This is a genomic window from Mesorhizobium oxytropidicola (assembly GCF_056174625.1).
In genome coordinates, this window is sequence record NZ_CM149692.1 from 4,930,495 (window position 1) to 5,148,366 (window position 217,872).

Annotated in this window: 228 protein-coding genes, 5 tRNA genes and 21 pseudogenes (1 of these 254 only partly in view); 121 read left to right on the top strand and 133 right to left on the bottom strand. The window is 62.0% G+C overall.

Annotated features, from left to right (window positions below; all coding sequences use genetic code 11):
- Positions 1 to 225 precede the first annotated feature (225 nt).
- The 3 genes from AC0V8S_RS24625 to AC0V8S_RS24635 are packed head-to-tail and all read left to right on the top strand — an operon-like array spanning position 226 to position 1,287.
- The gene (locus tag AC0V8S_RS24625) at positions 226 to 507 is read left to right on the top strand and encodes a hypothetical protein (protein ID WP_475433957.1); all 282 of its coding nucleotides are present in this window, start codon (positions 226 to 228) and stop codon (positions 505 to 507) included.
- Positions 507 to 1,043, top strand: a complete 537-nt coding sequence (locus AC0V8S_RS24630) for a hypothetical protein (RefSeq protein WP_475433959.1) — start codon at positions 507 to 509, stop codon at positions 1,041 to 1,043. Before AC0V8S_RS24625 ends, AC0V8S_RS24630 begins: the two co-directional genes overlap by 1 nt.
- 16 nt (positions 1,044 to 1,059) lie before the next feature.
- A complete protein-coding gene (locus AC0V8S_RS24635; protein WP_475433960.1) occupies positions 1,060 to 1,287 on the top strand; it encodes a hypothetical protein in 228 nt (75 codons plus the stop codon).
- A gap of 72 nt (positions 1,288 to 1,359) precedes the next feature.
- On the opposite strand, the gene AC0V8S_RS24640 is transcribed toward AC0V8S_RS24635, so the two are convergent.
- Positions 1,360 to 2,049 (bottom strand): DNA methyltransferase, encoded by a 690-nt coding sequence (locus AC0V8S_RS24640; protein WP_475433962.1) that lies wholly within the window; start codon positions 2,047 to 2,049, stop codon positions 1,360 to 1,362.
- An 84-nt stretch (positions 2,050 to 2,133) separates the two neighbouring features.
- Entirely contained in the window at positions 2,134 to 2,337 is a 204-nt protein-coding gene (locus AC0V8S_RS24645; RefSeq protein ID WP_475433963.1) for a hypothetical protein, read from the bottom strand.
- Positions 2,338 to 3,244: 907 nt separating this feature from the next.
- On the opposite strand from AC0V8S_RS24645, the gene AC0V8S_RS24650 reads away from it, so the two are divergent.
- The 5 genes from AC0V8S_RS24650 (at position 3,245) to AC0V8S_RS24670 (ending at position 7,497) form a co-directional block, all read left to right on the top strand.
- Positions 3,245 to 3,682, top strand: a complete 438-nt coding sequence (locus tag AC0V8S_RS24650) for a phage integrase N-terminal domain-containing protein (protein ID WP_475433965.1) — start codon at positions 3,245 to 3,247, stop codon at positions 3,680 to 3,682.
- Positions 3,616 to 4,116 carry an integrase domain-containing protein gene (locus AC0V8S_RS24655; RefSeq protein WP_475433967.1) on the top strand — a complete coding sequence of 167 codons (501 nt, stop codon included), beginning with the start codon at positions 3,616 to 3,618 and terminating at the stop codon, positions 4,114 to 4,116. The genes AC0V8S_RS24650 and AC0V8S_RS24655 overlap by 67 nt, the downstream gene beginning before the upstream one ends.
- Positions 4,116 to 4,418, top strand: a complete 303-nt coding sequence (locus tag AC0V8S_RS24660; protein WP_475433969.1) for a hypothetical protein — start codon at positions 4,116 to 4,118, stop codon at positions 4,416 to 4,418. The genes AC0V8S_RS24655 and AC0V8S_RS24660 overlap by 1 nt, the downstream gene beginning before the upstream one ends.
- A 332-nt stretch (positions 4,419 to 4,750) precedes the next feature.
- Positions 4,751 to 5,062, top strand: a complete 312-nt coding sequence (locus AC0V8S_RS24665) for a hypothetical protein (protein WP_475433971.1) — start codon at positions 4,751 to 4,753, stop codon at positions 5,060 to 5,062.
- Positions 5,059 to 7,497 (top strand): M48 family metalloprotease, encoded by a 2,439-nt coding sequence (locus AC0V8S_RS24670; RefSeq protein ID WP_475433973.1) that lies wholly within the window; start codon positions 5,059 to 5,061, stop codon positions 7,495 to 7,497. Before AC0V8S_RS24665 ends, AC0V8S_RS24670 begins: the two co-directional genes overlap by 4 nt.
- A gap of 351 nt (positions 7,498 to 7,848) precedes the next feature.
- On the opposite strand, the gene AC0V8S_RS24675 is transcribed toward AC0V8S_RS24670, so the two are convergent.
- On the bottom strand, positions 7,849 to 8,052 hold the full coding sequence (locus tag AC0V8S_RS24675) for a hypothetical protein (RefSeq protein WP_475433975.1): 204 nt from the start codon (positions 8,050 to 8,052) through the stop codon (positions 7,849 to 7,851).
- A gap of 347 nt (positions 8,053 to 8,399) precedes the next feature.
- Between AC0V8S_RS24675 and AC0V8S_RS24680 the strand changes: the two genes are divergently transcribed.
- Positions 8,400 to 9,035 (top strand): plasmid pRiA4b ORF-3 family protein, encoded by a 636-nt coding sequence (locus tag AC0V8S_RS24680; protein WP_475433977.1) that lies wholly within the window; start codon positions 8,400 to 8,402, stop codon positions 9,033 to 9,035.
- 680 nt (positions 9,036 to 9,715) lie between these two features.
- Here AC0V8S_RS24680 and AC0V8S_RS24685 read toward each other — a convergent pair.
- The gene (locus tag AC0V8S_RS24685) at positions 9,716 to 9,907 is read right to left on the bottom strand and encodes a hypothetical protein (RefSeq protein ID WP_475433979.1); all 192 of its coding nucleotides are present in this window, start codon (positions 9,905 to 9,907) and stop codon (positions 9,716 to 9,718) included.
- Positions 9,908 to 9,985: 78 nt separating this feature from the next.
- Between AC0V8S_RS24685 and AC0V8S_RS24690 the strand changes: the two genes are divergently transcribed.
- Positions 9,986 to 10,270, top strand: a complete 285-nt coding sequence (locus AC0V8S_RS24690; RefSeq protein WP_475433980.1) for a hypothetical protein — start codon at positions 9,986 to 9,988, stop codon at positions 10,268 to 10,270.
- 202 nt (positions 10,271 to 10,472) lie between these two features.
- Here the strand turns inward: AC0V8S_RS24690 and AC0V8S_RS24695 are convergent, their stop codons facing one another.
- Together AC0V8S_RS24695 and AC0V8S_RS24700 are read right to left on the bottom strand one after the other, a co-directional pair.
- Complete coding sequence (locus AC0V8S_RS24695) at positions 10,473 to 10,688, bottom strand: hypothetical protein (RefSeq protein WP_475433982.1); 216 nt, start codon at positions 10,686 to 10,688, stop codon at positions 10,473 to 10,475.
- A 140-nt stretch (positions 10,689 to 10,828) separates the two neighbouring features.
- Complete coding sequence (locus tag AC0V8S_RS24700) at positions 10,829 to 11,224, bottom strand: hypothetical protein (RefSeq protein ID WP_475433984.1); 396 nt, start codon at positions 11,222 to 11,224, stop codon at positions 10,829 to 10,831.
- 421 nt (positions 11,225 to 11,645) lie between these two features.
- On the opposite strand from AC0V8S_RS24700, the gene AC0V8S_RS24705 reads away from it, so the two are divergent.
- Entirely contained in the window at positions 11,646 to 13,283 is a 1,638-nt protein-coding gene (locus tag AC0V8S_RS24705) for a type IV secretory system conjugative DNA transfer family protein (RefSeq protein ID WP_475433986.1), read from the top strand.
- Positions 13,284 to 13,409: 126 nt separating this feature from the next.
- On the opposite strand, the gene AC0V8S_RS24710 is transcribed toward AC0V8S_RS24705, so the two are convergent.
- The 8 genes from AC0V8S_RS24710 to tuf form a co-directional block, all read right to left on the bottom strand.
- Complete coding sequence (locus tag AC0V8S_RS24710; RefSeq protein WP_475433988.1) at positions 13,410 to 13,865, bottom strand: hypothetical protein; 456 nt, start codon at positions 13,863 to 13,865, stop codon at positions 13,410 to 13,412.
- Between the two features lie 350 nt (positions 13,866 to 14,215).
- Positions 14,216 to 15,310, bottom strand: a complete 1,095-nt coding sequence (locus AC0V8S_RS24715) for a MobA/MobL family protein (RefSeq protein ID WP_475433989.1) — start codon at positions 15,308 to 15,310, stop codon at positions 14,216 to 14,218.
- 269 nt (positions 15,311 to 15,579) lie between these two features.
- Positions 15,580 to 16,794 (bottom strand): site-specific integrase, encoded by a 1,215-nt coding sequence (locus AC0V8S_RS24720; protein WP_475433991.1) that lies wholly within the window; start codon positions 16,792 to 16,794, stop codon positions 15,580 to 15,582.
- A gap of 110 nt (positions 16,795 to 16,904) precedes the next feature.
- Positions 16,905 to 16,980 (bottom strand) — tRNA-Trp (locus tag AC0V8S_RS24725).
- 80 nt (positions 16,981 to 17,060) lie between these two features.
- Positions 17,061 to 17,552 (bottom strand): putative glycolipid-binding domain-containing protein, encoded by a 492-nt coding sequence (locus AC0V8S_RS24730; protein ID WP_475433993.1) that lies wholly within the window; start codon positions 17,550 to 17,552, stop codon positions 17,061 to 17,063.
- A gap of 85 nt (positions 17,553 to 17,637) precedes the next feature.
- Positions 17,638 to 18,120 carry a group II truncated hemoglobin gene (locus AC0V8S_RS24735; RefSeq protein WP_183458882.1) on the bottom strand — a complete coding sequence of 161 codons (483 nt, stop codon included), beginning with the start codon at positions 18,118 to 18,120 and terminating at the stop codon, positions 17,638 to 17,640.
- An 89-nt stretch (positions 18,121 to 18,209) separates the two neighbouring features.
- Positions 18,210 to 19,871 carry a COG3904 family protein gene (locus AC0V8S_RS24740; RefSeq protein WP_183458881.1) on the bottom strand — a complete coding sequence of 554 codons (1,662 nt, stop codon included), beginning with the start codon at positions 19,869 to 19,871 and terminating at the stop codon, positions 18,210 to 18,212.
- 164 nt (positions 19,872 to 20,035) lie between these two features.
- Complete coding sequence (gene tuf / locus AC0V8S_RS24745; RefSeq protein WP_010909256.1) at positions 20,036 to 21,211, bottom strand: elongation factor Tu; 1,176 nt, start codon at positions 21,209 to 21,211, stop codon at positions 20,036 to 20,038.
- A gap of 296 nt (positions 21,212 to 21,507) precedes the next feature.
- On the opposite strand from tuf, the gene AC0V8S_RS24750 reads away from it, so the two are divergent.
- A complete protein-coding gene (locus AC0V8S_RS24750) occupies positions 21,508 to 22,395 on the top strand; it encodes a DMT family transporter (protein WP_475433995.1) in 888 nt (295 codons plus the stop codon).
- A gap of 94 nt (positions 22,396 to 22,489) precedes the next feature.
- Positions 22,490 to 22,627 (top strand): hypothetical protein, encoded by a 138-nt coding sequence (locus AC0V8S_RS24755; RefSeq protein ID WP_164548697.1) that lies wholly within the window; start codon positions 22,490 to 22,492, stop codon positions 22,625 to 22,627.
- A 62-nt stretch (positions 22,628 to 22,689) separates the two neighbouring features.
- Here AC0V8S_RS24755 and AC0V8S_RS24760 read toward each other — a convergent pair whose 3' ends face one another.
- The gene (locus AC0V8S_RS24760) at positions 22,690 to 22,947 is read right to left on the bottom strand and encodes a GlsB/YeaQ/YmgE family stress response membrane protein (protein WP_183458879.1); all 258 of its coding nucleotides are present in this window, start codon (positions 22,945 to 22,947) and stop codon (positions 22,690 to 22,692) included.
- 130 nt (positions 22,948 to 23,077) lie between these two features.
- Between AC0V8S_RS24760 and AC0V8S_RS24765 the strand changes: the two genes are divergently transcribed.
- On the top strand, positions 23,078 to 23,542 hold the full coding sequence (locus AC0V8S_RS24765) for a YidB family protein (RefSeq protein ID WP_475433996.1): 465 nt from the start codon (positions 23,078 to 23,080) through the stop codon (positions 23,540 to 23,542).
- Between the two features lie 80 nt (positions 23,543 to 23,622).
- On the opposite strand, the gene AC0V8S_RS24770 is transcribed toward AC0V8S_RS24765, so the two are convergent.
- Together AC0V8S_RS24770 and AC0V8S_RS24775 are read right to left on the bottom strand one after the other, a co-directional pair.
- Positions 23,623 to 23,696, bottom strand: a tRNA-Gly gene (locus tag AC0V8S_RS24770).
- A gap of 89 nt (positions 23,697 to 23,785) precedes the next feature.
- A tRNA-Tyr gene (locus AC0V8S_RS24775) sits at positions 23,786 to 23,870 on the bottom strand.
- 202 nt (positions 23,871 to 24,072) lie between these two features.
- Here AC0V8S_RS24775 and AC0V8S_RS24780 point away from each other — a divergent pair.
- Positions 24,073 to 24,920: pseudogene (locus AC0V8S_RS24780) on the top strand (TrmH family RNA methyltransferase).
- Between the two features lie 121 nt (positions 24,921 to 25,041).
- On the opposite strand, the gene AC0V8S_RS24785 reads toward AC0V8S_RS24780, so the two are convergent.
- The 3 genes from AC0V8S_RS24785 to gcl form a co-directional block, all read right to left on the bottom strand.
- The gene (locus AC0V8S_RS24785; RefSeq protein WP_183458874.1) at positions 25,042 to 25,959 is read right to left on the bottom strand and encodes a 2-hydroxy-3-oxopropionate reductase; all 918 of its coding nucleotides are present in this window, start codon (positions 25,957 to 25,959) and stop codon (positions 25,042 to 25,044) included.
- Positions 25,960 to 26,064: 105 nt separating this feature from the next.
- Entirely contained in the window at positions 26,065 to 26,862 is a 798-nt protein-coding gene (otnI, locus tag AC0V8S_RS24790) for a 2-oxo-tetronate isomerase (RefSeq protein ID WP_475433997.1), read from the bottom strand.
- A 17-nt stretch (positions 26,863 to 26,879) separates the two neighbouring features.
- Positions 26,880 to 28,661 carry a glyoxylate carboligase gene (gene gcl, locus AC0V8S_RS24795; RefSeq protein WP_475433998.1) on the bottom strand — a complete coding sequence of 594 codons (1,782 nt, stop codon included), beginning with the start codon at positions 28,659 to 28,661 and terminating at the stop codon, positions 26,880 to 26,882.
- A gap of 213 nt (positions 28,662 to 28,874) precedes the next feature.
- Here gcl and bhcR point away from each other — a divergent pair, with 213 nt between their 5' ends.
- On the top strand, positions 28,875 to 29,696 hold the full coding sequence (bhcR, locus tag AC0V8S_RS24800; protein ID WP_183458869.1) for an HTH-type transcriptional regulator BhcR: 822 nt from the start codon (positions 28,875 to 28,877) through the stop codon (positions 29,694 to 29,696).
- A gap of 184 nt (positions 29,697 to 29,880) precedes the next feature.
- The gene (locus AC0V8S_RS24805; RefSeq protein ID WP_475433999.1) at positions 29,881 to 30,315 is read left to right on the top strand and encodes a hypothetical protein; all 435 of its coding nucleotides are present in this window, start codon (positions 29,881 to 29,883) and stop codon (positions 30,313 to 30,315) included.
- 71 nt (positions 30,316 to 30,386) lie between these two features.
- Here the strand turns inward: AC0V8S_RS24805 and AC0V8S_RS24810 are convergent, their stop codons facing one another.
- From AC0V8S_RS24810 to AC0V8S_RS24820, 3 genes are all read right to left on the bottom strand, one after another.
- Entirely contained in the window at positions 30,387 to 30,692 is a 306-nt protein-coding gene (locus AC0V8S_RS24810; protein ID WP_183458867.1) for a BA14K family protein, read from the bottom strand.
- A 185-nt stretch (positions 30,693 to 30,877) separates the two neighbouring features.
- Complete coding sequence (locus tag AC0V8S_RS24815; protein WP_183458866.1) at positions 30,878 to 31,081, bottom strand: hypothetical protein; 204 nt, start codon at positions 31,079 to 31,081, stop codon at positions 30,878 to 30,880.
- A gap of 194 nt (positions 31,082 to 31,275) precedes the next feature.
- On the bottom strand, positions 31,276 to 31,443 hold the full coding sequence (locus tag AC0V8S_RS24820) for a hypothetical protein (protein ID WP_183458865.1): 168 nt from the start codon (positions 31,441 to 31,443) through the stop codon (positions 31,276 to 31,278).
- 157 nt (positions 31,444 to 31,600) lie between these two features.
- Between AC0V8S_RS24820 and AC0V8S_RS24825 the strand changes: the two genes are divergently transcribed.
- Both AC0V8S_RS24825 and AC0V8S_RS24830 read left to right on the top strand, forming a co-directional pair.
- A tRNA-Thr gene (locus tag AC0V8S_RS24825) sits at positions 31,601 to 31,676 on the top strand.
- Positions 31,677 to 32,282: 606 nt separating this feature from the next.
- Positions 32,283 to 32,693, top strand: a complete 411-nt coding sequence (locus AC0V8S_RS24830; protein ID WP_475434001.1) for a hypothetical protein — start codon at positions 32,283 to 32,285, stop codon at positions 32,691 to 32,693.
- A gap of 191 nt (positions 32,694 to 32,884) precedes the next feature.
- Here the strand turns inward: AC0V8S_RS24830 and AC0V8S_RS24835 are convergent, their stop codons facing one another.
- Positions 32,885 to 33,814, bottom strand: coding sequence for a hypothetical protein (locus tag AC0V8S_RS24835; protein ID WP_475434003.1), 930 nt, complete (start codon positions 33,812 to 33,814; stop codon positions 32,885 to 32,887).
- A 157-nt stretch (positions 33,815 to 33,971) separates the two neighbouring features.
- A complete protein-coding gene (locus AC0V8S_RS24840; RefSeq protein ID WP_475434005.1) occupies positions 33,972 to 34,586 on the bottom strand; it encodes a TetR/AcrR family transcriptional regulator in 615 nt (204 codons plus the stop codon).
- A gap of 91 nt (positions 34,587 to 34,677) precedes the next feature.
- Here AC0V8S_RS24840 and AC0V8S_RS24845 point away from each other — a divergent pair, with 91 nt between their 5' ends.
- Genes AC0V8S_RS24845 through AC0V8S_RS24865 form a run of 5 tightly spaced genes read left to right on the top strand, consistent with a single transcriptional unit; the run spans position 34,678 to position 39,236 of the window.
- Positions 34,678 to 35,769, top strand: coding sequence for a polyamine ABC transporter substrate-binding protein (locus AC0V8S_RS24845; RefSeq protein ID WP_475434007.1), 1,092 nt, complete (start codon positions 34,678 to 34,680; stop codon positions 35,767 to 35,769).
- A 13-nt stretch (positions 35,770 to 35,782) separates the two neighbouring features.
- Positions 35,783 to 36,628, top strand: a complete 846-nt coding sequence (locus AC0V8S_RS24850) for an ABC transporter permease (RefSeq protein WP_475434009.1) — start codon at positions 35,783 to 35,785, stop codon at positions 36,626 to 36,628.
- A gap of 1 nt (position 36,629) precedes the next feature.
- Positions 36,630 to 37,412 (top strand): ABC transporter permease, encoded by a 783-nt coding sequence (locus AC0V8S_RS24855; protein ID WP_475434011.1) that lies wholly within the window; start codon positions 36,630 to 36,632, stop codon positions 37,410 to 37,412.
- A complete protein-coding gene (locus AC0V8S_RS24860) occupies positions 37,409 to 38,473 on the top strand; it encodes an ABC transporter ATP-binding protein (RefSeq protein WP_475434013.1) in 1,065 nt (354 codons plus the stop codon). The genes AC0V8S_RS24855 and AC0V8S_RS24860 overlap by 4 nt, the downstream gene beginning before the upstream one ends.
- Position 38,474: 1 nt before the next feature.
- On the top strand, positions 38,475 to 39,236 hold the full coding sequence (locus AC0V8S_RS24865; RefSeq protein ID WP_475434015.1) for an MBL fold metallo-hydrolase: 762 nt from the start codon (positions 38,475 to 38,477) through the stop codon (positions 39,234 to 39,236).
- A 7-nt stretch (positions 39,237 to 39,243) separates the two neighbouring features.
- On the opposite strand, the gene AC0V8S_RS24870 is transcribed toward AC0V8S_RS24865, so the two are convergent.
- From AC0V8S_RS24870 to AC0V8S_RS24890, 5 genes and pseudogenes are all read right to left on the bottom strand, one after another.
- Positions 39,244 to 39,633, bottom strand: coding sequence for a hypothetical protein (locus AC0V8S_RS24870; RefSeq protein WP_475438766.1), 390 nt, complete (start codon positions 39,631 to 39,633; stop codon positions 39,244 to 39,246).
- A gap of 104 nt (positions 39,634 to 39,737) precedes the next feature.
- A pseudogene (locus tag AC0V8S_RS24875) lies at positions 39,738 to 39,989 on the bottom strand (TetR family transcriptional regulator); the annotation flags it as partial.
- Positions 39,990 to 40,019: 30 nt separating this feature from the next.
- A complete protein-coding gene (locus AC0V8S_RS24880; RefSeq protein WP_475434016.1) occupies positions 40,020 to 41,447 on the bottom strand; it encodes an amidase in 1,428 nt (475 codons plus the stop codon).
- Between the two features lie 93 nt (positions 41,448 to 41,540).
- On the bottom strand, positions 41,541 to 42,575 hold the full coding sequence (locus AC0V8S_RS24885; RefSeq protein ID WP_475434018.1) for an extracellular solute-binding protein: 1,035 nt from the start codon (positions 42,573 to 42,575) through the stop codon (positions 41,541 to 41,543).
- Between the two features lie 270 nt (positions 42,576 to 42,845).
- Complete coding sequence (locus AC0V8S_RS24890; protein ID WP_475434020.1) at positions 42,846 to 43,796, bottom strand: hypothetical protein; 951 nt, start codon at positions 43,794 to 43,796, stop codon at positions 42,846 to 42,848.
- Positions 43,797 to 44,125: 329 nt separating this feature from the next.
- Between AC0V8S_RS24890 and glf the strand changes: the two genes are divergently transcribed.
- Entirely contained in the window at positions 44,126 to 45,310 is a 1,185-nt protein-coding gene (gene glf, locus AC0V8S_RS24895; protein WP_475434022.1) for a UDP-galactopyranose mutase, read from the top strand.
- Positions 45,311 to 45,446: 136 nt separating this feature from the next.
- Here glf and AC0V8S_RS24900 read toward each other — a convergent pair whose 3' ends face one another.
- Complete coding sequence (locus AC0V8S_RS24900; protein ID WP_475434024.1) at positions 45,447 to 46,418, bottom strand: NAD-dependent epimerase/dehydratase family protein; 972 nt, start codon at positions 46,416 to 46,418, stop codon at positions 45,447 to 45,449.
- 752 nt (positions 46,419 to 47,170) lie between these two features.
- On the opposite strand from AC0V8S_RS24900, the pseudogene AC0V8S_RS24905 reads away from it, so the two are divergent.
- Positions 47,171 to 47,943 (top strand): annotated as a pseudogene (locus tag AC0V8S_RS24905) (NAD kinase).
- A gap of 192 nt (positions 47,944 to 48,135) precedes the next feature.
- Positions 48,136 to 49,728, top strand: coding sequence for a DEAD/DEAH box helicase (locus AC0V8S_RS24910; protein WP_475434026.1), 1,593 nt, complete (start codon positions 48,136 to 48,138; stop codon positions 49,726 to 49,728).
- 167 nt (positions 49,729 to 49,895) lie between these two features.
- Here the strand turns inward: AC0V8S_RS24910 and AC0V8S_RS24915 are convergent, their stop codons facing one another.
- The 7 genes and pseudogenes from AC0V8S_RS24915 to AC0V8S_RS24945 form a co-directional block, all read right to left on the bottom strand.
- The gene (locus tag AC0V8S_RS24915; RefSeq protein WP_183458836.1) at positions 49,896 to 50,504 is read right to left on the bottom strand and encodes a hypothetical protein; all 609 of its coding nucleotides are present in this window, start codon (positions 50,502 to 50,504) and stop codon (positions 49,896 to 49,898) included.
- Positions 50,505 to 50,748: 244 nt separating this feature from the next.
- Complete coding sequence (locus tag AC0V8S_RS24920; RefSeq protein ID WP_095204385.1) at positions 50,749 to 51,399, bottom strand: YiaD family glycine zipper/OmpA-like lipoprotein; 651 nt, start codon at positions 51,397 to 51,399, stop codon at positions 50,749 to 50,751.
- Between the two features lie 150 nt (positions 51,400 to 51,549).
- Positions 51,550 to 51,918 (bottom strand): GFA family protein, encoded by a 369-nt coding sequence (locus AC0V8S_RS24925; protein WP_096457252.1) that lies wholly within the window; start codon positions 51,916 to 51,918, stop codon positions 51,550 to 51,552.
- A 108-nt stretch (positions 51,919 to 52,026) separates the two neighbouring features.
- Entirely contained in the window at positions 52,027 to 52,404 is a 378-nt protein-coding gene (locus AC0V8S_RS24930) for a hypothetical protein (protein ID WP_095204383.1), read from the bottom strand.
- 269 nt (positions 52,405 to 52,673) lie between these two features.
- Positions 52,674 to 53,805, bottom strand: a protein-coding gene (gene prfB, locus AC0V8S_RS24935; protein ID WP_183458832.1) for a peptide chain release factor 2 whose coding sequence is annotated in 2 segments (ribosomal slippage) — positions 52,674 to 53,738 and positions 53,740 to 53,805 — 1,131 coding nt in all. Because the reading frame shifts where the segments join, the coding sequence is not laid out codon by codon here.
- Positions 53,806 to 53,932: 127 nt separating this feature from the next.
- A pseudogene (locus tag AC0V8S_RS24940) lies at positions 53,933 to 56,376 on the bottom strand (penicillin-binding protein 1A).
- A gap of 214 nt (positions 56,377 to 56,590) precedes the next feature.
- Positions 56,591 to 57,853, bottom strand: coding sequence for an N-acetylmuramoyl-L-alanine amidase (locus tag AC0V8S_RS24945; protein ID WP_475434029.1), 1,263 nt, complete (start codon positions 57,851 to 57,853; stop codon positions 56,591 to 56,593).
- 649 nt (positions 57,854 to 58,502) lie between these two features.
- Here AC0V8S_RS24945 and AC0V8S_RS24950 point away from each other — a divergent pair.
- On the top strand, positions 58,503 to 61,454 hold the full coding sequence (locus tag AC0V8S_RS24950) for an Rne/Rng family ribonuclease (protein WP_475434031.1): 2,952 nt from the start codon (positions 58,503 to 58,505) through the stop codon (positions 61,452 to 61,454).
- Positions 61,455 to 61,549: 95 nt separating this feature from the next.
- Here AC0V8S_RS24950 and AC0V8S_RS24955 read toward each other — a convergent pair whose 3' ends face one another.
- A complete protein-coding gene (locus tag AC0V8S_RS24955; protein ID WP_475434033.1) occupies positions 61,550 to 62,497 on the bottom strand; it encodes a glutaminase in 948 nt (315 codons plus the stop codon).
- Positions 62,498 to 62,502: 5 nt separating this feature from the next.
- Positions 62,503 to 63,651, bottom strand: coding sequence for a pyridoxal phosphate-dependent aminotransferase (locus tag AC0V8S_RS24960; protein ID WP_475434035.1), 1,149 nt, complete (start codon positions 63,649 to 63,651; stop codon positions 62,503 to 62,505).
- A gap of 147 nt (positions 63,652 to 63,798) precedes the next feature.
- Here AC0V8S_RS24960 and AC0V8S_RS24965 point away from each other — a divergent pair.
- From AC0V8S_RS24965 to AC0V8S_RS24995, 7 genes and pseudogenes are all read left to right on the top strand, one after another.
- Positions 63,799 to 65,191, top strand: a pseudogene (locus AC0V8S_RS24965) (M48 family metalloprotease).
- Positions 65,192 to 65,255: 64 nt separating this feature from the next.
- Positions 65,256 to 66,059: a DsbA family protein gene (locus tag AC0V8S_RS24970; RefSeq protein WP_475434037.1), complete on the top strand. Its 804-nt coding sequence runs from the start codon at positions 65,256 to 65,258 to the stop codon at positions 66,057 to 66,059.
- A 145-nt stretch (positions 66,060 to 66,204) separates the two neighbouring features.
- On the top strand, positions 66,205 to 66,639 hold the full coding sequence (gene aroQ, locus AC0V8S_RS24975) for a type II 3-dehydroquinate dehydratase (RefSeq protein WP_019857903.1): 435 nt from the start codon (positions 66,205 to 66,207) through the stop codon (positions 66,637 to 66,639).
- Positions 66,640 to 66,665: 26 nt separating this feature from the next.
- On the top strand, positions 66,666 to 67,127 hold the full coding sequence (gene accB / locus AC0V8S_RS24980; RefSeq protein WP_475434039.1) for an acetyl-CoA carboxylase biotin carboxyl carrier protein: 462 nt from the start codon (positions 66,666 to 66,668) through the stop codon (positions 67,125 to 67,127).
- Between the two features lie 10 nt (positions 67,128 to 67,137).
- Positions 67,138 to 68,481, top strand: a complete 1,344-nt coding sequence (accC, locus tag AC0V8S_RS24985) for an acetyl-CoA carboxylase biotin carboxylase subunit (protein WP_183458819.1) — start codon at positions 67,138 to 67,140, stop codon at positions 68,479 to 68,481.
- Positions 68,482 to 68,493: 12 nt separating this feature from the next.
- The gene (gene aat, locus AC0V8S_RS24990) at positions 68,494 to 69,111 is read left to right on the top strand and encodes a leucyl/phenylalanyl-tRNA--protein transferase (protein WP_475434041.1); all 618 of its coding nucleotides are present in this window, start codon (positions 68,494 to 68,496) and stop codon (positions 69,109 to 69,111) included.
- Positions 69,112 to 69,124: 13 nt separating this feature from the next.
- On the top strand, positions 69,125 to 69,307 hold the full coding sequence (locus tag AC0V8S_RS24995) for an RNA polymerase sigma factor region1.1 domain-containing protein (RefSeq protein WP_183458815.1): 183 nt from the start codon (positions 69,125 to 69,127) through the stop codon (positions 69,305 to 69,307).
- Between the two features lie 26 nt (positions 69,308 to 69,333).
- Here AC0V8S_RS24995 and AC0V8S_RS25000 read toward each other — a convergent pair whose 3' ends face one another.
- From AC0V8S_RS25000 to AC0V8S_RS25010, 3 genes are all read right to left on the bottom strand, one after another.
- A complete protein-coding gene (locus AC0V8S_RS25000) occupies positions 69,334 to 69,720 on the bottom strand; it encodes a hypothetical protein (protein ID WP_183458813.1) in 387 nt (128 codons plus the stop codon).
- A gap of 74 nt (positions 69,721 to 69,794) precedes the next feature.
- Positions 69,795 to 70,397: a DUF2155 domain-containing protein gene (locus AC0V8S_RS25005; protein ID WP_475434043.1), complete on the bottom strand. Its 603-nt coding sequence runs from the start codon at positions 70,395 to 70,397 to the stop codon at positions 69,795 to 69,797.
- Between the two features lie 159 nt (positions 70,398 to 70,556).
- Positions 70,557 to 70,955: an NADH:ubiquinone oxidoreductase subunit NDUFA12 gene (locus AC0V8S_RS25010; protein ID WP_027045618.1), complete on the bottom strand. Its 399-nt coding sequence runs from the start codon at positions 70,953 to 70,955 to the stop codon at positions 70,557 to 70,559.
- A 230-nt stretch (positions 70,956 to 71,185) separates the two neighbouring features.
- On the opposite strand from AC0V8S_RS25010, the gene panB reads away from it, so the two are divergent.
- Entirely contained in the window at positions 71,186 to 72,064 is an 879-nt protein-coding gene (gene panB / locus AC0V8S_RS25015; RefSeq protein WP_475434045.1) for a 3-methyl-2-oxobutanoate hydroxymethyltransferase, read from the top strand.
- Positions 72,061 to 72,912, top strand: coding sequence for a pantoate--beta-alanine ligase (panC, locus tag AC0V8S_RS25020; RefSeq protein ID WP_475434047.1), 852 nt, complete (start codon positions 72,061 to 72,063; stop codon positions 72,910 to 72,912). Before panB ends, panC begins: the two co-directional genes overlap by 4 nt.
- A 65-nt stretch (positions 72,913 to 72,977) precedes the next feature.
- Here the strand turns inward: panC and AC0V8S_RS25025 are convergent, their stop codons facing one another.
- The 4 genes from AC0V8S_RS25025 to gatB all read right to left on the bottom strand — a co-directional run bounded on the left by AC0V8S_RS25025 (position 72,978) and on the right by gatB (position 76,535).
- A complete protein-coding gene (locus AC0V8S_RS25025; RefSeq protein ID WP_475434049.1) occupies positions 72,978 to 73,676 on the bottom strand; it encodes an AIM24 family protein in 699 nt (232 codons plus the stop codon).
- Between the two features lie 154 nt (positions 73,677 to 73,830).
- Positions 73,831 to 74,322, bottom strand: coding sequence for an N-acetyltransferase family protein (locus tag AC0V8S_RS25030; RefSeq protein ID WP_475434051.1), 492 nt, complete (start codon positions 74,320 to 74,322; stop codon positions 73,831 to 73,833).
- A 15-nt stretch (positions 74,323 to 74,337) separates the two neighbouring features.
- Positions 74,338 to 75,033, bottom strand: coding sequence for a hypothetical protein (locus AC0V8S_RS25035; RefSeq protein WP_475434053.1), 696 nt, complete (start codon positions 75,031 to 75,033; stop codon positions 74,338 to 74,340).
- Positions 75,030 to 76,535, bottom strand: coding sequence for an Asp-tRNA(Asn)/Glu-tRNA(Gln) amidotransferase subunit GatB (gene gatB / locus AC0V8S_RS25040; protein ID WP_475434055.1), 1,506 nt, complete (start codon positions 76,533 to 76,535; stop codon positions 75,030 to 75,032). Before gatB ends, AC0V8S_RS25035 begins: the two co-directional genes overlap by 4 nt.
- Positions 76,536 to 76,814: 279 nt before the next feature.
- Here gatB and AC0V8S_RS25045 point away from each other — a divergent pair, with 279 nt between their 5' ends.
- Positions 76,815 to 77,072 (top strand): YjhX family toxin, encoded by a 258-nt coding sequence (locus AC0V8S_RS25045; RefSeq protein ID WP_183458801.1) that lies wholly within the window; start codon positions 76,815 to 76,817, stop codon positions 77,070 to 77,072.
- 47 nt (positions 77,073 to 77,119) lie between these two features.
- On the opposite strand, the gene AC0V8S_RS25050 is transcribed toward AC0V8S_RS25045, so the two are convergent.
- Together AC0V8S_RS25050 and AC0V8S_RS25055 are read right to left on the bottom strand one after the other, a co-directional pair.
- Entirely contained in the window at positions 77,120 to 77,551 is a 432-nt protein-coding gene (locus AC0V8S_RS25050) for a CBS domain-containing protein (RefSeq protein ID WP_183458799.1), read from the bottom strand.
- 87 nt (positions 77,552 to 77,638) lie between these two features.
- On the bottom strand, positions 77,639 to 78,397 hold the full coding sequence (locus tag AC0V8S_RS25055; protein WP_183458797.1) for a rhomboid family intramembrane serine protease: 759 nt from the start codon (positions 78,395 to 78,397) through the stop codon (positions 77,639 to 77,641).
- Positions 78,398 to 78,679: 282 nt separating this feature from the next.
- Here AC0V8S_RS25055 and AC0V8S_RS25060 point away from each other — a divergent pair, with 282 nt between their 5' ends.
- Positions 78,680 to 80,209 (top strand): sugar ABC transporter ATP-binding protein, encoded by a 1,530-nt coding sequence (locus AC0V8S_RS25060; protein ID WP_475434058.1) that lies wholly within the window; start codon positions 78,680 to 78,682, stop codon positions 80,207 to 80,209.
- On the top strand, positions 80,206 to 81,222 hold the full coding sequence (locus AC0V8S_RS25065) for an ABC transporter permease (protein WP_475434060.1): 1,017 nt from the start codon (positions 80,206 to 80,208) through the stop codon (positions 81,220 to 81,222). Before AC0V8S_RS25060 ends, AC0V8S_RS25065 begins: the two co-directional genes overlap by 4 nt.
- A gap of 59 nt (positions 81,223 to 81,281) precedes the next feature.
- On the opposite strand, the gene AC0V8S_RS25070 is transcribed toward AC0V8S_RS25065, so the two are convergent.
- Positions 81,282 to 82,325, bottom strand: a complete 1,044-nt coding sequence (locus tag AC0V8S_RS25070) for a substrate-binding domain-containing protein (RefSeq protein WP_475434062.1) — start codon at positions 82,323 to 82,325, stop codon at positions 81,282 to 81,284.
- Positions 82,326 to 82,909: 584 nt separating this feature from the next.
- On the opposite strand from AC0V8S_RS25070, the gene AC0V8S_RS25075 reads away from it, so the two are divergent.
- From AC0V8S_RS25075 to AC0V8S_RS25085, 3 genes are all read left to right on the top strand, one after another.
- The gene (locus AC0V8S_RS25075; protein WP_095204358.1) at positions 82,910 to 83,542 is read left to right on the top strand and encodes a PAS domain-containing protein; all 633 of its coding nucleotides are present in this window, start codon (positions 82,910 to 82,912) and stop codon (positions 83,540 to 83,542) included.
- A 119-nt stretch (positions 83,543 to 83,661) separates the two neighbouring features.
- Entirely contained in the window at positions 83,662 to 84,279 is a 618-nt protein-coding gene (locus tag AC0V8S_RS25080; RefSeq protein WP_010909193.1) for a PilZ domain-containing protein, read from the top strand.
- Between the two features lie 287 nt (positions 84,280 to 84,566).
- Positions 84,567 to 85,175: a transglutaminase-like cysteine peptidase gene (locus AC0V8S_RS25085; RefSeq protein WP_475434064.1), complete on the top strand. Its 609-nt coding sequence runs from the start codon at positions 84,567 to 84,569 to the stop codon at positions 85,173 to 85,175.
- 185 nt (positions 85,176 to 85,360) lie between these two features.
- Here AC0V8S_RS25085 and AC0V8S_RS25090 read toward each other — a convergent pair whose 3' ends face one another.
- Positions 85,361 to 86,023: a DUF2726 domain-containing protein gene (locus AC0V8S_RS25090; protein ID WP_475434066.1), complete on the bottom strand. Its 663-nt coding sequence runs from the start codon at positions 86,021 to 86,023 to the stop codon at positions 85,361 to 85,363.
- 180 nt (positions 86,024 to 86,203) lie between these two features.
- Between AC0V8S_RS25090 and AC0V8S_RS25095 the strand changes: the two genes are divergently transcribed.
- Entirely contained in the window at positions 86,204 to 86,764 is a 561-nt protein-coding gene (locus AC0V8S_RS25095; RefSeq protein WP_475434068.1) for an ankyrin repeat domain-containing protein, read from the top strand.
- 43 nt (positions 86,765 to 86,807) lie between these two features.
- Here AC0V8S_RS25095 and AC0V8S_RS25100 read toward each other — a convergent pair whose 3' ends face one another.
- On the bottom strand, positions 86,808 to 87,335 hold the full coding sequence (locus AC0V8S_RS25100; protein WP_183458787.1) for a gamma carbonic anhydrase family protein: 528 nt from the start codon (positions 87,333 to 87,335) through the stop codon (positions 86,808 to 86,810).
- A gap of 19 nt (positions 87,336 to 87,354) precedes the next feature.
- Positions 87,355 to 87,690 carry a DUF6949 family protein gene (locus tag AC0V8S_RS25105; RefSeq protein ID WP_095204502.1) on the bottom strand — a complete coding sequence of 112 codons (336 nt, stop codon included), beginning with the start codon at positions 87,688 to 87,690 and terminating at the stop codon, positions 87,355 to 87,357.
- A 117-nt stretch (positions 87,691 to 87,807) separates the two neighbouring features.
- On the opposite strand from AC0V8S_RS25105, the gene AC0V8S_RS25110 reads away from it, so the two are divergent.
- Positions 87,808 to 88,539 (top strand): hypothetical protein, encoded by a 732-nt coding sequence (locus tag AC0V8S_RS25110; RefSeq protein WP_475434070.1) that lies wholly within the window; start codon positions 87,808 to 87,810, stop codon positions 88,537 to 88,539.
- Between the two features lie 50 nt (positions 88,540 to 88,589).
- On the opposite strand, the gene AC0V8S_RS25115 is transcribed toward AC0V8S_RS25110, so the two are convergent.
- From AC0V8S_RS25115 to AC0V8S_RS25125, 3 genes are all read right to left on the bottom strand, one after another.
- Positions 88,590 to 88,793 (bottom strand): DUF3126 family protein, encoded by a 204-nt coding sequence (locus tag AC0V8S_RS25115; RefSeq protein WP_019857879.1) that lies wholly within the window; start codon positions 88,791 to 88,793, stop codon positions 88,590 to 88,592.
- A gap of 153 nt (positions 88,794 to 88,946) precedes the next feature.
- A complete protein-coding gene (gene cysE, locus AC0V8S_RS25120) occupies positions 88,947 to 89,795 on the bottom strand; it encodes a serine O-acetyltransferase (protein ID WP_475434073.1) in 849 nt (282 codons plus the stop codon).
- A 270-nt stretch (positions 89,796 to 90,065) separates the two neighbouring features.
- The gene (locus tag AC0V8S_RS25125) at positions 90,066 to 90,662 is read right to left on the bottom strand and encodes a VOC family protein (protein WP_475434075.1); all 597 of its coding nucleotides are present in this window, start codon (positions 90,660 to 90,662) and stop codon (positions 90,066 to 90,068) included.
- Between the two features lie 178 nt (positions 90,663 to 90,840).
- Here AC0V8S_RS25125 and AC0V8S_RS25130 point away from each other — a divergent pair, with 178 nt between their 5' ends.
- Positions 90,841 to 91,443, top strand: coding sequence for an HD domain-containing protein (locus tag AC0V8S_RS25130; protein ID WP_475434077.1), 603 nt, complete (start codon positions 90,841 to 90,843; stop codon positions 91,441 to 91,443).
- A gap of 101 nt (positions 91,444 to 91,544) precedes the next feature.
- Here the strand turns inward: AC0V8S_RS25130 and AC0V8S_RS25135 are convergent.
- The 3 genes and pseudogenes from AC0V8S_RS25135 to AC0V8S_RS25145 all read right to left on the bottom strand — a co-directional run bounded on the left by AC0V8S_RS25135 (position 91,545) and on the right by AC0V8S_RS25145 (position 93,624).
- Positions 91,545 to 92,313, bottom strand: a pseudogene (locus tag AC0V8S_RS25135) (alpha/beta fold hydrolase).
- 20 nt (positions 92,314 to 92,333) lie between these two features.
- A complete protein-coding gene (locus AC0V8S_RS25140; RefSeq protein WP_475434079.1) occupies positions 92,334 to 92,897 on the bottom strand; it encodes a DUF192 domain-containing protein in 564 nt (187 codons plus the stop codon).
- Between the two features lie 130 nt (positions 92,898 to 93,027).
- Positions 93,028 to 93,624, bottom strand: a complete 597-nt coding sequence (locus AC0V8S_RS25145) for a cold-shock protein (protein ID WP_032920553.1) — start codon at positions 93,622 to 93,624, stop codon at positions 93,028 to 93,030.
- Between the two features lie 216 nt (positions 93,625 to 93,840).
- Between AC0V8S_RS25145 and AC0V8S_RS25150 the strand changes: the two genes are divergently transcribed.
- A complete protein-coding gene (locus tag AC0V8S_RS25150) occupies positions 93,841 to 94,281 on the top strand; it encodes a VOC family protein (protein ID WP_183458779.1) in 441 nt (146 codons plus the stop codon).
- A 132-nt stretch (positions 94,282 to 94,413) separates the two neighbouring features.
- Entirely contained in the window at positions 94,414 to 94,707 is a 294-nt protein-coding gene (locus AC0V8S_RS25155; RefSeq protein WP_183458777.1) for a DUF2218 domain-containing protein, read from the top strand.
- A 5-nt stretch (positions 94,708 to 94,712) separates the two neighbouring features.
- Here the strand turns inward: AC0V8S_RS25155 and AC0V8S_RS25160 are convergent, their stop codons facing one another.
- The gene (locus AC0V8S_RS25160; protein WP_475434081.1) at positions 94,713 to 95,267 is read right to left on the bottom strand and encodes a DUF1697 domain-containing protein; all 555 of its coding nucleotides are present in this window, start codon (positions 95,265 to 95,267) and stop codon (positions 94,713 to 94,715) included.
- Positions 95,264 to 96,520 (bottom strand): threonine ammonia-lyase IlvA, encoded by a 1,257-nt coding sequence (gene ilvA, locus AC0V8S_RS25165; protein ID WP_183458773.1) that lies wholly within the window; start codon positions 96,518 to 96,520, stop codon positions 95,264 to 95,266. Before ilvA ends, AC0V8S_RS25160 begins: the two co-directional genes overlap by 4 nt.
- A 203-nt stretch (positions 96,521 to 96,723) precedes the next feature.
- Here ilvA and AC0V8S_RS25170 point away from each other — a divergent pair, with 203 nt between their 5' ends.
- The 3 genes from AC0V8S_RS25170 to AC0V8S_RS25180 all read left to right on the top strand — a co-directional run bounded on the left by AC0V8S_RS25170 (position 96,724) and on the right by AC0V8S_RS25180 (position 100,604).
- Positions 96,724 to 98,127, top strand: coding sequence for an aminopeptidase P family N-terminal domain-containing protein (locus AC0V8S_RS25170; RefSeq protein ID WP_183458771.1), 1,404 nt, complete (start codon positions 96,724 to 96,726; stop codon positions 98,125 to 98,127).
- Positions 98,128 to 98,227: 100 nt separating this feature from the next.
- Positions 98,228 to 99,301 carry an alpha/beta hydrolase gene (locus tag AC0V8S_RS25175; RefSeq protein WP_475434084.1) on the top strand — a complete coding sequence of 358 codons (1,074 nt, stop codon included), beginning with the start codon at positions 98,228 to 98,230 and terminating at the stop codon, positions 99,299 to 99,301.
- 142 nt (positions 99,302 to 99,443) lie between these two features.
- On the top strand, positions 99,444 to 100,604 hold the full coding sequence (locus AC0V8S_RS25180; protein ID WP_475434086.1) for an alpha/beta hydrolase: 1,161 nt from the start codon (positions 99,444 to 99,446) through the stop codon (positions 100,602 to 100,604).
- A gap of 76 nt (positions 100,605 to 100,680) precedes the next feature.
- On the opposite strand, the gene ade is transcribed toward AC0V8S_RS25180, so the two are convergent.
- From ade to AC0V8S_RS25195, 3 genes are all read right to left on the bottom strand, one after another.
- On the bottom strand, positions 100,681 to 102,498 hold the full coding sequence (gene ade / locus AC0V8S_RS25185; RefSeq protein ID WP_475434088.1) for an adenine deaminase: 1,818 nt from the start codon (positions 102,496 to 102,498) through the stop codon (positions 100,681 to 100,683).
- Positions 102,499 to 102,576: 78 nt separating this feature from the next.
- Positions 102,577 to 103,341: an MBL fold metallo-hydrolase gene (locus tag AC0V8S_RS25190; RefSeq protein WP_475438693.1), complete on the bottom strand. Its 765-nt coding sequence runs from the start codon at positions 103,339 to 103,341 to the stop codon at positions 102,577 to 102,579.
- Between the two features lie 112 nt (positions 103,342 to 103,453).
- On the bottom strand, positions 103,454 to 103,843 hold the full coding sequence (locus tag AC0V8S_RS25195) for a SecDF P1 head subdomain-containing protein (RefSeq protein WP_475434090.1): 390 nt from the start codon (positions 103,841 to 103,843) through the stop codon (positions 103,454 to 103,456).
- A 188-nt stretch (positions 103,844 to 104,031) separates the two neighbouring features.
- On the opposite strand from AC0V8S_RS25195, the gene AC0V8S_RS25200 reads away from it, so the two are divergent.
- The 5 genes from AC0V8S_RS25200 to AC0V8S_RS25220 all read left to right on the top strand — a co-directional run bounded on the left by AC0V8S_RS25200 (position 104,032) and on the right by AC0V8S_RS25220 (position 107,210).
- Positions 104,032 to 104,700 carry an outer membrane protein gene (locus AC0V8S_RS25200; RefSeq protein ID WP_475434092.1) on the top strand — a complete coding sequence of 223 codons (669 nt, stop codon included), beginning with the start codon at positions 104,032 to 104,034 and terminating at the stop codon, positions 104,698 to 104,700.
- 277 nt (positions 104,701 to 104,977) lie between these two features.
- Positions 104,978 to 105,063 (top strand) — tRNA-Leu (locus AC0V8S_RS25205).
- 70 nt (positions 105,064 to 105,133) lie between these two features.
- Positions 105,134 to 105,835: a hypothetical protein gene (locus AC0V8S_RS25210; protein ID WP_475434094.1), complete on the top strand. Its 702-nt coding sequence runs from the start codon at positions 105,134 to 105,136 to the stop codon at positions 105,833 to 105,835.
- A 191-nt stretch (positions 105,836 to 106,026) separates the two neighbouring features.
- Complete coding sequence (locus AC0V8S_RS25215; RefSeq protein ID WP_475434096.1) at positions 106,027 to 106,797, top strand: hypothetical protein; 771 nt, start codon at positions 106,027 to 106,029, stop codon at positions 106,795 to 106,797.
- Positions 106,698 to 107,210 (top strand): hypothetical protein, encoded by a 513-nt coding sequence (locus tag AC0V8S_RS25220; protein ID WP_475434098.1) that lies wholly within the window; start codon positions 106,698 to 106,700, stop codon positions 107,208 to 107,210. The genes AC0V8S_RS25215 and AC0V8S_RS25220 overlap by 100 nt, the downstream gene beginning before the upstream one ends.
- Before the next feature lie 59 nt (positions 107,211 to 107,269).
- Here the strand turns inward: AC0V8S_RS25220 and AC0V8S_RS25225 are convergent.
- A pseudogene (locus AC0V8S_RS25225) lies at positions 107,270 to 107,394 on the bottom strand (GDP-mannose pyrophosphatase); the annotation flags it as partial.
- Positions 107,395 to 107,514: 120 nt separating this feature from the next.
- On the opposite strand from AC0V8S_RS25225, the gene AC0V8S_RS25230 reads away from it, so the two are divergent.
- Entirely contained in the window at positions 107,515 to 107,808 is a 294-nt protein-coding gene (locus tag AC0V8S_RS25230; protein WP_475434100.1) for a hypothetical protein, read from the top strand.
- Between the two features lie 43 nt (positions 107,809 to 107,851).
- On the opposite strand, the gene AC0V8S_RS25235 is transcribed toward AC0V8S_RS25230, so the two are convergent.
- Positions 107,852 to 108,163 carry a hypothetical protein gene (locus AC0V8S_RS25235; RefSeq protein ID WP_475434102.1) on the bottom strand — a complete coding sequence of 104 codons (312 nt, stop codon included), beginning with the start codon at positions 108,161 to 108,163 and terminating at the stop codon, positions 107,852 to 107,854.
- Between the two features lie 470 nt (positions 108,164 to 108,633).
- Between AC0V8S_RS25235 and AC0V8S_RS25240 the strand changes: the two are divergent.
- Positions 108,634 to 110,132 (top strand): annotated as a pseudogene (locus AC0V8S_RS25240) (HAL/PAL/TAL family ammonia-lyase).
- 27 nt (positions 110,133 to 110,159) lie between these two features.
- Here the strand turns inward: AC0V8S_RS25240 and AC0V8S_RS25245 are convergent.
- Complete coding sequence (locus AC0V8S_RS25245) at positions 110,160 to 110,738, bottom strand: NUDIX domain-containing protein (protein ID WP_475434104.1); 579 nt, start codon at positions 110,736 to 110,738, stop codon at positions 110,160 to 110,162.
- A 159-nt stretch (positions 110,739 to 110,897) separates the two neighbouring features.
- Between AC0V8S_RS25245 and AC0V8S_RS25250 the strand changes: the two genes are divergently transcribed.
- The 4 genes from AC0V8S_RS25250 (at position 110,898) to AC0V8S_RS25265 (ending at position 113,153) form a co-directional block, all read left to right on the top strand.
- Positions 110,898 to 112,001, top strand: a complete 1,104-nt coding sequence (locus AC0V8S_RS25250) for an NADH:flavin oxidoreductase/NADH oxidase (RefSeq protein ID WP_475434106.1) — start codon at positions 110,898 to 110,900, stop codon at positions 111,999 to 112,001.
- Between the two features lie 143 nt (positions 112,002 to 112,144).
- Positions 112,145 to 112,462: an SH3 domain-containing protein gene (locus AC0V8S_RS25255; RefSeq protein ID WP_475434108.1), complete on the top strand. Its 318-nt coding sequence runs from the start codon at positions 112,145 to 112,147 to the stop codon at positions 112,460 to 112,462.
- A 143-nt stretch (positions 112,463 to 112,605) separates the two neighbouring features.
- Positions 112,606 to 112,884, top strand: a complete 279-nt coding sequence (locus AC0V8S_RS25260; protein ID WP_183465256.1) for a DUF982 domain-containing protein — start codon at positions 112,606 to 112,608, stop codon at positions 112,882 to 112,884.
- Positions 112,885 to 112,913: 29 nt separating this feature from the next.
- A complete protein-coding gene (locus tag AC0V8S_RS25265; protein ID WP_019857848.1) occupies positions 112,914 to 113,153 on the top strand; it encodes a DUF2188 domain-containing protein in 240 nt (79 codons plus the stop codon).
- 79 nt (positions 113,154 to 113,232) lie between these two features.
- On the opposite strand, the gene AC0V8S_RS25270 is transcribed toward AC0V8S_RS25265, so the two are convergent.
- Complete coding sequence (locus tag AC0V8S_RS25270; RefSeq protein WP_475434110.1) at positions 113,233 to 113,505, bottom strand: hypothetical protein; 273 nt, start codon at positions 113,503 to 113,505, stop codon at positions 113,233 to 113,235.
- A gap of 54 nt (positions 113,506 to 113,559) precedes the next feature.
- On the bottom strand, positions 113,560 to 114,564 hold the full coding sequence (locus AC0V8S_RS25275) for an alpha/beta fold hydrolase (RefSeq protein WP_475434112.1): 1,005 nt from the start codon (positions 114,562 to 114,564) through the stop codon (positions 113,560 to 113,562).
- A 163-nt stretch (positions 114,565 to 114,727) separates the two neighbouring features.
- Here AC0V8S_RS25275 and AC0V8S_RS25280 point away from each other — a divergent pair, with 163 nt between their 5' ends.
- Both AC0V8S_RS25280 and AC0V8S_RS25285 read left to right on the top strand, forming a co-directional pair.
- Positions 114,728 to 115,471: a competence/damage-inducible protein A gene (locus AC0V8S_RS25280; RefSeq protein WP_475434114.1), complete on the top strand. Its 744-nt coding sequence runs from the start codon at positions 114,728 to 114,730 to the stop codon at positions 115,469 to 115,471.
- A 76-nt stretch (positions 115,472 to 115,547) separates the two neighbouring features.
- Positions 115,548 to 116,381, top strand: a complete 834-nt coding sequence (locus tag AC0V8S_RS25285) for a universal stress protein (protein WP_475434116.1) — start codon at positions 115,548 to 115,550, stop codon at positions 116,379 to 116,381.
- Here the strand turns inward: AC0V8S_RS25285 and AC0V8S_RS25290 are convergent.
- Positions 116,378 to 117,298 (bottom strand): LysR family transcriptional regulator, encoded by a 921-nt coding sequence (locus tag AC0V8S_RS25290; protein ID WP_475434118.1) that lies wholly within the window; start codon positions 117,296 to 117,298, stop codon positions 116,378 to 116,380. The genes AC0V8S_RS25285 and AC0V8S_RS25290 overlap by 4 nt on opposite strands.
- Before the next feature lie 173 nt (positions 117,299 to 117,471).
- Between AC0V8S_RS25290 and AC0V8S_RS25295 the strand changes: the two genes are divergently transcribed.
- From AC0V8S_RS25295 to AC0V8S_RS25330, 8 genes are all read left to right on the top strand, one after another.
- Positions 117,472 to 118,878, top strand: a complete 1,407-nt coding sequence (locus tag AC0V8S_RS25295; RefSeq protein ID WP_475434120.1) for a pyridoxal phosphate-dependent decarboxylase family protein — start codon at positions 117,472 to 117,474, stop codon at positions 118,876 to 118,878.
- Positions 118,879 to 118,979: 101 nt separating this feature from the next.
- Entirely contained in the window at positions 118,980 to 119,480 is a 501-nt protein-coding gene (gene gpt, locus AC0V8S_RS25300; protein WP_027045568.1) for a xanthine phosphoribosyltransferase, read from the top strand.
- 210 nt (positions 119,481 to 119,690) lie between these two features.
- Entirely contained in the window at positions 119,691 to 120,179 is a 489-nt protein-coding gene (locus AC0V8S_RS25305) for an NUDIX hydrolase (protein WP_475434122.1), read from the top strand.
- A 101-nt stretch (positions 120,180 to 120,280) separates the two neighbouring features.
- Complete coding sequence (locus tag AC0V8S_RS25310) at positions 120,281 to 120,592, top strand: PilZ domain-containing protein (protein WP_475434124.1); 312 nt, start codon at positions 120,281 to 120,283, stop codon at positions 120,590 to 120,592.
- Between the two features lie 667 nt (positions 120,593 to 121,259).
- Complete coding sequence (locus AC0V8S_RS25315; protein WP_475434126.1) at positions 121,260 to 125,033, top strand: vitamin B12-dependent ribonucleotide reductase; 3,774 nt, start codon at positions 121,260 to 121,262, stop codon at positions 125,031 to 125,033.
- Between the two features lie 284 nt (positions 125,034 to 125,317).
- Entirely contained in the window at positions 125,318 to 125,482 is a 165-nt protein-coding gene (locus AC0V8S_RS25320; protein WP_183452977.1) for a hypothetical protein, read from the top strand.
- A 356-nt stretch (positions 125,483 to 125,838) separates the two neighbouring features.
- Complete coding sequence (locus AC0V8S_RS25325) at positions 125,839 to 126,495, top strand: hypothetical protein (RefSeq protein WP_475438694.1); 657 nt, start codon at positions 125,839 to 125,841, stop codon at positions 126,493 to 126,495.
- Positions 126,468 to 127,301 (top strand): DUF3037 domain-containing protein, encoded by an 834-nt coding sequence (locus AC0V8S_RS25330; RefSeq protein WP_475434128.1) that lies wholly within the window; start codon positions 126,468 to 126,470, stop codon positions 127,299 to 127,301. Before AC0V8S_RS25325 ends, AC0V8S_RS25330 begins: the two co-directional genes overlap by 28 nt.
- Before the next feature lie 96 nt (positions 127,302 to 127,397).
- Here AC0V8S_RS25330 and AC0V8S_RS25335 read toward each other — a convergent pair whose 3' ends face one another.
- The 4 genes from AC0V8S_RS25335 to AC0V8S_RS25350 are packed head-to-tail and all read right to left on the bottom strand — an operon-like array spanning position 127,398 to position 129,537.
- On the bottom strand, positions 127,398 to 127,640 hold the full coding sequence (locus tag AC0V8S_RS25335) for a hypothetical protein (protein WP_475434130.1): 243 nt from the start codon (positions 127,638 to 127,640) through the stop codon (positions 127,398 to 127,400).
- Positions 127,580 to 128,008 (bottom strand): hypothetical protein, encoded by a 429-nt coding sequence (locus AC0V8S_RS25340; protein ID WP_475434132.1) that lies wholly within the window; start codon positions 128,006 to 128,008, stop codon positions 127,580 to 127,582. Before AC0V8S_RS25340 ends, AC0V8S_RS25335 begins: the two co-directional genes overlap by 61 nt.
- Positions 128,001 to 128,522 (bottom strand): hypothetical protein, encoded by a 522-nt coding sequence (locus tag AC0V8S_RS25345; RefSeq protein WP_475434134.1) that lies wholly within the window; start codon positions 128,520 to 128,522, stop codon positions 128,001 to 128,003. The genes AC0V8S_RS25340 and AC0V8S_RS25345 overlap by 8 nt, the downstream gene beginning before the upstream one ends.
- Positions 128,523 to 128,565: 43 nt before the next feature.
- A complete protein-coding gene (locus AC0V8S_RS25350) occupies positions 128,566 to 129,537 on the bottom strand; it encodes a DUF3592 domain-containing protein (protein WP_475434136.1) in 972 nt (323 codons plus the stop codon).
- Positions 129,538 to 129,669: 132 nt separating this feature from the next.
- Here AC0V8S_RS25350 and AC0V8S_RS25355 point away from each other — a divergent pair, with 132 nt between their 5' ends.
- Complete coding sequence (locus AC0V8S_RS25355; RefSeq protein WP_475434138.1) at positions 129,670 to 130,041, top strand: VOC family protein; 372 nt, start codon at positions 129,670 to 129,672, stop codon at positions 130,039 to 130,041.
- A 202-nt stretch (positions 130,042 to 130,243) separates the two neighbouring features.
- Here AC0V8S_RS25355 and AC0V8S_RS25360 read toward each other — a convergent pair whose 3' ends face one another.
- Positions 130,244 to 130,852, bottom strand: a complete 609-nt coding sequence (locus AC0V8S_RS25360) for a class I SAM-dependent DNA methyltransferase (RefSeq protein WP_475434140.1) — start codon at positions 130,850 to 130,852, stop codon at positions 130,244 to 130,246.
- A 39-nt stretch (positions 130,853 to 130,891) separates the two neighbouring features.
- Entirely contained in the window at positions 130,892 to 131,053 is a 162-nt protein-coding gene (locus tag AC0V8S_RS25365) for a hypothetical protein (RefSeq protein WP_475434142.1), read from the bottom strand.
- A 105-nt stretch (positions 131,054 to 131,158) separates the two neighbouring features.
- Here AC0V8S_RS25365 and AC0V8S_RS25370 point away from each other — a divergent pair, with 105 nt between their 5' ends.
- Positions 131,159 to 132,094: a LysR family transcriptional regulator gene (locus tag AC0V8S_RS25370; protein ID WP_475434144.1), complete on the top strand. Its 936-nt coding sequence runs from the start codon at positions 131,159 to 131,161 to the stop codon at positions 132,092 to 132,094.
- Between the two features lie 108 nt (positions 132,095 to 132,202).
- Positions 132,203 to 132,397 carry a hypothetical protein gene (locus tag AC0V8S_RS25375; RefSeq protein ID WP_183458718.1) on the top strand — a complete coding sequence of 65 codons (195 nt, stop codon included), beginning with the start codon at positions 132,203 to 132,205 and terminating at the stop codon, positions 132,395 to 132,397.
- A 33-nt stretch (positions 132,398 to 132,430) separates the two neighbouring features.
- On the opposite strand, the gene AC0V8S_RS25380 is transcribed toward AC0V8S_RS25375, so the two are convergent.
- Entirely contained in the window at positions 132,431 to 133,504 is a 1,074-nt protein-coding gene (locus AC0V8S_RS25380; protein WP_183458717.1) for a glycoside hydrolase family 25 protein, read from the bottom strand.
- A gap of 236 nt (positions 133,505 to 133,740) precedes the next feature.
- Between AC0V8S_RS25380 and AC0V8S_RS25385 the strand changes: the two genes are divergently transcribed.
- Both AC0V8S_RS25385 and AC0V8S_RS25390 read left to right on the top strand, forming a co-directional pair.
- On the top strand, positions 133,741 to 134,724 hold the full coding sequence (locus tag AC0V8S_RS25385) for a DUF1402 family protein (protein WP_475434146.1): 984 nt from the start codon (positions 133,741 to 133,743) through the stop codon (positions 134,722 to 134,724).
- Between the two features lie 25 nt (positions 134,725 to 134,749).
- Positions 134,750 to 135,378 (top strand): annotated as a pseudogene (locus AC0V8S_RS25390) (DedA family protein).
- A gap of 99 nt (positions 135,379 to 135,477) precedes the next feature.
- Here the strand turns inward: AC0V8S_RS25390 and AC0V8S_RS25395 are convergent.
- From AC0V8S_RS25395 to AC0V8S_RS25405, 3 genes are all read right to left on the bottom strand, one after another.
- On the bottom strand, positions 135,478 to 136,269 hold the full coding sequence (locus AC0V8S_RS25395) for a phosphodiester glycosidase family protein (protein ID WP_475434148.1): 792 nt from the start codon (positions 136,267 to 136,269) through the stop codon (positions 135,478 to 135,480).
- 183 nt (positions 136,270 to 136,452) lie between these two features.
- Positions 136,453 to 137,073: a transglutaminase-like cysteine peptidase gene (locus AC0V8S_RS25400; protein WP_475434150.1), complete on the bottom strand. Its 621-nt coding sequence runs from the start codon at positions 137,071 to 137,073 to the stop codon at positions 136,453 to 136,455.
- 135 nt (positions 137,074 to 137,208) lie between these two features.
- Positions 137,209 to 138,081, bottom strand: coding sequence for an undecaprenyl-diphosphate phosphatase (locus tag AC0V8S_RS25405; protein ID WP_475434152.1), 873 nt, complete (start codon positions 138,079 to 138,081; stop codon positions 137,209 to 137,211).
- 166 nt (positions 138,082 to 138,247) lie between these two features.
- Here AC0V8S_RS25405 and AC0V8S_RS25410 point away from each other — a divergent pair, with 166 nt between their 5' ends.
- Entirely contained in the window at positions 138,248 to 139,153 is a 906-nt protein-coding gene (locus tag AC0V8S_RS25410; RefSeq protein WP_475434153.1) for a hypothetical protein, read from the top strand.
- A gap of 6 nt (positions 139,154 to 139,159) precedes the next feature.
- Here AC0V8S_RS25410 and AC0V8S_RS25415 read toward each other — a convergent pair whose 3' ends face one another.
- A complete protein-coding gene (locus tag AC0V8S_RS25415; RefSeq protein ID WP_475434155.1) occupies positions 139,160 to 139,372 on the bottom strand; it encodes a hypothetical protein in 213 nt (70 codons plus the stop codon).
- A 152-nt stretch (positions 139,373 to 139,524) separates the two neighbouring features.
- A complete protein-coding gene (locus tag AC0V8S_RS25420) occupies positions 139,525 to 139,920 on the bottom strand; it encodes a GFA family protein (RefSeq protein ID WP_475434156.1) in 396 nt (131 codons plus the stop codon).
- A gap of 112 nt (positions 139,921 to 140,032) precedes the next feature.
- Here AC0V8S_RS25420 and AC0V8S_RS25425 point away from each other — a divergent pair, with 112 nt between their 5' ends.
- Positions 140,033 to 141,061 carry an isopenicillin N synthase family dioxygenase gene (locus tag AC0V8S_RS25425; RefSeq protein WP_475434158.1) on the top strand — a complete coding sequence of 343 codons (1,029 nt, stop codon included), beginning with the start codon at positions 140,033 to 140,035 and terminating at the stop codon, positions 141,059 to 141,061.
- Between the two features lie 79 nt (positions 141,062 to 141,140).
- Here the strand turns inward: AC0V8S_RS25425 and AC0V8S_RS25430 are convergent, their stop codons facing one another.
- A complete protein-coding gene (locus tag AC0V8S_RS25430) occupies positions 141,141 to 141,389 on the bottom strand; it encodes a ParB N-terminal domain-containing protein (protein WP_475434160.1) in 249 nt (82 codons plus the stop codon).
- Positions 141,390 to 141,544: 155 nt separating this feature from the next.
- Between AC0V8S_RS25430 and AC0V8S_RS25435 the strand changes: the two genes are divergently transcribed.
- Genes AC0V8S_RS25435 through AC0V8S_RS25460 form a run of 6 tightly spaced genes read left to right on the top strand, consistent with a single transcriptional unit; the run spans position 141,545 to position 147,584 of the window.
- A complete protein-coding gene (locus tag AC0V8S_RS25435; RefSeq protein WP_475434162.1) occupies positions 141,545 to 143,185 on the top strand; it encodes a N,N-dimethylformamidase beta subunit family domain-containing protein in 1,641 nt (546 codons plus the stop codon).
- Position 143,186: 1 nt separating this feature from the next.
- Entirely contained in the window at positions 143,187 to 144,572 is a 1,386-nt protein-coding gene (locus tag AC0V8S_RS25440) for an aminotransferase family protein (protein WP_475434164.1), read from the top strand.
- Between the two features lie 3 nt (positions 144,573 to 144,575).
- The gene (gene kce, locus AC0V8S_RS25445) at positions 144,576 to 145,505 is read left to right on the top strand and encodes a 3,5-dioxohexanoate:acetyl-CoA acetone transferase (protein WP_183458692.1); all 930 of its coding nucleotides are present in this window, start codon (positions 144,576 to 144,578) and stop codon (positions 145,503 to 145,505) included.
- A gap of 19 nt (positions 145,506 to 145,524) precedes the next feature.
- Positions 145,525 to 146,034, top strand: coding sequence for a 2-thiouracil desulfurase family protein (locus AC0V8S_RS25450; protein ID WP_475434166.1), 510 nt, complete (start codon positions 145,525 to 145,527; stop codon positions 146,032 to 146,034).
- A gap of 3 nt (positions 146,035 to 146,037) precedes the next feature.
- A complete protein-coding gene (locus tag AC0V8S_RS25455; protein ID WP_475434168.1) occupies positions 146,038 to 146,559 on the top strand; it encodes an N-acetyltransferase family protein in 522 nt (173 codons plus the stop codon).
- Positions 146,556 to 147,584: a histone deacetylase family protein gene (locus AC0V8S_RS25460; RefSeq protein ID WP_475434170.1), complete on the top strand. Its 1,029-nt coding sequence runs from the start codon at positions 146,556 to 146,558 to the stop codon at positions 147,582 to 147,584. The genes AC0V8S_RS25455 and AC0V8S_RS25460 overlap by 4 nt, the downstream gene beginning before the upstream one ends.
- A gap of 18 nt (positions 147,585 to 147,602) precedes the next feature.
- On the opposite strand, the gene AC0V8S_RS25465 is transcribed toward AC0V8S_RS25460, so the two are convergent.
- The 3 genes from AC0V8S_RS25465 to AC0V8S_RS25475 form a co-directional block, all read right to left on the bottom strand.
- Entirely contained in the window at positions 147,603 to 148,871 is a 1,269-nt protein-coding gene (locus AC0V8S_RS25465; RefSeq protein WP_475434172.1) for a cysteine desulfurase-like protein, read from the bottom strand.
- A gap of 48 nt (positions 148,872 to 148,919) precedes the next feature.
- The gene (locus tag AC0V8S_RS25470) at positions 148,920 to 149,987 is read right to left on the bottom strand and encodes an aldo/keto reductase (protein WP_475434173.1); all 1,068 of its coding nucleotides are present in this window, start codon (positions 149,985 to 149,987) and stop codon (positions 148,920 to 148,922) included.
- Positions 149,988 to 150,101: 114 nt separating this feature from the next.
- Positions 150,102 to 150,521: a hypothetical protein gene (locus tag AC0V8S_RS25475; RefSeq protein WP_244662009.1), complete on the bottom strand. Its 420-nt coding sequence runs from the start codon at positions 150,519 to 150,521 to the stop codon at positions 150,102 to 150,104.
- On the opposite strand from AC0V8S_RS25475, the gene AC0V8S_RS25480 reads away from it, so the two are divergent.
- Positions 150,450 to 150,617: a hypothetical protein gene (locus tag AC0V8S_RS25480; RefSeq protein ID WP_475434175.1), complete on the top strand. Its 168-nt coding sequence runs from the start codon at positions 150,450 to 150,452 to the stop codon at positions 150,615 to 150,617. The genes AC0V8S_RS25475 and AC0V8S_RS25480 overlap by 72 nt on opposite strands.
- A gap of 330 nt (positions 150,618 to 150,947) precedes the next feature.
- Positions 150,948 to 151,112, top strand: a complete 165-nt coding sequence (locus AC0V8S_RS25485) for a hypothetical protein (protein WP_080511763.1) — start codon at positions 150,948 to 150,950, stop codon at positions 151,110 to 151,112.
- A 54-nt stretch (positions 151,113 to 151,166) separates the two neighbouring features.
- On the opposite strand, the gene AC0V8S_RS25490 is transcribed toward AC0V8S_RS25485, so the two are convergent.
- On the bottom strand, positions 151,167 to 151,673 hold the full coding sequence (locus tag AC0V8S_RS25490; protein ID WP_475434177.1) for a DUF1993 domain-containing protein: 507 nt from the start codon (positions 151,671 to 151,673) through the stop codon (positions 151,167 to 151,169).
- 141 nt (positions 151,674 to 151,814) lie between these two features.
- On the opposite strand from AC0V8S_RS25490, the pseudogene AC0V8S_RS25495 reads away from it, so the two are divergent.
- Positions 151,815 to 152,866 (top strand): annotated as a pseudogene (locus AC0V8S_RS25495) (DUF1176 domain-containing protein).
- Between the two features lie 28 nt (positions 152,867 to 152,894).
- On the opposite strand, the pseudogene AC0V8S_RS25500 reads toward AC0V8S_RS25495, so the two are convergent.
- From AC0V8S_RS25500 to AC0V8S_RS25530, 7 genes and pseudogenes are all read right to left on the bottom strand, one after another.
- Positions 152,895 to 153,793: pseudogene (locus AC0V8S_RS25500) on the bottom strand (alpha/beta hydrolase family protein).
- Positions 153,794 to 153,825: 32 nt separating this feature from the next.
- Positions 153,826 to 155,436 carry an NTP transferase domain-containing protein gene (locus AC0V8S_RS25505; RefSeq protein ID WP_475434179.1) on the bottom strand — a complete coding sequence of 537 codons (1,611 nt, stop codon included), beginning with the start codon at positions 155,434 to 155,436 and terminating at the stop codon, positions 153,826 to 153,828.
- Positions 155,433 to 156,136 (bottom strand): annotated as a pseudogene (locus AC0V8S_RS25510) (XdhC family protein). Before AC0V8S_RS25510 ends, AC0V8S_RS25505 begins: the two are co-directional and overlap by 4 nt.
- Before the next feature lie 6 nt (positions 156,137 to 156,142).
- Positions 156,143 to 156,481, bottom strand: a complete 339-nt coding sequence (locus tag AC0V8S_RS25515) for an XdhC family protein (RefSeq protein ID WP_027045528.1) — start codon at positions 156,479 to 156,481, stop codon at positions 156,143 to 156,145.
- 45 nt (positions 156,482 to 156,526) lie between these two features.
- Positions 156,527 to 157,791 (bottom strand): annotated as a pseudogene (locus AC0V8S_RS25520) (vWA domain-containing protein).
- Between the two features lie 4 nt (positions 157,792 to 157,795).
- Positions 157,796 to 158,725 carry an AAA family ATPase gene (locus AC0V8S_RS25525; RefSeq protein ID WP_183458670.1) on the bottom strand — a complete coding sequence of 310 codons (930 nt, stop codon included), beginning with the start codon at positions 158,723 to 158,725 and terminating at the stop codon, positions 157,796 to 157,798.
- Entirely contained in the window at positions 158,722 to 159,249 is a 528-nt protein-coding gene (locus tag AC0V8S_RS25530) for a flavin reductase (RefSeq protein WP_475434181.1), read from the bottom strand. The genes AC0V8S_RS25525 and AC0V8S_RS25530 overlap by 4 nt, the downstream gene beginning before the upstream one ends.
- Positions 159,250 to 159,431: 182 nt before the next feature.
- Here AC0V8S_RS25530 and AC0V8S_RS25535 point away from each other — a divergent pair, with 182 nt between their 5' ends.
- Both AC0V8S_RS25535 and AC0V8S_RS25540 read left to right on the top strand, forming a co-directional pair.
- Positions 159,432 to 160,499 (top strand): branched-chain amino acid ABC transporter substrate-binding protein, encoded by a 1,068-nt coding sequence (locus tag AC0V8S_RS25535; protein ID WP_475434182.1) that lies wholly within the window; start codon positions 159,432 to 159,434, stop codon positions 160,497 to 160,499.
- The gene (locus AC0V8S_RS25540) at positions 160,499 to 161,518 is read left to right on the top strand and encodes a P1 family peptidase (RefSeq protein ID WP_183458664.1); all 1,020 of its coding nucleotides are present in this window, start codon (positions 160,499 to 160,501) and stop codon (positions 161,516 to 161,518) included. The genes AC0V8S_RS25535 and AC0V8S_RS25540 overlap by 1 nt, the downstream gene beginning before the upstream one ends.
- A gap of 9 nt (positions 161,519 to 161,527) precedes the next feature.
- On the opposite strand, the gene AC0V8S_RS25545 is transcribed toward AC0V8S_RS25540, so the two are convergent.
- Positions 161,528 to 161,782, bottom strand: coding sequence for a DUF2171 domain-containing protein (locus AC0V8S_RS25545; RefSeq protein WP_183458662.1), 255 nt, complete (start codon positions 161,780 to 161,782; stop codon positions 161,528 to 161,530).
- Positions 161,783 to 161,915: 133 nt separating this feature from the next.
- Between AC0V8S_RS25545 and AC0V8S_RS25550 the strand changes: the two genes are divergently transcribed.
- From AC0V8S_RS25550 to AC0V8S_RS25565, 4 genes and pseudogenes are all read left to right on the top strand, one after another.
- Positions 161,916 to 162,638 (top strand): DUF2259 domain-containing protein, encoded by a 723-nt coding sequence (locus tag AC0V8S_RS25550; protein WP_475434184.1) that lies wholly within the window; start codon positions 161,916 to 161,918, stop codon positions 162,636 to 162,638.
- A 102-nt stretch (positions 162,639 to 162,740) separates the two neighbouring features.
- Positions 162,741 to 163,154, top strand: coding sequence for a hypothetical protein (locus AC0V8S_RS25555; protein WP_475434185.1), 414 nt, complete (start codon positions 162,741 to 162,743; stop codon positions 163,152 to 163,154).
- A 157-nt stretch (positions 163,155 to 163,311) separates the two neighbouring features.
- Positions 163,312 to 164,619: an adenylosuccinate lyase gene (gene purB / locus AC0V8S_RS25560; RefSeq protein ID WP_475434187.1), complete on the top strand. Its 1,308-nt coding sequence runs from the start codon at positions 163,312 to 163,314 to the stop codon at positions 164,617 to 164,619.
- 142 nt (positions 164,620 to 164,761) lie between these two features.
- Positions 164,762 to 165,717 (top strand): annotated as a pseudogene (locus AC0V8S_RS25565) (IS5 family transposase).
- 305 nt (positions 165,718 to 166,022) lie between these two features.
- Here the strand turns inward: AC0V8S_RS25565 and AC0V8S_RS25570 are convergent.
- A pseudogene (locus AC0V8S_RS25570) lies at positions 166,023 to 166,834 on the bottom strand (VOC family protein).
- A gap of 245 nt (positions 166,835 to 167,079) precedes the next feature.
- Between AC0V8S_RS25570 and AC0V8S_RS25575 the strand changes: the two are divergent.
- Complete coding sequence (locus AC0V8S_RS25575) at positions 167,080 to 167,634, top strand: RBBP9/YdeN family alpha/beta hydrolase (RefSeq protein WP_183458652.1); 555 nt, start codon at positions 167,080 to 167,082, stop codon at positions 167,632 to 167,634.
- 19 nt (positions 167,635 to 167,653) lie between these two features.
- Here AC0V8S_RS25575 and AC0V8S_RS25580 read toward each other — a convergent pair whose 3' ends face one another.
- Both AC0V8S_RS25580 and AC0V8S_RS25585 read right to left on the bottom strand, forming a co-directional pair.
- Positions 167,654 to 168,427, bottom strand: coding sequence for an HpcH/HpaI aldolase family protein (locus AC0V8S_RS25580; RefSeq protein ID WP_183458650.1), 774 nt, complete (start codon positions 168,425 to 168,427; stop codon positions 167,654 to 167,656).
- A 339-nt stretch (positions 168,428 to 168,766) separates the two neighbouring features.
- Positions 168,767 to 169,087 (bottom strand): DUF1476 domain-containing protein, encoded by a 321-nt coding sequence (locus AC0V8S_RS25585; protein WP_475434189.1) that lies wholly within the window; start codon positions 169,085 to 169,087, stop codon positions 168,767 to 168,769.
- Positions 169,088 to 169,362: 275 nt separating this feature from the next.
- Here AC0V8S_RS25585 and purC point away from each other — a divergent pair, with 275 nt between their 5' ends.
- From purC to AC0V8S_RS25625, 8 genes are all read left to right on the top strand, one after another.
- Complete coding sequence (gene purC / locus AC0V8S_RS25590; RefSeq protein WP_027028673.1) at positions 169,363 to 170,157, top strand: phosphoribosylaminoimidazolesuccinocarboxamide synthase; 795 nt, start codon at positions 169,363 to 169,365, stop codon at positions 170,155 to 170,157.
- Positions 170,158 to 170,192: 35 nt separating this feature from the next.
- Positions 170,193 to 170,435 carry a phosphoribosylformylglycinamidine synthase subunit PurS gene (gene purS / locus AC0V8S_RS25595; protein ID WP_475438695.1) on the top strand — a complete coding sequence of 81 codons (243 nt, stop codon included), beginning with the start codon at positions 170,193 to 170,195 and terminating at the stop codon, positions 170,433 to 170,435.
- Positions 170,436 to 170,454: 19 nt separating this feature from the next.
- Positions 170,455 to 170,709, top strand: a complete 255-nt coding sequence (locus tag AC0V8S_RS25600) for a hypothetical protein (RefSeq protein ID WP_475434191.1) — start codon at positions 170,455 to 170,457, stop codon at positions 170,707 to 170,709.
- Positions 170,710 to 170,810: 101 nt separating this feature from the next.
- Positions 170,811 to 171,362, top strand: a complete 552-nt coding sequence (locus AC0V8S_RS25605; protein ID WP_475434192.1) for an RNA 2'-phosphotransferase — start codon at positions 170,811 to 170,813, stop codon at positions 171,360 to 171,362.
- The gene (gene purQ, locus AC0V8S_RS25610; protein WP_183458645.1) at positions 171,359 to 172,027 is read left to right on the top strand and encodes a phosphoribosylformylglycinamidine synthase subunit PurQ; all 669 of its coding nucleotides are present in this window, start codon (positions 171,359 to 171,361) and stop codon (positions 172,025 to 172,027) included. Before AC0V8S_RS25605 ends, purQ begins: the two co-directional genes overlap by 4 nt.
- A 70-nt stretch (positions 172,028 to 172,097) precedes the next feature.
- Positions 172,098 to 172,763, top strand: coding sequence for a glutathione S-transferase family protein (locus AC0V8S_RS25615; protein WP_475434193.1), 666 nt, complete (start codon positions 172,098 to 172,100; stop codon positions 172,761 to 172,763).
- Positions 172,760 to 173,167, top strand: a complete 408-nt coding sequence (locus tag AC0V8S_RS25620) for a hypothetical protein (RefSeq protein ID WP_475434194.1) — start codon at positions 172,760 to 172,762, stop codon at positions 173,165 to 173,167. The genes AC0V8S_RS25615 and AC0V8S_RS25620 overlap by 4 nt, the downstream gene beginning before the upstream one ends.
- Before the next feature lie 2 nt (positions 173,168 to 173,169).
- Positions 173,170 to 173,811, top strand: coding sequence for a Pr6Pr family membrane protein (locus tag AC0V8S_RS25625; RefSeq protein WP_475434196.1), 642 nt, complete (start codon positions 173,170 to 173,172; stop codon positions 173,809 to 173,811).
- Positions 173,812 to 173,836: 25 nt separating this feature from the next.
- Here AC0V8S_RS25625 and AC0V8S_RS25630 read toward each other — a convergent pair whose 3' ends face one another.
- Positions 173,837 to 174,088: a DUF1127 domain-containing protein gene (locus AC0V8S_RS25630; RefSeq protein WP_475434198.1), complete on the bottom strand. Its 252-nt coding sequence runs from the start codon at positions 174,086 to 174,088 to the stop codon at positions 173,837 to 173,839.
- Positions 174,089 to 174,181: 93 nt separating this feature from the next.
- Between AC0V8S_RS25630 and AC0V8S_RS25635 the strand changes: the two are divergent.
- Positions 174,182 to 175,593: pseudogene (locus AC0V8S_RS25635) on the top strand (aminotransferase-like domain-containing protein).
- Between the two features lie 16 nt (positions 175,594 to 175,609).
- Here AC0V8S_RS25635 and AC0V8S_RS25640 read toward each other — a convergent pair.
- A complete protein-coding gene (locus AC0V8S_RS25640) occupies positions 175,610 to 175,774 on the bottom strand; it encodes a hypothetical protein (protein ID WP_475434200.1) in 165 nt (54 codons plus the stop codon).
- 255 nt (positions 175,775 to 176,029) lie between these two features.
- Here AC0V8S_RS25640 and AC0V8S_RS25645 point away from each other — a divergent pair, with 255 nt between their 5' ends.
- The 6 genes from AC0V8S_RS25645 to AC0V8S_RS25670 all read left to right on the top strand — a co-directional run bounded on the left by AC0V8S_RS25645 (position 176,030) and on the right by AC0V8S_RS25670 (position 181,032).
- Positions 176,030 to 176,419, top strand: coding sequence for a hypothetical protein (locus tag AC0V8S_RS25645; RefSeq protein ID WP_475434202.1), 390 nt, complete (start codon positions 176,030 to 176,032; stop codon positions 176,417 to 176,419).
- Positions 176,332 to 178,260, top strand: coding sequence for a phosphoribosylformylglycinamidine synthase subunit PurL (gene purL, locus AC0V8S_RS25650; protein WP_475438696.1), 1,929 nt, complete (start codon positions 176,332 to 176,334; stop codon positions 178,258 to 178,260). The genes AC0V8S_RS25645 and purL overlap by 88 nt, the downstream gene beginning before the upstream one ends.
- Entirely contained in the window at positions 178,257 to 178,781 is a 525-nt protein-coding gene (locus tag AC0V8S_RS25655; RefSeq protein WP_475434204.1) for a hypothetical protein, read from the top strand. Before purL ends, AC0V8S_RS25655 begins: the two co-directional genes overlap by 4 nt.
- A 119-nt stretch (positions 178,782 to 178,900) precedes the next feature.
- On the top strand, positions 178,901 to 179,134 hold the full coding sequence (locus AC0V8S_RS25660) for a BolA/IbaG family iron-sulfur metabolism protein (protein WP_023751453.1): 234 nt from the start codon (positions 178,901 to 178,903) through the stop codon (positions 179,132 to 179,134).
- 150 nt (positions 179,135 to 179,284) lie between these two features.
- The gene (grxD, locus tag AC0V8S_RS25665) at positions 179,285 to 179,620 is read left to right on the top strand and encodes a Grx4 family monothiol glutaredoxin (protein WP_095201472.1); all 336 of its coding nucleotides are present in this window, start codon (positions 179,285 to 179,287) and stop codon (positions 179,618 to 179,620) included.
- A gap of 143 nt (positions 179,621 to 179,763) precedes the next feature.
- A complete protein-coding gene (locus AC0V8S_RS25670) occupies positions 179,764 to 181,032 on the top strand; it encodes a multidrug effflux MFS transporter (protein ID WP_475434207.1) in 1,269 nt (422 codons plus the stop codon).
- A 73-nt stretch (positions 181,033 to 181,105) separates the two neighbouring features.
- Here the strand turns inward: AC0V8S_RS25670 and AC0V8S_RS25675 are convergent, their stop codons facing one another.
- The 4 genes from AC0V8S_RS25675 to rpsD form a co-directional block, all read right to left on the bottom strand.
- Entirely contained in the window at positions 181,106 to 181,513 is a 408-nt protein-coding gene (locus AC0V8S_RS25675; RefSeq protein ID WP_475434208.1) for a hypothetical protein, read from the bottom strand.
- Between the two features lie 68 nt (positions 181,514 to 181,581).
- The gene (locus AC0V8S_RS25680; RefSeq protein ID WP_475434210.1) at positions 181,582 to 182,409 is read right to left on the bottom strand and encodes an inositol monophosphatase family protein; all 828 of its coding nucleotides are present in this window, start codon (positions 182,407 to 182,409) and stop codon (positions 181,582 to 181,584) included.
- Positions 182,399 to 183,286 carry a tRNA 2-thiocytidine(32) synthetase TtcA gene (gene ttcA / locus AC0V8S_RS25685; RefSeq protein WP_475434212.1) on the bottom strand — a complete coding sequence of 296 codons (888 nt, stop codon included), beginning with the start codon at positions 183,284 to 183,286 and terminating at the stop codon, positions 182,399 to 182,401. Before ttcA ends, AC0V8S_RS25680 begins: the two co-directional genes overlap by 11 nt.
- Positions 183,287 to 183,419: 133 nt before the next feature.
- Positions 183,420 to 184,037, bottom strand: a complete 618-nt coding sequence (gene rpsD, locus AC0V8S_RS25690) for a 30S ribosomal protein S4 (protein WP_013895883.1) — start codon at positions 184,035 to 184,037, stop codon at positions 183,420 to 183,422.
- A gap of 372 nt (positions 184,038 to 184,409) precedes the next feature.
- On the opposite strand from rpsD, the gene AC0V8S_RS25695 reads away from it, so the two are divergent.
- On the top strand, positions 184,410 to 184,607 hold the full coding sequence (locus tag AC0V8S_RS25695) for a hypothetical protein (RefSeq protein ID WP_183458623.1): 198 nt from the start codon (positions 184,410 to 184,412) through the stop codon (positions 184,605 to 184,607).
- 92 nt (positions 184,608 to 184,699) lie between these two features.
- Here AC0V8S_RS25695 and AC0V8S_RS25700 read toward each other — a convergent pair whose 3' ends face one another.
- Positions 184,700 to 184,888: a DUF3008 family protein gene (locus AC0V8S_RS25700; protein ID WP_475434214.1), complete on the bottom strand. Its 189-nt coding sequence runs from the start codon at positions 184,886 to 184,888 to the stop codon at positions 184,700 to 184,702.
- 323 nt (positions 184,889 to 185,211) lie between these two features.
- Here AC0V8S_RS25700 and AC0V8S_RS25705 point away from each other — a divergent pair.
- Both AC0V8S_RS25705 and AC0V8S_RS25710 read left to right on the top strand, forming a co-directional pair.
- Positions 185,212 to 186,038: pseudogene (locus tag AC0V8S_RS25705) on the top strand (RNB domain-containing ribonuclease); the annotation flags it as partial.
- A gap of 201 nt (positions 186,039 to 186,239) precedes the next feature.
- Positions 186,240 to 186,437 carry a hypothetical protein gene (locus tag AC0V8S_RS25710; protein ID WP_475438697.1) on the top strand — a complete coding sequence of 66 codons (198 nt, stop codon included), beginning with the start codon at positions 186,240 to 186,242 and terminating at the stop codon, positions 186,435 to 186,437.
- On the opposite strand, the gene murI is transcribed toward AC0V8S_RS25710, so the two are convergent.
- From murI to AC0V8S_RS25725, 3 genes and pseudogenes are all read right to left on the bottom strand, one after another.
- On the bottom strand, positions 186,434 to 187,246 hold the full coding sequence (gene murI, locus AC0V8S_RS25715) for a glutamate racemase (RefSeq protein WP_183458615.1): 813 nt from the start codon (positions 187,244 to 187,246) through the stop codon (positions 186,434 to 186,436). The two genes, AC0V8S_RS25710 and murI, sit on opposite strands and share 4 nt — an antisense overlap.
- A gap of 111 nt (positions 187,247 to 187,357) precedes the next feature.
- On the bottom strand, positions 187,358 to 187,960 hold the full coding sequence (locus AC0V8S_RS25720; protein WP_475434216.1) for a hypothetical protein: 603 nt from the start codon (positions 187,958 to 187,960) through the stop codon (positions 187,358 to 187,360).
- 79 nt (positions 187,961 to 188,039) lie between these two features.
- Positions 188,040 to 188,887 (bottom strand): annotated as a pseudogene (locus AC0V8S_RS25725) (RNA methyltransferase).
- Positions 188,888 to 189,103: 216 nt separating this feature from the next.
- On the opposite strand from AC0V8S_RS25725, the gene AC0V8S_RS25730 reads away from it, so the two are divergent.
- Both AC0V8S_RS25730 and AC0V8S_RS25735 read left to right on the top strand, forming a co-directional pair.
- Complete coding sequence (locus tag AC0V8S_RS25730; protein WP_475434218.1) at positions 189,104 to 190,315, top strand: NADP-dependent isocitrate dehydrogenase; 1,212 nt, start codon at positions 189,104 to 189,106, stop codon at positions 190,313 to 190,315.
- 78 nt (positions 190,316 to 190,393) lie between these two features.
- The gene (locus tag AC0V8S_RS25735; RefSeq protein WP_475434219.1) at positions 190,394 to 191,020 is read left to right on the top strand and encodes a glutathione S-transferase family protein; all 627 of its coding nucleotides are present in this window, start codon (positions 190,394 to 190,396) and stop codon (positions 191,018 to 191,020) included.
- A 65-nt stretch (positions 191,021 to 191,085) separates the two neighbouring features.
- On the opposite strand, the gene AC0V8S_RS25740 is transcribed toward AC0V8S_RS25735, so the two are convergent.
- The 5 genes and pseudogenes from AC0V8S_RS25740 to recA form a co-directional block, all read right to left on the bottom strand.
- Complete coding sequence (locus AC0V8S_RS25740) at positions 191,086 to 191,826, bottom strand: PhzF family phenazine biosynthesis protein (protein WP_475434221.1); 741 nt, start codon at positions 191,824 to 191,826, stop codon at positions 191,086 to 191,088.
- 46 nt (positions 191,827 to 191,872) lie between these two features.
- Positions 191,873 to 192,352, bottom strand: coding sequence for a DUF2269 family protein (locus AC0V8S_RS25745; protein ID WP_475434222.1), 480 nt, complete (start codon positions 192,350 to 192,352; stop codon positions 191,873 to 191,875).
- On the bottom strand, positions 192,349 to 193,644 hold the full coding sequence (locus AC0V8S_RS25750) for an SDR family oxidoreductase (protein ID WP_475434223.1): 1,296 nt from the start codon (positions 193,642 to 193,644) through the stop codon (positions 192,349 to 192,351). Before AC0V8S_RS25750 ends, AC0V8S_RS25745 begins: the two co-directional genes overlap by 4 nt.
- Before the next feature lie 10 nt (positions 193,645 to 193,654).
- On the bottom strand, positions 193,655 to 196,321 hold the full coding sequence (gene alaS / locus AC0V8S_RS25755) for an alanine--tRNA ligase (RefSeq protein ID WP_475434225.1): 2,667 nt from the start codon (positions 196,319 to 196,321) through the stop codon (positions 193,655 to 193,657).
- A gap of 270 nt (positions 196,322 to 196,591) precedes the next feature.
- Positions 196,592 to 197,690: pseudogene (recA, locus tag AC0V8S_RS25760) on the bottom strand (recombinase RecA).
- Positions 197,691 to 197,972: 282 nt separating this feature from the next.
- Between recA and AC0V8S_RS25765 the strand changes: the two are divergent.
- Positions 197,973 to 198,917, top strand: a complete 945-nt coding sequence (locus AC0V8S_RS25765; RefSeq protein WP_183458597.1) for a carbohydrate kinase family protein — start codon at positions 197,973 to 197,975, stop codon at positions 198,915 to 198,917.
- Between the two features lie 77 nt (positions 198,918 to 198,994).
- On the top strand, positions 198,995 to 199,912 hold the full coding sequence (locus AC0V8S_RS25770; protein ID WP_475434227.1) for a pseudouridine-5'-phosphate glycosidase: 918 nt from the start codon (positions 198,995 to 198,997) through the stop codon (positions 199,910 to 199,912).
- On the opposite strand, the gene AC0V8S_RS25775 is transcribed toward AC0V8S_RS25770, so the two are convergent.
- Positions 199,913 to 200,236, bottom strand: a complete 324-nt coding sequence (locus AC0V8S_RS25775) for a TfoX/Sxy family protein (RefSeq protein WP_183458595.1) — start codon at positions 200,234 to 200,236, stop codon at positions 199,913 to 199,915.
- 90 nt (positions 200,237 to 200,326) lie between these two features.
- Between AC0V8S_RS25775 and AC0V8S_RS25780 the strand changes: the two genes are divergently transcribed.
- A complete protein-coding gene (locus tag AC0V8S_RS25780; RefSeq protein ID WP_183458593.1) occupies positions 200,327 to 200,824 on the top strand; it encodes a GFA family protein in 498 nt (165 codons plus the stop codon).
- Positions 200,825 to 200,984: 160 nt separating this feature from the next.
- Here AC0V8S_RS25780 and sufA read toward each other — a convergent pair whose 3' ends face one another.
- The 8 genes and pseudogenes from sufA to AC0V8S_RS25820 form a co-directional block, all read right to left on the bottom strand.
- Entirely contained in the window at positions 200,985 to 201,365 is a 381-nt protein-coding gene (sufA, locus tag AC0V8S_RS25785) for a Fe-S cluster assembly scaffold SufA (protein ID WP_013532156.1), read from the bottom strand.
- 184 nt (positions 201,366 to 201,549) lie between these two features.
- Positions 201,550 to 201,942: an SUF system Fe-S cluster assembly protein gene (locus AC0V8S_RS25790; protein WP_183458591.1), complete on the bottom strand. Its 393-nt coding sequence runs from the start codon at positions 201,940 to 201,942 to the stop codon at positions 201,550 to 201,552.
- A 21-nt stretch (positions 201,943 to 201,963) separates the two neighbouring features.
- Positions 201,964 to 203,208: a cysteine desulfurase gene (locus AC0V8S_RS25795; RefSeq protein WP_183458589.1), complete on the bottom strand. Its 1,245-nt coding sequence runs from the start codon at positions 203,206 to 203,208 to the stop codon at positions 201,964 to 201,966.
- Positions 203,209 to 203,212: 4 nt separating this feature from the next.
- The gene (gene sufD / locus AC0V8S_RS25800; RefSeq protein ID WP_183458587.1) at positions 203,213 to 204,481 is read right to left on the bottom strand and encodes a Fe-S cluster assembly protein SufD; all 1,269 of its coding nucleotides are present in this window, start codon (positions 204,479 to 204,481) and stop codon (positions 203,213 to 203,215) included.
- Between the two features lie 25 nt (positions 204,482 to 204,506).
- Positions 204,507 to 205,262 carry a Fe-S cluster assembly ATPase SufC gene (gene sufC, locus AC0V8S_RS25805; protein WP_056562278.1) on the bottom strand — a complete coding sequence of 252 codons (756 nt, stop codon included), beginning with the start codon at positions 205,260 to 205,262 and terminating at the stop codon, positions 204,507 to 204,509.
- 33 nt (positions 205,263 to 205,295) lie between these two features.
- Complete coding sequence (locus tag AC0V8S_RS25810) at positions 205,296 to 205,493, bottom strand: hypothetical protein (protein WP_183458585.1); 198 nt, start codon at positions 205,491 to 205,493, stop codon at positions 205,296 to 205,298.
- Positions 205,490 to 207,008, bottom strand: a pseudogene (sufB, locus tag AC0V8S_RS25815) (Fe-S cluster assembly protein SufB). Before sufB ends, AC0V8S_RS25810 begins: the two are co-directional and overlap by 4 nt.
- Positions 207,009 to 207,194: 186 nt before the next feature.
- Positions 207,195 to 208,358 (bottom strand): cysteine desulfurase family protein, encoded by a 1,164-nt coding sequence (locus AC0V8S_RS25820; protein ID WP_475438698.1) that lies wholly within the window; start codon positions 208,356 to 208,358, stop codon positions 207,195 to 207,197.
- A 238-nt stretch (positions 208,359 to 208,596) separates the two neighbouring features.
- On the opposite strand from AC0V8S_RS25820, the gene AC0V8S_RS25825 reads away from it, so the two are divergent.
- Together AC0V8S_RS25825 and AC0V8S_RS25830 are read left to right on the top strand one after the other, a co-directional pair.
- The gene (locus AC0V8S_RS25825) at positions 208,597 to 209,271 is read left to right on the top strand and encodes an alpha/beta hydrolase (protein ID WP_027042409.1); all 675 of its coding nucleotides are present in this window, start codon (positions 208,597 to 208,599) and stop codon (positions 209,269 to 209,271) included.
- 22 nt (positions 209,272 to 209,293) lie between these two features.
- Positions 209,294 to 209,944, top strand: coding sequence for an FMN-binding negative transcriptional regulator (locus AC0V8S_RS25830; RefSeq protein WP_475434233.1), 651 nt, complete (start codon positions 209,294 to 209,296; stop codon positions 209,942 to 209,944).
- 12 nt (positions 209,945 to 209,956) lie between these two features.
- Here the strand turns inward: AC0V8S_RS25830 and AC0V8S_RS25835 are convergent, their stop codons facing one another.
- The 5 genes and pseudogenes from AC0V8S_RS25835 to AC0V8S_RS25855 all read right to left on the bottom strand — a co-directional run bounded on the left by AC0V8S_RS25835 (position 209,957) and on the right by AC0V8S_RS25855 (position 213,599).
- Complete coding sequence (locus AC0V8S_RS25835) at positions 209,957 to 210,211, bottom strand: phosphatase PAP2 family protein (RefSeq protein WP_475434234.1); 255 nt, start codon at positions 210,209 to 210,211, stop codon at positions 209,957 to 209,959.
- Positions 210,157 to 210,690 (bottom strand): phosphatase PAP2 family protein, encoded by a 534-nt coding sequence (locus AC0V8S_RS25840; RefSeq protein WP_475434236.1) that lies wholly within the window; start codon positions 210,688 to 210,690, stop codon positions 210,157 to 210,159. Before AC0V8S_RS25840 ends, AC0V8S_RS25835 begins: the two co-directional genes overlap by 55 nt.
- A 126-nt stretch (positions 210,691 to 210,816) precedes the next feature.
- Positions 210,817 to 212,466: an ArnT family glycosyltransferase gene (locus tag AC0V8S_RS25845; RefSeq protein ID WP_475434238.1), complete on the bottom strand. Its 1,650-nt coding sequence runs from the start codon at positions 212,464 to 212,466 to the stop codon at positions 210,817 to 210,819.
- A gap of 41 nt (positions 212,467 to 212,507) precedes the next feature.
- Positions 212,508 to 212,840, bottom strand: coding sequence for a lipid-A-disaccharide synthase N-terminal domain-containing protein (locus AC0V8S_RS25850; RefSeq protein WP_010909058.1), 333 nt, complete (start codon positions 212,838 to 212,840; stop codon positions 212,508 to 212,510).
- Positions 212,833 to 213,599 (bottom strand): annotated as a pseudogene (locus AC0V8S_RS25855) (glycosyltransferase family 2 protein). The gene AC0V8S_RS25850 and the pseudogene AC0V8S_RS25855 overlap by 8 nt, the downstream one beginning before the upstream one ends.
- A gap of 279 nt (positions 213,600 to 213,878) precedes the next feature.
- Between AC0V8S_RS25855 and tyrS the strand changes: the two are divergent.
- Positions 213,879 to 215,132, top strand: a complete 1,254-nt coding sequence (gene tyrS, locus AC0V8S_RS25860) for a tyrosine--tRNA ligase (RefSeq protein WP_475434240.1) — start codon at positions 213,879 to 213,881, stop codon at positions 215,130 to 215,132.
- Between the two features lie 216 nt (positions 215,133 to 215,348).
- On the opposite strand, the gene AC0V8S_RS25865 is transcribed toward tyrS, so the two are convergent.
- From AC0V8S_RS25865 to AC0V8S_RS25890, 6 genes are all read right to left on the bottom strand, one after another.
- Positions 215,349 to 215,771: a hypothetical protein gene (locus tag AC0V8S_RS25865; protein ID WP_475434242.1), complete on the bottom strand. Its 423-nt coding sequence runs from the start codon at positions 215,769 to 215,771 to the stop codon at positions 215,349 to 215,351.
- 130 nt (positions 215,772 to 215,901) lie between these two features.
- The gene (locus AC0V8S_RS25870) at positions 215,902 to 216,075 is read right to left on the bottom strand and encodes a GDCCVxC domain-containing (seleno)protein (RefSeq protein WP_475434244.1); all 174 of its coding nucleotides are present in this window, start codon (positions 216,073 to 216,075) and stop codon (positions 215,902 to 215,904) included.
- A 149-nt stretch (positions 216,076 to 216,224) separates the two neighbouring features.
- Positions 216,225 to 216,686, bottom strand: coding sequence for a copper chaperone PCu(A)C (locus tag AC0V8S_RS25875; protein WP_475434245.1), 462 nt, complete (start codon positions 216,684 to 216,686; stop codon positions 216,225 to 216,227).
- Positions 216,683 to 217,099 carry a hypothetical protein gene (locus tag AC0V8S_RS25880; protein WP_475434247.1) on the bottom strand — a complete coding sequence of 139 codons (417 nt, stop codon included), beginning with the start codon at positions 217,097 to 217,099 and terminating at the stop codon, positions 216,683 to 216,685. Before AC0V8S_RS25880 ends, AC0V8S_RS25875 begins: the two co-directional genes overlap by 4 nt.
- Positions 217,100 to 217,112: 13 nt before the next feature.
- Positions 217,113 to 217,646: a TlpA family protein disulfide reductase gene (locus AC0V8S_RS25885; RefSeq protein ID WP_475434249.1), complete on the bottom strand. Its 534-nt coding sequence runs from the start codon at positions 217,644 to 217,646 to the stop codon at positions 217,113 to 217,115.
- A 5-nt stretch (positions 217,647 to 217,651) separates the two neighbouring features.
- On the bottom strand, positions 217,652 to 217,872 hold the 3' portion of the coding sequence (locus tag AC0V8S_RS25890; protein ID WP_475434250.1) for a DUF411 domain-containing protein. 220 nt of this gene lie beyond the right edge of the window; only the last 221 of its 441 coding nucleotides appear in the window; its start codon lies beyond the right edge, outside the window; the stop codon is at positions 217,652 to 217,654.

Consider the following 217,872-nt stretch of genomic DNA (forward strand, 5'->3'; position numbering starts at 1 on the left):
GCAGAATCAGACTAAGCAAAAACGCGCAGCGATCGTTCGAGCCTGAACCATTCACTGGCTCGCCGTATTGGAGATCCAGTAGCTAGACTTGCTTGCGACTTGAGAATTTTAACTGATCAAATTGAACCTGTTGCTGATCGGCGGGAGAGTGCCTAGCAACATCATCCTAAGTTGACTAGGCTGGCGGAATAACGCACAAGACTGTTGGGTTCGGGGAATCGCTAAATGAAGTTTTCTGATGGTGAGTTTGTTCTGGTAATCCCAGCTATCGAGGTCGGCACAGTCCTGACCACTGTGGCGGTGGATATCTACCTCGTCAGGGTACACGGCGGGCTAGAAAAGAATTACCATGCGGATGAACTCCGCGCCCTTCCCGTAAGACGACTACGATGCCCCGCGGCGAACCGAGGTTTTTACTACCTGATAAGCGCAGAAGTCCGGGACGAATACGCTGTAATAACCGAGCGGAAAGCGTACACCAAGAATGGGCAGAGAATCACGCGTTGATGCCCGAGAACCCGCTTAGTCCGTATTTCAGACCAAGTGAGCAGGCGATACGATTTGCTCAAAATGGTACATTTATCGGACTAATTTCGATTGGCATAAGCCGATACAATATTCGAATTGATAAGTGGCCCGGGACGGATATAGCAGTCCCACAAAACCTTTTCGCTCCGTTCTCCACCATCTTGGCAGTGTTTGCCCTTTATTTTCTTATTGTATTTGCTGTTTACTATTTCGAGGAGCTTTTTCAATTCAACCAGATCGATTTTGAAGATACCTACAAGGAAGCCGTTAAAGTGTTCAGGGCTGAGGAGGGGCACGTCGAAGATGCCGAACTCCGCGTAATAGTGCAAAGCCTACAGCAAAAGGCCGATGAGGCAAGGCAGGCTCGCCGCTTTTTCGGAATCATTCGCCATACGTTGCTTTTGGCCGTCCCAGGATGCTTGATGTTGCTACTTATTTACTTAGAAAGTGGAAATATAGTTTATATTTTCTTTCCCGGCGTCAGTAACGGTGCTATGATTATTTCTAGATCTTAACCCGTGAGGCGAAGACATGGAAAAATCTGTACCCTTGACTTTTGTTCTTGAGAACGGCGTCGAGATCGGGGCCCATAGACATGCCAACCCGGACGGAAGTCCGGGTGGATGGGTCGCTGACAACGCCGACGTTTCGTCGCAGGCGATCGTTGAGTTTGAAGCGGTAGTTGCGCCCTTCGCCGTTGTAAAGGCTGGTCGGATTATTCGCGACCGACACTTCGTTCGCCAAAACCAAGTTATCTGAGAGAAATAAGGGCCCATGTGGGCCCTTATTTCGTCTTGTGCCCGTCGCACCGTCCAAGCTCACAGCTAGCAGCTAGCGCTCTAGCCGCCGAGATGCCGTTTCGCCATGGCGGGCATCCAACTCGATGCCCAGCCAGTTGCGGCCGCAGTCCTGCGCAGCAACAAGCGTGGAACCCGACCCGCAAAACGGGTCGAGTACCAAGCCACCCGCAGGGCAGAACGCCTTCACCAGCCGCCGCAGCGGCGCTACGGGCTTTTCCGTGGGATGGAGGCGATTGCCGGTGTATTGCCACGGCAATACGTCGGGAACCGCCTCCGTCGGCAGGGGAGGCTGTCCCTTGGCAAGGATGTAGGCGGACTCGTGATGCGCGGCCACGAACCGCGTCGAGGAGGCATAGCTTTTGCTGAAGACGAGATGGCCGACAATGCGGAATCCTGCCGCGCGCCACGCTTCGATAAACTGGTCGGCAGCGTTCCAGCCGTAGAAGCTGACGCACAAACTATCCGGCCGCAAAACGCGATAGGCTTCGGCAAAGGCCGGCTTCAGCCAATGCGAGTTGTTGTCGTTGGCCACCGTGCGGCCGGTGCGGTCGCGATAGCGGCACAGGTACGGCGGATCCGTGAGGATGAAGTCGACACATTCGGCAGGAAGGCCTGCCATGACTTCGATGCAATCGCCGTGGAGCACGCTATTGCGGGGACACGTGGCGGCAGCCACTGCCGGGACGGGTCCCAGCCGCTCGATAGAAATGAATCGGATCATCGCACCAATTCCTCTCTATCGGCTTCACTTCTGCCGGCAAACGCGTCGCCGGCAAGGCCGTCCGCACCGCGGAAGCGGTGGGGCTCACGCCCCCACGCTTTCCTTGGCCTTGCGTTCGCGGATGACCAGGCGTCCGCTGAGAGGCACGGCCTTCAGGTTGAGATTGAAGCCCTTGCGGTCATCGTGGCTCCACAGTGCGCCGATTTCGGTCCAGGTGGTCTTATCGCCCTCGCCCTCGACAACGAAAACGGTGTGGGTCGGCCGTTTGGTGGTGGTGGTTTTCGTCATAGTCTTTCTCCTTTGTTACCCCGGCCACGTCATTGCGGCCGGTCGGGTGACCAAGGCGCCGGGCGATTCAGCCGGCCTGCAACGGAGGGTCCAACCGAGGGTCCCTCTGGGAGACGGTTGGATGCCTTGCAGGACGGCACGCCGGGTGCACACACGACCCATTTCCGGCCGTTTTGACCGTGTGACCGGCACAAAGGGGAGAAAGACGACGACCCCCCCGCCAAGCGGCTGACCAGCCATGCCATGTCGAGGCCCGGGCGATCCACCTGCGATAGAGGCGCGTCCGCCGCCACGACGACCGCAAGGGCTTGGCCCTGAACCAGGGCCTCCGCTTGCCGTGCCGACGCCAATCCGGGTGCCGGGCCAAAGCCATTGGCCAGGAACGCGGAGGGGCGTGAGGAGCCACGTCGGGCATGGGAATGTCCGACATGGCGGGCGGCCGGCGGTCTGTCACTCGCCAATGTATTGGGGAGTGACAGACCGCCGCCAAAGCCTCGGTGGATAACGGGTTCGCGCAAACGTTCCCGCATGACGCCCAAATGACGCTGCGCTTCGTCGATCATTTCTGATGCAACGCGCTGGCCATCAGCAGGCAACACCATCACTGTCTCGCCGGGCAACTAAAGCCTGATCCATCTCACCCGACCTTTTCCCCAACCAAAGGAGAGCAGAATGCCTGCTTATCTCATTCGTGGGCCGCCGCGGCGGCCACACCTCCGGTTTCGACCTCTCGGTAACCGGATGCCCAACAGGGCAAACCATATCGGCCAGCCACCCGGCTGGCCCGGGAGGCTCGTACCGTAAGGAAGACTACGCATTCCGGCCATGCCGCGAATGACCTTCGCGGGGTGCCACGATCTACGGACGTGCATCGGCCATCAACACTCACCTTAAGGAAGCGAGCAAGATGGACGATCTGACCATGGACCTGGTGCGGCTGTGCCAACGCAACAGGGACGGCTCTTACGGCACCCAAAACAACCGCCGGCGCGGCCTGTCCGCAATGGCAAATGACCTCGCGGACCTCGGCTACAAACTGCCGTCTGCCGGTTCGCTAAAACCCAAACACGTCGAGTCCCTTGTCGAAAGATGGCTGGATTCCGATACATCGGACGCCAGTGTCCGCAACCGCCTCACCTGGCTGCGCTGGTGGGCGGAGAAGATCAACAAAGTTAATGTGGTCAACCGCGACAACGCCGCGTACGGCGTCGCCGAGCGTGGCGAGGTCGCGCGCAACCGCGCCCAGACCCTCGACCATGCCAAGCACGGCAAGATCGAGTGCCCGATATCAAGGCCTCCGTTCTGCTCCAGGCGGCGTTTGGCCTGCGGCGCGAAGAAGCCATGAAATTTCAACCGCAGGCGGCCGTCAGGGCCGACCATATCGCCCTCCAGGCGAGCTGGACGAAAGGTGGCCGGGCACGGACCGTGCCGGTTATCACGCTCGAGCAGCGACAGGTCCTCGAACACGTCATGCGCCTTGTTCCCGGCCGAGGGTCTCTGATCCCCGCGCATTTGAGCTATGTCGAACAGCTTAAGCGGTTCGAGTACCAGACGCTCAAGGCGGGGCTCCGCAACACCCACGGATTGCGCCATGCTTATGCCCAGCAACGCTACGCGACGCTGACCGGCCAATCCTGCCCGCTGGCAGGCGGCAAGCGCTGGGCTGACATGAGCGGAAATGAACGTGCCGGCGACCGCGCGGCGCGCCACAGGATTTCCGCTGAACTCGGCCATGGCCGCCTGAAAATCACGGACACCTATCTCGGGAGGGCCTTCTAATGAAACGCGCAGAAGGCAATTTCCTGATGGCCACCACCATGAGGACGAAGTACGCCGATACACTGTTCAAACCAGCGACGATCGCCGCCGCCATCGATGAGGCGGCAAAGCAGGGTCATCGCCACTATCGTGTCGTCCAGGAGTACGCGTTCGACCTTTCAGACACAGAGGCCGCCAAGGCGCTCGAGGAATGGCTCGATTCCGAGGAATTCCACTATATCTGGTCCCACACCTATATCGAGAGGAGTGCATTCCGCCCACCCATCGTCACAGAATACCCGGAGCTAGAGATTTCGTGGTAATGCGCCGAAGGAGAAGGCGGCCACAAGTAATTGAATATCAAGGCGTCCGTCCGGACAAGTGAGAGGGGGATGTACATCCCTCTTTTGTTTTTGCCTCCGCTTCCGAAGTCCTTTGGGAAACAGTTCTGCTGATCCCGCTAAAAACCGGAATGTGTTCAACATTCCCTCCGCAGACACCCTTTGAGCAAGCATAGCCCCAGGATCTTATTTAGCTTGAGCTAATAACCATGAGCCCGAGTCTTCGGTATCAGGTTTGCTCAACCAATTTCTCAAAATCCCATTGTATTCGCCTTAGCTGTTGCTACTGTCTCACCGGTCGGGCGGGGTGGGATATGGCCGATAAATTTGATCTGTTTGGCGACCGGGATCGCGGCGTCGCGCTTGCGCTACAATGGGGCAAATGGGGCCTGTCGGGCGGGAGGCATTTGAGGGCCCGCTCAGCACGGCGGCGGGTCGAAGACCTCTACGGCCGGACCCCGGACGAAATCATGGAGCTGCTGTCAGGCTGGCAACGCAACGGCTGGCGTTGGAGCATCAACTATGCGCGCGGCGCCCAGCCGTTCAAAACCAGGCTCGTCTCCTACACCGAGAGCGAGACCTGCAAGACCCGCGTTGGCACGATGGACGGAGGGCCAGGCACATGACGCTCGCTACGGCGATATTCGGGTCAGAGACGCGGTTGCGTCCGCTCATCAAAACAGTGCTCGTTGTGACGGCGCTGCGGTTCGGCTGGCTCGCCATCAACATCTATCAACCGACCGCGCTCTCCTTGGCCTGGGCCTTAGTCCCCTGGCCCTATCCCATGTACTCTTGGACCGTGTGGGTGGCGGATGGGGTGCTGGTCTTTTACCAGTTCCGCACCGCCATCCGGATTGGCCGGCTTCTCGCGTTGCGCCACGCCCCTCAGTTCAGTGCGTTTCTTGGATTTTCGGCTCGCGCCACCGGAGCCGAACAGCATCTGACGCCACGCAACCGTTCCTGGATGCCGACAGCACTCCAGCTGTCTGGGGTGCTTATCCTCACGTGCTGCGCTGTAACCTGGGTTGCCCTGATGCTCGGTTACAGGGAATGGGCACCCTTCGACTACTTCATGCGAACCTATTATGCCGACCGGTCAGTTCTGGTCGGCTTGGTCCTCTCTGCTCTTGGCCTGATGTTCGGCGGCCGCTACATCGCGCGGGCCTCTGGGGACGTCAGCACCAGTTTCGGGGTGATGCCGGTGGAAGACACTCACTGGCTAGCGGAGCGTGTGCACGACCTCGCCGAACAGCTCAACCTGCCCAAGCCGGCTGTGGGTATTACCAACGTTATGAACGCCTTTGCCATGGGAGCGAACCAGAAATCGTCCATGGTCGTGATCGGCAAGCCGCTCTTCGGGTTCGAAAAAGACGAACTGAATGCCATCATCGGGCACGAACTCGGCCACATCCTGCACAACGACGTGGCGCGGATGCAGTTCGCGGAAGGCTTTCAGCGCATGCTGGTCACCGTGGTGAACATCCTGACGCGGGTCGCCGTCACAGTGGCAGTGCGCGGCAAGAAGAGCCGCGCTAAAGCTCGCCAGGACGCGCATCTGGCCTGGGTTAGCGGGCTGGTTGTCCGGAAAACGGTCTTCGTTGCCTCCGAGCTCGTCGCCAAAGGTATTTCGCGTAACCGCGAGTTTCACGCCGACGCGGTCGGAGCGCATGTAACGTCTCCCGATGCCATGGCCCGCGCCCTCAAGCGCGTTTATGGCGTGGCGGACAAGCCGACCGCCGAAGAGCGGCAATATGGCTACCTGATGTTCCGCGGAGCAGGTTTCGGGAAATTCTTCGCGACGCACCCGCCCCTAGAAGCGCGCCTGAAAGCCCTCGACGCGCATGCGATTTCGCACGAAGCCGCCAAGGCGGCCGTTGCCCAGGCTTCCCTTGTGGCCGTCGAGGGGACAAAGGGCCTTGGCCTTGCCGGCCCGGGATCCAGCGACGTAGCGCCGTCCGCTCTGCGTGCGCAGCTTGCCTCCCTGGCTTATGGCCTTGGACGCAGGACGCGGCGCGGCCTCGCGGCCTTTCGCGCAAAGGCTAATGTCCGGCGGCTGGCGACCTTGGGCGCAATTTGCCTCGTCTTGGCGGTGGTGGCGCCTGCCATTGTGAGCTTCTACGGCCTTGATCGCCGGCTCAATGACGCCAAGGCGTCAGCAGGCGAGGCGCTGTCGTCCTCCTGGAACTGGGTGGCCGACACCAAGGAAGCGTGGTTCGGTGACCCCGAATACACGGCGCGTGTTGGGCAGCTTGAGGCTCGAGAGCTGGCAGTGAAGGCCGCGGAAGCGCGCCTTGCCAACGATCGCACGGCCCTCGCCCAGCAGACGTCCACCGGCAACGTGAGCCTCTCCACCGCGCTCGCCGAGCGCGACCACGCCCACAGGCAAGTGCAGGATCTGCTCCTGAAGCTCGATGCGGCCAACGCCGACCGCTCGGCGCTGACGGCGCGTCTTGCACTGCCGGCGGCTTCCCAAGCCGACATGCAGCATCAGATCGCCTCCCTTACCGAACAGCTGTCCACGATGACCGCCGATCGGGACGAGATGGTCCGGCGAAATGACGAGCTTCGGCAGATGAACCTCGAGTTGAAGGGGCAGATCGCCGGCCGGGACACGGCCCGGGTCGACCTCGACAAGCAAATCCAAACCTTCAAGGACCAGATCGCCAGTCTCGCCAACGGCGAACCCGCAAGCCAGGAGCAATCCGCCGTGCCGCCCGTCCGCGAAGCGCCGGCCACGGCGCAAGGCGGTTACGGCGCATTTGCCGCCGCTGGAAACGGCATCGTCATTCTGACGAACCGGAGCTTCGCGACCCTGGAGGCTGCGACTGACGCGGCTCTGGCCGAATGCCGCCAATTCAGCGGCGGAAGCCAATGCGAGGTGAAACAGGTGTTCCGCAACACCTGTGCGGCCGTGGCGCGGGTCATTCCGGCGACGAAGCGGTCGCGCTATGAACTGCAGTTGGAAGCGACGATCGAGGACGCCGAAGAAATGGCACTTTCCGAGTGCTATCAGCGCAACCGGCGGCCTTGCGAAGTGACGCGCCAGGTTTGCGTCCAGTAGGAGAGCATGCCTGCTCGGTCCCTCTAACGGAAGTGTCATGAAAGACGGCTAAACGTGCTTTTCCTGGGGGAGCACTTCATCGTTGGTGGACCAACAGCAAGCGCAAAGTGACGCCTACCGCCTCGAGCGCCTGGACGGTGGTCGCGCCGTAACTCTTGTCACTTTCTATTCGACGGCCGAGGCATTGGCGGTCTTGGGCTGCTTGGTCGATGGCTACCGCTTGATGCTTGGCGATAGGCAAGTATGGCCGGCATCCGGCCGTCATGACGATATCGCAAGTTAGGCCCGCCCACCGTTGGATTAACCCGGTGTTCCAAGGACGTTTCTGTCCGGCCGAGGCGAGTAGAGAATTCAGCTTTCCGTAGGGTCCAGTTTTGCCCGGATCTTGCCGACCGCCTTCATGATAATGTCGGCGGCTTGCCGGTCCAGCGCGATGTCTAGGAGGCCTTCCGTCGTCCGGATCGAGAGAATGCCAAGGGTGCCTTTCTCGTCCGTGACCGTGCCGACATGAACTTCGGTCGGCACGAAAGGTCGTGCCTTTTCCACACGCTTCATAGGTTTCTCGCGTCGCTGGGCGGCTTCCGACAATCACGCACCACAACGCTGTGTTCAAGCGAATTCAAAGCTTATGCTTAGACAGGCCCCGTTTCTTGTCTGGGAACGTCACCTCATTGCCGAAAATTGCCGCTCCACCTGAACGACAGCGCTCTCGTCGAGGCGACAGGCACCTGCGGGTCCGCGCCAAAAAGTCTCAACCGGCACATCCATTCGCGTGCGAGAACCCGCTGAGGTCTGGAGGGCATCAAAGCCTGCACGGGCGTCATCTCCGATGGCTGCTGCGTAAAGGCTTTTATCGCCAACACCCCGTTGACCATGACAATTCCCCTCGGCATATCGATCGCATGCTTGATCCCTTCGCCCCCGACAGCTTCATCGTGCGTGCACAGGCCTACATTGTGGGGATCGAGCCCAAGGTAAGCCGCACCCTCGAACTGCCAATGTCGCTCAACCTCGCGCAGCTCCACGAGGTGCTCCAGGCCGCCTTTGGCTGGACCGACAGCCATCTGCACCAGTTCAACATAGGCGGCATCATCTACGGCGCACCGGAGTTCGACGAAGACGGTCTCTTCGACAACCGGACTTTCGAGGCCACCGAAGTCCGGATGCTTGACTTCGTCTTCCCCTACGATCCTGATGAGAGCCCCGTCACGATCCTCTACGAGTACGATTTTGGCGATTGTTGGCGTCATCTGCTCCGCTTGGTGCGTGTCCCGCGCCAGGAAGGTGTCAAATATCCCCGTTGCATCGCCGCTGCGCGGTCTGGACCGCCTGAGGATGTCGGTGGGCCCTCAGGATATGCCGGGTTCCTCGAAGCCTGGCTCGACTCCGACCACGAGGAACACAAAGCCATGCATCGCTGGGCCGGCCGCAAATTCCACCCGGAACGCTGCAACCTCGACGACATCAACAAGGCCATCGCCAAGGCCTTTCGCATATCAAGAGGCGACTACCGCTTCCGTCGATACCAGCCAGCGTAGCTGACCCCCATTTGGCCCACTGGCAACGACATGTTGTGCACACAGCCAGTCCAGCAGGTGCCGCCTTGCGCCGCGGGCCGGCAGGCGATTTACGGCATCGCGGCTGGAAGGGTTAGGAGATTAGAGGAACGGGGCTGGATCTCGATCGTCGCCACACAGAATCTGCATGAAGTGGACGGCTTGGCTCGGATCCTCTTGAAGGTTCTCGCAGGCACTCCACAGAGTTCGAGAGTGAGGCGGTGGCACGGGAGGTTCCATGCCCTTCAACTCGTGGTGAATAGTGACCACGAAGACCGAGCAAACCGTCAATGCAAGGTAGATTGTAGGATATGTCCGCAACATTTTCGTCCTCTCGCTGTCGCTGTGCCGGATTTGCGAGAGCTCAATGTGGTAATCTTCACTTATAATAGACCAGCAAAGCCATCCAACAATACGGTAGTGGAAATAAGGTTCTGGTGGTGCAACGCGAGTCTCGTTGTTGAGGCAGCGCCTAAGCTAGACGGCATGCGCCTCCCTCAGAAATTTATCTTCAATTGAACAAAAGAACCCCGCATCGGCACACTCGCGTTCGGCAAGCTGCTTGAACGTTGTTACGAACCAGTCCGGATCGCGAAGTCGGACAAGTAAACGGTCAGCACTGATGCCCTTACAAATACTGCCCCCAAAGGGGGCAGCGCTTATCACGATTCGCGAGGTATGAGAGAAAAATCAACCAGCACAGTACGGTTTCCGTTCATCGGCACGCCATAGTAGCCGTAGAACGCTATGATATCCTGCATCATCGGGTCCAGGTCGTCAGAAGGCCGGCTTTTACTAACGTTTGTCGGGCTTAGCTTTTTGCGCTTTGCCTCGTTTGTGGCGGTGCGTTTCATCGCGTTCCTCGTAATAATACGCGATGTTTGCTGTCAAGCTGACATCGCGATGGGTTGCTGTCAGCTAGACCTATGGAAATGAAAGATGTTTCGCATTCCTATTTGGCTTGCCTGGAAATGGTTACTCAACCGTTCAATCCCGTCAACAATTGTTTCCTCGTCGCGCACGTAGACCCTTCTGATCACCGAGTCATCATTCGCCAATACGCTTGCGGCGCGACTTACTGTCGCTATGCCGAAGCCTACAGCATCGCGGATTTCACGTTGGGTCATGTGGTTCTCGACGAGATGGCCAAGATGCGCCAGCGAATATTCGCCGCAGCGAGCTCCGCTGGGCTAAAGATGGCCGACACGAACCCTTAGCATTGTTGTTCATCACTACAGCCTAGCAAGAATCTGCTCGCGAGGAATCACTTCTAGCCTGTGATTGCGGTTGCACTAGCACATTAGTACGGCCGAAACCGTCGTCAATGGAACAACCAGGCCTTCCCTGGTCCGAGGTCAAGCGGTCAGTGTTCATAGTGGTAGGCGGGCAAGTGCTCCGGCTGGTCCTGCAGCTCCGCGATCAGATAGGCGCGCACCTTTCCGTGGAATTCACTTGCTCTTGGGCTCGGGCATGAAAGTAGAACGCACCCTGGCGCAGCTCTTCCGGTATTCCGGGAATGGTTTCCGCCTGCGTCTTCCGCAGGGTCCAGTAGGCAAGGCGCTGCCGGCACCGGATAAGTTCCTTTTCGAGCAATTCCAGTGCCTTGCGTGTTTTCTCGCGCTGTTCCTGCGTCAATTCAGGAATTCCGAAAATCGACCCTCTGTGTAACTTGGCCATGAATTGATGATGGGGCGGCCTTTCGGTTCCCGCAAGTGCTACCCGCGACCGCGGCCCCGCTCGCTCCACCCGCGGTCGTCGGCGCCCTCAACCGGTTCCTAGCGGCCCGTATCAAGCCAATCCAGGTGGTTTTCGGCGCGCTCCGGCACTGCGTCGGATCGATGAACCAACGTTCCGACTTTGGAAAGCCAATCCAGGTGGTTCTCGGCGGGGTTACCACGCTCCCCGTTCGCGGGAAGGGGCTGCTTTCGTTCCTCCCGGTGCTGGACGCGGCGCTCTAAATCCTCGATCTGCCCTGCTACCTTGCCGAGTTGATACATGTGGTCCCGTTGAATGCCGTAACGGTCCTGCAGGAACGAAATGATGCGATTGGGACTGGAGCCCGCCTCCAGCCGGGGCAGCCAGTTTTTAATCTCATATTCGATATCGCCGATGGCTTTTTTCAAAGACCGGGATTGGTTCTGAAGCAGTTCGAGTGCGCGCTGGTTATCCATGTCTTGTCCTTCGTCCTCTTCCGGAATTATGCGGCTCGCGACCCGTGTTGCAGCGAGGATTGGGCCGGAAATGACGACCCGCTCCCGCACCGGCTCGTTCGGCTGGTGCGGCCGGAGACAAGGACAGCTACAAAAACGGGAAAAGGCGTTCGCCTACTCAAGAGGCAAGGGGATGTTCATCCCCCTCTTTAGCTTCTTGCCTCCGCTTCCGGAGGCCCCTGAAACAGCAGTTCTGCTGTCTTGATTAGAAAGGCTGCTTCCGCATGCTGGCCCATGAGCTTTCGCTCCAGCGCATTACAGCCATTCTCTTCGCGGGAAATCCGTTGCAAACACTCAAGAAAAATTCATCTCGCCCCTTCCAAAGGGGTTTCTGCCAGATGTTTCCTGGTGTTACATCATCCAGTCTCGCGGGGGCTGGGGTATGCCAGATTGGTTCAAGAATTTCGATCCCCTGAAGGGAGTCGAGCCGTTCGGCTCGTCTCGCAAAGGGGGTGCGGGAGAAGGTTTTTCAACCGGATTCAAGATTGCCACCGCCATCGGCAACATGTTCGCCCAACATCGGGCGCGCAAACAAATGGAAAACGAACAGCGCGAGGAGAAACGGCGCGTCGATGAGGCGGTTGCCAACCCACCTCCCCTGCATGGTTCGGCGCGCTGGGCTGATGCCTCGGAGCTCTCAAAAGCGGGCTTGCTGCACCCGACCGCAAAGTTCGATAGCCCCTCTTCCATTTTGCTAGGGGTCTTCGAGGACCCCGCCCTCGGTCGGGCAGTCGCCGGTCAACTTCACTGGGATGGCGAAGGCCACCTCCTCACCGTGGCGCCCACACGTTCAGGCAAATCGACGACGACGATCATCCCCAACCTGGTCCGCTACAAGGGCTCGTGCGTTGTGCTCGACCCTAAGGGCGAGCTCTACGCGCAAACGGCTGCTTGGCGCCGGAAGAACGTCGGGCCGGTCTATCGTCTTTCACCTTTTCAGTCCGAAACCGACGCCTACAACCCACTCGACGGCATCGCATCATTTTCGGATGCCCAGGCGCTTGCCGACCTGATCATGCCGCCGGATCCGCACGCGCCGGACTTCTTCCGCAAGGATGCCATCTCAGTCCTGACCGCCATCATCATGTTCGTCACCGAGGCAGCGCCGCCGGGCCATCGCAACATGGCCGAGGTGCGGCGTATTACGGCCGCTCCTCTCGATCTTTTCACCGAGGCCATCAAGACCATGGGGGACTCGCGCAATCCTGCGATTGCAAACGCCGCCAACATTGTCCTTGGGAAGGACCGCAGCAAAGCCATCCCGAACCTGCGGGATACCATCAATACCGAGTTCGCCCTTTGGGACGACCCGGGACTCCATCGCGCCACCTCGGTGGCTTCATTCGATTTCCGTTCGCTGAAGGATAAACCGGCGACCGTCTACATCAGCGTCCCGTTCCACAAGATGTCGGCGTATGCCGCGTTCCTGAAAATAACGCTGACCACCGCCCTTGAGGCGATGCTCCAGAATGAAACCATCCCCGACATACCCGTCCTGTTCGTACTGGACGAATTCCTGAGCCTCGGCCCGTTCCCGCGCTTCCGCGACGCAATCCGAACACATGCCGGCGCCGGCGTCCGCCTCTGGTTCTTCCTTCAGGACGTCCCCACCCTCGAAGAACATTATCCAGCCGGGTGGAAGACGTTCTTCAACACATCGGTGAAAACGTTCTTCGGAACGGACGAGCACTTTACCGCATCGATGATCTCGGACTTCCTCGGCGACCAGACGCGGGGTTACCGGACAGCAGGGACCAGCAATAGCGCCTCGACCGGCCCGATCTTCAGTGGCAACGGGGCAGGAACGGGCTCGGTCAATCACGGCATCGCCTATTCCGGCCGTGCCCTTCTGACGCCGGACGAAGTGACGGAACTGCTCAGTGGCACCGCCGCGGATCAGACCCGAACCGGCCTTGTCTTTGCGCGTGGCGTCCGGCCGATCCAGGCCAAGCTCGTGCCCTGGTATCTGGGGCAAACCTGCCGTGATCGTGTCACCCAACCAGCAAATCGCAAAGCATGAGGAACGGCATGACCTCCGGTCCCTTTTTCGACGAAGTCAGGCCCTTGGCCGTCAGGTATTTGGCAGCCACGGCGGTAGCCACCTGAAAACGCTTTCTCGCAAAAAAGCCGATTGATCTTTGCGGGCCTAGCGGTCCCACAGCCATTGTCGGCTTAAGTTTCTCTCTTGCTCTCGGTCATCGGGCTCAGGCGATTCAGGTTTTCGCTTGACCCACCACGGATCCGGGTCGGCTCGCATCTCGCGCTGCATGCCATCGAAATGCACGGGGTTAACGGTGCGCATCTCATCCAACTGGTCGCGAACACCACGATATTCCTGAAATATGGCCGGGAGCCGTAAGCTGGCGTCTATGGCGTTCTCCTTTCTTGTCTCATCCCGGGGCATCTCGCCAAGCGAGAAGAGGTGGTTCTTCAGGAGCTCATACGAATGCGCATCGTTTAAGGCGGACTTCACCCACTTCTCGTAGGCGAGGTCAGGCCGCTCAAAGCAACGCTCAAAAAGCTCGTCGAACTGGCGGTTGAGCTGAACCATCCGCGTGGTCAGCTTCTGCATGTCTGCTTCCGGATCGAGCTCCTTCGCCATCGCAATTTCCTTTGACAGGGAATAGGAATAATGTCCTACTCCTACTATGCGGCCGTATTGGATGAGAAGGTTAGACTACGAACTTGCGCTAGCAAAGCGCCGCCCGTGGAGAGATTGGCCAGGATGGTTCTGGTTTCACTTGGTCAAACGACCCTACTATGCATACATGCTGCACCGTCGTCGGAAACTGGGAACCTATAGAGAAGGGTTGCCACCCAGCGATACCGCGACCCGCGTGCGAGGCGACATGCTGGCTGGCGCGCTGCCCGCCAAGCGCATTCCAAAAGACACGGTAAATTAGTCACGGAGAACTCCGTTCCTAGGTTGCGTAGCACGCCTTCCCGAGCCGATCACCGGCTCCGCCACCAGGCATCGCGATCCAGTTCAGGCGCATCATGTTCGCTTTCCGGCTGCCGATGATGCTGCGTGCTCACCCACCACGCCCTGTCGGTCTCGGCAGCAAGCTCCCGATCGTTTGGCAGCGGATAACGCTCGGCCGGCTGCTCGACCTCGGCAATCATCCTGTCCTGCGCCGCCTCCAGTTCATGCGATGGGATCAAGTCACCTTCGGGATTCAGGACAGGCCGATCGCGCTCGGCAACAGGGTCGCCCTGCTCGTGATCCCGCGACTGCCAATAGAGCCAGAATTCGTTACGTTCGCGCTCACTCATATCCGGCGCCGGTTCGCGGCTTTCCGGCGGCCAGTCGCGTCTCAGGGATAGGTGGGGATATAGTTCGGCAAGCGGGTTGGGCATTCTCAGCTCCTGTCGGACCGTGGCTATGCGTTCTACGTCGATGTACGCCCGGCGTGACCGCCGCGCCTGGCGATCGGCACCCATGTGCCGGCCTGCGCGCTGAGCCGAACCCATGGAAGCTTGGCTGCGGGCATCAATGCGGGCATCGAGGCCGGCGCTGGCGAAGCTGGCGTTGGCAATTTTGGCCCACCTGGCACGCGCATCGGTCACGAAGCGAAGCCCGTCGGCCTCCCGGATCTTTTCGGCGAAACCGCCCGCCGTAATCCGACGCGTCGTCAGCAGCATGTGGGCATGCGGATTGTTGTTGCTGCCGTCCTCGTGAATCGCCAAATCCACGACATAACCTTGACGCGTATACGCATCGGCCATGGCAGTGGTCAGCTCGCGCCAAATCGCCGGAGCGACTTCACGCGGCAGCGCAAACTCGATTTCCTTGGCAAGCCGTGCGTCCTTGCGCTTCTCGGCGGCTTCGACGGCATTCCAAAGCTTGGCACGGTCACCCATCCAGACAGGAGCTCCAGCCGGTATCCGGATCTCGGCATGGACAACGTCGCGCCGGCCGCCAAACGCGCTCTCGCGTTCTTCGGCGTCGTTCGGCAGCGTTTCGCCTGCCCGATAGGCGGCGGCAGCGACAACCGAACGGCCGTCACCGCGACTGATATTTTTGACGTGCAGATGGAAGATCGCCACCGGTCACCTGTCTATCCGCACTTTGTCGGGTAGCGGTGCACAGTCAAGATGAAAAGCAGCTCCAGGTGCGCAGCGGGGTTCCAAGGGGCTTGCCCCTGGCGCACTTGCCGGTTTTCTCCGATTGGCGTTTCGCCAGCGGTTAGAAAACCGAGCAACGCATCGCTCGTCTAGCTCAATGCGTACACATTGGGCGATGCGTAAGTGCGCTGTTGCATGGCTCTAAACTGGCGCCAATCCTTCAAGGTTGTCCGGCCAGGTCAGCCCGGAACTTAGTTCTCAATCTGCTCAACCCTCTCTGGCTTCGCCCGGTTCGTGGGCTTGGGCTTGCGCACGTTGATGGCAGCTGCATCGAGGCGGTTCTTGAGGTGCACAGCATAGTGCTTCTCGATCATTTCGACGCTTGTCCGGCAGTTTTTGGCGACCTGATAGATGTCGGCGCCTTCAAGCAATCGAAAGCTGATGTAGCTGTGCCGGAGCGAATACAGCGTGCGCCGATTGCCCTCGCGGTCGAGCTTGAGGCCGATCTTATCGAGGATGCCGTTGAACTGCTTTTTATGGTCGACCGGAAACAGCCGGTCTGTGGCCTTCGGCTTGTTCCGGGCCACCATCCGCTGGAAGGGGAATACGGCCCCGGACGTGCTTTTGCAGTACCCTACCCCGCGCTTGCCGCGCACCTGGATCTCCAGGATCTTTTGGCCCGTCGCCGCGTCCTTGACGACCTCTACATCCCGATACTCAAGCCAATTGGCCTCGTCCGGCCGGAGGCCCGTGTTCGTCAGAAAGAGGATCTTGTCGTGTAGCTGTTCGGCCAACCAGACCCGGTGGGCCTTTTCGCCCTCCTTCGCCTTGTGGCTGGCCTCCCGCGTTTTTCGCGCATGCTCACGCGTCGCCTGGTACAGCTGTTTGTACTCCTCTGGCGTAAACCAGGCGCGGTGAACGACCTTCGCTGACTTTTTGTAGGGCTGGGAGATATCTGGCAGATGTGACAGCCACCGGTGCCGAACGGCGGTCTTCAGGACAAGGCGCAGGGTCACGGTTTCGTGGTGGAGCGTGCTGCGCGACGGGAGCTTCTTGCCCTCCTCCGGCGCCAGCCGGGACATGCGGTACTCCTGCACAGTGCCGGCATTGATTGTCGAGAGGCCCATTTTGCCGAAGTACGGCACCAAATAGGTGCGAACGCGCCGATAATGATCCTGTACCCAGCGGGCGTTCCGTTCGCCTTCAGTCAGGACTTCATATTCCGCGACAAATTGGTCGGCGGCATCCTTGAACGTCTTCTCACCCACCAACTCACCGCGCCGGCCCTTGTCCTTAAGGCCGAAATACCAATCCTCAGCCCAGTCTTTGGCCTTCGATAGGCTTTCTTCCTTGGTGCTGACTCGCCAATTTTTGCCTTTGAGATAGGTCGAACAGTGCCATATCGGGCTGTCGTTGCGCCGATAGACATGAACCTTCCCGCCTAAAATTGTGTGCTTTTCCGTCATTGCCAGACACTCCCTGAGCACGTGCAAGTTTGTGCAAGAGATGTGTAAGGGTAGTTTCGGCTTCCTAGCCTAGCAAGGCTATTTCTAAGTGCCTGATTTCCTTGAGGAAATGGCACGGGCAGCAGGGCTCGAACCTACGACCTGCGGTTTTGGAGACCGCCGCTCTACCAACTGAGCTATGCCCGTATCGCGCGCCTCGGCGCAGCAGGGGCTTCCTAAAAGCTTCCGCGCTGTCTGTAAAGAGTGGTTTGCACGCAAACGCGCCTTCATCCCCTTTGCCAGAAATCGGGATAGGTGACGACCAGCCCGTCGCGGTCGATCTCGACTTCGCGCCTGAAGTCGCTGGCGCGCGATTCATAGAGATATCGCCTGCCCTCCTCGAGGCATGTGTAGCGCTGCGGGTTGCTGACGACCGTGAGCGCCGGGAATTCGATGAAGGCGGTTATGATCTCGGCACTTTGCCCGGAGGAAAGCCGCAAGCGGCGGATCGGCAGCGTGTTGGTGAACGGGGTAACGGTGAGATCAGGGTCGATCACGCCCTCCAGTTCAGGCACCGGCAGGCCGTCCCGGAGCCAATGGCCTTCGCCATCGGCGGCAAGGACAAGGGTCCGGCCGCTGCCGACCATGTCGACCGTGGCACGCCTGGCGCGCCAGTTGGCGTCGCATTCTATGCGATAGCGGACGGCGAAAGGGGTTTCACCGGAGCAAATGACGACGGAGTCGGCCAGGACCTCCCCTTGGCCGCTGGCGCAGTTCAAGATGCTCGATGCGGCCGTCCCACTCGCGCCAGCGCACGATCTTGAAGTCTTCCGACATAGTCCTGCGCTCCGGTGCGGCTGGAAGCTACTTTGTTTCCGGCGGCGTGTACGGTCCTCCAGGCACGCCCCAGCCCCAGGCCGGCATGGGCTCAGTCTCGGGATCGCAGGTCTCGCCGAGATTGGAGTTCATCTTGGCCAGCCGCGATCCCCATTCGACATAGCCCATGAAGGCCGAGCGGAATTCGGGATCGTCGGGCAGACCGACGGCATCGGCGGCATCGGCAAGCAGGTTGATCCAGCGGCGGCGCTGCTCCTCCGTCAAATGCTTGCCCAGATGATGCATGACCATCTCGCGGTGACCGCCGAATTTCTCGCTATAGGTCTTCGGTCCGCCGAACACCTCGCCGATGAAGGCGGCAACATGGACGGGATGGTCCGGCGACATGGTCTTGAACACCGGGCCGACGACCGGGTCCTTTGCGACCTTGTCATAGAAGGTCTGCGTCAGCCGGTTCAGGGCGTCGCTGCCGCCGGCCCATTCGTAGAGTGTCGGAACATCTTTGCGCATGGCGGTAACCTGTCCTCGATCTCCGCAGACGGTAGCGGAAACATCCGGCCGATCTCAACCTGCCTCGATGGCCAGTTCAACACATGGCGCTAAAGTTTGGCCGGCATGTCGGCTTCGGCGTTGGCCGACGGCACGATCCGGCAATTGTCCGGCTTCGGAGCCGATCTGCATATGCCGGCGCCCGTCAGTTCGTCGGCGGACTGGCGCCCGGTCGCCAGCCCGAATTTCAGCATTGTCTCCTGATCGAGCTGCCGTGGAGATGAGGAAGCCTGCATGGCGGCGAACAGGCCAGGCCCGATCGCCATCTCCGTGAGATAGGCCTTGACCTTTTCCTGCAGGCCAAGGGAGCCCACGCTGAGGCGCACTGCCGGCCCGATGAGGCGCCTGATGCCACCGGCAACCACGATCGGACAGGCCGAAGCACATTCGCCCTCGGATTCGATGGTTAGGCCGGTGTGGACGCCGTCCTTGGCCAGACACTCCGCCGAAGGATCGCAATCCACGAAATCCGTGTGGGCGACGACGACGTCGAGCTTGCGTTCGCGGATCAGCCTGCCGGCGGCAAGCGCGCCCTCGACATCGCCACCTTGCGAGTTGATCACGATCGGCAGCCGGCGGCCTCCGATGGCATCGAGCGCCTGGCGCAGTCTTTCCGGCGTCTGCGCGGTGATCGAGCCCTCCGCCGAGATCCATTCCGGACAGTCGGGATTGCAGAGCGGGTTGCTGCCGCGGACAAGCACGAAGCGCATGTCTGCCTCTCTCGGCGCCGTGGCCTCGGGCGGAGCGGCGGGAGCGGGTTTTGCCTGGGCGGTCGGGAGGCTGGCCGGCGTCGCCTCTCGGCCCGCCGGTATCTCCCGGCAGTTCGTAGGCATCGGATTTGCGTTGCAGATGGTTGCGGCGGTGAAAAGCTCGACGGTGTCGAGGGAGGTGACGAGGTTCATGTGGAGCATGTTTTCGAGAACCAGCTGATGGATTTCGCTCGCCGGCGTGTTCTTCATCGTTATGAACACGCCTTCGCCTATCCCCATCTCCTGCAAATAGGCCGAGAGCTTCTTCTCGACCGCCTTGCTCATTTCGTAGGTTTTGTAGCTGCCCGCGTTCTTGCGGCTGACGATTTTGGAGCTGATGATCTTCTTCTTGCCGTTCACGATCCGGTAGGTGGTCCGGTACAGCAGCTTCTCGCGCTTGTAGGTGGTGGTGACCTGGTGGACGCCGAGATAGGCAAACTCCCCGACCACGCGGCGGACACCTCCGGAAAACATCAGCGGGCAAGCGGAATTGCACATGGCGCCGTCGTCATAGGCCATGCCGAAATAGTCGGCGCCCTTGCCCTGGTTATCCCTGCAATTCTTCATCTCCGGCTCGCAGCCGGAAAACACCGTCGTGCCGACGGCGATGTCGAGCTTGTTCTTGCGGATCATCTGGCCAAGCGTCACCGCCGCATCGACATTGCCGCCGGGGGAATTGACGACCACCGGCAATTGCCGGCCTTTGAGCGCCTTGAGCGTGCGCTTGAACAGCGACGGCGTGCCCGCCTCGATCGTGCCTTCCGCCGAGATCCATTCCGGGCAATTGGGCTCGCAGCCCGGCGCATTGCTGCGCACGACGGCGAAACGCATCGACGGGATGTCCAGCGACTGCTCCTGGGCCCGCACCGCCGCGACAGGCAGCACCATGGCGGCCAACAGCGTGAGACGGGCCAGTGCCCGCAACCACCATGCCTTCCTATCGAAACAGCGCCCCGGAACCACTCTTCGGCAAGCTCCCGCAATGCAACCTATACTAGTTGGCGCTATGGCGCTTGCAACAGCTTTGCGGGGTGAGGCGCAAGTTCCTGGTCATGCAGCTGTGAAAACAAAAAAGGGCGGCCCAAAGACCGCCCTTTTCTTCTCGATCCGGCTAATGCCGGCCTCGATTATTCCTTGATGGTGACGACGATGCCGGCACCGACGGTGCGGCCGCCTTCACGGATGGCGAAGCGCAGCTTCTCTTCCATGGCGATCGGCACGATCAGCTCGACATCGACCGTGATGTTGTCGCCAGGCATCACCATTTCGGTGCCGGCCGGCAGCGACACGATGCCGGTCACGTCGGTCGTGCGGAAGTAGAACTGCGGACGGTAGTTGGTGAAGAACGGCGTGTGACGGCCACCTTCGTCCTTGGTCAGGATGTAGGCTTCGGCCACGAACTTCTTGTGCGGCTTCACCGTGCCCGGCTTGGCCAGAACCTGGCCGCGCTCGACGCCTTCACGATCAACGCCACGCAGCAGCGCGCCGATGTTGTCGCCAGCCTGGCCCTGGTCGAGCAGCTTGCGGAACATTTCAACGCCCGTGCAGGTCGTCTTGGTCGTCGGACGGATGCCGATGATTTCCAGTTCCTCGCCGACCTTGACCACGCCGCGCTCGACGCGGCCGGTCACGACCGTGCCGCGGCCAGAGATCGAGAACACGTCTTCGATCGGCATCAGGAACGGCTTGTCGAGCGGACGAACCGGCGTCGGGATGTAGGCGTCGACCTGAGCCATCAGCTCGCGGATCGCGTCCTCGCCGATGGTCTTGTTCGAATCTTCCAGAGCGGCCAGCGCCGAACCCTTGACGATCGGAATGTCGTCACCGGGGAACTCGTTCTTCGACAGAAGCTCGCGAACCTCAAGCTCGACCAGTTCGAGGAGTTCAGCGTCGTCGACCTGGTCGACCTTGTTGAGGAACACCACGATCGACGGCACGCCGACCTGACGGGCGAGCAGGATGTGCTCGCGGGTCTGCGGCATCGGGCCGTCGGCGGCCGACACGACCAGGATCGCGCCGTCCATCTGCGCGGCACCGGTGATCATGTTCTTCACATAGTCGGCGTGGCCGGGGCAGTCGACGTGAGCGTAGTGGCGGTTGGCCGTCTCGTATTCGACGTGAGCCGTCGAGATCGTGATGCCGCGTGCCTTCTCTTCCGGCGCCGCATCAATCTGGTCGTAGCGCTTGTATTCGCCAAAATACTTCGTGATCGCCGCCGTCAGCGACGTCTTGCCATGGTCAACGTGACCAATCGTGCCGATGTTCACATGAGGCTTAGTGCGCTCGAATTTACCTTTTGCCATAGTCTCTTTCCTTGGACGGCCTTGACCTTCAGTTCAGTCGAATGCGGGGCGATTAGCGACAAAGGCCAAAAAACACAAGCGTCTTTTGGCCGGGTGCCGTCTCACTCAGTCCGAACCTGGGATCCGATTGCGGGGGTGTGGCGCTGATATAGGAAGGCGATGCGTGAAATGAAATGGCTAACAGGCCGATCGGTCGCGGCCCTTAATCAAGGGCTCCTGCCCGCCAATCCCTGTCTGGATCACCGCCAGTTGATGGCCCATTGCGGCGGCAACCGGGGTCTGATCTCTTGCCCCCCATGCATTTCATCCCTGCCTCGATCCGCGGCCCGCTGTTCATGATCGTCTCGACCGGGTCGTACCTGGTCAACGACACGATGATGAAACTCGCGACGGCAGGCTTGCCATCTTACGAGGTGCTGTTCCTGCGCGGGGTCGCGGCAACGCTCTGGGGCTTCCCACTGCTGTTCCTGCTTGGCTACGGCAAACAGATCCCGCTGATCTTCGACGGCCATGTGCTGCGCAGGAACCTGCTCGAGATGGCTGCGATCCTCTGCTACGTCGTGGCGCTCGCCAACATGCAGATCGCGGATTCGACAGCGCTGGGACAAATCACGCCGCTCCTGATGCTGGTCGGCTCCTCGATCCTGTTTGGCGAACGCATCGGCGGCCAGCGCATGGCGCTGATCGGGCTCGGCTTCATCGGTGCGCTGATGGTGGCACAACCGACGATGCAAGGCATATCGGTCTACGCGCTGCTGGCGCTCGGCAACGCCGCACTGGCAGCCGCGCGCGACCTTGCCGGCCGGCGTGTGCCGGCGGAGGTGCCGGGGATGATCGTGGCGATTTCCGCCGTGGTGGTGGTATTGATCGGCGCCGGTGCTGCGCATCTGGTTTCCGAGCGCTGGGTGATGCCCGAGGCGCGCCACCTGCTGCTGATGGCAGGCGCCGGGTTTTTCCTGATCTTCGGCCATTTCTTCATTTTCATGGCCTACCGCGTCGGGCCGACCAGTGCCGTTGCGCCATTCTACTACTGTTTCACCGTCTGGGCCGTCATTTCGGGCCTGTTGGTGTTCGGGCAATTTCCCAACACGCTGGCGGTCTGCGGCATCCTGCTGGTGGTCGGCAGCGGGCTAACGATCGTCTCTTTGGATCAGCGCAAACGCAGGCTAAGTGTCGTCGCCTAGCATCGGCACCCGAGCGTCTGTTTCTGCTGTTGCCGAGCCCAGATCGATCGTCTATTCGGCGAAGACATGATCAATCAGCCAAGGGCGTTTCCCCATGACCGATTTTGACCAGAACAAGAACTCCGACGCTGAGCACAAGGCCGCCATTCGCAAGTCGCTGGTCGGCTGGGCGGTGTTCATCGCCGGAACGCTGATCTTCTTCGCTGCCGCCGACGCAGTGTTGATGCCATAGGCAAGCCCGACGCGGGTCCTGCCTCAGCAAAAATTCGAAATTTCAGACGATGCAGCCGGCGCCTAAAGCGTCCGGCGTCCGCTGAACTGGTGGTAGGCCCACAGCACAACCACAGCGCCAACCACAGCGACGATCAGGCTGGAGATGTTGAGGCCGCTGACACCCACGCCGAACAATTGGCTGCAGATCACACCGCCGACGATGGCGCCGACGATGCCGAGCACGATATCCATGAGCAGGCCCTGGCCGGTCTTGTTGACGATCTTGCTGCCCAGGAAGCCGGCGATGGCGCCGAGAATGATCCAGCTGATGATACCCATTTTTTCCTCTCCATCCCCCGCCGACCCGACATTTTCATATGATTGTCAAAACCTCAAGCCAGCTTGAAATTCCGCCTGGATGCGCCATTGTCAGAGATGGGCAGGGCTTGGTTGAGATGGAGGATCCACTATGGGACTTTTTGACAACGCCGTTCCCGGCGGCAACATCACCAAACCGCTGATGATCGCGCTCGGCGCACTGCTGGTCGGAAAAATGTTGAGCGGCAGAAGCGCCGAACAGCCGGATCAGCCTCAAGCGCCCGCGCCGGTCGACCCAACTCCTGTCGGAACCACCGCCAGTGATGGCGGCCTGCTCGGCGGTCTGGGTGGCCTGCTCGACAAGCTTAGGGATGCCGGCCACGGCAATGTCGCCGATTCCTGGGTCGGCACCGGACAGAACCAGTCGATCAACGCCAATGATCTCGGCGCAGCACTGGGGCCGCAGGTCATCCGCGAGATCGCGCAGCGCACTGGAATGGACGAGGGGGAACTGCTCAAGCAGCTGTCCACGGCTTTGCCCGGCATCGTCGACAAGCTGACGCCGAACGGCCAGGTGCCGCAGCAGCACCAGGTGGTGTCGGCGTTCAACAGCTGACGCGGCGCCTTGATGCCCTGAAGCGCCGCGCGCATGGTCGCGCAGTGTCCAGGTTCGGCCGACGGGTAAGGAGGAAAATCTGGAGCGGGTAGCGGGAATCGAACCCGCATATTCAGCTTGGAAGGCTGCTGCTCTACCACTGAGCTATACCCGCGCCTTGCACTGAAGTATCGGATTCACCCGAAAAGCGCCATGCCCTTTTCGGCCCGATGCTTTTTCGTTTCAGGGCTTCCGGGCCGGCAGTGGTGGAGAGGGTTGGATTCGAACCAACGTAGGCTAAGCCAACGGATTTACAGTCCGTCCCCTTTAACCACTCGGGCACCTCTCCAGTCTGCCGCCGGAGCCATGCAACGAGGCATTCTTGCCGATCCCGGAGCCCGAGTTGGATGTCTTCTCCGAAATCAGCGAAGCGCCTTATGGCGGCAAGGCCAGTGGGTGTCAACCGCAGTGGAAGGGTTTTTCGATGTTGTTCGCCGGCTGCGGCGACGGGCCATATCCTTGGCCGCGGCAGACCGCTATAGAAGCCGGCCATGAGCAACAAGACCAACACCCCCAAAGATACCCATTACGCCAAGCTGCGTCGCGCGCACCGCGACGAGAAGAGCGGCGGCGCCCCGGCATTTAAGCCACGTCAGCCCGTGCCACCCGGCGAAAACGCCGCCGATGGCCTGGTGCGACTTTATGGCCTGCACACGGTGCGGGCGGCGCTCGACAATCCGCGCCGCCGGATCAAAAAATGCTGGTGACCCGCAACGCGGCCGAGCGTCTTGAGATAGCCGATCTCGCCGCCCTGCCCTTCAAGGCGGAGCTGGTCGAACCGAGAGACATCGACAAGATCACCGGGTCGGACGCCGTGCATCAGGGCGTGCTCATCGAGGCGGAGCCGTTGAAGCCGAAGCGCCTCGACGCGCTCGGCGACACAAGGCTGGTGCTGGTGCTCGACCAGGTCACCGATCCGCACAATGTCGGCGCCATCCTGCGCTCGGCGGTCGCTTTTGGCGCCGGCGCGCTGATCACCACCGCGCGCCACAGTCCGCAGGAATCGGGCGTGCTGGCGAAATCCGCCTCCGGCGCGCTGGAGCATATCGACCAGATCGAGGTGAAGAACCTCGCCGACGCGCTCGGGCAGCTGCACGAGGCCGGCTTCCAGACCATCGGGCTTGATTCGGACGGGCCGGCGGAACTCGAAACCAGCTTTGCCGGCGACAGGATCGCACTGGTGCTCGGCGCCGAGGGCAAGGGCCTGCGCCAGAAGACGCGCGAGACGGTGACGACGCTGGCGCGGCTCGACATGCCCGGCGCCATCCGCTCGCTCAACGTGTCCAACGCCGCGGCGATCAGCCTCTATGCCGCACGAGCCTTCCTCAAGCGCGGCTGAGCCGGAAACAGCGGACTATTTGCTGCAAACGAGAAACGGGTTCCGGCGACAGGCGCCGAAACCCGTTCTTGTGTAGGACGAGAGGTGGCGGTTTGGGAACGTTGCGCCGCCCTCTCCCGACCTATGCCGCTTTGCCTTTGACGTCCGCCACCTCGCCACCGACCTCGAAATTCGCCATCCGCTCCAGCGCCCTGACCAGCGCCGAGTGATCCTCCTTGGCGCCACCATTGGCGGCGCAGGAATTGAACAGCTGCTGCGTGGTCGAGGTGTTGGGCAGCGACACGCCGAGCGCTTTTGCCCCTTCCAACGCCAGATTGAGATCCTTCTGGTGCAATTCGATGCGGAAGCCCGGTGCGAAGGTGCGCTTGACCATGCGCTCGCCATGCACTTCGAGAATGCGCGAGGCCGCCAATCCACCCATCAAGGCCTGCCTGACCTTGGCCGGGTCGGCGCCGGCTTTCGAAGCAAAAACAAGCGCTTCGGCGACGGCTTCAATGGTCAGCGCGACGACGATCTGGTTGGCGACCTTGGTGGTCTGGCCGACACCGTTCGGGCCGACCAGAGTGATGTTCTTGCCCATCTTCTCGAAGACGGGTTTGGCGCGCTCGAACGGTTTTTCCTCGCCGCCGACCATGATGGTGAGCGACGCCGCCTTGGCGCCGACCTCGCCGCCCGAAACCGGCGCGTCGAGGTAATCGCAGCCGAGCTTGTTGACCTTCTTCGCAAACACCTTGGTCTCGATCGGCGAGATCGAGCTCATGTCGATGACCAGCTTGCCCTTGGTCAGGCCCGATGCCACGCCATTATCGCCAAACAGCACGTCTGCGACTTGCGGCGTGTCGGGCACCATGGTGATGATGATGTCGGCAGCCTTGGCGACGGCGGCGTGGCCGGAGACTGTTTTCAGGCCCTTGGTGACGAGATCAGCCGGCGGCTTTGAGCGATGGTCGCTGGCGATGACCTTGTAGCCGGCATCCAGCAAATGCCCCGCCATCGGCGCGCCCATGATGCCGAGGCCGATGAAGCCTATGGTTTCCATTGTGGTTCTCCGTCTTTTTGTTAGGTCGCGTTCTGTCGCGCCCCCCTCTGTCCTGCCGGACATCTCCCCCACTTGGGGGGAGATCGGCAGCTTCGCCGCCGGCTCTTAGGCCGCCGCGCTGCCCTGCCCGGCCAGGTCCCGGAACCAGCCTAGCCCGGCCTCGGTGCCGGCCTTGGGCTTATATTCCGCGCCGATCCAGCCGGAATAGCCGATGCGGTCAATATGATCGTAGAGGAAGGGATAGTTGATCTCGCCCGTTCCCGGCTCGTGACGGCCGGGATTGTCCGCAAGCTGGATATGCGCGATGCGGCCGAGGTTTGCCTCGATTTTACGGGCGAGATCCCCCTCCATGATCTGCATGTGGTAGATGTCATATTGCAGGAACAGGTTTTTGGAGCCGACGCGGTCGATGAGCGCCAGTGCCTGGTCTGAGTAATTCAGGAAGAAGCCCGGAATGTCGCAGGTGTTGATGGGCTCGATCAGCAGCCGGATGCCGGCCTGTTCCAGCTTCTCCGCCGCGAAGGCGAGATTTTCGGCGAAAACATCCTCGAGCACCTTGCGGTCGGCGCCGGCGGGCGCGATGCCGGCCAGGCAATTGACCTGCGGGCAGCCGAGCGCCTGCGCGTAGGTGATCGCCTTGGCGATGCCCTGGCGGAATTCCGGCACGCGATCCGGTAGCACGGCGATGCCGCGCTCGCCCTTGGCCCAGTCGCCGGCCGGCAGGTTGAACAGCACCTGCGTGAGGCCGTTCTTCTTCAGCCTCGCGGCCACCACCTCCGGCGCATGGTCGTAGGGGCCGATATATTCGACGCCCTTGAAGCCGGCGCGGGCGGCGGCATCAAAACGGTCGAGGAAATCATGCTCGCCAAAGAGCATCGACAGATTGGCTGAAAAACGCGGCATTCTTTTTGTCCTTCTTCTCAGTCGAGCATCACGATCGCAGTCGGCGCATCCTCATGGCTTTCGGCAAGGTCCTCGAATTCAGTGATCTTGTCGATCTCGGTGCCCATCGAGATGTTGGTGACGCGCTCCAGGATGAATTCGAGCACGACCGGAACCCGGTGTTCCTTCATCAGCCGCTGCGCATGCTTGAAGGCGCCGGCGAACTCCTCCGGCTTGCGCACCCGGACCGCCTTGCAGCCCATCGCTTCGGCCACGGCGACATGGTCGACACCATAGCCGGCCTCGGGATCGCCTGACCGGTTGATGTTCTCGAAGGCGAGGCTGACCTCGTAATCCATCGAAAAACCGCGCTGCGCCTGGCGGATCAGGCCGAGATAGGCGTTGTTCACGACGACGTGGATGTAGGGCAGCTTGTGCTGCGCGCCGACCGCTAGCTCCTCGATCATGAACTGGAAATCATAGTCGCCCGACAGCGCCACGATCGTCCGGTCGGGATCAGCAGCCCGAACGCCAAGGGCTGCCGGCAGCGTCCAGCCGAGCGGGCCGGCCTGGCCGCAATTGATCCAGTTGCGCGGCTTGTAGACGTGCAGGAACTGCGCGCCGGCGATCTGCGACAGGCCGATCGTGGTGACATAGGTGACGTCGCGGCCGAACGCCTTGTTCATCTCCTCATAGACACGCTGCGGCTTCAGCGGCACCTGGTCGAAATGCGTCTTGCGCTTCATCGTCTTCTTGCGGGCCTGGCATTCCTTGGCCCAGCCCGACCAGTCGCGTAGCTTTCCGGCCGTCTTCCACTCGGTGGCGACGTCGAGCAGCATCTTCAGTGCCGCGCCCGCATCGGACACAACGCCGAGGTCCGGCGCGAAGACACGGCCGATTTGAGTGGGCTCGATGTCGACATGGATGAATTTCTTGCCCTTGGTGTAGATATCGACCGAGCCGGTGTGGCGGTTGGCCCAACGGTTGCCGATGCCGAAGACGAAATCGGCTTCCAGCATCGTGGCATTGCCGTAGCGGTGCGAGGTCTGCAGGCCGCACATGCCGGCCATCAGCCGGTGGTCGTCGGGAATCGCGCCCCATCCCATCAGTGTCGGAATGACCGGCACACCGGTGATTTCAGCGAATTCGATCAGCAGATCGGATGCATCGGCGTTGATGATGCCGCCGCCGGCGACGATCAGCGGCTTTTCGGCCGCATTGAGCATGGTCAGCGCCTTTTCGGCCTGGGCGCGGGTCATGGCGGGCTTGAACGGCGCCAACGGCTCATAGGCATCGATGTCGAATTCGATCTCGGCCAGTTGGACGTCGACCGGCAGGTCGATCAGCACCGGTCCCGGGCGCGATGAGCGCATGAGATGAAATGCCTTCTGCAGCGCCATCGGCACGAGATAAGGCTCCATGACGGTTACAGCCCATTTGGCGACGGGTGCCGCGATGGCGGCGATGTCGACGGCCTGAAAATCCTCCTTGTTCAAGCGCGCCCGCGGCGCTTGGCCGGTTATGCAGAGGATCGGGATGGAATCGGCGGCCGCCGAGTAGAGCCCGGTGATCATATCAGTGCCGGCCGGCCCCGAAGTGCCGATGCACAGCCCGATATTGCACGCCTTGGCGCGGGTGTAGCCTTCAGCCATGTGCGAAGCGCCCTCGACGTGGCGGGCCAGCACGTGGCGGATGGTGCCCCGTGCCTTCAATGCCGAATAGAGCGGATTGATCGCCGCGCCCGGCACGCCGAAGGCGCAGGCGATGCCTTCCTTTTCGAGAACGAGAACCGCCGCATCGACAGCGCGCATCCTGGCCATTTTCCGGCCCTCCACTTGGGTTGTCATTGTTGGATGGCCGAGAATGTCAGCAAGCCGGCTATTTTTCAATTTTTTCAGAATATTTTTTCATTTCTAGAAAACGGCGGCTGTTTGCTGATTTTATTGGATTTTCGGTTTTCCAAGAATCCTGAACCTCATCCTAGTGAAAAACTTTTTCATTGCACGTTTGGAGAAATCGGCGAAACTGGCGTCATGGAAACCACCGAAAAACGCCAGCGTGGCCGGCCGCGTGCCTTCAACGGTCCGTCCGAGGCCACTTCCGTGCAGTCGCTCGACCGCGCGCTACGCATCCTGGCCATTGTCGCGGAGGGCAGCGGCCTGTCGTTGAGCGAGATATCAGCGCAGAGCGGCCTTGCCGCCTCCACCGCCTACCGCATGCTGACGACGCTCGAAAACCACGGCATGGTCGAGTTCGACACATCAGACCAGTTGTGGTCGATCGGCGTCGAGACCTACCGCATGGGCGCGGCCTTCCTGCGCCGCCGCAAGCTGGTCGACCGCGCCCGCATCGTCATGCAGGAATTGATGGAACGAACCGGCGAGACCGCCAATCTCGGCGTCGCCGAGGATGATTGCGTGGTGTTCGTCAGCCAGGTCGAGACGCACCAGGCGATCCGCGCCTTCTTTCGCCCGGGCACGCGCAGCCCCTTCCATGCCTCCGGCATCGGCAAGGCGGTGCTGGCGCATCTCGAACCGGAGCGCGTCGGCACCATTCTGCGCAAGGCCGGCCTGCAGCGCTTCACCGACAAGACACTGTCCGAGATTCCTGCCCTTGCCCACGATCTGGCTGTCATCAAGCGGCGCGGCTGGTCGGTCGATGACGAGGAGCGACACCCCGGCATGCGCTGCGTGGCCGCCGCCATCTTCAACGAGTTCGGCGAGCCCATCGGCGGCGTCTCGGTTTCAGGGCCGACCGTGCGGGTGACGCCGGAGCGGCTGGCCGAGATCGGCCCGATGGTGCGCAGCGCCGCGGCCGAGGTGACCAGGATGATCGGCGGCGTACAGGCCGGCTGATCAGCTTGCCCCAGGTAGCGCGCTCTTGGTGGCAGTCAGGCCTCCCCCGGGGTCCTGCTCGTCCAAGCCAACCTCCCTTCCTTGGCGCTCGAATGGCGGACTGGAGGTTCGCAAAAACGCTGTACATCGCCGGCGGCATGACTCCGTCTTGCCGTGGCGTTCGAATGCATGCGAAAGGGCACGGATGCGGAAAACGGTTCAGCTTTTGCTTGTCGCTTCACTTTGCGGATGTGTGGCGGCGGCACCTCGACCTGATGCCGGCGGCGACCAGCGCGTCGATCCCATTCCGATCCCGCTTGCCCTGGAGGAGATCATCACCACCGGCATCCGTCAACGCTTGCCGGATCCTGCTTCCGCCCGGTTCGGGAAGATGCTTGCCGGCGAGCGGACGCTGAACGGCCGCAAAGAGATCGTCGTCTGCGGCTTCGTCAACGGCAGGGATTCCTCCGGCAGCTATGGCGGCGACCAAGCCTTCATTGCCAACGTCTACCCGGATTCGGGAAGCAGCTTCGATCTCGTCGCCATGGGCGACGCTTCGGAGACGAGGCAAATTGTCGGCAGCACCTGCAGCGCCGCCGGATTGCCGATCTCCGGTTCCAGCTCGAAGACGCAACTGTAAGCTTCTGTGAAAAAGGCAAAAAGGGGCCCGCGTGAGCCCCTTTTTCTGTTGCTGAAACAGTCCTCCTCCTCTCAAAGCCGGCAATAGTGGCTATAGCCGTCGCGGCCGATGTAGGTGTCGGAGTCCGGATCGTAGCTCGAATAGCGATCGAGGCAGCGGCGGACGTGCCAGGAACCGCCGTCTTCGTCGACATAGACGGTGCGCGGCGGCTGCTGGGCGAGCAGGCTGCCAAGGACAAACCCGCCGACGCCGGCGGCGATGCCGATGCCGAGGTCGTGGTGATGCGAATGAGCCGCCGAAGGCTGAACGGTGCCGACCAGCGCGGTGGCGACGACGGTGGAGGCGATGAGGCCGGAAACGAGTGTGCGCTTGAACATGATGATCTCCTTGCTTCGTTGACCGAGGCGATCCATCCGCCTCTTGATCATCTGTCGTCGCGGTAGCGAAAAAGGTTCGAAGCTTTTTTATCTTTTTTGCGGAGAGGCGGTCGGTTCCTTCCTGTCGATCGCGGGAAATGCAAAGGGCGGCCGAAGCCGCCCTCCAAACCCGACAGGCTTTGGCATCAAAAGATGATGACCACCCCGCCATGGTGATGATGGTGATGACGGTGGTGATGGTGGTACCACCAGTAGTCGCCGTAGTCGTCGTCGTAGTGATGATGGTGATGATGCATACCGTGAGCCGACGACGTCTGAACGGTGGCGGCCAGTGCGCCTGTGGCGACGAAAGTGGCCACGAGGGCGGAAGTGAGCGTGCGCTTGAACATGATGATCTCCTGGATCCTTGACCGAGGCGACCACTCGCCTCTGGAGGTCAGTCGGCGCAGCCTGTCAAAAGGTTCGAAAGGTCGAGGAGATTTTTCGGCGGGGTCGGAAAGAGCGAGTAGCGAGTAGCGAGGCAGGATCGCACGGCAATCTCGGTCCCACTACCGACTATTCGCTGTTCCCTATTCGCTCTCTCTCATCCCATTCCCGTCACATGGCGCAGCCAGAAGGCGAGCGCGATGAAGCCGATGATCGTGGTCACGCCGGTCCAGTCGACATTGGCCTTCTTCACGTCGCTGACGAGCTTCACCAGCAACATCCAGGCGATGACCACGATGGGGAGAATGATGACAAGCCTGATCATGCGACACTCCAGTCCGAAGCGATTGCACCTCACCAATATGTAGGAAGCGCGCTCGCGGATTTCAGTATGGGCGGGCGGCGGGGTCATCCACCGCCGGGGTAACCGAAAACGGAGTTTTGTCTTTACTGACGCACGAAATATGCTACCGGAGCGCCGTGCCCTTGTAGCTCAGCTGGTAGAGCAGCGGTTTTGTAAACCGAAGGTCGGCGGTTCGATCCCGTCCGGGGGCACCAGCAAAACAGCCGATTATGTAGCAGTTACAATACGTTGGCTGCCAATCACTTTCTTCCGACCCCTCGCCCTATCCACCTTTCATTTCTTGTTGAAAAGCAGGCATTCTCAACAAGGGTGGGCAAAACAGGACGTTCCCGTCTAGTGCGTCTCAATAGGTCGTGCAGTTCACGGTGTTGCCGAAGCGGTTGCAAGTAGTCTGCTTTGGCTGGCTATTCGCCATATTGGCCAGCGCCGCGTTGCGCCGCGCAGAGGCCCGATCCCTGGAAGCCAGAGCCTCGCTCTGAATGCATTGCGCCATTGCCGGCGTGCCGGCAGCGAACCCATACGTCTCACAGCGGGTGCGGAAATAGGCGGCCTGCTCTGTTGGCGGCGTAGTGGCAAACCAGGCAGGAGAGCCCGGCATGCCTATGCCAGACCCAGAGCATCCCGCGCAAATGCTCAGTGAGATTAAGACCAAAAGTCTTGCCATACTCGTATCCCCCAATGAAGCATAGTCCTCGACAGACCTTCCTGTCCACTGGACTGCGGGCAGCTAGTAGGTCTGCGTTGGAATATTTTTGAATTGTCTGTATAAATTATTGGGATAAGTGGACGGGGGCGCCGCGGTGGATGGATTCTGGCAACGGGTACCAATCAGGTTCATTGGCTGGGGAGCAGGGCTTGCGCTTTTTGCGTTCGCCCTTCTCGTGGCCATGACATTCTATGCTTGGCGGACGGACGATTCTTTTACGGTTGCAGACTGGCACTTTGGAAAGACGCCGGGAATCTTGATTTCCGGGCTCAAATCTCGGGTGGAATTCACTAGTTTCAGCAACCAGGTACAAGGTGGCGAAATCCCGCATTCTCACGGGGCGGTGCTTTGCGCGCTGTCACTTGTGGATGACGATGCACCAGATGCTTGGTGCAAAATAACTTTTGAGAACGAAAGTTGGATAATGACCACGGGCATGGGATCGAATGGCAACGGCTGCACTGCGGCGTGCCTTTTTCTTGACCCCGTCACCCCACCACCATGAGGCGGCGGGCTAATTCCGGCCGCTTGATAGGAAATTACGGTGACAGTGCACTTTTGCCGAAGGTTTGATCGGATTCACGCTTGAAGGCCACGGCCGACCCACGGTCTTTGTAAACCGAAGGTCGGCAGTTCGATTCCGTCCGGGGCACCAGTCAGTTCCCGAACATTTTTGCCTCAAACCGCCGTTGCGGTTCAGAACGGATAAAGAACCGGCGTCAGTACTGCCCCGTGGCCGTCGTATGGATGGATGTACGATTCTGAAATCTTCCAATTCGGCTTAGATGCCACTTGAAAGAAGGAGCCAAATTCCGAGCGCCAGCGAAAGGCCTCCATCTGTCCAAACTGTGGGATCAGCATGACGGCACAGGCGACAACAGCATCGATGGCGTGGGACAAAGTGCCTTCTTCCAAACTTCCTTCGCGATCATGTTTCACCGCGTTGTAGGCCCGATACCAAGGTAGCGATTCCGTTGGACGAGTGCGGTCCCAACCGGCGAACGGTCGCACCTCCTTCATCCATGGATAGTAAGGTAGCAAAATACCAAATTCATCTAGCCGCATTGCATTTTGAAGCGCCACATAGTTCGCCGTGTTAAATCTGCCTGATTGCCCATTCGCCTCAAGCACCCCCCGCCAATGCATCTCCACTTCAGTACAAGCAAGAATGAGAAGATTTCTGATTTCGTGCCCATAGACTTTGAAGTTCGACGGCGCCGGGTGAACGGTCTGACAAATCTCCGTGAGCTTGTGCATGAGAGAAACTAACTGGCCGCGCATTACTGCAAGCTGAGATTCGACCATCGCCGAGCCCGGACAATGATAGACGGGGTTTGGGCCACCCACGTGCTGATCGACGATCCTTGCCATCCGAGGATAGTACTGCCCCGGCTTGAGGTTCGTGTGTTCGAACGAGTAGGGCGCGTACTCGGGAGCGAGTTGGGCCAGTTTTACCCCGACAGCATCGAAAAGATCCTGCCCTGACAAGATCACCGCATGCGCGGCCTCGTGGTTCAGTGGGTTCGGAACGCCGATACGCGTCGCGACAGACCCGTCGAAATACCACATCCCTCGGGCCAATCCGTTTTTATCTATGCAGCCGAAATATCCGTTTGATAGTGTCATGCCGTAATCCCTGCAGTCCTTTTCTGGAACTTACATCATCACGATCACTCTGGCTGTATAGGGGTCATCAAGTCTATGCCGTCGGAAGCAACCCAGCGCGTGTGTGACGCCATTGGAACGGCGGCGCATTGCGCGTCAGCGAAATGCGGTTCCAGCCTCACACCCCAATCGCCGCCACCAATATCCTGTTCTGCCTTCGTATCGCCGCGCGCAGCTCCGGTATCTTCGCCTCGTCGCGCTTCACGAATTCGATGAACATCATATTCATGTTGTTGAAGATCAGTTCGCCCAGCGCCGCCCCGTCGATATCCTGCCGGACCAGGCCAAGCTCCTGCAGCCGGGCGATCAGCGCGCGGATCTGTTCTGTCAGTGAGCGGTCGAGCGCCGTATAAGCCTGGCCGAACGGGCTGTCGGGCAATTGCGTCGAGATCGCCATCGCCTGCCGCCACATCTCCTTGCTGAGATAGTGCAGCGAGTGCTCGATATAGATGCCGATCAGCGTGTCCAGCGCATCGCCGACATTGGCCGGCGGCCTGGCGACGACGCCGCGCCCGGCATTCAGCACCTCGTTGACTTCCAGCGAGACGATGGCGCCGAGAATGTCGCCCTTGTTCTCATAGTAATTGTAGATCGTGCCGATCGACACTTCCGCCTGCGCGGCGATCGCCTCGATCTTGGCGCCTTCATAGCCGGCCTCGCGGAAAAGCGCTGCCGCCGCCTCGATGATGCGCCTGTGCCGGTCCGCCTTTTGCCTTGCCCGCAATCCGCTCATATCAGCCTCTTGCCACAAAAACAGAATTGACTCAATTTTAGAATTGGTTCAACTTTTTGCAAGAAGCCACAAAGGCAAGGGAGAACACTCGATGTCCGTCAAATCCGCATCCGGGAATCCGCTTTCCATCCTGAAGCGCCATCTGCGCGCCGCCTGCGCCGCCACGGCACTGCTGCTTGGCGCGGGCAGCCTCGCCGAGGCCGCCGATCTCAACGCGCTGATCTGGTGCGACCATTCCGATCCGGCGCTGCTGCAGCCGTTCGAGGAAGCCAACAATGTCAAGGTCAACGTCAAGGAATTCGAAGGCACCGGCGCCGGGCTGGCCATCGTCGAACAGTCGCAACCCGGCGATTGGGACGTGATGGTGATTGACAGCATCGACGTGCCGCGCGGCGTCGAAAAGGGCCTGTTCGAGCCGCTGCCGGAAGACAAGCTGCCCTTCGCCGACCTGTTCCCGCAAGTGAAGATGGACGGCTCAACCGTCGTCGGCGGCAAGCGCTACGGCATCACCGAAAAGTTCGGCTACAACACGATCGGCTTCAACAAGACCAAGGTCGATCCGGCCGACATGCAGTCCCTGGCGTCGCTGACCAGCGACAAGTACAAGGGCAAGGTCGCCATCTACGACTATTACCTGCCCGTCATCGGCATGGCGGCCCTGGCTATCGGCAAGAAGACTTCGGAGCTGACCGAAGCCGACCTTCCCGCTTTGAAGGAAGAGCTTCTCAAGATGAAGGCCAACGCCAAGCTGGTCGGCGAAGTCACCGCTAGCCAGACCGCGCTTGCCACCGGCGAGGTCGATATTCTGGTCGGCGGCGGCGAGTGGGTGACGGCGGGGCTGGCCAAGGAGAACCCGGCGCTGGACTTCTCCATCCCCAAGGAAGGTGCGGTACTGTGGTCGCAGTCGCTGGCCATGTTCAAGGATTCCAAGAACAAGGATTTGGCGCTGAAGTTCATCCAGTACATACTGAGCCCGGAAGGCCAGGCGCGCCTTGCCACCTCCTCCTGCTATTGGGGCATGCCGGCGAACACCAAGGCGGCACTCACCGACGACCAGAAGAAGGTCCTGCGTTTCGACGAGCAGCCAGGCTTCCTTGCCCGTGCGCAAGCCTATCCGGCGCCGAATGCCGATCTCGACAAGAAGATGCAGGATATGTGGACCGAAATGCTGCAGGCGAAGTGATCGGTAGCCGCTGGTGAGCTCAACCGGGAACGGCGGGCGCGCCCTGCCCTGGGCGCTGGTCACGCCGGCGCTCGGCTGGACGTTGCTGTTCTTCGTGCTGCCCTTCATCGCCATGGGGTTTTCGAGCCTCACGGCGCATGAGGGCGGCGGCTTCACGCTGACCAACTACAGTCAGTTCTTCACCAACCCCTCCTATTGGCAGGCGATGGTGAACTCGCTCGAGGTGACGGCAATCGTGACCGTGGTTTCGGTGCTGCTCGCCTATCCCTTCGCCTGGATCCTCGCCGAACAGGTGCCGGAACGCTGGCAGCGGCTGGCGCTGATGCTGGCCGTGCTGCCGTTCTGGACGTCCTATGTCGTGCGCTCCTATTCCTGGCTGCTGGTGCTGGCGCAGAATGGCGTCATCAACCGCGCGCTGACCGGTTCAGGCCTGATCACCGAGCCACTGCAGCTCGCCAACACGCGGCTAGCCACCGTCACCGGCTTCGTGCACTTCTTCGTCATGCTGCTGACGCTGACCATCTTCGCCAACCTTAAGCAGCTCAGTCCGAGCTACCGCAAGGCGGCCGCTGATCTCGGCGCCGGACCGGTGCGCACCTTCCTGCATGTCGTCCTGCCGCTGACCTTGCCCGGCATCATGGTCGGCGCCTTCCTGACCTTCGTGCTGTGCATCGGCGACTACATCACGCCGCAGATCCTTGGCGGCAACAACGAGCTTCTGATGCCGCAGCTGGTGATGATGCAGATCGGCCGGCGTGGCGATTTTCCGCTGGCCTCGGCGCTGTCGATCATCCTGATGGCGGTGGTTACCGTCGCCTACCTCGCCTGCGCCCGCTGGCTGAAGATCGAGCGGGCCTGAGATGCGCAGGATTGTCCGTGTCGCTTCCTGGCTCTACGCGCTTGCCGTCTACGGCTTCATCTTCCTGCCGGTGGTGGTGCTGGTGCTGTTTTCGCTGCAGGCAACGTCGTTTCCGATCCCACCCTTCACCGGGCCGTCGCTGCGCTGGTACGAGGCGGTGCTCTCCGACGCGCGGCTAACCTCGGCGCTGGTCAATTCTCTGCTGGTGGCATCGATCTCCTCGGCCACCGCCGTCACGCTCGGCTTCCTCTCGGCCTGGGGCTTTGCCCGCTTCGTGCTGCCGGGCTCGGGCCTGCTGCGCGGTTTGATCACACTGCCGCTGACGGTCAGCTATCTCATCATCGGCATGGGGCTTTTGGTGCTGTTCAACTGGGCCGGCGTGCCGAAATCGCTGCTCGCGGCCGGAATCGGCCACGTCGTGATCAACCTGCCGCTCTGCTTCGCCATCATCTACAGCCAGATGGGCGATCACCAGATCAACATCGAGCGCGCCGCGCGCGATCTCGGGGCGCCGGAATGGAAGGTGCTACTCTTGATCACCGTGCCGGTCATGGCGCCGGCCATCTTCGCCGGCTTCTTCCTGTCGATGACCTTCTCCTGGGACGAATTCGTGATCTCCTTCCTGCTCACCCGCTTCGACACCACGCTGCCGGTGGAAATCTGGAACCTGCTGCGCTCCGGCCTCAACCCCAAAACCAACGCGATCGGTTCGCTGGTCTTCGCTGTTTCGATCGTCTTGGTCGTGCTGTTCGAACTGACATTGCTGCGCCGGAGAAAAGCATGACCGCGCCCCTGGTCGATATCCGCGCCGTGTCACACCGTTTCGGACAGTTCGCGGTGCTGAAGAACGTCTCGCTCAAGATCGAGCCCGGCAGCTACACGATCCTGCTTGGGCCGTCGGGCTCCGGCAAGACGACGCTGCTGTCGATTCTCGGCGGCTTCGTCACGCCTAGCGAAGGCAAGGTTTTCATCCGCGGCGAGGACTGGACCGCGGTGCCGCCGGCCAAGCGTCCGACAACGACGGTGTTTCAGGACTATGCGCTGTTTCCGCATATGAGCGTCGGCGGCAATGTCGGCTTTGGGCTGCGCATGCAAGGCGTCGACGGTGCGACCCGTGCTGCAAAAGCCCGCGAGGCTCTGGCGCTGGTCGGCCTCGCCTCAGCCTTCGACAAGAAACCGCACCAGCTCTCCGGCGGCCAGCGGCAGCGCGTGGCATTGGCGCGGGCGCTGGTGATCGAGCCGGCGGTGCTGTTGCTCGACGAGCCGCTCGGCGCGCTCGACCTCAAATTGCGCCGGCAGATGCAGGACGAGCTGAAGGCGATCCAGAAGCGCGTCGGCACCGCCTTCATCCATGTCACCCACGACCAGGAAGAAGCGATGGCGCTGGCCGACCATTGCGTGGTGATGAATGACGGCCGCATCGAGGATGAAGGCCCGCCCGAGCGCGTCTACGCCAAGCCGGCGACGCGCTTTTCAGCGACCTTCATGGGCGAAAGCACCATCCTTGCCGGCAAGGTCACGGAAACCAAGGACAGGACGAGCACGGTAGAGACGCCGGCCGGAGCAGTTCTTGTGCCCAGCGCCTTGCCGGTGGGCTCGGCTGTTGCGCTGGCCATACGGCCGGAGCACCTCCTCCTCGGCGGGACTGCCGGCACCGCAAGTCTCGGCATGGCGGACGTAACCGACGTCGTCTTCCAGGGTAGTTTCAAGCGCGTGCTTGCCGTCTCTACTAAAGACCCGGCGCTGCAGTTCATCGCCAAGCTGCCCGCTTCAGCCACCGTCCAGCCCGGCGACACGGTTGCCGTTTCGTGCGATACCGACCAGATCATCGTTTTGACGGACTGAAATGGCATCCCTTCCGGTCATCGGCGCAGCAGACTGGTACGAGACCATCCGCATGGCCGACGGCGTCACGCTGATCCACGAGCCATGGATCAAACCGTTCTTCCGCTGCAACATCTGGCATGTGCGCGGCCGCGACCGCGATCTCCTGTTCGACAGCGGCCTCGGTCATTTCAGCCTCCGCAGACACGTGCCTTTGGTGAGCGAGCGAAAGCTGACCTGTGTCGCCAGCCATACGCATTTCGACCATATCGGCTGCCATCACGAATTTCCCGACCGTTGTGTGCACAGGGCCGAGGCAGACATCCTCGCCAATCCGCGCAACGAATGGACGGTGGCCGACCGCTATGCGACCGACGATATGTTCGATCGATTGCCGCAAGGCTGGGAGTCGTCCCGCTACCGGATCCTGCCCGCCCCGGCCGACCGCCTGCTTGACCATGGCGACGTCGTCGATCTTGGCGACCGCGCTTTCGAAGTGATCCACACGCCTGGCCATTCACCCGGCGGCATCGCGCTCTACGAGGAGAAGACCGGCATCCTGCTGTCCGGCGACATCATCTATGACGGCCCGCTGATCGACGACGTCTACCATTCGGATATGTCGGACTATGTCGAGACGCTGCTCGCCATGCGTGACCTCGAGGTCTCGGTCGTGCATGGCGGCCATTTTCCGAGCTTCGGCAAGGTGCGCTACCGCCAGCTGATCGACGAATATCTGGCGCAGAAGCGGCAGGCCGGCTGCCACCTGAGCCAGCGCCCCTGAGAAACAGCTACGGCATCAATTCGAAGTGCCGCGGAAATGCCTGATGCAGCAGCAGCAGCATGGTCTTGCGCAGCACATTGGTGTCACGGCTCGAAGGGTTCAGATGGTCCCAGTACCAGGCGCCGTGAACCAGATAGTTCAGGCTCTCCGACAAGGTGTCGATGTCGACGCCGGTATAGCCGCCGCTGCGCGAAATCTCGACCAGCAGCTCGCGCGCTTCTGCGGTGTAGGCGAGATCGCTCGGCAAGCCGATCTCATTGTAGATCTGCATGCTCTTGCGGTCGCTGGAGAACACGACGAAGACTGACACCCATTGCGGATGCTGCCGGGCGAAACGCTGCGCGCAATTGACGGCGCCAAGCAGCCGTTCGACCGGCGACAGGCCGGGAGCCCGCACCAGGGTGATCCACAGCGCGTCATATTGATCGCTGAGATCTGCAGCACGGCCCGGAACAGGTTCTCCTTGCTGCGGAAATGAAAGACCACCAGCGCGTTGGACGAGCCGACATGTTCTGCGATGCGCTGCATGGTGAGGCTTGCCAGACCCTCCTCCGCGATGAGCTCGATGGTGGCGTCGATGATACGCTGCACGCTGGCTTCGCCGCGCTCGCGCCGGCGGTCCTTGGGCGGCGCGGCATCGTTTGCCGCGCCCTTCGTCGTCGCGACCTTACGTTTCTCCGGCTTTGCGGTGGCCTTGCGTTGCGCCATTTTCGTCAGGACTTTCGGACCCGCGGCGGACATATCCCGCCGCATAAGTTACTTCGGCATATGGCACGCGGCTCATCAGAGCGACGGACGTGTCCCCGTGTTTCCATACCATTGCCCCCGAGCCGTTTCATAGGCCAGTCCGGCCCGGAAGACATCGGCATCGCTGTAGGTGCGGCCGACGATCTGGATGCCTGTCGGCACGCCGCTGGCCGCACGGCCCGACGGGATCGAGAGAACCGGGCAACGGCTCAGCATATTGAACGGCGTCGTCATCACCCAGCCCAGCGAGGGGTTGACCTCCTTGCCATTGATCTCAACCGTGTCCCTGGTCTGGTCGAACTCCGCCGGCACCGCGGGCAGCGCGTTTGTCGGGCAGATCAGCACATCGTAGGTCTCCAGCAGCGGGCCGAGCGTCTGGTACATCCTGGCTGCCACATCGAGCGTCGCGACAAAATCGGTGGCTTTGGACTTTTGCCCGTCCTCGGCAAACCGCCTGGCATAGCTGGTCATGTCGCTGCTGTGCTCCGCAAGCAGTTGCGACAGCGACGCGCCGAACAGGTGCTCGAGATAGGCCATTCCGGCCTCGAGCACCCCGTCATCCCAGCCAAGGTCGACTTCCTCGACCGTGGCGCCCAGCGAGCGGAACACATCGCGGGCGGCAAGCGTGTTCTTCCGCACGTCGGGGTCGACCTCGAAGGAACCGAGATCCATGGAAAAGGCTATTCTCCAGCCTTTGATCGGCTTGTAATCGAGCGGCAGGCGCAGTTTGGGACGCAGCGTGGCGATGTCGAGCGGGCTCGGTCCGGCCATGACATTCTGCAGCAGGATCGCATCCCTGACGTTTCGCGCCAGCGGTCCGGTGTGGCAGTAGAAATCGAGGTTGAAGGGCGGCTCGTCGGGATTGCGGCCGTAAGGCGGCTTGAAGCCGACAAGACCGCAGGCCGAGGCGGGAATGCGGATCGATCCGGCAATGTCCGAACCTGTGGCGATCGACGACGTGCCGGAAGCCAAGGTAGCGGCAGCGCCACCCGACGAACCGCCCGGCGTGAAATCCGGATTCCAGGGATTGCGGGTGACGCCCCACCGCTTCGACCAGGTGTAGCCGGCGCAGCTGAATTCAGGCGTCGCCGTGCGGGCATGCACGATGCCGCCGGCCTTCATGATGCGCTCGTTCATCGTCGAGGTGTGGCCACCTATGGCATCCCTGGACAGCAGTGAGCCGTGCGATGTCGGCTTGCCCTTGATGTAGCTCTCGTCCTTGATGCCGATCGGCAACCCCTCAAGCGCGCCGGTCCTGGCGCCCCTGGCGTATTTCGCCTCGGCCTTGGCGGCCAGCTTCATCGCCTCTTCGAAATGCGTGAAGGTGAAGCAGTTGATCGCCGACTTGGTCGCTTCGGCGCGGCGAATGGTGGCCTGCATCAGTTCGACGGGCGACAGTTTCTTCGCCTTGAACAGCCGCAGCGCCTCATGGGCCGGCATGTAGCAAAGGTCGAGATCGGACATCGGAAATCTCCTGCGATCGCGAGACCGCATCTGGCATGAAGGGTTGCCGGACCGCGCGTCGCGGTCCGGTGGCTGTTCGTTGGATCGGTGGCGCTATTTCTGGAGGTCGGTCCAGATTTTCGTGTAGAGCGCCTGCACATCCGATGGACAGGCCGGCATGAACTGGCCCTTGGCGGCAAACTCGGCCGGAATTGCCACTTCAGGCGCCGCCTTCATGTCGTCCGGCATAAAGGCCTCGGAGCCCTTGATGCCGTTGGCGTAGCGGGCGAAAGCCGAGATCAACGCGGCATTCTTGGGATCCATGATGAAATTCTGGAACAGTTTGGCGTTCTCGACATTCTTGGCGTCCTTGAGGACGGCGACATTGTCCATCCAGATCGGAAACCCTTCCTTGGGATAGCCGTAGACGATCTTGTCGTTCTGCAGCCGCTCGCGCAGCGATATGCCGTTCCAGTTGACGCCGGCGGCGATGTCGCCCCGGCCCAGGCCGTCGACGGCGGCGTAGTCGAGCGACAGCCATTTCGCCTTCGCCTCGACCAGCTTGTCGTGCACCTTCTTCAGCACCTGCATGTCTTTGGTGCAGTATTGGCCGCCCTCATAGGCGATGGCGAGGAACATGATGTCCCCCATTTCGGGGACGACATTGATCTTGCCGACAAGCTCCGGCGGTGGGTCGAGGAAAAGCGCCGAGGTGTTCGGGTCGCCGGCATAGACCGACTTGTTCACCGAAATGCCTGTCGTGCCCCACTGCCACGGAACGGTGTATTTGCGGCCCGGATCGAAGGGGACGTCGACCCATCGCGGATCGACATTCTTGAAATTCTCCATCTTGTTGGGGTCGGTCTCCAGGAGCAGCCCTTCGCTGATCCAGATCGGCACGACGCTGGCCGACGGCACCACGATGTCATAGCCGGACGCGCCCTGGCGGACCTTGGCCAACGCGGTGTCGTTGGAATCATAGTCGGTGACGGTGACCTTGATCTTGTAGGTCTCCTCGAACTTCTTGATGAGGTCCGGACTGGTGTAGTTGCCCCAGTTGTAGATGTTGAGTTCGCCATCGGCGCGAGCGACGCCTGTCACGGCGAACAGCGACAGCCCGACGGCAGCCGCGGTCAGTTTCCAGTTCATGCTAGTGCTCCCATTGTTGGGACCGGCTGCGTGACCGCCTCGGTCCATCTCCTGCTGATCAAGCCTGGCGGCGCCCTTCCCCGATGACGGGCTGGACGACTGTCAAGGCATTCCCCACTCGCGGCCATTCACCGGCACATGCCGGCTGGCCAACTCGGTTATGACAGAGGCTAGATTATAACTAACTATATAGTCAATATCTTTTCGCAAGCATGCGTTTCGGAGGCTCCATCAAGTGCCCCGCAGCCTCCTAGATCGGAATAGTGGACGCTACAGCGATCGACCGATGACCTCAGTCCCGCCGCCGGCGGGAAGCGAAATCCGATAGTCCGGCCCGCGATTCCTCGGCTTTCGCCAGGGCCTCAGACGATCCTTCAATCTCGTTCGGACAACCGGCTTCTCGTAAAGCGGAGCCGGCAGGCCGGCGAGCGCATAGTAGTCGTCAAGGATGCTGGTCTGCAGCAGACGCTGCTCCTGTGTGTAGAAGCTGAAATGCGCGGCGACGAGATCACCGAAAACCCTGCCTGGCCGATCGAGCTTTGCCGGCAAGGTCGCTGACAGCCATTCCTCTTCATCATTTCCCGGCGGCGGATAGAAAAGCTCGCCGATCTCCAGGACATCCGACCCGAAAAACCCGATCGCGTTGATCGAGAAGCGCCCCAGCCTGACTTCCCGGTCGGGCACGCGGAAATCGCCCAGCCGGTTCGTCCGCACAGCCTCGATGAAGACTGGATGAAGCGCTTCGGGAAAGCTGGCATGTGCCCAGGAAAAGGGGCACATCGCCTGGCAGGTAAGCGGCCCTTCGATCAGAACTCTGGAAAGATTCTTGATCAGGCTGCTGCAGACCGCATTGTTGATGATGAGCGGTGCATACCAGAGGGCCGCCCCCTTTTCCGCCATGGCCCGCGCCTTGAATCTGGGGAGGAAGCCCTCCTCCAGAAAAACCACGTCGTCGTCGAGGCGCAGATAGAGAGCGTCGGCGTCGTCACAGAAGCGAAAGAACCTGCCGATGACGTTGATGGTGCCGTCGGCGTTTGGAAGCGTCTTTATCTTGCAGCGCGGATCGCTGGCTGCCAATCGCCGGAGATAGGCGCGGTCGGCGTCGTTGCGGCAATTGTCCCACAGATGCCATTCATGCACCTCGGGACTTTTCAAAACGTGGTGGCTGAGCAGGCGCAGGTACTTTTCGCGGCCTGCCGGGGTCACAACAATCAGCTTCATGAGTTCGCCCCGCAATGGTCACGTGTTTTGGCTAGGCCTGCGGCGAACCTAGGGCCGATCGTTCAGCGTTTCCAGATTCGCGGTGTGTTGCAAAGCACGGCGCAAGACATTGGCCTGACAATGCAAGACAAAAGGCACACTCCCGTTGGTGGCCCTTCGCATTCATCCGGCTTTGGTGTAGGGGCTCGCTATAACAGCCCCGAACCGCAGGGCTTTTCGCCAAGTGCATAAGTGGAAGAGGCGACTTTGGCATCTGCCGTGCAGGCAATGGTCCAAGCCGATGACCTGGCTCAGATCATACTCGAACCATAAGGGCGTTGGATCCGGGAATGGACAAGAACCTGCTCAGCGAAGCCGACATTCTCATCGTCGGCGCAGGCTTTTATGGCGCGACGCTCGCCGAGCGCATCGCCACGCAACTCGGCCGGCGCGTGCTGGTGATCGACCGGCGCCAGCACATTGGCGGCAATGCCTATACCGAACAAGATCCCGCCACCGGCGTCGAAATCCATCGCTACGGGCCGCATCTGTTCCACACGTCCAACGAGGAGGTCTGGAATTATCTGCGCGCCTTCACCGGTTTCACGACCTATCGCCATCGTGCATTCTCGACCTATCGCGACAAGGTCTATCCGCTGCCGATCAACCTCGCCACGATTTGCCAGTTCTTCGGCAAACGGTTGAGCCCGGACGAGGCTCGCGGCATGATTACCGGACAGGCCGCCGAGCTTGGCGATCGTCCGCCGGCCAATCTCGAGGAGAAGGCGATCTCCCTCGTCGGCCGTCCGCTCTACGAGGCTTTCATCAAGGGCTACACCGCCAAGCAATGGCAAACGGACCCGCGCGAACTGCCAGCGCAGATCATCGCGCGCCTGCCGGTCCGCTACACATTCGAGGACGGCTACTTCAACGACCGCTTCCAGGGCCAGCCTGTGGATGGTTATACGGCGATCTTCGAAAAGATGCTCGCGCATGAGCTCATCGAAACACGGCTTGGTGTCGACTTCTTCGATATCAAACCCTTGCTGCCGCAAGGCCTGCCGGTCGTCTACAGCGGTCCGATCGACCGCTATTTCGACCACTCAGAGGGCGAACTCGGCTGGCGGACCATCGACATCGATCTCGAGGTCATGAACACGCCGGATCATCAGGGCACGGCGATCATGAACTATGCCGACGAAGCCGTGCCCTACACCCGCGTCGTCGAATTCCGGCATTTCAATCCGGAACGCCAGCACAAGAGCGACAAGACCCTTATCGGCCGCGAGTATTCGCGTTTTGCCGGCCGCACCGACGAGCCCTACTATCCGATCGACACGCGCCGGGATCAGGCGGTGTACCGTCGCTATCTCGAACGGGCGGCCGCCGAGAAAAACCTGCATCTCGGCGGACGGCTGGGCACCTACCGGTATCTCGACATGCATCAGGCGATCGGTGCCGCCCTGAAGGCCTTCGAAACCGTGCTCGAGCCCTATTTCACCGGCCGACTCGATTCGGTTTCACGGTCGCTATGACACGTCGGGGCTCTTAGAGCGTTTCACCGTTCATGGAAACGGCGAACCGCTCTAACTCTTTGTTTTGACGCAATTCCCAAGGGAAAGCGCTATGCGCTTTCCCGGGAAAACCGCTCACACTTTTCCTGGAATTGCTCTAGGCCGACGCCGCCGATCTGCCGTCAGTCACAATCTGTCGGCGGAACCATTCGAAGGTACGCCGGATCCCTTCCTGGTAGCTGGTCTTTGCCTCCCATCCGGGAAGAACCTGTCTTACCAGGGTCAAGTCCGGACACCGGTTCGTCGGATCCTGCGGGACAGGCGCATGGTGTTCGATGCGGCTGCCCGGAACGAGCGAGCTGACGAATTTCGCGGTCTCGAGAACCGAGACCTCGCGATTATTGCCGATGTTCAAGGGCCCTCGGTGCGAGATGCTGTCACGCCAAAAGAAACGCTCCAAGCCATCGACGATATCGTCGACGTAGCCCCAGCTACGCGATTGCGAGCCGTCGCCATAGACGGTCAGGATCCCCGTGGTCAGGGCCTGGCTGACAAAATTCGAAACGGCGCGGCCGTCATCGATGCGCGTTCGCGGCCCATAGGTGTTGAACAACCTGACGACCCGGACATCGAGTCCGCTGACGCGTTGCTGCTCAAACAGCAGCGCCTCGGTGCAGCGCTTGCTCTCGTCATAGGAAGCCCTTGGCCCGGTGCAGTCCACCGAGCCCCGGTAGCTCTCCGGTTGCGGCGACACCAGGGGATCGCCATAGACTTCCGAGGTCGAGGCGAAGCAGAAGCGGCCGCCGGGCCTGAGCAGCGACAGAAGATTGAGTGCGCCGCCTATGTTGGCCCTGATCGTGCGCACCGGCTCGCGCATGTACCATACGGGCGACGCCGGTGACGCCAGATGTATGATCTCATCGAAATGCCGGCTGGCCGTGAAGCTTTCGGCATCGGCAATCTTCAGGCTGAACCGCGGATCCGCGACATGGGCAATGTTGTCGCGCAACCCGGTCCACAGATTGTCGACGACGACAAGCGTTTCCAGATCATCGCGCCGCAGCAGGCGATCGACAAGATGGGAGCCAATGAAGCCACAGCCACCAGAAATCAACACACTGCGCGGCATGCGCACCCCCTTCCAGAAACTTGGCCGGTCAACGCGCCGCAGGCTTGTTTTCCAGAGACGATGGGAACAATGTCCTATCCAGATCGGAAGTCTTCTACCAGTGCTTTCATCGATGCCGCAATTGCAACGATCAAACTTATCTTACGCCAGCCGATGACCAGTCCCCCGGGGATGAAGCCATGACCGGGATATGCGCGTATGGGTGAGCGGATTTGGCGACCTAAAGTGCCCTTTGCGGGCAAGGCATTCCTGTGGCATCGCCACAGCGTGACGCCGTAGGCAACGGTCTGTTACTCATTTCTTCCGACTGGCGCACAATCTCGGCGAAGACCAGCGCGAAGCTACCCAGCATGACAAAGACGATAATCAGGCGTGCTACCGGCAATATGTCGGCCTCGTTTGGTTGGTGCGTGCCCCGAACATCAGGATCGTTCCGGGAATCATGCGCACAAATCAAAAGTGCCACAGCGTCGTCTTGCCGTCCCGAAAGGATACGGCGATGCTGCGGGCGCCCCCACGCCATCCATGCCGGCTAACATGATCGATCCGCCTTTACGAGACTTTAAGCCCCGCCTTAACCATCACATTCGCGCGTGCCCCTGTCATGAAGCGCGACCTGCCGGTCGGGACGGTGCTGTCGCGGCATGGCTTTGCCCGGTGATGCAACGGCTCTCTTTGCAGACCTGCCCGCACCATGCTACCCCGGCGCTGGCGCGGCCAGACCCGCCGCAATCGGTCGCGATCGGGGAGCCATGAGCACAGCCGCCAACAGCATCGCCTTCGTCTCGTCCGACACAGCAGACGCCAAGGCGGCGCTGGAAAGCCTGTCGGCGCGTTATGGCCAATGTTCGATCGCGGATGCCGCAGTTGTGGTGGCCCTTGGCGGCGACGGCTTCCTGCTGCAGACCTTGCGAGACACGATGGGAACGGGAAGAAGGTCTACGGCATGAACCGTGGCACCATCGGGTTCCTGATGAATGAGTACCGTTCCGGGGGGCTTGCCGAGCGGATCGCGGCCGCGGTCGCCGAAACCATCCGCCCGCTGGAAATGCTGGCCGTCACCTCGGAAGGCGAGACCGTTTCGGCGCTGGCGATCAACGAAGTTGCGCTTTGGCGCCAATCCTATCAGACGGCCAAGATCCGCATCAGCGTCGACGACCAGATACGGCTCGAGGAACTCAGCTGCGATGGTGTCATGATCGCGACGCCGGCCGGATCCACCGCCTACAATCTTTCCGCGCACGGACCGATCCTGCCGCTCGACGCGCCGCTGCTGGCACTGACGCCGGTCAGCCCGTTTCGCCCGCGCCGCTGGCGTGGCGCGTTGCTCTCCAACAAGGCAACGGTGCGCTTCGACATTCTGGAGCCGGAAAAGCGGCCGGTGAACGCCGCCGCCGATCACACTGAGGTCAAGGCGGTGACTTCGGTGACGGTGCGGGAATCGCCGACTGCGACGGCGACGTTGCTGTTCGATCCCAATCATTCCTGGAACGAGCGCATCCTGGCCGAACAGTTCCGCTACTGAGCCGGCACACGGACAAGCGGCCGGATTAAGCATCGCGATTAAGGTTACAACTTCACAATCGTGCCAATCCCGCCCGTTTCTGTTGACAAATCGCGGGCTTGCGCCTAATCGCAATACCAATCTTGCAGGCGCGTGGCGCTTGCCGCGACAGACGCCGTTGCGCTTCCCCGAACCAGCCAAAGACAACAACACTTGTCCTCAGACACCACGACCGCTCAAGAAGCGTTGACCTTCGCAGACCTCGGCCTGTCGCCGAAGGTCCTTTCCGCAGTCACCGATGCCGGCTACACCCAGCCGACGCCGATCCAGGCTGGTGCCATCCCGCACGCCCTGCTCGGCAAGGATATTTTGGGCATCGCCCAGACCGGCACCGGCAAAACGGCTTCCTTTGTGCTGCCAATGCTGACCCGCCTCGAAAAGGGCCGTGCTCGCGCCCGCATGCCGCGCACACTGATCCTGGAGCCGACGCGCGAACTCGCCGCACAGGTCGAAGAGAATTTCATCCGATACGGCAAGAACCACAAGCTCAACATCGCGCTTTTGATCGGCGGCGTGTCGTTCGACGAGCAGGACAAGAAGCTGGAGCGCGGCGCCGACGTGCTGATCGCGACGCCCGGTCGTCTGCTTGATCATCGCGAACGCGGGAAGTTGCTGCTCAACGGCGTCGAGATCCTGGTCATCGACGAGGCCGACAGGATGCTCGACATGGGCTTCATTCCCGATATCGAGCGCATCTGCGAGATGATCCCGTTCACCCGGCAGACGCTGTTCTTCTCGGCGACCATGCCGCCGGAAATCACCAAGCTGACGGAAAAATTCTTGCACGCGCCCGTGCGCGTCGAAGTTTCGAAGGCCGCGTCGGCCGCCACCAACATCATCCAGCGGCTGGTCAAATCCGGCTCCAAGCCCTGGGACAAGCGCGAGACGCTGCGCAACCTGATGAAGGCCGAAGACGCGGAGTTGAAGAACGCGATCATCTTCTGCAATCGCAAGGTCGAAGTGTCGGAACTGTTCCGCTCGCTGCTGAAATATGATTTCGATGCCGGCGCCCTGCATGGCGACATGGACCAGCGCGCCCGCATGCAGATGCTGGCCAATTTCCGTGACGGCAAGCTGCGTTATCTCGTGGCTTCGGACGTCGCCGCGCGCGGCCTCGACATCCCCGATGTCAGCCACGTCTTCAACTATGACGTGCCGATCCATGCCGAGGACTATGTCCATCGCATCGGCCGAACCGGCCGCGCCGGGCGCTCCGGCAAATCCTTCACCATCGCGACCAAGTCGGACACAAAGTACATCGACGCCATCGAACGGCTGATCGGCAACAAGATCGAGTGGCATGACGGCGACCTGTCGACGGTCGTCGCCAGCGAAGGCGGTGAGGACGATGCGCCGCGCCGGGGCAAAGGCGCGCCGCGTCGCGCCGGCCGCAAGGACGATGATCGCAAGGACAGGGGCGAGCGCAAAAAGGGCGGCGAACGTCGCGCCAGACACGCAGAGGAAGATGCTTCTCCCGTCGTCGCACAGCAAGAACAACCCGATGTGACTGAAACGGCCGTCGCCGATATCGGCGAGCGGCGCGCGCGCAAGGAAGCGATCCGTTCGGAAAACACCGAACGCAAATCCTCCGATCGCAACGAACAGCGCTCACCGGAACGGGGCGACACCAGGCCGCAGCGCGACAGCAACCGCCCTGCCCGTCATCGCCACCAGGAAGACAACGATACCACCGTGGGCTTCGGCGACGACATGCCGGCCTTCATGCGCATCGTCGCCAAGGTCTGATTCCTACAATCTTTGAGAGCGGCAAGCCAACCGGCTTGCCCCCCTCGGCGAACTCCATGCATCGCCTTCGAACGGATTCAGGCGACGCGCCTTAGTCCTGTTTCATGCATGCCGTGCTCTCGAAACCAGAGCCACTCCTGGACGACATGCGTTGGCTTGGCCCGGAATTACATCGGCCCAGGCATCATCTTGGTCGGCTTCTCCAACATCGGAAACTCGGCCTTGGTGCATTTCACGTTCGGGTTCGTCGGACTGAACATGCCGTTCGGATTGTCCCTGAACAGCCAGGCGTGAAGGTCGTAGTGGACGAACTCCCTCGGGATGAGCGGATAGTGTCCCTCCATCGGCCCCATGAAGGTTTGGCCAAACAGCTTCGGCGGCGCTTTGACATCCGGCGTCAGCGGCACCAGCCATTCCACACCGACCAGCTTCAGGCCTTTCTTGGTCGGTTCGTAGATCAGGACGTTGGGCTTCATCGGGTCGAGCTTCTGGCCGACACTGGGGACGTTGACGAAATGGATGCCCATGGCGCCTTTTGGATAAAACATCGCGCCGGATATCTTTTCGCCATTGTAGTAGACGCAACCGACGGTCGACAGATAGAGGTCGCGGACGGCAGCCGTGTAGTCTTCATACTTGGCCAACGACTTCTTCAAGGCTTCGATATCGGCCTTGTTGGTGTCCTCGGCCCGAGCCGTGGCGAGCCCCAACCATACGCCTGCAATACTGGTCAAAGCGAGGACGCCGCAGCGTCCAAGGCTGGCTGTTCTTGTCATGCATTCCTCCCAGATATTCATCTGGCCGTGCAGACCGAGGCGGGAAAATGCTTATCGCGCGGCCAGTTGTTGTACCGCCTCATCCCCTCTGGAACGGCGACGACGCTATTCCTTTCCATGGCGGCGGGAAAGCTGTTATTTAGAACTAACTAATACTCATGCGCGGCAATCTGGAGAGCGCCGATGCCCGCGCAAGCAGAAACGGCCCCGCAAGGGGGCCGTTCGCGTTCGATTGCCGGTCAGATCAGGTGAGCGGCGACAGCTGGATCTCGACGCGACGGTTCTGCTCGCGGCCGGCGGCCGTCGCGTTGGAGGCGATGGGCCGCGTCTTGCCGAAGCCGGTGACGGCGAAGCGGCGCTGATCGACGCCCTGACCGGACAGATAGTTGGCGACCGCAAGCGCACGGCGCTGCGACAGATCGAAATTGTGCTGGTCGCCGCCGGTCGAATCGGTGTGACCGAACACGTCGACGGTGGTCTGCTTGAATTTCTTCAGCACCAGCGCAACCGAGTTCAGCACCGGATAGAAGCCGGGCTTCACCGCATCCTGATCGACATTGAAGGTGATATCCGACGGCATGTTGAGGATGATCTGGTCGCCACTGCGGGTGACGCTGACACCAGTGCCCTCGAGCTGTCGGCGCAGTTCCGCTTCGTTCTGATCCATGGTCGCGCCGATGGCGCCGCCGGCCAGTGCACCGATGCCAGCGCCGATCAGCGCGTTACGACGGTCATTGCCGCCGGCAAGCAGACCAAGGCTCGCACCTGCCAGGGCACCAAGGCCGGCACCTGCTGCCGTGTTGGAAATCTTCTGGTCGCCCGTATACGGATCGGTGGTGGTGCAGGCGCTCACGAGCAAAGCCGTCGCCACGACGACGAGCACGGTTTTCTTCATAGATGGTCCCTCTCCAAGTCGCGCCTTTTCGACGGCGCCAAATCAGCCCTTCCCGCGACTTGTACCATGAATTGCGGCGAAAAGCGGAACGGGAAAAGCGCCGGGGACGGCTTTTCCCGGGGCCAATTACATGACGACCGCCTTGCCCGGCTACCAGAGATTCTTGCCGTCTATGACCACCACTTCCACCTTGTCGAGATCGAAATCATCGAACAGCCGGGAATTGACGCTGATCTTCGGATTGTCAAAATCCGGCTCGCCGGTCGACCAATCCGGTGTTTCGGTGAAAGTGCCGCAGCCGCAGGTCGCGCAAAACCCGTGCTTCACGGTTTTCGACCCCCACTGATAGACAGAAACGTTTTCCGGCGGACTGGTCAGCTTGAACTGCGACGGGACGTAGTAAGCCCAAAGCGAGCCGCGTTTCGAGCAGAACGAACAGGTGCATTGCGTCACCGTCTGCGGTGCCTCAGAAACCTCGAATGTCGTCGCCTTGCAGTGGCAGCTTGCCTTGATGGTCATCAACATCACCTCTCCATTGTCCGCCGTCCATGCGGCAGGGCACCATAAAGAAGCGATCCTGACAACTACCTGTCGGCAGGCTCTACGCCTGAACAGCCGACAGCAGACTCAGTAAGACGAGGGCGGCACGAACAGGCAGATGGTCTTGCCGGCATCGAGGCCGGCCTCATGCGCGCACCAATGGAATTCACCGTCGGGCGAATCCTTGATGCGTCTGTCGCTGTAGGCCAACACCTCGCCAGTGTCCTTGATGACATAGCCTTCCGGGCGCTCGCTGATCGAGGTCTGCGACACCTCGTGGCAGTCGTAGTTCGCGCAGCAGGCAAACGGATAACTCCAGCCCTGCGGCTTGGCCGCGGTCGGCTTGGCGTCATGCGCCAGGGCCGGCGCCGACAGCAGCGCGATCACACACGCCGCGCAAAGGGGAATGACAAGCTGGCCAACCGATGGAGCGGCGATGGCCGATCTGGAATTGGCGGCAAACATGGGAACGTTCCTTTCAAACGAGGTTCAAGCGTTGCGCTTGCCCGTTCCCGGAACGTGTCTTCCCAGCGGCCAATCGTCAGCAGATATGCCGCGACCGGCCATAAATGCTTTTGTCTCCTCCTGCCGCAAATGGTGAGCCGAAATGTGAGTCGGCGCAAGAAATTGCTGCGTGGCCGGCCCGCACCCGTCGCCGGGCCGCTTCGGGGCAGCAACAAGGTGCTCCCCGAAGATGCGAGCGGTGGCAAATCCGGGTTTAGTGGCGGACGGAGCTAGTCCAGATCCGCCACCGCCTCACCAGCACCACCCTCGATGCGTTGCGACAGCGAGGCTTCCATGAAATCGTCGAGGTCGCCATCGAGCACGCTCGACGGGCTGGTGCTTTCGACGCCGGTGCGCAGATCCTTCACCAGCTGATAGGGCTGCAGGACGTAGGAACGGATCTGGTGACCCCAGCCGATGTCGCTCTTCGAGGCTTCGGTGGCGTTGGCGACGGCTTCGCGCTTCTTCAACTCTTCCTCGTAGAGGCGCGAGCGCAGCATCTCCCAGGCCTTGGCCTTGTTCTTATGCTGCGAACGCTCGGCCTGGCAGGCGACCGCGATGCCCGTGGCGATATGGGTGATGCGCACGGCCGAATCGGTGGTGTTGACGTGCTGGCCGCCGGAACCCGACGAGCGATAGGTGTCGATGCGCACATCCGATTCCGAAACATCGATCTCGATCCTGTCATCGACGACTGGGTAGACCCAGATGCTGGAGAAGGACGTATGGCGACGCGCATTGCTGTCATAGGGCGAAATGCGCACCAGGCGGTGGACGCCCGATTCCGTCTTCAGCCAGCCATAGGCATTGTGGCCCTTGATCAAGAGCGTAGCGGATTTGATGCCGGCTTCTTCGCCGTCATGCACTTCCAGCACCTCGACCTTGAAGCGGCGGCGTTCGGCCCAGCGCGTGTACATGCGCAACAGCATCGAGGCCCAGTCCTGGCTCTCGGTGCCGCCGGCGCCGGCGTGAACTTCAAGATAGGTGTCGTTGGCGTCGGCTTCACCCGACAGCAGCGTTTCGACCTGGCGGGCCTTCGCCTCGCCCTGCATCGAGCGGATCGACGCTTCGGCCTCTGCGATGACCCCTTCGTCGCCTTCTTCCTCGCCGAGCTCGATCAGGCCGATATTGTCTTCCAGCGCCTGGGTGATGCCCTTGACCGCCGCAATGCCTTCTTCGAGGCCCTGGCGTTCGCGCATCAGCTTCTGTGCTTCCAACGGTTCGTTCCAGAGGCTCGCGTCCTCGGCCCGCACATTCAGGTATTCAAGCCGCTTTATGGCCTGATCCCAGTCAAAGATGCCTCCTCAGCAGGGTTATCGCCTGCCTGATCTCGTCGACAATATTCTGCGTTTCCGCGCGCATGGCCTGGTATTTTGTCCTGTTGCTGAAGTGACACTTCGGTCGGCGCGATACATAGGGACGGCGCCGCCATGTGTAAAGCGAAATGGGCCGGCCCCAGGCCAGCCCAGCGGTCGGCATTTGGGACCCGTCAGTAGAGGCCGCCGCCGCCGTCCTGGATGGCCTGGTTGGCCTGCGGCGACAATGCGCCACCCGAGGCGTTGGAGCCGTCGGCGCCCATGCCGATCACCCAATAGCTGTCGGCGGGACCGGTGCCCGGCTTGAAGGCCTCGATGATGGTGCCGGATCGCCCGACGCGGCACGCATGCCGGTCTTGCGATTGATGGCGATCAGGTTCATGCCGTCGGGAACCTTGAAGTCGACATTGGGCGTGCCGTCCAGCGCCACGCGCATGAAATCCTTGAAGATCGGGGCGGCCAGACCGCCGCCGGTGGCGCCATGGCCAAGGCCGCGCGGCGTGTCGTAGCCCATATAGAGGCCGACCACGAGGTTCGGCGTGTAGCCGATGAACCAGGCGTCCTTTTCGTCGTTGGTGGTGCCGGTCTTGCCGGCGATGTGGCGGCCGAGTTCACCGATGGTGGCGCCGGTGCCGCGTTGCACCACGCCTTCCATCATGGAAGTGATCTGGTAGGCGGTCATCGGATCGAGCACCTGCTCGGAATTGTCGACCAGTTCCGGCTCCGGCTGGTTCTTCCATTCGGGTGCGTTGCAACCATCGCAGCCACGCTCGTCCTGTTTGAACACGGTCTTGCCGTAGCGGTCCTGGATGCGGTCGATCAGCGACGGTTTGATCGACTTGCCGCCATTGGCCATGATCGAATAGGCCGAAACCATGCGCATGACGGTCGTCTCGCCGGAGCCTAGCGCCATCGGCAGATACGGTGCCAGATGATCGTAGACGCCGAAGCGCTCGGCATATTCGACGACCAGCTTCATGCCCATGTCGTTGGCAAGCCGCACCGTCATCAGGTTGCGCGACTTCTCGATGCCGGAGCGCAGGGTTGCCGGCCCGGCGACCGTTCCGTCATAGTTCTTCGGCGTCCAAGTCGTGTTGCCGCTCTGGATGGTGATCGGTCCGTCCATGATCACCGAGGCCGGCGTATAGCCGTTGTCGAGCGCGGCCGAATAGACGATCGGCTTGAACGAGGAGCCCGGCTGGCGCATCGCCTGGGTGGCGCGGTTGAATTCCGACTGCGAATAGGAGAAGCCGCCGACCATGGCCAACACACGGCCGGTGTGCGGATCCATGGCAATCAGGCCGCCTTCCACCTCGGGAACCTGACGCAAGCTGTAAGTGTTGTCGGAACCTTCGTTCTTCTGCACGAAGATGACGTCGCCCGGCTTCAGCACGTCGGCCGGCGACTTGGCCTTGACCGTCTTGCCGTCGACCACATGGCGCATGGCAAAGCCCATGTCGTCCTTGCTGACGGTGCCTTCGACACGCTCCTTGACGATGTCGCCCGACGCTTGGCGTGCGGGCTGCAGGCCGATCGAGAGGCCTGATGCCGAGGAGTCGAGCACGACGGCGAGCGACCATTCGGGAACGTCTTCCAGTCCCTTGACGGCGCCCAGTGGAGGTCCCCAGTCGCCGGACACGTCAATCGACGTCACCGGGCCGCGATAGCCGCGCAGCGTGTCGTATTTCATCAAACCGTTCTGTATCGCCTTGCGGGCAATGAGCTGAACCTTCGGGTCAAGGGTCGTGCGAATGGAAAGGCCGCCCTCATAGAGCGCGTTCTCGCCATAGCGGGCGATGATCTGCCGACGAACCTCTTCTGTGAAATATTCGCCCGCGAACAAATAGGAGCCGGTGCGGCGCGGGGCGACACCAAGCGGCTCGGCCTTCGCCTTCGCACCCTCTTCGGGGGTCACGTAACCGTTCTCGACCATCTGGCCGATGACCCAGTTTCGCCGCTCAATCGCGCGATCGGCATGCTTGAACGGATTGTAGTTGGCCGGACCTTTGGGGAGTGATGCCAGATAGGCGGCCTCGGCCACGGTCAGTTCGTTCACCGATTTATCGAAATAGGTCAGTGCGGCGCCAGCGACACCATAGGCGTTGAAGCCAAAGAAAATCTCATTGAGATAGAGCTCAAGGATACGATCCTTGGAATAGGCCTGCTCGATGCGGAACGAAAGGATGGCCTCCTTGACCTTGCGTTCCAGGGAGCGCTCGTTGGTGAGAAGGAAGTTCTTGGCAACCTGCTGGGTGATCGTCGAACCACCCTGCATCGGTCCACCCGAAACGTAAGTGAGCACCGCTCTACCCAACCCCGTTATGTCAACACCGGGATGGCTGTAGAAGTTCTTGTCCTCCGCGGACAGGAACGCCGCCTTGACGCGATCCGGGATCGCCTGAATCGGCAAATACAGGCGCCGTTCGCGCGCATACTCCGCCATCAGAGAGCCATCCGAGGCATGGATGCGGGTGGTCACCGGCGGTTCGTACTTGGCCAGCACTTCGTAATCAGGCAGATCCTTTGCTACATGGCCGATGTAAAGCGCAACGCCCGCCGCGGCCAGAAGGGCCAGCGTCGTGCCGATGCCGAAGAAATAGCCAATGAGACGAATCATACCCGCTCCAGTCCTTGGTTCGGGAATTTCCTAAACGAAGCCGCCTTCCACGCAAGCTTTCGAGCCGGTCCCAATCCGTAATCGAAAACCCATGTCGCCACCATGTGGACAAAATACGGCAAGGCCTGATTTCGTGACCGCGCGCCGGAAATAAAACGCACCGGGTGTTGTCATCCAGCAACGCTGCCTCAGGTTGCAGGCGCCGCCAGCCATGTCAACCTCCGGTCACCGTTCCGGCCCGGGCGGAGGCAAACAGCGCAACGGCGTTGGTGATGCTTTGCGCGGCCTTGTTGCGCCATTCGGCGTCGAGCAGCTGCGCTTCGTCCTTGGCATTCGAGAGATAGCCGAGTTCGACCAGAACGGATGGCACGTCCGGTGCCTTCAGCACCTTGAAGCCCGCGGAACGCTGCGGATTGTTGATGAGGCCGACGCTGGTCGACAGCTGGCCGACCAATGTGTGGGCGAAACTCATCGAAAATGTGTGCGTCTCGCGGCGGATCAGGTCGATCAGGATGTCGGTCACTTCCTTGTTATCGTCCTTGATGACCATGCCGGCGAACTGGTCGGAGAGATTTTCGCGGTCGGCAAGCGCTTGCGCCTCGGGATCCGACGCCTTGTCGGAAACGGTGTAGACGGTGGCGCCGCGGATGCCCTTGACGCTGATTGTATCGGCATGGATCGAAATCAGCAGATCGGCCTCATGCTGGCGGGCAATGCGCACGCGGTCGTCCAGACGCAGATATTCGTCGGTGTCGCGGGTCATGAAGACATCATATTTGCCGACGGCCGCGAGCTTGTCGCGCAGCTCCGTGGCGAAGGCCAGCGTGACATTCTTCTCGATCGTGCCGTTCAGACCCTCGGCGCCACCGTCGACCCCACCGTGGCCGGGGTCAACAACGACTGTGAAGCGGTGGCCCGGATTGGAGACCGGCCCGGTGCCGACCCGCCCGCCCTTGTCGGTCGAAACCGTCGATCCGGTGGTCAGCGCCTGGTTGGCAAGGGCGGCGTCGAACTCCCGTTCCGAGGCGGCCGACATGTCGATGGCAATGCGGTAGCCGGTTCCGTCCTCATTCTTGAGCACATCCAGCTTGTCGACGGCGAACGGCCCCTTGCCGGTGAGGATCAGCCGCGAAACACCCTCGCCGAGCGCGCCCAGGCGCACGCCCTTGACCAGGCCGCGCGGCTTCAAATCCTTGGCGTCGATGGCCAGCCTGGTATTCGCCAGGTCGATGACCAGACGATTGGGGCCGCGCAGCAGAAACCATTTGATGTCAGGCTCGCGATCGAAATCCATGACGATGCGCATCTTGGTGGCATCGCCCGCCATCTTGTAGCCTTTTGCCACCAGCGGCGCGTCGGCGGCATTGGCAACCGAGGAAAAGGCCTGGGAAATCACCACCAGCAGCAAAAGGCACAAGGCGCCAAGAATCCGTCCGCCGACACGACATCCCTTGCCTGTGAAGCCTGCCAGTCCCATCTCTCTTCTAGTCGCTCCCGGTTTGGCGCCAGGCGCCCGCTCGTTTCGTCGAAGTGTCGGTTAGGCCGCGAACTCGATTAACGATTGGTATCCAGAGAAGGTTAACCAAGCCTTTTCACGCAGGATCGGAACCCAGGCTTACGTTACGGAACTGCTTTTTGCCGGCATCGGAAATCGGGGTTGCCTTCCAACCCGCCAAATCATAAAAGCGATAGTGGATCACTGCAATCCTGGAACCGCCCTCCTCCGCAGCTTCCTGCTACAGGGTCAGATGAAAGGCGGCTCCTTTCGCTTCACGCGAAAAGGGTTCAGGTGATTGCGACGAATTTCGCAGGTGTGCTCCCGTGGCGGGGGAATCGCCTGCGTGAGGAAAACGGCCGGGTTTGTTCCCGTGCCGGCTCTGTATGAGCAAACAAGCTGGTCCGGTTTCCGGGCTTTGGTTCAAAAGGTTCTGCTGGTGACGATGGCTTCAAGCGCAATCATGGAAAGGTCCGCATCAAACCGCGCCAGTATGGCTGCGGGCGGCACCGCCATGACACGCAGGCACCGTCCGGCGGACATTCAATTATCCGGCACCCACTCTCCAGACACACAGCAGCGGGCTTTACCCCGCCAGCTGCGGCTGACGGCTGCCGGGGGAAACGAAATAATGCCCAACAAGATGCTGATAGACGCCTCCCACCCGGAGGAAACACGAGTTGTCGTCGTACGCGGTAACCGTATCGAAGAATTCGACTTTGAATCCCAGGACAAGAAGCAGCTCAAAGGAAATATCTACCTCGCCCGCGTAACGCGCGTCGAACCCTCCCTTCAGGCAGCCTTTGTCGAATATGGCGGCAACCGTCACGGTTTTCTCGCCTTCAGTGAAATACACCCTGACTACTACCAGATCCCGGTCGCCGACCGTCAGGCACTGCTGCGCGCCGAAGCGCAAGAGGCCGAAGACGAGGAGGACGAGGACGGTGACGGCGATGACCGCCAGAGCCGCGACCGCGGACGGCGCGGGCGCCGGCGTGGCGGCAAGAGCCGCGACCGCGGCGAGCACAAGCGCGATGCGGGCGAGACAGGCGAAGGCTCCGGCGAGCCAAGCGGAGGCAACGACAATGGCGACATCGTTGTCGAGGAGATCTCCCACACCTCCGAGATCATCGAACACGCAGCCGATACATCCGAACATTCAGATGGCTCGGGGCATGCCGATACATCAGGCCATGATGAAGGTTCCGCCGAACAGGACGAAACCGAAACCCGCGACGGCGGCCCGACATCGATCGCCGCCGCGGTCGAAGGCGATGTGATTTCCGAGCCCGTTCCGCAGGCGGAACAGGGCAGCGAAGCCACCTCCACCGACAATGATCGCGGCATGCTGGAGGAGGTACAGTCCTCGCATCCCGACGATCACGAGGTCGAATCGGTCGGTGCCGAGGACGCGCTCGAGGAAGTGCGCAACCGCCGCAAGCCGGTGCGCCGCCAGTACAAGATCCAGGAAGTGATCAAGCGCCGGCAGATCCTGCTGGTGCAGGTCGTCAAAGAAGAGCGCGGCAACAAGGGCGCGGCACTCACCACCTATCTGTCGCTTGCCGGCCGTTATTCCGTGCTGATGCCGAACACGGCGCGCGGCGGCGGCATTTCGCGCAAGATCACCAGCGCGGTCGACCGCAAGCGCCTGAAGGAGGTTGTTGCCGACCTCGAAGTGCCGCAAGGCATGGGCGTCATCCTGCGCACCGCCGGCGAGAGCCGCACCAAGGCCGAGATCAAGCGCGACTACGAATATCTGATGCGGCTTTGGGAGAACGTGCGCAATCTCACGCTTCAGTCCACCGCTCCTGCCCTCGTCTATGAGGAAGGCAGCCTGATCAAGCGTTCGGTGCGCGACCTCTACAACAAGGATATCGACGAGATTCTCGTCTCCGGCGAGGAAGGTTATCGCGAGGCCAAGGACTTTATGCGCATGCTGATGCCGAGCCACGCCAAGGTGGTTCAGCCGTTCCGCGACACGACGCCGATCTTCGTGCGCAACGGCATCGAGGCGCAGCTCGACCGCATGCTGCAGCCGCAGGTGACGCTGAAGAGCGGCGGCTACATCATCATCAACCAGACCGAGGCGCTGGTCGCCATCGACGTCAATTCGGGGCGCTCCACCAAGGAGCACTCGATTGAGGACACGGCACTCCACACCAATCTGGAAGCGGCCGAGGAAGTCGCGCGTCAGCTCAGGCTGCGCGATCTGGCCGGCCTGATCGTCATCGACTTCATCGACATGGAGGAGAACCGCAACAACCGCTCCGTCGAGAAGCGGCTGAAGGATCACCTCAAGAACGACCGTGCCCGCATCCAGGTCGGCCGCATCTCGCATTTCGGCCTGATGGAGATGTCACGCCAGCGCATCCGCGCCAGCGTGCTGGAATCGACCATGAAGCCCTGTCCGCATTGCGGCGGCACCGGCCATGTCAGGTCCGATTCGTCGGTTGCGCTGATGGTGGTGCGGGCGATCGAGGAATTCCTGCTCAAGGACTCGCGCAGCCACATCACGGTGCGCACGCCGGCCGCGACCGCGCTCTACGTGCTCAACCACAAGCGCGGCACACTGGTGGAACTCGAAAGCCGCTTCGGCCTGACCATCACCATCGAGGCCGACGATACGGTTGGCGCGCAGCACTATGCGATCTTCCGCGGCGCCCTGGCCGAAAAGCCCGAGGGCTTTGTCGAGGCGCGCAGTCTGCCGGCCTATGTCGAGCCGGAGGAGCCCGAGGACGAGATTGTCGTCGTCGAGGAGGATGATGAGGTCGTGGTGCAGGCCGAGCAGCCACGCCAGCAGCCGCAGCAGAACCAGCAGCCGCGGCCTGCCGGTGGCGAGGATGGCGAAGGCCGCGACCGCAAGCGTCGCAAGCGTCGCAGACGGCGCGGCGGCAGGGATCGCGACCGCGAGCATGGCGCCCCGGCGGACGGCTCATCCGTCTCCGCTCCGGCCGGCGATTTCGCCGGATCGGCAAACGCGGCGGACAATGACGACACCGAAACGGACGATGCCGCTCCGATCGCTGCCGGCGCCTCTGACGAGGCGGCGCAGGCTTCGGATGACAGCCAGGGCAAGAAGCGCCGGCGCGGCAAGCGCGGCGGCAAGCGCAACCGCCGTGAAGACGGCGAAGGCGAGACCGAGGCAAGCGCCGGCGAAACGACCGAGGCTTCGGAGGCTGATGCTTCCGAAAGCGAGCCTGCGTCGATCGAGCCGGTGGTTGTTGCCGTGGCCGAAGAGCCGGAGGCTATCGTAAGCGAAGAGGTGCCGAGCACCGAGAAGCCCAAGAAGCCACGTCGCGCAGCCAAGCCGAAGAAGGCAGCCGCCGAGGCCGTCGCCGAAACGACTGTTGTCGAAGCGGCCGCGGAAACGCCGGTCGAGGCTCCGGTGGCGGTTGCCGAGGAAACAGGGGTCGCGGCCGTCGCGGAAGAGCCTGCGAAGGCCCGACCGTCACGACGCAAGCCGGCGGCCATCGATGCACCGGTCGTACCCGTGGTTTCCTCGACCGTCGCCGATGAGCCGGAAGCCAAGGCCGAAGAAAAGCCGAAGCGTGCCGGCTGGTGGCAGCGGAAGGGCTTTTTCTAAGCCTTTCAACTGGTTGAAGTGATTTATTGATAAGAGATCCGCGCCGATCGAAAGACGGCGCGGGATTTTTCATTTCTCCAACGTAACACGAGAGGCTAAGGCGCGAAGATCGACCAGTTCATCATCCTGGCCAGCTTCTCCAGCGCGATCGAACCCAGCTTGGAATTGCCGTTGGCGTTGAGGCCGGGCGACCAGACGGCAAGCGAGGCGACGCCCGGCACGATGCCCAATATGCCGCCGCCGACGCCGCTTTTTCCCGGAATGCCGACGCGGAAGGCGAAGTCACCGGAGCCGTCATAGTGGCCGCAGGTCAGCATCATGGCGCCGATGCGCCGCGCCCGTTCCGCCGACACCACCTGGTATCCGGTGGCCGGGTTCTTGCCGCCATTGGCAAGAACCCGGCCAGCCATCGCCAGTTGCCGGCAATTCATGGCGATGGCGCAATGGTGGAAATAGACGCCCAGCGCCAGTTCCGGCGCATGGTGAAGATTGCCGAAAGATTTCATGTAGTTGGCCAGCGCGAAGTTGCGATAGCCAGTGGCGCGTTCGGAGGCCGCGACCTCACGGTCGATGATGATTGTCTCGTCATCGGCGAGGAACTGGATGAAGCGCAGGATCTCGCCGATCGCCTCGCGCGGCTGGTGGCCGGCAAGCAGGATGTCGGAAATGACGATGGCGCCGGCATTGATGAAGGGATTGCGCGGTATGCCGTTCTCGTGCTCGAGCTGGACGATCGAATTGAACGGATTGCCCGACGGCTCGCGCCCGACCCGTTTCCACAGCGCATCGCCGACATTGCCGAGCGCCAGCGTCAAGGTGAACACCTTCGAGATGCTCTGGATCGAAAAGGCCTGATCGGCATCGCCAGCCATCAGCACACGGCCGTCATTGGTGACGGCGGCGATGCCGAATCTTTTCGGATCGACCTTGCCCAATTGGGGAATGTAGGTCGCGACATCGCCGCGATCGGTGCGTTCAGCCATTTCCGCGGCGACTTCAGCCAATGCTTGATCAAGTTTGGGGGCCTGTTCGAGTTCCGGCATGGGTGCTACCTCAACCAGCGTTCGATGCGCGCCATCGCCTCGACCATGTCGTCATGGCTGCCGGCATAGGAGAACCGCATCGTGCGATGTCCAGCCTGGGTGTCGAAGTCGCGGCCGGGCGTCGCCGCCACATGCGCCTCGGCCAGCATCTTGCGCGCGAAAGCCATGCTGTCATTGGTGTGCCTTGTGACATCGCAAAAGGCATAGAAGGCGCCGTCCATGGGTGCTGCCAGCGGAAAGCCGAGTTCCGGCAGGCGTTTCATTAAGAGCTCGCGATTCCAGGCGTAGCGGCCCTTGACCGCTTCCAGCTCTTCGGTCGCGGCAAAGGCCTCGATCGCGGCGATCTGCGACAGTTCCGGCGGCGAGATGTAGAGGCTCTGGGCAATGCGCTCGACCGGCCGCACCAGCTCTTCTGGCAACACCATCCAGCCAATGCGCCAGCCGGTCATGCAATAGTATTTCGAGAAGGAATTGATCACCGTCACGCTGTTGCCGAAGGCAAGTGCCGTTGTGTCAGGGGCGCCATAGGCCAACCGGTGGTAGATCTCGTCGGAAATGACGGCGATGCCCAATGTCTCCGCTGTATTGACCAACGCCGACAGTTCGTCGGCCGGTATGACCGCGCCGGTCGGGTTGGCCGGACTTGCAAACAGAACGCCCTTCAGCGGCTTCTCGCGCTGCGCGGCCTCCAGATGACCGGCATGCAGGTAGGCGGCGTCGCCAAGTTCGATCTCGACCACTTCGATGCCGAGCGCCGCCATGATGTTGCGATAGGCAGGGTAACCGGGTGCTGCGATGGCGACGCGGTCGCCCGGATCGAACATCGCCAGGAAGGCGAGGTTGAAGGCCGCCGACGATCCGGTGGTCACTGCGATCCGGCCAGGCTCGACTTCAAGACGATAGTGATCCGCGTAATGCTCGGCGATCGCCTTGCGCAGACCGGCCAGCCCCAGCGTGTCGGTGTAGCCGATGCGGCCGTCCTGCAAAGCCTTGGCCGCGGCGGCGCGAGCCCGTGCGGGCGCCGGATCGGAGGGCTGGCCGACCGCCATGGAGATCACCGGCACGCCCTGAGCCCTCAGCCTGTTCGCTTCCGCCAGCACATCCATGGCGTGGAATGGCTCGACATTGCCACGACGTGAGAGCGAAACGACCATTTTATCCCTATCCCGACGGTTGGGCACGCCATGCCCTCGAATACATGCGCCGCACAAATGCCCGATTGATGTGAGGATCACAAGTTGAGGAAGTTTTCCGGTGCCGACTTTTCATCTTTCGCCCGCTCGTCTACCAGTGGACACATCATGTTGAGCCGACCCAGATCGACGATTGCCAAGATCGCGCGTGTTTTCGCGACGCTTTCGCTTGGCGTCGCCGTCGCCGCGGCGAGTTCGGTCACCGCCTTCGCCCAAAGCGTGCCGGTGGTACGCGATGCCGAGATCGAGGCTCTGGTGCGTGACTACGCGCGGCCGATCTTCAAGGCGGCGGGGCTGGCGAATGACGGCATCGATATCGTGCTGGTCAACGATTCCAGCTTCAACGCTTTCGTCACCGGGCGCCGGCTGTTTATCAACACCGGCGCGCTGATGACGGCCGAAACGCCGAACGAAATCATCGGCGTCATCGCGCACGAGGCCGGCCATATCGCCGGCGGCCATCAGCAGAAACTGCGTGACCAGCTCGAGCGCGCCAAGACGATGGCCATCATCGCCACCTTGCTTGGCGCAGGTGCGATCGTTGCTGGCGCCACCACCAACAGCCGCGGCCTTGCCGGCGCCGGCATGGGCGTTGCCGCCGGCGGCGGCGAGATGGCACAGCGCAGCATCCTCGCCTACCAGCGCACCGAAGAGATAACAGCCGACCGCTCCGCCATCACCTATCTCAACGCCACCGGCCAGTCCGGCATGGGCATGCTGAAGACGTTCCGCCGCTTCCAGACCGCACTGTCCCTCTCGGGTGCGCAGATCGATCCCTACCGGATCAGCCACCCGATGCCGCAAGAACGCATCGCCAATCTCGAAGTGCTGGTGAAGCAGAGCCCTAATGTCGACAAGCTCGACCCGCCGGCACTGCAGCAGCGCCATGACATGATGCGGGCGAAGATCGCCGTCTACATGGAAGGCAAGGCCACCGCGGGCAGGCTGATGCAAAAGATGCGGGGCAGCCTCGCGGCACTCTATGGCGATGCCCAGTCGACCTACCTTTACGGCGACATCGCCGGCGCACTTGCCAAGACCAATGCCCTGATCAAGGCGCAGCCCAAGAACCCCTATTTCCAGGAATTGCGCGGCGACATCTTGATGAAGGCGAACAAGCCCAAGGAGGCGGCGGAAGCCTACGCCAAGGCGGTCAGCCTCGATCCGGCGCGGTCCGGCTTGCTGCCTGTCTCGCTGGGCCAGGCGCTGATGGCGGTCGGTACGCCCGAACTCGCTGAAGAAGGCCGTCGTGCAGATCAACAGTGGTCTTGGGCGCGACAAGGAAAATGCCGAGGGGTATCGTTACCTGGCGCAGGCTTACGGCGAGTTGGGTGACATACCGGGCGCCGAGCTGGCCACGGCCGAGGGTCATTTCTATTCCGGTAACTACAAGGATGCGAAGATCTTCGCCATGCGCGCGCAACAGCAGATGAAGCGCGGCGAGCCGCGTTGGATACGCGCCCAGGATATCATAAACTACAAATCGTCAGCCAAGATCTAGTGAACCTTCCGCTCACGCGCTGCGACACAGCCAGACCGGGAAACAGGCAAAAGGAACGAGAACGATGAAAAAGGCACTGCTGCTGGGCACCACGGGGATCGCTGTGGCCCTCGCCATGCTGGCTTTCGGTTTCGTCGCCGGCAGCCCGCAGATTGCCAAGGCCGGTACAACGCAGCCTGTCCAGACCGCAGCGGCCGATACCAAGATCGACCGCACCGAGGTCGAGGGAATCATCCGCGACTACCTTCTGAAGAACCCGGAAGTGCTGCTCGAAGTGCAGGACGCACTCGAGGCCAAGCAGAAGGAAGAGCAGCGGATCGCCGCGCTCGGCGTCATCAAGAACGCCAAGGAGCAGATCTTCAACTCCAGCTTCGACGGCATCGTCGGCAACCCGAACGGCAAGGTGACCATCGTCGAGTTCTACGACTACAATTGCGGCTTCTGCAAACGCGCCATCGAGGACATGCGGGCGCTGACCAAGTCCGATCCGGATCTGCGCTTCGTGCTCAAGGAATTCCCGATCCTCGGCCCGGATTCGCAAAAGGCCAGCGTCGTTTCGATGGCCTTCCACCTGATGAAGCCGGAAAAATACGGCGAGTTCCACAATGCGTTGCTCGGCGGCCAGGGACGCGCCACCGAAGCGGCCGCGATCAAGATCGCGCTTTCGCTCGGCGCCGACGAGGCGACGCTGCGCGAGAAGATGAAGGATCCGTCGATCACCGAGGCCTTCTCCAAGACCTACGATCTTGCCAACAAGCTGTCGATCACCGGAACGCCGTCCTATGTCGTCGGCAACGAGGTCGTGTTCGGCGCTCTCGGGCAGGAAGTGCTGGCGCAAAAGATCGAGGCGGCGAAGGCCGCGCTTTGATCAGCCGGGGGTTTTCTTCACGGGCGCATTTCGACCTGTTGTGGACAGTGAAAGAACGCACTTGCGCTCTTTTCGCGGACGGCTATGCCCGGTATAGAGGCCCAGCGCGCCGGTTTGCTACCGGCGCCGGAAAAGGTCGGCTTTTTTGAAAACGGTTTTCGTCCTGAACGGTCCCAATCTCAACGCGCTCGGCAAGCGCGAGCCGGGCATCTATGGCGGCAAGACGCTTGCCGCGATCGCCGACGACTGCAAGCAGGCCGGAGCGTCGCTCGGGCTCGAGATCGATTTCCGCCAGTCGAACCATGAGGGCGACCTTGTCGACTGGATCCAGGAAGCCGGCGACAAGGCCGCTGGCATCGTCATCAATCCAGGCGCCTATAGCCATACCTCGATCGCGATCCATGACGCCATCCGTTCGGTTGCGCCGCTGCCGGTCGCCGAAGTTCACCTTTCCAACATCCATGCGCGGGAATCATTCCGCCACGTCTCCATGGTCGCGCCGGTCGCCGTCGGCATGATCTGTGGCTTTGGGCCGCTTGGCTACACGCTGGCGCTGCAGGCGCTGGCCGCACGCCTATGACCGGCCAACAAACAGAAGGCTCGAAAATGTCGATAAAGAAGACCGGTGTTGACCAGCAACTGATCCGCGATCTGGCGGGCATACTGAACGACACCAACCTGACCGAGATCGAGGTTGAACTGGGTGATCTGAAGGTTCGCGTGTCGCGGCAGGCACCTGCCGTCCACGCGATTGCCGCCCCCCCGCCCAACTATGCGCCGGCGGCAGCCGCCCAGCCCGCGGCCACGGCCGCCCCGGCAGCGGTCGACGTATCGAAGAACGCGGTCACCTCGCCGATGGTCGGCACCGCCTATCTGGCACCGTCGCCCGACGCCAAGGCGTTCATCGAGGTCGGCCAGAAGGTCAAGGAAGGCCAGACGCTGCTGATCATCGAGGCGATGAAGACGATGAACCAGATCCCCTCGCCGCGCGCCGGCACGGTGACGGCGATCCTGTTCGAGGATGCGACGCCGGTCGAATACGGCATGCCGCTCGTCGTGATCGAGTAGAGCGGGCCGGATGTTTCAGAAGATCCTCATCGCCAATCGCGGCGAAATCGCGCTTCGGGTGCTGCGCGCCTGCAAGGAACTCGGCATCCAGACGGTGGTGGTACATTCGACCGCCGACGCTGACGCCATGCATGTCAGGCTCGCCGACGAAAGCGTGTGCATTGGCCCGCCGCCATCGCGCGACAGCTACCTCAACATCCATCAGATCGTCGCGGCCTGCGAGATCACCGGCGCCGACGCCGTGCATCCGGGCTACGGCTTCCTGTCGGAGAACGCCAAGTTCGCCGACATCCTGGCCGCGCACAACATCACCTTCATCGGCCCGTCCGGCGACCATATCCGTATCATGGGCGACAAGATCGAGGCCAAGCGCACCGCCAAGCGCCTCGGCATTCCGGTGGTTCCCGGTTCGGACGGCGCCGTCACCGATCAAAAGGAAGCCAGGCGCATTGCCGCCGAGATCGGCTATCCCGTGATCATCAAGGCGTCGGCCGGCGGCGGCGGGCGCGGCATGAAGGTTGCGCTTACCGAGGCTGACCTCGAGATTGCCTTACAGACAGCGAGCACGGAAGCCGGTGCCGCCTTCGGCGACGATGCCGTCTACATCGAGAAATACCTGGAAAAGCCGCGCCACATCGAAGTGCAGGTGTTCGGCGACGGCTTCGGCCGCGGCGTGCATTTCGGTGAGCGCGACTGTTCGCTGCAACGCCGCCATCAAAAAGTCTGGGAAGAGGCGCCCTCGCCGGCGCTCAACGCCGAGGAGCGGTCCCGCATCGGCGGCATCTGCGCCAAGGCCATTGCCGATCTCGGCTATTCCGGCGCCGGCACGATCGAGTTCCTCTACGAGAATGGCGAGTTCTATTTCATCGAGATGAACACGCGCCTGCAGGTCGAGCATCCGGTGACGGAAGCGATCACCGGCATCGATCTCGTGCACGAGCAGATCCGCGTCGCTTCCGGTGGCGGTCTTTCGGTCAAGCAGGAAGACATCAAGTTCAATGGCCACGCCATCGAATGCCGCATCAATGCCGAGGATCCGCGCACCTTCACCCCCTCGCCCGGCACCATCACGCATTTCCATACGCCGGGCGGTCTCGGCATCCGCGTCGATTCCGGCGTCTATTCCGGCTACAAGATCCCACCCTATTACGACAGCCTGATCGGCAAGCTGATCGTGCATGGGCGCAACCGCGTCGAGTGCATGATGCGGCTGCGGCGGGCGCTGGATGAATTCGTCGTCGATGGCATCAAGACAACCTTGCCGCTGTTTCGCGATCTGGTCGGCAATGCCGACATCGCCAATGGCGACTATGACATCCATTGGCTGGAAAAATATCTGGCCAAGGAAGAGTAGTCCGGGGCCGCGATGACCCGTCCCTACGCGCCCGGCTATCGCATCCCCACCGACCTCCTGCTCAAGGCCTATGCCTCGGGCGTCTTTCCGATGGCCGAAAGCGCCAACGACCCGGAAGTGTTCTGGGTGCGGCCGGAGACGCGCGGCATCATCCCGCTCGACGGGTTCCACACGCCCAAAAGCCTGAAGAAGGCGATCCGCAAAAACCCGTTCGACATCCGTTTCGACTTTGATTTCGAGGCGACGATCGACGGCTGTGCCGAAAAGCGCGAGGAGCGGCGCTCGACCTGGATCAACGCACCGATCCGCGAGGCCTATGTGCAACTACACCGCATGGGCCACTGCCACTCGGTCGAGGCCTGGCATGAGGACCAGTTGGCCGGCGGCCTCTATGGCGTGTCGCTCGGACGGGTGTTCTTCGGCGAAAGCATGTTTTCCAAGGAGACGGATGCGTCGAAGATCTGCCTCGTGCATCTCGTCGAACGCTTGAAGGCACGCGGCTTCGCTCTACTTGATACGCAATTCACCACCGAGCACCTCAAGCGCTTTGGCGCGGTCGATGTCCCGCGCGGCAAGTATGAGAAGATGCTGGCGGATGCGTTGAAGGGTGAGGCGATCTTTTTTCCGTGACCGGAGAGCTTCGATGTCGGGCGAAAACCACCTTCGAGCGAATATGCCGCCAGTTGTTCTAGCGCTGATCGCAAAGGGCAGAGACGTCACAATGGGTCAACTCGACCAACTGCTTCCCAAGCGGGAATTCAGTTCGACCGAGATCGAAGACATAATGGCTGCTCTCTCCGAGCATGGGATACGTATCACCGAGTGAACGAATACGCCGGACCACCCAGATGATCAGCTCTTCGCTGCAGCCTCCAGCGGCGTCTGCGAATGGAACATCATCTTCCAGCCGTTGACGCGGTGCACGTAGCCGGTGCTGACCAGCGCCGCGTAGGGGTCGCCATTCTCCCGCGTCGCATGCGCCTCGTAGGTCAGCATGACGATGTCGCTGCCGGGTTCAATAATTCCCTTGAGCTCGATATCGAGGTCGCGCCAGCGGTTGGGCTTGGTCGCGGTCTTGGCCAGGTCGGCATTGTCCATCGCCTTTGCCATTTGCGGAAAGGCCACCAGGCATTCCGTGTCGGCATTGGCCGCGTAGTAGGCCTCGTCGCCTGTCCAGAACCCTTTTTCGAGTTCGAGCAACTCTTTCTTGCTCGCCGTGATCCGCTTGCTGTCTGACATCGAAATATCCTCCGGGCGCATCGATGCGCGGTCGTCAGCATTCCAACGCATGATGGACGTGACGGTTCCGGGGATCAGTTGCCGTCGGTGGCGTCCGGTTCCACGGGGGCGGACTGTTCGACATCCGGGCTGGCCGAAGGCTTCGGCTTGGCGGCGGCTGGTTTGGTCGCGGCCGGCTTCGAAGCGTCGGCCTTGGTGGCGTCAGCCTTGGTGGCATCGGGCGCCGGCACATCCGACTTCTGCTTGCATTCCTTTAGCCAGACGTCATAGACGGCATGCTCGACGGCGTTGAGCCCGGGGCTTTCGGCGAACATCCAGCCGGTGAAGATACGGCGGATCTTGCGGTCGAGCGTGATCTCGTCGACCTCGACGAAGGAATCGGTCCTCGGCTCCTCGGTCTGCGGCCGCGAATAGCAGACGCGCGGCGTCACCTGCAAAGCACCGAACTGCACCGTCTCGTCGATATAGACGTCGAAGGTGATGATGCGGCCGGTGATCTTGTCGATGCCGGCGAACTCGGCAACCGGGTTGGTGATTCGATCCGATCCCGTGGGCGCCGCCGGGGCGGGCGCGGCGGGTGCAGCCGGTGTGGGCGAAGCCGCAAAGGCCGCAGTGCTGACGGCGAGGCTGGCGGCTAGCGTCAGACCGCCCGTCGATATCAGGTTGAAAAAGCTCATATAGGGGTACCGGTGGTTCGCGCCCGGGTGATTCCGTCGATCGCCAAGGCTAGTCGCCGTTTTCTGATCAGCAAGCAGCTAAACACCAATTGTGGCGATAAAGGACCGGCCTGCACTTCGTGCTGTGACAAGTCGGGGCGCCGTTACATCCAGGGACCGTTACGACCCGGGCGTCCAGGCGTCATAGTCACCGGTGACCTGCGGGCGATGCTGATTGGTCAGCACCGAGCCCTTCGGCCGATAGGCCGCCGGCGTGCCGGTCAGATTGGGCTGATGCGACTTCTGCCATTCGCGCGGCTTGTAGTCTTCGCTCGGCGGCGCGACGTCGACACGGTGATGCATCCAACCGTGCCAGCCAGGCGGAATGGCCGAAGCTTCGGAATAGTTGCGGTAGATGACCCAGCGGCGCGTGCGGCCTTCCGAATCGATACCGCCTTCGTAATAGACATTGCCGACCTCGTCCTGGCCGACCCTCTTGCCGTACCGCCAGGTGTGCAGGCGTGTTCCCAGCGTCTGGCTGTTCCACCAGGTGAAAAACTGCGTCAGGAAAGTCTTCATCTCGGAACCCTTTGCGCAGGCGGCGCCTGTTTCCTGCTTATGGCGTCAGGCCTTCGGGAAGGCAAGGGTTTTGCCGCGGGGGGTGCGCAAATGGCGCGCCGGGGAGCCGACACAAGCCTGTGATCCCAAGAGGCGGCAGGATGCGCGCTTGCCAAGCCTTTGCGCTCTTTCTAAAGCTCAGCGCGCCCATGCGGATATCCAATCCGGCCATGGGCCAAGGGAGGTGACGATTGGCCACGGAATTGCCGACCACCGACATTCGCATCGGCGCCGAGCTGATTCGCCGCCGCAAGGGCGGCATCCCCTTGGTCTGCCTGACGGCCTACACCTATCCCGTCGCTCGCTTGCTCGATCCCCATGTCGACCTGCTCCTGGTCGGCGACAGCGTCGCCATGGTCCTGCATGGCCATGCGACGACGCTGGGCGCCTCGCTGGAGATGATGATCGCGCATGGGCAAGCCGTGATGCGCGGCTCGGCCAGGGCCTGTGTAGTCGTCGACATGCCGGCCGGCAGCTACGAGGATTCCGCGGCGCAGGCGGTGGCCTCGGCGCGGCGCATCGTCGACGAGACCGGCTGCCAGGCGGTGAAGCTCGAAGGTGGCGTCGACATGGCCCGTCAGATCGCGGCAATAGTGGCCGCCGGCATTCCGGTCATGGGCCATATCGGTCTGCTGCCGCAATCGGTGGAGAAGGATGGCGGCTACAAGATCAAGGGCCGCACGGACGAGAATGTTGCGGCGCTGATGGCCGACGCGCTCGCCGTCGAAAAAGCGGGCGCGTTCTCCGTGGTCATCGAAGGCACCATCGAGGCGGTCGCCGCCGACATCACACGCCGCATTGCCATTCCGACCATCGGGATCGGCGCCAGCGGCGACTGCGATGGCCAAATCCTGGTCATCGACGACATGGTCGGGCTGACCGTCGACCGCGTGCCGAAATTCGTCAAGGAATACGCCGATCTGCGCAGCGTCATCGCGCACGCCGCCGAGCGCTACGCAGCGGAGGTGCGAGACCGGACTTTTCCTGGCCCAACCCATGTTTTTTCGGGCTCAAAGGCCTTTTCCAGTTCGAATGCCATTTCGAACGCAAATGGCGGGGATGAATCATGAGCCGTCCCGAGGTCGTCGATAGCGTTGCCGCACTTCGCGCGCGGATTCAGGAGTGGCGGCGCGATGGCCTGCGCGTCGCCATGGTCCCAACCATGGGCGCGCTGCATGAAGGGCATCTCTCGCTGATCAGGATCGCCAGGGAAAAAGCCGAGCGCTGCGTTGTGTCGATCTTCGTCAACCCGACGCAGTTCGCGCCGAGCGAGGATCTCGACAAATATCCGCGCCAGCTCGCCCGCGATCTGGACATGCTGGCAACGGTCAAGGCCGATCTTGCCTTCACGCCGACGGTCGGCGCGATGTATCCCACCGGCTTTGCCACCAGGATCGCGGTCGGCGGCCCATCCGCCGGGCTCGAATCGGACTTCCGCCCGACCTTCTTCGAGGGCGTCGCCACCGTGGTGGCCAAGCTCTTTCTACAGGCAACGCCCGACTATGCGGTCTTTGGCGAGAAGGATTACCAGCAGCTTTGCGTCGTCAGGCAGCTCTGCCGCGACCTCGACCTGCCCGTCGAGATCATCGGCGCCCCGACCATACGCGACACGCATGGCCTCGCCATGTCGTCACGCAACGCCTATCTCAGCGAGGCCGAACTTGCTGTCGCCCGCCAGCTCAACGCGATCCTGCACAAGGCGGCAGCGGCATTGGCGGCCGGCGCACATCAAGATGAAGCGGCCGGTGAAGCCAGCCGCGCCCTGATCGCCGCCGGCTTCCATAAAGTCGACTATGTCGAGGCTCGCGAAAGCCTGACACTGGCGACGTGGCGCCGCGACCGCGCCGGGCGCCTGCTTGCCGCGGCCTGGCTTGGCAAGACGCGGCTGATCGACAATGTGGAGGTTCCCGTCGCCTGAGCGGATTGGCCTACGCCACGCTTTGTCCCCTGGCGCGTCACCCATCCGAGATTTCCGGCACGCGCTTACTCCTCTGTCGGCATATGCAGATACATCGACTGGATGCCGACGCGACCCGGGCCGGTGAAGCGGTTGACGATGAAATTCATGTTGGCGCCGAAGAAGCCGCTCGACAGGCGGTCGATCTTTGTTTCCATCCTGACGGAGGTGTCCTTGAACAGCCAGCCGCCCGGCTCGATGTCGATGGTCTCGCCGGCGGCAAGCGTTTTCTCGAAGACATTGCCGTAGCCGTGCAGCCAGACGATGCCGTCGCCGCTATCGCCGCGAAAACGGTCGATGAAGAAGCCGCTCTGGCCAAACAGCATCGTCGCCAGGCCGCGTACACGTTCGAATGTGTAGTCGACATTGCCGGTGGCGGCGAGGAACTGGTGTTCGCGCACCTGGATCTCCTCACCGCGCCTGAGGTGGATCGGCACGATGTGGCCGGGCCCATCACGGCTGAAGGCGATGATGCCCGCTCCCGACGCCTCGGTGACGAAGATCTGCATGCCGGCCATCATGCGCTTCAGCGCGCCTTTCAGCGACTTCAGGCCGATGGTGATGGTGGAGTTCTTCCACAACAGGATGTGATGCTCGAAATAGACAGGCATTCGCGTCACATCGACCGAAAGCACGGGCACCAGTTCGCCCGCTATGTGATAGGTGACGCCACCAAAGGTTTCATCCGACACCTGGGTCGGCATCAATTCCGGCAAGCTTGGCATGGTTCCCCCCCTCGCCGCCTTGCGCGCCAGCCCATTCCGGCTTCCGCACGGTCAGCTACCACAGCTTGGTGCGTGCCCCCCGGGCCGTCAAACGAAAACGGGCCCTTGCCGCACCGCTCGCGCGAAGGTGATCCAGACCGGTGCGCCGAAGGGATCAGCCGGCAAGAGGCCGGCGATAGACCAACGTCGGCTCGCCGGAGGCACCCGCGTGTTCGCCGGCATCGCCGGATCGCACGAAGCCGTTTGCTTCGTAGAAGGCGATGGCGCGTGTGTTCCGCACCTCCACTTCCAGACGGATGGCGTCGGCCTCGGGAAAACTTTCGATGATCTCGTCGAGCAGCATGCCGCCGATGCCTCGCCCCTGCAGGCTTGGAAGCACGTAGAGCTGTTTCAGGACAACCAGCTTGCCGCCGTCGATGCTTTCGGCAAAAGCCACGCCGCCAATGCGCTTGCCGTCATCAGCAACAAGGAAGTCGCTGTTCGGCTTGATCAGCCGCGCCTTCAGCGAGGCGATCGAATGCCATTCGTCGGTGATCTCGGTGACCTTGGCGGCGCCGTATATGGCGTCATACGTCGCATGCCAGGTTTCGACCAGCACTGCCCGAATTGCATCAAGGTCGCGTTCACCTGCGGTGCGGACGAACATCGCTTTCTCTCCCGCCTATGCCGCGACGCGATCGCGTCTGAAATCGATTGCCGCAAGCAGCACCACCCAGACCAGAAGCACCATGCTGCCCGGCATGTTGGCCGCCATGGCGAGGCCGGAGAAACCGGTTGCCGCGGTGGCCAAGCCGCCGAACAGGACGCCCACGGCACCGGCACCGCCAAGCAGCGACAACCACAGCGGACAGCGCCTGGCTTGATGCAGGGCAACAGTGGCGAGAAAAACCGTCAGGCCGAGCAGCATAGCGCTGACCGCGGCAAAGCCGACCTCGACCTGGCGCACGGCGAAGGCGGCGCTGAACAGCGACGGCTTTGTCGCCGCATCGGCCATGGCCCAGGCGTTGACCACCGCCTTCAGCGCAATGCCGTCGACCGCCTGCAAGGCAGCGGCGGCCGCCAGCGATGCTGCGCCAAACACGATCGTCAAAAGGGTCGAGCCACGGGCCGGACCGTCGGTCAGCCGGCCAAGGATCAGCAGCAGCCCCGCAACCATCGCGAAGACGCCGGCAAGCTGCGCCATATGGCTGTAGAGCCAGATATGGTCGGCGGCATATTCACCGAAGGCGGCAAGCGCATCGTTCGGATCTTCATGCATCGGGTGCAGCGACGTGCCGACAAAAAGCAGCACGGCGCCGGTAATCAACAGGGCCGACGAGACGCTTGCCGGGTTGCCCGGCTTTGCGTCTGTGCTCATTGATCCGATATGCCGAGCTTGGCCTTGACGAGGTCGTTGACCGCCTGCGGATTGGCCTTGCCCCCGGTCGCCTTCATCACCTGGCCGACGAACCAGCCAGCCATGGTCGGCTTGGCGCGCGCCTGTTCGACCTTGTCGGGATTGGCCGCGATCACCTCGTCGACCGCCTTCTCGATGGCGCCGGTATCGGTGACCTGCTTCATGCCGCGGCTCTCGACGAGCTGACGCGGATCACCGCCTTCGTTCCAGACGATCTCGAACAGGTCCTTGGCGATCTTGCCGGAGATGGTGCCATCCTTGATCAGGTCGACAATCGCGCCGAGCTGATCGGGCGAAACCGGAGCGTTTTCAATATCCTTGCCGGCCTTGTTCAACTGTCCGAGCAGATCGTTGATGACCCAGTTGGCGGCGAGCTTGCCGTCGCGGCCGGAGGCCACCTTTTCGAAATAGTCGGCGATCGACTTTTCCGACACGAGGATCGAAGCGTCGTAGGTCGACAGACCCAGCGAGGAGATCAGCCGCGCCTTCTTGTCGTCGGGCAGTTCCGGCAGCCCTTTTGCCAAAGCATCGACATAGGCCTGGTCGAATTCCAGCGGCAGAAGATCGGGATCGGGGAAATAGCGGTAATCGTGCGCTTCTTCCTTCGAGCGCATGGAGCGCGTCTCGCCCTTGACGGCATCGTACAGCCGCGTCTCCTGGTCGATCTTGCCGCCGTCCTCCAGGATGGCGATCTGGCGGCGCGCCTCATAGTCGATGGCCTGGCCGATGAAGCGGATCGAGTTCATGTTCTTGATCTCGCAGCGCGTGCCGAACTCGCCACCGGGCCGGCGTACCGAGACGTTGACGTCGGCGCGCAGCGAGCCTTCATCCATGTTGCCGTCGCAGGTGCCGAGATAGCGCATGATGGTGCGCAGCTTGGTGACATAGGCCTTGGCCTCATCGCCGGAACGCAGATCCGGCTTGGAGACGATCTCCATCAGCGCCACGCCGGAGCGGTTGAGGTCGACATAGGACATGGTCGGATGCTGGTCGTGCATCGACTTGCCGGCGTCCTGTTCCAGATGCAGCCGCTCGATGCCGACCTCGATGTCCTCGAACTCGCCCTGCCGGTCAGGCCCGACCGAGACGATCACCGTGCCCTCGCCGACGATCGGCTGCTTGAACTGCGAAATCTGGTAGCCCTGCGGCAGATCGGGATAAAAATAGTTCTTCCGGTCGAAAACCGACTTGTGGTTGATCTGCGCCTTCAGCCCGAGACCGGTGCGGATCGCCTGCTTGACGCATTCCTCGTTGATGACCGGCAGCATGCCCGGCATTGCCGCATCGACCAGGCTGACATTGGCATTGGGGGCCGCACCGAAAGCGGTCGAGGCGCCGGAAAACAATTTTGCTTCCGAGATGACCTGCGCGTGCACTTCGAGACCGATGATGATTTCCCAGTCGCCGGTGGCGCCAGAGATCAGGCGTTTTGCGTCGGGTGTGCGGGTATCGATGAGGGTCATGGTAGCCTGCGCTTCTAGCTCGCGAAAATTGCGATTTTCGCGAATTTGGGTGTTGGCCTTCGCTAGTGCAAACCGCCAGAAGAGACAAGCGCAAAGCCACGGGCTGGCCTTTTCAGCCGCTTTCGCCTATAGGCCGCTCATCCCAATGGAGAGTGGATGTCCACTTACGCTCAGTCCCGTTAAGGCCCTGACCTCGTAGCGAGGCAGGGCGACAAAACCTGAAACCCCGTGCCGCGAGGCTTCGCGGCGGCGGATTTTTTGTTTTCCCGGAACTCTCCCATGGATATTTCGCGCACTGAGCAGCGCGTCCTGCACCTTTTGGCGCAGGGCGGACGCATCGAAATCAAAAAGAACCAGAAGAAACGGATCGCCTCCGCCAAATGCCTGACCCGTGACGGCTGGCATTATCCGGGCGTCGATCTCGACCTGTTTCGAAAGCTGAAGCGCAAGAAGGCGGTTTCGTCGTCGGGCGGTGGTCCCTACCGCATCACAAGGCGCGGGCTCGAACTCGTCCGTTCCGAACTCGACAACAGATAGAAATGGTTCCGCCGGCCGGGTATCCGGCCGGCGGTTCCGTTCACCGCTCAGGCGGTGGCGATATAGGCCCTGATCTCATCCGCCTCGCGCTCGACATCCTCGATGCGGCGCTTGACCACGTCACCGATGGACACGATGCCATCGAGCAGGCCGTCCTTTTCCACCGGCAGATGGCGGAAGCGGCCCCTGGTCATGATCTCCATCACCTCGTTGACGGTGTGGTTCTCATTGCAGATCTTCACCTTCGGCGTCATCGCCGAACGCACAGCAATATCAAGTGCGGCGGCACCCTCCTTGGCGACGACGCGCACGATATCGCGCTCCGAAAGAATGCCGACGATCTTGCGATCGCCATTGGTGATGACCAACGCACCGATCTTGTGGTCGGCGAGCATGCGGATGGCCACGCTAAGTTTTTCATTCGGCCCGAGCGTCAACACGTCGTGGCCTTTTTTCTCGAGAATTGCCTTAACCGTCATGGCGTCCTCCTCTGCTTTTGCCTGCCGGTTCCTGCCTGACCGGCTTTCACGTAAGAGTGAACATCGTGCGCCGTGATCGGCTGCATTTCAAGTGCGGCGGTCGGTGGTTTCCCACTCAGGCGGCTGCCATCGCCGATCGAACCAGCGCAGGCCAAAGAAGCCGGCAACGAAGCCGCCAATATGGGCCTCCCAGGCGATCTGACCGTCTGTTCCAGGCGCAAAGCCGAGAAGGCCAGTGGCGAGGTTGATGATCATCCACACGGCGAGGAAGATCACGACGCCACGCAAACGCAAGACAATGGCGATCGGCAGCACCGGGCCGGCGAAGGCTGCCTTGCCGGCCGAGCGGTCGGTGCGGAAACCGAACCGCGCGGCAGCGCCCATCATGCCGGAAATTGCGCCCGAGGCGCCGACCAATGGTGCCTCTCCGTACGGATGCATGGCCCAGAACAGCGCCACGGAAGCCAGTCCGGTGGCAGCGAAGAACAGCGCGAACCTGAGCCCGCCAAGGCGATTGGCCAGCGGCGAGCCAAAGGCGGCGAGCCAGACCATGTTGATGGCGATATGGGCAAAACCGCCATGCATGAAGGCATAGGTGAAGGGCCGCGTGAACAGGAACCAGTCGAAGCCGTATTGTCCGGTGTAAAGGACAGGGATAAAGGCCCCATCATAGAGCAGCGTCATCTGCTGCTCGTCGTTCAGCACATATTGCTGCAGCAGATAGACGGCCGCGCAAATGCCAATCACCGCCAGCACCACAGGCGGCAGGTTGAAGACCGGCTCACGCCGGGGCTCCGGGGTCGGTTCGGTGGGTTCGGCTTCCGAAGGGCCTACCGGTTCACTCATACGCGTCTGGTCCAGGGATTCGATGCGCGAGCTTTAGAGCAAGGATGCCCGACTTGGAACAATTCTGTTTCTCGAAACAGCCGATGTCCGCGCAATGTCGCCCTCCTTTGCTACGAACCGAAAAGGAAACGAACCGGAAATGCTCCGGGAGCTGAAAAACTCGCAACCAGCGTTCTCGGATGCGACAAGGCCCCTCCCTAGAATGCGGCGCCATAACGGGTGAGAACGACGGCCAAAACTCGCCGCCCCAAGCGCAATGCCATAACCCGAAGCTCACGCATCTTGTCCCCAGCACCCTCAGCCATCGCCGTCTCCGTCAACGGCATCGAGAAATCCTTCGGGCCGACGCGCGCGCTCGCCGGCGCCGATCTTGCCGTCGCGCCCGGCGAGGTCGTGGCGCTGATGGGCGCCAACGGCGCCGGCAAGTCGACCTTGGTGAAGATCCTTTCGGGGTCGTACACGCCCGACGCTGGCACGATCACGCTGGGCGGCAACATTGTCAGCTTCGCCTCCCCCAGCGCCGCCAAGGCTGCCGGCATCGCGACGGTGCATCAGGCGACCGACCAGGCGGGTGCAGCCGGATTGACGGTTGCCGAAAACCTGTTGCTTGACGAGCTTTGCGGCCGCAGCGGGCGTTTCCTCGTCTCGGCGGCATCGATCCGCCGGCGGGCGCGCGCGGTCGCTGCGCTGATCGACATCGATCTGCCGCTCGATCGCGACTTCATCGACCTGCGCCCGGCGGAACGGCAATTGATCGCCATCGCCCGCGCCGTCGCGGCCAAGGCCTCGGTGCTCATCCTCGACGAGCCGACATCGAGCCTGTCGACCACGGAAGCCGAGCGGCTGTTCGCCATCATCCGCCGGCTGCGCGCCAACGGCATGGCAATCCTCTATATCTCGCACCGGCTTGGCGACCTTGCGGCAATCGCCGACCGTGCCGTCGTCATGCGCGGCGGCCGCATCGTCGGTGCCTTTGCCAGGCCGATCGATTTCCCGGCCGCGGTCGCGGCCATGATCGGCCGGACACTGGAAGCCGCCACGTATGACGGCAAGGCGTCGACCGCCCCGATCGTCGCCTCCATCAAGGGCGCGCGGCTGGTTGCCGGCGCGCAGCCTTTCGATCTCGACCTCCGCTCCGGCGAGGTCGTCGCCATCACCGGCACGCTCGGCTCGGGCAAGAGCCGGCTGCTGCGCGCGCTTTTCGGGCTGGAAACGCTGGCGCAAGGCGGCTTTGTGCTCGATGGCAAGCCGTGGCTCTCGAGCGGGCCGGCGCAGTCGATCGAAAGCGGTGTCTTCATGGTCGCCGAGGACCGCTGGCAATCGTCCTTGCTGCCGCCTGAAGTTCCCGGCGCCTCGATTGCCGGCACGATCGCCCTGCCGCATCTGAGGCGCTGGTTTCCGAGCGGCCTGCTGCGCACAGCCCGCGAGCGCAAGGTCGCGTCCGAAGCGATCTCGCGGCTCGGCATCAAGGCGCGTGGACCCGACGACACGCTCGACGAGCTTTCCGGCGGCAACCAGCAAAAGGTCGTACTCGCGCGATGGCAAGCCGCACCTTGCCGGCTGCTGCTGCTCGACGAGCCGTTCCAGGGCGTCGACGTCGGCGCACGCGCCGATCTGATCGCCGCCATCCGCAACAGCCAAAGCGGTTCCGCCACGCTGATCGCGACCAGCGACACCGAGGAGGCACTGGAGGTTGCAGATCGCATCCTCGTCATGCGCAACCACACACTTCATGAGGCCGGAGACGGCCATGGCTCACTGACCGACCAGATCGGCAAGGTCGAGAGCGACAAGGCCGGAGACCACCAATGACCTATTCGACGACGACACATCCGTCCCCCACGCGCACATCGCTTTTCCGCGAAACGCGCCGCTACGCCCTCTTCGTGCTGCTGGCACTGATGGTGGTCGGGTTCTGGTACGCGCAGCCTGCCTTCATCCGCTCGGCCAATTTGTTCTCGATCCTGCAGGCGGTTTCGGTGGTGGCGATCCTCGGCGTCGGGGTGTCGATCACCATGGCGGCCGACGGCTTCGATCTGTCGGTCGGCAGCATCGCCGCTTCGTCGGTGATGGCGGCGAGTTATGCCATGGTCGTGTGGCAGCTGGACGCGGCCCAGACCATGGTGCTGGTCTTGCTGATGGGTGCCTTCATCGGCCTCGTCAACGGGCTGCTGATCGTCCGCGTCGGCGTGCCCGATCTTCTCGCCACGCTGGCGACCATGTTCCTGCTCGCCGGCCTGCAACTGATCCCGACGGGCGGCCGCTCGATCACCGCCGGCATGGTGCTTCCCGACGGCTCGACGGTTCCCGGCGCCTACGATCCGGCGTTCCTGATCCTCGGCCGGTCCCGGCTCTTCGACACGATCCCCCTGTCGGTCGTCGTCATGGCTATCGTCGCCGTACTGGCCTGGTTCCTGATGGAGCGCACGCGCTGGGGCCGCGTCTTCTATGCCATCGGCGGGAACGAAACGGCCGCGCATCTTGCCGGCGCGCCGACCAAGAGATACCGGCTCTGGGCCTACATACTGTCAGGCACGCTGGCTTCGCTGGGCGGGCTGATCGTGGCCTCGCGCGTCGGCCGCGGCGACGTTTCGGCGGGCAATTCGCTGCTGCTCGATGCCGTAGCGGCCTCGTTGATCGGCTATGCCGTGCTCGACAAGCGTCGCCCGCATGTGATCGGCACGGTGGTCGGCGCGATCTTCGTCGGCGTGCTGCTCAACGGCCTCACCATGCTGAACGCCCCCTACTACACACAGGACTTCGTCAAGGGCGTCGTGCTGGTTGGTGCGCTGGCACTGACCTTCGGCCTGGGAAAAAAGCGGTAACCCGACCTCCAATCGATATCTCCTCTCCCTCGCTTGCTCGCGAGGGAGAGGAGAAAGGATCAGTTGGACGGGATCCAGCTTGCCGCCGCCGCGTCGCTCTGGCCGAAGGCTGGAAGCTTGGCGTCGAGATCCTCGACTGTCTTGATGCCATTCTTGCGCAGCTCTTCCTGTGTCAGCAGGACCGGCTTGACGACGATGCTGTGACCGGGATCCTCGCCGGCGATCAACTTGGCCGCCGCCCGCACCGAGACCGCACCGACGACGGCCGGATTGGTGGCCGCTGTGGCGACCCACGGGCTTCCTTCGGCGGTGATTTCGGTGATGTCGGCGGTGGACACGTCGGCCGAATAGATCTTCACCTTCTTCGAGATGCCGAGTTCGTCGGTGGCGAGTTTCACGCCGCGCGCGAACTCGTCATAGGGAGCAAAGACGACCGAGATGTCGGGGTTGGCCTGGAACGCCGCCTTGGTCTGGTCGGCTGTCGACACTGCGGTTGTGTCGTTGACCGTCCCCCAGCGCGCCTTCTCGACGATGCCGGGATTGGCCTTCCTGGTCTCGTCCCAGATTTCGTTGCGGCGGTCGAGCGGCGCGAAGCCTGCGACATAGACGTAACCTGCCTGGAACGAGGTGCCGTTGTCCTTGAGCGCCTGGCCGAGCGACGCCTTGGCAAGCTCGTGATCGGACTGTTCGACCTGCGGGATCTTCGGGTTGTCGAGATTGACGTCGAAGGCGACGACCTTGATGCCGGCATCGAGCGCCTTCTGCGCGACGTCCTTCAGCGCTTCGGGCTGGCCATGGTCGATGATGATGGCCTGGACGCCGAGATTGATCGCCTGCTCAATCTGATCGCGCTGCGCGGCCGCATCCTGCCGGCCGGAAAAGATCTGCAGGTCGATGTCGAGCGCCTTCGCCTGTTTCGTCGCGCCGGCCTGATAGGCCTGAAAGAAATCGCCGGCCGAGATGAAGGTGACGAGCGCCACTTTCACGCCGCCCTTGTCGAAAGGAGCCGGAGCACCCGCGATTCCGTCTGCGTGAACGGCGCCGAGCGAAATGGCGCTGGCAAGCAGGCCGGCCGTGATCAGTCCAAGGATAGAAGTTTTCATGAAGGTTTCCCCAGAGAATTACGCTGACGAGGCACGTCTCCGGACCGCGGGATCGCCGCCGTCGCGCCTCAAGGAGCGAATGCTCGAAGGGTACAGCGGCAACAGAACCGCTCGGAACGCAGATTTTTCTCTTTCGCGGCGCGTGATTGGCAAATGTTGCTTGCTGCCTGTCGCATGGCGCGGGGATCAGGCTATCCCGGCGCCATTGATCACCGGACCGCCGCAGGGGCTGCGATGAACGAAAAAACATGCCCGCCGTTAACCGCGAATCACAGGGCGCGAATCAAAAAAGAAGCCGTCCAAGGTTTCCCTTGAACGGCCGGTCGAGCCCCCTGCTCCCCTAAAACTCTGACTGAAGTGCTGCCGATCGTCGCGAAACGACCGCTTCTGGAGTGGTTTTGGTGTGCCACAGAGGCCCCTCGGGCGCAACGTAAACCACTTGGTAACCTTAACGGCCCCGACCCGTGAACAAGTGTTAACGACGCTGGCACGCTTCCTGCTCCGCAACGCATGTAGGTCATCGGAGGGCGCCCTTCTGTTCACCGATGGGACATCAGACGACAGAATGCGCGGAGCAGCATACCATGAACCAAAACGGATCGATCACGCTGTTCCATTATTGGAACCGCCTGCGTGACGGACGGCCTGCTCCGAAGCGTTCGGAAGTTGAGCCCGCCGATATCAAGTCGCTCTTGGCCGATACGTTCATCCTGGAAAAGGACACACGCGGGCAACCCGTCTTCCGCCTGGCCGGCACCAGGCTCTGCGCCTGCTATGGCCGCGAACTCAAGGGGTTCTCCTTCCCGTCCCTGTGGCGCGAGAAGGATCAGCGTCTGGTCTCACGGCTGATTCATGGGGTTTTCGACCAGAAATCCGTGGTGCTGATCATGTTCGAGGGCTTCAGCCGCAACGGCCGCTCCAACAAGTTCGAATTGCTTGCCTTGCCGCTTGACGGCGGCATCGAAAATCCGCGCTGTCTCGGCGTGATCAGTGCCGCGGAGAAGCCGTTCTGGCTGGGCGCCGACCCGATCACCGACGCCATGATCGATTCGATCCGCGTCATCGATCCGGAGAAAGAGCTGCTCAACAACCGCCCGGCGATCGACGTTCCCTCGCTTGTTCCCGCCGAACTCGAGGCGCCTGACACGATCTCGGCGCTTGGCCGGGCGCGCCGCATCCGCCATCTCGTCGTCTTCGACGGCGGGCGCGAGGAATAGTTGATGATCGCACAGTCTTGCAGGCTCGTTTTTTCCCTTTGTTAACCCGCTTTGTTGTACTTCTTTGATGAAGTCCCTCGCATTGGCGCGCGGGGATGCCAAACGGGGTGTAGGCAGTCATGAGGTCAGCGGCGGTCGACTACGCGCCGTCCCAAGCTGAAAGGCGTAACTTTCAGCGCGTCCGGGTCAAAATATACGGACGATTCATGCTGGAAGACCGCACCGAGCATCCTTGCCAGGTTGTCGACATGTCGCCCGGCAACGTTGCGTTTCGCACCGACCGCATCGGCATGCCCGGCGAAAAAGTCATCGCCTATATAGACCATATCGGCCGCATCGAAGGCGTCGTCACGCGCACGCTGCAGGACGGCTTCGCCATGACGGTGATTGCGTCCGACCGCAAGAAGGACAAGCTGGCGGCGCAGCTGACCTGGCTTGCCAACAAGCACGAACTCGACCTGCCGGAAGACCGCCGCCACGAACGCGTCGCGCCGCGCAACCCGACCAGCGTGCTGCAGCTCACCGACGGCCGCCAATATCAGTGCCGGATCATCGACCTGTCGCTGTCCGGTGCGGCGATCGAGATCGACGTCAAGCCGGCGATCGGCGTCCAGGTCATGCTCGGCACCATGCGCGGCCAGATCGTTCGCCATTTCGAGGATGGCGTCGCCATCGAATTCGCCGTCATCCAGCGCCCCGAGACACTCGATTCAGAATTCAACACGCCGCGCGCCTGACCAGATCTGTCGGGACGCCCCAGTCAAACCGGCCGTTAGCGGCCGGTTTTTTGTTTCTGGGCAACAGCGATCGATATCCGTTCTGACAGCCGAGGGTGCGACCTGTAACGCTCAGCGCAGGCGTCACGCATACCGCCAGCGCAGTCCTGGCAATCCAAACAATTCAATACTCAAATGATTCAAATTTTATGTTTATTCTACCGGCGTTTTACTTAAAGTCTACTTCGCGCCTTTGCGTCAAATAAATCCAGCTGTGGCAATGTCTCCTTCGAACGGGGAGACTAAAAATGAAAGCAAAGAGGGGCAAGCTGTTGCTGTTGGCAATGGCGATGCAGCTTTCCGCTTGGGGATCAGCATATGCCGCGGGACCGGCCTATATGCACACCGGCGGACGTACCACGCAGCCTGTTGGCCATTATGAATTCTGCCAGCGCATCCCTGGCGAATGCAACGAGAAGACGCCCAAGAGCGCGCCGGTCGACCTGAGCCGCAAGCTCTGGGCGACGATCGTCAACATCAACAATTCGGTCAACACCCGCGTCAAGCCGCGCACCGACATGGAGAACTACGGTGTCGAGGAGTACTGGGCCTATCCCGACAATGGCTATGGCGATTGCGAAGACTATGCGCTGGAGAAGCGCCGCGAGCTGATGGATGCAGGCGTGCCGGCGGGTGATCTGTTGATGACGGTCGCGCGCCAGCCGAATGGCGATGGCCACGCCGTGCTGACCGTGCGCACCAGCCTCGGTGAGTTCATCCTCGACAATCTGGAAACCAAGGTGCTGTCCTGGACCGACACCGACTACACCTATCTCAAGCGTCAATCGACGGAGAATTCCGGCGTTTGGGTGACGATCAACGACGGCCGCTCCGACGCGGTCGCCAGCGTCCGCTAGGGACGCCAACACTGGAACTGAGATCAAGCGCGTCGCACGACACGCTTAAGGAGAAACCCGGTCGAGTCCCCACCCTCCCCGTCCCCAACGACCGGGTCAAGGAGCCGGCCCCGTCCCCGGGCCGGCTCCGCCATTTCTGGCGGCAGTTCGAAGACGTGCCGGCCTCCGAGGCCGGAATAGGCCAGCTATTGTGCTGCCGCAGGCTTGTCCACGAGTTTCTCAACCAGTCGCCTGAGTTCGGAAGGTGTCGTGTGACCGCCGACAATCTCATGATAACTGATGCCCGCTATTCGCAAGGCTTCTTTCTTAACCGCATCACGCGCCGCTGCTGTACCCTGATGATGCGCATGACCTTGGTATTCCAAGGCATGTCGAGGCAAACAGTTCTCGTCCACAAGGAGTAGGTCAACGCGTTTCGAGTTGATGCAGCTGTAAGCGTCCGCGTCCTTGCTGTGCAGGATCTCTCCCAAAGACACTTGCGCCATAACCTGCCATGCTGGATTACAGCCGATAACCATACGATCGAGTTCCTTGAAGACGCGCACTTCGCTCTTGTTGAGGAGCGGTTGAATAGTGAAGTTCGCACCCATGACAATCCGCAACTGGTCGGCGGGATCAGTTGGTTTCGGTGGCGCGGAAACAGGCTTCGTGGCAGTCCACAGGCCGCTAAGGATGTCGCCCCCACCGCGGCGCTCTCTAGCCCACCGCAAGCGGTTCTTTTCCCTCCACGCCTGTCTCCGCTTCCTTGACAGGAAACGCTCCAAGGCCATGCCAACGAGGACGCCAGTCAACAGAAAGCCGAATGGCGGAATGATTTGATGGACTAGCTCGCTAAACTCGGGTGGCATGCAAGAAAGCTACCTCCGCGATGCAGGTCGTTCATTGGCACCGGGGCTTCAACTATAACAGTAAAGGGTCGATCGGTCTGTAATCGCGGACAAAGCCGGCCCCTTGCCGTGATCCAGCTTCCAAAAGGCGATTGATCGCTGCAGTATCGGCGATCAAAAGCCACCTTCTGGATCACGGCGATGTTGGAAATCCCGGAAGATCGATGCGAGCGCCATCGTCTGTTCAAGGCGATCGACGATGCCTTCAAGGCTGGCGATTTCGAGGGGCTCGGCAAGGCCCTGGGCGGTTCGCCCGGCTGGTTCGACGAACGCATGCCGTTCGAACTCGGCCTCGGGCATCCGCTGGAATATGCGATCTATTGGAGCCCCGTCCGCTTCATCTCGACCCTGCTGGATGCGGGCTCGGATCCGAATTACGGGGATCATGGTGGGTTTCCGGCCATCGTTGCGGCGCTGTCCACTGACCGGGCCGACCGACTGGAAATCGTCCAGCTGTTGATCGAGGCTGGCGCCGATCCCAACATGCGGGGCGTGAACGACTGGACGCCGCTTCACTATTCGGTGGCCATTCGTAGCGCCGACGCGATCCGCATGCTTTTGGCGGCGGGCGCCGACCCGACTCTCGAAACCCGTATCGATGACTACAGCACGGCTATCGAGGAAGCGGACATTGCCGGCTTTGAAGCCGGTGCTTCATTGCTGCGCGATGCGATGGCCAGGCGTGGCACCAACGGGCGATGAGTGGGCGCTGAAACCGCAGGCCCACGGATCGACCAAAGCTACCTCAGACCTTCTTCAGCCCGGCCTTGAAGCGTTTGCCGTTGGCGACGTAGTGCGCGGCCGAGCCGCGCAGTCTTTCGACGGCTGCGTCGTCCAGCACCCTGATCGCCTTCGCCGGCGAGCCCACGATCAGCGAATTGTCTGGAAATTCCTTGCCTTCGGTGACCAGTGCGCCGGCGCCAACCAGCGAATTCCTGCCGATCCGGGCGCCGTTCAGCACGATGGCGCCCATGCCGATCAGGCTGTTGTCGCCGATCGTGCAGCCATGCAGCATGGCCCGGTGGCCGATCGTGCAGCCTTCGCCGACGGTCAGCGGAAAGCCGGGGTCGGTGTGCATGACCGTGTGTTCCTGCACATTGGTGTCGGCGCCGATGACAACAGGTTCGTTGTCGCCGCGAATGACGACGCCAAACCAGAAGCCAGCATTGCGGCCGACCCTGATATCGCCGATCAGCGTCGCATCGGGCGCGATCCAGTTTGTATCCGCATCCGCGAAGCTGGGCTCTGTTCCGTCGATCGCATAAAGCGGCATTGTCGGCCTCCGAATCGTCTCAGATGCCGGACCCTAAGAGACCGATCGTCCATGAGGCAATGGCAAGCACGACGATGCCGAGCGCCAGGGACCAGGCAATCGCCGTGCAGCCGCACGACAAGAGCGCCATCGTCGAAATGCGGTTTTCGCGGCGGGCATCAAGGGCATCGTTGACCAGCATGAACGGTCCGGCGCCAGCGGTGGCCGCCAGCGAGCGCAGCACATGCGCGGGCGACACATAGGGCTCGGCGAAGGCGACCTTGCGGCCCGACACCAACTCCATCGTCGAGCCCGTCAGCCCGCAAACCGTCAGGCCGACGAGAAAAGCAAACAGGAAGAGTTCCATCTCAGCCATCTTAACCATCCATTTACCATGAAATCGCACAGTCGTTTCAGGAAGGCTGCAAGGGCCGTGCCGCGCGATGTGTGCCGCCTAGGGACACAAGACGGGCGGTTGGTGATGAGGACCGAGATGAAGCAGGCAGCGATCGCCGACGGCCCTGAACTCACCGTGGTCGATTCCACGCTGATGAAGCGGGTCTTCTATGCCTTCGCCGCACTTGCCTTGCTGTCGGTGGCGATCAGCCTTGGCGGCAAGTGGTTCGGCCATACCATCGCCATGGCCGGATATACCGACGACACGACGGTGCGTCGGGTGGTGATCGGCAACAATGTGATTTCCGTGCCGGCCAATTTCATCCGTTTCGACCAGGCCCGGCGCGACGGCATTGCCTCACGTCTCGACCTTTATCTGCGCTATCCCCAGATGGACGGCTACAGCGAAGCGGCGCGCGATGATTTCAATCATTCGGAAGCCAACAGAAGCATCATCTTCCTGTCCTTCGAGCAGCAGATGATGTCGCGCGACATGAGCGGCCGGTTCGCGCCGATCTACAGCGCGCTGATTGTCCAGCCCGGCATTCCGGGACCTGGCGGCACGACGGTCTACGGTTTCAACGACAAATCAGGCTATCTGAACGAGGTGCTGGTGGTCGGCAAGCGCGTGGGCAAGGATCCCTTCGTCGCCCGCTGCCTGAGCGGGCCGAGTGCCGGGCAATCGCTGGCGCCCTGCGAGCGGGACATCCATGTCGGCGACGATCTCAGCCTCACCTATCGTTTTCCCAAGGAATTCCTTGACGATTGGCAGGCACTCGACGCGGCGATGACAGCAGAGGCCGGGCGGATATTGAAGACCGGACACTGAGAGATAAAGGCAGGCCGCGCCAGGGCGCGGCCTGCCTTTTGATCGCGGGCTCAGCCCAGATCGATGTCGAGGATCGCCATCGAGAAATTGTAGTCGCCGTCGTCCTCGTCCTTGAAGACGATGCCGAGGAATTCGTCACCGACATAGACTTCGGCGGAATCTTCCTTGCGCGGCCGTGCCTTGACCTCAAGCTTGGGGTTCTGGAAGACGCGCTTGAAATAGGCGTCCAGCTTTCTGATTTCGTCCGGCTTCAACAGTCTTCTCCGATCATCGGGCTTGCTGGTTTGAAGGGCGCTTCTGGCACGTCGACAATGGCGATGTAAAGGCAAGCCGGCCGTATTGCACCGGAAGCGGCGGCGCCGCCGGGCAAAATCGCAATGACGCCGGACGACGCGCCGGCGCGTAAATCAGATATCGAAGCTGACTACCTGGTCCATCGACTGCGATGGCAGAAGCTGGTCCATCTGGCGGGAAGGCTGGTCGCAGCCGGTCTCGCCGACGACGCGGGCCGGCACGCCGGCAACCGTCTTGTTGTGCGGCACGGGCGACAGCACCACCGACCCGGCGGCGACCTTGGAGCAATGGCCGATCTCGATATTGCCGAGGATCTTGGCGCCGGCGCCGATCAGCACGCCACGGCGGATCTTAGGGTGGCGGTCGCCACCAGCCTTGCCGGTGCCGCCGAGCGTCACGCCGTGCAGGATCGACACATCGTCCTCGATGACCGCGGTCTCGCCAACGACGAGGCCGGTGGCGTGATCGATGAAGATGCCCTTGCCGATGCGTGCGGCCGGGTTGATGTCGGTCTGGAAGACCGAGGACGAACGGCTCTGCAGATAGAGCGCGAAGTCCTTGCGGCCCTGGTTCCACAGCCAATGCGCCAGCCGATGGGTCTGGATGGCGTGAAAGCCCTTGAAATAGAGCACCGGCATGATGAAGCGGTCGCAGGCCGGGTCGCGGTCGTAATAGGCCTGGATGTCGACACGCACGGTCGTCGGCCAGTCCTTGTCGTCGGCCAGCATCGATTTGAAGGTCTGGCGGATGAGATCGGAGCCGATATCCTGATGGGCAAGCCGTTCGGCGATCCGGTGGATGACCGCCTCTTCCAAGCTCTCCTGGTTGAGGATCGTCGAATAAAGGAAGGCGGCGAGCAAGGGGTCGCGGTTGACCGCGTCCATCGCTTCGTCACGGATCGAACGCCAGATCGGATCGACCGGCTGCAACGCGCTGTGGCGGGAAATGCTGATGCTGTTCATCGACGTTTCGTCCTGCGTCCTGCTGGCTTGCCTGTTTTCCGGCCGCACATATAAGCCAGATCATAGCACGATTGAACTCAATTTTCCTTAGTGCTGTGTCAAATGGATTTGGTTCGCGGGAATTCAAGCCGCCATGGAAAACGAACCCTTGATCGCCGAGCCGCCGGAAAGCGGCCTTCCGCGCCTGGCTGCCGGGCGCGTGTAGAACGATCCGGTGGCGGGCTCTAGGTCAGCGCGGCGCCGATGACGCCGCGCTGCAATGGACGCCGTTCAAGTCGGCAGCGGCGTGCCGGCCTGTTCAGCCACCATATATTCGGCATACCAGTCGGGCCAGTTCACATCGTGTTGTCCGCCCGTCCGTTTCTCGTGTTCGCCATGTGCGGCCGCCGCACGCCGCAGTGCCGCCGCAAGCTCGCCGGACGACGTAAAAATCGTGTCGCTGGCATCCACGCGTCCAGGCAATCGATGGGTGATTTCCTGTAGTATGAAGCTGTTGCCATCCGGATCGCTGAACGTGACGTAGGATGAATAGCTGCGCCCTTCCGGATGCCGGCCGCTGATCGGCGGCTGCCCGGGCCCGGCGCGATGAAACACCTCGCTCGCCTCGACGCCGCGCGCCACAAGTTCGGCATGCGCCGCCTCGATATTGGACACCACGAGATAGAGCCCCTTCGCCGAGCCTGGCGCGGCTGATGTCAGGCCTTTGCCGAAATGGATCGAGCACGGCGAACCGGGCGGCGTGAATTGCACGACCCGAAACGCATCGCCGACGACGAAGTCGGCGTCGAGTCGCCAACCGAGGCCGCCATAAAAACGCTTGGACCGATCGGCATCCGCAACGGCAATGATGACGGCCTCCAGCTTCATGTCGATCGTCCCCGGTCTCGGAGTCTCGGTGCTGGGCGTATTGGTCATGTCAGCCTCCCTGGGTTGGATATTTCTTGGACTGGCAGCATTCCTCAGAGCCACGGCCCATGCAAGGTTCGCAGTGATTGGTTCTTTGACGCCGAGGGGCTGAGATCGATTAACTGGACGGATGATAAAAATGAAAGACCAGCCCTTGATCGACACGGCCCTGAAAGCCGAGCTTTCGGCGCTCTATAGCGCCGGAGATCGCCACTACCACAACCTCGCCCATATCGAGGCGATGCTGGCGCTCGCTGGCGACTATCGGGCGCTGCTCGGCGACGCGGAAGCCGTCGAAGCAGCGATCTGGTTCCACGACGCCATCTACGACAGCAAGGCCAAGGACAATGAGGCCAGAAGTGCCGCCCTTGCCGAGGAAAAGCTCGCGGGCCGTACCGATGCCGGGCGCCTGGGCCGCATCAGCGCGATGATCGTCGCCACCGCCACACACCAACTGCCTCGGTTCGACGACGCGCCGGCCACGCGCGACGCCAGCCTGTTCCTCGATATGGACCTGTCGATTTTGGGTGCCGCGCCGGAGGGCTTCGATGCCTATGAACGCGCCGTCCGCCGCGAATATAACTGGGTGGAGGAGCCGATGTGGCGCGCCGGACGGGGTGCTGTGCTCAAGGATTTCCTGGCCCGCCCGCATATCTTCCACACGCAGGAATTCCGCCAGCGCTTCGAGCCGCAGGCCAGGCTGAACATGGCTCGGTCCCTGGAGGCGCTCGCTATGGGCTAGGGGCGATCAGGTGAAGGCGCCTATCGTCGAGGCCATTGCCGCCGAGAAGGCGGCCAGCCGTGCCTCTTCTCCATTGTGCCACTGTTGCCCCGGCCAACCGCTCAAAGCGGATATTCAGCATAAAACTCCAGCACGCGTTGCTTGAAGGTCTTGTCCCCGACCGCCAGCATATGGTCCCTGCCCTCGATATGAAAAGCCCTGGCGTTCGGCATCAGGGCGGCAAGCTCGTCCGGCGAGCCGCCAATGTCATCCGTGGTGCCGACCGCGACCAGCGTCGGCTGGGCGATGCGGGCGATGTCCTGCTCGCTTAGCAATTCGCGCGATTTGGCGATGCAGGCGGCGAGCGCCCGACGGTCGCTACGGGTCTGGTCGGCGAAGGCGCGGAAAGAGCGGCCGCGCGGATGGGTGGTGGCCGTCGGATCGTCGGCAAGCAGGGCCGTCGGCAATCGGATCCCAATCGCCGACGCCGTCGATCATGCCGATGCCGAGGCCACCAAAGACCAGCGTCGCCACCTTGTCCGGATCGGACAGCGCCAGGAACGCCGCGATGCGCGCGCCCATCGAATAGCCCATGACATGGGCCCGTTCGATACCGAGATGGTCGAGCAACGCGGCGGCATCAGACGCCATTTTCGCCGGTGTATAATCGGCCTCTTCATAGCTCTTCGATGACGAACCGTGGCCGCGATTGTCGAAGGCGATGGCGCGATAGCCGGCATCGTTGAGCGTCTTGAACCAGCCGGGCGATACCCAGTTGACATAGTGGCTCGAGGCGAAGCCGTGGATCATGAGCACGGGATCGCCCTCGCCCGAGGCAGGCTGGCGGTCGAGGAAGGCAAGATCGAACCCGTCATGGGAAAAAAACTGCATCGGAAGGCTATCCCCGGCGCTCAGTTGGAATCGACGTTCGGGGAATCGCCCTTGTCCGACGGTGGTATGCCAGGGCCAGATATTGTGCCGACGGCCGGATGGCGCAACAGGTCGCCATATTCGATGCCGAATTTGGCGGCGGTGCCAGCCTTGAGCTCGAGCACAAAGCGCACGGGTACGCCGGGCGAGATGATGGCCTGGGATTGCGGCTCGCCATGCTTGACGGCCCGGATCTTGCCGTCCTGGCCGACAAAGATCAGGTCAAGCGGCATCGGCGTGTTCTGCATCCAGAAACTGACCTGCTGCTGTATCTCGAAGACGAACAGCATGCCGTGATCGTCCGCCATGTCCTGGCGATACATCAAGCCGGCTTCGCGCTCTGTATCAGTGTCGGCGATTTCGATCGAAAAGGAGCGATTCCCATCTTTCGTCACAACGACCAGCGGCGTCGGGTCGACCGGAAGGATCATCGCCCGGCTGTCGGCCGAGGTCGGCCGTTCTGAATAGAAGAAGGCGCTTGCGGCCGCGATCACGGCAACAATGGCGCAAAGCACGCCCGCCGTCAGCCAGTTCCTGTGAGCCATCCAAAATCCTCGACCGGAAATCGTCCTAGACCATGATCCCGAAAAGTGGAACCGGTTTCGGACAAGATCATGGTCAAACAAAGAGGAGGTAGAACCTGAACCATCTCGATTTATCGGGATGGGTCGAGTTCTAGTGCGAAACCGGCAAGGTGCCCATATCGGGGTGAATTTCGGCGGCCATAAGGCCTTTGTCGCCGCGCCCGAAACGAACAAGCACGACCTGCCCCGGCCGAAGCTCGGTGATGCCGTAGCGGCGCAAGGTCTCCATATGGACGAAGATGTCCTCAGTGCCTTCGCCACGCGTCAGGAAGCCGAAGCCCTTGGTGCGGTTGAACCACTTGACCAAGGCGCGTTCGAGCCCGCTCTCCGGCGTCACCGCGACATGGGTGCGCTGCTCCTGCATTTCCGCGGGATGGACGGCTGTCGTGACATCCATGGAAAGCACACGGAAGGCCTGCAGCCCGCGATCGCCCTGCTTGACAAGGCAGACCACGCGCGCGCCTTCCAGAGCTGTCTGGAAGCCGTCCCGCCGAAGACATGTCACATGGAGGAGGATATCGCCCGAAACACCGTCATCGGGAAGGATGAACCCGTAGCCCTTGGCCACATCGAACCACTTGATGGCGCCGGCAATTTCGGTCAGGTCGGCGGCATCGCCGCCTTCGTCGCGCTTCAAGGCGTCGCCAAGGGTTCCGGCCCGCCCCGTCAAAGAGGCCTTTTCCCCCATAAGAATGCCCCCTTTTTGCAAGAACACCGCAACTGATTCTTGACACCAGATTAACACCGCGCCTTCCGGTGTGTGCAAGACCTGCCGTGCCTTTTTTCACGGTTCATTGCGGGAATACCGGATTTGTTCTTTGCCGGCATCGCCGACCGCGGGCGATTGCCCTTTCGCCGGGCCGACCCTATGTTGCGCCGCACCCCAACAGATCGAGGAAAACTCATGCGCTATCTGCACACAATGGTCCGCGTCGCCGATGTCGATGCCTCGCTCGACTTCTACTGCAACAAGCTCGGGCTGAAGGAAGTTCGCCGCTATGAAAACGAGCAAGGCCGCTTCACGCTGATCTTCCTCGCCGCCTCCGAAGACGAGCAGAGCGGCATCAACGACAAGGCACCTTTGGTCGAACTGACCTACAATTGGGATCCGGAAGACTACAAGGGCGGGCGCAATTTCGGCCACCTCGCCTATGAGGTCGATGACATCTACGCGACCTGCCAGCATCTGATGGACAATGGCGTCATCATCAACCGGCCGCCGCGCGACGGCAACATGGCCTTCATCCGGTCGCCGGACGGCATCTCCATCGAGCTTCTGCAGAAGGGTCCGGCCAAAGCCAAGGCCGAACCCTGGGCGTCGATGGCGAACACCGGAAGCTGGTAGCAATCACGCCATCTTGAAGCGCGGCGGCCGGGGTAAAAGCCGGCCGCCTTTGCCGTTTCGCGCCACGCCACCTATCTGACCAGTCATCACGCCTGGCCGGCAGGCCAGCGCCCAGACCAGGAGAAGTCATTCATGCCATCCAGCCATGCCGACATCGCCACCGAGAACGCCAGCCGCTACCTACAGCAATTGTGCAAGCATTGGGCACATAAATTCCCGGTCGAATTCGATCCCACCCATGGCGCCATCGACCTGTCGCTCGGCCGCACGGTCATGGATGCCGATGCGAGCACGCTGCACATCACGGTGTCGACCGACGAGGCGGGTTCGCTCGAGCGCCTGGAAAGTGTTGTCGCCGATCACATCAAGCGCTTCGCCTTCCGCGAAGAGCTGACCTTCGACTGGAAGCCGGCCACGGCGGCGTAATCGGCCTAATTTTTATCGGCCTGCCCGGCCATCTCCAGCAGCGCCAGCACCGAGCGCCAGTTACGCGCGGTGCCCGGCACCTTCAGAACGCGCGGAATGAGGTTGGCAAACACCGATTTGCCGAGCCCGTCCGGCGCGCTGAGGTAGAGCACATCTCCCTTGACTTCGAAGCGTTCGGGGCCGGTGCACTTTTCACCCAGTCGCGCCACCTCATCGGCGGTCGGTTCACGCTCCAGCGCATAGGCATGGAGCTTGGTGTGGTCAGCCGCTGCTTCCGGATAAGGATTTTCGCTCACCAGCCGTTCGAACCAGGAGAGATCGCGCACCATGATGCGCGAATGAAAGCCCCATTTCTTCTCGAACGCCGCTTCGATCTGTCTGGTCAGCGCGGCCGCATCGCCCTTGCCGGCGCGGAACACGACATTGCCGCTTTGCACATAGGTGGCGACGTTGGAAAAGCCGATATCCTCGAAGAACGATCGCAGTTCCGCCATCTTGACGATGCGGTTGCCGCCGACATTGATGCCGGAAAACAGCGCGATGAAGACCTTTGCGCTCATATGATGAACCCCGCCAATGTCTCGTTGTCGGTGATGTCCTGATACTGGACGCCCTCGGCCTCGAAGTTTGCCTTCAACAGGTCGAAATTGCGGCGGTCCTTGGTTTCGATGCCGATCAGCACCGAGCCGAAATTGCGCGCCGACTTCTTCAGATACTCGAAGCGTGCAATGTCATCGTCCGGACCCAGCATTTCAAGGAAGTCGCGTAGCGCGCCCGGCCGCTGCGGGAAGCGGATGATGAAGTATTTCTTCAGGCCCTCGTAACGCAGCGCCCGCTCCTTGACGTCCGGCAGCCGCTCGAAATCGAAATTGCCGCCTGAAACCACGGCGACAATGGTCTTGCCGCGGATTTCCTTCCTGGAAAAATCCTTCAGCGCGTCGATCGCCAAAGCGCCGGCCGGCTCGAGCACGACGCCTTCGACGTTGAGCATCTCGATCATGGTCGCGCAGAGCCGGTTTTCCGGGATCAGCCGCACCGTGTCGGCGGCAAACTCCTTGAGGTATCGCAAGGGTTCGCGGCCGATCTCGGCGACCGCGGCGCCGTCGACGAAGTTGTCGACCTTGGCGAGCTTCAGCCGTTTTCCTGCAGCAAGGCTGTCATGCAGGCTCGGCGCGCCGGCCGGCTCGCAGAAGACGAAACGCGCTTCGCGACCCTGATCGGCGAAATAGTGGGTGACGCCGGCAGCGAGCCCGCCGCCGCCGACCGGCAACATGATGATGTCGGGCATGCGTGCACCCGGCATCTGGTCCGCGATCTCATAGGCTACCGTCGCCTGCCCCTCGATGATGTCCTTGTGGTCGAAGGGCGGCACCATGTGGGCGCCTGAGCTTTCGGTGAATTCGAAGGCGGCGCGGTAGCAGTCGTCAAAAAAGTCGCCGACCAGCCTGATCTCGACGAACTCGCCGCCGAACAGCCTGGTCTTGTCGATCTTCTGCTGCGGCGTCGTCACCGGCATGAACACCACGCCCTTCTTGCCGAAATGGCGGCAGACGAAGGCAAAACCCTGCGCGTGATTGCCGGCCGACGCGCAGACGAACAGATCGGCCTGATTGCCGGCAGCAAGCGCCTTGCGGAAAAAGTTGAAAGCGCCACGGATCTTGTAGGAGCGCACCGGCGACAGGTCTTCGCGCTTCAGCAGCACCCGCGCGCCGGTCTTTTTCGACAGATAGTCGTTTTCCTGCAGCGGCGTTTCCGGAAAGATCTGGCGGATCGCGGCGGCTGCGGTAGCGACGCGGGAGGAAAAACTGGTCATCGGAAAGCCACCTTGTGCCGCATGTCTCGTATAGATCCCTGTCGTCGATCTGGCTGCTCAGCGTCTGTTTGTTGCATCCTGATCCGGCGCGATCGATTCTGCCTATTGCATATCCGGCCCCGCAACGCCATTGTCCGGCCCTTCATGCCCATGCGCAAAGGGCATTTCGCAGTATTCTTGCAAGCACTTGGGGGCGTTTGTTCATGCCTGTCGCATCGGTCGGCCTGAAATCCATGTCGCTGCCGGAATTCGGCGAACCGACGGTGATGCCGCTGGTTGCGCGAAGCACCTATGAAGCGCGCATCGAAGCGCTGATCGCGCGCGGCGCCAGGGCCGGCTTCGATGCCCTCGCCGTCTATGGCGACCGCGAACACGCCGCCAATGTCGCCTATCTCTCAGGCTACGATCCGCGCTTCGAGGAGACATTGCTGGTCATCGCTCCCGGCAAGCAGCCAAAACTTCTCGTCGGCAATGAGGGCTGGGGCTATGCCGAAATCTGCGACGGCCCCTACGAGCGCGTGCTTTACCAGACCTTCTCATTGCCGGCGCAGCCACGCGACCGCTCGGACGCGCTGCCCGACATCCTTGCCGGTTGCGGCCTGAAGCCCGGCCAAAGGATCGGCGCCATCGGCTGGAAGCTTTTTGGCGCCGGCGACGCCGGGTTCGATGAGACCACGCTCGACCTGCCCTCCTTCATTGCCGATACGCTACGTACGCTTGTCGGCGACAAAGGCGCGGTCGTGAACGCCGCCAATCTTTTGATGAACCCCATCGACGGCCTGCGCGCGATCAACGAGGCGGACCAGTTGGCCAGCTTCGAGTTCGCCGCGACCTTCACCTCGCAAGGGTTGCGCAATGTCCTGCAGGGCATCGAGCCCGGCATGAGCGAACTGCAGGCGGCGCGGCTGATGGGCATGAATGGCCTGCCGCATTGTTGTCACCCGATGCTGTCGGCGGGAAAGCGCGCCGCCTATGGCCTGCCCAGCCCTCGCCTCGACATCATCCGGCGCGGCGACCCGATCACCATGGCCTATGGCATCCAGGGCGCGCTCAATGCCCGTGCCGGCTTCCTCGCCGAGGATGCCTCAGAGTTGCGTCCTGCTATCCGCGACTACGTCGAAAAGCTGGTCGCGCCGTATTTCGCGGCGGTTGTCGACTGGTACGAAGCGATCGGCATCGGCACGACGGGCGGCGCGTTGTGGAAGGCGGTGCAAGACCGCATCGGCGATCCGTTCTTTGGCGTCACCCTCAATCCCGGCCATCTCGTCCATATCGACGAATGGATGCATTCGCCGGTGTTTTCCGGCTCCGACATCAAATTGCGATCTGGCATGGCGTTGCAGGTCGACATCATCCCGGCGACCGGCAGCGACTATTTCACCACCAACATTGAGGATGGCATCGCGCTCGCCGACGAGGCGCTGCGCGAAGAGATTGCGGCACGCTATCCCGAAGCCTGGAGCCGCATCGAAGCGCGCCGCGCCTTCGTGGCGGATGTTCTCGGCATCCGCCTCAAGCCGGAGGTGCTGCCTTTCTCCAACATTCCGGCGTTCCTTCCGCCATTTTGGCTTTCGCGCAACAGTGCGATGGCTGTAACCAGGCGCTGACCACATTTCGACTGGACACGACTTAGTTCTGCCGCACTCTCCCTGTCCGGGAGGTGTCGCGGGGGTGGATGGGCCTTTTGGCCGGAGTGGAATTTCAGAAGTGCCTTTGAAGAAGATCGTTACCGTTTGTCTCGCCTTGCTCGTCGCCGGCTGCGCCGGCCCGCAAACGCAGGAATTGCTTGGCAGCGCCATCGTCGCCGCGCCGGTGACGGACATCGCCGGCAACCACTCGATCTTCATCGCCACGACGCGCAAGAAATCCGACGATCCCAACAAGGTTTTCGACGGCGAGCGCTCGGCGACGCTGAACTATGCCCGCGTCAACGTCACCGTGCCCGGCATCCACCAGACCGGCCAGATCGAGCGGCGCTCGCGTGGCAAGTCGGATGATCCGGCCAAATATTTCATGGCTTCCGAGGTTGTCGGCTACGACACGCAGCCGAAATTCTCCAGCGCGCTCAACGCCGATATCGCGGCGCGCGGCGGCCGCGTCATGGTCTTCGTGCATGGCTACAACACCGGTTTCGATGATGCGGTCTATCGCCTGACCCAGATCGTTCACGATTCCGGCTACCCCGGCACGCCGGTGCTGTTTTCCTGGGCATCGGGCGCCAAGACCACCGACTATGTCTATGACAAGGAAAGTGCCAGCGCCGCACGCGACCAGCTCGAAGTGACATTGCGCATGCTGCAGCAGTCCGGCGCGCGGCGTATCGACATCGTCGCGCATTCGATGGGAACCTGGGTGACCATGGAAACGCTGCGCCAGATGGCGATCAGCGGCGACCGTGATCTCGGCGGCAAGCTTGGCGACGTGGTGCTGGCCTCGCCCGACATCGATGTCGACGTATTCAAGAGCCAGATGCGCCGCTACGGCAAGCCCGACAAGCCGTTCATCTTGCTGTTGTCCGACGACGACCGCGCGCTGAGGCTGTCCGGCCTGATCGCCGGTTCGCGGCCTCGCGTCGGCGATTACAAGGATGCCGCCGATCTTGCCTCCTATGGCGTGACCGTGGTCGATCTCTCCAAGGTCAAAGGCAGCGACAGCTTCAACCACACGAAATTCGCCGACAATCCGGAACTGGTGAAGATGATCGGTCAGCGGCTGCGCGAGGATGACGGCTTTGCCAGCGACCGGGATGTGACCGACCGCATCGGCCTGCTCGGACAGTAGATTCAGCGCCACGGGTTTGCCATGCCAATCCAGCCTTGCGGAGGCCTTGGTCCACTTTGAACTGGACCGAGCCCGTCTCTGGCCTTATCGGAATGACTGGTGACGTCATGCTTTTGACGTCCCCCTTTACGGGAGCCGACGCGTGACCGTGCGTTTGAAGAGTTTCGTCGTCGTGTTGGCGCTCGCAATTGCCGGCTGCGCCGGCCAGAACACGCATGATCTTCTCAACAAGACGACGGTCTCGGTACCAGCTTCCGACATCGCGGCCACGCACGAAATTTTCGTCGCCACCACCCGCCGGCAGGCGACCAAGGATCCGCGTCAGGTATTTGACGGCGATCGCTCGTTGACCACCAGCTACGCCCGTGTCGACGTCACCGTGCCGAAAGTCCACCAGGTCGGCGCCATCGAGCGGGCCAAGGGCTCGGCCAACTCGAACCCGGCCAAGCAATTCACCGCCACCAATGTCGTCCATTATGGCGACGCCCCGCAATTCGCCAAGGCGGTCGGCGCCGACATCGCCATGCGCGGCGACCGCGCACTGGTCTTCGTGCATGGCTTCAACAACGGCTTCGACGACGGCATCTACCGGCTGACGCAGATCGCTCACGACACGAAATATCCGGGCACGCCGGTGCTGTTTTCCTGGGCGTCGAGCGCCAAGACGACGGGCTACATCTACGACAAGGACAGTGCCAACGCTGCCCGTGACGACCTCGAGGCGACGCTCAGAATGCTCGCCAAGACGCGGGTCAAGAGCATCGACATCATCGCTCATTCGATGGGAACCTGGCTGACGATGGAGGCGCTGCGCCAGCTCGCCATCACCGGTGACCGCGATCTAGGCGGCAAACTCGGCTATGTCGTCCTGGCTTCGCCCGACATCGATGTCGACGTGTTCAAGAAGCAGATGATGCGTTACGGCAGGCCGGACAAGCCGTTTGCCGTGCTGCTATCAGGCGATGACCGGGCGCTCAAACTGTCTTCACTTATCTCCGGCGACAAGCCACGTGTCGGCGACTACGGCAATGCGGCCGATCTCGCCAGCTACGGCGTGGCCGTGGTCGACCTGACCAAGGCCAAGGGCGGCGACGGTGGCCTCAACCACGCCAAATTTGCCGACAATCCGATCCTGGTGCAGTTGCTCGGCGACCGCCTGCGCACGCCGGCTGGCCTGGCTGCCGATGAGGACCCCGCACAGCTCAACAATCTCGGCCAAGGTCTTGGCAAGGCCGTCGGCTCTGTCGCCGAGGTCGTCATCACCACGCCGTTCAAGGTGCTGACCATCGCCACCGGCGGGTGAGCAAAGGATGCGCTTGCTTTAGGTACACTACCACCCGCAGCCGCTTGCAGGCCGACATATCCGAATATCGACATACCTAGACGAACAGGTCGACTTTCTGGAACGTCGTCACGTCGATCAGCCCGACGTCGGAAATCCTCAGTTCCGGGATGACCACCAGCGCCAGCAGCGAATGCTGCATGTAGGCGTTGTTCAGGGAACAGCCCATCTTGCGCATCGCCTCGGTGAGTTTTTCGGCCTTGGCGGCGACGATCTCGGCGCGCTCGTCCGACATCAGCCCGGCGATCGGCATTTCGACCAGCGCCAGTTCCTTGCCCTTGGAGAACAGCACGACGCCGCCGCCGACTTCGCCCAGCCGGTTGACCGCCAGCGCCATGTCCTGCTTGTTGGTGCCGACGCAGATGATGTGGTGGGCATCATGCGCCACGCTGGAGGCCATCGCGCAATCGCCCATATAGCCGAAACCGGAAACGAAGGCGTTGGTGACGCCACCGGTGCCCCGGTGCCGCTCGACCAGCGCGATCTGGCAGACATCGTTGCGGCGATCCATGGCGACCAGCCCGTCCTCGACTGGCAGATCGGCCTCCAGCGCACGTGTCGGCGCCTGGTTCTCGATGACGCCGATGACCCGCACCCGCACCTCGTTGGCGCCCTTGGGGGCCGCAATGTCGAAATCGCGGGCCTTCAGCTTCTTGCCCAGTTTGACGGTGTTCTTCGCCGTCTTCGGGTAATCATAGGCGGGAATGTCGATATCGAGCTTGCCGCCCTTGGCCAGCCTGACGCCGCGCGCATAGACCTCATCGATGGTCATTGCGGCGAGATCGGAGACAATCAGCAGGTCGCCCAACCGCCCCGGCGCGATCGAACCGATCTCGCGTTCCAGCCTAAAATGCTGGGCGGTGTTGATCGTCGCCATCTGGATCGCCGTCACCGGCTTCAGCCCCTGTTGGATGGCGTGGCGCACCACCCGGTCCATGTGACCTTCATGCACCAGCGTGCCGGAATGGCTGTCGTCGGTGCACAGGATGAAGTTGCGCGGATCGATGCCGCCTTCGGTCACCGCCTTGATCTGCGAGGCGACATCGTACCAGGCCGAGCCCAGCCGCAGCATGGCCTTCATGCCCTGGCGCACGCGGGCGATGGCATCCTCGGCGCGCGTGCCTTCGTGGTCGTCCTCGGGTCCGCCGGCGACATAGCCGTGGAACGGCAGGCCGAGATCGCGCGAGGCATAGTGGCCACCGACGGTCTTGCCAGCCTTGACCGTCGCGGCGATCTCGCCCGACATGACAGGATCGTTGGCGGCGACACCGGGGAAATTCATCACCTCGCCGAGCCCGATGATGTTTTCCCAGGTCATCGCTTCCGCCACGTCGGCAACCGTGAGCTCGGCGCCGGCATGCTCCAGCCCAGGCGCCGATGGCACACAGGACGGCATCTGCACATGCACGTTGATGGGCATGGCCACCGCCTCGTCATGCATCAGCCGCACGCCCGGCAGGCCCAGCACATTGGCGATCTCGTGCGGATCGATGAACATCGACGTGGTGCCGTGCGGAATGACGGCGCGGCAGAATTCGGTCACCGTCACCATGCCGCTCTCGACATGCATGTGCGCGTCGCAGAGGCCGGGCACCAGATAGCGCCCGCCGGCATCGACCACCTTGGTGCCCTGGCCGATGGCGTGGCTGGCATTCGGCCCGCAATAGGCAAAGCGGCCGCCGGCAATGGCGATATCGGTGCCGGCGATGATCTCGCCCGAGTGAACGTTCACCCAGCGGCCGTTGCGGATGACCAGATCGGCGGGCTTGCGGCCCATGGCGACGTCGACCAGATGCGTCGCCATCTCGGTCCAGGGTTTTGGTTTGGCGGCACTGGCGGTCTTTGCAGTCGGCATCAGGCGATTCCTTCGGTTACGAACAGTCTCGCAAATGTCGGCACGCGTAGCCAGAGGTGACGACCGGCTTGAACGGCCTCACAATTGCAAGTCGACGGCAATGCCACGTTCCAGAAGCTTCAAACGCCCTGCGATACCGAGCGCCTTGAAGGAATTGGCAAGCTCGCTTTGCGTCTCGGTGAAATGCTGCCAACCCTCATTGTGGATCGCGATGATCGTCGCATCGGAGAAGGCATTGGCCGCCTCGATCGCGTCATTACTGTCCATGGTCATATGGAAGGCGCCGCGTGGCCTGGCCGAGCCAGTGAAAAGGATCGCGGCCCTGACGTCAAAACGGCGCGCGACTTCGGCCACGCCGTCGAACCAGACAGTGTCGCCTGAGATGTAGACACTCGGGCCACCTTCGCTATCGAGTGATAAGACGAAGCCGACAACATCGCCGCTGATCGGCTCAATGCCATGTGGACCGTGCCGCGCGGGCGTGGCCGTCACACATAGGCGCCGGCCATCCGATACATCAACTTCAACGCTCTGCCAGGGAGCCAGCCCCTCCGTCGAGCCGCCCAAGCGCCCTGCACCAACCTCGGTCGTGAGCACTCGAGAGGCGCGAGGCAGGAATGCACGACCTGAATGATCGAGGTTGTCTAGGTGCTGGTCATGGCTGAGCAACACCAGATCGATGGGCGGCAAACTGTCGATACCAATGGCCGGACCGGATTGCTTGACCAGCCGGACTGCGCCCGCGTCATAAGCTTGGGGCACGTCGAAAGTCGGATCGGTCAGAAAGCGGATCCCGGCGATCTCGATGAGCGCGGTGGGGCCGCCGATCAAGGTGATTGTCATTCTGTCAGGCCCGGACACGTCCACGATGAAATGCTCCTTCAGTTTGCCGCCCGGACTGATATCGGGAGAGACGAACAGATATCCAAGGACCAGTTTGCGGACGGCGATTGTTTCACCCGCCCGGTTGCTCGGCTCTCGCATCGACCGTAACGCTGACACCACCGGATGAGATCTTTTCGACGATCCGCTCGAGTTCGCCCGGCGCGAATGTTCCGCCGACCATGATCTCGCCACCGATGATCGGCTCCATCAGCCGCGGCGACATCACCACGGCGCCGTCGATGCTGAGATCGACCACCTTTCCGATGTTCACCCTGGTGAAGTCAGCGAACGCCTTTGCACTGTCCGCTGTCATCTTGAGGCTGAGCACCATCTGCCCGGACGCTTGATCGGAAACAACCGCTGCCTTGGCAATGGCGAGCGTCAATGGCTCGGCCATGGCGAGGCCGCAAGCGAGCAGCACGATGGCTACTGCAGCGATGAGACGAGCCGGGCTGTTCATCAGGATTTTCCCCTGCAAGACGCTCATCTTGCATGCTGACATTCGCCCGACAATGTCAGCTGTCGTCGGCTTGCAGGCTGCCGTTCGGCGAGCGGCGCACGGCCGCAGCCAGAAACAGGTTTCCGTTTCGTCGCAAAACGGTCTACCTTGGCTCCCAAGATTTTCCGACTCTTCGCTCGGGGAGTTCGATGTATCGCCTTGTGGTCGCAAGTGCCGGTCTTCTTGCCGTCCTGTCCGTGCCGGCTCTCGCAGCCGACCCGACGGCCGATGTGCCGATGACCGCGCCCGGCTTCGACTGGACAGGATACTATGCCGGCCTGCAGGCAGGATATGGCTGGGGCCGGTCCGATATCTCAGGAAATGACGGCGGACCGTTTTCTGTCTCGCCCGACATTGACGGCGGTTTCGTCGGCGGGCACGTGGCCGGGCTGTGGCAATTCGACCAGGCGGTGATCGGCGCAGAGGCCGAGCTCAACTATTCCTCGATCGACGGCACGGCGGAACTCGGCGGACCCGGAAATGTCGTCGGCACCGACATCAAATGGTTCGGTTCGGTCAACGCCAAGGCCGGATATGCGATGGATCGTGTGCTGGTCTACGGCATAGGCGGCGTCGCCTTCGCCGGTATCGAGACCTCGCAATCAGCAGGCTCCGCCTTCTCCGAGACGCGCACCAATGTCGGCTGGACCGTGGGTGCCGGCGTCGACTATGCGCTGACCGACAAGTTCGTCGTCGGCGCGCAGTATCGCTATTACGATTTCGGCTCCGAGCACTACGATGGGTCCGCCGATTTCGTCGGCCGCGACCAGGATACCAAGCTGAACACCGTCGGCATCAATCTCAGCTACAAGTTCTGAACGCAGCCGACAGCGATCGACGAGCGACTGACGTGACCAGCAATTTCGATGAGAGGGGCGGCCGGCGCCCCCAGTGGGCGGGGGAATGGGTTGGGCCTGGTAGACGCCGGCCTCGGCGGATCAAGTCCGCCGTGCAAACACCCTACGCATTGCGCGCCGCCCGCTAAATTCCGCGATCACGCCAGTATCGCCGCGCCGTCTCCTCTGGGGTGGGCGTTCGGACAGCTTAAGAACACGACTTGACGGCCTGTGTCTGGCATCTGAAAAGGGCTGGCCTGCGGACGTGGCGGAATTGGTAGACGCAAGGGACTTAAAATCCCTCGATCTCTGATCGTACGGGTTCGATTCCCGTCGTCCGCACCAGCAAACGCATTCCTCGACTGAATGGGTACGCCACTCAGCCAAATTGCACAACTAGACTTCGAGAATGGGCGTGTCTGGCAAGAAACAACATCACATCCCACAGTCGTTGCAGCGCGGATTTCTTTTCGACGTGAAGGCCGAAAAGACCTATGTGCATCGCCGCGACGGCGGCATCTTTCCCGCATCGATTAGCGACGTGCTTGCGCAGCGCTACTTCTATTCGCGCTTGTCAAGCGACGGTAGTAAGACGCTCGACGACATGATCACAGTCTACGAAAACAGGTTGGGTGGCCTGTTGATCCAACTGCGCGCGATCCCGATCGATGATGAAGCGGATGCCGAATTAGCCGCAGAAGTCATCTCTCACCTAACGCCGCGCAGCGCGAACATGCGCCGCATTTTCAGCAGCGGCATGGAGCGACTCGTGACGGCGGTCGCGGAAGCCTTCGCGGATGAGGACACCGTTGTGACCATGTTGGGCTTAGCCGAGCCGGAGCCAAACCCCACATGGAACAAGCGCATTGAAGGGATGTTCGATAAAGAGCCACAACTGAAGACATTGCTCGACCTGTTGCCGATCCCGAAGAGCCTGCTCGACAGAGTGATTTTCATGGTAGCAAAAGAGCACTTCGTCGGAAATTTTGATGCCAATACGCTTGGTATCAGAGAGGTGCTCGGCACTATGCTGGAAGGTCTCGATGATCTAGTGCGCGAAGGCCATAACAAAGCGCTAGTAAGGGGTCGATTGCAGAATCTCGCAAGACTTCTCTAGCGGCGCTTCGGTGGCATGTTCTCGCCGCCCCCCCGGAGGGCGCGGTTCTGCCTGATTGCGTGGCGCTTGGCGTTGATGACGAGGGAGGAGCATTTCTTCCCTACATGATGACTAACACGCAAACAGTTTCCACTGTTGTCATGCCGATCACTTCACAAAGGCTACTGGTGGGTGTTCGACCCGGACACGTCATGCCCGATCTTACCAATTTCAATTGCGACGCGGCGGCGTGCAGCGATGAGCTTTTTATCACCGCGTCGTCAGCGCCGATCTTTGCAGAGCTAAGTGCGAACATGGGCGGGCGCTGGATAGGTGAAATCGATGCTGTCATTCAGGGCGCTCTGAAAGAAGTGCTCCCCAACAAGAAGTCGGCGGGAACCTGGGTCGCAGAGCCCCTCCCGGTGCCGCCGCTGAGCTATCAACTGTCCTTTGCTGGCCTCGGCAACGAAGAAGATATCGCGCTGCTTAGTGAAAAGACGCAGCGGCTTGTCTCGCAACTTCGGCCCTTGTTCGACTTAGACCGATTGGACGGTATCACCTTCGCAGCGGACTCTCAGGCAGCACTCACAGAAATGGAGCGCGGGTTCGACGTCGATACGACCCCCGAAGGAATACCCGACCGCATCGCGAAGGGAGCCTCCACCGCCTTAGTTGTGCGCGAAGGCGTCACCAAGGTGCGCATCGTTTTGAACGCCGCCTACGGCCTATCTCTTGTCGGCGAAGAGGCGCAGGACGCGGAAGTGGCGCTCCATCTTCTTGTGGCGGGGCTGGCTCAGGCTTGCACGCTGAGCCAGATCGAGAGGGCTCTGCCCGCCTTCCTGATGGAACCTGTCATGACCAGCCATCATGACGGCGTCCTGCATTGCCGGTTCGTAAAGCGCTACGCGCCTATCGCTATGCGCGCGACAGCGCTAAGTTTGGCGCGGACGATCTGGTCGAACAGGAATTCTCGAAATACCTAATCGGATCATTTGACGTCGCCTACGCGAACATCCAGAACGCGAAGGAAGAGCACGCGGCCAACGAAAATTTTTCCAAGCTATTTGAAACCGCACATGATTCGGCGTCCAACGTTCTGATTAGCGCGGCGCGATTGGTCGGTCACCGTCATGGCACGGGCAACATGGAATTCCCTACCGCCGAAACCGATGTGGGTGCTGCAATCGCTGCGCGGCAACTCACTAGTTGGATCGAGGTATTCTCCAAAGACCTTCAACGCTTCTGGCAGAAGGAGACATGGGTCCGCGCCGACTTCTACGCCCTCAACATTCACGCCGAGCGGGTATTGTGGGCGAGCCGAGTCTTTCTTTGGCCTAGTCCGAGCGGTCAAGGAACGATGATCCTGGCAGAGCCGTCGCCGGTACCCGCAACTTAGCTTGCACGCGGAAACCTCTCCAGGCAGGCAGAAGGCCGAAGACCCAACGTGGTTTCGCGTCAGGCCCGCACGAGGTTCAGCTTCAGGTGCTGGATCAGGATGATGGTCTTGGCATCGATGATGCGGCCGTCGGCAATGCCGGCCAGCGCTTCGTCGAGCGGCATTCCAGCACCTCGATGTCCTCGGGCCGGGAACCGCAAGGCAACCGTGTCGAGAACGGCCATCCACATTCGTTTTAGCAAAAGCGAAACAAAAGATGCATTTCCACGTTGAGCTTCGTCAAAACGTGGGAGATCTTTGAAAAATGGATCCGGCAACTGCGGCAGTGATGGTTTTGCTCCAGTGCAGCCCGGGTGAGGGTTCCGTCTGCAAACCCGTCGATATGGGGCCGACCATGTATGCGTCGCTCGATCTATGCATGGCTTCGCTGAAGGACAGGCTGGCAAGCGCTCCGAACGGCGAAACCGTTGGGCGGTGTCGTCTCGTTGATGCGACCGTCACAGATGGCTTACCGGTCGGCTATACAAGGGTTTTTGTGACGCGCGGCCGCGGCGCCGACGCCAGCACCAACAGCTACATCGTACAGCATCAGCGATAGCCGCCTCGTTGCCGCTGCCAACGGTGGCGCTCTTCTCTGTCTACTAAATGCGCGTGGTGCCAGTCCCTTGGTCGCCTAAATGTGGTACCGGCGGCCGCTGATCGGCACCTGGCTCATGATCTGGTCCAGAGCCCATCTCAATGATTCCGACCAGCGCGCGAACAAACTCGACCATATCGTTTGCCGTGATGGCTGCCCTGTCGGGATCTTGCCCAATGTGCTCGGCGGCCGCGCAACATGACAGGCGGATGTGATCGTAGTGCGAATCCCTTTCATCCTCCGGCAACATCGCTAATTTCATGGCGCGGCGATAAATCAGCCGCAGCAATTGCTCGAGAGCTGCTCCGACACTCATGCGTTTTGCTCCGCATTGGTCAAACGTCCCGGCGCTCAAGGGCGCGTGTCGGAACGTCGATGGGAGGTATTTCCGTCCCTGTGCCAAGGCTGCATTATAGCTATTAATATATTGTTTATTGCTAATATATGACTCCCGGAAGCGTCTTTGGCCTCCATGGGATCGTACCTCGGCGCCAAGGCCCTCCGTCAAACTGCCCGCACGGGATAGCCGCATATGCCCGTGGGCTGCCCGTCCTATCCTCGAGATCACCCTCGAAAGTGACTTCAAACGGGGCGCCGGATTTCCAGCGTCGGATCGCAGGCGGCATGGCTTTTATTGCCGACGACGTCGCTGCAGTCGCATCAGTCGGCAATTCCATCGCCATTATGCCCGCGATTGTGCGGTAAGGAGCCGAAGCAGGATCTCACGCCGCCTTTCGGGCGAGCCAACAGCGCCTGCGCATTCGCAAAGCTATTTCGGAACGGGCAATGACAATAACGATAGATAGAAACGCCAGCTGGCGCGATATCGCACGGGTGAGCGAAGGCGAATCCCTGGCGCTTAGCCAGGCAGCGTGGGAGAGGATCGCTTTTGCGCACCAGATCGTAGCGGCCATCGTCGAAAAAGGCATCCGCGCCTATGGCGTCAATACCGGGGTCGGCGCCTTGGCAAGCAAGGTCGTGGCGCCTGCCCTGCAAAAGAAACTGTCGCGCAACATCATTCGCAGTCACGCGTGCGGCGTCGGTGACCTCGTGCCGGGACGCGGCGTGCGCGCCATCATTGCCGCTCAAGTGGCGAATTTCGCGCATGGCCATTCGGGCGTGAGCCCTGCGATCGTTCGTAATTTGCTCACCTTTATCGAGCGCGACTGCGTTCCCGACGTGCCGTCCCGGGGTTCGGCCGGCTATCTGACGCACAACGCGCATGTAGCGCTGGTCCTGATCGGTGAAGGCAGTGCAACCGTGGCAGGCCGCTCGATGAGCGGGCTCGAGGCCCTGGCTGAAATGGGTCTGGAGCCCTTGGAGCTTGGCGCCAAGGAAGGCTTGAGCCTCGTCAATGGCACCGCCTGCGCAACCGGCCTGACAAGCATCGCCGTGCAGCGCGCGGAGCGTTTGCTGGGATGGGCTGACGCCGCGGCAGCTTTGACGCTTGAAGCCGCAGGCGCACAAATGCCGGCTTTTGGCGAACAGATCTTGGCCATGAGACCCTCACCCGGCATTCAGGGCGTGGGCAAATCGCTGCGTGGGTGGCTTCATGGCAGCGAACTTATTGCGCTCGCCCACGGCAGTCGCACGCAAGACGCCCTCAGTCTTCGCGCCGTGCCGCATGTTCATGGCGCCGCCCGGGAGGTGCTGGACCGGTCCGCCGAGCTGGTCGACCGCGAATTGGCTGCCGTCACCGACAATCCCGCGGTATTCGGGTCTTTGAACGATCCTCAGGTCGTTTCAGAGGCGCATGCGGTAGCGCCCGCCCTCGGCCAGGCCGCCGACGGCCTGACCATCGCCTTGGCGCAGGTGGCTGGAATGAGCGAGCGTCGGATCGATCGTCTGGTCAATCCGCTTGTCAACAATCTGCCGGCCTTCCTTGCCGATGAGGACGAGCCAATTCCGGCTTCATGATCGCCCAATACACGGCCACGTCGCTCAGCAACGTCAATCGGCGTTTGGCCGCCCCGGCGGCGACCGACGGCGGCGTCACATCCGGCCTGCAAGAGGATTTTCTTGCTCATCCAACCGTCGCGGCCAACAAGCTGCTGGCGGTTATCGACAACGCCGAATACATTCTGGCGATCGAACTCATGGCAGCCGCGCAGGCCCATGATTTTCTGGCACAGCGCGGTACTCGTGCGCCCGGTACCGATGCCATCTATCAAATGGTCCGGGAAAAAATCGCCCACTATTCCGACGATCGGCCTCTGTCCCGGGACATGGAGACCTTGCGCAACTTCATCCGCGAAATGGACGTGCCGGCCTGTCCGCAGCCGTAAGGCAAATGCCCGGCGAGCTTCGAGAAATTAGGCCTTCATCGGGTACAATTTCAGATGCTGGATCAGGATAATCGTCTTGGCATCGACGATGCGGCCGTCGGCAATGCCGGCCAGCGCTTCGTCGAGCGGCATTTCCAATACCTCGATGTCCTCGCCCTCTTCCGGCGCGCCGCCGCCGGCCGAGATGCGGTCGGCGGGCGAATAGCGGGCAACGAAGAACCACAGCCGCTCGGTGACGCTGCCCGGGCTCATGTAAGGCGAAAACAGCCGCTCGATGTCCTTCAAGCGGTAGCCGAGTTCTTCCTCGGCCTCCTTGCGGATGGCGGTTTCGGGATCGTTTTCGTCGAGCAGCCCCGCACAGGCCTCGATCAGCGGTTCGCGGTGGCCGGTCACATAGGCGGGATAGCGGAACTGGCGCACCAAAAGCACCGTCGAACGCTGGGGGTCGTAGGGCAGGATCACCGCGCCATCGCCGCGATCATAGGTCTGGCGGATCTGCGTCTCCCACTGGCCGTCGCGCCGGCGATAGTCGAGCACGGTCTTCTTCAACACCGCCCAGTCGTCGGAAAGAACCTCTTCCGAGCGGATGCGAATGCGATCTTCCATTGGATACCTCGGTATTTTGCTGCCGGGCGCAGGCGTAGCCGCGAACCGGCGCCGGCGCAATTGGGGCAGCCATTGGTCCAGAGCGCGCTTCACCCTCTCGTGTGTGGTATGGGAAAGCTCCGTTGCCTAAATAGCGCGTTCCCTTCCCGGAGTCCTTTCATGACGACATCGCTTTTCCAGCCGATCACGCTCGACGGCTTGAGCTTCCCCAACCGCATCGCCGTCGCGCCTATGTGCCAGTATTCCGCCGAGGACGGCTGCGCCAGCGATTGGCATCTTTACCACTGGATGAACCTGGCCATGTCCGGCGCCGGCATGGTCACGGTGGAGATGACCGATGTCGAGCGGCGCGGGCGCATCACCCATGGCTGCCTCGGACTTTACTCCGACGACAACGAAGCCGCTGCGCGCCGCACACTGGATGCCGCACGGCGCGTCGCCGCACCGGGAACGAAATTCGGCACGCAGCTGGCGCACGCCGGTCGCAAAGCCTCGAACCGCAAGCCCTGGGAAGGCGGCGGGCCGCTGCAGCCGAACGAGGATCCCTGGCAGACCGTCTCGGCCTCGGCCATCGCCTATGACACCGGCTGGAACGTGCCGCACGCGCTGGAAGACGAGGAAATCCTGCAGCTCATCGAGCGGTTCGCCGAAGCCGCAAGGCGGGCCGAACGCGCCGGCTTCGACTTCATCGAACTGCACGCCGCACACGGCTATTTGATCTTCCAGTTCCTGTCGCCGCTGTCCAACCAGCGCAGGGACCGCTGGGGCGACTCGCTGGAAAACCGGATGCGCCTTGTCGTCGAAATCGCCAGGGCGGTGAAGAAGGCAGTGCCGAAGCTGATGCTTGGAACGCGGTTGTCGGTGAAAGACTGGGTCGACGGTGGCTTTGACGTCGAGGACGCGATCGAGGTGGCGAAGGTATTGAAGGCCGAGGGTGTCGCCTATCTCTGCTGCTCCAGCGGCGGCAATTCGCCTTTGCAGAAACTGCCCACCGGCCCCGGCTATCAGGTGCATCTGGCGGAAGCCGTGCGCAAGGGCGCCGGCATCCCGACCCGCGCGGTTGGCCTGATCGACGATCCGAAGCAGGCCGAGGCTGTTATCGCCGAGGGCCGCGCCGACATGGTGGCGCTGGCGCGCGCCTTTCTCGCCGATCCGCGCTGGGGCTGGCGTGCGGCCGCCACATTCAGCGAAAAGATCCATCCGGCGCCGCAGCTCGCCCGCTCGGTGACGACGATGGAGCACTGGATGAAGGCGGCGGGCTGATCGGGCCATTCTCCTAATGCCGGGGCCCCCTGATCTCGGCGCGATCCTACCCGGCCCGTTTGCAACAGCCCGCTTCAATTCTGGCTGCAAACTGTTACGCTGGGTGAGGCTGCGGCGGGCGCGGCCGGGCTTGGGAGGAGATGATGTCGTTCAGGGCATTCTTGCCGGCTGCAGCTTTTATGGCCGTGGCCGGGTTTTGGCTCGGTGCGTCGACGCCGAGCGTCGCGCAATATTGCGAGGGGACGGTGCACGGCCTGTCCGGCCGCTACAATCTGGCCACCGGCAGCGGCTTTCTCGCCGTGCGGACACGGCCGAACTCGTCATCGCGGATGATCGGCCAGCTGTTCAATGGCGATCACGTCGAGATCTTCGACCGGCGCGGCAACTGGTATCAGGTCGAAATCGGCGGCACGACCGGCTGGGCCAATGCGCGATGGCTGCGCAACGATTGCGACTACTGAGACGCCGATGCATGTACCCAAACGTGGATCCGGTTTTGGACAACGGCATGCGTCAAACAAAGCGCGTCACAGACGCGACGCGACTTTTGGGCGCAGGTTCCGCGCCACTTTTGCAACCAAATTGGCTGTTTTGCGTTGCGGCCATGATGGACAACAAACCTTTTGAAACGCCGGTCGTGGTCGAACTTGGCCATGTCGGCAAATATCGCCATATCCGCAGCACCCAGGAAGCGGCGGAGTGCCTGATGACGGTGTGGCCGCTCAATCGCGGCCCACGCCATCAGGATGCCCTCGACACTTGCCTCAAAGTGCTGGAAGGTTATCGTTCGACAGCGGAAGCGCGACGGGCATTGATTGAGGCCGCCAGGGAATCGGAAGTGCTGGTGCCCGACGACAGGCTTTCCGACGACCGGCTGCATTGAGCAGGCGGACCTTTCAACCGGAGGTTTTGATGGCGAAGCTGACTTACAAGATCGTCGAGCATGACGGCGGCTGGGCCTACAAGGTCGGTTCGACCTTCTCGGAGACATTTCCCACCCATCAGGACGCGCTGCGCGCCGCCGAGATCGCTTCGGCCGAGCAGCAGGTGGCAGGCGCCACGGACGGCATCCAGTATGAGGATGCCGACGGCAAATGGCACGAGGAATTGGCCGATGGCCGCGACCGGCCGCAGACCGAGGTCTCCGACTAATTTTACCGCTAAAAAGGCCGCAGGCCACGGACGTCTGGAGAGAGGGACGTCTCGTGGCCAGTTGCGAGCCCTCGGTCGACTATTTACCGCAGTACTGGTCGTTTACATTTCCCTGATGGTTCGCATCAGGACCGGCCGAGCTATAGGCACAAGGTCCTGCCGGGTCGCCAGGATTGCCAAGGGTGTCGCCATTGATGCTTCCGGTCGTGTTCTGGTCGACGCTTGAAGACTGTCCGTTGCCGAACGGCCACCAGCTGTGACGGTTGGAATATGTGCCGTCGGATGACTGGGCCATCGCCGATGTGGCGAGACCGATCGTCAGAACCGATGTCGCGAGAAATTTCCTGTACATTGCATTACTCCGTGTCTTGGTCGCCTTGGGTGCGACACGGGGTAAACCCGGCAGTCAGCCGGTTGGTTCATTGAAATTGTCGTGAGGCTGTGGTGATGCAAACGCGCGGGCGGCAATCCGCTCGATGAAACCAATCACCCGCCTCGGCTCGACGAACTGCGGCATATGGCCGACGCCGTCGACGGGTTCGAAATCGAGCCCGTCGATCTTGCCGCGCATCGGCTCGCCATGGACGCGGATGTCGATGACGCGGTCGGCGGCCCCAAACAGGATGCCGACCGGCATGGCGATCTCGCCATAGCGCAGCTCGATGCGGCCGAGATCCTGTTCGACGGCCACGACATCGGCCGATGTCGCCTCGAAATGGGCAGGCCGCAGCCCGAGCCAGCCACCGCCGTCAACCATGTAGTCCGCCGGAAAAGCCTGCGGCGCGAAGATGAATTCCATTGTCTGCCGCGCATAGCGCAGGCTCAGGGGTATCGCCACTGTGTAGGCCATGACCCAGCGCTGCAGGCGTGAGGGAATGTAGAGCAGGTCGAACCGCTGGCGTGCCCTGGTTTCCAGATGCGTCAACGGCGCCAGCAAGGCGATGCCCGAAATCGCCTCGGGATGTTCCACGGCGAGGGTCAGCGTAATGGCGCCACCCAGCGAGTGACCCACCACCAGCGGCCTTTCCAGTCCCAATTTTTCGATGAAGCGGCGCACCAATTCTGCCTGTTCGGGCAACCGGCCGGTGGCGCCGTTCGCGCGCACCGAATAGCCCGATCCCGGACGATCAAGCGCGATCAGCCGGTAGCCCGGGCCGAAATGTCCGAACAAAGTGTGCCGGAAGTGATGGAGTTGCGCACCAAGTCCATGCAGGAAGACGATCGGCCTGCCCTCGCCCACATCGACATAGTGGATGCGGTTGCCGTCGATCTCGACGAATTTTCCGACCGGCGGCACCAGTCTTTGCGCCTTCGCCGCAATCCACAGCGTCGCCAGCACCAGACACGCGATCCCCAGCACCGCCAGCAGCAACAACAGGGCCAGCAGCCATGACAGGATCGATATCAGCATTGTTCACCCGGACCAGAACCGGTTTGAGCTTACCCGCATCCGGTCGTGCTGCAACCTCGCATCGCAACGGGCGGGTCCAAGTGCGGATGCTCACCGCCCGGTGGCATTGCCGACGGCCACGCGCCGCGCTATCTCAGGCGACCCCGTCCTGCCGGAGTCTTCCATGCCTGAAATCGTTACCGCCGCCATGCTCGTCATCGGCGATGAGATTCTGTCCGGCCGCACCAAGGACAAGAATATCGGCCATCTCGCCGATATCATGACGGCTGTAGGCATCGACCTGAAGGAAGTGCGCATCGTTCCCGACGAGGAAGACGAGATCATAGCTGCGGTGAATGCCGTGCGCGCGCGCTATACCTACGTGTTCACCACCGGCGGCATCGGCCCGACGCATGACGACATTACAGCCGATTCGATCGCCAAGGCGTTCGGCGTGCCCTGCGAATACGACGCCAAGGCCTATGCGATGCTGGGCGAAAGCTATGCGGCGCGCGGCATCGAATACACCGAGGCGCGCAAGCGCATGGCGCGGATGCCGCGCGGCGCCGACCACATCGACAACCCAGTGTCGGTAGCGCCCGGTTTTCGCATCGGCAACGTCCATGTCATGGCCGGTGTGCCCTCGATTTTCCAGGCCATGCTCGACAATGTCGTGCCGACGCTGAAAACCGGCACGAAGATGCTGTCGGCGACGGTGCACTGTCCGTTCGGCGAAGGCCTTGTCGGCGGACCTCTGGGTGAGATCCAGAAGGCGCATCCGGACACGATCATCGGTTCCTATCCAAAATATGGCGACGGCAAGTTCTGGACCGAACTGGTCGTTCGCGCCCGCTGCCAGGAGGCGCTTGACGCCGCGCGCGCCGACGTCGAGGCGATGGTGGCGGGTTTCGCCGCCAAGGCGAGTTGAGCCGCCGGAACCAAGCGCGGCGCCGCAACGTTTCCTTGCACGCGAGATTGAAGGCTCGCCAGATTGAGGGATCATCATGCGCTTCAAGACCATCGTTGCCATTCTGCAGAACGAGCAGGACGCCGAGCGCGTGCTCGACTGCGCCATTCCGCTCGCCGGCCGCTTCGAGAGCCATCTGATCGGCATCCATGCCGAGGCGCTTCCGGTGCCCTACACATCGGCGACCGGCTTCCCGGACACCGAGTTCCTGCAGGTGTCGGCCGACATGAACCGGGAGCGGGCCGACAAGCTGCAGGCCGTCTTTCTCCGGCGCATCGAGGATTCCGGCCTCTCCTTCGAGTGGCGCAGCCTGGAGAGCTTTTCCGGCGACAGCGCGCTGACCGGCATTTCGAGCGTGCGCGCCGCCGATCTCATCATCGCCGCCCAGCGCGAGACCGGTGGCGACCCGAGCGCCGATGTCGACACGCTGGTCTATGATGCCGGCCGCCCGGTGCTGGTGGTGCCGAGCGCGGGTCCGCTGGTCACCACTTTCAAGCGTGTGCTGCTCGCCTGGAACGGCAGCAAGGAGGCCGCGCGCGCCGCCTTCGACGCCCTGCCCTTCATCATCGAGGCCGAGAAAACCGACATATTGGTCATCGATCCGCCCGACACGCTCGATGAAAGCCCGGAGGCCGCCGGCGCCGAAATCGCATCGGCCCTGTCGCGCCACGGCGCCAATGTCAGCGTCTCGGTGCTGCAATCGGGCGGCACCTCGGTCGATGACATGATCCAGAACCGGGTCGCCGAGAGCGGTGCCGATCTCCTGGTGCTTGGTGCCTACAGCCATTCCTGGCTGCGCCAGCTGCTGTTCGGCGGGGTGACGCGCACGGTGCTGCGCACGGCACAGGTGGCGGCTTTCCTGTCGCGTTAGGTTGCGTGGATCGATGATCTCTGGCGCGCGGCGAAGTACGCCCCGACATGGTCGACAACGGCGGAAGTCAGGTCATCCGCCGCGTGAGGGCTGCGTCGCAAAGCGACATCGTAGTAACCGATGGATGGAAGACCATGCTCCGGCCCGAACGGCGCCAGTTCGCCCGACAAGGCCGCAATTGGCAGCGGCGCGACCGCCAACCCAGCCAGCACCGGGGCGAGCTGACCAGTAAGGTTCTCGCTTGTACAAACGATGTGATAAGAGATGCCGGCTGCGTCGAGCGCGTCGATGGCTACCTTGCGCCACACGCAACTCGTCGGACCTGCGGCGACTGCCAGCGGACGACGCAAGTGGGCACTCCCATGCGCAAGGCCGGTCCATACAAGCCGGTCTCTGTGGATAGCCGTCTCGGGTGATCCAGTTCGACCTGTCGCGCCGGCGGTCACGAGCGCAACATCCAGTTCGCCTTCATCCAGCATCCGCGACACCAAGCTGCTCACGCGGCAGGTCACGTTGATTTCCGCCAGGGGGTACGCGGTCGCATAGCTGGCGAGAACCGAGGGAAGGAACGCAACGGCATATTCTTCCGTCATTCCCAGTCGCACTGCGCGCCCCTGCGACAGGCGGTTGAACCGCGCCACCGCTTCTTCAGCGATCCCAAGGACGCGCCGCGCGTAGGTCAGAAGCGCTTCTCCTGCTGGTGTCAGCGCTATGGATCGCCCCTGATGCACGAAGACCTGCTGTCCGATCTGCGCCTCGAGTCGCTTCATTTGCATGCTGACGGCCGACGGCGTGCGATGCACTATTCGGGCAGCGCCGACGAAGCTGCCGGTGTCGACAACTGCCATCAGAGTACGCAGGAGCACATTGTCCAGCGCTAACAGAACACCCGCGTCCGGCCGTGCGTTGTTCGACATGAGTGGCAGCCCCAATTCGCCAATTTAGCTGACGATGAATGTAAATCCTTTTCGTTTCTCGGAGCAATCAGCATCGGCCAAACTGAGTGATCCAACCGGACCGATCCGGCTCGACGGACAGGTGGGCGGCTATCGGCGCCCGTGCATCGCTATTGCTTGGAGAGGTCCATTCGATGAATACGGCGCTCAATCTCGCATACCACGCTGCACGAGCATGGATCGACGGACTGGACGATCGTTCGGTGGCCGCCACGGCCGGCCTATCGGACCTCAAGCAATGCTTCGCCGGTCCATTGCCGCCCGATGGCAGCAGTGCGCAGGACGTGATCTGTGCACTTGTCCGAGACGCCGATGCAGGCATGCATGGCAGCGCGGGTGGACGCTTCTTCGCCTGGGTGATTGGCGGTGGGCTGGAATCCGCACTCGCGGCCGACTGGCTCGTTGCCACCTGGGATCAGAACGCAGCGCTCTATTCGGCCAGTCCTGCATCCGCGGTAATCGAAGAGACAGCTGGCGAATGGATCAAGGAACTGCTCGATCTGCCGCGGGACGCCTCCTTTGCTTTCACCAGCGGCTGCCAGATGGCGCACATGACGAGCCTTGCGGCTGCGCGAGCCGCGCTCCTCAAGCGCGTCGGCTGGAGTGTGGAAGAGGACGGGCTGTTTGGAGCCCCTGAAATCAGAGTCCTCACGAGTGACCAGCGGCACGTCACCATAGACCGCGCGGTGCGCTTTCTGGGGATCGGCCACAATGCCATTGAACAATTGAAAACGGACGGGGACGGGCGAGTCTCTCCTGCGGTTCTCGACGGTGCGCTTTCCGAAAACTCCACGCCGACCATACTCGTGCTCAATGCCGCCGACTTGAACATCGGCGCATGCGACCCGTTCGAGGACCTGATCCCAATGGCACATTCGGCTGATGCCTGGGTTCACATCGACGGCGCCTTCGGTCTCTTCGCACGCGCGAGCCGAACGTACCGCCACCTGCTCGACGGCGTGGAAACGGCTGACAGCTGGGCGACCGACGGCCACAAATGGCTGAACGTTCCCTTCGACTGCGGTATCGCTGTCGTCGCGGATCGCAACGCGCATCGGACTGCGATGACATCGAACGCCTCCTATGTCGCGCCGGTAACAATCGCGCGGGACCAACTGGACTGGAATCCGGAATACTCTCGCCGGGCACGCGGCGTTCCCGTCTACGCCGCGCTCAAGGAACTTGGCCGCAACGGCGTAGAGGCTCTGGTGGATCGCTGCTGTGCGCATTGCGCCAGCATCGTCGAGGGGATAGGTAAACTGCCGGGTGCCGAGATCCTGGCAAGGCCAACGCTCAATCAGGGCCTGCTCCGTTTCGTTCGGCCAGGCGCATCACCTGGCGAAAACGATGTCTTTACCGACGAGACGATTCAAAGAATCAATGCCACGGGCGAAGCCTTCTTCTCCGGCACGACATGGCGCAGCCGCCGTGCCATGCGCGTCAGCGTGGTCAACTGGCGCACCAGCGACCAGGACGTCCAGCGGGCAATCGCGGCCGCGACTTCCGTGCTGAAGTCGGAAGCAGCCACGCCTGTCGACTGAAGGTCCCGCCACTTGCCAAGCCCAAGGTTTTCCAGTTAATTCCGCGCGCATTCCCCTGTTTTCTTGCACGCGGCCTTCGCGTGCTGCGGAGTGCGCGAAAAATGTCCCTTCCCGAAAAAGCCTTCCCGGTCTCCTGGGACCAGTTCCATCGTGACGCCCGTGCGCTTTCCTGGCGGCTTTCCGGCGCCAACAAGGGGCAATGGCGAGCGATCGTCTGCATCACGCGCGGCGGTCTGGTTCCCGCGGCGATCATCGCGCGCGAACTCGGCATCCGTGTCATCGAGACGGTCTGTGTCGCCTCCTACCACGACTACACCAGCCAGGGGCAGTTGCAGGTGCTGAAGGAAATCACGCCCGCGCTGCTCGCCGACGACGGCGCCGGCGTGCTGATCATCGACGACCTGACCGACACCGGCAAGACCGCCGGCATCGTGCGCGCGATGATGCCCAAGGCGCACTTCGCCACCGTCTACGCCAAGCCCAAAGGCCGGCCACTGGTCGACACTTTCGTCACCGAGGTCAGCCAGGACACGTGGATCTATTTCCCCTGGGACATGGGCTTCACCTATCAGAAGCCGATCGCCGACGACCACGCCGGCTGATTCGCAACAGGCCGACTTTTTCCAGTTAAGCCGTCACCGATGACAATATTTGCTTCCGCGAACGGGTCCGCCGGGCACGTTATCCTGTGAAATCGACCCTTGTTGGCGGAAATTGGCCAGCCTGATCAAAGTTTTTACTTTTATTGGTCACAATTAGCCGTAAATTCGTGAGGCGGCAAACGATTCTGGAGGCTGGGGCTAGCTTCTCCTATGTTGACGAGGCCAACGACGCACAACCACCTGGCTGAAAGGGTCCGGCGACTCTTCGGCACCGCGCCGTGCCGTCTGCAGGTTGCCGCCCTACCCTGGCGCGATACCGGAAATGGCGTCGAGATCATGCTGATCACCAGCCGTGATACTGGTCGCTGGGTGTTGCCGAAGGGCTGGCCGGAGGCCAGGGAGCCGCTTTGCGAGGCGGCGGCGCGCGAGGCCGGCGAGGAAGCCGGATTGCGCGGAAGCGTCTCCCATCTCGAGGCCGGCCGTTACTTCTATGCCAAGGTTCTGGCATCAGGCGAAGAAGTGCCTTGCGAGGTGCTGGTGTTTCCGCTGCACGTCGACAAGATCGCCGATCGCTGGAAGGAAAAGCGTTCCCGCACCCGCAAATGGGTCAATTCCAGCGAAGCAGTGCGCATGGTCAATGAACCGGACCTTTGCCAGATCATCGCCTATTTCTGCGCTGACCCGCACAGATTCTCCTAAGCGACATCTTGCGCGCGGATTCACAACCATGTGATGTGCCGCCGCATGAATGGTTTGCTAATTTTTCTTCGCTAAGAATCGGTCAATCTAGCGATTGATCGATGGCGAACTCTGTAGACCCACTTAAGCAAGATACCGACGCCTCCAAGCGAGAGCACCGTCCGCGCGTGCTCAAGGGCGGTTCCGTCATCACCGGGATTCAGAACTCGGAAATCGCCGTTACGCTACGCAACCAGCATGCGGGCGGTGCCGAATTGAAAGTTCCGCTCGAGTCGCGGGTTCCGGATCGTTTCCTGCTTTATGTGCCGCTCGACGGCGTCGCCTATCGCTGTGAGGTCCGCTGGCGCCGCAACGATCGGATCGGTGTACAGTTCACCGGCACCGAGCCGAAGCCGAAGCTGCACTACGGTTGATATAAGGCGCATGAGCCTGACAGGCTTTTGCTGCGCCCCGCGACCAACGAGCACCTCCTGATGGTCGCCGGCCCGCAAGTCCGCCGCCCGAAACGGCAATCGCAGCGGCGCATTTCTATCCCCGTTATCCACATGTGTGACACACAAGATGTTGGGGTCACAAAAGCTACGCAAACGAATCCTTGACGGCGCAAAACGAGTCGCCTTTTATAGGCCATGCGCTCCTGTTGAGAGTGCGACCGGAAAGTTCTGAGCCCGGTCTTTTTCCCGGACTATGTGCGTTTTTTCCCGCATTTCCGCCTGTTTACGAGGCCGGCGGAAGCGTTGGGATTGTGGGGCGGTGGGGCGACGAAAGGGAGAATTGTCGGACTGGAATAAATTGTCTGTTAATACTATATTTAGTGTTTGCAGGTAGGTTCGACGCTAGATAGTGTGAATTTCCCTCGAGTGAGGGACTCGGAAAAATTCAGATTTGAGGGACCCGCGGGGTTCGGCGGTGCGCTGGACTGAAGCTTCGCAAGGAGCTCGGCCAGCAGAGGCCGGCGGGACCCGCGAAATGGAGAGCCGGCCGTTTTCGAACGCCGGCAGACGGCGGGCATGCGCGTTTCGCATCAGGGGGAGAAATCCCTGGGGAAAAGCGCTATATATAGACAAAAGGACGGGACCAATGCGCATCGAGCGTCGCTTCACCAAGCCAGGCCAATCTGCTTATGCGGAGATCGAATTCCGCAAGGCGCTTTCCGAGATCAAGAATCCGGATGGCTCGGTGGTGTTCCGCCTCGACAACATCGACGTGCCGGCGCAGTTCTCCCAGGTCGCCGCCGACATCCTGGCGCAGAAGTATTTCCGCAAGGCTGGCGTCCCCGCGCGGTTGAAGAAGGTCGAGGAGAACGACGTCCCCTCCTTCCTGTGGCGCTCCGTCGCCGATGAGGCCGAACTTGCCAAACTGCCGGAAGCCGAGCGCTACGGGTCCGAGATCGACGCCCGCCAGGTCTTCGACCGGCTGGCCGGCACCTGGACCTATTGGGGCTACAAGGGCGGCTACTTCAAGTCGGAGGACGACGCGCGCACCTTCCGCGACGAGCTCGCCTATATGCTGGCCACGCAGCGCGTCGCGCCCAATTCGCCGCAATGGTTCAACACTGGGTTGCACTGGGCATACGGCATTGACGGTCCGAGCCAGGGCCACTTCTATGTCGACCCCTTCACCGGCAAGCTGACCAAGTCGAAATCGTCCTACGAGCATCCGCAGCCGCATGCCTGCTTCATCCAGGGCGTGCAGGACGACCTCGTCAACGAGGGCGGCATCATGGACCTTTGGGTGCGTGAAGCGCGCCTGTTCAAATATGGCTCCGGCACCGGCTCGAACTTCTCGCTGCTGCGCGGCGAAGGCGAAAAGCTGTCGGGCGGCGGCCGTTCGTCCGGCCTGATGAGCTTCCTCAAGATCGGCGACCGCGCCGCGGGCGCCATCAAGTCTGGCGGCACGACCCGCCGTGCTGCGAAAATGGTTATCGTCGACGCCGACCACCCCGATATCGAGGAATTCATCGACTGGAAGGTCAATGAAGAGCAGAAGGTCGCCTCGCTGGTGACCGGCTCCAAGATCGTCAAGAAGCATCTCGAAGCCATCATGAAGGCCTGTGTCAATTGCGAAGGCCATGACGACGACTGCTTCGATCCGGCCATCAACACGGCGCTGAAGCGCGAGATCAAGGCGGCCAAGAAGTCGGCCGTGCCGGAGAACTACATCTACCGCGTCATCCAGTTCGCCAAGCAGGGCTACACCTCGATGTCGTTCAAGACCTACGACACCGACTGGGATTCGGATGCCTATCTGACGGTTTCGGGCCAGAACTCCAACAATTCGGTGTCGCTGAAGGACAATTTCCTGCGCGCCGTCGAGGACGACGCCGACTGGCACCTGACCGCCCGCAAGGACGGCAAGGTGCTGAAGACGCTGAAGGCCAGGGATCTCTGGGAAAAGATCGGCTACGCCGCCTGGGCGTCGGCGGATCCGGGCCTGCATTTCAACACGACGATGAACGACTGGCACACCTGCGCTTCGGCCGGTGCGATTCGCGCCTCCAATCCGTGCTCGGAATACATGTTCCTCGACGACACGGCCTGCAACCTCGCCTCGATCAACCTGCTGCCCTACCGTAATGCCGACGGCACGATCGACATCGCTGCCTACGAGCATACGGTGCGGCTGTGGACCATTGTTCTCGAAATCTCGGTCATGATGGCGCAGTTCCCCTCGAAGGAGATCGCCAAGCTCTCCTACGAATACCGCACGCTCGGCCTCGGCTACGCCAATATTGGTGGCCTGCTGATGACCTCGGGCATTCCCTATGACTCTGACGAGGGCCGCGCCATCTGCGCAGCACTCACCGCGATCATGACCGGCGTCGCCTACGCCACCTCGGCGGAAATGGCTTCCGAGCTCGGCGCTTTCCCGGACTATGACCGCAACGCCCAGAACATGCTGCGCGTCATGCGCAACCATCGCCGCGCCGCCTATGGCGACAAGGACGGCTACGAGAAGCTCGCCGTCAATCCGGTGCCGCTGGTCGCCTCCGACCTCAAGCAGCAGGCGCTTGCCGAGCATGCGAAAGCCGCCTGGGACCGCGCCATCGAACTTGGCGAGGAGCATGGCTACCGCAATGCGCAGGCGACCGTCATCGCGCCGACCGGCACGATCGGTCTGGTCATGGATTGCGACACCACCGGCATCGAGCCCGACTTCGCGCTGGTGAAGTTCAAGAAGCTCGCCGGCGGCGGCTACTTCAAGATCATCAACCGTGCGGTGCCGGAAGCGCTGCGCACGCTCGGCTACTCCGAAGCCCAGCTCGCCGAGATTGAGGCCTATGCGGTCGGCCACGGCAATCTCAACCAGGCGCCCGTCATCAATCCCGGCTCGCTCAAGGCGAAAGGCTTCACCGACGAGAAGATCGAGGCGCTTAATGCGGCGCTGAAGTCGGCCTTCGACATCAAGTTCGTCTTCAACCAGTGGACGCTCGGCGCCGACTGGGTGAAGGAGACGTTCGGCTTCACCGACGAGCAACTCAACGACTTCTCGTTCGAGATCTTGCCGGCGCTGGGTTTTTCCAGGAAGGACATCGAGGCCGCCAATATCCATGTCTGCGGTGCCATGACTTTGGAAGGCGCGCCCTTCCTCAAGGCCGAACACCTCGCCGTGTTCGACTGCGCCAGCCCCTGCGGCAAGATCGGCAAGCGTTCGCTGTCGATTAACAGCCACATCCAGATGATGGCGGCGGCACAGCCTTTCATCTCGGGCGCCATCTCCAAGACCATCAACATGCCCAACGATGCGACGGTGGAAGACGCCAAGGGCGCCTACATGCTGTCGTGGAAGCTGGCGCTGAAGGCCAACGCGCTTTACCGCGACGGTTCAAAACTGTCGCAGCCGCTGAATGCCTCGCTGCTCGCCGATGGCGAGGAGGATGAGGACGATGCGGTCGAGCAGCTGATCGCCGCACCGGCGGCAGCGCGCGCGGCGCAGATCACCGAACGGATCGTCGAGCGCATCATCGAGCGCGTGTCGCGCGAGCAGGAAAAGCTGCCCGGCCGCCGCAAGGGTTACACCCAGAAGGCCAAGATCGGTGGCAACACCATTTTCCTGCGCACCGGCGAATATGATGATGGCCGTCTCGGCGAGATCTTCATCGACATGAACAAGGAAGGCGCCACGCTGCGTGGCCTCCTCAACAACTTCGCCATCGCCATTTCGCTCGGCCTGCAGTACGGCGTGCCGCTCGACGAATATGTGCACGCCTTCACTTTCACCAAGTTCGAGCCGGCCGGCATGGTCATCGGCAACGATGCCATCAAGAGCGCGACGTCGATCCTCGACTACGTGTTCCGCGAACTCGCCATCTCCTATCTCGGCCGCAACGACCTCGCCCATGTCGACCAGTCGGACTTCTCCAACACCGCACTTGGCCGCGGCATCAGCGAAGGCAAGACCGACGCCGTCTCCAAGGGCCTGACCCGCGGTTCGCCGGTGAAGCTGGTGTCGAGGGCAATCGGCAACGAGCCGAAGGGCTTTGCCGGCTCCGCCACCCCTGCCCGCTCGGCGCCGACCGCCTTCTCCGGCTCCAACGTCCTGGCGCTGAAGCCGGCCAGCGACGAGGCGATCGCCTACAAGCGCGACTATGAGGAGCGCGCCAAGGAATTGGCCGAGGACATCGCCTTCGAGGAAGTGGCCGGCTCTGCTTCCGACGCCACGGCGGCGCTGTTCACCGACGCCGCGGCCAATGAAGCGGCCGAAGCAAAGAAACTCGCCGCCGACCGCCGCGCCAAATCACTGCTGCAAGGCTACACCGGCAATTCCTGCTCCGAGTGCCAGAATTTCACGATGGTGCGGAACGGGACGTGTGAAAAGTGCGATACGTGCGGCGCCACGAGCGGGTGCAGCTGAGGAAAATCTGCAGCGCTCAAACGCAACGTCATCGGCCCGGTCGTAAGATCGGGCCGGAATGGCAAAAGGAACAAAAGAGAAAGTAGCCTAAAAAATTGAAATCGCCCAAATGCGACTGAAAACACCAAGGCCGACCCCTTCGGATCGGCCTTGGGTACCGCGAATAAGCCGAAGCCCACGCGGGGCGACGAGATCGAATCCCATCTCCTGTGACAAGGAACATCATATCGGGAGTCGGTTCTTGGAGTCGAGGTAGCTGAGGCAGTTCCAAAGAAAGATATCCAATGACCACCAATGAACGTAAGACTTTCGACATTGGACGTAGCTCGAAGAGCGGCCAATTCATTCCTGTGAAGGAAGCCGAGCGCCGCCCTAACACAACCACGGTCGAGCGCGTGCCCAAGCCCGGCTACGGGGACACCAAGAACGAGCCGCCGCGCAAGAAATAACACCCTAAGGTCGAGTTTGCCGGTCGCCCGATTGCGGCCGGCAAACAACCTTTTCCAACCAAGTATGCACTATATGTAGTGTTTCTTTGGCAGAAATGACCATAATGTTGATTTTTTATGGACTTTTGTCTACTATGCGATTAGGATTTTAATGGTCCGGGGTGGCTTTGGGATACGCCGAGTAGGGCGCGGGAACATGACAGGGGGATTTTTGGGACGCTGGATGCCAACCTATGACGCAATTGGAATTCATTCCCCTCAGAATAACTGAGTACAAGCCAAACCCCCGTCAGACTACGCTGCACCAGACTGGTGTGGCGCTCTGTGACGATGGGTTGAGGTATTTCGTTAAAGGGATGGGTGGTGAGGTCGACGTTTGCGCCACGGAGTGGATATGCACATCGTTCGCAAGGTCTCTTAACCTACCCGTTCCTCCAATGAAGGTGCTTCAGACCCCTGACGGAGCACTTGTGTTCGGCTCACAGGCGATAACGCATTGCATGAGCGACTTGGAAGCCAGCATGCTGCTCCTCAATGGTCCTGGCAATCTCAACGTGCCAGGCATCCAAAACTTGCTCTCAGCAACCTATGCTTTTGATCAGTTGATCTACAATCCTGATCGCCACGATCACAATTTTCTGTTCCAGCGGGCGGGCTTGGTGGACGGTCAAGAGATCGCCAATCTGCATATAATTGACTTCGGCAGCTCAACAATCTTGAATGACAATGCCATCGTTGGGCTTGCTCAGGGCATGCCGACGGTGCAGGTCGGTAAAAAGATACGGAAGGTACACGGTTTCTCCGCGGAATTTGCTAGGTCGTTCCTGGATCGGTTTCATAAAGGTCGTGCGCTTCTCTGCGACAATGCAATGATCGGGTTACCAACGGAATGGTTGTCAAAAAATGCACGAACTTCACTGATAGCTAGAAATTCTGAGTCCGGAATTTGGACGCCAAATAGACGAAGTGGACGAAGGAATCCGCAGTGGCGCATATCTTTAACTACGCTCTAATTCGCTTGGTGCCATTTGCGCACCGTGGCGACGTTTTGAACGTAGGCCTGGTCGTGTTCAAGTCCGATCGCCTTGACGTGAGATTGAATGCTTCTCCTCAGTTGTTGAGCTATTTCAATGTCAGTTCGCGGGCGGTTGAGTGGATTGCGACGCACCTCAGGGAATCCGACGATTCATCAACCGAATTGGGCGCACGAGTTGCTCGGCTCTCAAGGGCTACGGGCTACACCCTTTCAGAGATTGGGTGGTTTACGATCGATTCGGATAGTCAATACGAGCAAAGAATATCGGACATAATCTCCGAGTACGTTGAGAAACCGAAAGGTCAGCCGTCCAAGAAAAAACCCGGCAGCAAGCTATCCAAAGACCTCCGGAAGATATTCAAGGAATACGACCTCTTTAGTGGAGATATTCAAGACATTGACAGGCACCGTATTGTGGCCAATCTTCCGGTTGGCCCATCCGGAAAACTTCACGTCGACTTCATGTTGAAGAACTCTAAATACCACGCAACGGAAACCATAGACTTTACTAACTCCGATCACGCAGGATCTGCAGAAATTAAGAATGCCGCTTTAGCAAGCGTTACCTTTCAACATGCAAAAGACACCCTATCCAATATAGGGATCAATTGTTACTTGGTTTTTTCTGCCACAACCTTGGTAGAAAGAGCGGTCGGCCCTGCGCTCAAGATAGCTCAAAGGGAAGCTATTGATTCTTTCAATATGGAAAGTCGTGAGGATAAAGCGCGGTATCTCGATATAATTTTGAATGCCGCAGGTCATAAATCACTTTTGCAAAGTTGATTAGCCGGCTAATCATTTCGGCCGTATTGCACTTGCGCCACGTGGTTGATTTCGTCCGGCCATCGCGCAACCTGATTGGACTCTTACTTCTGACGCCTACCCCGCCGGCAACACCCGCAGCGTCTGCTCGTCAAACAACGGCTCGTCTTGCCCCACCCGGACAAACAGCACCTTGCGCCCCTCACCCGCCGGCACCTCGAAATACTGGATGCCGTCAGGCATTTCGCCCCAGTCGCAGCAGGGCGGTTCGGGAACTTCGTTGGGGTCGGCAAGTGCCGTCAGTTCCTTCGCATAGGCAACGTCGGGCCCGAATGTGTAGCGCTTGACGCCGGCGGGCACGGCGCCAGCACGCAGCGGGCGCTGACGGTCTTGTCGGTCTTTTCCAGGAACAGTCGCTGCATGGCGGCCTCGGCGGTTTCGCCTGATTTGATGTCGAACACCTCGACCAGCGGGTCGGCCGCGCCACCATCGCTGTATTTGATCGCGAGCGCGTTGCCGGCGAATTCGAAATGGATCTGGCGGAAGCTGAAGTCGCAGCGCTGCGCCCAGGCGGCAAGGCCGATCGTCTTGTCGGTCAGCTTTTCCCAGACGCATTTGTCGATCGGCGGGCGCGATGGCGCGGGCTCATCCGCGCGTGCCACGCCATATATCGTCACGGACGCCAACAGGATGCTGATCCAAGCGATCGATCTCATGGCGCTAGTCATCGCTGCATCCCGTGAGGGTAAAAGCATCCCAGGCCGAGCCATCCGGATTGGCGTTGGCGAAATCGGCCCATTCGGTGAAAGCCACACCGAAATCGGGCAGCAACAGCCCTTTCGGCGCCGGCGTCGCTTCGCGCGAATTCAACTGTTCGGCGCCGCCTCCGGTCAAGGCGTAGACCTGACCGTCCCATATCCTGCACAGGCCGCTGCCATCCTGCAGTCCCGCTTCGCGGTCGTCGTCGGTGCAGGCGTGGCGGATGGTGCCGAGCGGAAACGAATTCTTGCCGTTGGTCCAAGTGATGTCGGCAGGCAGGTTTTTGTCCGTGTTGGGCACGCGCAGCGAAAACACCTGCGCCGTCAGCGCCGCCGGCTCATTGTTCAGCGGCCGGAATTGCAGAACCGCGCCCGAACGCGGCTCGCGGTAGGTGGCGTGGCTCAGCAGACATTCCTTCGCGCTCACCGCCTGGATCGGGCCGAGCAGGCCCAGGAGAACAAAAGCCAGTTTGCGAAGGATCACTGGATGTCTCCGGGAAAGCGTTGTGGAAGCCAAAAACCTGCCCTCACACCAGCCCGACCAGAAAGGCAGCGCCGCCGAGAAAGCCTGCCGAACAGACCCACAGCAGCCAGAGCCCGCGCACCCGGCATTCGAGCACCGCCGAGCCAGGATTGACGGGGTCATAGTGCACATCCACCTTGCTGCCCTCGGCATAGCTTCGTGCCTGACCGCTGACGAGGCCAGGAAGCGAAGCCGTGACAGTGGCGCCGAAGGTGACGCGGTCGGCGCTGTAGCGCTGGCCGGCGACGCCATAGCTGTAGACGATGCGGGATTTGAAGACGGTGCGCCAGCGTCGATAGCCGCTATAATTTCGCAGCGCCTGCAGACCTGAGGACTCAATGCGGCCGGCGACGACCGGCCATTTTGCCGCCTGCTCGGCAAGCGACTTCTGGGCAAACCCCATGCGCAGGGCGAACAGGCCCATGAACAGCAGCAATGCCGCGGCGCCGAGATTCTGCGGCTTGGGCAGATGCGGCCGGATCGCCTCGAGCACGCCGCCGATGGAAAACACCAGAACCGCCGCGCCGATCGCCAGCCCCGCCGAGAGCTGGAACATGAACTTGAAGGCGCCGTCCGGCATGGTGCGCTCGATCACGGCTTTGCTCGGATCGGCCGGATTGTAGAAGACGGTGACCTCCGCGCCGCGGGGAAACTGCGCAAGGGTTTCGCGGACTTCGAAATTCCCCAGATTCTCCTTCACGCTGTAGCGCGAGCTTTGAAATTTCTTGCCACCGACCTTGTATTCGAAGGTGATCGCCGGAAAATTGCGCATCTCGGTGGTATCGCTGCTGTCCGAGCCAGCGCCCGAGCTTCTGACCTCACGCGCTTCGACGCGCGACGAGACGATCTTTCCCGGCGTCGGCAACCAGCGGCTGAGCGCCCGCACCTCGCGCCATTTCAAGAAGGTGATGAGCGACAGCATGCCGGAGACCGCGCAGGCAAATCCGACCAGCAGAAATTTGAGTTCCAGCTCCAACTCGGCCCCCGCCGCCCCACGAGTGTAGGAACCTCATATAGACAGCACGTTGACGGCGATGTCTTGTTTATTCGCAAAAGGCGCCGGGGCGACCGGCCCGGCAAATGTTCAACATCTCAGGCGGAACACGACATGATTGATCACATCACCATCGAAGTGGGCGACCTCGAGAAGAGCAAGCTCTTCTATGAACGGGCTTTCGCGCCGTTGGGGTATCGCCTGTCCTTCGGCAAGGAGGGCGTGTTCTGGGCCTTCGATGTCGGCAATGGTTGCCTGTTCGAGATCCAGCGAACCGGCGAGGCGCCGCCACTCACCCATCTGCATGTTGCGTTCCGGGTGAAGAGCAAGGCGGAGGTCGATGCATTTCATCGGGCAGCACTTGAGGCTGGTGCCGGAGACAATGGTGCGCCCGGCCCGCGTCCGGACTATGCGGAGAAGTACTACGCCTGCTTCGTGCTCGATCCCGACGGCTACAATATCGAGGCGATGATCAACGAGGCGTAAGGCGTGCCTTTCCTTCTCCCCTTGTGGGAGAAGGTGGATCGGCGCGCAGCGCCGAGACGGTTGAGGGGTGTTCCAGCGGGGTGAGGCGTTGGCGTTCCCTGGAACACCCCTCATCCGTCGCCTTTGGCGACACCGCCCGGGGCGAGCCATTTGTCTCGCCCGTCCTCCGGACCCCACAAGGGGAGAAGGGAAAAAGATCCCTTTATGCCGGCCGCACCGCCAGGAAGGTGTTCCATTCCTCGCTGTTGCGGCCGATGTTGAAATCGTCTCGGAGAGGCACCAGCCCGGCGGCTTTGAGACGGGCTGCGAAGTCGTCTCTGCGCCACAAGACCGTGTGATAGTTGCCGTCCGTCTCGCCATCGCCATTGCGCATCGATACGAGCAAGGCGCCGCCTGGCCGCAATGACCCGGCTATCTTGGCAAGCACCTGGTCGGTCTGGTCGCGGGGCACATGGATCAGGACGGCGAGGGCCAGGACAGCATCATAGGGGCCGCCGAAATCATCGGTGAGGAGATCGAGAAGCTCACCCTGTTTGCCGCGCGCGGCCTGCAGCTCGAGAAACCGCTTTGTCGCGTCGGTGCGGCGAACCTTGACGCCCAGGCCCTCCAGAAAGTCCGCGTCATATCCGGCTCCCGACCCGACTTCCAGAATCCGGCCGGCCGTGCCGGCGATCGCCACGAGGCGCTTCAGCGATGCCTGCTCTCTCTCGTTGGGGACATGCCGCACGATGGCATCGTAGCGTTCCGCATAGTCCTCATAGGCACTGATCGTTTGACGGCTCTTCGCCAGGGCTTGCGACAACTCATCCATCCTTCCCTCCCTCCGCGTCCATATGATCAAAAAGCGTGTTCAGTGAATGGTGCCGGGAGGCACGTGTCCATCGAGCACGCCGATATCGCGCAGGAAATGATCCGACAGCGAACGCTGGTCGAGCAGGCCGCGCCTGCGGGATCTGAACGGCGCGGTGAAGAGATCGAGCACCGGGCGGCGAAGCGTGTTGTAGAGGGTCATTGCCGTGGTCCTTTCGGGTTGGTGTTGATGACCAGAGCATGCCTGTTTGCGGCCTTGGTTTCCAATCGAACGTCGCGTACCATGCATCAGGAGGATTGATGCGTCATGAGTTGGGAGCTACCGCCCTTGGGGGCTATCAGAGTCTTTGAGGCTGCGGCGCGGCTGGGCAGTTTTACCAAGGCGGCCGAAGAACTCGGCATGACACAGTCAGCGGCCAGCTATCAGATCAAGGTGCTGGAAGAACGCGCTGGAACGCCGCTTTTCATAAGGAAAACAAGGCAGATCGCCTTGACCGAGGCCGGGCAGCAGCTGGCGCCGCACGCCACGGGCGCGTTCTCAGCCCTGGCCGATGCCTGGGTCGCCACCAAGGGCGGAGCGAGCGGCGTGCTGTCGCTGACGACCATGGCGACATTTGCGTCGAACTGGCTGGCCGTGTGGCTTGGAACATTCCAGCTGATGCATCCAGACCTCGCCGTGAAGGTGGATACATCGTCGAGGTTGGTCGATTTCGGCCGCGAGGGCATGGATATCGGCATTCGGACCGGCACCGGCAAATGGCCTGACCTGACAGCCCACTATCTGTTCAAGGCGGACTACACGCCGATGCTCAGTCCAAAACTGGCCGAGAGCGTGGGCGGCATCCGCCGCCCCGAGGATCTCTACAAGGTGCCGCTATGCGGCCCTGACGATCCCTGGTGGAAAATCTGGTTCGAAGCGGCCGGCGTGCCCTTCGATCCCGCTCGCATCATCCCAGGCCCGGCACTCGGCGGGCAGTCCTATGACGCCATGGCGGCCCTGACCGATCAGGCTGCTGCCATCCTCACCCAAAACCTCTACAGCGCGCTTTTGGCGAAGGGGCAGCTGATAAAACCTTTCGACATCGTCGGATCCGACGGCGACGGCTATTGGCTGGTGCACCTGGAAAGCCGCCGCAACACGCCTAAGATCAAGGTGTTCCGGGACTGGGTGCTGGCGCAGACCGCGGATATTCGAGCGCAAGAAGCGCGCCAGACAGGACCAGTGGGATTGGCGGCCCGTTAGCAAAAGCCATAGTGTTGCCTATGCCCATCGACACGATGACGTGATGGAAGGGTAATTTGACGACCGATGCGATCCGATGGAGAAATTCTCAGGGAGGATAGCCGGAAGATGGCCAAGAGCGACGAAACCGAAGACGACACCGACATCGTCAATCAGCTCGCCTATGTCAGAGCCGATCCAACCCAGCACGACACGTTGACACTTCTCACCATGATCGATGCCGCGATTGCCGAGATCATGGCTTTGAGGAGAAAGCTGCGGCTGAGCGAGGAGAGGAATGGCGGGGGCAACCAGCTCCAATAGGCGGCAGAACCAGAGCGAAGGCCGACGCGAACCCTAGTCCGCGTCGGCCATCATCTGACGGCCGCCGCCGCCGGCCCAGGCGCGCCATTGCCGCTCGTCGCCATGGAAGACGTTGAGGTCGATGCGGCCGGTCACGCCGTGCGACAGGCCTGAGCCGGAATACTGCCAGAACAGCCATTTGCGGCCGGGATAGACCTTCGACGGGTGCCGTGCCACCGCGCGCAGCCAGAAGGGATAGTCGAGAAAGGCGCCCTGGAGGTTGTCGCGATAGAAATCCGGCGAGGTGTAGATGATCGGACGCTGGCCGTAGTGACGCTCCAGCTTGTCCATGAACACCTGCATCTTCTCCAGCACCTTTTCGCGCGACGGCCGCCTTTGGCAGCTGGAATCGCCATTCCATTCGACATCGATTACCGGCGGCAAGGCGCCATCGACCTTCGGCACGTTGCGGATGAACCAGTCGGCCTGCTCGCCGGCGGTGCGGCACCAGTAGAAGAAATGATAGGCGCCACGCTTCAGCCCGGCGGCATCGGCATTGCGCCAGTTCTTCATGAACATCGGATCGAGGTGGTCGCCGCCATCGGTCGCCTTGATGTAGGCGAAATTGGCGCCCTGGGCACGCAGCTTCCCCCAGTTCACGTCACCTTGCCAGCGCGATACGTCGACGCCGTGCACGGCAAGGTGCCGGGGCGAGGAGCGGCCGAAATTGATCGGCTTGGCATCGCGAAAGCCGTAGCGCGTGACCGGCCCGGCAAGCATCGGCGGGGCTGCGCGCGACAAGAGCTTTGGCGGCGAGACCAGGGCTGCCGGCTCGACCGGCGGATCGACGCTGTCCGGCAATTCAGGCGCCGGAAACGCCACCGTCTCTTCCTCCGCCAGGCCGAAAGGCGGAGCATTGTCGTCAGCGGGCGCGGCCTCGGCCAGCTTGCGCACCTTGTTGGCCTTGGTCATGGGTACAGACGCGATCGGTGCGCTTGGCCGCACCACCGAGCTGGTGGTTTCATTCGACGGCTTCTGCATGTCGAGCGCGTCCATGCCCGATGTCGACGAGCAGCCGGCAAGGCACAGCGCTGCGATCACGAAACTGATGGCGCCTGGTAACCGCATCTGGACCTGTACTCAAAACACAACAGACCGAAGGCAACGGCCCACGGACAACCAGCCCAGTTATGAACGAGAAATTACCAATAAAGTTTGAATCAAGTTTTTTACCATGACTGTGACCCGTTTCAGACGTTCTCCGTCGACGGTCGGCTCAGCCTTGACAGTGCCATAATGTGGCTGTTGAGACGGGATGCGGCGTTTGCCGCCGGCATTTCCCACGATTCCCAAAAAGGCGCCCGATGATTGCGTTGCAGCGGCTTCTCCTGGTCCCCCTGCTCGTGGCCCTGTCCTGCGGCGGCGCGCTCATGGGCGAGACCGCGCACGCCAGCGCGCTGACCGTCGTTCCCCCCGGTAATCGCTCGCAGACGCAACCGCCGATCCCGGATGCATCGGCGACGCGGACCCGGGCCTTCAAGACCACCTATGCGGAAAAATACCAGAAGATTGTCGCGCTGCTGAAGCGCGAGAAGAAACTGGTGGCGCATATCAAGCAGGTGGCGGCGGCTTACGATATCGACCCCATCCATATCGTCGGCGCTCTGGTCGGCGAACATACCTACAATGTGACCGCTGTCGGTTCGGTCCAGACCTACTATGTGAAGGCGCTGTCCTATTCCGGCCTCGACTTTGCCTTCCGCTACAAGGGCGTGCCGGTGCAGACCTTTGTCCAGCGGCCGGAATTCGCGGCCTGCGCCGAGGCCAAGGACAGTGCCACTCTTTGGAGTTGCCGCGACAGGGTGTGGGTCGACCGTTTCCGCGGCAAGACGGTCGACGGCGTTACCTATGACGCGATGACCTTCCAGCAGGCCTTCTTCCAGCCCTTCTTCGCCGGCCAGACATTCGGCCTCGGCCAGATCAGCCCGCTGACCGCGCTTGAGGTGACCGACCTGGTCAACAAGGTGAGCGGTTACGACAGGCTGACGCCGGATCATCCGCAGGCGATCTATCGCGATGTCATGGATCCCGACCGCAGCATCGTCTACATCGCCGCGATCGTGCGCGACGCCATCGATGCCTACAAGGAACAGGGCTTCGACATCTCAGGCAATCCGGGCATCACCGCGACGCTCTACAATGTCGGCCAGCCCCGGCTGCGCGCGGCCGACCTGCGCGCGGCGGTTGCCGGTGGCAAGGGCCGCAAGCTGCCGGTCGAGAATTATTACGGCTGGCTCGTCAACGACAAGCTCGACGAACTCAGAAGCCTGCTCGACAGCGGCAGCTGAGAAACGCTTTTAACAGGGAGCCTGCGTGCAGTCGTTCATCGACCAGAGCGTCTGTTTCATCGAGAACCATCAGGCCTGGGCCGGCCTCGTGGTCGGGCTGCTGGCCTTCGGCGAGTCACTGGTGCTGGTCGGCATTCTCCTGCCTGGCACCACGGTGCTCATCATCGTCGGCGGCCTGGTGGGAGCCGGCATCGTCCAGCCTCTGCCGGTACTTCTCGCCGCGATGATCGGGGCGGCGCTCGGCGATACCATCTCCTACTTCCTCGGCAGATGGCTGGGGCGCGGTGTCGTCCATAAATGGCCGCTCAACCGCTACCGCCGCGAGGTCGCCAGGGCGCGGCTGTTCTTCCATCGTTATGGTTTTGCAGCGGTTTTCATCGGCCGATTCTCGGCCCGGTCCGTGCCACCGTGCCACTGGTCGCGGGCATGATGGGCATGCACCGGCGCCGCTTCCAGATCGCCAACATCCTGTCGGCGATCATCTGGGCTCCGGTCGTGCTGTCGCCGGGATGGCTGGTGGCCAAGGGCGCCGGCAGCATCCCCGAACTCGATGTGACCAGCCTGTTCGGGTTGGCTGGGATCGCCGCGATCGCCTTGATCATCATCGCGGTGATCGCCCTCAAGCTCCGGCGCAGGCGAACCGCCCGCGCCTAAAGCGCGTTGCATCGAAGCGGGTACACGCGACGCGCTTTAGGTCTTTGTTTTGATGCATGTCGTTCTCCCAAAACCGAGATCACTTTTGGGCGACATGCACTAGCCCCTTTTCCTGAACACCCCGATCATCGGCCCCAGATTCCAATAATCATCGTTGCGACCAATCGCGGGCGCGAACAGGCTCGATATTGTGCCGTCGAGAAACAGCGCATTGTCGCAGCCGAGCGCATCGCGGAACAGCCGGGCGAATGCATGGAAATTCACGGTGCCGTTCGAAATGGCAAAGACCGCGACGCCGTCCTTGCGCACCCCGACGCCATCGCGGGTCTTGAGTGAGGTGCCGTCGGACTGGAATTTCGGATGAAGCTGGCCGTCGATCACCAGCATCGGCCCGGATTGCGTCGCATAGTCGGTGGATGGCCGCTTCCTGACAAAATCCCTGGTCGCCCGGACCGTGGCCTTGCCGCCGCTGATGTAGAAGATGCCATTCGGCTGTAGCGAGAAATTGCCGCTTCCCGATCCCGTCTTCACACCGGCCATCTCCTGGCCACGTTCGACATAGAGGCCAACCGGCCTGAGGTCTGGATGATACATGCCGCCATTGATGGCAAACAGCATGGTGCGGCCGGCCGCACGCTGGGCGGTGTCGAGATTGTGCAGCGACTGGAAAGGCTTGCCAGCCGGGTCCTTCCAGAACAGTTCGATCGAATAAAGTTTCGGATCAACCTCGCAGATGAGGTAGCTCGTCGCCTCGAAGGCGAAGTCGCGGCACGGCGGCACTGACACGAACCATTGGCCGAGTGCCATCGTCGTGGCGACCGCCTGCGGTAGTGCGGCCTTGACCAGGCCCAGCAGCAGGGGCGCGGCGTTGAGAAGTGTCAGAAAGTCCATGCGCCTGCGGATGCCAGCTTCAATCAGCTGTCGTGGTTATCACCACTCGCTGGCACCATGGAAGACCGGCACGAAAGGATCGGACCGGGTTTCAAGCTCGGACGCGGCGGGGCCAACTGAGCAATTCCAGGAAAAGTGTGAAGCGGTTTTCCGTCCGGAATTGCGTCAATACAAAGATCTCGACTATTTGACAGCGCTAACCAGCTGTTCGTCGCCACCCAGAATGGAAACCCAGTGCCCGGTGTTGTCGCTCGCCTGCCGTTTCAGGTAGCGATAGCTCGTCTGGTTCCAGAGGCGGACCTTGTCGGTCAGATTGTCGAGGATGAAGTCGCCCTTGTCGGTGCGCACCGTCAGCACCGCGTGGCCTTCGCCATCCGGCTTGCGAACCACCGTCATCAAAAGATTGGCTATGGCAATGCCCAGGCTGTTGAGCTCACGCCGCTTTTCCAGCGCGTAATCCTCACAGTCGCCAAAACCGTTGTCCGGATAGGCCCACCACTCGTCCTTGCCGTAATTGTCCATGTCGCTCATCGGCTTGACGCGCGTGTTGACCGAGAGATTCACGGCTGAGATATCGTGCAGCAGCTTGCTGGTCAGCTGTTCCGGCACGCTGTTGGGCGAGCGGATCGAGCATTCGGCGACATGGATCTTGCAAAAATCATAGTGGCCGATCGGCTGGGAGGTCGAGCCGCCGACAACCATGGAAGCAGGCGCTGCATAGGCCCCCACCGAACAGAAAGCGGTCAGCGCAACCGCCAGCCCCAGCCCCTTCGCCTTGCGGCGCCAACCCATCGAGGATGCCATCCGGCCCCACCCATCCGTTTTGTTAACAGAATGTTAAGGGCTGTTATCTTCCGAAGTCAATGAACCCAGTTGATCACTTCTCCGGGGGATCGACGCACGCATCCAAGTGGTTGCTCGCGCGCAACACTGAGCCTGCTAAGCCAGCCATCCCATCGCCACGCCGAGCAACAGGACGACGCCGAGTAGGCCGCGGTAGATGACGAAGGGCCAGGCGGAGAAGCGTTCCAGCACGCGCATCAGCCCCCAGATGGCGAAGAAGGCGGAGATCGAGGCGACGACCAGTCCGGTGGCAAGGACCGACCAGCCATGGGCGTCGAGATGAACCTTGTGCAGTTCCCACAACTCCTTGAGACCGGCCAGCGCGATCGCCGGCAGCCCGAGCAGGAACGAGAAGCGCGCCGCCTCGGCCCGCTTGAAGCCGAGCCCCAGCGCTGCTGTCAAGGTTGAGCCAGAACGCGAGACGCCGGGTATCAGCGCGCCGATCTGAGCGACGCCGACGAGCAGCGCGTCGGTGAGCGAGGCTTCGCCGATGGTGCGCTTGTGGCGGGCGAAAATCTCGGCGAGCGCCAGCAGGATCGCCATGACGATGCAGGACCAGCCGATCACGCTCAGGCTGCGCAGCGGCGAACTGCAGGCGTTGAGAACGCCTGACAGCGCGACGCCGGCAATGACGATCGGGATCGTCGCCAGCACGATCCAGGAAGCCAGCCGGAAATGCCGGTCGGCGAAGTCGCGCCGCGTGAGAGCGTCGAGCGAGCCGAACAGCAGATCCCTGACGTCGCCCCAGAAATAGCTGATCACGGCGGCAAGGGCGGCAAGCTGCATGGCGGCGGAGAAGGCGGAGCCCGGATCCTGCCAGCCGAGCACCGCCGGCACGATGCGCATATGGGCGGTCGAGGAAATCGGCAGCAATTCGGTGATGCCTTGCACCAGGCCGAGAAAGGCGACCTTGGCAAATCCCAGGCCGACGAAGCCGGTGTCTACGCCTTGAGTGCAGATGTCTGCCATATCGAGCCTTTCTGTCGAAGAACCATGCGGGGCGATCCCCCACCGAGCAATAGTCTGGCGATCCCCGGAATCCTATTTACGGATTTGTAAGGCGCCGCTTGACAAGCCGCGCATTCATATTATTCTTCGCTAATCTTACACTGTAAGATAATGACGGAGGAGAGCCATGCCGACCGCCCTGTCAGAATTGCAGCCCCTGCCCGAACCGCACCCGCCTGGCATTGCGATCGACGATGTCTCGCGCGACCTCAGCCGTATTATTGAGCACGCCGAGGTGAACGCATGGCTCGACCTCTATGCCGCAGCGCCGGCCGATTTCGCCGCAAGGCAAGGGCTTTCGATAGCGGGAGAAGGCGACCTCACCTGGACCACCTGCACGACGATCCCGTTCGTCCATTTCAACTGCGTGAAGAATTTCGGCGTCGACAGCCCGGCCTCCGAAAGCCAGCTCGACACGCTCTTGGCGCACTATCGCGCCGCCGGCATTTCGCGACCCTGGTTCTATGTCAATCCACACACCGAACCATCACGCGTCAGATGCTGGCTCGAGGCGCGCGGCCTGCAGCGCCAGGGCGGCTGGGAGCGGATTTATCGCGAGGCGGAACCGCTGTCATCCGAGCCGCTCTTCATGGCTGACGGGGTTTCAGTCGAACGCGTGACGAAGGCATCGGCAAGCGAATGGGCCGGCTTCATCGACAGAAGCTACCGGCTGCCAACCTCACCCTGGCTGCTGGCTCTGGTCGGCCGGCAAGGCTGGCATCACTACATGGCCAGGCGCGATGGCGCGGTGGCGGCCGTGCGCTCGCTGTTCATCGGCGCCGACGGCGCGGCCTGGAGCGGCATCGAAGCGCCGGTGCCGGGCATCATGGCGCCGAGCTTCGATCTCGACGCGGTGCTTGGAGAAGCGCTGGTGCGCGACGGAATTGCGGCCGGCGCGAAACTGTTCGTCGCCGACATCGAGGCGCCGCACGAGGAACGCAACGGCCCTGCCTATCGCAACTATGCACGCCTGGGCTTCAGAATCGCCTATTTCCGCAGCCATTACAGCTATTTGCCGGCTAGTTCCAACTGACCGCGCCTAACTGCGCAGCCATTGCTGGAAACAACCTTTGGCCACTATATGGGCCGGCGGAACGACCGGCTGATCGGTACGGGCACCATCGGGCACCCTGCTGCGGACCCGTTCGAGCAGCATGCGTACCTGTTCCGGGCGCACACGGTCGCGCTCCATGACAAGCAGGACCATCGGATCGCTCAAAAGCTCGTCCAGGGTGCTGATGCTGTCGTTCATCCGTCGTCTCCTCGAATGCCGGCCCGCGCAGCATAGATAGGAAGACAATGATGGCCCGCCAATGACGTTTTGCCGGCTATCGCGTGTTGTTTTGGATTAAATTTTGGTCATGGTTTCACTTTCCCTTCGCGCCTGTGGATGGGAGAGAAAGTCTAGGCTGGTGGAGCGCCTTCGTATTGCGGCAGGCCGTCATCGAGCACCACCCAAGGCTGCTTCGAGGCGGTGAAAATATGCATCTGTGGCTTGAAGGCCGAGGGGTCGTCGAGCGACCCAGTGGTGATGCCGATTATGCCGGCGGAATCGCGCCGCGAAAACATCGTCGTGCCGCAGCTTGGGCAAAACCCGCGCTTGAGATCGGGCGAGGTGTTCACCGTCGCCAGCGGCCCCTCGATCGTCACATCATCGATGCGAAACAACACGCGTGCGTTGAAGGCGGCGCCGATCGCCTTCTGGCAAAGCCGGCAGTGGCAGACGCGTTCGTTGATGGGAGCCGCGTCGGTGCGATAGCGCACCGCTCCGCACAGGCACCCGCCCTGATGTTTAGTCATCGCCTTGATCCATGATGAGGAGAATGTACGGCCAACGTAATGGCGGGACCGATTGGGTCAATTGAAAAGCTTTGATACAACATCATCGATTACGGTGATGCGGCAGGAAGCCATGACGCAAGACATTGAAACCATCGGTATAGCGGACCTGTTCGGGTCACCCTCGCCCGCCCGCGACCGTGCCGACGCCAGGATCATGGCCGCTGCCTCGGGAATTGGTTTCATGGCGGTCCGTGATTTTCCTGGCGACGCCTGGCTGACGCCGGACAGCCGAGCGCAATTGCTGCGCATCTTCGCCCTTCCCGACACAGAGAAGCAGAAATTGCTGCGCTGGAATTTCGACCAGACAAAAAAGAACGTCTATCGCGGATGGTTCCCGCTGCAGCCGACAGCCGTCTCCTACAAGGAAGGCATCGACATGGGGCCGGATATCGCTGGTGCAACCGGCCGTTCGGTATCCGACGATCCGCTGTGCGAGCCGACGCCCTTGCCGGCCGAAAGCGCCCTGCCCGGCTGGCGCGCGGCTGCGGCGGATTACTACCGCGCGATGGAGAGCGTCGGCAACGCGCTGATGCGGTCGATCGCGCGCGGGCTTGGCCTGCCTCAAACGATCTTCGATCCGTATTTCGAGCACGGCATCTCGACGCTGCGCCTGATCCGCTATCCCCTGCGCGACGCCACTGCCGGCGTCGACACCAGCGGGCCCGAGTTCTCGGTGGTCCACAAGGGCGAGACACGCACGATCATTGGCCGCGAACATGCTGATTCCGGTTTCGTCACCTTGCTGGCACAGGACGGCGTCGAAGGCTTGCAGGCAAAAAACCTCGCCGGCGAATGGATCGACGTGCCGCCGGCCAACGGCACGCTGGCGGTCAATTTCGGCCAGTTGCTGGAGCGCTGGACCGGCGGGCGTGTGCGAGCGACGCGGCACCGTGTGATCGCACCGAAGACGGCGCGGTTCTCGATCCCGTTTTTCTATGAACCGCGTGTCGACGCCGAGATCGCGCCGCTACCACTAAGCGGCGCCGAGGCTTTCGAACCGTTTCTTTATGGCGATTATCTCTGGGAAGCGGCGACGAATTTCGTCGAGATGAACGGCATCAAGCATCTCAGGCAGCCCCGCCGGGCAATGGCTTCCTGAACCACACGCCGGCAACCCGACACTGCCAGCGAAAAAATCTGGAGACTATGCGCTGGGAGAACCGCGAACCGAACCCGCGTCAGTGGCGCTTGGCTTGCACCAGATAGGCGTCAATCTCGGTCTCGCCGAGCCACTTGGCCGCTTCCAGCCGATGCAGACCTTCGACGAGGATATGACGCTTGCCGTCGTGGCGGACCTGGATCGGCGTCTTCATGCCATTCTCCAATATGTCCTCGGCGAGATGGCGGACGGTCTCGGGGTGCAATGTCTTCTTGCGCGCCGTCGGCACGTAGATGTCGTCGACCTTGACCTTTTGCACTTTGAGCATACTGGCTCCCACGGCGGAAAATACCGCCTCGCCTGAGATAGTCGCTTTGCCGGGTGCGGCCAAGAGCGGCTAAGCAATCGCTGGCCCGATCGTTTCCATTTGACGCTTGGCCGGCAGATGGCCGAAATGACGGCCTTCGATCCTCTCCGGTGTTCATGACCCATCTGCCAACCGAATTCCCCGATTTCGGGCTGACGCCCGAGCAGCGCCGCCACGCAGTGCGCGGCCATTACTACGAGTGGCCAGGAATGGATGGCGAGCGCGGCGAGATCTGGTGCTACAGCGACCGCTTTTCCTATCGCGCCGGTGAGACGGTGACGCTGTCTGTCAGTTCGACGGCCCCAGCATTCAACATGGCGATCGTTCGTGACGGCGGCACCGAGACGAAAGTGTTCGAGAAATCGGGCATTGCGGCGGTCTGGCAGGACACGCCCGACCAATGTTCCGCAGAGGGTTGCGGCTGGGAAGCCGCCTTCGAATTCCGTGTCGAGAGCGACTGGCCGTCCGGAGCCTATCGGATAACGCTGACTGCCGTTGGCCATGACGGCAAGCCGATCCACAGCCACCACCTTTTCATCGTCAGCCCGCAGCCCGGCAAGAAGCCCGGCGGCGTGCTGCAGGTGGCGGCAACGGGCACCTGGCTTGCCTACAACACCTGGGGCGGCTCCAACCATTATCAGGGCATCACCGGGCCGGATCGCAACCAGTACTCGTCGATTGTCTCTACGCAACGCCCCTGGTGCCGTGGCTTCGTCGTGCTGCCGAAAGACGCACCGCGCGTGCCGCTGGAGGTCGCCGTGCCGCCCAAGACGGTGCCGCGCTATCCCCATATGGAATGGGCGCTCGCCACTGGTCATTCGAAGAAATACGCCTCGTCCGGCTGGGCGAGCTACGACAGCCACTTCTTCCGCTTCGCCGAGCGGGCCGGCTACGCCGTCGATCTCGCCAGCCAGCACGATCTGCATTTTTCACCCGACATTCTCGACGGCTATGACTGTGCCGTCTTCGTCGGCCATGACGAGTACTGGACCTGGGAAATGCGGGACGCGGTCGACAATTATGTCGAACGCGGCGGCCATGCAGCGCGCTTTGCCGGCAATTTCATGTGGCAGACACGGCTGGAAGACGAGGGCCGCCGGCAGGTCTGCTACAAATACCGTGCCCGCGCCGAGGACCCGGCCTATCGCGGCGGCGACGTCACCCGCGCCACCAATTCCTGGGAGGCGCCGGAGATCGGCCGGCCCGGTTCAGCAACCTTCGGCCTCAACGCCACGCGCGGCGTCTATGCCGGCTGGGGCGGCTGCGCGCCGCGTGGCGTGCGTGGCTTTCCGGTCTACCGGCCGGAACACTGGGCGTTTGCCGGCACCGGCATCTACTATGGCGACCTGCTCGGCGCCGACAGTCATGTCTATGGCTATGAGGTCGATGGGCTCGACTTCGAGATACGCGGCGGCTTGCCCTATCCCACCGCGACCAGCGGCGCGCCTGATGGGTTGCAGGTTCTGGCCGTCGGTATGGCGTCCCAGGTCGAGGAAAGCGCGGACATTCCGATCGAGGATCAGTTCCTCACCGATGAGGATGGCCGATTCACCGCCGAGACGTTGTTCGGCGAGGCGAGCGACGCCAATCTGGAAAAGGTCAAACGCGGCAACGGCATGATCGTCAATTTCCCGCGCGGCAAGGGCGAGGTGTTCCACGCCGGAAGCTGCGAATGGGTGGCCGGCCTGCTAAGACAAGACCCTATGGTCGAACGCGTCACCCAGAATGTCATTGATCGCTACCTTGGAAAGTCCTGACATGTCGAAGACCCAGACCGCCGCTCAAGTGACCGAGGCGCGCCGAGAATCGCATCTGTTCTACCTGTCCAGCCTGCGCCGGCCGCTGATCGACCGCGCCGAGGGCATCTATATGTGGACGCAGGATGGCCGCCGCTTCATCGATGGATCGAGCGGGCCGATGGTCGCCAATATCGGCCATTCCAACCGCAATGTGCTTGATGCCATGAAGCGGCAGATGGACCGCGCCACCTTCGCCTATCGCCTGCATTTCGAGAACGAGCCGGCGGAGGAACTGGCACGCGAGCTTGCGGGCAAATTGCCGGAAGGCATGGACCGCATCTTCTTCGTTTCGGGCGGCTCGGAGGCAACAGAGTCCTGCATCAAGCTGGCGCGGCAATGGGCCGTCGCCACCGGCCAGGCCAGCCGCTGGAAGGTGATCACCCGCTTCCCCTCCTATCATGGCGGCACGCTGGGTTCGCTGTCGATCACCGGCGACGACGCGCTGTCAGAGACCTTTGAGCCGATGATGCGGGTGATGCCGACCGTGCCGGCGCCCACGGCTTGGCGCGACCGCGACAACCTTTCGATGGAACAGCGCGGCGTCCGCTATGCCGACATGCTGGAGGAGAAGATTCTTGCCGAAGGCCCTGAGAGCGTCGTCGCCTTCATCATGGAGCCGGTCGGTGGCGCGGCAACCGCGGCGCTGGTAGCTCCGGACAGCTACTATGCGCGCATCCGCGAGATCTGCGACCGCTACGGCATCTTGCTCATCCATGATGAAGTGATGAGCGGCGCCGGCCGCACCGGCAAATTCCTCGGCGGCGATCATTGGAATTGCAAGCCCGACATCGTCGCGCTGTCCAAGGGGCTGGGCTCCGGCTATGCGCCGCTCGGCGCGCTCGCCGCACCGATGCGGCTGGTGCAGCCGCTGCTCGCTTCCGGCGGCTTCCAGCATGGCCACACCTATGCCGGCAATCCGCTGGCCTGTGCCGCCGGCCTTGCGGTGCTTGGCGAAATGGATCGGCTCGACCTGATCGCCAATGCCGCTGCCATGGGCGACGTGCTGATGGACGGGCTGAAGGGACTGGCGAAGCGTTTTCCCTTCATCGCCGATGTGCGCGGCAAAGGCCTGTTGACCGGTGCCGAAATGGTTGCCGATCCGGAGACGTTGCGGCCGATCGACCAGGGCAAGAAAGCCACGCAGCGCCTGCTCGATCTCGCCTATGAGCGCGGGCTGATCATCTATGGCCGCCGGGTCAAGGGTGGTGTCGACGGCGACAATTTCATGGTCGCGCCACCGATGATCGTCACCAGCGAACAGGTCGGCGAGATCATCTCCATTATCGGCGACTCGCTGGAAGTTCTGGCCGCCGAGCTCGACCTGCCGGTCGAAGGCCGGGGCTGAAAAATGGCGCCGCGCAAAGTCATCATCACCTGCGCCGTCACCGGCTCGGTGCACACGCCATCGATGTCGCCCTATCTGCCGGTGACGCCGGACCAGATCGCGGCCGATGCCATCGCTGCCGCGGAAGCAGGTGCCTCGATCCTGCATCTGCACGCCCGCGATCCCAAAGACGGCCGGCCGACGGCCGATCCTGATGTCTTCATGCAGTTCCTGCCGCGCATCAAGCAGGCGACCGATGCGGTGATCAACATCACCACTGGTGGCTCCTCCTTGATGACACTGGACCAGCGGCTGGCGGCGCCACTGCGGGCCGAGCCCGAAATGTGCTCGCTCAACATGGGCTCGATGAATTTCGCGCTGTTCCCCATGCTCGACAAGCCACGCGAATGGCAGCACGAATGGGAGCCAAAGCTGCTCGAAGCCACGCGCGACACCATTTTCAAGAACACCTTCGCCGACATGGAAGGCGTGCTGGAAAAACTGGGCACGGGCTGCGGCACGCGCTTCGAATTCGAATGCTACGATGTCGGCCACCTCTATTCGCTGGCGCATTTCCGCGACCGTGGGCTGGTGTCGGGGCCGCTGTTCATCCAGTTCGTGCTGGGCATTCTGGGCGGCATCGGCGCCGATCCGGACAATCTCATCCACATGAAGCGCATCGCCGACAAATTGTTCGGCGACAGCTACCAGTTCTCGGTGCTGGCCGCCGGCCGCCAGCAGATGCCGCTAATCTCGATCGCCGCGGCGATGGGTGGCAATGTCCGGGTCGGGCTGGAGGACAGCCTCTATGATGGCCGCCAGCTGGCGAAATCCAACGCCGACCAGGTGCGCCGCATCCGTGGCATTCTGGATGGCCTGTCGCTGGAGGTTGCCACGCCGGCCGAGGCGCGTGAGATGCTGGCGCTGAAGGGTGGCGACAGGGTAGCTTTCTAGAGGCAAGGGAGGAGCTGATATGGAAAGGGTTCTCGTCTCCGCCTGCCTGCTTGGCAGCCATGTCCGCTATAACGGCTCCTACCGGCTCAACAACCATCCGGTACTGATGCGCTGGCAAGCGGAGGGACGGGTCGTGCAAATCTGCCCGGAGGTTGCCGCAGGTTTCTCGACGCCACGTCCTCCGGCGGAAATTCGCGGTGCAGGCGATGGCCGCGCGGTGCTTCACGGCCAGGGTCAAGTGGTCGAGCAGACGGGAAACGACGTGACCGCAATTTATCTCGAAGCCGGGCAGCTTGCGCTCGAACTCGCCCGAGAAACAGGATGCCGCTATGCGGTTCTTACCGACGGCAGTCCGTCCTGCGGCAGCAGCTTCGTCTATGACGGCAGTTTTGCCGGAAAAAGGGTAGCCGGTCGCGGCACGACCACCGCGTTGCTGGAAGCGAACGGCATTCGCGTCTTTTCGGAAGACAATATCGGCGACCTTGACGATCTCCTGAACAAGCCCGGTTCAGCCGAGACCACGGCCTGATCCATGGCAGACAAGATCCAGACAGCGACCAGCGATACCGTCATCCGCCACGGCACAATCGACGACGTCGACACCATCCACGCCGCGCTTCTCAAACTCGGCACCCATATCGGCGCGCATCAGGAGATCACGTCCACGTCAGATGACCTCCGCCGCTACGGCTTTGGCGAAAAGCCCGCCTTCTCGACCCTGATCGCCGAAGTCGGCGGTGAATTCGCCGGCCTGTGTCTGCATTTTCCGATCTTCTCGACCTGGATGGGGCGGCCCGGCGTCTATGTGCAGGACCTCTATGTCGAGGACAGGTTTCGCGGCCGCAAGATCGGCGAGCGCCTGTTGCGACGCGTTGCCGCTGAATGCCGGAAAGAAGGTGGCGTCTATCTCAGGCTGTCGGTGGACACCGACAATGACGGCGCCAAGGCCTTTTACGAGAGGCTGGGCATCGCCTGGTCGAGTTACGAACAGACGCAGAAGATCATCGGCGAGGCCTTTTTTGCCTTCGCCGACGCGCAGGAGGAGCAGGAATGAAAGCCTTTTACGCCGAGGAGCAGAAGCGCCACGACCCAAAGGCCTTTCTTTCCAGCGGCGCAGCGCAGCCCAATCCGGAAAAACCGGAGCGCATCGAGAGATTATTAGCCGGCGCAACATCTGCCGGTTGCACGATCGAGCGCCCGCGCAATCACGGGCTCAACCCGGTCTCGGCGGTGCACACGCCCGAATATCTCGACTTCCTCGAGCACATTTTCGAGCGCTGGCAGCGCATCGAGGGCGCATCGGCAGAAGTGATCCCCAACATCCATCCGATCGCACGCAGCGGCTCCTATCCGGCATCGGCGGTTGGCCAGGCCGGCTATCATATGGCTGATACAGCTTGCCCGATCTCGGGCGAGACCTGGCAAAGCGCGCTGTGGAGCGCCTGGAGCGCGGTCGAGGCCGCTGAAACGGTGATGGCTGGTGCAACCGCCGCCTATGCGCTGTGCCGCCCGCCCGGCCACCACGCTTTTGCCGATGTCGCCGGCGGCTTCTGCTTCATCAACAACTCGGCGGTTGCGGCGCAGGTGCTGCGCAAGCAGGCGGCGCGGGTGGCGATCCTCGATGTCGACCTGCACCACGGCAACGGCACGCAAGGCATCTTCTATGCGCGACCCGATGTGCTCACCGTTTCGCTGCATGCCGATCCGGTGCGCTTCTATCCGTTCTTCTGGGGCCATGCCGACGAGCGCGGCGAAGGCCCGGGCCTCGGCTATAATTTCAACCTGCCGCTGCCGCGCAAATCCGCTGACGCTGCGTTTCTGGAAGCGCTTGAAGTGGCGTTCCAGCGCATCCGGTCGTTCTCGCCCGATGCACTGGTGGTCGCGCTCGGTCTTGACGCCTTCGAGGGCGACCCGTTCGGGGGGCTTTCGGTGACGACACCGGGCTTCTCGCGCATCGGCGAGGCCATCGCCGGGCTCGGCCTGCCGACAGTCATCGTCCAGGAAGGCGGCTATCTCTGCGACGCGCTCGGCGACAACCTCACCGCCTTCCTCACCGGTTTTGGGGGCAAGGCGCGGTGAAAACTTAAGCCGACGGCGTCAGGATCGTTGCTGCCTCAGCATGGCAATGACCCGATGCACGCTCTCCAGCGTCTCGTCGATTTCGGCCGCCGTGTTGTAGTGGGCGATGCCGATGCGCACGACGCCCTGTTCGGCCGGAATGCCGAGCTGATGGACGATCTCCCAGGCATAGTTGTGGCCGGACCACAGGAAGATGTTTTCGGCGTTCATCTGCCGAACGATCGTTTCCGGCACGATGCCGTCGACGGTGAAGGAGACCGTCGGCACGCGATCGCTGAGCCGCTTCGGATCCGTGATGCCATGGATGGTCAGGCCTGAAATGTCGGACAGGCCGTCGATCAACCTTTGCGCCAGCGGATTCTCATAGGCGATGCAGGCTTCGAACGCGCTAGCGATCTTCTGCCTGCGCGAACCACCCTCGCCCGCTGCCGCACCCAGCTCGGCAAAATAATCGACCGCAGCCGTGAGGCCGGCCATGAGCTCGATCTGCGGCGTGCCAAGCTCGAACCGCTCCGGCAGGCCATTGGACGAACAGCGGCATTTATAGGGTTTCAGGCCATCGATGATATCGCGCCGTCCCCACAAAATGCCCATATGCGGACCGAAGAATTTGTAGGCCGAGCAGATCAGGAAATCACAGCCGAGGTCTTGCACGTCGATCAGGCCATGCGGCGCGAACTGCACGGCGTCGACATAGACCAAGGCGCCGGCATTCTTGGCGATGGCGGTCAAAGCCTTCACGCGATTGATCGAACCGGTCAGGTTCGAGGCATAGTTCAATGCGACCAGCCGCGTCTTGTCCGACAGCAGCCCGGCGAGCGTCGCCTCTTCGACCTGCCAGCTCTTTTCATCGAATGGCAGCCAGCGCACCACGAGGCCAAGGTCCTCGGCCAGTTGCAGCCAGGGCGAGACATTGCCCTCGTGATCCATGCGGGTGAGGATGATCTCGTCGCCGGGCTCCAGTGTGCGGCCGAGCGTGCGCGACATGTGGTAGGTCAGCGTCGTCATATTGGCGCCGATGATGATTTCCTCAGGGCTCGCCGCACCGAGGAAATCGGCCATCGCCTGATGCGCCTCGTCGACGACAGCTTGAGCCGCGATCGTCGTTTCGAAATAGCCGCCGAGATTGGCATTGGTCGTCAGCAGGCAGCGCGACACCGCATCGGCGACCGCCTGCGGCACCTGCGTGCCGGCGGGGTTGTCGAGGTAGATGCGCCGGCTGCCCTTGTCGGTCAGGGAAAGCGCTGGAAATTGTCCACGCACGGCATCGATCGAAAAATCCACCATCGTCTCCACCCCTTTGTAATTCCGTGATAATTTTTCGCCCTTAGCCTATCAAGGACAGGGATTTCCGACCCGCTGGTGGATCGCGTCCACCGCCTTCTGCATCTCCTCGGTCCAGACGACATCCACCGAAGACAACGCCATTTCGAGCTGCGGAATGGTCGTCACACCGATGATGTTGGAGGTAACGAAGGGCCGGCTCGACACATAGGCATTGGCAAACAGCGCCGGTTCCATGCCGAAGGAGCGCGCCAGTTCATTGTATTCGAGCAGCACTTCGGCGGCATTCGGCGTCTCGTAGCGCTGGCCACGATTAAACAATTGCGAGCGCGAACCCTGCGGTCGGGCGCCATGGTCGTATTTGCCGGTCAGATAGCCCTGAGCCAGCGGCGAATAGGGCAACAACGACACCTGTTCGTGCTCGCAGACCTCGGCAAGGTTCACCTCGAAGGTGCGGTTGACGAGATTGTAGGCGTTCTGGATCGACGCGACCCGCGGGCCGATCCCTTTCTCGGCCTCTGAGAGGTAACGCATGAGGCCCCAGGAACTCTCATTCGACAGGCCGAAATGACGGATCTTTCCAGCTTTCACCAGTTCGTCGAAGACGCCAAGCGTCTCGGCGATCGGCGTCTCGTTGGCCGGTGCGCCGTCTGCATCGGCCCGCCGCGCCACCGCGCCGACGCGCGTCGGGTTTGCACCCCAAGGGATGTCCCGCTCCGGCCAGTGGATCTGGTAGAGGTCGAGATAGTCGGTGCCGAGCTTGGCCAGCGATTTCTCGACCGCGTCAAAAATATCGGCACGCACCAATTGCGACGGCCTGCCACCGCGAAACCAGTCGCTCGCCGTGCGGCCGACGACCTTGGAGGCAAGGATCACCTTGTCGCGATTGCCCTTGGCTTTCATCCAACTGCCGATGATCTTTTCCGTCCGCCCTTGCGTCTCCGCCTTGGGTGGGATCGGGTAGAGTTCGGCGGTGTCGATGAAATTGACGCCGCGCGAAAAAGCCAGATCCATCTGCGCGTGACCTTCGGCCTCGGTGTTCTGCTGGCCCCAGGTCATCGAACCAAGGCAAATCTGGGTAACAAGAAGATCGGTCCGACCGAGACGGCGTTTGTGCATGGAATTCTGCTCCGGAGGGAAAGTCTGCGCGGGAGGGAGGCTGCATCTATAGGGAAAGCGGAGGCGCTCTCCAAGCCTCACCAGGCCGACTTTTGCGTGAACCAGCTGACCTGGCTAGCGCCGGGCACCGGCCAGGGCGCGGCGCTTGGCTTCGTCGATCAGCATGTTGGCCACCTGCATGCGGATCATGGCGCGCTGGCGCAGATGCGGAGCGACGCGGTCGGGATGGTTGGTGAAAGCAAAGCTGCGGCGCATGCGGCCGAAATCGGCAGCGCTCCTGGGCTGGTTCAGCCCCAGTTCGGCCGCGATCGATTCAGGGTCAATTGGCGGCAGCTTTTCTTCGGGCTTCGGATCCTCGGCAGCAAGGGCCAGCTTGGCGTGTTCTAGCAAGGCGGCGAATTCGCTCGCCAGATCGGCACCGGCCTCACGGTATTCGGCGGCGGATACCTTGATGCGGCCGGAATGGAGTTCGTCGGCGACCGAGAGATAGTCGAACGGAATGGACGGACGCGCGCCGGCCTCGTCGCCCTCGATGCCGTCGCCCTTGTCGGAGGCGACGAAGAGGTCGTCGAGCAGCGAAGCGAAATCACGCTTGGCGCTGGTAGCGATGTCAGCCTCCCCCTTGCCTGACTGTCAGGTTTCCAGACCATAGAACCGGCTCGTTAAAAATACATAGCACCGATCTTAATGAATTTAGTTTTCTAAGGATCGCGTCCGGTTCTCAACAAAAAGCCGGACTGCACTTTCATGCAGTCCGGAAATTCGCCAGGAGTGGCGAGGAAAAACTGGCCATGAGCCAGCGTCGAAGCCTACGGTTCGTGCTGCGCGGAAGTTTCACTGGGCCGCAAAAAAAATTTATGAAAATCATCCGGACATAGCAGGCATGCAAATGCTGCACTGCACAATTGTCACGATTCACCTATATTGGCAGCCGTGGAGGACCAACCAGGAGCCTGAATCATGGGTTTCTTCACGGAAATGTTCGCCCGGCCGCGCCCGCAGGAACATCTGAGATACCGCGCGGCGCTCGCGCTGCTTCACTCGATGAGCAATGCCGACCGCGCCGATATCGGCATCAAGCCCGCCGATTTTCCGCGCGTCGCCCGCGAAATGTCCATTCGCTGAATGCATGTCGCGAGATGTCCCGGACCGATCCGGGACATCTCGAAGTCTAATTTCTCAACGCGATCCCAGGAATGTCGCCTTGCCCAGCGGCACGCCATTGTGGCGAAGGATGTCGTAAGCGGTGGTGAGGTGGAAATAGAAATTGGGCATGGCCACATGCAGCAGATATTGCATGCCGCCCAGCGTCGTTTCGCGCCCTCCGAGCTTCAACTCGATCACCTTGTCGTCGGAACCGTCGATATCGGTAGCCGAGAACGTCGCCAGAAGCGCGAGCGTCTTGGCGATCCGCGCCTCGAGATCGGCAAAGCTTGCCTCATTGTCCTCGTATTTCGGCACCTCGCGGCCGGCCAGCCGCGACGGCGCGCCCTTGGCGTGGTCGGTGGCGATCTGCACCTGCCGGGTTAAAGCGAACATGTCGGGCGCAAGCCGCGCCGTCAAAAACACCTGCGGGTCGATCTTGCGGTCAAGGGCATTTTGTTCGGCGGCCGCCAGCACACTGGAAAGTGCTTTCAGCCTGGCTGAAAACACGGGCACGGATGCCTCATACATCGATATCGTCACGTCAAATCTCCTGTCCGGTCGGAACGCCGGCGCAGGCGACGTAACGCCTCCCCACACGATTCTTCAAGCGCCGTGGGCTCCGCGTCACCACGGCGCCGCAATCGCCGTGGTAGAATTTCCGTTATCGAGCGGAGATTCCCGATGAGACGCGTCCTTCTCGCAGCGACTGCCTTTTTCTCCCTTGCCATATCCGGCCAAACGGCGCTGGCCGCCGACGACGCGCCCGAAGCGCCCTATGTCGACGACCGGTCCAGCGCCGAGGCGGTCATCCGCTCGCTCTACAGCGCCATCAACCGGCACGAATTCGCCCGGGCCTGGGGTTATTATGGCGATGCAAAGCCGGCTAGGATTTCGACAGTTTCGTCAAGGGCTATGACGGTACCGACAAGGTCGAGGTCGCGACCGGCGCCATTTCAGACGAAGGTGCCGCCGGCAGCATTTTCTACAACGTCCCGGTCGCCATCCGTGCCACCGACAAGAGCGGTGGCGAAAAGGTCTTTGCCGGCTGCTACACGCTGCGTCAGGTCAATGCGCAGATCCAGGCCGCGCCGCCCTTCGATCCGATCCACATCGAAAAAGGCGCGCTGAAACCCTCGACCGCCGATTTCGAAAAGGCGCTGCCGCCAAGCTGCGGCGACGGCCCGCCGCCGCCGAAGAAGGATACGGCACTCGAGCAGGTCAAGAAGGCCTTCCTGGCGACCTATGGCGACCAGTGTGACAAGCAGTTCCTGGGTGACGAGCCGGAGGTCTTTTCGATCAAGTACAAGGACAAGGATGCGCAGCCCGGCGATCCCGACAAGGAAACGCGGCTGTTCCATTTCTCCTGTTCGGCCGCGGCCTACAATGAAAGTTCGGTCTACTACATGACCGACGAATTGTCTGAAGTACGGCAATTGCAGTTCGCCGAACCCAAGATGGACATCCGCTACGAGAACAATGACAGCGAGGGCAAGCTGCTGGGCATGAGCATCGTCGGCTTCGAGACGACCGGCTGGGCGGTCAATTCCGACTATGACGCTGACACCCATACGATCACCACCTTCAACAAGTGGCGTGGCGTCGGCGACGCCTCCGATTCGGGAACCTATCTGTTCCGCAACGGCGATTTCTCGCTGGTCCAGTATGACGTCGACGCGTCCTATGACGGCGAGGAGAACCCGCAGACGGTGGTCGACTACAACACCGCGCCTTGAGCGCTGAGGGCTTCCAGACAGCGTCCGATCAAGGCGCCTTCGACAGCATCCAGTTCAGCGTGCCGCGCCAGTCGACCATGCGGATGGGGGTGCCGTGCGTGCCGGTCTCGAAGCGGACGAAGCGGGTCGGATAGGGATAGGCTTTCGACCGGGCGATGATGGAGCGGAAGAAGGCTTCCTGGTTCGCAATGGGAAAGACCACGTCATGGCTGCCTTGGCCGAAGAAGACCGGGACATGACGCCTGAAGGCGGGACTTGCGAGAAACTCTCGTCCCATAGCGATCCGAGCAGCAGCAGCCCGTCGATGCGCCGACCGCTATCGTTGCGGGCGGCAAGTTTCCAGCACAGTGCGCCGCCCATCGAACCGCAGGCGACGAAGATTTTCGCGCCCGGCGACTGTTCGGCATAGTGGTCGATCAAGGCCGCGACCTGAGCGGCGCCCTTGTCACCGAAATCGGGGAAATCCGGCGAGAGATAAAGCCCGCCATTGCCGGCCATCAAATTCTTGATGCGGTTGAAATTGCCGCCGAAGGTGAAGTCGTCGACGCCCTGTTTGCGGCTGCCACCCTGCCCGTGCAGGTAGAGCACAATGATACCGGCGCCTTGCGTCTTGCCGACGGCGACATGCCTGACATCGCCGGCGTCGGTCTTCAGCATCAGATCCTGCTGCACCTTGCGCACGCCGGTGTCGGTGTATTGCGGGTGCACGCGCTTTTCCGGCACCTCGTCGCGCTGGTTGATATCGCGCATCTCGCGATAGTCGATGACGGTGTAAGCGCCGTTGCTGTCAGACGAGAGCGTGGCCGGATAGGCGAAGAGGTCGTCCTTGAAGGGCTTTAGTTCGAGCGCATCGGCTTGGCCGGCAAGGCAAAGAACAAATACCGCAGCCAGAAGGGCGTGAAGTGGAGAAGGAAAACGAGAAGCCATACCGCAGCCATGCGTAATTCAGCTTCGGTTTGTCAATCCTGCAGCACGCCGCCGGCGCCTTCGAGCGCCTCGCGGGTGTCGACATCCACAGACGCGCCCTCGCCGATCTCGACGTCGATGACGTCGAGCCCTTCGGCCTCGACCAGATGGCGGGCGCCGGTATCGCCTTCGAGATGAGCGATGGCCGGGAACAGCGAGCGTGGCAAAAGCACCGGGTTGCCACGCTTGCCCTGATGCGAGGCGCGGACCACGGAATTGCCGCCGGCCTTGCGGAAGGCATCGATCAGCCGGTCGAGATCGTCTGACACTACGCCAGGCATGTCGCCGAGAACGATCATCGCGCCGGCAGTGTCTTCGGGCAGATAGGCAATACCGGCCTTCAGCGAGGTCGACAGGCCATCGGCGAAATCGGGATTGTCGGCGAAGGTCACATCCAGCCCCGCCAGTGCCGCGCGCACGCGCTCGCGCTGATGGCCGGTGACAACGATCGTGCCCGACGCCTTCGAGCCAAGCGCGCGCTCGGCCGTGCGGCGCACCAGCGGCTTGCCGTCGAACAGGGCCATGAGCTTGTTCGGTCCGCCCATGCGGCTCGACCGGCCTGCCGCCAGAAGCACGATGGCGACCTTGAGCCGGCTCCTGGCCGGCAGCGGCTCGCGCGGCTGCGGCCGTGTCGGGATTTCCATCAACAGCCCGCCGACCCCCATGCCGGCGATGTCCTTCGCGGTGACGTCGAGGCCGGCAACCAAACGGTCCAGCACCCAGTCGAAGCCGTTTTCCTTGGGACTGCGGGCGCAGCCGGGCGCACCGATGACGCGCTTGCCGTCGAGTGTGCCTAGCACCAGCAGGTTGCCGGGATCGACCGGCATGCCCGCGCGGATGACTGTTCCGCCCGCCATTTCGATCGCCGCCGGAACGACATCGGCGAAATCGCTCATCGCCGAGGCGCCGAAGATCACCACCATGTCGTTGTCGCGCGCCAGCGAGGCGGCCGCCTCCGCCACGGGCGCGATCTCGTGCGGCGTGCGGCGCTCCGCCGTCAGCCGGCCACCCGAGCGCGCCAGCCGCGCTTCGGTGACGCGCAATGTCTTGTCGAGCACGCTGGGCTTGATGCCCGGCCGAACCGTCTGGATGACACCGACGCGCACCGGCTGATAGGCGTTGACGGCAAAGATCTCGCCGCCGGCACAGATTTTCGTAACAGTGTCGACCAGGGTGGAGGCGACCGCGAAGGGGATGATCTTCACCGTCGCCACCATCTGACCCTTTTCGACCGGAGCATGCTGCGCCAGCGTGGCAAGGGTGATGGCGGGATCGACGGCGTTGATCGCGTCGATCATCGCGGCATCGACCGTGAAGATGCCTGATGCCTTAGCATGGAGATTGACCCGACCGGTGGTGGCGGGCCTCGCCTCGATGCCGCCAAAAATCATGCTCTCGGCAATTCTTTGCGCCGCGGCGTCCTCGCTGAGATCGTCCGGGGCCAGCACGGCGGCAACGACCTGCGAGATCCCTGCCCGCTTGAGTATGGAGACGTCTTCGGCGCTCAGCCTGTGCGCCTTGCGAAAGCGCTTTTCGCCAGCGGTGGTGGCATGCGCCAGCACCGCGCCTTCGGCCTCTTCAATGGCAACCGGACCGAATTTCACGCCACGGCGCCTTTGGCATCGAGGCCGCGCGACCGGAACGCGTAGATGGTCTGCGCCAGCACCGCCACAGCGATCTCGGCGGGGCTGGCGGCGCCAATGTCGAGCCCGATCGGTGCATGGATGCGGGCGATCTGGTCGGCACTGGCGCCCAGCGCCAGCAGGCGCTCGACGCGCTTGGCGTGCGTCTTGCGGCTGCCAAGCGCGCCAACGTAGAAGCAGTTGGCGTCGAGGGCCGCCTTCAGCGCAAAATCGTCGATCTTCGGGTCATGGGTGACGGCGGCAAGCGCGGTGTAGCTGTCGAGCGGCTGGCGCTTCAGCACATCTTCCGGCCACTCGGCATGCAAGGCGACATCGGGAAAACGATCCGGCGTGGCAAAGGCGGTGCGCGGATCGATGATCTCCAGGGGATAGCCGGCAATCCTGGCCATTGGCGCCAGCGCCTGGCTGATATGGACGGCGCCGATCACCACGAGGCGCGGCTGCGGCAGATGCGCGTTGAGAAGAAGGTTCGCCCTTCCGCTTCGACGGAACCGGAATTGCCCGATCGAAATGCCCTAGCGATCGCGGCTCCGAGATCGCCGGCAACCTGATCGCCTTCGCGCACGATGCGGTCGCGGCCGTCACCAAGATCGGTGACGAGGATCGCCGCACGGCGGGCGCGGCGCTCAGCATTCAAAGTTTTTAGGGCGTATGGATCCATCTGAGATCAGCCCAACCGCTCGACATAAACCTTGATGCGACCGCCGCAGGACAGGCCGACCTGCCAGGCGGTTTCATCGGCTACGCCGAATTCGAGCATTTTGGCTTTCCCTGAGTCGATCACGTCGATCGCCTCGCTCACCACCGCACCCTCGACGCAACCGCCCGAGACCGAGCCGTGGAAATTGCCTTCGGCGTCGATGACCAGATGGCTGCCGACCGGCCTCGGCGCCGAACCCCAGGTCTCGACCACAGTGGCAATGGCGACATCCTTGCCGTCCTTCATCCAGCCTTCCGCGATAATCAGCGGGTCGCGGGCCTCATCGAGATAGATGCTGTCGTCCATGATCGCTTCTCTCAGAGTCTGTTTTTCCGATGGATAAAGATATGGCTATGCGGCGTGCTTCGCGCCAGCTTCCATCCATCGCCGCGGATCGACGGATTGTGCTGACTTCTTGTCCAGCGAAGCGCAGAGGTCGGCGAGCGCATTGAGATTGTGGGCCGAGCGGAATTCGTCGACATGCGGCAGCATCGCCTTGACGCCGCGGGCGCGCGCCTGAAAGCCGTCGAAGCGCAGCAACGGATTGAGCCAGATCAGCCGCCGGCAGGATTTGTGCAGCCGCTCCATCTCCTCCGAGAGGCCAGCGACATCGTCACGCTCCAGCCCGTCGGTGATCAGAAGCACGACCGCGCCCTGCCCCAGCACGCGCCGCGACCATATCAGGTTGAACTCGGCCAGTGTGTCGCCGATGCGTGTGCCCCCCGACCAGTCCTTGACCACCGCCGAACAGTCGGCAAGGGCGGCATCGGGATCGCGGTGGCGCATCTGCCGGGTCAGATTGGTCAGCCGCGTGCCGAAGACGAAGGTGTGGACGCGGCGGCGTTTTCCGTCAGCGCATGCAGGAAATGCAGGAAGATGCGCGTGTACTGGCTCATCGAACCGGAAATGTCGGCCAGGACCACCAGCGGCGGATGGACTTCGCGCGCCGAGCGGAATTTCGGCAGGATCAGTTCGCCGCCGGTGCGCGCGGCGGAGCGCATCATGGCGCGCGGGTCGATGCGGCGGCCATGCGCATCAGCCTTGAAACGCCTGGTCCGCACCATGTCGAAAGGCAATCGCAGCTCGGCGATGGCCTTCTTGGCATCCGCCATTTCCGCGGCGTTCATCTGGGCAAAGTCCTTGCCCCGCAACACCTCATTGCCGGAAAAGGTGAAACGGGCATCGACCTCGATCTCGGGGACTTCCTGCGGCGGCTGGTTCTTCTGATGACCTTCGAACATGGCCTGGCTGACGCGGTTCTCGGCCGCGCGCGGCTTCTGCTTCTCCTTGACGTCCGGCGCCACCGGCGAAAACATCGCCAGCAGTTTCTCGATCAGTTCGCGCGATTTCCAGAACAGCCGGAAGGCTTCGTCAAAGGTCGGGTGATCCTCATGCCTGGACACCAGCACCGCGTGCAGCGTCCAGTAGAAATCGTCGCGTGAACCAATGCCGGCGGCCAGCACCGCCTCGATGGCATCCTTGACCGAGGCCGGCCCGACCCGCATGCCGGCCTTGCGCAAGGTGCGGGCGAAATAGACGATGTTGTCGGCGATGCGTCCGTCCGCCGTCGCCTCTCTGGGGTCGGCCTCTTTGGGGTAAGCACCCGGCGCCTTCATCGCGCTACTCCGCCGCCGCGAGCTCGGCCTTGACCTCGTCGAGGATGCGCCGGCCCTCGCCCGCGCCGATGCGGGCAATGTCGTCCTGGTATTTCAACAGCACGCCGATCGTGTCGGAGACGGTTTCGGGATCGAGCGCCACCTTGTCGAGTTCGGTCAACGCGCCGGCCCAGTCAATGGTTTCGGCAACGCCCGGCACCTTGAACAGCTCGATCTGGCGCAGCTTCTGGATGAAGGAGACCACCTCCGCCGAGAGCCGCTGGTTGGCTTGCGGCACCTTGCGGCGCACGATCTCCAACTCGCGCTCGGCATTGGGATAATCGACCCAATGGTAGAGGCAACGCCGCTTCAGCGCGTCGTGGATCTCGCGGGTGCGGTTGGTGGTGATGATGACGATCGGCGGTTCTTCCGCCTTGATGGTGCCGAGTTCCGGCACCGTCACCTGGTAGTCGGACAGGATTTCGAGCAGGAAGGCTTCGAAGGCCTCGTCGGTGCGGTCGAGCTCGTCGATCAGGAAGACCGGCGCGGCACCTATCTTGCCCGTCAGTGCATCGAGCACCGGGCGGCGGATCAGATATTTTTCGGAGAACACATTGCGCTCCATGGCGGAGCGGTCAACCTTGCCGGCCGCCTCCTCCATGCGGATTTCGATCATCTGCGCGGCGTAGTTCCACTCGTAGACGGCGGAAGAAACGTCGAGCCCCTCATAGCACTGCAGGCGGATCAGCCGGCGGCCGAGCGCCCCAGCCAACACCTTGGCGATCTCGGTCTTGCCGACGCCGGCCTCGCCCTCGAGGAACAAGGGCCGGTTCATGCGCAACGACAGGAAAAGAACGGTCGCCAGCGACCGGTCCGCCACATAATCCGCGCCGGTCAGGAGATCGAGCGTCTCGTCGATCGTCCGCGGTACGGGGCGCGGTTTCAGTTCGGTCATTCTTTCTCCGTGAACGCCGCCGCTCCGCTGTCCAGGACATGGTAGCCGCGAGCGTGGTAGATCAGCGGCCGCAAATTATCGCCCATGCGCAAGCCTGTCACCTTGCCAAAAAGCACACGATGGGTGGCCAGGTCCTTGGTGTCGATCAGCTCGCAGTCGAACACCGCGAGCGCGCCCTTCAGCGTCGGCGCGCCGGTGGAAATCACATCCCACTCACCGAGCGCGAAACGCTCCTCGACCGGCAGGCCGGTGATGCCGGAAAAGCCGATCGACAGCGGCTCCTGGTGCGAAGCCAGCGTGTTCAGGGCAAACCGGCCGTTTTCCACGAACAGCTCATTCTTGGCGTTTTCGCGGTTGAGGCAGACCAGAATGGTCGGCGGCGTGTCCGACACCGAACAGGCGGCGATCACCGTCGTGCCACGCTTGCCCGCGGGTCCATCGGTGGTGACCACATGGACGTGACCGGCAAAATGGCTCATCGCGTCGCGATAGGCCTGCGGTCCAATATCGTTCTTCTTCAGCACCGGAATTTTCCACAACCAGAAACCCTAGCGCTATATATGGCCAGACATGACATGCCACAAGCGAAGTGCTTGGCCCATATCCCCAAATTCGCGTGTTGCACCAAGGCCGGGCAGCCTTTAGGTCTTGGCGGGAATTGGCGCCCGCGCTGTTGTCGCGGGCTTGGGAGGAACTCTTCGGCAGGATGCGACCCGGGGCAACGATATCCGCCGCGCTGGCCTGGCTGTTCCTGGCCGGCGCCGCCAGCGCCCAGACGCTCACCATCGGCGTCGCCGCGCCCCTGTCGGGACCATCGGCCATCCTCGGCAAGCAGATCGAGGCCGGCGCCGGGCTGGCGGCACGAGCAAACGGCGTAGAATTGAAGACCGTGGACGATGCCTGCACCGCCGATGGCGGCGCCGCCGCGGCCAGGGATTTTGCCGCAGCCAAGGTCAGTGTCGTGGTCGGCTTCCTCTGCACCGATGCGATCGAGGCGGCGATGCCGATCCTAAAGGACGCCAACATCGCGGTCATCACCGTCGGCGTACGAACCGAAAGCCTCACCGACCGCCGTGCCAAGACCGGCTGGCCGGTCTATCGCCTCGGGCCGCGCGGCGACGACGAGCGCAACGCCGTTGCCTCCACCCTCACCCGCCTGTGGCAGAACGAGCTGTTCGCCATCATCGATGACGGCACCATCTATGGCCGCGAGATGGCCGAGACCTTTCGCGCGGCGGCCGAGCAAGCGGCGCTGAAACCGGTGTTCGTCGACACTTTCCGGCCACAGCTCGACAACCAGATCGGCCTGGTCGGCCGGCTGAAGAAAGCCGGCGCCACGCATGTCTTTGCCGGTGGCGACGGCGACGACATTGCCATTATGGGCCGCGATGCAGCACAGCTCCAGGCCGGCATCGTCTTTGCCGGCGGCGAAAATCTGCGCACGCCGCCCGGCGACGTGTCCTATGCCACGGGCACGCTGATGATCGCGCCGCCCGAATGGGCCGATGTCGCCGACCCAAAGGTGCTGGAAAGCTTCTCCGCGCAGAAGATCGTGCCGGACGGCTACACGCTGCCGGCCTATGCGGCGGTCGAGATCGCCAAGGCAGCGTCGGCCTTGTCCTCGGACAAGCCGCTGGCTGAGGCGCTGACCGGGCATGATTTCACCACGGCGATCGGGCCGATCCGCTTCGGCGCCAAGGGCGATCTCAGCCAGAGCCCTTACCGTGTCTTCCGCTTCGACGGTACGCGCTTCGTGCCCTTGGAAAGCAACTGATGTTCCGCACCGGTCCGCGCAACCTGATCACCGACGTTGCCGGCCTGCGCGTCGGCAACGCTGCCGACGCCAAGCTAAAGTCCGGCGTGACAACCGTGTTGTGCGACGAGCCGGCGGTGGCCGGTGTCCAGATCTTGGGCGGCGCGCCGGGCACGCGCGAGACGGACCTGCTCGAACCGCACAATTCGGTCGAGGCGATCCATGCGGTGGTGCTGTCGGGCGGTTCGGCTTTCGGCCTTGATGCTGCGTCCGGCGTGCAGGCGGCGCTACGCGAACGCGGCATCGGCTTCGAAGTGGGCGGCTTTCGCGTGCCGATCGTGCCGGCGGCAATCCTGTTCGACCTGCGCAATGGCGGCGACAAGGACTGGAGCCGTTATCCACCCTACCGCGACCTCGGCTATGAAGCCGCGCAAAGCGCGGCCGCCGATTTCCAGCTCGGCACGACGGGTGCCGGCACCGGTGCGCTGACCGCGGGGCTGAAGGGCGGCCTGGGTTCCGCCTCGACGCTGCTCGACAATGGCGTCACCATCGGTGCACTGGCCGCCGTCAACCCGACCGGATCGGTGACCGTCAGCCGCACCCGCCATTTCTGGGCGGCACCCTTCGAAATCGGCGACGAATTCGGCGGGCTCGGTTATCCCTCGCCGATGCCGGACGATGCCAGGCGTATCTTGCTGAAATATCGCGACAAGCAGGCAGGCAAGCAGATGGAAACCGGCGGCAACACGACCATCGCCGTCATTGCCACGGATGCGGTTCTGACCAAGGCCGCCGCAAAACGCCTGGCAATGTCGGCTCATGACGGCTTCGTGCGCGCCATCTGGCCGACGCACACGCCGGCGGACGGCGACCTGGTGTTCGCGCTGGCGACGGGAACCAGCGGCATCCGGCTCGACGCCGATGCCGCAATCGACCTCTATGCCGCGGCCGGCGCCACCATGGCGCGCGCCATCAGCCGCGGCGTGTTTGCCGCGACGCCGGCCAACAACGACCTGTTTCCCGTCTGGTCGTCGCGCTAAAGCCGTCGATCAGACCGGATCGGATTTTTCTTCCTCGAACATAACCGCGACGTCGGAATTTGCCGCCAGCCACACCTTCTTGCCATCGACCTCGGCAACCAGCGCCAGAGGAATGTAGTGGTGATGACCCCTGTGAGCGCCCTCGCCGCTATCGGCCTTGGTCAACTTGATGCGCTGGCCGTCGACCTTGTCGACAGTGCCGACATGCACGCCATCGGCGCCGACGACTTCCATATGCTCACGAATTTTGCTGGTGTCGGTCATGGTGGTTCTCCATTGGGACTGCCGACAATAACAAATGACAGGCCGATTGGATGCATCGGCTTGTCAGCCGCACGACGTTTTGATTCGGTCGTGCTAGGGATTGCAACGATCGCGGCTGCTGGGGGAAGAACCGATGCGAATGCTTCTTTTGTATGCCGTTTCCCTGGCCGTACAGTTTGTGGTGTCAGTCGCCCACGCTGGCGATGTCGCCGAGCTCGAGATCCTTGGCTTCACCAAGGACGGCAGCGTGTTCGCCTTCGAGGAATACGGTGTCCAGGACGGGTCGGGCTTTCCCTATGCCAACCGCTATTACATCGACACGAGCACCGACAGCTTTCTCAAGGGCACGCCGATCAGAGTCCGGCTCGACGACGAGAACGCCAAACTGGACGCTGCCCGCCTCCAGGCCCGGCAGAAGGGCGAAACCATCGTCAGCCAGGCCGAGCTGAGCGCCAATCACGGTATTACTGCGGGCTTCAACCCGGTGACCGAGCTTTCGGCCGATCCTCACCGGATGGCTGTCAATCCGCGGCCGATCTTCTCTCCGGTCGACCAGCCGCTCGAGTTCCGGCTCGATGAGATCGGCATGAACAACACCGAAGGTTGCGACAGCCAGGGCGAGATCAATGGCTTTCGGCTGCTGCGCGTCGAGGCGCAGGATGGCGGCACCACCAAATTGCTGCACGAGGACAAGTCGATTCCCAAGAGCCGCGGCTGCCCGAACGGCTACCGCATCGGCGCGGTCCAGACATTCTCCATGGACAGCCTCAGCGCCTATGCGGTGCTGATCGCCGTGCGCCAATATGGCTTCGAGGGGCCGAACTTCCGCTGGATTGCCGTGACCGGCCGGCTGTGACAGAGCACGCCGTCATACCCGGCCGCAACGTGAACTACGTCCGCCGCGCTTTGCCGGGGTGGCGCGCGACGCTTTTCCGGCTCGCTGGTGTGGGCCGGGGCCATGGGCGCCAGCGCGTTGATCAACCTGTTGCTGGATCATTGGGTGACGCCGGATAAAATCCGCATTGTGTCGCTGCTGTTTGCGGGTGGCGGCGCCCTCGCCTTTCCGCTTGGCCTGTTCGCGGCACGGCTGGTCTCGCTCGGAAGAGGCCGGGAAGTCGCCTTCGCGGCGGCAATGGTGTGCCTTGCCGCCGCTACGATCGGGCTCACCGCCGGGCTCTATGCCTTGCAATACCGGTCGTACTACGCCGAATGGCATGCGCCCGTCTTCACCCTCACCTGGGGCTTTCAGCTCGCCTTCACGATGGCGGTGGCGTCCTACCAGTTCGTGGTGCTGGGTATCCGGCTCTATTTTCCGCTCGGTTTCGTCGCCTTGCTTGCCGCCAGCCTCTGGTTTGCACTGCAGCGGCGTTGAGCATTTTGTCCGCCTCTGTTAGGACGCGGGCTAACCCAGAGCGGTTCAGCGTTTGGTAGAACCGCCGACCCGCTCTAACTCCTTCTTTTCGCAATTCCGGGACGGAAAACCGCTGCGCACTTTTCCTGGATTGCTCTAGATACATCAGGACTGACCGATGATCCCTCGCTATTCCCGGCCGGAAATGGTCGCCATCTGGTCGCCCGAAACCCGGTTTCGCATCTGGTTCGAAATCGAGGCCCATGCCTGCGACGCGCTGGCCGAACTCGGCGTCATCCCGAAGGAAGCGGCAAAAACCATCTGGGAAAAGGGCGGCGCTGCAAAATTCGATGTCGAGAAGATCGACGAGATCGAGCGTGTCACCAAGCATGACGTCATCGCCTTCCTGACCCATCTTGCCGAATTCGTCGGGCCGGACGCGCGCTTCATCCATCAGGGCATGACCTCTTCGGATGTTCTGGACACCTGCTTTGCCGTCCAGCTTACCCGCGCCAGCGACATCCTGCTTGCCGACATTGACGGCCTGCTTGCCGCGCTCAAGCGCCGCGCCTTCGAGCACAAGGACACCGTCACCATCGGCCGCAGCCACGGTATCCATGCCGAACCGACAACCTTCGGCATCAAGCTGGCGCAGGCCTATGCCGAATTCTCGCGCTGCCGCGAGCGGCTGGTGCATGCCCGGGAGGATATCGCAACCTGCGCCATTTCCGGGGCGGTCGGCACCTTCGCCAACATCGAACCCTATGTCGAGGAGCATGTGGCGGCGAAACTCGGGCTGAAGCCGGAACCGGTGTCGACGCAGGTCATCCCCCGCGACCGCCATGCGATGTTCTTTGCCACGCTTGGCGTCATCGCCTCGTCGATGGAACGGCTGGCGACCGAGATCCGGCATTTGCAGCGCACCGAGGTGCTGGAAGCCGAAGAGTATTTTTCGCCGGGGCAAAAAGGTTCGTCGGCGATGCCGCACAAACGCAATCCGGTGCTGACGGAAAACCTTACTGGCCTTGCCCGCATGGTGCGCTCCATGGCGCTGCCGGCGATGGAGGATGTGGCGCTCTGGCATGAGCGCGATATCTCGCATTCCTCTGTCGAGCGCATGATTGGCCCGGACGCAACGGTGACGCTCGATTTCGCGCTGTCACGCCTGACCGGTGTTGTCGACAAGCTGGTCGTCTACCCCGAGAACATGCTGAAGAACATGAACAAGTTCCGCGGCCTGGTGCATTCGCAGCGCGTGATGCTGGCGCTGACGCAGGCCGGCCTGTCGCGCGAGGACTCCTACCGGCTGGTGCAGCGCAACGCCATGAGGGTGTGGGAGCAAGGCGCTGATTTCCTTGAGGAACTTTTGGCCGACAAGGAAGTGACCGCGGCACTGCCGGAGGCGGAAATCCGCGAGAAATTCGACCTGGGCTACCACACCAAGCACGTCGACACGATTTTCAGGCGGGTGTTTGGGGGGGCCTGAGGTAAGGCGCTATATCGTCGCTGGCGTCACGCTGGAGCACCCCTCATCCGACCTCGCTTCGCGAGGCCACGTTCTCCCACAAGGGGCCTGTTGCGTAATTCGCTGGTTGTGATTCTCTGAGAGGGAGCTCGGAGGAATCGCGATGGCGGTGAAGCAGACTGGACAGTTGAGCTTGGCGGAGGCCTTTCTGGGCCACAAGCTGACGGGGGGTTCTTCGCCACTCGACCGTCTGTCGGGTCTGGTGAAGTGGTACCGGTTCGAGAAGCTGCTTAATGCGCTGCGCGATGGTGGACCGGGTCGAGCTGCCTGGCCGCCGCTGGTGTTGTTCAAGGCACTGTTGCTGCAATCGCTCTACGGACTGTCGGATCGCGAGTTAGAGGAAGCGCTGGGCGATCGGCTGTCGTTCCGGCGCTTTGCTGGGCTGGGGCTGGACGATACAATCCCCGACCACACGGTGCTGTCGCGTTTTCGCAATCTGCTTGTCAGCGAAGGGCTGATGGAGAAGCTGTTTGGCGAACTGGACCGGCAGTTGGAGAAGGCCGGCGTGATCCTGAAGCGCGGTACGATGCTGGATGCCACGCTGATTGATGCGGTCTCGACGCCGCCGACACCCGAGCGGCCGTCGCAGGATACGGACGCCCGCGTCACAGCACGCAAGGGCAAGAGCGGCCTTACCTTCGGCTACAAGGCTCATGTCGGGTGGATGAAGGCTCTGGCCTGATCCGCACGGTGATCACGACACCGGCCAACGTCAACGACACGGTCGTGGCTGATCACTTGATCTGCGGTGATGAGAAGACGGTATGGGCAGACGCAGCCTATGACACCCATGCCCGCCGTGCTCGGCTCAGGGCGGCCGGCAAGAAGGTGCGCATTGCACGGCGCCCCAACAAGCATCATGCGCTGCCGCCGCGGCTCAAGCACTACAATCGCCTGATCGCCAGACGGCGAGCAGCGGTGGAGACCACCTTCGCCACGCTCAAGAACCGCATGAAGCTGACCACGATCCGCTACATCGGGTTGGCCAAGGCTGCTGGTCAGGTGACAATGGCGGCCATCGCTTTCAACATGCGCCGATGGGCCGCCATCACGGGATAGGTGCGTCCACAATCCGGCCAGCCAAGGCCGAACCGCCACCTCAAACATCGAAACCAGACCTCAACCCCTAAGAACCAGCAATAGCCCGCTGATCCTGTTCCCCCGCCGTTCCTCCCAGTAACTGCGCAACAGGCCCACAAGGGGAGAAGGGAAGACTGCGGCAACCTTGCCGCCAATGATTAGCGATCGAGGTTTGCTGAGCCGCGAGCGGTAGGTTTTACCTTCTCCCCTTGTGGGAGAAAGGTGGATCGGCGCGCAGCGCCGAGACGGATGAGGGGTGCTCCAGCTTGGCGCAGCCCCTCAAATCACGCCTTTCCAGGAACAGTCCTGATCACCGTGCCCCACGGATCTTCGCGGACGCTCTCACTGGCTACATTGTCCGAACGCATCTCGACCCAGGCGAGGCCCGAGCGGGACGGGTCGCGGCGGGCGGCACCAGCGCTCTGCCAGGCATTGGCGCCGATGTGGTGGTGATAGCCGCCGGACGACAGGAACACGGCCTGGCCGCCATATTGGCCACCGTGTCGAAGCCGAATTCCTGGTTCCACCAGGCCTCGGCCTCTTCCGGCCTGCCGACGCGCAAATGGACATGGCCGACAATGCTGTTTTCCGGCGCGCCTTGCCAGCCGGCATCGCCTGCCGGGACTTCGGCGACAATGGACGGAATATTCAGCCGCTCGGTCGCCATGGCGATTTTGTCGCCGTTCCATTTCCAGTCCTGCGGACGGCGGTCGGCATAGATCTCGATGCCGTTGCCTTCGGGATCGGTCAGGTACAGCGCCTCGCTGACCAGATGGTCCGAAGCCCCCTCAATGGCGATCTTGTCTGATATGGCGTGGTTGATCCAGCGGCCGAGATCGGCACGGCTGGGCAGCAGAAAAGCCGTATGGAACAGGCCGGCGCTGCGCGGATCGTCCGGCTTGGCGGCGGTGTCCGGCTCGAGCACCAGCAAGGGGCGACTGCCAGCGCCGAGCGTGATCGCGCCATCGGCACGGCTCAGCTCCTGCAGCCCGACAACACTGCGGTAATAGGCAGCGAGGCTTTCAGCATCGCGCGCCTTCAGCCCGACGCGGGCAACGCTCACCGGGGTGGTGGCGGCAAATGGCAGTTCGCTCATCATTGTCTCCGTTGCGGCAACGCTTGATGAAGCTCCCAAAGCCAGGAACCCGGCGCCGCCGATCATTGTACGTCGTGTCAGCGCCAAAATCCCGGTCCTCCACGGCTGTTTCTCTCCTGACGACAGATCGTCTATCGCGATCGTTCACACAAGACAGCGAAAAGCGAACATGGTGTTCACCATTGTGATCGAGAGCTTGTCCATCGACGGTTGCATGAGGCAATCGCGCTCGCTATCTCAGCGCCATGAAAGTCAAAGACGCAGATATCCTGATCGTTCCGGGTTACACCAATTCCGGACCGGAGCATTGGCAGACCCGCTGGCAGTCGAAACTGTCGACGGCGCGGCGTGTCGAGCAGGCGGAATGGTCGAAACCGGTGCGCGAGGACTGGACGGCGAGCGTGGCCAAAGCCGTCAACGAGGCCGAGCGGCCCGTCGTCATCGTCGCGCATTCGCTTGGGGTCGCCGCGGCGGTGCAGGCCATCCCGCAATTTCAGAAGCCGGTCGCCGGCGCCTTCTTCGTGGCGCCGCCCGATGTCGCCAATCCCAAGATCAAGCCAAAGCACCTGATGACCTTCGGCCCCTACCCGCGTGAGCCACTGCCTTTTCCATCGATCGTAATCGCCAGCCGCAACGACCCGTTCTGCGGCTTCGATGTCGCCGAGGACATTGCCGGCGCCTGGGGATCGCTGTTCATCGATGCCGGCGAAACCGGCCATCTCAACCAGGATTCGGGCTTCGGACCGTGGCCAGAGGGATCCATGACCTTCGCCAAGTTCCTCACGGACCTGAAAGCGTAGCGCCTATGGTCGCGCCGCATCAGGCGCCGATCGAATCCTTGATGTCCTTGAGCAAGGTTTTTGCCCCCAGCGAGATCAGCGCATGTTCAGATCCCGTGGCGAGCAGGCGGTAGCCCATCGACACAACACGGCCGGCAATTGCTGGTTCGACGACATAGATCGCCGCATGTTTTCCGGCCTTGCGGGTGCGCTCGGCGACCGATGCTATCGTCTCCATCATGCTTTCCAGCGTCGAATTGACGATCGTACCGTTGCTCCAGGCGATCGAGAAATCCGATGGGCCGAGGAAAATGCCGTCAATGCCCGGCGTATCGAGAATGCCGTCCAGCGCGTCGAGTGCGGCGCGCGTTTCGACCATGGCAAAAGCCATCGTGCGCTGGTTGGTGTCGCGCAGCCATTCGGCATAGTCGCCCTTGCCGTGGCGCGGAAAGGCATAGGTCGGCCCCCACGAGCGCTCGCCGAGCGGCGGATATTTCATCGCCGCGGCGAACAGCTTTGCATCTGCCACCGAGTTCACCATCGGCGCGATGACTGCCTCGGCGCCGAAATCGAGCGCCCGGCTTGCCATGTCAAAGCGGCCGACCGGGATGCGCACCAGCGCCGGCTTATTTGCGGCGAGCACCGGCACGAGACCGCGCAGCACGCTGTCCTCATGATGGCCGCCATGCTGCATGTCGAGCGTGATGGCATCGAAGCCCTGTTTGGCGAGAATCTCGACGGTCAAGGCGTCCGGCACGCCCGACCATGCGGTGACCAGCGTTTCATCGGCGGCAAGACGGGACTTCAGGGACATCTAATCTCTTTCCTTGTTAAGGATCACAGTTTCAGCCGGAAACCGCGGCAAACGCAAAGAAAAACCGCCCGGCTTGGCCGGGCGGTCGATTGGTCCAGTCATTCTTTTCGCCGCAGGTCCTGTCGCAAACCGTGGGACACTTTTGCGGAACCTGCTTCCTTTTGTTTGTTGCAGGTTCTGTCGCAAAACCGTGGGACACTTTTGCGGAACCTGCTTCCTTTTGTTTGTCGCAGGTTCTGCCGCAAAACCGTGGGACACTTTTGCGGAACCTGCTTCCTTTTGTTTGTCGCAGGTTCTGCCGCAAAACCGTGGGACACTTTTGCGGAACCTGCTCCGGAATCAGGTGTTCTTGATCTGCTCGATCGCCTGCGCCATCAGTTCGTCCATGGTGCGACGGATCTGATGGTCCGACTGCTCGACACCGGCGGCATCAAAATCCAGGCGGATCTTGCGGAACACGTCGTGATCGCCGGCTTCCTCTATGTCGGAAACAACGACTTCCTTGGCGTAGGCATCAGCGTCAGCGCCCGACTTTCCGAGCTTTTCGGCGGCCCACAGGCCGAGCGCCTTGTTGCGGCGGGCCGAGGCCTTGAACCGAAGCTCCTCGTCGAATGCAAATTTGCGCTCGAAGCCCTCTTCGCGGTCTTTCATGCTGCTCATGGCGTCCCTCCGGGTCAAATCCGATTCGTTGGCAAGTGATATGTGTGTTGCCAAAGCACAAACCAAAAGGTCGCGAGCCGGTCAATACGCTTCGTCATATGCTGCGCTGCGGCATTTCAGTCCCAAAAGCGGTTGATTGGAAGGATTTGCCGATTGAGCAAACGATGTGATTGGGATAGACCCGGCATTGAACCCCGCCGTCGCCGCACTAATATAGGCGGACGGACAGGAACTGGTCGCTTGCCGCCTGCCCGCAAATCCAGAGAAAAAATCAGATGAAAAATCGCCGCCGCATTTATGAAGGCAAGGCCAAGATCCTCTATGAAGGACCGGAACCGGGTACGCTGATCCAGTTCTTCAAGGACGATGCAACCGCGTTCAACAAGAAGAAGCACGAGGTCATCGACGGCAAGGGCGTGCTCAACAACCGCATTTCCGAGTACATCTTCAACCACTTGAACCGCATGGGGATTCCGACCCACTTCATCCGCCGGCTCAACATGCGCGAGCAGCTGATCAAGGAAGTCGAGATCATCCCACTTGAAGTGGTGGTGCGCAACGTCGCCGCCGGCTCGCTGTCCAAGCGCCTCGGCATCGAGGAAGGCACCGTTTTGCCGCGCTCGATCATCGAATTCTATTACAAGGCCGATGCGCTCGACGATCCGATGGTGTCGGAAGAACACATCACGGCCTTCGGCTGGGCGAGCCCGCAGGAGATCGACGACGTCATGGCACTCGCCATCCGCGTCAACGATTTCCTCTCCGGCCTTTTCATGGGCGTCGGCATCCAGCTCGTCGACTTCAAGATCGAGTGCGGCCGCCTGTTCGAAGGCGACATGATGCGCATCGTCGTCGCCGACGAGATTTCGCCGGATTCGTGCCGCCTGTGGGACGTGGCGACGCAGGACAAGCTCGACAAGGACCGTTTCCGCCGTGACATGGGCGGCTTGGTCGAAGCCTACCAGGAAGTCGCCCGCCGTCTCGGCATCATGAACGAGAATGAGCCGCCGCGCCCCACCGGTCCGGTGCTTGTCGCCTCGACCGACGGCGTCAAAGGCAAGCCGCACTGAACCAAGACCGATATTAGAACAGGAGCATGTCCAGCGTGATCAAGGCCCGCATTACCGTCACCCTCAAGAACGGCGTTCTCGACCCCCAGGGCAAAGCGATCGAACACGCTTTGTCCGGCCTGGGTTTTGATGGCGTCGGCGCGGTACGGCAAGGCAAGGTGTTCGACGTCGAACTGGCCGAGACCGACAAGGCCAAGGCCGAAGCAGACCTGAAAGCCATGTGCGACAAGCTGCTGGCGAACACGGTGATTGAGAACTATAGTGTGACACTTACCTAGGGTTGTGCCGGAGGCACGGATGCCTGAAGTCACGAATGAACTGATGTACGAACTTCTCACGAAAATCCATTCACGGATGGATCGACTTGAGAACGGTCTAAGCGAAGTCAAGCACGAGATTGTTGCTATCAGGTTGCAGGCGTTGAGCACGCAAACGGACGTCAACAACATCTACGCGATAACAGGTCGTATTGATCAACGTCTTGAACGAATTGAGCAGCGCCTCGAATTGCGCGAACTCGCTGAAGCACAAAGGCCTTACGAACCGAAATGAGATCAGCCGTCGTCCTGCTTCCGCGACGTGACTGCGGTCTCGACCACCATCCTCAAGATCAGCATCGAGACCTCGCCCCCAGCACTATCCTTGTCTTTGAAATGCCCGGTGACACCCAAATCTCGAAATTCATGAGCCTGGTCCTGCGGCACGCACCGCAGGAGGCAGGGCTGTCGCTCGACGAAAACGGCTGGGCCGATTTTGATGCGCTTTGCGCGGTCATCCAGACGAAGTTCGGCGCTTCAACTGTCGATGTCTTACGAGTCGTCGAGGAAAATCCAAAGAAACGCTTTGCCGTCGAAGGCAATCGCATCCGTGCCGTGCAGGGCCACAGCGTCGATGTCGATCTCGGCCTGCCGCCGTCGGTTCCGCCTGATTTGCTCTATCACGGCACCAAGGAAGCGTTTCTCCCCGCCATCCTGCGCGAAGGCCTGACCAGCCAGTCACGCCAGCATGTTCACTTGTCAAAGGATGTCGAAACCGCTCTGGTCGTCGCGCGGCGCCGCGCCGGAAAAAGTGTTATCCTGCAGGTCGACTCGGCAACCATGGCGAGGGACGGGGCGTCATTCTTTCTCTCCGACAACGGTGTCTGGTTGACCAACCACGTTTCACCCCGGTATCTCACTCAGATGCTCGAACGGGAATTGCCATGAAATCCGCCGTCGTCCTCCTGCCTGGCCTCAACCGCGACCGCGACATGATCGCGGCGCTGACCAAGATTTCGGGAAAACCGCCGGTCACCGTCTGGCAGACCGACACAGAAATCCCGGATGTCGACCTGATCGCCATTCCGGGTGGCTTCTCCTTCGGCGACTATCTGCGCTGCGGCGCGATCGCGGCGCGCATGCCGGTGATGCGGGCGGTCGCCGAAAAGGCCGCCAAGGGCGTCACCGTCATCGGTGTCTGCAACGGTTTTCAGATCCTGGTCGAGGCCGGCCTGCTGCCGGGGGCGCTCATGCGCAACACTTCGCTGAAGTTCGTCTGCCGGCAGATCAAGCTCGAAATCACCAACGCCAACACCATGTTCACCCGCCGCTATGGGCAGGGCCAGATCATCCGCTCGCCGGTGGCGCACCACGACGGCAACTACTTCGCCGACGCCGAAACACTTGCCCGCCTCGAAGGTGAAGGCCAGGTGGTGTTCCGCTATGCCGAGGGTACCAACCCCAATGGCTCGATCAACGACATTGCCGGCATCATCAACGAACAAGGCAATGTGCTTGGCCTGATGCCGCATCCTGAAAACCTGATCGAAGCCGCCCATGGCGGCAGCGACGGCCGTGCCCTTTTCGAAGGCGCGCTCGGCATCGCCGCTTGACGATTTCAGCCGCAAATGCGGTAAAGTTTACAAGGACATCACGTCCATTGCTCTGGGGAGAGAGACGGTCATGAAACTCTATTCGCGGCCGTTGTCGCCCTACTCGTCGATCGTGCGGGCGCTGGCCTATATCAAGGACGTGCCGCTCAAGATCATCGCGCCGCCGCCGGGTTTTCCGATCCCCGAAGAGTTTCGCGCCATCTCGCCGATGAACCGGATTCCGGTGCTGATCACCGGCTCGGGCGAAACCATCGTCGAATCGGTTGTCATCGCCGAATACCTCGAGGAGCGGTTTCCGGAACCGGCGCTGCTGCCGCCCGATTCCAAGGATCGCGCCCTGGTGCGCATGTTCGCCCGCATCACCGATCTCGACGTGCTGACGCCGACGATGAAGCTTTTCGAGCTGCATTTCGTGCCGAAGCGCAACAATGCCGAGATCGACGCCCAATTCGCCCGCCTGCATCACGGGCTGGCGGCGATCGAGGCGCGCATGGCGCAAGGCCCCTTCGCGCTCGGCAACGACATCAGCTTCGCCGACGCCTGGCTGACGCCGACCCGGTTCATCTTCAACAATTTCCGCGCCATGACAGGCCGCCACGACCTGCTCGACACCTATCCCAAATTCGACGCCTATGAGCAGATCGCTTCGCAGCATCCGGCACTGTCGCGCGTATGGGGCGAGATGACAGACGGCCTGAAAATCTTCCTGTCCGATCTCGAGATGGGTGCCGCTTGATCAAGAGCAAGACGATCGCCCTGGTTGCCGCGGCAGGCTTTGCCCTGGCCTCGTGCCAGTCGACCCCGAAGAGCACGCCCGCCCCCTCGGGCAAAAGTGCGGCGCTTCTGGCCATGGAACAGGTGGCAATCGCCGCACACAAATGCTGGATCGCCAGCAAGGACCCGGCCTTCAAGCAATATCAGATGGCCAATGAGCTGAACTCGTTCAGCGGCACACCGCGTTTCCTTTTGGTGCCAGCCAAGCATTATGGCGGCAAACCGTTGCTGGTCGTGCAGGCGCAAGGCAATTCGAGCCGCGTCGACGCCTTCGGCCCGCTGATGAACGACCCGCTCGGCGCGCGCATCGGCTCGGACATTGCCCGCTGGCAAGCCGGCAATCCGGCCTGTGCCGCGACCGCCTGACCATGGGCCGTTTCCTGCAGAAGGTGGGGCTGGCCATCGGTCTGGCTGGTCTCGTCCTGCAGTTCTGCATCAGCATTCCAGCGTCGATGGAAGCCGGGCGCAGCCTGCTGGGCTCGATCGTCTTTCTGTTCAGTTTCTTCACCATCCTGACCAACATTGGCGCTGTGCTGGTGCACACATCGCTACTGTCATCCACCGGCTATGCCTGGCTGCCGGCCTTCGCCGGGTCACGGATGCGTGCGGGGGTTGCGGTTTCGATCACCCTGGTCTTCATCGTCTATGCCACGGTTCTGGCACGGCTCTGGCAGCCGCAAGGACTGTTCTTGCTCTGCGATGTGCTGCTGCACTACGTCACGCCGGTGCTGTTCGTGCTGTGGTGGCTGATAGCAGGCGCCGATGGCAGAACGCGGTGGAGCGACATCTCCTGGTGGGTGCTCTATCCCATCGCCTATCTGGCCTATGCTCTGGCGCGAGCGCCGTTTGCAGGCGAGGTGCCCTACCCCTTCCTGGATGTCGCCAAGAACGGCGTAGCCAGTGTCGCCATTGCGGCATTGGCCGTCACCGCGCTGTTCCTGGTGATCTGCGTCGTCGCCGTTTTTATCGATCGCGGCATCGGCCATCGCGGGGCCAAACGGGTCCGTTAAGACATGGGTTCGTTAGAATTGGCCTCTAATCCCAGAAACGCCTGATGCCCTCGCGATGGGCATCGCAGCGGGAGATGCCGATGTCCTTGAGCTGATCGTCGGTCATCTCCAGCAAAGCCAGCCGGCCGCGCCGGCGCTCCAGCAAATGGTCGATCCATCGTGGCAACGACCGGACCACGCGCAGCAAACGGCCGACAAAGCCGCGCTGGCCGGACGGGCGCAGCGCCTCGCTTGAAAACGCGGTTCTTGAATGAGGGAGTGTCGCGATTGTATCCATTTTCTTTCTGCCAAATGTCTCAATTGCACCCTTTTTGATGTGCGATTGATATGTATTGACTTATATTCCGGTGCAATATAGAAAATTGTCACCATGACAAATTGGCTTCCAGATCTGACCGTCGGCGCCGGGCCGCTCTATCAACGTCTTGCGGACTCGGTCGAAGCGGGCATCGACCAGGGCGTGATCGGTGCCGGAACAAAACTGCCGCCGCAGCGCGACCTCGCCTATGACATTGGCACCACCGTCGGCACGGTCGGCCGGGCCTATCAATTGCTGCGCGAACGCGGGCTGGTGAGCGGCGAAGTGGGGCGTGGAACCTATGTGCTTGGCCAGCGCGCCGAGGGCGTGAAACCGGAGGCACCCGACGTCGGCGTGGAAGGCACGCGCTACGTCGATGCGCCCCAGGACAAGCTGCGTTTCGACAGCACGGCCGCCCCCGATGTCGGCCAAGGCACTGATGTTGCCGATGTGCTATCGCGCACCGCGCAGGATCATCCCCATGAAATTTCAAGCTATACGCGCGATTTTCCGGGCCGCTGGTACGATGCCGGCGCGCGCTGGCTGGCGCGAAACGCCTTCCGCCCTGCCGCCGACAGCATTGTTCCGACGCTCGGCACCCATGCCGCGGTGATGGCGGCGATCGCGGCACTCACAACGCCCGGCGATTATGTCGCCTTCGAGCACCTCACCTATTCGCAGATCTCCCGCAGTGCCGGGCTGATCGGCCGGCGCACCGCGCTGGTGGCGTCGGACGAGGAAGGCCTCGATCCGGCCGATTTCGAGCGCGTCTGCGCGCAAAAGCATCCCAGAATGATCTTCCTGATGCCGACGGCCAAAAATCCGACGCTGGTGACGCTGTCGGCAGCGCGCCGCGAGGCAATTGCGGGGATAGCGCGCGAGTACAATGTCGTCCTGATCGAGGACGATCTCTATGGCCACCTGACCGATGACCCGACACCGTTGCTCGCCGAATATGCCCAGAGAGAACCATCGTTGCTGGCGGCCTGTCGAAATCGGTCGCGGCCGGGATGCGCGGCGGCTGGCTCTCCTGCCCGCCTGCCTATCGCCACCGTATCCGTGTCGCCCACAAGATGATGACCGGCGGCATGCCCTTCCTGCTGGCGGAGGTGAATTCCCGGCTGGTGCTCTCCGGTCAGGCCAGCGATATCCGCAAGCGCAGCATCGCCGAAATCAGCGCCCGCATCGCGATCGTGCGCGAGACCTTGGCCGGCTTCGCGTTCAAGTCACACGACAAGGTGCCCTTTGTCTGGCTGACTTTGCCCGACCCCTGGCTTTCCGGCACCTTCAAGAATGCCTGCCTCGAACACGGCGTGCTGATCGACGACGAGGACGAGTTCAAGGCAGGCCGCTCCGAACAGGTCTTTCATGGGGTCCGCTTCGGCACCTCGCAGCCGAGGCAGCGCGGCGATGTCGCCAACGGCGTTGCGGTCATCCGGCGGCTTCTCGATGAGGGCCGCGCCGGCTACGACAGCTTCTCCTGAGCGAACCGAACGCGGGTCAGCCCTCGGCCTTGAAGTTGGCCGCTTCCTTCATGGCCTTGTCCTTGCCGTGCCTTTCAGCCAGTTCCTTGGCCTGTCCGGGCGAAACGTCGGTGGTCTCTGCAATATGCATGGCCTCCTTGTCCGAGAGGCGATTGTCTTTCTTGCCTTGCTTGGTAGCCATGGTCTGGATCTCCTGAATGGTCTCAGACCCAACGGCCGGGATGCCATAGCGTTCCTCATTCGGCTTTGCATTCCTCACGGTGATCTCGCCGATGACCGCTGGCCCGACGGGCGCCTGCAAGGCCCGGTGCGGACCCGCCCCGATCATCACCTTGTTGCTTTCTGTCTTTTTCCTCGATCGACGGGTGTATCGGCCGCAAAGCTTGCGATAAGAGGGGACTCAAAATCCCCGCTCCATGGACATAAATCGCCGCCCATGACCATTTCCAATTCCGTGCCGATCACCCCAGAGCTCATCGCCGCGCACGGGCTGAAGCCCGACGAATATCAGCGCATCCTCGATCTCGTCGGACGCGAGCCGAGCTTTACCGAGCTTGGCATCTTCTCGGCGATGTGGAACGAGCACTGTTCCTACAAATCCTCGAAGAAGTGGCTGCGCACGCTGCCCACCACCGGGCCGCAGGTCATCCAGGGGCCGGGCGAGAATGCCGGCGTGGTCGACATCGGTGACGGCGACTGCGTCGTCTTCAAGATGGAAAGCCACAACCACCCCTCTTCATCGAACCCTACCAGGGAGCGGCGACCGGCGTCGGCGGCATTTTGCGCGACGTCTTCACCATGGGCGCGCGGCCGATCGCGGCGATGAACGCGTTGCGCTTCGGCGCTCCCGATCACCCCAAGACCAGGCATCTCGTCGCCGGCGTGGTTTCCGGCGTTGGCGGCTACGGTAATTCCTTCGGCGTGCCGACGGTTGGCGGCGAGGTCAATTTCGACGCCCGCTACAACGGCAACATCCTGGTCAACGCCTTTGCCGCGGGCCTCGCCAAGACCAACGCCATCTTCCTGTCGGAAGCCAAGGGCGTCGGCCTGCCGGTCGTCTATCTCGGCGCCAAGACCGGTCGCGACGGCGTCGGCGGCGCCACCATGGCGTCGGCCGAATTCGACGACAAGATCGACGAGAAACGCCCGACCGTGCAGGTCGGCGACCCCTTCACCGAAAAATGCCTGCTCGAGGCCTGTCTTGAGCTGATGGCGTCGGGCGCCGTCATCGCCATCCAGGACATGGGTGCGGCCGGCCTCACCTGCTCGGCGGTCGAGATGGGCGCCAAGGGCGACCTCGGCATCGAGCTCGATCTCGACAAGGTGCCGGTGCGCGAAGAGCGCATGAGCGCCTATGAGATGATGCTGTCGGAAAGCCAGGAGCGCATGCTGATGGTGCTGCGCCCCGAGAAGGAAAAGGAAGCCGAGGCGATCTTCCACAAATGGGGCCTCGACTTCGCCATTGTCGGCAAGACCACCGACGACCTGCGCTTCCGCGTGCTGCACCAGGGCGACCAGGTCGCCGATCTGCCGATCAAGGATCTCGGCGACAAGGCGCCGGAATATGACCGCCCCTGGGTCGAGCCGAAGAAGCCGGCGCCGCTCGCCGCCAATGACATTCCACAGGCCGATGTTGCCGATGCGCTGCTAAAACTGCTCGGGGGCCCGGACCTGTCGTCGCGCCGCTGGGTCTGGGAGCAGTACGACACGCTAATCCAGGGCAATTCGCTGCAGCTCCCCGGCGGCGATGCCGGCGTGGTGCGGGTGGAAGGCCATCCGACCAAGGCGCTCGCCTTCTCCTCTGACGTGACGCCGCGCTATTGCGAGGCCGATCCCTATGAGGGCGGAAAACAGGCCGTGGCCGAATGCTGGCGCAACCTCACCGCCACCGGGGCCTTGCCGCTGGCCGCCACCGACAACCTCAATTTCGGCAATCCGGAACGGCCCGAGATCATGGGCCAACTGGTCGGCGCGGTGAAAGGCATCGGCGATGCCTGCCGCGCGCTCGGCTTCCCGATCGTGTCGGGCAATGTCTCGCTCTACAACGAGACCAATGGCCAGGGCATCCTGCCGACACCGACCATTGGCGGCGTCGGCCTGATCGCCGATTGGTCGAAAATGGTGCGCACCGGCTTTGCCGCGCAAGGCCAGATGATCCTGCTGGTCGGCGCGCCCGACTCCTGGGGCACGCATCTTGGCCAGTCGGTCTATTTCAGGGACATCCATGGCCGCACGGACGGCCCGCCACCGCCGGTCAACCTCGCGCATGAGAAGCGCGTCGGCGATCATGTGCGCTCGCTGATCGCCTCCAGCATTGTCACCGCTGCGCATGACGTTTCCGATGGCGGCATCGCGGTGGCGCTGGCCGAAATGGCGATGGCATCGGGCATTGGCGCGACCGTTCCTGGCCTTGTCGGCACCGATCCGATCCCGGTCTGGTTCGGCGAGGACCAGGGCCGCTATCTGCTGACGCTGTCGATCGATCCGCATGGCGACGAATGGGACGCCATCCGCAAGCAGCAGGGCGAACTCGGCATTTTCGCACCGTGGATCGGCTCGACCGGCGGCGATACGCTGAGACTCGGCGACGCCAGGGCGATCCCGGTCAGCGACCTGAAGGCTGCCCACGAAGGCTGGTTCCCCCGCTTCATGGACCAGGCCAGTTGAGCACACTGGCTGCCCGGGCGCTGCTTGCAGTCGTTTTCTGGCCGTCGCTGTTCTTCTTCTGGTTCCTCGGGCCGTTCGTCTTTTTCCTGCTGTCGACGACCTCTAGCGAGGTTTGCCCGCTACTGGAAAGGCGTGAGCAGTTCCTGGCTTCGGCCAATGGCACGCTGCCCATGTTGGTCCCGCAGAACCTTATCTATGCGGTTCCGATCGTCTGCCTCGTGCTTTGGAGCCGGCTTTTGCCGGAGCCCGCGCGGGCAAGCCGGGTCGTGACCTGCATCAAGCTTTTCGCCGTCGCGGCCGTCCTGGGAGCCCTGTGGGAATATGGCTCTTCGCTTGTCTGCGACGGCTACGGCCGGCCGTTCTTCTCGCCAGCCTGGCAAATGACCAGCTACCTGCCTATCGCCAATCTGGCCGTCAACATCCCGCTCTATGTGCTGGTCTTCAGCCTTGGCCGCGCCTTCTCGATGCGCGAAGACGACCCCGCAGCCGATACTGCCCATCCGGATGAGACTACCTCGTAGGTGACAATCACGCTGGTGCCGGACGGAACGGCTTCAATCGCGGCCGGAAAGGCTTTAGGCTTATCCCGACTCTCATCGCACGGGCAGCCACGCCGCCCGCCCGAAACAGGAATTCTGCAATGGCAATGGACGCCCACGATATCGAAAAACTGATCAAGGACGGCATTCCGGACGCCAAGGTAACAATCCGCGACCTCGCCGGCGACGGCGACCATTATGCGGCGGAAGTCGTGGCCGAGAGCTTCCGGGGAAAAAGCCGCGTCCAGCAGCACCAGATGGTCTATGACGCGCTGAAGGGCAATATGGGCGGCGTGCTGCACGCACTGGCGCTGCAGACCAGCGTCCCCGAGTGAGGAGTTCCCACCAACCCGCTTGGCCCAAACCCGCCCATCCTTTGCGCCATTTCGGCCCAGGCGCGGCTAATGTCTTGTTTCGGGCAACCTATGGGTTTATTTGAAGGACATGCTTCGAGCCTGACTCCCACAGGCGTGAAAGGATATTCCATGAGCGGTATCAACGACTACATCGACAATGAAGTGAAGGGCAACGACGTCGTGCTCTTCATGAAGGGCACGCCCGGTTTCCCGCAGTGCGGTTTTTCCGGCCAGGTCGTCCAGATCCTCGACTATATCGGCGCCGACTACAAAGGCGTGAATGTCCTGGACTCTGCAGAGCTGCGCCAGGGCATCAAGGACTATTCCAACTGGCCGACGATCCCCCAGCTCTACGTCAAGGGCGAGTTCGTCGGCGGCTGCGACATTATCCGCGAGATGTTCCAGGCCGGTGAGTTGCAGACGTTCCTGGTCGAAAAGGGCGTGAGCGTCAAAGCCACTGCCTGATTCGGTTTCGGGCAGATCGTAGCGACTGCACTGAATACCGGGGCAGCCCCACCTCGGCAATTTATTGCGCCCCGATATCGGGACCAAGACGAGCCAATGCGCCGGCCCGCCGGCGCGTTTTCGTTTGAGAGATCGGACTTGCCGTGGACCAGCAATCATCAGCGCCGCAATTGGCAATCAAACTGCCTATTCCGCGCTGGGAGTTCATTGCGCTGTGCGCGGCGCTGATGGCGCTGAATTCGCTGGCCATCGACATCATGCTGCCGGCACTGCAGCAGATCGGCGCCTCGCTCGGCGTCGAGAATGAAAACCACCGGCAATATGTAGTCACCGCCTATATTCTGGGCTTTGGTGGCGGCCAGCTGTTCTTCGGGCCGATCTCGGACCGGTTCGGCCGCCGCTCGCCGCTCGTCGCCGGGCTGATCATCTATGTGGCGGCAGCGGCCGCCGCAGCCATCGCGCCAAGCTTCGAAACGCTGCTGATGTGCCGCGCCGTGCAAGGCATTGGGGCTGCCGCCACGCGTGTCATCGCGGTCTCGATCGTGCGCGATACGTTCGAAGGCCGGCGCATGGCCGAGGTGATGTCGCTGATCTTCATGGTATTCATGGCGATACCGGTGATCGCGCCAGGGATCGGCCAGTTCATCATGCTGTTCGCGACCTGGCACTACATCTTCGTCACCATGGCCGTCGGCGCGCTGATCGTGTCGGCGTGGTCGCTGCTGCGCCTGCCTGAAACGCTGCGCCCCGAATATCGCCGGTCCCTGACGGTCTCCTCCGTCGTCGGTGGGTTCCGCATCGTGCTCACCAACCGTATCGCGCTCTGCTACGCCTTTGCCAGCACCTTCGTCTTCGCCGCCATGTTCGGTTTCATCGCCTCGGCGCAGCAGATCTATGTCGACATCTTCAACGTCGGCGAGATGTTCCCGGTGATCTTCGCCGGGGTCGCCGGCGTGCTCGCCTTCTCCAATTTTCTGAACTCACGCCTCGTCGGCCGCATCGGCATGCGCCGCCTGTCGCAGAGCGCGCTGCTTTTGTTTCTGGTCATCAGCCTGGCCTGGCTGGTGGTTTCGCTGGAAATCAAGATGCCGCTCTGGCTGTTCATCACCTTCTTTGCCAGCGCCATGCTCCCATTCGGTGCGCTTGGCGCCAATTTCAACGCGCTTGCCATGGAGCCGCTCGGCCAACTGGCCGGCACCGCGTCGTCCATCCTGGGTTTCATGCAGACGTTTCTCGGCGGCATTCTCGGCACGCTGATCGGCCAGGCCTTCAACGGCACGGTGACGCCGCTTGCCGCCGGCTTCTGCAGCGTCTCGGTCGCGGCGCTGCTGATGATCCTCATCGCCGAGCGCGGCAAGATGTTCCAGCCGCACAACCCACCCGTTTCCGGGCATATCACCGACCTGCATTAGAGCCTTGTTTTAACGCAATTCCGGACGGAAAACCGCTTCACACTTTTCCTGGAATTGCTCTAGACGACGTGCGTCAGGATGCGCCTTGAATCGCCGCCGTGAAGCGAGGCGCAAGCATGCGCCCGGCGATTGCTCCGCCCATACTGTCCGAAAAGGGCAATGGCAGAGCCTCGTCGAGCGCCTTGAGGATGGATGCCACGAAGGCCCGGCTGAGTTGCGGATCGGTCCCCAGATCGGAATAGGTGGCGCGGGGCTTGCCGATCAGCGTGCCGTTGCGGCGAAGCGAGAACTGCAGCGTCAACGACATGCCCGCGGTTCCCGCCGGCGGCTTCCAACAGGCATAGATAGCGTCCGACATCTCCTTGAGGGTGTCGACGGGATCGGTGCTGTGGCAGGGGCGCTCTTGCGCGATTGCCACATCGGCGTTTGCAAACAAGACGGCAGCAAGAGCCGCCGCAAAAATTGCGAACCGAGATTTCATTCGAGAGAGTCCCCCTGCGAAAGCACCAACTCTTTGGCCACACAAACCGCTGGCCGCAGGAATTGATCCTACGCAGCCCACAGTTCGCGGCGCAACTCCTGCCAGCTTTCCCGGTCGGGCGCGACCAGCAGACCGCCGCCGACATGCGACGGCAGATAGGCGCTGCCGTCGAAGCGCGCGGCATGGCCGCCGGCCTCGGCGTGGATCAGCACACCGGCGAGGTGGTCCCAAGGCATCAGCTTGTTGTAGACGACGAAATGGCCATGGCCACTCGCCAGCAAGCGGTATTCGTGGGCGGCGCAGCGGTAGTTGAATTGCGACAGCGTCTTGGTCTGGTTGCAGGCCAGCCGCGTGCGGTCGGGCTCGGCCATGTATTGCCAGGAGACCGCGCCGGTCATCCCGGAGATCGGCGCGCTTGCCGCAACCCGCACCGTCTCCAGGCTGCCATGCGCATGGCGGATATGGCTGCCGGCACCCTTGGCGCCGATCAGCCAGTCCTTGCCGACCGGATCATGGATGATGCCGGCGACCGTCTCACCCTTGACCACGACGCCAAGCATGACGCCGAACAGCGGCACGCCCGAGGCGAAGTTGAAGGTGCCGTCCACAGGATCAATGACGAAGGCCAAATCGGCGTCGCCCAGACCATCGAGCAGCGCCGGATTGTCGGAACAGGCTTCCTCGCCGACAACCATGGCCGAGGGATAGCGCTGGCGCAGCCTGGCGGTGATCAGCCGTTCGGCGTTGACATCGGCTTCTGTTACCAGATCGGCGGCGGACGTCTTCTGCCTGATGTCGCCATCGCCCAGCCGGCGAAAGCGGGGCATGATTTCGGTGTCGGCGGCCTCGGCCAGCAGGCTGGCCAGCCAGTCGATTGCATTGTCGTCAAATGTCATCGGGTGCGTCTTGTCCTGTGGTGAGGGTCTGGTTCAAGGCTGCAAAGTCGAACAGCTTCCTGTCGAGCAGATGCGACGGCCTGGTGTTGGACAGCGCGCGGATCATCGTATCCTTGCGGCCGGGCATGCGCTTTTCGATGTCCTCCAGCATCGCCTTCATGGCGTTGCGCTGGAGACCTTCCTGGCTGCCGCAAAGGTCGCAAGGGATGATCGGGAACCGCATCGCGGCGGCGAATTTCTCGAGGTCGATCTCGGCGCAGTAGCTCAGCGGCCGCAGCACCATGACATCGCCCTCGTCATTGAGCAGCTTTGGCGGCATGGCGGCAAGCCGGCCGCCATGGAACAGGTTCATGAAGAAGGTTTCGAGAATGTCCTCGCGGTGATGGCCGAGAACCAGCGCCGAGCACCCCTCCTCGCGCGCAATGCGGTAGAGATGGCCGCGCCGAAGCCGCGAGCAGAGCGAGCAATAGGTGCTGCCCTGCGGCAGCTTGTCGGTGACGACCGAATAGGTGTCCTGGTACTCGATGCGGTGGGCAATGCCGTTGGCGTTGAGATAGTCGGGCAGGATGTGTTTTGGGAAATTCGGCTGGCCCTGGTCGAGATTGCAGGCCAGGAGTTCGACGGGCAGCAGCCCGCGCCATTTGAGGTCGAGCAGAGTGGCAAGCAGGCCGTAGGAATCCTTGCCGCCCGACAGCGCGACCAGCCAGCGCTGTCCCGGCTCCACCATCGAGAAATCCTCGATCGCCTGGCGGGTCAGCCGTAGCAGCCGCTTGCGCAATTTGTTGAACTCGACCGAGGACGGTACATCGGCGAACAGCGGATGGGAGCCGCCTTCGTTGGTCGGTTCGAGCGTCTCTATGTCTGGCTGCATGTTCATGGCGCGGCGGCCCCGGAGATGACGTCCGCCCGGATTAGCGCATCGGCCGGAGAATCGAAACCGCAAAGCGGATGTGCCAAACAAAAAGGCCGCCTCGAGGGGCGGCCTTTTCGGTATCGCAGAAAGCGTTCGCTTAGCGCGAATAGAATTCGACGACCAGGTTCGGTTCCATCTGGACGGCGAACGGAACATCCGCCAGGCCAGGGATGCGCGAGAAGGTCGCGACCATCTTGTTGTGATCGGCTTCGATATAGTCCGGCACGTCGCGCTCGGCGAGGCCGACCGATTCGAGCACGATGACCAGCTGCTTCGACTTTTCGCGCACTTCGACGACGTCGCCCGGCTTGCAGCGGTACGAACCGATGTTGACGCGCTTGCCGTTGACGTTGACGTGGCCGTGGTTGACGAACTGACGGGCCGCGAAAATGGTCGGTACGAACTTGGCGCGGTAGACGACCGCGTCGAGGCGCGATTCGAGCAGGCCGATCAGGTTCTCCGAGGTGTCGCCCTTGCGGCGGTCGGCCTCTTCATAGACCTTGCGGAACTGCTTTTCCGAAACGTCGCCATAGTGACCCTTCAGCTTCTGCTTGGCGCGCAGCTGCAGGCCGAAATCGGAAAGCTTGCCCTTGCGGCGCTGGCCGTGCTGGCCGGGGCCGTATTCACGCTTGTTGACCGGGGACTTCGGGCGGCCCCAGATGTTTTCGCCGAGACGGCGGTCGATCTTGTATTTCGCGGATTCGCGCTTGCTCATCGCATTCCCTTTTCAAAACAACACACCCGGCACCTCATGGTCCGGGTGAAGGAAACGCGCCCTCCTCTGGCCTCCGTTTTCGAGACCTGACAGGGTTTTCCCACGCAACGCGGCGGAAAACCCACGGGACACGTCAGTTCAAACAAAACCAGAAACCAAGGCGACCGGTCTTGCGTATACAAAACAAACACCGGACATCGCTGCCCGGCGTTGGCGGCTGGTTAAACCGAGATTTAACCGGTGTCAAGCTTTCGCGTAGCCCGGCACGGCGCAACCGTATACCGTCGCCGACGTTGAGCGATGCCGGATGTGGCGGGAGGTTTGCGCCAACGGCACCAGGAAGGGATCTGGAGCTTGAGGAGTCCAATTAGCATGAAGAAGTTCTTCCTTACCTTGGCAGGAGCAGCGGTGCTTGCAGGTTCGATGGCGGTGGCGCCGGAACCGGCCATGGCGCGCCATTGGCACGGCCACAAACAAGTGTGCCGCGTCATCGTCAAGAAGAGGGTGGTGTGGCGGCACGGCCATCGCAAGGTGATCGTGCAAAAGATAAGGCGCTGCCACCGCTGGTAAGGCAAACATTTCCAGAGATTTTGCTTGAAGAAACAAGGCCCGCAGTTCCGCTGCGGGCCTTGTCTGTTTGGTCAATGTTTCGCGAGCGATACTCAGTCTTTCGACTTCTTTTCCGGCAGCCCTTTGCGCTTGGTCTCGGCGAATTCCTCGAGCTGCTTTTCGCTCATGGATTCGTACATTCCCTTGGAAGCGCCTTTGAGCTCGCTCTTCTTGGTCTCGCCGCGCTTGGCCGACAGTGCGGCACCGGCGGCCATTTGCTGGGCTTTCGAGGTGGCTGGCATGGCGGTTTCTCCTTTGCTGTCAGGAGAAACGCCGCGCTTCGGAGGCGGTTCCGGCGCGTAAGCGGCCCAATTCCTCGGGTCGACTGCTATCAGCCCGTCAGGCCACCGGCTTCGGCGAGTTCGTTGGCAGCCTTCCCGTGTCCGGAGCCCCGGTGTAGGACTGCTGAATGAAGTCGCTGACAGACCCCTCACAAGCTCTCTCCACCGGCCTGGCGAAAATCCGCACCGAATTCCACGTGCCGGATGGATTTCCGGCTGACGTATTGGTCGCGGCGGAGGCGGCGACTAGGCGTGTGCCAGACCAGCATGCCGATCGAACTGATATGCCCTTCGTCACGCTCGATCCGGCTGCCTCCACCGATCTCGACCAGGCGTTCTCGATCGAGGCGAGCAGCAGTGATCTTCTGCTGCATTATGCCATTGCCGACGTGGCCTGGTTCGTCGAGGACGGCGACGCGGTGGATGTCGAAGCCTGGAACCGGGGCCAAACGCTTTACTTGCCGGACGGCAAGGCCGGGCTAATCCCCCGGTGCTTGCCGAGGCTGCGGCGAGCTTGTTGCCGGATGGACCGCGTCCAGCTGTGATCTTCACGGTTCGGGTCGCCGAAGACGGCGCGGTGAAGCTGGACGGCGTGGAACGGGCAATCATTCAAAGCCGCGCGAAGCTTGCCTATGACAGCGTGAAGGCGTCCGACGTTCCGCCCGACTTCGCCGAATTGGCGCGGCGCATTGCGGCAAACGAAGAGCGTCGTGGCGCTTCACGCGTCGACCCGCCCGAGCAGGAGGTGGAAAGGCTCGCCGACGGCACCTTCCGGCTTTCGTTCAGACCGCTGCTGCAATCCGAGCGGGACAATGCAGCACTTTCGCTGGCTGCCAACATGGCGATTGCCGACGCCATGCTGGCGCACAAGACCGGGCTGTTCCGGGTCATGTCCGGGCCGGACGCTTCCAAGGTGCAGAGACTGCGCAACGCGGCACAGGCGCTCGGCCTGTCCTGGCCGGCCTCTACCGGCCTGCGCGACTATCAGCGCACGCTTGACCCGGCCGATCCGAAACAAGCCGCATTGATGCTGGAAATCCGCCGTGCAGGCAACGGCGCGTCCTACCAACCCTATGTGGAGGGCGTTGTCCCCTGGCATGAGGCGATGGCCGCCACCTATGCCCACGCCACCGCACCGCTCAGGCGGCTCGCCGACCGCTATGTCGTGCGCTGCGCGCTGGCAATCGCCAACGGTCAGCCCGTGCCGCAGGCCGTCAGCAATGCGTTCGCTGGACTGCCGAAGGTAATGGGACGTGCGGATGCCCGCGCTTCGCAGATCAACCATGCGGCCATCGACCTTGCCGAGGCGGTGATGCTCAGGGGACGCGAGGGGGAAACGTTCAAAGCCGTTGTCACCGACTTCGTCGATCATGGCGTGCGCGTTCAGCTTGCCGACATGCCTGTCGTTGCCACCGTGAAGGCCTCCGGGTTCAGACAGGGTGACGGTCTGACGCTAAAACTGGTGTTGGCCGATGCGGATCAACGCAGCATCGTCTTCGAACCCGTTTAGGCGGCAGACGTTTCCGCCACCAACCCAAAGCCCTGCATCAGCCTGCTGACGGCGAAATCCGCCTTGCCTGACGTGAAGACCGCGATATCGGGCTCGCCTTGCGGCAGCGGCCCATCGACGGGCGGCAGCAGGGAGAGGGCTCGCCTGGCGATCGCCTCGGCCGGATCGATCCAGTCGACCGGCCAGGGCGCGGTCTTGCGCATGCGGTTGACCAGGAACGGATAGTGCGTGCAGGCAAGCACGACGATGTCGGTTCTCAGCCCGTCATGTTCCATGAAGCAGGGCGAGATCTCGGCGCGCACGGCCTCCTCGTCGACAAAGCCCTCGCGCATATAGACTTCGGCAAGCCCCGCCAGCCTGTCGCTGCCAACCAGGCGGACATGGCATTTCTGCGCCCATTTGCTGATCAGGTCGCGCGTGTATTGCCGCTTCACCGTACCCGGCGTCGCCAGCACCGAGACCAGGCCCGAGCGGGTGCGCTCCGCCGCCGGCTTGACCGCCGGCACGGTGCCGACGAAGGGATGGCCGGGAAAGGCATCGCGCAGCGCATCGATCACCAACGTCGAAGCGGTGTTGCAGGCGATGACGGAAATCGCCGGCGCAAACCGGTCGAGCAGCTTGGCGAAGAGCTCGAGTATATGGGTGCGCAGTGCCGGTTCTTCCCAGGCGCCGAACGGAAAGGCGGCATCGTCGGCGACATAGATGAAGCGCCGGTCCGGCATCAGCACGCGCGCCTCGCGCAAAACGGTCAACCCGCCGACGCCGGAATCGAACATCAGGATCGGGCGGTGGCTTGATCGATCGTTCATGAATATCGGACCACGGAAAGAGGCTGCCAGTGATTTGGCCAACGCCGTTCTATCCGCAACGATCATGGTCTTGAAGTGGCGAACGCGCGCAAGTTTTGCGCAGTTCTGGCCTCACACCCCACGCTTGCCGAAACCGGCGGTGCGCGGCCTGCCGAAAGGCTGCGGCGCGGGCGGAACGCGTGCAGCTGCGACACGAGGCGCAGCCGGGACATTGCTTGCTGCGGTTCGGTCGGCGCGGGCCGACGTTGGCAGCGGGCCGTCAAAGTCGAACATTGAGGTGAGCTCTTCGATGTTGCTGCCGGCGACAGGCTTTGCCCACAGGATGCTGCACCAAAGGCCGAATATGGAAAGGCCAAGCAGGTTCAGGCCGCCAGGCACGCTTTCCGGATCGCCGAATTTGATGACCAGCAGCGTGCCTGCTTGCAGAACGGCGTAGAAGCCGGAAAGCACGATATAGGACCACACGATCCACCGGCGCCCGTTTGCATCGCGGCCGCGGCGCAAGGCAATGTTGCCGCGCAGCACAACAAAGATGAGCGAGAAGACCAGTACCGCACCGGCCATGCCTTGCCGTGACGGGCCTGGCGCCGAATAGGCCAGCCCTTCGAAGCCGATCGTGCCGGTAATGCAGATGATGATCGCCACCAGTTCGGCCACCGACAGGCCGAGAGAGTAAAGGAAGAAGCGCAGACGGCCGATATTGGAGGTGAACATCGGCAACCCACCGTTTTCACAACAATGGATCAGAACCGAATAATATTCGGTTACTCCAGACGTTCGAAGCTTACTGACCTTAACCTTCTTTATCAGCCACCCGGCTTCGCGCAGCGGCCGGAAGCCGTCTTGGATCGTCTCCCGGCGAACCATCGCCGCGCGGCATTGCCGGCGAGAACCTGTCGAGTGAGGAAATAATGCCGCGCAGCACCTTCAGCTCCGGCTCGGCAAAGCCGGCGCGCGTCAGCACGGCGCGCAGATTGTCGACCATCTTCGGCTTCTTCGGCGCCGGCCGGAAATAGCCGCGAGCCTCGAGTGCGCCTTCGAGATAGGCGAACAGGCCGTACAGCTCTTCCTTGCTGGCCGGCTTCATCTCCGCCCGGTGAAATTGGTCTTGGTCTCGTCCTCGAGGCCGGACTTCATCCACTCATAGGACATCAGAAGCGCTGCCTGGGCGATGTTGAGTGAGGAGAAATCAGGATCGACCGGAAAGGTGACGATCTCGTCGGCAAGCCCGACTTCGTCATTATAGAGGCCGAAGCGCTCGCGGCCGAACAGGATGCCGGTGCGCTGCCCAATGCCATGACGGGCGCGCAGCACCCTGCCCGCCTCCACCGGTCCGCGCACGGCCTTGAAGCCATCGCGCTGCCTTGCCGTGGTGGCGAAAACGAAGTTCAAATCGGCAAGCGCCGAAGCCAGATCGTCGAACACCTTCACGGCATCGATGACATGGTCGGCGCGGCTGGCGGCGGCGCGCGCCTTCTCGCTCGGCCAACCGTCGCGCGGATTGACCAGGCGCAGTTCGACCAGGCCGAAATTGGCCATGGCGCGGGCGACCATGCCGATGTTCTCGCCAAGCTGCGGCTCGACGAGGATGATGGCCGGACCGGCGGCCGTGGTGCTATCGGGATCTTTGGTGACAGACATGATTGTCAATGAACTGCTGTTTGCGGCATTTCAGCGTTCCCTGCCATATTCAGCCGCGAAAATGAAGCTTTGGCAAATGATGGCGGCCACGACCTCACATTCGTGACCGATCGCCGTTTGCGCGGCCAAAAGCGCTTTGATATACGGGCGGCATCTCCCGGCCGAACGCCACGCGGGCAAGGCCGTCCCACATCCCAGCAACGAGGCATTCTTTCCATGGCGAAGATCAAGGTGGCGAACCCGGTCGTCGAACTCGACGGCGACGAGATGACCCGCATCATCTGGCAGTTCATCAAGGACAAGTTGATCCACCCTTATCTCGACCTCAAGCTTGAATATTACGACCTCGGCATCGAGCACCGCGACGCCACCAACGACCAGGTGACGATCCATTCGGCCAACGCCATCAAGAAGTACGGCGTCGGCGTGAAATGCGCGACGATCACCCCCGACGAGCAGCGCGTCGAGGAATTCAAGCTGAAGAAGATGTGGAAGTCGCCGAACGGCACCATCCGCAACATCCTCGGCGGCACCATCTTCCGCGAGCCGATCATCATGAAGAACGTGCCGCGCCTGGTGCCCGGCTGGACCAAGCCGATCATCGTCGGCCGTCATGCCTTCGGCGACCAGTATCGCGCCACCGATTTCCGCTTCCCTGGCAAGGGCAAGCTGACGATCAAGTTCGTCGGCGAGGACGGCAAGGTGATCGAGCATGACGTGTTCGACGCGCCCGGCGCCGGTGTCGCCATGGCCATGTACAATCTCGACGAGTCGATCCGCGAATTCGCCCGCGCCTCGCTGAACTACGGCCTGCTGCGCAACTATCCGGTCTATCTGTCGACCAAGAACACCATCCTCAAGGCCTATGACGGCCGCTTCAAGGACATTTTCCAGGAAGTCTACGAGGCTGAATTCGAGGCCGAGTTCAAGTCAAAGAAGCTGTGGTACGAGCACCGCCTGATCGACGACATGGTGGCCTCCAGCCTGAAATGGTCGGGCGGCTACGTCTGGGCCTGCAAGAACTATGACGGCGACGTGCAGTCCGACACAGTGGCTCAAGGGTTCGGCTCGCTCGGCCTGATGACCTCGGTGCTGATGACGCCGGACGGCAAGACGGTGGAAGCGGAAGCCGCGCACGGCACCGTCACCCGCCACTATCGCCAGCACCAGAAGGGCGAGGAAACCTCGACGAATTCGATCGCCTCGATCTTCGCCTGGACGCGTGGCCTCGCCCACCGCGCCAAGCTCGACGACAATGCCGAGCTGAAGCGCTTTGCCGAGACGCTGGAAAAGGTCTGCATCCAGACGGTCGAAAGCGGCTTCATGACCAAGGACCTGTCGCTGTTGATCGGTCCTGATCAGCCCTGGCTCTCGACCACCGGCTTCCTCGACAAGATCGACGAGAATTTGCAGAAGGCGATGGCATAAGAACCCCAATTTTCGCATGGCGAAGGCTCCGAAAGGAGCCTTCGCTTTTTGGGCCAGCGAAAGCGAAGGGCTGACAGCATGACCAAGCCGATCCTCTACGGCGCGGACTACAGCGTTTATGTGCGCATTGCGCGGATGGCGCTGGAGGAAAAGGGCATCGACTACGAGCTGGTGCCGCTCGACATCTTCGCCGCCGACGGCATCCCGGCCTGGTATCTCGAACATCATCCGTTCGGCCGTATCCCGGCCTTCGAGCATGACGGTTTTCGCCTCTTCGAAACAAACGCGATCGCGCGCTATGTCGACGAGGCCTTCGACGGTCCGGCGCTGCAGCCTGCCGATGCGCGCGGCCGCGCCAGGATGGGCCAGATGACAGGCATGCTCGACGCCTATGGCTACCGCGCCATGGTGTGGGACGTTGCCGTCGAGCGGCTGGAAAAGGCTGAACCGGATGAGGCCCTGATCGCCGGCGGGCTGAGCCAGGCCGAGACGGTGCTGAACGTGCTGACCTCACTGAAGGCAAATGGACCCTGGCTGCTCGGCGATCAGCTGACGTTGGCCGACCTGCACGCTGCGCCGATCCTTGCCTATTTCGTCAAGGTTGCCGAAGGGCAAAAGCTGCTGGCGCGGTTCGCAACTATCCAGGACTGGTATGCGCGCATCGCTGCCCGCCGGAGCTTTGTGCACACCGAAAAAGTCGGCTGAGGCAGTGAGACCTCATTCGGGCAGATAGATTTCCGCCTTCATGAAGGTTTTGGCGCGACCGCTGATCAGCACGCGGTCATCCGCAAGCTCGCACAGCAAATGGCCGCCGCGCTGCGAACACTGGAACGCCGACAGATGGGTGTTGCCGAGTTTTCGGCCCAGTACGGCACCAGCGTCGCATGGATGGAGCCGGTCACTGGATCCTCGGGAATACCCGCTGCCGGGGCGAAGTAGCGCGACACGAAATCATGGCCGCCGCCCCGCGCGGTGACAACGACACCAAGCGGGTCGAAGGCCGCGATCTTGAACAAGTCGGGAACGAAAGATCGCACGGCGGCTTCATCGGCAAGCTCGACGAACAGGTTCTCGAAATTGCGAAAGCACGCGACCGGCCGGGCCGACACACTGTCCTGAAGCGCGCGCGTCAATTCGACATCGAGCGGCTGTGGCGGGAAGCATGGCAGGTCAAGCCGATAGGCACCGTCATGTTGCGAAACCCTGATCTCGCCAACCCGCGTCGCAAAGGCCATGTCGCCCGGCACGTTGTAAGCTTCAGCAAGCACATGCGCCGTGGCGAGCGTCGCGTGGCCGCAGAACTCGGCCTCATGCACCGGCGTGAACCAGCGCAGGTCCCAACCCGTGCCGTTCGGTCGCGCGAAGGCGGTTTCAGCCAAATTGTTCTCGTTGGCAACGGCCTGCATGACCTCTTCCGGAAGCCAGTCCTCCAGAATGAGGACGGCCGCCGGGTTGCCCTGAAAAACCCGGTCGGCAAAAGCATCGGCCTGATACATGGTCAGTGTTGGCACATCCTTCTCCCGATCGGCCGTTGAATATCCAGGCGGCAGGCGCGCATTAGAAACTGATTTCCGGCCGGGTCACCATCAGCCAGAGGATCGCAAGCACCGCGCCAAAGGCCGGAAAACCGCAAGCAAACCAGATGCGAAACAGGCGCTTCTCCTCGGTGGGCAGCGGTGCGTTTTCGAGGACCGCCTGCCGCGCCAGATTGCGGATCCGAATCTGCATCCAGACCACCGGCAGCCAGAACAGACCAGTCACGACATAAAGCAGCAAAGAGAGCACGATCCAGCCTTCGGAGAGCGGCCAGCCCACTGCCTGCGCCAGCAACACGCCCGTGATCGGCTGCACGATGACGGCGGTCGCCGTAAAAATTGTATCGGCGATGACGACTGTGCCGGCGACATGGGCGACGATATCGGCGCGGCCGGTGCGTTGCGCCATCAGCATGAAGAAGGCAATGCCGGCGCCAGTGCCGAACAGAACCGTAGCGCCGATGACATGCGCCCAGCGCAATATGTCGGCCCAGAGGCTCATCGCTCGTCGAGCACCGCGAGCGCCACCAGCACCAGGCAAAGCGCGGGGATCGTCTTGACCAGCGGTCCCAGTGGATCAAGCCATAGACCTGGGACAAGAAGCGTCGCGCCCGCCAGATAGGACAGGGTGATCGCAATCATCGCCAGCAGCGCGCACCGGGCCAGGGATCGGACCACGACAGCCGCGCCGACCAGGATATCCGCCACACCTCCGGCAAGAACCGACAGATGGGCGAAGCTCGCCGACACGCCGTGCGAAACAAGGATGTTCGCCGCCGCCTCTTGTCGGATCAGGCCGATGATACCCGAAACAAGCCAGAACAGGGACAGGCAAGCGAAGATGACAGGTTTCGCCAGCCAGAGGCGGGCAAACCATCGTTCCTGGACATTTGCGGGCATGTCGGCCAGCGTTACCTCCAGCGGCTGAAGCGGACGGTCGGAAACCTGGCCCCAGGCCGCGGTATCGCCTGTCACGCCGCGCGCCACCGCGGCAAGGGCTGCGCTGCGCAACGGGGACCGCCAACCGAGAATGCCAAGCATGTCGGCAACGGCGCCCGCAAGCCGGCCGAGAATGGCCGGCATCGGCACCACTCTCGCCGGCGGCAGACCAAGCCACGCACGCAAGGCCAGCAGGACCTCGGCGAGCGGTCTGGCATTGGCTTCGACGAGATCGACGGCAAGTCTGGGCGGCAGCGATCCGGCGACCGCCCGTGACACCGCCTCAGTAACGTCGGTGACCGAAACGATCTGGATCGGCTGACGCGGCATGACGGCCGGAACAAAACCAGGAAATGCCGCAAGGGCGCGCAGAAGTGCCGTGCCGCCATAGGCGGCGGGCGCGATCACCAGGCCGGGTCGCAGGATGGTCCACTCCAGCGAAGAGCTGGCGACGGCCCTGTCGCCTTGCGCCTTGGTGCTGAAGAAAGGATTTGCCGAAGCGAGATCGGCGCCGATCGCGGATATCTGCGCAAAGCGGTACACACCGGCCCGTTCGCAGGCCGTGACGAGTGCCACCACCGAGCCCCGGTGAACGGCGTCGAGGCGGTCGCGCGGGCCGTCCTGCAGCGCGCCCGCCGCGTTGACCACTGCGTCCATGCCTGCGACCACCGGCAGCCAGTCTTCAGCGGCAAGCAGTTTCGACATGTCCGCCGCGATCCAGCGAACCGACGGCCGGCGCCGCCCGGCATCCCCGACATCGCGACCGAGAGCGGTGACATGATGACCATCGCGAAGCAAACGGCCAATGACGGCGTCCCCGATCAAACCATAGCCGCCGAGGACGAGAATATTCATGTCGTGGCTTTCAGGCCGCTTCGAGTGCCGCCTTCACAGCCGCAATCGCATCGTTGGCCTTCGACGCATCCGGTCCGCCGGCCTGCGCCATATCGGGCCGTCCGCCGCCGCCCTGCCCGCCGAGTGCGGCGGAGGCCACGCGCACCAGATCGACGGCGCTGAAGCGGCTTAGCAGATCGTCGGTAACGGCGACGACGACACTCGCCTTGTTGTCCTCACCGGCGCCGACGAAGACGACGACGCCGGAACCCAGCGAGGTCTTGCCGGCATCGGCCAGCGGCTTCAGATCCTTCGGCGAGACGCCGGAGACCGCCTTGCCGAGGAAGCCGACGCCCGCGACCGTCTCGTTCTCCGAGGGCGCACCTGCCGCGGCACCGCCGCCCAGCGCCAGCTTTTTGCGCGCTTCCGTCAGCTCCTTCTCGAGCTTCTTGCGCTCGTCGAGCAAAGCCTCGACGCGCGCCGGCACGTCGGCGGGCGAGATCTTCAGCACCGCTGCCGCCGCCTTCAGACGCCTGTCCTGCTCGTCGAGATGTTTTCTGGCCGCCTCACCGGTCAGCGCCTCGATGCGGCGCACGCCGGCGGCGACCGCGCTGTCGGAGACGACGCGGACCAGGCCGATGTCGCCGGTCGCCCCAACATGGGTGCCGCCGCAGAGTTCGACGGAATAGGGCCGGTTGGCCTTCGCGCCATGCAGCCCGGTGCCCATCGACACGACGCGCACCTCATCGCCGTATTTCTCGCCGAACAGCGCCATGGCGCCCTCGGCGATGGCGTCGTCGACCGACATCAGGCGCGTGGTCACCGGGCCGTTCTGCACGACGATTTCGTTGGCCATGCGCTCGACCTCTTCGAGCTCCTCGGCCGAGATCGGCTTGTTGTGCGAGATGTCGAAGCGCAGACGCTCGGGCGCGACCAGCGAGCCCTTCTGCGCGACATGGGTGCCCAGCACCTCGCGCAGCGCCTCGTGGATCAGGTGCGTGGCGGAGTGGTTGGCGCGCAGCCTGGTGCGGCGCGCATGGTTGACCTTGAGCTCGACAGCAGCGCCCGTCTTGACGGTGCCGCTTGCCACCTTGCCCAGATGCACGAACAGCCCGTCGGCTTTCTTCTGCGTGTCGGAGACCTCGATCGAAAACCCTTCGCCGGAGATCACACCGGTGTCGCCCATTTGGCCGCCGGACTCGCCATAGAACGGCGTCTGGTTGACGACCACGGCAATGGCGTCGCCCTTGCCGGCGCTGTCGACGGTCTTGCCGTCCTTGACCAGCGCCTGGATGAGGCCTTCCGCAGCTTCAGTCTCGTAACCGAGGAACTCGGTGGCGCCGGTCTTTTCGCGCACGGAGAACCAGACCGTCTCGGTGGCGGCCTCGCCTGACCCCGCCCAGTGCTTGCGCGCCTCGGCCTTCTGCTGCTCCATCGCATTGGTGAAGCCGGCAAGATCGACCGAAATGTTGCGCTGGCGCAGCGCGTCCTGCGTCAGGTCGAGCGGGAAGCCATAGGTGTCGTAGAGCTTGAACGCCGTCTCGCCATCCAGCATGTCGCCGGCGTGCAGCGTTTCGGTCGCCTCGGAGAGCAGACCGAGGCCGCGCACCAGCGTCTTGCGGAAGCGCGTCTCCTCGAGCTTCAGCGTCTCTGTAATCAACTGTTCGCCGCGCAGCAATTCGGGATAGGCCTGGCCCATCTCGCGCACCAGCGCCGGCACCAGCTTCCACATCAGCGGCTCGTTCGCGCCGAGCAGCTGCGCGTGGCGCATGGCGCGGCGCATGATGCGGCGCAGCACATAGCCGCGGCCTTCGCTCGACGGCAGCACGCCGTCGGCGACCAGGAAGCAGGACGAGCGCAAGTGATCGGCAACGACGCGGTAGGACGCCACCGTTTCCGCATCGGGAGCGCGCCCAAGCGCGGAGGACGCCGCATCGATCAAGTGACGGAACAGATCGGTTTCGAAGACGCTTTCCACCCCTTGCAGGATCGAGGCCATGCGCTCTAGGCCCATGCCGGTGTCGATCGAGGGGCGCGGCAGGTCGATGCGCTCCTCCTTCGTCACCTGTTCATACTGCATGAACACCAGGTTCCAGAATTCGAGGAAGCGATCGCCATCCTCCTCGGGGCTGCCGGGAGGACCTCCCCAGATGTGCTCGCCACGGTCGATGAAGATTTCCGAGCACGGTCCGCAAGGGCCGGTGTCGCCCATCGCCCAGAAATTGTCCGAGGTCGGGATGCGAATGATGCGATCGTCCGAGAAACCGGCGATCTTCTTCCAGAAGCCGGCCGCCTCATCGTCGGTGTGATAGACGGTGACCAGCAGCTTGTCCTTCTTCAGACCGAACTCTTTGGTGATCAGGTTCCAGGCAAGCTCGATGGCGCGCTCCTTGAAATAGTCGCCGAAGGAGAAATTGCCGAGCATCTCGAAGAAAGTCAGATGGCGCGCGGTGTAGCCGACATTGTCGAGGTCGTTGTGCTTGCCGCCGGCGCGAACGCTCTTCTGGGCGGTGGTGGCACGCGAATAAGACCGCTTCTCCAGACCGGTGAAGACGTTCTTGAACTGCACCATGCCGGCATTGGTGAACATCAATGTCGGATCGTTGCGCGGCACGAGCGGGCTCGAGGCCACGACCTCGTGGCCCTCCTTGCGGAAATAGTCGAGAAATGTCGACCGGATCTCGTTCACGCCACTCATGACTGCTGCCTTTTCGCGAAAACCGCCGGCGCGGCCGGCGGAAACTGGTCTCTGCTTTGCAGAAATAGATTTGGCCTTTTAGCGGGCACGCCCCAGCCTGTCCAGAAACACGGAATTGGGCCAACCGAGGAGCTGTCAGGCTGGCTTCACGCCGCACAAAAACGAAAACCGCCGGCGCGAAGGCCGGCGGTTTTGAACGCGGTACTACAGTACTCGGTTACTTAAGCATCAGGGCATAGGCCGACTTTATGGCCGAACTCTGACCGTAGCCTACATCGCGCCGGCTTCGTCCTCAAAACCGTCATCGCCGCCTTCAGAGCCACCGTTTTCGAGGAATTTTTCGGCGATCAGCCCAGCATTCTGCCTGAGCGCCAGTTCGATCTCTCGTGCGGTATCGGGATTGTCGCGCAGGAACAGTTTGGCATTTTCGCGACCCTGGCCGAGACGCTGCGAATTGTAGGAGAACCAGGCGCCCGACTTCTCGACCACGCCGGCCTTGACGCCGAGATCGACCAGTTCGCCGGTCTTGGACACGCCCTCGCCATACATGATGTCGAATTCGACCACCTTGAAGGGCGGCGCCAGCTTGTTCTTGACCACCTTGACGCGGGTCTGGTTGCCAACGACCTCGTCGCGATCCTTGACCGAGCCGATGCGGCGGATGTCGAGGCGCACCGACGCATAGAATTTCAGCGCGTTGCCGCCGGTCGTGGTTTTCGGGCGAACCGAACATGACGCCGATCTTCATGCGGATCTGGTTGATGAAGATGACCATGGTGTTGGAGCGCGAGATCGATGCGGTCAGCTTGCGCAGCGCCTGGCTCATCAAACGAGCTTGAAGACCCGGCAGCGAATCGCCCATCTCGCCCTCGATTTCGGCGCGCGGCGTCAGTGCCGCGACCGAATCGACCACCAGCACGTCTATGGCGCCGGAACGCACCAGCGTGTCGCAGATTTCCAGCGCCTGCTCGCCGGTGTCGGGCTGCGAGATCAGCAGGTTTTCAAGGTCGACGCCAAGCTTGCGGGCATAGACCGGATCGAGTGCGTGTTCGGCGTCGACGAAGGCGCAGATGCCGCCCTTCTTCTGGGCTTCGGCCACGGTGTGCAGCGCCAGCGTCGTCTTGCCCGAGCTTTCCGGCCCGTAGATCTCGATGATGCGGCCGCGCGGCAGGCCGCCGACGCCAAGCGCGATGTCGAGGCCAAGCGAGCCGGTCGGCACCGTTTCGATCTCGACGACCTGCTCGTTCGCGCCGAGCCGCATGATCGAGCCCTTGCCGAAAGCCCGCTCGATTTGCGACAGCGCCGCATCCAGAGCCTTTGATTTGTCCACTGCCTTATCCTCTACAAGCCGCAAAGAATTCTGAGCCATGATACATCACCCCTTGGTCGTCAATGAAGGCCGGACAATCCGTAATCCCTGCCATTTTGTACCTTTTTTGTTCTCGTTTGGCAAGAGGGATCAAATATCTGAAAAACAAATGATATCCGGATTTGTTCTTTTTTCGTACCAAGAGATCGAACAGGAACGCATCCCGCATTGGGCCAGGCGGTCCCGCTGTTTCGGTTCGCCGAATCGCTGCCTTGCGTGCGAAAACTCCATCTTGCAGCCTAGCGCTTGCGCGGCAGGAATAACAAAGGGCATATCGCCGGCATGGTGAAATCCGCAAAAATACTGGCCGTGGGCGGCGCCCATATCGACCGGCGTGGCCAGGTGTCCGGCGCTTATGTGCCGGCCGCGTCCAATCCCGGTACGATGCGCGAAGATGTCGGCGGCGGCGTCTTCAACGCGCTGCGCAGCACGGTGCGGCGCGGCGTCTCCGCTTCGCTGCTTTCGATGCGGGGCGGCGATGCCGCGGGCGATACCGTTTCCCGCGCTGTCGCCGAGGCTGGGATCGCCGATCTGTCGGCGGTCTTCCTCGACCGCACGACACCGAGCTACACGGCGTTGATCGATCGCGAGGGCGAATTGATCGTCGGCTTTGCCGACATGGCGCTCTATGACCTGGCATTCCCCAAGCAGATGCGGCGCTCCAAGGTCCGCGAGGCGGTCGCCGCCGCCGATGCCATCCTGTGTGACGCCAATCTGCCGTCTTCGGCACTGGAACGGCTGGTTTCGCTCGCCGCCAGCAAGCCGGTCTATGCCATTGCCATTTCGCCGGCCAAGGTGGTGCGGCTAATACCGGTGTTCGGCGCGCTGGCGCTGGTCTTCATGAACCGGCGCGAGGCCGTCGCGCTGGCCGGCGTCCATGCAGATGCCGCCGAGCGGGATGTCATCGATGGGTTGCGATGCAGCGGCCTCGCCAGCGGCGTCGTCACGGCGGGCAGCGCGCCGGTGCTGGGCTTCGATGAAACAGGCGCCTTTACGATCATGCCACCTGCTCCGAGAAAAATCGCTGACGTCACCGGCGCCGGCGATGCACTGGCGGGCGCGACGATCGCGGCCCTGCTGCGCGGCCTGCCTTTGCGCCAGGCCTTGCGCGAGGGCGTTGCGGCGGCGACGCTGGCCATAGAAAGCGCCGACGCCGTTCCCGATTTCACCGCTGCGGCCTTTGCGGATGCTCTGGCTCTTGTGCCGGAAGCCAGGGAAGTGGCATGAGACCGGCAAATTCATAACGCCGCAGCGAAGGCTACGTGTCCTGATGGATGCGACACACTGCGGATTGGAGATTCGAGATGACCCCTGAGACCGCCCGCCCCTTCATCGACATCCACGCGCCGGTGGCGCAGGCCCTGGCCGCCGGACGGCCGGTGGTGGCGCTGGAAAGCACCATCATCACCCATGGCATGCCCTACCCCGACAATGGCGCCATGGCGGCGAATGTCGAGAAGATCATCAGCGACGGCGGCGCCGTGCCGGCGACGATCGCCGTGGTTGGCGGCCGCATCAAGATCGGCCTTTCCGATGGCGAGCGCGAATCGCTGGCCATGACCGGTGACGCCATGAAGCTGTCGCGCGCCGACCTCGGCTTCGCCGTCGCTCAAGGACGCACCGGCGGCACGACCGTCGCCGCCACGATGATCGCGGCTGAAATGGCCGGGATAAAGGTGTTCGCCACCGGCGGCATTGGCGGCGTGCACAAGGGCGCCGAAAAGAGCTTTGATATTTCCGCCGATCTCGACGAATTGGCGCGTACACCGGTCATCGTCGTCTCGGCCGGCGCCAAGGCCATTCTCGACATCGAAAAAACGCTCGAAGTGCTGGAAACGCGCGGCGTGCCGGTGATTGGACATGGCTGCGAGACCATGCCCGCCTTCTGGTCGCGGCAGTCGCCGTTCCGCGCGCCGCTGACCTTGCACACGCCTGAAGAGATCGCGCATTTCTACCAGACTAGGGCTGCGCTGGGTCTCGGCGGCGGTGTGCTGGTCGCCAATCCAGTGCCGGAAAACCACGAAATCCCGGCTGAAGAGATGGCGGGCTATATCGAAGCAGCGCAAAAAGCGGCCGAGGCGCTCAACGTGACCGGCAAGGCGGTGACGCCGTTCCTGCTGGGAAAAATCCTGGAGTTGACCGGCGGCCGCAGCCTGAAGACCAACATCGCGCTGGTCGAAAACAATGCACGGCTGGCGGCCGAGATCGCCAAGGCGTTGTAGTTACTTCCCAGCCCTTCGCCCCGCCTCATAGGCACGGCGTGCCCAGACCGTCATTTCGTCGGGATCGTCGAACGCGTTGTCGGGAATGCTCCAATACGGCATGGCAACCAGCTTGCCGCGCCGTGTACCGGTATAAGTCCACTGCTTGCAGCCGGCGGCCTCGAAGTCGGGCACGCTTTGCTCGTCGGCCTTCAGCAGCAATTCGCCGCGCAGCACGATGGCGACGATGACGCCGTCGAAATAGATGCCCTTGCCGCCGAATAGTCTGCGGATGCTGATCGGGCCTAACCCTTCGAACAGTTCGGCGATGCGTTCATTGTCCATGCCGCGATCATGTCATCGGCATTTGACATTGTCATCGCGCAGCCGAGATCATGCTGACAGGTTGAGAACATTTCCGTCGGAGTTTTTGTCATGCCGCTTCTGCTCAAGGGGTCCTGCCGCTGCAACGCCGTGCGTTTCGAGGTGGAAAGCCACACGCCCGTGCCGTTTATGCTGTGCTACTGCTCGATCTGCCGCAAGCAACAGGGCGGCGGCGGTTTCGCCATCAATCTCGGCGCCGATTACGAAACGCTGAACATCAGGGGCAAGAGGAGCCTTGGCGTCTATCGCGCCGAGATCGACGATGACGAGCATCCAAACTGCGAGATTTCTACCGGCGAGCGCAATTTCTGCAAGAAATGCGGTTCGGCGCTGTGGCTCTACGATCCGACCTGGCCGGAGCTGGTGCACCCCTTCGCCTCGGCCATCGACAGCGAGCTGCCGAAGCCGCCGGAAAAGGTGCATCTGATGCTGAAATACAAGGCGAGCTGGGTCGAGCCCGATATCAGCAAGGGTGACAAGGCGTTCGATGTCTATCCCGAGGAATCGATCGCGGACTGGCACAAGCGTACGGGCATGTGGGTGAAGTAGCGTTCTTCGCGCCGTTACGGGGGCAGAACGGGTATTTCAGAGGCTGGCGCTGCCCCTCATCCGTCACTTCGGCCGTTCGTCATTCGAAAAGCCAAGCAATTGGCTTTTCGTCCGCTGCGCGGACCATTCCTCACCTCCCCGTGAACGGGGAGAAGGAAGATCAGGCTGAGGCGCGTGCCTCTGCCAGCGCCTTGAGGTCGGCCGGCTTCAGTTCGACCGATTCGCCGCAGCCGCAGGCCGAGCTCTGGTTCGGGTTGTGGAAGGTGAAGCCGGTGCGCAGCGTCGTCTGCTCGAAATCCATCTCGGTGCCGAACAGGAAAAGCGCAGCCTCCGGCGCGACATAGACATGGGCGCCGTCGCGCTCGATGTGGTCGTCCTTGGTGTTGGGCTCGGTCACCAGATCGACCGTGTATTCCATGCCGGCGCAGCCGCCCTTTTTGATGCCGAGACGAATGCCATGCGCGTTGTCGCGGGTGGCAACGATCTCGCGCACCCGGTCGGCGGCCTTTTCGGTCATCGTGATGACGGCAAAGCGTCCCATTCTCTTTCCTTCTCCATTCCATGCAGGTTCAAGGCCTGCCGAATGATTCCTCACCTAAAATGGTGAAGTTTTACCACTGGCGCAAGTGTACCAGGCTCGACCTGCCTAAAGCGTGACGCGCTTTAGGTTTTTGTTTTATGCATGTCGTTGCCCCAAAACCGAGGTCACTTTTGGGCGACATGCATTAGTACCAGCCCACCGCCACCTGCGCCTCTTCCGACATGCGGTCGGGCGACCAGGGCGGATCGAAGGTCATGTTGACCTCGACGCCGGACACGCCTTCGACGGCGCCGACAGCGTTCTCCACCCAGCCAGGCATCTCGCCGGCCACCGGGCAACCCGGGGCGGTCAGAGTCATGTCGATCTTGACCGAGCGGTCGTCCTCGATGTCGATCTTGTAGACGAGGCCGAGCTCGTAGATGTCGGCCGGAATTTCCGGATCGTAGACCGTCTTGAGCGCCGAGACGATGTCGTCGGTCAGCCGCGCCAGTTCGTCGGCGGGAATGGCCGAGGCGGAAACGACGCTATTGACGGCGTTTTCCGGAGTGGTCTCGGCAGCGATGCTCGCGTCATCCATGATCGTCACCCAAAAAGCTCGTCATCCGAAGAATTTGCGCGCTTTTTCAAGCGCCTCGGCCAAAGCGTCGACTTCGGCCCTGGTATTATACATGCCGAACGATGCCCTGCATGTGGAGGTTACGCCAAAGCGTTTCAACAGCGGCTGGGCACAATGGGTGCCGGCGCGGACCGCCACGCCCTGCCTGTCTATCACCATCGACACGTCATGGGCATGAATGCCTTGCAGTTCGAAGGAGATGATTGCACCCTTGCCAGGGGCATCACCAAAGATGCGCAGCGAGTTGATGGCGCGCAGCCGCTCATGCGCGTAGGTCTTGAGGTCTTCCTCATGCGCCGCGATGCGCTCGCGGCCGATCTTTTCCATGTAGTCGAGGGCAGCACCCAGCCCGATCGCCTGGACGATCGGCGGCGTGCCGGCTTCAAAACGATGCGGCGGCTCATTGTAGGTGACGATGTCTTCCGTCACCTCCTCGATCATCTCGCCGCCACCCATGAAGGGGCGCATGCCGGCGAGAATGTCCTTCTTGCCGTAGAGCACGCCGATGCCCGAAGGCCCGTAGACCTTGTGACCGGTGAAGACGAAGAAGTCGCAGTCGAGGTCCTGGACGTCGATGGGCATGTGCACGGCGCTCTGGCTGCCGTCGACCAGCACCGGAATTCCACGCGCATGCGCAATGCGCACGATCTCCTTGATCGGCGTCACCGTGCCCAGCGCATTCGACATCTGCGTGATGGCGACGAGCTTGGTGCGGTCGGTCAGCCGCTTCTCGAATTCCTCGATGTGGAAGACACCGAGGTCGTCGACCGGCACCCAGACCAGCTTGGCGCCCTGCCGCTCGCGGATGAAATGCCAGGGCACGATGTTGGAGTGGTGCTCCATGATCGACAGCACGATCTCGTCGCCCTCGCCGATATTGGGCATGCCATAGCCATAGGCGACCGTGTTGATCGCCGAGGTCGTATTCGAGGTGAAGACGATGTTGTCGGTGCTGGGTGCATTGAGGAAACGGCGCACCGTCTCGCGGGCCTTTTCATAGGCGTCGGTCGCGGCGTTGGACAGGAAATGCAGGCCGCGATGGACGTTGGCGTATTCCTGAGAATAGGCATGCTGAATCGTATCCAGCACCACCTGCGGCTTCTGCGCCGAGGCGCCATTGTCGAGATAGACCAGTGGCTTGCCGTAGACTTCGCGCGACAGGATCGGGAAGTCGCGGCGGATCGCCTCGACGTCGTAGAAATCTCCGATCTTGCCTGGAGCGTTCATCATTTCACCCGTGCGTCACAAACCAGTCGTCAAGTCTCGCTTCCAGCGCCTCGACAATCGTCTCGTCGTCCAGTTCCTCGATCACCTCGGCGACGAAGGCTTTGACCAGCAATCCCCGCGCGGTCTTCTCGTCGACACCGCGCGCCATCAGGTAGAACAGATGGTCGTGGTCGATCTCGGTGACCGTCGCGCCGTGGCCGCAGACGACGTCGTCGGCGAAGATTTCGAGTTCCGGCTTGGTCGAGAACTCGCCATCGTCCGACAAAAGCAGGGTGTTGCACGCCATCTTGGCGTTGGTCTTCTGCGCATATTGGTGGACGTTGATGCGGCCCTGGAAGACGCCGCGCGCCTTGCCCGTCACCACATTGCGGACGACCTCGGTGGACGTCGTGTGCGGCACGGCGTGGTCGAGCACCATCGTCACGTCGGAGTGGGTATCGCCAGCCAGAAGGTTGATGCCGCGCAGCTTGAAGTCGGCGCCTTCGCCCGTCGTCCTGACCATGATCTCCTGGCGCACAAGCTTGCCGCCGGCGTTCATGACGAACAGCGTCAGTTTCGCATTCTTGCCGATATGGGCCTTGAACTGCGCCAGATGCGTCGCCGTCTCCGACTGCTCCTGGACGATCAGCCACGTCACCTCGGCACCCTCGCCGAGCACGAGCTGGCTGACGGAACTGACCAGAGCGGCGCCGTCACCCGCCTGACGCTCGACGATCACGGCCTTGGCGCCGGCGCCAACGCGAACCGGCAAGCGCACATGGGTCTGGCCGCCGGCCTGCACATTCTGCAGTTCGATCGGCTTTTCCAGTTCGACGCCGTCGGCGATATCGACAAAGTAGCCATCGGCAACGAAAGCCGTGTTCAGCGCACCGATCGCATCGTCGCTGCCATAGGGATCGAGGCCCGGCGCAATGCTGCCGTCGGTCAGCTTTTCCGACAGGCGCTGGACGGTGACGCCTTCGACGGCCGGCGTCTTCGCGTCGGACTTGCCGTTCAGGACCGCCAACACCGCGGAACCTTCGACGATCGGTGCAACGGCTTTTGCCGCCGCAGCCGGGTCGAAGTCCGGCACGGCATTTAACAGCCGGCGCAAGTCTGTGTAGTGCCAGGATTCAATGCGTCGCGTCGGCAGGCCGTGCTTGATCGCTTCGATCGCGTCGTCGCGCTTCAGCATCACCGCGCCGTCGCCCGGCAGCAGCGACAGCCGGTCGCCGAACGCGTCGATCAACGCCGTTTCGGCCGGTGTCCGCTGCGGTTGTGTGTGCATATTCATCAGTTTGACCTTGCCTTCTGGCATCTCACGCGGCTTCGCCGATCACGCCGGCATAGCCATTGGCTTCGAGGTCGAGCGCCAGCGACTTGTCGCCGGACTTGATGACCTGGCCCTTGTAGAGCACGTGCACGCTGTCGGGTACGATGTGTTCGAGCAGCCGCTGGTAATGGGTGATGACCAGGAAAGCCCGGTCCGGCGCGCGCAGCGCGTTGACGCCGTCCGAAACGATCTTCAGCGCATCGATGTCGAGGCCGGAATCGGTCTCGTCGAGCACGCAGAGCTTCGGCTCCAGGAGCTTCATCTGCAAAATCTCGGCGCGCTTCTTCTCGCCGCCGGAGAAGCCGACATTGAGCGGCCGCTTCAGCATCGCCATGTCCATGCTGAGCGAGGCTGCGGCTTCCTTCACCCGCTTGAGGAATTCCGGGATCTTCAGCGGCTCCTCGCCGCGCGCCTTGCGCTGCTCGTTCATCGCCACTTTCAGGAATTCCATGGTCGCCACGCCCGGTATCTCCATCGGGTACTGGAAGGCGAGGAAGATGCCTGATGTGGCGCGCTCGGCCGGATCCATTTCGAGGATCGACTGGCCGTTGTAGAGGATGTCGCCTTCGGTGACCTCATAGTCCTCGCGGCCGGCCAGGATATAGGACAGCGTCGATTTGCCCGACCCATTCGGGCCCATGATCGCGGCGACCTCGCCGGCTTTGACCGTCAGGTTCAGGCCGCGGATGATTTCGGTGCCGTCATCGACGATGCGGGCATGGAGGTTTCTGATTTCAAGCATTTCCATTCGTCCTATCAGTAGCCGTCTGCCTGGCTAAACTCGATTCAACAACTGCTTCAAGGTTTCCAAAAGCCCCTGCCAAAAGCCATCCGGCGAGTAGGCCGCGGCAAGCAGCGCTATTCCTGTCGCGCACAGCCAGAATGCGAGGCCCAGGCCCGCTTCCCAGTTATCCACTCGATCCCGCAGATAGACATGTTTTTCTGCGGGTTCGCCTTTGCGCGCCTTTGTCACCCCACGCTTCCCTCGAGGCTGATGCCAATCAGCTTCTGCGCTTCGACGGCAAACTCCATCGGCAGTTGCTGGATGACGTCCTTGACGAAGCCATTGACGATCAGCGCGATCGCTTCCTCTTCGGGAATGCCGCGCTGCATGACATAAAACTTCTGGTCCTCGGAAATCTTCGACGTCGTCGCCTCGTGCTCGAACTGCGCCGTCGAGTTCTTGGCTTCCATGTATGGCACGGTGTGCGCGCCGCACTGGTCGCCAATCAGCAGGGAATCGCAGTTGGTGAAGTTGCGGGCATTGGTCGCCTTGCGGTGCGCCGAGACCTGGCCGCGATAAGTGTTTTGCGAGAAGCCGGCGGCGATGCCCTTGGAGATAATGCGGCTCGACGTGTTCTTGCCGAGATGGATCATCTTGGTGCCGCTATCGACCTGCTGATAGCCGTTCGACACGGCGATCGAATAAGAATTCGCCCGAGGAATCGTCGCCGCGCAGGATGCAGCTCGGATACTTCCAAGTGATCGCAGAACCGGTCTCGACCTGCGTCCACGAGATCTTCGAGCGGTCGCCACGGCAGTCGCCGCGCTTGGTGACGAAATTGTAGATGCCGCCCTTGCCCTCGGCGTCGCCGGGATACCAGTTCTGCACCGTCGAATATTTGATCTCGGCATCGTCGAGCGCCACCAGTTCGACCACCGCGGCATGAAGCTGGTTCTCGTCGCGCTGCGGCGCGGTGCAGCCCTCGAGATAGGAGACGTAAGCCCCCTCCTCGGCGATGATCAGCGTGCGCTCGAACTGGCCGGTGTTCTTCTCGTTCATGCGGAAATAGGTCGACAGCTCCATCGGGCAGCGAACACCCTTGGGCACGAACACGAAGGAGCCGTCGGTGAAGACAGCCGAATTCAGCGTGGCGTAGAAATTGTCCGATGTCGGCACGACCGAGCCGAGATATTTTTGCACCAGTTCCGGATGCTCGCGGATGGCTTCCGAGATCGAGCAGAAGATGACGCCGGCCTGCGCCAGCTCCTTCTTGAAAGTGGTGACGACGGAGACGGAATCGAACACCGCGTCGACGGCGACGCGGCCGGACTTGTAGACGTTGTCGCTGGGCTCCTCGAGATCGGAGGCATCGGTCTTCTGCACGCCCGCGAGGATCTCCTGCTCCCGCAGCGGAATGCCAAGCTTCTCGTAGACCTTCAAGAGTTCGGGATCGACATCGCTGAGCGAGGACGGGCCAGGCGTGCTCTTGGGAGCCGCGTAGTAATAAATGTCCTGGAAATCGATCTTGGGATAGTGGACGCGCGCCCAGGTCGGCTCTTCCAGCGTCAGCCAGCGCCGATAGGCTTCCAGGCGCCATTCCAGCATCCAGGACGGTTCGTCCTTCTTGGCCGAAATGAAACGGATGATGTCTTCGCTCAGGCCCTTGGGGGCCTTGTCGACTGCGATTTCCGTCTGGAATCCGTATTTGTATTGGTCGACGTCGATCTTTCGGACCCGATCGATCGTGTCCTGCACAGCAGGCATATGCGTTCTCCATCCACGCCGGGGTCAAGGCCCGACAGTTTTCAAACTATGGCACCGCCGAAATGAACGCCGAAGAAGCGCTCGCGGCAGCGTAAGTTCCATATAGTGCGCTTCGACCGGAAATTCACCCGGCCAACATGAAACGCACGGCTCTACCAGGCCGAAAGGCCCAAAATCGTCCAACCGCTACGCGGCCTTTTCCTTATCCGCCCGACGGGCTGCGATTCCCGCCAGCGCGGTGCGGAACAGTTCTATGTCCTCGGCGCCCGTCGCCGGACCGATCGACACACGCAAGGCGCCGAGACTGTCGCCGTAGCCCATGGCTCTCAGCACGTGGCTCGGTCCGACCTTGCCAGACGAACAGGCAGAGCCAGCCGACAGCGCGACACCGGCAAGATCAAAGGCGATCTGTGTGGTTTCGGCCTTGACGCCCGCAATAGCGAAGAATGTCGTGTTGGCAAGCCTTGGCGCGCCGGTTCCAAAGATTTCCGCGTCCAGCACCAGCATTTTCACGATGGCCTCGATCGCGTCACGGCGCTCGCGCACCGCATCGATCGCCGGCAGTGCGGCCAGCGCTTCGCGTGCGGCAGCACCAAAGCCTGATATGGCGGCGAGGTTTTCGGTGCCACCGCGATGGCCCTTTTCCTGGCCGCCGCCATTGATCAGAGGCTTCGGCATCATCAGATCGGCACCGGCGACGATGGCGCCGACGCCCTTGGGACCGCCAATCTTGTGCGAAGACAGAATCAGATAATCGGCATAGCCCGCTGACATGTCGATGGAAATTCGGCCCGCGGCCTGAACCGCGTCGACGACAAAAATGCCGCCCGCTGCCTTGACGATCCCGGCGATCCGATCGATCGGCTGGATGACACCGGTCTCGTTGTTGGCGGCATGGATCGCCACCAGCGGCAGGCCATCGGCCTTGTCATGACCGGCAAGCGCCGCGGCCAAAGCGTCAAGGTCGGCGACGCCGTTGGCGTCGACGCCGATGCGCGTCACCCGCGCGGCCGGGAAGCGTCCGCCATTCAACAGGCAGGGATGATCGGCCTCGGAGACGTAGAGCCGGCTCATGCGCACGCTGCCGCGCCCCATCAGCCAGTCGGGTGAAAGCAGCGTCGAGGCGGCTTCGGTCGCACCGGAGGTGAACACGACATGTTCGGGCCTGGCATTCACCAGTGCCGCAACCTCGCGCCTTGCCGTCTCGACCAGGCGCCGCGCGGCGCGGCCTTCGGCATGAACCGATGACGGGTTGGCCGCCACGTCAAGCGCCGCGACCATAGCCTCGCGCGCCGCTGGCAGCAGCGGCGCACTGGCATTATAGTCGAGATAGGCGCGTTTTGCGGCCATTTTCGTCCAGTTGATCCCGTCAGAAGCCATTCGGTTGTCGTATGGCGTTATTTCCTTGAAATTCCAAGGCGAGCCGTCCTATTTACGCGGCTTGCGGCGCGGGTGGCCGGGCTCGACGTCAGGCCACTCAGTTTTGAACAGTTCTAAACTAGCTTCTAAGAAGACGCTCGCCCTGCGTCAAGGCCAGAGGAAGACACGTTCCGGGCGCCGCGCATTCGTATACCAAGTGGAGTATTTCATGCCTGAGGTCATTTTCACCGGTCCGGCCGGTCGCCTGGAGGGACGCTACCAGCCCTCCAAGGAAAAGAGCGCGCCAATTGCCATCGTCTTGCATCCGCATCCGCAGTTTGGCGGCACGATGAACAACAAGATCGTCTACGACCTCTTCTATATGTTCCAGAAGCGCGATTTCACCACGCTGCGCTTCAATTTCCGCGGCATCGGCCGCAGCCAGGGCGAGTTCGACCACGGTACCGGCGAATTGTCGGACGCGGCGGCAGCGCTTGACTGGGTCCAGTCATTGCATCCGGATTCCAAGAGCTGCTGGGTCGCCGGCTATTCCTTCGGCTCGTGGATCGGCATGCAGCTCCTGATGCGTCGGCCCGAAATCGAAGGCTTCATCTCGATCGCGCCGCAGCCCAACACCTATGACTTCTCGTTCCTGGCGCCGTGCCCGTCATCGGGTCTGATCATCCATGGCGATGCCGACAAGGTGGCGCCGCCGAAGGATGTGCAGGGCCTGGTCGACAAGCTGCATACGCAGAAGGGCATCACCATCACGCAGAAGACCTTGCCCGGCGCCAACCACTTTTTCGCCAACGACGCCGATCTTCTGATCGAGGAATGCGCGGACTATCTCGATCGCCGGCTGGCGGGCGAATTGTCCGATCCGCGGCCGAAGCGGCTGAGATAGACAGGGAAAGGCGCCAGCGCCAATGTACGAGCCTCCCCATTTCCAGGAAACGCGGCCCGATGTCCTGCAGGGACTGATCAGGGCGCATCCGCTCGGCACGCTAATCTCGAACGGGCCTCACGGCCCGGTCGCCAACGCCATACCCTTCCTGCTTGACGAAACAGTAGCGCCAAACGGCAGACTGCGGGCTCACCTGGCCAAGGCCAACCCGCACTGGCGTCTCATCGCCGACAATCCGGCATCGCCCGTGCTGATCGTCTTCCAGGGCACCGATGCCTATGTGACGCCGTCCTGGTACGAGACCAAGCGCGAGACCGGCAAGGTGGTGCCGACCTGGAACTATGCCATCGTGCAGGTGCGCGGCACCGCCAAGGTTATCGACGACCAGGAGTGGCTGGCACAGCAGATCGCCGATCTGACCGCCTCCCAGGAAGGTGCGCGTGAGGCGCCCTGGGCGGTGACAGATGCCCCGCCGCCCTTCATCCAGTCACAGATCAAGGGCATCATCGGACTGGAGATCGAAATCACTGAGATCCATGGCAAGTGGAAGGTCAGCCAGAACCGTCCGGTCACCGACCGCGCCGGCGTGGCGCAGGGGCTGGAAAGCGAAGTCGCCAACGCATCCGACATGGCTCGCCTGGTAAGATCCTACGGCGGCCTGGACAGCAATTAATCCGGCAGCGACCTATCTTTCCGGAGCAATCAGCCGGAACGAGGCTTTGCGGACCGGCAATCCTGACGGCGTCGGACGGAAGATGAAGCCGAGCCGGGCAAAGACCAGCCCGCAGACGAGCGCAAAGGCGCAGCCAAGGCCGAAGCCGGCGACGGTGTCGCTCGGATAGTGTGCGCCGACGAAGACCCTGGTCGAGGCGAAACAGGCGGTGATCACCAGCGCGACGTACCAGCGTCTCGGAAACAGAAGCAGGAGAACGCCGAACACCGCCCCCATCGTCGTGGCATGGCCTGAGGAAAACCGGCGAAGCGCGCATCAAAGGCGAAGGGATGCAGGGCGAGCACACCAAAATCCTGGAAGTAGAGCGGGCGCGCCCGGCCGATCGCATATTTCAGGACATTGACCAGCAGGCCGGACAGGCCAACGGCGCTCAGCACCAGAAAAGCCAGGCAAGTCCAGTTGTAGACCAGCATCAGCCGCCGCCGTGAAAGGCTGCGCCAATGGATCAGATTGGCCGCGACGAGCAAAAGCGCCGACGGGATCAGGTACCAGCCACCGAGAGCGAACTGGGTCAGGAATTCGGCAAGCCTGGCTCCCGACCATTGGCCATGAACCATCCCTGCCGGTATGTCGAGGCGAACAAATGCCGCCGCCGTCAGCAACAGCCAAACCACGATCCAAACCGGCCATGCGATGTTGGGGTAACGCGCAGGACGAACGGCAAAGCGCCTTCTGACGATCTGCATGGTGTCGCGAAAATTGCTGAGGGATCGGCGCCCTACCGCAAGGAGCCTACTGGAAACGGAAGGGCGCGATTTCACGAGCATTGGGAATTCGACCCCATTGTTGCCGTTATGGGCATCGACGAGCCGTCATGGGGCCACACGATAGAGGCCGAGCGACAATTTGTCTCCCGACGAATAGTTGAGGCCGTCGATCTCGGCGACGCGGTTCACCGATTTGCCTTGCGCCGACAGCATGCCGTTCAGTTTCTGCTCGTCCTCGATCGGCGCCAGCCCCAACGCGCAGGCAGGATCGGCAAGCAGATGTTGCGCCACGCCGCCGACATCGGTCAGCACCGTTTTGGTGCCGACCAGGAACACCAGGCTCGGTTCCTGATAGCGTGCCGAGGCCAGCACCGTCGTGTCGCAAGGCTTGTTGGCAAGCACCGCTTGCTTGATCGCCGGGCTCAGCCAGATCGGCTTCAGCGACGGAGCGATGACGCCGAACAGCAAGGCATAGGTGATGCCGGCACAGGCGGCGATGGCGCCGATGCGGGGCAGCGGCACCTGCAACTGCCGCGAAAAAGCGAAGTAGCCGGTGCCGAGTGCCGCGGCGGCGGCCGGAATGCTCCACCAGGAGAACGTGTGGGTGAGATAGATTGGCGCTCCGATGCAGACCGCCGCCAGGCCAAGGCTGACCACGACCAGGCCGAATGCGGTCGACCACCACAGCCATTGCTGCCAGCGTTTGAGCGGCGCATTGGCATCCTCCGGCTGCAACGTCAGCAGCCAACCAATCAGCAGCGCCATGCCGGGATAGGCCGGCAGGACGTAGTGCGGCAGCTTGGTCGGGATCAGTTCGAACACTAGCCAGAACGGGATGTACCAGGCGAGGCAGAAGCGCAGCCTGACATCGTCGCGCAGACGGTTGAGGGCCTGGAGGCCGGCGCCGACCGCGATCAGCCCGAACGGCCACATGAACAGCGAATAGGTCAGCATGTAGAAGCCGGGCGGCAGGCCGTGCGATTCCTCGCCTGAGGCGACCTTGCCAAGCATGTCCTTGCCGACGGCCTGCTGCAGGAAAGCGCCGTGGCTCTTCCAGGTGATCGCGGCGAGCCAAGGCAGCGCAATCACCACGACAAGCAGCAGGCCACGCCCAACCCTGAGCTTCGACAGCCAGCGCCCGTCGCGTTCGAAGGCGAACAGCACCGCGATGGTCAGCGCTGACAAAAGCGGCGCAATCGGCCCCTTGATGAGGATCGCCGCACCTTGCGCGATCCAGAAGATCCACCAGAGATGGCCGGCGACCGGTTCGTTACGGCGCGACGCCAGATAGATCTGCGCCAGCGCGCCTTGTGCCGCCACGCAGCAGGCCAGCAGCATCGCATCGGTCTTGGCGTCGCGGCCTTCGAAAGCGGTGGCGAAGATCGCCGCCATAACAAGGCCGGCGGCGATGCCGGCATTGGCGCCGAAAATATTGGTCCCCGTCCAGGCGATCGCCAGCACCGCAATGGCAACGCCCAGCGCCGAGATCGTGCGGTAGACCCAGATCGGCGCTTCGGCGCCCTTGCCGCTCAGCGTCACGGCGGCCGATTGCAGCCAGTAGATACCGACCGGCTTCTGGTAGCGCGAGGCGTCCTGGAAGCGGATGTCGACATAGTCGCCGCTCTCCGCCATCTGCTTGGTGGCCTGGACGAAGCGCGACTCGTCGCGGTCGATCGGCGGCAGCGATGCCAGCCCCGAAACCGTCATCACCAGGCTGAACAGGAAGAGAAGGATGTAATTCCTGTTCAACGCCATGCTTGAGCCTCTCTGATCATTTTCTTGATGTGGCGGGCCGCTCAGTCGACCTTGGTCATCGCCGCCTTGCGCTCATTGGCGATCAGCCAGAGATTCCTGATGTAGATGAACATGCCCATGGCCTGGCCGGCTATAAACACCGGATCCTGGCGCTGGATGGCGTAGATCAGAAGCAGGCCGCCGCCGAACAGCGAGAAGAACCAGAAGGCCACCGGCACGACGCTGCGCTTGGCCTTTTCCGAGGCCAACCATTGCACGACAAAGCGCATGGTGAAGAAGAACTGCGCAACGAAGCCGAGCAGGATCCACGCATCGAATTGCTTGATGAAAACCTGGTGAAGCCAGGTTCCCAGTTCCTGAAGCACGTTAAACACGCTTGATTTCCTCTACTTTTGGCATTCTGCGGCGCCTGCGGCGCAGCCACCAGACGCCGCCGAGATCGAGCGCGCCCTGCAGGCCGCGGTCGAAAATGCCGTAATTCGACTTGCCGTGGCGGCGCGAGCGATCGACGACGTCGCAATGCACGACGCGATAGCCCTCCTGAATGACCAGGGCCGGGACGAACGATGCGTGCCGTCGAAAAACGGCAGTTTGCGCAGGATATCGGTGTGGACCGCCTTCAGGCCGCAGCCGGTGTCGCGCGTCTCATCATGCAGGATGGCGTTTCTCAGCCAATTGGCGAAGCGTGACGCCAGTTGCTTGACCTTGCTGTCGCGGCGCTTGAGGCGCTGCCCTTGCGCGGCGCCGAAATCGGGCCCGGCCTGCCGCAAGGCATCGACCAGCATGGGAATATATTGCGGATCGTTCTGGCCGTCGCCGTCGATCGTGGCGACGATGCTGCCGCGCGCCGCCCAGGCGCCCGAGCGCACCGAAAGGCTTTGGCCGGCGGATTTCTGATGCCGCAATTCCCGCACCGGAAACGGGCGAAGTGCCGTCTGTTCGGCAAGCACGGTCGCGGTCTCGTCGGTCGAGCCGTCATTGACGATGATCAGTTCGAAATCGCGCCCGGCCATCGCGGCCTCGATCTCGTCGATCAAGAGCGGCAGGTTTGCCGCCTCGTTCCTGCAAGGAATGACGATGGATATCAATGCGTCCGGCATGTCGCGTCGGGGCTCTGTCGTCGGATATGGCATTTTTGGATGCCGTGCGGTGCCGCTCGAGGTCGTGGGCTGCAAGAACCTTTGGCGCGGCGCCTCATTACGCCAGCCGAAACGATGAAGCAAGCATTCGTGCCGGACCGCTCGTCGCACAGTTTCGACAACGGCTGATCGTCAGGACATCTCGTGATCCTTTGGCGCATAGCCAATCTGACGCAAAACCGGATTCCACTTTTGCTGATCGCGCTTGGATGCTAAACGCGCGCCTTCATACAGGCCGCATCAGACCGGCCGGATGCTTTCGGGAAACAAAATATGCCTGCCTTCAAATCCGATTTCCTGCGCACGATGAGCGAGCGCGGCTTCATCCACCAGATTTCGGATGAGACCGGCCTCGACCAGCTTTTCGCCAAGGAAACGGTCACCGCCTATGTCGGCTACGACGCCACCGCCACCAGCCTGCATATCGGCAATCTGATCTCGGCGACCATGCTTTACTGGCTGCAGGAGACCGGACACCGGCCGATCGCGCTGATGGGCGGCGGCACGTCGATGATCGGCGACCCGTCCTTCCGTGACGACCAGCGCAGCCTTTTGACGCCCGCGGCGATCGCCACCAACATCGAAGGCATCAAGCGCATCTTCGGCCGCATCCTGCGGTTCGGCAACGGCCCGAACGACGCCATCATGGTCAACAATGCCGACTGGCTGATGAAGCTCAACTATGTCGAGTTCCTGCGTGACGTCGGCCGGCATTTCTCAGTCAACCGCATGCTGACCTTCGACAGCGTCAAGCTCAGGCTCGACCGCGAGCAGTCGCTGTCGTTCCTCGAATTCAACTACATGATCCTGCAGGGCTACGATTTCGTCGAACTCGCCCGGCGCCAGAACTGCCGTCTGCAGATGGGCGGGTCGGACCAGTGGGGCAACATCATCAATGGCGTCGATCTCGGTCATCGCATGGGCACGCCTCAGCTCTACGCCCTGACCACGCCGCTGCTCACGACATCGTCCGGTGCCAAGATGGGCAAGTCGGCGAAGGGTGCGGTGTGGCTCAATGGCGATCTCTTCTCGCCCTATGATTTCTGGCAGTACTGGCGCAACACCGAGGATGCCGATGTCGAGCGCTTCCTGAAGATATTCACTCGCCTGCCGCTCGACGAGATCGCGCGGCTGGCGGCGCTCGGCGGCTCCGAAATCAATGAAGCCAAGAAGATCTTGGCCACGGAAACGACGGCGATCGTTCACGGTCGGGACGCGGCAAACCAGGCCGAGGAAACCGCGCGAAAAACCTTCGAGGAAGGGGCGCTCGCCGATACATTGCCGACCGTCGGGGCCGACAAGGCAGCACTCGAAGCCGGCGTCGGCATCCTATCGCTGCTGGTCACGGCCGGGCTGGCCTCGTCCAATGGCGAGGCGCGGCGGCACATACAGGGCGGTGCGGTTCGTATCAACGACCAGTCGGTCAATGACGACCGCCGCATGGTCACGCTTCAGGATGTGAGTCCGGAAGGTGTCGTGAAGCTCTCGCTCGGCAAGAAGAAACACGTGCTGGTCCGGCCGAGCTGACCATCTGTCAGGAGTGCGGCATTCGGATCATTCGCAATCGCGAAAGCTTCCGGGGGTTCGCGAACCAGATCGGAGCGCACTTGTGATGCGACCGATCATCCGGCCGGGGGGATTCCTAGAGCGTTTCACCGTTTCATGGAAACGGCGAACCGCTCTAACTCTTTGTTTTGACGCAATTCCAGACGGAAAATCGCTCACACTTTTCCTGGAATTGCTCTAGGCAGGTATCAGCATGGCGATGCGATGCACCCCGACCTCCTTGCTTGTATTCGTCGCCTCATCGGTTTTGCCCTTGGAGCAGGTGTATACGTCACCCACCTTGAGCTTGAATTCCTTGTCCACTTTCTTGATGGTGAATGCGCCGGAAGTAATGGTGCATACCATGTCGTTGTCCATCACGGTTTGAGGCGCGTGTGCTCCGGGCTGAAAGACCACATCGACAATCGAGATGCTCTTATAGGCGGGAATGTCGGAATTGCCGGTGCCGACCTCAACCACTCTAACACCGGGCGCAATCTCCTTGCCATCCTTCGGGCCGTACTTCTTGGTCTTTGCAGATGCTGCCAGGGTGAACAAAGGCGATACCGCGGCGGCCGTCACACCGAGAGCTATTGCAGACCTGCGATTCATGGTTTTCATCGCATCCTCCCTAGATTATGGTCACGCACGAAAGTGCATGACCATAATATATTAGCACTATCGCAGATAAGCTGCAGAGGATTCCGCAAGCGTAAGGCCGGCGTCGCGCTAACTTCGCCGGAGGACGTCGTCAGCCGCGACAATCTCCGTCGCCACGGGATGCGAGCCGTCCCCGCACCTCCTGGACCGGAGGGCACGGCACATCTCCAAAGGAGCAGAAAACGCAACAATCCCCCGCCTTTGGCCGAAGCAGCGTCCCGCACCCCTTGCACTCGTAGAAGAACTGGCAGGCGTCGCGCGGCATAGTTTCACAAGCCCGAAATCCGCAAGGCGCCCTGAAAGCTTGGATTGAGCAGAAGCCATCCAGTCAGGCCGGCAAGCAGGAGCGAGCGAGCCAGCCAGCCACACCGATGCGCTTGTCTGGTAATCATAGGTGTTTCTCCTTGTAAGGGCTCATTGTCCGCCAGGTTGCGCCGTCGCACCGATCCCCAACACCTGGGCATCCACTTCGATCGCGTCGGCTTTCTCGAATGTCAGGGTGAGCGGCACGGTCTCACCCTCCTTGAGTTGGTGCTTCAGCCCAAGCAGCATCATGTGGATGCCGCCAGGCTTGAAGATGACCGGGACGCCGGGATGTAACTCGATAGCCAAAAGCCGGGTCATCTTCGCCACGCCATCATCAACGGCCATGGCGTGAAACTGAATTTTCTCGGAAACTGGACTCGTCACGTTCAGCAGACGATCTTCACCGGGGCCGCGATTTGTCACCGTAAGATAGCCTCCGCCGGTGACCGCCATCTTGGGTGTTGCCCGCGCCCAAGCCTTTTCGACCACGATCTGGTTCGACGCGGCGACGGCATCGCCCACGTTCGCCAAGCCAAGGGCCAGCATGACGGCCGCGTAAATGGTTTTCACTGTTTCACTCCTACATTCGACGATCGGCGATCGGATCGAACATTTTGGCAGCAGCGTTCATCGCCCGCGCCGGCCGGTCCTGCCGGAATAGCCGCCAGCCTCGTAGCCGCCGGCTCGTCGTCAGTCGGAACTCCGAGATCGGTTGCTGATTGTTGCCTGCCGGATGATCCGCCCACCATCCGGTTCATGCACAGGCCAAGCGCGCACATAGCAAGGCAGGGCAGCAGGCTGAGCAGCACCGGCGCGACGCCGGCGGCGACCAGCCATGACCAGTTGAAGGCAAGGCCGGCGGCAACGATGACCGCGCCGGCCGCGATCAGGCCACGCCGACCGCGGAGATAGGGGCGAACCGCCGGGAGGAAGTCGCGGCGCGACGAAGTCTCGCCGGCCTGGGTCAGTTCAGTGGTGCTCATGTCATTTCCTTTCTCATTTGGCGGCGATACGGCCGCGGATGAAGTCGACCATGTCGGGTGCATCCCATTCGGCCGGGCCGATCAGCCGGCCGATTTCCTTGCCGTCACGATTGATCAACAGGGTCGTCGGCAGGCCCACCGCGCCGAGCGCGAAGATGGCCTTGGCCGAAATGTCGATGTTCAGCGCGAGGTGTGTAATGCCGATATCGGCATAGAATTTCTTCACGGCGTCCGGGCCTTTTTGGTCCATGGACAACGCGACGACCTCGAAGTCCGGCCCACCGAGCTTGGCCTGCAGCCGGTCGAGCGTCGGCATTTCCTTGCGGCAAGGCGCGCACCATGTCGCCCAGAGGTTGAGCAACACCACCTTGCCGGAATAGTCGGCGAGCGTTTTCGGCTGGCCGGCGGCATCCACAAAGCTGATCGCCGGCACCACTGAAGGCGTTTCCAGAACGGCAAGGTTCTGCGGCGCCTCCGCCGCCCTGGTGGGCAGCGGAATCGCCAGCAGCAAGCCGATCATGGCGATGACCTGTTTGCTTTTGTTCACGGTGCTTACTCCGTGGCGTAGACGGTCGGCGCCTTACCGTCCTTGGTGAAGGCGTAGATCGTCCAGGTCTCGCTTTTCTCGCCGCCCATGCCGGGTGCGCCCGCCGGCATGCCGGCCAGCGTAATGCCTGATATCGCGGGACGTTCCGTGAGCAGCTTCTTGACGATCTCGACCGGCACCAGGCCGTCGACGACATAGCCGTCGACCATCAGCGTGTGGCAGCCTT

What these genes read in the sequence shown, in the direction of transcription:
- AC0V8S_RS24625 (WP_475433957.1), top strand. Translation starts at nt 226, where the DNA reads ATGAAGTTTTCTGATGGTGAGTTTGTTCTGGTAATCCCAGCTATCGAG.
- AC0V8S_RS24630 (WP_475433959.1), top strand. Translation starts at nt 507, where the DNA reads ATGCCCGAGAACCCGCTTAGTCCGTATTTCAGACCAAGTGAGCAGGCG.
- AC0V8S_RS24635 (WP_475433960.1), top strand. Translation starts at nt 1,060, where the DNA reads ATGGAAAAATCTGTACCCTTGACTTTTGTTCTTGAGAACGGCGTCGAG.
- AC0V8S_RS24640 (WP_475433962.1), bottom strand. Translation starts at nt 2,049, where the DNA reads ATGATCCGATTCATTTCTATCGAGCGGCTGGGACCCGTCCCGGCAGTG.
- AC0V8S_RS24645 (WP_475433963.1), bottom strand. Translation starts at nt 2,337, where the DNA reads ATGACGAAAACCACCACCACCAAACGGCCGACCCACACCGTTTTCGTT.
- AC0V8S_RS24650 (WP_475433965.1), top strand. Translation starts at nt 3,245, where the DNA reads ATGGACGATCTGACCATGGACCTGGTGCGGCTGTGCCAACGCAACAGG.
- AC0V8S_RS24660 (WP_475433969.1), top strand. Translation starts at nt 4,116, where the DNA reads ATGAAACGCGCAGAAGGCAATTTCCTGATGGCCACCACCATGAGGACG.
- AC0V8S_RS24665 (WP_475433971.1), top strand. Translation starts at nt 4,751, where the DNA reads ATGGCCGATAAATTTGATCTGTTTGGCGACCGGGATCGCGGCGTCGCG.
- AC0V8S_RS24670 (WP_475433973.1), top strand. Translation starts at nt 5,059, where the DNA reads ATGACGCTCGCTACGGCGATATTCGGGTCAGAGACGCGGTTGCGTCCG.
- AC0V8S_RS24675 (WP_475433975.1), bottom strand. Translation starts at nt 8,052, where the DNA reads ATGAAGCGTGTGGAAAAGGCACGACCTTTCGTGCCGACCGAAGTTCAT.
- AC0V8S_RS24680 (WP_475433977.1), top strand. Translation starts at nt 8,400, where the DNA reads ATGCTTGATCCCTTCGCCCCCGACAGCTTCATCGTGCGTGCACAGGCC.
- AC0V8S_RS24685 (WP_475433979.1), bottom strand. Translation starts at nt 9,907, where the DNA reads ATGAAACGCACCGCCACAAACGAGGCAAAGCGCAAAAAGCTAAGCCCG.
- AC0V8S_RS24690 (WP_475433980.1), top strand. Translation starts at nt 9,986, where the DNA reads ATGAAAGATGTTTCGCATTCCTATTTGGCTTGCCTGGAAATGGTTACT.
- AC0V8S_RS24700 (WP_475433984.1), bottom strand. Translation starts at nt 11,224, where the DNA reads ATGGATAACCAGCGCGCACTCGAACTGCTTCAGAACCAATCCCGGTCT.
- AC0V8S_RS24705 (WP_475433986.1), top strand. Translation starts at nt 11,646, where the DNA reads ATGCCAGATTGGTTCAAGAATTTCGATCCCCTGAAGGGAGTCGAGCCG.
- AC0V8S_RS24710 (WP_475433988.1), bottom strand. Translation starts at nt 13,865, where the DNA reads ATGGCGAAGGAGCTCGATCCGGAAGCAGACATGCAGAAGCTGACCACG.
- AC0V8S_RS24720 (WP_475433991.1), bottom strand. Translation starts at nt 16,794, where the DNA reads ATGACGGAAAAGCACACAATTTTAGGCGGGAAGGTTCATGTCTATCGG.
- AC0V8S_RS24735 (WP_183458882.1), bottom strand. Translation starts at nt 18,120, where the DNA reads ATGCGCAAAGATGTTCCGACACTCTACGAATGGGCCGGCGGCAGCGAC.
- tuf (WP_010909256.1), bottom strand. Translation starts at nt 21,211, where the DNA reads ATGGCAAAAGGTAAATTCGAGCGCACTAAGCCTCATGTGAACATCGGC.
- AC0V8S_RS24750 (WP_475433995.1), top strand. Translation starts at nt 21,508, where the DNA reads ATGCATTTCATCCCTGCCTCGATCCGCGGCCCGCTGTTCATGATCGTC.
- AC0V8S_RS24755 (WP_164548697.1), top strand. Translation starts at nt 22,490, where the DNA reads ATGACCGATTTTGACCAGAACAAGAACTCCGACGCTGAGCACAAGGCC.
- AC0V8S_RS24760 (WP_183458879.1), bottom strand. Translation starts at nt 22,947, where the DNA reads ATGGGTATCATCAGCTGGATCATTCTCGGCGCCATCGCCGGCTTCCTG.
- AC0V8S_RS24765 (WP_475433996.1), top strand. Translation starts at nt 23,078, where the DNA reads ATGGGACTTTTTGACAACGCCGTTCCCGGCGGCAACATCACCAAACCG.
- AC0V8S_RS24785 (WP_183458874.1), bottom strand. Translation starts at nt 25,959, where the DNA reads ATGGAAACCATAGGCTTCATCGGCCTCGGCATCATGGGCGCGCCGATG.
- otnI (WP_475433997.1), bottom strand. Translation starts at nt 26,862, where the DNA reads ATGCCGCGTTTTTCAGCCAATCTGTCGATGCTCTTTGGCGAGCATGAT.
- gcl (WP_475433998.1), bottom strand. Translation starts at nt 28,661, where the DNA reads ATGGCCAGGATGCGCGCTGTCGATGCGGCGGTTCTCGTTCTCGAAAAG.
- bhcR (WP_183458869.1), top strand. Translation starts at nt 28,875, where the DNA reads ATGGAAACCACCGAAAAACGCCAGCGTGGCCGGCCGCGTGCCTTCAAC.
- AC0V8S_RS24805 (WP_475433999.1), top strand. Translation starts at nt 29,881, where the DNA reads ATGCGGAAAACGGTTCAGCTTTTGCTTGTCGCTTCACTTTGCGGATGT.
- AC0V8S_RS24810 (WP_183458867.1), bottom strand. Translation starts at nt 30,692, where the DNA reads ATGTTCAAGCGCACACTCGTTTCCGGCCTCATCGCCTCCACCGTCGTC.
- AC0V8S_RS24815 (WP_183458866.1), bottom strand. Translation starts at nt 31,081, where the DNA reads ATGTTCAAGCGCACGCTCACTTCCGCCCTCGTGGCCACTTTCGTCGCC.
- AC0V8S_RS24820 (WP_183458865.1), bottom strand. Translation starts at nt 31,443, where the DNA reads ATGATCAGGCTTGTCATCATTCTCCCCATCGTGGTCATCGCCTGGATG.
- AC0V8S_RS24835 (WP_475434003.1), bottom strand. Translation starts at nt 33,814, where the DNA reads ATGACACTATCAAACGGATATTTCGGCTGCATAGATAAAAACGGATTG.
- AC0V8S_RS24840 (WP_475434005.1), bottom strand. Translation starts at nt 34,586, where the DNA reads ATGAGCGGATTGCGGGCAAGGCAAAAGGCGGACCGGCACAGGCGCATC.
- AC0V8S_RS24845 (WP_475434007.1), top strand. Translation starts at nt 34,678, where the DNA reads ATGTCCGTCAAATCCGCATCCGGGAATCCGCTTTCCATCCTGAAGCGC.
- AC0V8S_RS24855 (WP_475434011.1), top strand. Translation starts at nt 36,630, where the DNA reads ATGCGCAGGATTGTCCGTGTCGCTTCCTGGCTCTACGCGCTTGCCGTC.
- AC0V8S_RS24860 (WP_475434013.1), top strand. Translation starts at nt 37,409, where the DNA reads ATGACCGCGCCCCTGGTCGATATCCGCGCCGTGTCACACCGTTTCGGA.
- AC0V8S_RS24865 (WP_475434015.1), top strand. Translation starts at nt 38,475, where the DNA reads ATGGCATCCCTTCCGGTCATCGGCGCAGCAGACTGGTACGAGACCATC.
- AC0V8S_RS24880 (WP_475434016.1), bottom strand. Translation starts at nt 41,447, where the DNA reads ATGTCCGATCTCGACCTTTGCTACATGCCGGCCCATGAGGCGCTGCGG.
- AC0V8S_RS24885 (WP_475434018.1), bottom strand. Translation starts at nt 42,575, where the DNA reads ATGAACTGGAAACTGACCGCGGCTGCCGTCGGGCTGTCGCTGTTCGCC.
- AC0V8S_RS24890 (WP_475434020.1), bottom strand. Translation starts at nt 43,796, where the DNA reads ATGAAGCTGATTGTTGTGACCCCGGCAGGCCGCGAAAAGTACCTGCGC.
- glf (WP_475434022.1), top strand. Translation starts at nt 44,126, where the DNA reads ATGGACAAGAACCTGCTCAGCGAAGCCGACATTCTCATCGTCGGCGCA.
- AC0V8S_RS24900 (WP_475434024.1), bottom strand. Translation starts at nt 46,418, where the DNA reads ATGCCGCGCAGTGTGTTGATTTCTGGTGGCTGTGGCTTCATTGGCTCC.
- AC0V8S_RS24915 (WP_183458836.1), bottom strand. Translation starts at nt 50,504, where the DNA reads ATGACAAGAACAGCCAGCCTTGGACGCTGCGGCGTCCTCGCTTTGACC.
- AC0V8S_RS24920 (WP_095204385.1), bottom strand. Translation starts at nt 51,399, where the DNA reads ATGAAGAAAACCGTGCTCGTCGTCGTGGCGACGGCTTTGCTCGTGAGC.
- AC0V8S_RS24925 (WP_096457252.1), bottom strand. Translation starts at nt 51,918, where the DNA reads ATGACCATCAAGGCAAGCTGCCACTGCAAGGCGACGACATTCGAGGTT.
- AC0V8S_RS24930 (WP_095204383.1), bottom strand. Translation starts at nt 52,404, where the DNA reads ATGTTTGCCGCCAATTCCAGATCGGCCATCGCCGCTCCATCGGTTGGC.
- AC0V8S_RS24945 (WP_475434029.1), bottom strand. Translation starts at nt 57,853, where the DNA reads ATGGGACTGGCAGGCTTCACAGGCAAGGGATGTCGTGTCGGCGGACGG.
- AC0V8S_RS24950 (WP_475434031.1), top strand. Translation starts at nt 58,503, where the DNA reads ATGCCCAACAAGATGCTGATAGACGCCTCCCACCCGGAGGAAACACGA.
- AC0V8S_RS24955 (WP_475434033.1), bottom strand. Translation starts at nt 62,497, where the DNA reads ATGCCGGAACTCGAACAGGCCCCCAAACTTGATCAAGCATTGGCTGAA.
- AC0V8S_RS24960 (WP_475434035.1), bottom strand. Translation starts at nt 63,651, where the DNA reads ATGGTCGTTTCGCTCTCACGTCGTGGCAATGTCGAGCCATTCCACGCC.
- AC0V8S_RS24970 (WP_475434037.1), top strand. Translation starts at nt 65,256, where the DNA reads ATGAAAAAGGCACTGCTGCTGGGCACCACGGGGATCGCTGTGGCCCTC.
- accB (WP_475434039.1), top strand. Translation starts at nt 66,666, where the DNA reads ATGTCGATAAAGAAGACCGGTGTTGACCAGCAACTGATCCGCGATCTG.
- accC (WP_183458819.1), top strand. Translation starts at nt 67,138, where the DNA reads ATGTTTCAGAAGATCCTCATCGCCAATCGCGGCGAAATCGCGCTTCGG.
- aat (WP_475434041.1), top strand. Translation starts at nt 68,494, where the DNA reads ATGACCCGTCCCTACGCGCCCGGCTATCGCATCCCCACCGACCTCCTG.
- AC0V8S_RS24995 (WP_183458815.1), top strand. Translation starts at nt 69,125, where the DNA reads ATGTCGGGCGAAAACCACCTTCGAGCGAATATGCCGCCAGTTGTTCTA.
- AC0V8S_RS25000 (WP_183458813.1), bottom strand. Translation starts at nt 69,720, where the DNA reads ATGTCAGACAGCAAGCGGATCACGGCGAGCAAGAAAGAGTTGCTCGAA.
- AC0V8S_RS25005 (WP_475434043.1), bottom strand. Translation starts at nt 70,397, where the DNA reads ATGAGCTTTTTCAACCTGATATCGACGGGCGGTCTGACGCTAGCCGCC.
- AC0V8S_RS25010 (WP_027045618.1), bottom strand. Translation starts at nt 70,955, where the DNA reads ATGAAGACTTTCCTGACGCAGTTTTTCACCTGGTGGAACAGCCAGACG.
- panC (WP_475434047.1), top strand. Translation starts at nt 72,061, where the DNA reads ATGAGCCGTCCCGAGGTCGTCGATAGCGTTGCCGCACTTCGCGCGCGG.
- AC0V8S_RS25025 (WP_475434049.1), bottom strand. Translation starts at nt 73,676, where the DNA reads ATGCCAAGCTTGCCGGAATTGATGCCGACCCAGGTGTCGGATGAAACC.
- AC0V8S_RS25030 (WP_475434051.1), bottom strand. Translation starts at nt 74,322, where the DNA reads ATGTTCGTCCGCACCGCAGGTGAACGCGACCTTGATGCAATTCGGGCA.
- AC0V8S_RS25035 (WP_475434053.1), bottom strand. Translation starts at nt 75,033, where the DNA reads ATGAGCACAGACGCAAAGCCGGGCAACCCGGCAAGCGTCTCGTCGGCC.
- gatB (WP_475434055.1), bottom strand. Translation starts at nt 76,535, where the DNA reads ATGACCCTCATCGATACCCGCACACCCGACGCAAAACGCCTGATCTCT.
- AC0V8S_RS25045 (WP_183458801.1), top strand. Translation starts at nt 76,815, where the DNA reads ATGGATATTTCGCGCACTGAGCAGCGCGTCCTGCACCTTTTGGCGCAG.
- AC0V8S_RS25050 (WP_183458799.1), bottom strand. Translation starts at nt 77,551, where the DNA reads ATGACGGTTAAGGCAATTCTCGAGAAAAAAGGCCACGACGTGTTGACG.
- AC0V8S_RS25055 (WP_183458797.1), bottom strand. Translation starts at nt 78,397, where the DNA reads ATGAGTGAACCGGTAGGCCCTTCGGAAGCCGAACCCACCGAACCGACC.
- AC0V8S_RS25065 (WP_475434060.1), top strand. Translation starts at nt 80,206, where the DNA reads ATGACCTATTCGACGACGACACATCCGTCCCCCACGCGCACATCGCTT.
- AC0V8S_RS25070 (WP_475434062.1), bottom strand. Translation starts at nt 82,325, where the DNA reads ATGAAAACTTCTATCCTTGGACTGATCACGGCCGGCCTGCTTGCCAGC.
- AC0V8S_RS25075 (WP_095204358.1), top strand. Translation starts at nt 82,910, where the DNA reads ATGAACCAAAACGGATCGATCACGCTGTTCCATTATTGGAACCGCCTG.
- AC0V8S_RS25080 (WP_010909193.1), top strand. Translation starts at nt 83,662, where the DNA reads ATGAGGTCAGCGGCGGTCGACTACGCGCCGTCCCAAGCTGAAAGGCGT.
- AC0V8S_RS25085 (WP_475434064.1), top strand. Translation starts at nt 84,567, where the DNA reads ATGAAAGCAAAGAGGGGCAAGCTGTTGCTGTTGGCAATGGCGATGCAG.
- AC0V8S_RS25090 (WP_475434066.1), bottom strand. Translation starts at nt 86,023, where the DNA reads ATGCCACCCGAGTTTAGCGAGCTAGTCCATCAAATCATTCCGCCATTC.
- AC0V8S_RS25095 (WP_475434068.1), top strand. Translation starts at nt 86,204, where the DNA reads ATGTTGGAAATCCCGGAAGATCGATGCGAGCGCCATCGTCTGTTCAAG.
- AC0V8S_RS25100 (WP_183458787.1), bottom strand. Translation starts at nt 87,335, where the DNA reads ATGCCGCTTTATGCGATCGACGGAACAGAGCCCAGCTTCGCGGATGCG.
- AC0V8S_RS25105 (WP_095204502.1), bottom strand. Translation starts at nt 87,690, where the DNA reads ATGGCTGAGATGGAACTCTTCCTGTTTGCTTTTCTCGTCGGCCTGACG.
- AC0V8S_RS25110 (WP_475434070.1), top strand. Translation starts at nt 87,808, where the DNA reads ATGAAGCAGGCAGCGATCGCCGACGGCCCTGAACTCACCGTGGTCGAT.
- cysE (WP_475434073.1), bottom strand. Translation starts at nt 89,795, where the DNA reads ATGAACAGCATCAGCATTTCCCGCCACAGCGCGTTGCAGCCGGTCGAT.
- AC0V8S_RS25125 (WP_475434075.1), bottom strand. Translation starts at nt 90,662, where the DNA reads ATGAAGCTGGAGGCCGTCATCATTGCCGTTGCGGATGCCGATCGGTCC.
- AC0V8S_RS25130 (WP_475434077.1), top strand. Translation starts at nt 90,841, where the DNA reads ATGAAAGACCAGCCCTTGATCGACACGGCCCTGAAAGCCGAGCTTTCG.
- AC0V8S_RS25140 (WP_475434079.1), bottom strand. Translation starts at nt 92,897, where the DNA reads ATGGCTCACAGGAACTGGCTGACGGCGGGCGTGCTTTGCGCCATTGTT.
- AC0V8S_RS25145 (WP_032920553.1), bottom strand. Translation starts at nt 93,624, where the DNA reads ATGGGGGAAAAGGCCTCTTTGACGGGGCGGGCCGGAACCCTTGGCGAC.
- AC0V8S_RS25150 (WP_183458779.1), top strand. Translation starts at nt 93,841, where the DNA reads ATGCGCTATCTGCACACAATGGTCCGCGTCGCCGATGTCGATGCCTCG.
- AC0V8S_RS25155 (WP_183458777.1), top strand. Translation starts at nt 94,414, where the DNA reads ATGCCATCCAGCCATGCCGACATCGCCACCGAGAACGCCAGCCGCTAC.
- AC0V8S_RS25160 (WP_475434081.1), bottom strand. Translation starts at nt 95,267, where the DNA reads ATGAGCGCAAAGGTCTTCATCGCGCTGTTTTCCGGCATCAATGTCGGC.
- ilvA (WP_183458773.1), bottom strand. Translation starts at nt 96,520, where the DNA reads ATGACCAGTTTTTCCTCCCGCGTCGCTACCGCAGCCGCCGCGATCCGC.
- AC0V8S_RS25170 (WP_183458771.1), top strand. Translation starts at nt 96,724, where the DNA reads ATGCCTGTCGCATCGGTCGGCCTGAAATCCATGTCGCTGCCGGAATTC.
- ade (WP_475434088.1), bottom strand. Translation starts at nt 102,498, where the DNA reads ATGCCGACTGCAAAGACCGCCAGTGCCGCCAAACCAAAACCCTGGACC.
- AC0V8S_RS25190 (WP_475438693.1), bottom strand. Translation starts at nt 103,341, where the DNA reads ATGACAATCACCTTGATCGGCGGCCCCACCGCGCTCATCGAGATCGCC.
- AC0V8S_RS25195 (WP_475434090.1), bottom strand. Translation starts at nt 103,843, where the DNA reads ATGAACAGCCCGGCTCGTCTCATCGCTGCAGTAGCCATCGTGCTGCTC.
- AC0V8S_RS25200 (WP_475434092.1), top strand. Translation starts at nt 104,032, where the DNA reads ATGTATCGCCTTGTGGTCGCAAGTGCCGGTCTTCTTGCCGTCCTGTCC.
- AC0V8S_RS25215 (WP_475434096.1), top strand. Translation starts at nt 106,027, where the DNA reads ATGCCCGATCTTACCAATTTCAATTGCGACGCGGCGGCGTGCAGCGAT.
- AC0V8S_RS25230 (WP_475434100.1), top strand. Translation starts at nt 107,515, where the DNA reads ATGGATCCGGCAACTGCGGCAGTGATGGTTTTGCTCCAGTGCAGCCCG.
- AC0V8S_RS25235 (WP_475434102.1), bottom strand. Translation starts at nt 108,163, where the DNA reads ATGAGTGTCGGAGCAGCTCTCGAGCAATTGCTGCGGCTGATTTATCGC.
- AC0V8S_RS25245 (WP_475434104.1), bottom strand. Translation starts at nt 110,738, where the DNA reads ATGGAAGATCGCATTCGCATCCGCTCGGAAGAGGTTCTTTCCGACGAC.
- AC0V8S_RS25250 (WP_475434106.1), top strand. Translation starts at nt 110,898, where the DNA reads ATGACGACATCGCTTTTCCAGCCGATCACGCTCGACGGCTTGAGCTTC.
- AC0V8S_RS25255 (WP_475434108.1), top strand. Translation starts at nt 112,145, where the DNA reads ATGTCGTTCAGGGCATTCTTGCCGGCTGCAGCTTTTATGGCCGTGGCC.
- AC0V8S_RS25260 (WP_183465256.1), top strand. Translation starts at nt 112,606, where the DNA reads ATGATGGACAACAAACCTTTTGAAACGCCGGTCGTGGTCGAACTTGGC.
- AC0V8S_RS25265 (WP_019857848.1), top strand. Translation starts at nt 112,914, where the DNA reads ATGGCGAAGCTGACTTACAAGATCGTCGAGCATGACGGCGGCTGGGCC.
- AC0V8S_RS25270 (WP_475434110.1), bottom strand. Translation starts at nt 113,505, where the DNA reads ATGTACAGGAAATTTCTCGCGACATCGGTTCTGACGATCGGTCTCGCC.
- AC0V8S_RS25275 (WP_475434112.1), bottom strand. Translation starts at nt 114,564, where the DNA reads ATGCTGATATCGATCCTGTCATGGCTGCTGGCCCTGTTGTTGCTGCTG.
- AC0V8S_RS25280 (WP_475434114.1), top strand. Translation starts at nt 114,728, where the DNA reads ATGCCTGAAATCGTTACCGCCGCCATGCTCGTCATCGGCGATGAGATT.
- AC0V8S_RS25285 (WP_475434116.1), top strand. Translation starts at nt 115,548, where the DNA reads ATGCGCTTCAAGACCATCGTTGCCATTCTGCAGAACGAGCAGGACGCC.
- AC0V8S_RS25290 (WP_475434118.1), bottom strand. Translation starts at nt 117,298, where the DNA reads ATGTCGAACAACGCACGGCCGGACGCGGGTGTTCTGTTAGCGCTGGAC.
- AC0V8S_RS25295 (WP_475434120.1), top strand. Translation starts at nt 117,472, where the DNA reads ATGAATACGGCGCTCAATCTCGCATACCACGCTGCACGAGCATGGATC.
- gpt (WP_027045568.1), top strand. Translation starts at nt 118,980, where the DNA reads ATGTCCCTTCCCGAAAAAGCCTTCCCGGTCTCCTGGGACCAGTTCCAT.
- AC0V8S_RS25305 (WP_475434122.1), top strand. Translation starts at nt 119,691, where the DNA reads ATGTTGACGAGGCCAACGACGCACAACCACCTGGCTGAAAGGGTCCGG.
- AC0V8S_RS25310 (WP_475434124.1), top strand. Translation starts at nt 120,281, where the DNA reads ATGGCGAACTCTGTAGACCCACTTAAGCAAGATACCGACGCCTCCAAG.
- AC0V8S_RS25315 (WP_475434126.1), top strand. Translation starts at nt 121,260, where the DNA reads ATGCGCATCGAGCGTCGCTTCACCAAGCCAGGCCAATCTGCTTATGCG.
- AC0V8S_RS25320 (WP_183452977.1), top strand. Translation starts at nt 125,318, where the DNA reads ATGACCACCAATGAACGTAAGACTTTCGACATTGGACGTAGCTCGAAG.
- AC0V8S_RS25325 (WP_475438694.1), top strand. Translation starts at nt 125,839, where the DNA reads ATGGGTGGTGAGGTCGACGTTTGCGCCACGGAGTGGATATGCACATCG.
- AC0V8S_RS25340 (WP_475434132.1), bottom strand. Translation starts at nt 128,008, where the DNA reads ATGACTAGCGCCATGAGATCGATCGCTTGGATCAGCATCCTGTTGGCG.
- AC0V8S_RS25355 (WP_475434138.1), top strand. Translation starts at nt 129,670, where the DNA reads ATGATTGATCACATCACCATCGAAGTGGGCGACCTCGAGAAGAGCAAG.
- AC0V8S_RS25360 (WP_475434140.1), bottom strand. Translation starts at nt 130,852, where the DNA reads ATGGATGAGTTGTCGCAAGCCCTGGCGAAGAGCCGTCAAACGATCAGT.
- AC0V8S_RS25365 (WP_475434142.1), bottom strand. Translation starts at nt 131,053, where the DNA reads ATGACCCTCTACAACACGCTTCGCCGCCCGGTGCTCGATCTCTTCACC.
- AC0V8S_RS25370 (WP_475434144.1), top strand. Translation starts at nt 131,159, where the DNA reads ATGAGTTGGGAGCTACCGCCCTTGGGGGCTATCAGAGTCTTTGAGGCT.
- AC0V8S_RS25375 (WP_183458718.1), top strand. Translation starts at nt 132,203, where the DNA reads ATGGCCAAGAGCGACGAAACCGAAGACGACACCGACATCGTCAATCAG.
- AC0V8S_RS25380 (WP_183458717.1), bottom strand. Translation starts at nt 133,504, where the DNA reads ATGCGGTTACCAGGCGCCATCAGTTTCGTGATCGCAGCGCTGTGCCTT.
- AC0V8S_RS25385 (WP_475434146.1), top strand. Translation starts at nt 133,741, where the DNA reads ATGATTGCGTTGCAGCGGCTTCTCCTGGTCCCCCTGCTCGTGGCCCTG.
- AC0V8S_RS25395 (WP_475434148.1), bottom strand. Translation starts at nt 136,269, where the DNA reads ATGGACTTTCTGACACTTCTCAACGCCGCGCCCCTGCTGCTGGGCCTG.
- AC0V8S_RS25400 (WP_475434150.1), bottom strand. Translation starts at nt 137,073, where the DNA reads ATGGCATCCTCGATGGGTTGGCGCCGCAAGGCGAAGGGGCTGGGGCTG.
- AC0V8S_RS25405 (WP_475434152.1), bottom strand. Translation starts at nt 138,081, where the DNA reads ATGGCAGACATCTGCACTCAAGGCGTAGACACCGGCTTCGTCGGCCTG.
- AC0V8S_RS25410 (WP_475434153.1), top strand. Translation starts at nt 138,248, where the DNA reads ATGCCGACCGCCCTGTCAGAATTGCAGCCCCTGCCCGAACCGCACCCG.
- AC0V8S_RS25415 (WP_475434155.1), bottom strand. Translation starts at nt 139,372, where the DNA reads ATGAACGACAGCATCAGCACCCTGGACGAGCTTTTGAGCGATCCGATG.
- AC0V8S_RS25420 (WP_475434156.1), bottom strand. Translation starts at nt 139,920, where the DNA reads ATGACTAAACATCAGGGCGGGTGCCTGTGCGGAGCGGTGCGCTATCGC.
- AC0V8S_RS25425 (WP_475434158.1), top strand. Translation starts at nt 140,033, where the DNA reads ATGACGCAAGACATTGAAACCATCGGTATAGCGGACCTGTTCGGGTCA.
- AC0V8S_RS25430 (WP_475434160.1), bottom strand. Translation starts at nt 141,389, where the DNA reads ATGCTCAAAGTGCAAAAGGTCAAGGTCGACGACATCTACGTGCCGACG.
- AC0V8S_RS25435 (WP_475434162.1), top strand. Translation starts at nt 141,545, where the DNA reads ATGACCCATCTGCCAACCGAATTCCCCGATTTCGGGCTGACGCCCGAG.
- AC0V8S_RS25440 (WP_475434164.1), top strand. Translation starts at nt 143,187, where the DNA reads ATGTCGAAGACCCAGACCGCCGCTCAAGTGACCGAGGCGCGCCGAGAA.
- kce (WP_183458692.1), top strand. Translation starts at nt 144,576, where the DNA reads ATGGCGCCGCGCAAAGTCATCATCACCTGCGCCGTCACCGGCTCGGTG.
- AC0V8S_RS25450 (WP_475434166.1), top strand. Translation starts at nt 145,525, where the DNA reads ATGGAAAGGGTTCTCGTCTCCGCCTGCCTGCTTGGCAGCCATGTCCGC.
- AC0V8S_RS25455 (WP_475434168.1), top strand. Translation starts at nt 146,038, where the DNA reads ATGGCAGACAAGATCCAGACAGCGACCAGCGATACCGTCATCCGCCAC.
- AC0V8S_RS25460 (WP_475434170.1), top strand. Translation starts at nt 146,556, where the DNA reads ATGAAAGCCTTTTACGCCGAGGAGCAGAAGCGCCACGACCCAAAGGCC.
- AC0V8S_RS25465 (WP_475434172.1), bottom strand. Translation starts at nt 148,871, where the DNA reads ATGGTGGATTTTTCGATCGATGCCGTGCGTGGACAATTTCCAGCGCTT.
- AC0V8S_RS25470 (WP_475434173.1), bottom strand. Translation starts at nt 149,987, where the DNA reads ATGCACAAACGCCGTCTCGGTCGGACCGATCTTCTTGTTACCCAGATT.
- AC0V8S_RS25480 (WP_475434175.1), top strand. Translation starts at nt 150,450, where the DNA reads ATGGAGTTCGTCGGCGACCGAGAGATAGTCGAACGGAATGGACGGACG.
- AC0V8S_RS25485 (WP_080511763.1), top strand. Translation starts at nt 150,948, where the DNA reads ATGGGTTTCTTCACGGAAATGTTCGCCCGGCCGCGCCCGCAGGAACAT.
- AC0V8S_RS25515 (WP_027045528.1), bottom strand. Translation starts at nt 156,481, where the DNA reads ATGGACGACAGCATCTATCTCGATGAGGCCCGCGACCCGCTGATTATC.
- AC0V8S_RS25525 (WP_183458670.1), bottom strand. Translation starts at nt 158,725, where the DNA reads ATGACCGAACTGAAACCGCGCCCCGTACCGCGGACGATCGACGAGACG.
- AC0V8S_RS25535 (WP_475434182.1), top strand. Translation starts at nt 159,432, where the DNA reads ATGCGACCCGGGGCAACGATATCCGCCGCGCTGGCCTGGCTGTTCCTG.
- AC0V8S_RS25540 (WP_183458664.1), top strand. Translation starts at nt 160,499, where the DNA reads ATGTTCCGCACCGGTCCGCGCAACCTGATCACCGACGTTGCCGGCCTG.
- AC0V8S_RS25545 (WP_183458662.1), bottom strand. Translation starts at nt 161,782, where the DNA reads ATGACCGACACCAGCAAAATTCGTGAGCATATGGAAGTCGTCGGCGCC.
- AC0V8S_RS25550 (WP_475434184.1), top strand. Translation starts at nt 161,916, where the DNA reads ATGCGAATGCTTCTTTTGTATGCCGTTTCCCTGGCCGTACAGTTTGTG.
- AC0V8S_RS25555 (WP_475434185.1), top strand. Translation starts at nt 162,741, where the DNA reads ATGGGCGCCAGCGCGTTGATCAACCTGTTGCTGGATCATTGGGTGACG.
- purB (WP_475434187.1), top strand. Translation starts at nt 163,312, where the DNA reads ATGATCCCTCGCTATTCCCGGCCGGAAATGGTCGCCATCTGGTCGCCC.
- AC0V8S_RS25575 (WP_183458652.1), top strand. Translation starts at nt 167,080, where the DNA reads ATGAAAGTCAAAGACGCAGATATCCTGATCGTTCCGGGTTACACCAAT.
- AC0V8S_RS25580 (WP_183458650.1), bottom strand. Translation starts at nt 168,427, where the DNA reads ATGTCCCTGAAGTCCCGTCTTGCCGCCGATGAAACGCTGGTCACCGCA.
- AC0V8S_RS25585 (WP_475434189.1), bottom strand. Translation starts at nt 169,087, where the DNA reads ATGAGCAGCATGAAAGACCGCGAAGAGGGCTTCGAGCGCAAATTTGCA.
- purC (WP_027028673.1), top strand. Translation starts at nt 169,363, where the DNA reads ATGAAAAATCGCCGCCGCATTTATGAAGGCAAGGCCAAGATCCTCTAT.
- AC0V8S_RS25600 (WP_475434191.1), top strand. Translation starts at nt 170,455, where the DNA reads ATGCCTGAAGTCACGAATGAACTGATGTACGAACTTCTCACGAAAATC.
- AC0V8S_RS25605 (WP_475434192.1), top strand. Translation starts at nt 170,811, where the DNA reads ATGCCCGGTGACACCCAAATCTCGAAATTCATGAGCCTGGTCCTGCGG.
- purQ (WP_183458645.1), top strand. Translation starts at nt 171,359, where the DNA reads ATGAAATCCGCCGTCGTCCTCCTGCCTGGCCTCAACCGCGACCGCGAC.
- AC0V8S_RS25615 (WP_475434193.1), top strand. Translation starts at nt 172,098, where the DNA reads ATGAAACTCTATTCGCGGCCGTTGTCGCCCTACTCGTCGATCGTGCGG.
- AC0V8S_RS25625 (WP_475434196.1), top strand. Translation starts at nt 173,170, where the DNA reads ATGGGCCGTTTCCTGCAGAAGGTGGGGCTGGCCATCGGTCTGGCTGGT.
- AC0V8S_RS25630 (WP_475434198.1), bottom strand. Translation starts at nt 174,088, where the DNA reads ATGGATACAATCGCGACACTCCCTCATTCAAGAACCGCGTTTTCAAGC.
- AC0V8S_RS25640 (WP_475434200.1), bottom strand. Translation starts at nt 175,774, where the DNA reads ATGGCTACCAAGCAAGGCAAGAAAGACAATCGCCTCTCGGACAAGGAG.
- AC0V8S_RS25645 (WP_475434202.1), top strand. Translation starts at nt 176,030, where the DNA reads ATGACCATTTCCAATTCCGTGCCGATCACCCCAGAGCTCATCGCCGCG.
- AC0V8S_RS25660 (WP_023751453.1), top strand. Translation starts at nt 178,901, where the DNA reads ATGGCAATGGACGCCCACGATATCGAAAAACTGATCAAGGACGGCATT.
- grxD (WP_095201472.1), top strand. Translation starts at nt 179,285, where the DNA reads ATGAGCGGTATCAACGACTACATCGACAATGAAGTGAAGGGCAACGAC.
- AC0V8S_RS25675 (WP_475434208.1), bottom strand. Translation starts at nt 181,513, where the DNA reads ATGAAATCTCGGTTCGCAATTTTTGCGGCGGCTCTTGCTGCCGTCTTG.
- AC0V8S_RS25680 (WP_475434210.1), bottom strand. Translation starts at nt 182,409, where the DNA reads ATGACATTTGACGACAATGCAATCGACTGGCTGGCCAGCCTGCTGGCC.
- ttcA (WP_475434212.1), bottom strand. Translation starts at nt 183,286, where the DNA reads ATGAACATGCAGCCAGACATAGAGACGCTCGAACCGACCAACGAAGGC.
- rpsD (WP_013895883.1), bottom strand. Translation starts at nt 184,037, where the DNA reads ATGAGCAAGCGCGAATCCGCGAAATACAAGATCGACCGCCGTCTCGGC.
- AC0V8S_RS25695 (WP_183458623.1), top strand. Translation starts at nt 184,410, where the DNA reads ATGAAGAAGTTCTTCCTTACCTTGGCAGGAGCAGCGGTGCTTGCAGGT.
- AC0V8S_RS25700 (WP_475434214.1), bottom strand. Translation starts at nt 184,888, where the DNA reads ATGCCAGCCACCTCGAAAGCCCAGCAAATGGCCGCCGGTGCCGCACTG.
- AC0V8S_RS25710 (WP_475438697.1), top strand. Translation starts at nt 186,240, where the DNA reads ATGCTCAGGGGACGCGAGGGGGAAACGTTCAAAGCCGTTGTCACCGAC.
- murI (WP_183458615.1), bottom strand. Translation starts at nt 187,246, where the DNA reads ATGAACGATCGATCAAGCCACCGCCCGATCCTGATGTTCGATTCCGGC.
- AC0V8S_RS25720 (WP_475434216.1), bottom strand. Translation starts at nt 187,960, where the DNA reads ATGTTCACCTCCAATATCGGCCGTCTGCGCTTCTTCCTTTACTCTCTC.
- AC0V8S_RS25730 (WP_475434218.1), top strand. Translation starts at nt 189,104, where the DNA reads ATGGCGAAGATCAAGGTGGCGAACCCGGTCGTCGAACTCGACGGCGAC.
- AC0V8S_RS25735 (WP_475434219.1), top strand. Translation starts at nt 190,394, where the DNA reads ATGACCAAGCCGATCCTCTACGGCGCGGACTACAGCGTTTATGTGCGC.
- AC0V8S_RS25745 (WP_475434222.1), bottom strand. Translation starts at nt 192,352, where the DNA reads ATGAGCCTCTGGGCCGACATATTGCGCTGGGCGCATGTCATCGGCGCT.
- AC0V8S_RS25750 (WP_475434223.1), bottom strand. Translation starts at nt 193,644, where the DNA reads ATGAATATTCTCGTCCTCGGCGGCTATGGTTTGATCGGGGACGCCGTC.
- alaS (WP_475434225.1), bottom strand. Translation starts at nt 196,321, where the DNA reads ATGAGTGGCGTGAACGAGATCCGGTCGACATTTCTCGACTATTTCCGC.
- AC0V8S_RS25765 (WP_183458597.1), top strand. Translation starts at nt 197,973, where the DNA reads ATGGTGAAATCCGCAAAAATACTGGCCGTGGGCGGCGCCCATATCGAC.
- AC0V8S_RS25770 (WP_475434227.1), top strand. Translation starts at nt 198,995, where the DNA reads ATGACCCCTGAGACCGCCCGCCCCTTCATCGACATCCACGCGCCGGTG.
- AC0V8S_RS25775 (WP_183458595.1), bottom strand. Translation starts at nt 200,236, where the DNA reads ATGGACAATGAACGCATCGCCGAACTGTTCGAAGGGTTAGGCCCGATC.
- AC0V8S_RS25780 (WP_183458593.1), top strand. Translation starts at nt 200,327, where the DNA reads ATGCCGCTTCTGCTCAAGGGGTCCTGCCGCTGCAACGCCGTGCGTTTC.
- sufA (WP_013532156.1), bottom strand. Translation starts at nt 201,365, where the DNA reads ATGGGACGCTTTGCCGTCATCACGATGACCGAAAAGGCCGCCGACCGG.
- AC0V8S_RS25790 (WP_183458591.1), bottom strand. Translation starts at nt 201,942, where the DNA reads ATGGATGACGCGAGCATCGCTGCCGAGACCACTCCGGAAAACGCCGTC.
- AC0V8S_RS25795 (WP_183458589.1), bottom strand. Translation starts at nt 203,208, where the DNA reads ATGAACGCTCCAGGCAAGATCGGAGATTTCTACGACGTCGAGGCGATC.
- sufD (WP_183458587.1), bottom strand. Translation starts at nt 204,481, where the DNA reads ATGAATATGCACACACAACCGCAGCGGACACCGGCCGAAACGGCGTTG.
- sufC (WP_056562278.1), bottom strand. Translation starts at nt 205,262, where the DNA reads ATGCTTGAAATCAGAAACCTCCATGCCCGCATCGTCGATGACGGCACC.
- AC0V8S_RS25820 (WP_475438698.1), bottom strand. Translation starts at nt 208,358, where the DNA reads ATGGCCGCAAAACGCGCCTATCTCGACTATAATGCCAGTGCGCCGCTG.
- AC0V8S_RS25825 (WP_027042409.1), top strand. Translation starts at nt 208,597, where the DNA reads ATGCCTGAGGTCATTTTCACCGGTCCGGCCGGTCGCCTGGAGGGACGC.
- AC0V8S_RS25830 (WP_475434233.1), top strand. Translation starts at nt 209,294, where the DNA reads ATGTACGAGCCTCCCCATTTCCAGGAAACGCGGCCCGATGTCCTGCAG.
- AC0V8S_RS25840 (WP_475434236.1), bottom strand. Translation starts at nt 210,690, where the DNA reads ATGCAGATCGTCAGAAGGCGCTTTGCCGTTCGTCCTGCGCGTTACCCC.
- AC0V8S_RS25845 (WP_475434238.1), bottom strand. Translation starts at nt 212,466, where the DNA reads ATGGCGTTGAACAGGAATTACATCCTTCTCTTCCTGTTCAGCCTGGTG.
- tyrS (WP_475434240.1), top strand. Translation starts at nt 213,879, where the DNA reads ATGCCTGCCTTCAAATCCGATTTCCTGCGCACGATGAGCGAGCGCGGC.
- AC0V8S_RS25865 (WP_475434242.1), bottom strand. Translation starts at nt 215,771, where the DNA reads ATGAAAACCATGAATCGCAGGTCTGCAATAGCTCTCGGTGTGACGGCC.
- AC0V8S_RS25870 (WP_475434244.1), bottom strand. Translation starts at nt 216,075, where the DNA reads ATGCCGCGCGACGCCTGCCAGTTCTTCTACGAGTGCAAGGGGTGCGGG.
- AC0V8S_RS25880 (WP_475434247.1), bottom strand. Translation starts at nt 217,099, where the DNA reads ATGAGCACCACTGAACTGACCCAGGCCGGCGAGACTTCGTCGCGCCGC.